The sequence below is a fragment of the Qipengyuania algicola genome, assembly GCF_042492175.1.
In the GTDB taxonomy this organism is placed as follows: Bacteria; Pseudomonadota; Alphaproteobacteria; order Sphingomonadales; family Sphingomonadaceae; genus CAJXSN01.
In genome coordinates this window covers 1,025,754-1,247,197 of sequence record NZ_CP170453.1, presented here as the reverse complement: position 1 = coordinate 1,247,197, position 221,444 = coordinate 1,025,754, and the positions used below count along the sequence as shown (strand labels likewise).

The following is a 221,444-nucleotide window of genomic DNA, read 5'->3' as shown; positions in this document are numbered from 1 at the left end:
AATGGGCAGATCAGTGACTTCGCCAGCTCCGTCGAGCCAGTCTCCGGCAGCGGCCATGGCGCCGAGGTCCTGGATGTCCTGCCCGAAAAACGGTCGGCCCTGAAACACCATTTTGAAGCCGTTGTAATTGGCGGGATTGTGGCTGCCGGTTATTTCAATGCCGCCATCCACCTCTTCGCGTGAAGCTTCGGCATAATACAGCATCGGGGTGGGACCCATGCCGATAGTCACTACGTTGCAGCCGCTGGCAGTCAGGCCTTCGACCAACGCGCTCTCCAGAATGGGCGAGCTGACCCGCCCGTCATAGCCGACCGCCACGGTCTTGCCGCCGGCGCGCACCATCATCGTGCCGAAACTGCGCCCGATGGCGCGGGCATCCTCGGCTTCCAGCGTTTCGCCGATGATGCCGCGAATGTCGTATTCGCGCAGGATGGTCGGATTGAACGTATGGCTCATTGGGTCGGGCCTTCATCTGGGAGTTCATCGAGGAGAAGGTCGCGCGCAGCCGAAGCCTCGTGGACCTGTGCGTTGGTGCCGCCGCGATCCGGATGGACCATGGCGACCAGCCGCTTATGCGCGGCCAATATTTCAGCTTTGTTGGCATTTGCGGGCACAGAGAGAAGTTTGCGGGCATTGAACACCGCCTGCGCCCGGGTCGAGCGGGCCCGCAAATATTGCCACGGCCAGCGTCCGAAGACGACCCGGCAGGCGAGTGACAACACAGCGACAATGATCAGAAACCGCATCATTGGCGGTGACCTTAGGCGGGTTCGAGCTGTCGCGCCATATTAGGAATGGTCGGAAGGTTCAGACCCTTGAGCAATTGCCTGAGTTCCTGACGCGCAACCAGATGGCTGGTGCCCAAATCGCCCAGATGTCCTTTGTCGAGCAGCGTAAGCCCGCTGGGGAACAATTCGCGGTAAATCACCCGTTCGCTGAGGCCGGCAGTGATACGAAATCCGACTCGCTTGCTGAGCTCGGTCAGTGCTCGCTCGATCCGCGCCATATTGCGCGCCTCGACATGGCCGGTGCGGTTGCGCACCACGACCCAGTCCATTTCGCCGCGCTGCTCGTCAATGGTCGCGCGGCTGCGTTTCATCCGTGCTTCCCAGATCAGTTCGGCATAGAAGCTGAGGCGGCGGACCTTGAACGTCTCCGCATCCACCTGTCCAATCAGATCGAAATCGACAAAACTGTCATTCAGCGGAGTGACCAGCGTATCGGCTTGCGTGGCGGCATGGCGCGCCATCGGATCGTCACGGCCCGGCGTATCGAACAGCACAAAATCGGCCTCTGCGGCATGGCTGGAAACGAGGTCTTCAAGCGCGTTCACATCATCGCCATCAAACACCGCGCTGGTGGCCGTTGGTAACTCGATCTTGCGGCGCGCGGCGGTTTCGGCGCGGTTTTCGAGATAGCGGTCCATCGTGCGCTGACGGGGATCGAGGTCGATTGCCGCAACCTTGGCCCCGCCATAGGCCAGCGCGACCGCAACATGCACCGCTGTCGTCGATTTCCCGGTGCCGCCCTTTTCATTTGCGAAAACAATGCGGTGGGGGCGGTTTCGGGTCACGCGGACGGGTCCTTCGGATTGTATGGCTCGCGGTGGTATCGGGCGCGGGCCAGCGCTATTACAGGGCTTGGCATATCGAAGGGCTGGAATCCGTGCAAACATTCGAACGACTGGACATGTTGAGAACAGAGGTTGCCGCGCTGACCGATGGCGGCGCGCGCCTGGCTCTGGTGCCCACGATGGGCGCTCTGCATGAGGGGCATTTGACGCTGGTGCGCGAGGCGGCAAAGCACGCAGATCACGTTGCCGTTTCGATTTTCGTGAACCCCACCCAGTTTGGCCCGAACGAGGATCTGGACGCCTATCCGCGGCAGCTGGCAGAGGACAGCGCCATGCTGGAGGCAGAGGGCGTTTCGCTCTTGTGGGCCCCGACTGTCGGGGAGATGTATCCAATGGGCTTTGCCAGTTCCATCGCGGTGGAGGGCGTGAGCGCAGGCTTTTGCGGTGCAAACCGCCCGGGCCATTTCGACGGAGTCGCCACTGTCGTCTGCAAGCTATTCCATCAGGTGCTGCCGCATGTGGCGCTGTTCGGGGAGAAAGACTGGCAGCAATTGGCAGTCATCCGCGCGATGGCGCGCGATCTCGATCTTACCCGCCCGCATGTCACCGACATTATCGGCGTGCCGACTGTGCGTGAGCCCGACGGTCTCGCCATGTCGAGCCGCAACCGGTATCTGACCCCGCCGCAGCGCGCGGCCGCCGCTGCACTTCCCAATGCCATGCAGCTGGCCAAGGCCGAGATGGAAATGGGCGCGCCCGCCGACACAGCGATGGCGACCCTGCGCGAGGTCTTGCTGACCTCCGGCTTCGATAGTGTCGACTATGCCAATCTTGCGGATGCAGGTTCGCTGCAGGTGCTGGAAAAGCTGGGTGAGGAACCCGCAAGGCTGCTTGTGGCGGCCCGGATCGGGAGCACAAGATTGATCGATAATCTTGCTGTTGGATGAACCTAGAAGGCATGGATTAATCGAGCCTGACCAAGGGCTTATCTGCCTGTCCCCTACCTAGGTGACGCGTAACATTCGGAAAGTGTGATAAACAATCATTGCTCGCAAGAGCAGCCCTATGGGGCGCGTCCCGAGGCCGTCCCCATGGGCCGGCGCGAGGGCCGCACCTAAGGGTCGCAGGGGCCGGGTGTCATCAGCTTGTCTGGGGGCATTCGGCCTTTGACCTGGTCCTTGCCGGGTGCGGTCTCTGGAGCGGGTAAGGGGAATCGAACCCCTCTAGCTAGCTTGGAAGGCTAGAGCATTACCACTATGCTATACCCGCGATCCGAGAGAAACGCCGATGCCACCGGCAGGGGCGGTTGGTCAACCATTTCGACGCACCATCGCCGGTTCTAGCTGCCAACAGGGTCCCTGAGCAGACTGCCTGTCGCGCCCGGTTCGGTGGTTGGTGCTTCGGGTTCGGCTGGCGCGGGAATAGTCGCCCCTTCGGGCACCGCAACATGGATATCGACCCGTCGATTGGCCGCGCGCCCGGGCTCGTTCGGTGTGCCATCGGGCAGGGCGTTCGGCTCCAGCGGATTTTGCTCGCCAAAGGCGACGGTGGTGATGCGGCTCTCGGCCACGCCATTGTCCACCAGCCACTGCGCCACAGCATCAGCGCGCTCCTGAGACATGCGCAGATTGAGCGCATCATTGCCCCCCGCATCGCTGTGGCCGCGCAAGGTAATCAAGCCATCGAACTGCGCAATTTGCGGGCTTTCCAGCAACTCCGAGAGCGCGTTGACCGCTTCGCCGGTCAATTCCGTGCCGCTATCGCCAAATCCAAGAGTGAGCGTAAGCGGTTCCAGCTCCAGCGTTCGCGCAATCTCGATATCCGGTCGAATGATGGAGGCTTGCTCTCCGGTATTGGCGCTCGGGGCCTCTTCGATATCAGCCGTGGGCTCCGGAGCCGGATCGGCATCCGCGCAGGCAGCGAGCGCCAGGCTCGCCGTGGCCACGAGAAGCGTGCGGAGTGTCATGCTCATCCTCATTGTCATGCCGGTTTGGGACGCGCGCCGCTGCCCCCATCCTTCGGCTTATCTTTCGGTTTCTTGCTGTCCTTGCGCGCCTCGCGCTTGGCGGTCATCTCATCCGCGGTTTTCGGCTGCGGCGGACTGTACGAGACGATGACATCACCCGCACGCGGTTCGGGGCGGGCAGCGTGGGTAAAGAAGCGCATCCGCCCGCTCTCGCGCAGCAAGAGCAGCATATGGGTCGAATCGGGCAGTTTCTCCTGCGCGTCCTCGAAATCGAACTGGTCGGACAGCTTTGTGCGGCGGAACACCCAGCCTTGCTGCTGGCGTTCCTGCACGTCCCCTACGCCGAATCCGCTTTCGAACAGCGACCGGCCCCGCAAGCTTTCCGGCAAGGCGCGGTGGTCCTCGTCATCCGAATCGCCCAGCTGGTAAACCGAATCGCGACCGACTTCGTGCGCGAATTCGTTGCATACCAGCGCGTTATAGGCCTCGTTATCGGTTGCCGCGACGAGCACCTGATAGGGCCCCAGATCGAGATTATGCTCGGTCGCTTCGTTCAGGATTTCCCCGTGGTAATAGGGCAGACCGGCACGGCGGGCGGCGGCGAGGCGCTGCCAGCTCGAATCGACGATCATGACCGGTGTCTTCAGCTCCAGCATCTGCTTGGCGAGGGCAATGGTCCACGGCGTGCTGCCGGCAATCAGAAGGCCGGGCCGTGTATCGCCCTTCACCTTGAGCAGCTTGGCCACGAAGTCGACCGTGAATCCATGCGCGATGATCGTAGTGACGACCACCGCGAAGCTCAGACCCACGAGGATCGAGCCATCGCCATAGCCCAGCTCGTTCAGGCGCAACGCGAACAGGCCGCAAATGGCGACCAGCACAATGCCGCGCGGGGCAATCCATGCGAGGAACAGGCGCTCGTTCCAGGGCACCGAGCTTCCAAGCAAGCTGAGCAACACCGTGGCCGGACGCACGAGAAACAGGAGCGCGAGAAGGAACAGGCCGAAGCGCCACTCGAAATCACGCAATTCCTCGAAATCGAGCCCGGCCGACAGCAGGATAAAGATGCCGGATACCAGAATGACGGCGATATTTTCTTTGAACGGGTGGATGCTGCGCAGGCTGGAGACATTCATATTGGCCAGCGCAATGCCCATCACGGTGACGGCGACCAGCCCGGCCTCGTGCTCGATCTTGTTGGAAATGACGAAGACACCGATCACCGTGGTGAACAGCACCGGCACTTTGAGATATTCCGGCACCGCGCCGCGCGGGAAAGCCCAGGCAATGGCGGCGGCGGCCGCAAAGCCCAGCAGTCCGGCGATAATTGCCGCGAAAATGAGCGGGGGCACGACTTCGAAAACCGAGGCTCCGGGTGTCTCGGCGGCGATGCGGAAATATTCGTAGGCGATGACCGCGGCCAGCGCGCCGAAGGGATCGTTGACGATGGCTTCCCATTTCAGCGTCGAGGCCGGGCGGGTCTGCACGCTGGACTGCCGCAGCATCGGGATCACCACGGTCGGCCCTGTCACCACCAGAATTCCGGCGAACAGGATCGCAACCGGCCAGACAAGACCGGCCACATAATAGGCGGCGAGTGCTCCGAACAGCCAGCCGAGCGGGACACCGAACACCACCAGTCGCCAGACGCCATCGCCCGAATGGCGCAATTCGCGCAGGTCGAGGCTCAGGCCCCCTTCGAACAGGATAAGGGCCACGCCGAGGCCTATCATCGGCTCCAGCAAATCGCCGAAGGTTTCTTCAGGGTCGAAAATGCCGAAGACCGGCCCGGCCAGAAAGCCAGCCAGCAGCATCAGGACAATTGCGGGCCAGCCCGTGCGCCACGCAACCCATTGGGCGCCGATTCCCAGAACACCGACTGTTGCAATGACGAGCGCTTGCGATTCCATCAGAGTTCCTCAAAACGGTGCATCAGACACGCCGCAGCGGCAGAGCCTACAGCGTATCGGGGGCGGGCGCCATCCCCTCCAAGGTTTTCAGCGGCTTAGCCCGCTGCGCCGTACACCCGTCATTCCCCGTCGAATGCGATGAGCGCTTCGACTTCGACGCCGCTGGAGCGCAGTTTTGCCGCCCCGCCCAGATCCGGCAGGTCGATCACAAAGACCGCCCGGTCAATCTCCGCCCCCGCCTGACGCAGCAATTGCGCAGCGGCGCAGGCAGTGCCGCCGGTGGCAATCAGATCGTCGACAATCGCGACGCGCGCGCCGTGCGTCATGGTCGACGGGTCCAGCTCGAGCCGGTCGGTGCCGTATTCGAGATCGTAGTCCACGCCGATCGTTTCGACCGGCAATTTGCCGGGCTTGCGGATCGGGATGAAGCCCACACCCAGCCGGATCGCCACGGCCGCGCCGAAGATAAATCCGCGCGCTTCCATGCCGGCAATGGCCTGTGCGCCGTGCGAGCGCTCGGCCAGATGCTCGATGGCGGCACCCAAGGCCTCGGGATGCGCCAGCAATGTACCGATATCTCGGAACTGGATGCCGGGCTTGGGAAAGTCCGGCACCGTGCGGATGATGGCGCGCAGTTCGTCCGGGCTCATGGCCCGGTGCTTTCGCAAAGCAGGATCACCCGCAGCGAGAGATCAGTCCTTGCGCTTGGACGGCTTCACAGCCGACCAGATCTGCTGCTTGGCCATCCATGCAAGGATCGTGGCGAAGACGAGGAAGATCATCACCGGCCAGCCGGTCTGCTTGCGCTTGATCATTGTCGGCTCGGCGCCCCAGGTCAGGAATGCCGTCACGTCTTCCGACATTTGCGGAACCGTGGCCTCTGTCCCGTCATCATAGGTCACCTGCCCATCGGACATCAGCGGCGGCGCCATCGCGATGTTGAGGTACTTGAAATACGGGTTGTAATAGAGGCCGAAGGGCGTCGAGAATTCGGGGAATTGCTCGGTCAGTTCAGCAGGGATTTCCTGATAGCCCGACAGCAGCGAATAGACGTAATTTGTCCCGTTCTTGCGCGCCTTGGTGATCAGCGAAAGATCAGGCGGAATGGCGTTGTTGTTGGCCGCAGCCGCCGCAACGTCATTTGGATAGGGCGAGGGAATGTAGTCGGTCGGCTCTGCGGGACGCATAATCGACTCGCCGGTCGCCGGATCGACACCGGGGACCTGCCACGTGGCCGCCTCTGCGCGCACCTGATTCTCGGTGTAGCCGAGCTCTGCAAGATTACGGAAAGCGATGAACTTCATGCCGTGGCAGGCCGAGCACACTTCCTTGTAGACCTTGTAGCCACGCTGGAGCTGGGCGATGTCCCATTTGCCCAGCGGCCCTGAGAACGACCAGCCGCCTTCGGGTGCCTTGGCGTCGAGATGGAAGACCTTTTCAGCGGTCTTGGGCGTTTCGGTCGTCGCGGCATTGTAAGCGTCAACCACGAAGGAGACCATCACCACCAGGGTGAAGAGCAGGCCTGCACCGATTGCGAGTAGGCGAACCATAGTAAAACTCTTTCCTAATTCGCTCAGACGGCGGGCTGGGCGTTTTCACCCAGCACTGCTTGTTTGTCGGACCCCAACACGGCCTCGGTAATCGAATAGGGCAGCGGCTCCGGCTTCTCGAAAGAAGAGATGAGCGGCAGGATCACGAGGAAGTGCAGGAAGTAATAGGCGGTCCCGATCTGGCTGGCCAGAATGGTGAAGGTCGACAGAGGCGCGCCCCCGCAATAGCCGAGCACCAGAATACACGGGATCAGACCGAACCAGAAGAACTTGCGGAACAGCGGGCGATAGTGACCGCTGCGGACCGGCGACCGGTCGAGCCAGGGCAGGATGAACCACAGCAGGATCGATGCAAACATTCCGATCACGCCCCACAGCTTGGCCGGGAGAATGAAGTCGAAGGTGAAGGCCCGCAGGATCGCGTAGAACGGCCAGAAATACCATTCCGGCACGATGTTCGCAGGCGTGGCCAGCGGGTTCGCCTCGATATAGTTATCCGCATGGCCGAGGAAGTTCGGCAGGAAGAACACCATCGCGAGATAGGCAATCAGGAAGACGCCCAGTCCGAAACCGTCCTTCGCCGTATAATACGGGTGGAACGGCACCGTGTCGCTTTCGCTCTTCACTTCAACGCCGGTCGGGTTCGACGAACCCGGAATGTGCAGTGCCCAGATATGCAGGATGATCACACCCGCCGTTACGAAGGGCAGCAGGAAGTGCAGGCTGAAGAAGCGGTTCAGAGCGGCGTTGTCGGGCGCATAACCGCCCAGCAGCCAGATCTGGATCGGCTCACCCACCAGCGGGATGGCGCCGAACAGGCCGGTAATCACCTTCGCGCCCCAGAAGCTCATCTGGCCCCATGGCAGCACGTAGCCCATGAAGGCCGTCGCCATCACCAGCAGGAAGATCACCACGCCGAGCAGCCAGATCATCTCGCGCGGCGCCTTGTAAGAACTGTAATAGAGCCCGCGGAAAATATGCAGATACAGCACGAGGAAGAAGAAGCTCGCCCCGTTGGCGTGGGCGTACCGCAGCATCCAGCCCCAATTGACGTTGCGCATGATGTGCTCGGTGCTGGAGAACGCAACCAGCGCGTTGGGCGCATAGTGCATCGCCAGAATGACACCGGTGACGATCTGCAAGACAAGGCAAAAGCCCGCCAGCACACCGAAATTCCACATGTAAGACAGGTTGCGCGGCACGGGGTAACCCGCGCCCACGGCATTGTAGACGAGGCGCGGCAAAGGCAGCTTCTCGTCGATCCACTTCGTGAAATCGTTGCCGGGGGTGTATTGCTTGGCCCAGGGAAAGCTCATAATTTCATTCTCTCTAGCGCTTAGCCTACGCGGATGGTGGTGTCGGACGTGAATTCATAGTCCGGCACTTCGAGATTGGTCGGTGCGGGGCCCTTGCGGATGCGCCCTGCGGTATCGAATTGCGAGCCGTGGCAGGGGCAGAAATAGCCCCCGAACTCGCCCTTGTCCTCACCCTCGGCAGCGCCCAGCGGCACGCAGCCGAGATGGGTGCACACGCCCATGGTGACGAGCACATCTTCATGGCCTTCCTTGGTCCGGTCGGCGAGGCTTTCCGCGTCGCGCAGCGAACCGGTCGGCGTGTCGTTGGCCGCGCTGATTTCTGCCGGTGTCAGGCGGCGCACGAACAGCGGCTGCTTGCGGAAAACGGCCTTGATCGCCTGACCCGGCTCGATAGCCGAGACATCCACATCCGTGCTGCTTTCGGCAAGCACGTCAGCCGAGGGGGCCATCTGGGTGATCAGTGGATAGACCGCGCCCAAGGCACCAACACCGGCTGCGCTGAGCGCCGCAATGTTAATGAAATCGCGCCGACGGACTCCGTCATCGCCGTCATGCTCTGCGACGTTTTCTGCAGTTGCTGTGCCTGACGTATCAGCCATCAATTCCTACCCTAATCAGCAGGCGACAAAATTATGGATCGCCCGACCTGTTTCAAACGGCCTGCATTGCGCTTAACGTAAATACAGCCCCTACGCATAACGGTTCCCCGAATGCGGGGCGGCCCTAGCCGCTCTGCCGTGCAATGCCAATGGCCTTTAGCGCATCTGATATCGCGCTTAATGCAACCCGATCAATGCCGCCTGTCGTCCGTAGTCCGCTTCGCCGCGGTGAGTCGAACGGCGGAAAGAGTAGAAACGCGCTTCATCCGTGTAGGTATCGAGACCGAGCGGCTGGACTACTCCGGCCCCGGCTTGGCGCAACCGTGCGGCCACAAAGCCCTCCAGATCGAAATGCAGGCGGTCGCCTTTCCCGGCAGCGAAAAAGCGTCCGTCGTCTTCGGCAAATTCGCTACGCATTTCCGGCCCGACTTCGTAGCTTGCCTGAGCAATGGATGGCCCGATCGCGCAGGCGATATCGGCCCGGCGCGCGCCAACGCTTTCCATCACATCCAGTGTGGCTTCCAGAATTCCGCCCACAGCGCCGCGCCACCCCGCATGGGCAGCGGCAACCACGCCGGCCTTGCGGTCGGCGAGCAGTACCGGCGCGCAATCGGCAGTGACGACGCCGACCAGCAGGCCGGGAACTGCAGTGACCAGAGCATCGGCGCGCGGGCGCTCGTCACCCTCCACCGGCCTCTCGACCACCACCGCATCGGCGCTATGCACCTGATACGGCATAGCGAGCTGCGCACCCGGCAGGATGGAGGCGACCGCCCGGCGACGATTCTCGGCCACACTGGCGGGATCGTCGCCTGCACCCATCCCGAATTGCAAGCCCGCCACCGGTCCAGTGGAAACGCCGCCCTCGCGGGTCAGGAAGCCGTGGGGTATACGGTCCAACGCATCGGCGCGGATCGGGGAAACCGGCGCGTCGGTCTCGTTCCAGCGATTAGCCAAGGCTGCGGCTGACCTGCTCATAGGTGTCGCGCGAGAGCGAGTCCGCAGCAGCGATTCGCTCCAGCTCCGCCCGCATCAGCGCGGCCCGGCCCGGCTCCATCCGCCGCCACCGGCCCAGCGGCGAAACGAACCGCGCCGCAGTCTGCGGGTTGATCGGGTCGAGTGCCAGAATGAGGTCAGCAATCATCGAATAGCCCGCGCCGCTCTCGCTATGGAAGGCATGCGGGCTGGCCGCGAACGCCATATAGAGCGAGCGCACCCGGTTCGGGTTGCGCAGGGTGAAATCCGGATGATCGGCCAATGCCTTCACATGCGCGATGACATCCGGGTGCAACGAGCCCGCCTGAAGCGCGAACCACTTGTCGATGACCAGCGGATTGCCCCGATAGCGCTCGTAGAAATCGGCCAGCGCGGCATCCCGCTCCGGCCCCTCCAGCCCGCAAAGCACCATCAGCGCGCCCTGCCGGTCAGTCATATTGTCGGCCGCTGCATATTGCTGCGCCGCCAGCTCGGCAGCCTTGGCCGGATCGCTCGCGGCGGCGTAGATCAGCACCTGCGTCTTCACCTTGCGGGCACCGCGCGCTTCCTGCGACATGCCGAAGGGCACCGCCTCCGCCCGCTCGTAAAGCGCGTGTAGTTCCGCCGCCAGTTCGCGCCCGAGATAGGCCTTCAGCGCTTCGCGTTCGGCATGGATTGCGCCCGGCTGCGCGGTCAGCATCTGCTCCATCAGATAGGTCTGGCTGGGCATCAGCATCAATTCGCCGCGCATCGAATCGTCCAGCGCTTCGTCGGTCAGGATCGCCCGCAGCGCAGTGGCGACCGCCTGACGTCCAGCCTGTGCATCGCCGGTGCCGTTCACCGCGTCCAGCAGTACCCCGACCATCAGTTCCTGCATCGCCTCGTAGCGGGCGAAACTGTCATCATCATGCGCAGCGAGGAACACCAGATCGTCTCGCGGAACGGTGCGTTCGATCGACACCGGCGCGGTAAAGCCGCGATTGATCGACAGGACCGGCGCCTTCGCAAAGCCATCGAAACGCAGCGTTTTGCTCGGCGCATCCAGCATCACCAATTGCTCGCCCGAATGCTGGCCGGTTTCCCGGTCTAGCAGCGCGATCTTCAGCGGAATCGGCATCGGGAGTTTCGCCGGTTGGCCCGGTGTGGGCGGAACGGTCTGGGTCAGCTTCAGCGTTGCGGTGTCGCCCTCATGCTCCAGCGAAACCTCGACCTTGGGCGTGCCGGCCTGCCGATACCACAGGCGGAACTGCGCGAGATCGAGGCCCGTGCCGTCTTCCATCGCCTTGACGAAATCCTCGCAGCTCGCGGCCTCGCCGTCATGGCGATCGAAATAGAGGTCGCACCCTGCACGGAAAGCCGCCTCGCCCGCCATCACCCGCATCATCCGGATGACTTCGGCGCCTTTGTTATAGACGGTGGAGGTATAGAAGTTGCTGATCTCGCGGTAGGAATCGGGCCGGATCGGATGCGCCAGCGGGCCGGAATCCTCGGGGAACTGGATGCCACGCAAGATCCGCACATCCTCGATCCGCTTGACTGCCTCGCCCTGCATATCCTGCGAGAAAAGCTGGTCGCGCAAAACGGTGAAGCCTTCTTTCAGCGACAGCTGGAACCAGTCGCGGCAAGTGATGCGGTTGCCCGACCAATTATGGAAGTATTCGTGGGCAATCACACCCTCGACCGCATCGAAATCGCCATCGGTCGCGGTGTCCTGATCGGCCAGCACATATTTCGTGTTGAAGACGTTGAGGCCCTTGTTCTCCATCGCGCCCATGTTGAAATCGCTGACCGCCACGATGTTGTAGATGTCGAGATCGTATTCGCGCCCGAAGGTCTCCTCGTCCCATTTCATCGAGGTTTTCAGCGATTCCATCGCATGCTCGGTCCGGTCCAGATCGCCATCGCGGACCCACACAGCCAGGTCGACCTCCCGGCCATTCATGGTGGTGAAGCTGTCCCGCCGCGCTACCAGATCGCCGGCGACCAGCGCGAAGAGATAGGACGGTTTCAGCCACGGGTCCTGCCACACAGCATAGTGGCGCTCTTCTCCGTCTTCGGCGCCCTCGGCATCGCCCGTCTCCACTTCGTTGCCATTGGCTAGCAGGATCGGAAAATCGGCCTTCGATGCCTCCATGCGCACTGTGTAGCTGGACAGCACATCGGGGCGGTCGGGGAAGAAGGTTATCCGGCGGAAGCCCTCTGCCTCGCATTGGGTACACAGCATTCCGTTGGAGGCGAACAGGCCCATCAGAGCGCTGTTGGCGCTTGGGTCGATAATCGTGGTGATCTGCAGCTGATGCGCGTCACCCGGCAGAGTGATCAGCAGATCATCGCCCTCCATGGTCCAGCCGGCATGCTCCGCGCCATCGACGCTCAGTGACTCAAGCGTAAGCCCGTCACCGTTCAGACGGATCGTCGGCGAAGGATCGGCCGCCGGATTGCGCTCTACCTGCAGAGTCGCGACAACGGTCGTGCGCTCCAGCCCCAGATCGAAATCGAGATGCGTTGTCGGCACCAGCCACGCGAACGGGGCATAATCCTCGCGGCGGATAATCGCGGGTTCCTTTGGCTCCGGCGGCGCATCGGCCAGTTGCGGGTTGCCATCGGCGGTCGAGGGGGTGCGGGCGATATCCATAGGGTGTCAGCTACTCTCTTTCCTGAAGCTCTCAAATGGGTAGAACCTGCCTATGAAGCAAATGTTCATTTTCGGCCTCGGCTATTCGGCCAAACGCATTGCCGCGGCGCTGGAGAGCGACGGCTGGAGCGTTGTGGCCACGGGCAGCGATGGCACGGTCGACTTTGCCGATGGCGACGCAGTGCGCGCGGCGCTGGCGGCTTCGAGCCATATTTTGTCTTCCGTGCCACCGGACCGGGAAAGCGGCACCGATCCAGTGCTGGAAAAATACGCGGACGCCTTGCAGCAAACCTGGCTCGGCTATCTCTCCTCGACCGGCGTATACGGCGATCAGGATGGTGCGTGGGTGGACGAGACTTCGCCCACCGGGACGGGCAGACGCACAGCTCGCAGCGATGCGGATGCGCGCTGGATGGAACTGGGCGCGCGGGTGTTTCGCCTGCCCGGTATTTACGGCCCCGGACGCAGCGCGCTGGACAGGGTGAAGGAGGGGAAGGCGCGGCGGATCGACATGCCCGGACAGGTGTTCAGCCGCGTGCATGTCGAGGACATCGCCAGCGGCGTGGTCGCGGCGGTCAAGAGCAATGCACCGGCGGGTGCTTACAACCTCGGCGATGATCTGCCTGCCAGCGGCAATGCCGTGACGGAAGAAGCGTGCCGGTTGCTGGGTGTCGCGCCGCCGCCAATGCAGACGCTGGAGGAGGCCAATCTCTCGGAAATGGCGATGGGCTTCTACTCGGAAAACCGGCGGGTCGCGAACGGCAAAGCCAAGCGCGTGCTGGGGTGGGAGCCGAAATATCGCACTTACCGCGAGGGTTTGCGCGCGCTGATCTAGGGCTTTGGCGCTTGCTTCGCACGCAGGGCCAAGACCATGCCGATAACCGCGAGCACCATCCCGCCGATCGTCAGGCCGGTCCAGCGGTAATCCTCGAACAAAGTCGAAATCAGCATCGCAACAGAGATCGTCAAAATCGAATTATAGGCCGTGCGCCCCGCCCCGATCTCGCGCACCAGATTGTAATGCAGCGGAAAGGTGACAACCGACCCGATCAGCGCGAGATAGACGATCCCCGTCCAGTATTGCGTGCCAGTCGGCACAGGTGGCGGGCCAGCGGTCGCCAGCGCAAAGCCGAGATCGAAAAGCGTCCCGTACAGCATCGCCCATGCAAGCAGGCTGACCATCGGCACGCCGCGCCCGACAGGGTTCGCCTGAATGACATTCGCCACCGAAGCAGCGACAATACCCAGCATCGCCAGCAGGATCCCCAGTGCCACATTGCCGCCAATCACCCCCGCATCGGGATTGGCGCGCCATTCGTGCAGCAACAGCAGTGAAACCCCGACAATCGCGACCGCACTGCCGAGCCAGAAGGTTCCTTGCTGGCGTTCGCCGAGGAAGAACCGGGCGAGCAATGCATTGGGCACCATCAACAGCCCGAACATCATCGCGACGATGCCGGACGTCACGTAAAGCTCCGCATGATAGACAAACAGGAAATTGCCGCTGAACTGGAATATGCCGACCAATATCGCCAGCCGATGCTCCGCCGCTGTGAGACGCAAGCGGCGTTTCATCAGCAAAGCGACGAGGAATAGAGCAGGCGTTGCCAGCGCGAAACGGTAGAACACTGACCACGCCGCCGGAACGCCGCTGATTTGTCCGGTGATGACGAACCAGGTCGAGCCCCAGATCGTCCCCGTCAGCAGGAACGGGATAACCACCCGCCAGCTGAGCATGGCCTGCTGCGGTGATGTCATAGCGCCGCGATGGCCTTGCCCAGAGCCTGAGCTGCGCTCTGGTCGCTGTCCCAGCTAGCCACGAACCGCGCCGCATCCGCGCCCCAGTCGTAAAACTCGAAACCCTGCGCCCGCAACGCCTCGCGCTCGGCCGCATCCAAGCGCATGAAGACCTCGTTGGCCTCCACCGGATGCATCAACCGCTCGCCCACCTCGGCGACAATCGCTTGTGCCGCCGCGTTGGCCGCGCGGGCATTGCTGAGCCACACATCGCCCTCCACCATCGCCAGCAATTGCGCGGCGAGATAGCGGCCCTTGGATTGCAAATGGCCCGAGCGTTTGCGGCGATAGCGCACCATGTCGGCCAACGCGGGATCGAAGAACACGATCGCTTCGGCATTCATACCGCCGTTTTTGACACAGCCGAAACTGAGCGCCTGTGCAGAGCCGACAGCCTCTGCCGGAGTGCAGCCGAGATGCGCCACCGCATTGGCAAAGCGCGCCCCGTCGACATGCAGGCCCAGTCCGCGTTCGTGTGCGAGCGCGCCAATCGCTGCCAGCTCCTCGGGGCGGTAGCTGCGGCCATATTCGCTCGCCTGCGTTACAGAGATGGCGTGCGGCTGCACCTGGTGCACATCGTCGCGGATCGGGTCGATTACCGCCGCGATGGCCTCCGGCGTCAGCTTCGCGCCCTCACCCTCGGCCAATAGCAACTTGGCCCCGTGGAGATAAAAGCCGGGCGCGCCGCCTTCGTCCATCTCGATATGCGCCTCGCGGTGGCACACAACCCCGCCATGCGGGGGCACCATGGCCGACAGGGCAAGGCAGTTCGCCGCTGTGCCGGTAGCGACCCACAGCACCGCGACGTCCTGCCCGAAAACAGCGCCGAATGCGTCATCCAGCCGCTGCGACAAGGCATCGCCGTCATAGGGCGCATCGCCCTCATCCGCCGCACGCATCGCATCCCACAGCGCAGGGTGCACGGTGGCGGCATTGTCCGACAGGAAGCGGGCGGGTGAAGAGGGCGAATGGCTCATGGGGAACGCCCTTACGCCCCGCATCGTTGAGCGCAAGAAGGAGCATCATCCGTGAGCATCGATCAAGCAGACGTAACCATCACCCACCACGGCCAAGGGCAAGGCGGCAAATATGTCGCCGAACTCGCGGGCGAAACCACAAACGGCTATCTCGAATGGGAGCCTCGCCAGAACAGCAGCGGCGAGGATATCCGCGTGGCCACCCACACCATCGTGCCCCGCGAAATCGGCGGGCGCGGCGTGGCCGGGCATCTGGTCAAGCGTTTGGTGGCCGATGCCCGCGAGCACGGCTTCAAAATCGTGCCGCAATGTTCCTATGTCGCAAAGAAGTTCGACGAGAACCCCGATTGGGCAGATTTGCGCGCTTAGGGCGCTTACGTAAGCTCGGAGAAATCGCTGGTCGCAATGCTGCGCAGGATCGCCTCGCGCCATTTGCGCGCGCGCTCCAGCGGAATACCATCTATCGCCAGCTTGCCGCCCGCCAACCCCAGATGCAGCGTCGCAAAGCCGTAGCGCCGGGCAATCGGCCCCTGTGCGATCTCCACCGATTGCAGCTTCACGCGCCGGCCGATGCTGAGCGTCGGGGCGAGCCAGCCGGTCCGGATATAGAGCTGGCTCTTGCCAAGCGCGTGCCGTTCGTAGCGCCATAGAAAAATCTGCCAACTCGCCGCAGCAATCCCGAAGGCAACCGGGATCAGCCCAGCCAGTTTCTGCCATGGAAATAGATCGAGATCGAACACCACCAACCCGATTTCGATGGCAATGCCGATCAGCACCAGAATGCCGCCTTCGATAACAGCGCTGGCAATCCGGTGCGCCTTGGCAGCGCGCCGCCACTGCAGGTCATCAGGCGGAGGTGTAAAGCCAGCAGCCTCGGCAATGGGCACCAGCTCGGCATCGCGGGCAAACGGCGCGACCACGTGATTCGCCGCTCCGCTATCCTGCGCCAGACTGACAAATTTCAGCCCGCGCCAACCGAATCGGCGACGCACAATGCCGGTGGTAAAGCGCAGCGCCTGCACGCGGTGGGCGGGCATCACCACATCGGTGCGGGTGAACAGGCCCCGGCGGCGGCGGAACCCCTTGGCGGTGCGGTCCAGCCGAAAATCCCAATCGCGCAAGAATGTGCGTACCAGTCCGGTAATGACACCCGCGACCGACACCGTGGCGAGGAGCGCCAGGACCCCGATTATCTGCAGCACAGGCCCCGCCGCAGCCAATTGCTGACCCGGCCCGGCAAAGGTCTGCATCCAGAAATCGGCATCCCAAAGCTCGAAGGGCAACAGAAAATCGAGCTGCTGCACCGCTGCTGCCAGCACAGCGACCAGCGCCAATGAAAATTCGAACAGCCCGAAAGTGAAGAGGCGTTTGGGTCCCATGGCGAACAAGGGCGCGCTGGTTTCCTCCGCTTCAACGGGTGCTGATTCGCTCCCGGCTACCGAAACTTCCACGCCGTCGCGCCGCTCGCGGACCAGTTCGCGCAACGCAGCACCCTGAGCCTGCGACAAATAGGCCAGCGCCAGCTCGTCCTTGCCGCCCGCGCCGGTCTCGAAGCGCACTTCGACTAGCCCCAGCAGGCGGGCGACAAATTTCTGCTCTAGGCTTACGTCCTGAATGCGCTCGTAAGGAACCGAACGGGCGCTGCGCGACAGAATGCCGCTCTCCACGCGGATGTCGGCTGCTCCGACACGGTACGTAAACCGCCGCCATTGCACCCATGCGATCCCCAGATTGAGCGCGATGCCCGCTGCGATCAGCAAGAGGATCAGTGTGATGCCGCCGAACCCCTCCAGCCCTGATTCGCGAGTTATGCTAAAGAAAGCAAAGGCAAGCGGGATGGCCAGCTGCGGCAGCAACATCAGCGCCTTGACCGCGAAGGATAACGGGTCAGTCCGTTGCGGCTCGCCTTCGCCGGGCGCGGAATGTTCCAAAACGGCCTCGCTCACAGGCTCTCACGCTTGATATGGGCGCGGATCGTCTCGCGCATGGCCAGCGCGTCGTCGTGGTTCAGGCCGGGCAGGTGCACCGAAGCATTATGGCTGCCGGCCGTATGCAGCGTCAGGGTGGCGAGATCGTAATACCGCTCCAGCGGACCGCGATCGACATCGATATGCTGGACGCGTCCGAATGGGACGACGGTATCGGAGCGGAACAGCAGCCCGCGCACGACCCGCAACCGGTCATCGCTCATGGCAAATCCGCGCGCGGTGAAGCGGCGATGGGGCAGGCGCAGCACCAGAACAATCGCAATGCCGAGCGCGACCAGAAAGATGGCGCCGGGAAAAAGCGGCAGTGCCCAATCTGCAATACCCGCCGCTACCAGAGCCGGAATCGCAAAGCCCACACCCTGCACCCGCATCGCTTTCTCATGATTGGGATGCAGCCGGGTCAGCGCATCATCCTGCGCTTCAGGGGCGGGCGTGTCGATTTCCTGTTCGCTCATGCCACCGGCATGAATCCCCGCGCGTTTCTTTTCAAGCAGGCATTCGATGAATGTCCTTCTTGGGCTGTCGGGAATGGTTGGAAAAATGGTGCCCCGTTCAGGCCGAAGGCCGAACATCCAAGGGACGTGCCGACATTTGACCGAAGGGAAAATGGTGCCACGAGAGAGAATTGAACTCTCGGCCTCACCCTTACCAAGGGTGCGCTCTACCACTGAGCTACCGCGGCTCCGGAAGTGCCCGTTGAAAGGCAGGCGCGCCCTTTGCCTGATGCGCGCCTCAAGTCAAGCAATGCTTGAGCGAGACGGCCGCAATTGGCAAGACCTCCATATGAGCGACAACCTATCCCGTGAAGCCGGCACCCGAGAAGAGCGCATGGCCGCCAAGCTGCGCGAGAACCTGCGCCGCCGCAAAGCGCAGGCCCGCGAAATGGGGCAAAGCGACACCGCCAGCAAGATGGCCGACAAGAGTGGCCAATAAGAAGCCGTCTGCCCCCCTTCCCAATGAAGATGGCGCAGGCTAACGCAGCGCGCTCTTGATGACCAATGGAGCCCAAGTCTGTGTCCAGCCCCACTTCGAAACTGATTCTTGTCCGTCACGGGCAAAGCGAGTGGAACCTCGCCAACCGGTTCACCGGCTGGTGGGATGTCGGCCTGACCGATCAGGGCGTGGCCGAAGCGCGCGAGGCGGGGAAGCTGCTCAGCCAGCATGCCGATATGCTGCCGGTGCGCGCATTCACATCTTTCCAGAGCCGCGCGATCCGCACGCTGCACCTGGCGCTTGAAGAATGCGACCGGCTGTGGATCCCTGAAACCAAGGACTGGCGGCTGAACGAGCGGCACTATGGCGGGCTGACTGGGCTCAACAAGCAGGAAACGCGCGACAAGCACGGTGACGAGCAGGTGCATATCTGGCGGCGGAGCTATGACGTCCCGCCTCCCGCGCTGGAGGCAGGCAGCGAGTTCGATCTGTCATCCGACCCGCGCTACGCCGGAGTAGACGTGCCGGCCTCCGAAAGCCTAAAACTGACCATCGAGCGGGTGCTGCCCTATTATGAGAGCGCAATTGTTCCGGTGCTGAAAGAAGGCGGTCCGGTGATTGTCTCCGCCCATGGCAATTCCCTGCGCGCGCTGGTTAAGCATCTGTCGGGCATTTCGGATGATGAAATCACCGGCCTCGAAATTCCCACCGGTCAGCCCATCGTTTACGAATTCGATGATAGCATGACGCCGGGCATGCGCTATTACCTGAAAGACCGGTAAGCGCGCTGGTGGGGGAGACGCACGGATGACCGACACGCCGGATGTGATGATCGTGATGGGCAGCCAGTCCGACTGGCCGACCATGCAATGCGCCGCCAAGGTTCTGGAAGAACTGGAAGTGCGTCACGAGGCGCGCATCGTCTCCGCCCACCGGACGCCCGACCGGATGGTGGAGTTTGCTCGCGGTGCCGCCAGCGAAGGCGTGAAAGTGATTATCGCGGGCGCAGGCGGCGCAGCCCATTTGCCCGGCATGATCGCCGCGATGACGCATCTGCCGGTGCTGGGCGTGCCGGTTCAGTCCAAGGCGCTGTCGGGCATGGATAGCCTGCTCTCCATCGTCCAGATGCCCGCCGGTGTGCCTACCGGAACGCTGGCCATCGGCGAAGCGGGCGCGACCAATGCGGGCCTGCTCGCGGCGAGCATTCTTTGCCTGTCCGACCAGAATCTGGCCGAGCGGCTGAAAACGTGGCGCGCCAATCGCAGCGATGCCGTCGCCGACCGGCCTACGAACCCCTAATGCTGAAACCCGGCTCCACCATAGGCATCTTGGGCGGCGGCCAATTGGGCCGGATGCTGGCCATTGCAGCCGCGCAAATGGGCTACCGCTGCATCGCCTACAGCCCTGAAAAGGAAATCGTCGCAGGCGATGTGTGCGCCGATGTGTTTCGCAACAAATGGGACGATGCGCAGGCAATGGCCGCTTTCGGGCAGGCCTGCGATGTGGTGACGTGGGAATTCGAGAATGTCCCCGTCGCCCCGCTTGCCGCTCTGGGCGAGAAGCTGGTGCCGAATGCCCGCGCGCTGGAAACGGCGCAGGACCGGCTGAACGAGAAGCGTTTTGTCGAAGGGCTGGGCGGGCAGCCCGCGCCCTATGCCACCGTTGATAGCCGCAGCGATCTGATCGAAGCCATCGACCGGATCGGCGCGCCGGGCATCCTCAAGACCCGCGGCGAAGGCTATGACGGCAAGGGCCAGTGGCGGATCCAGTCGGCCCATGATGCAGAAGGCGTCTCGATCCCTAGCACGCCGGCAATCTACGAAGGCTTCGTGACGTTCGAGGCGGAGTTTTCCGTTATTCTGGCGCGCGGGGCGGACGGCGAAATGGTGTTCTGGGACAGCACGCATAATATCCACGAGGGAGGTATGCTGGCGACATCCACTCTGCCCGCGCCCGATAGCGTGACCATGCAGGTGGAAAAAGCGCGCAATCTTGCTCGCCAGGTGGCCGATGCACTGAACTATGTCGGCGTGCTGACACTGGAGTTCTTCGCGACCTCCAGCGGGCCGGTGTTCAACGAAATGGCCCCGAGGGTCCACAATTCGGGCCACTGGACCATCGAAGGCGCGGCCACGAGCCAGTTCACCAACCATATCCGGGCGATCTGCGGCCTGCCGCTGGGCGACACCCGCACGATTGCGCCCGGCATGGTCATGCGCAACATCGTCGGGAAAGATGCAAATACCCCGCACGAGACACTATCCGACCCGGCCACTCAATTGCACCTATACGGCAAAGCCCGCGCGCTCGATGGGCGCAAGATGGGCCACACCACCACATTGAAGTTCGATTGATGGGGATGCTCGACTGATGGGCGAGATTTTCCTGATCTACGCCCGTGCTGCCAATGGCACCATCGGCAAGGATGGCCAGCTGCCCTGGCATATCCCCGCAGACCTCAAGCGCTTCAAGGCTCTGACGATGGACAAGCCCATGATCATGGGCCGCAAAACCTTTGAGAGCCTTCCGGGCATTCTGCCAGGCCGCAAACACATCGTGCTGACGCGGCGTGACAGTTTCGAGGCAGAGGGTGCGCAGATCGTCGGCTCCGTGGCGGAAGCGCTGGCCGCCGCGCGTGAGGACGATCCCGATACCGACATCGCGATTGTCGGCGGCGCTGCAGTCTATGATGTGTTCCGCCCCCTGGCAGACCGCGTTGAACTCACCGCGATCCACGCCGATTTCTCGGGCGACACGTTTATGAAACCGCTGGGCGCAGGATGGGAACTGCAATCGCAGGAAGACCATCCGGCCGAGGGTGAGCGTCCGGCATTTTCCTTCATGACCTATCGCTGTCCGGCTCGGGACGAGAGCGAATGAGGTGGCTCGATCACCGTGAACCCGCGCCTGCGCCCTTGCGCGGGGCGATCATTGCGCTGGGCAATTTCGACGGGTTTCACCGGGGCCACCAGGCGGTGGCTGGCGAAGCGATCCGCTGGGCACGCGAGGAAGGCCGCCCTGCCATTGTCGCAACATTCGACCCGCATCCGGTGCGCCATTTCCGGCCCGACACGCCGCCTTTCCGCCTGACCACGCTCGAGCAACGGCAGGAGCTGTATATTGCCGCCGGCGCCGCAGCGATGCTGGTGTTCCATTTCGATGCCGATCTGGCCGGAACCGAGGCAAGCGATTTCATCAGCGACATTCTGGTCGACCGGCTGGGCGCGCATGGCATCGTGACAGGCGAGGATTTCACCTTCGGCAAAGGCGCGAAGGGCAATGTCGATCTGCTGTCCGGCTATGGCGCGATGGTCGGCCTGTCGCACCGCGCTGTCGCGCCGGTTGCTGACGGGGATGCGCCAGTCTCTTCCAGCCGGGTCCGCGAGGCCTTGCGTCAGGGCGACTGCGCCACGGCAACCGAACTTCTCACCCGCCCCTTCGCCATTCGCGGCATCGTGCAGCATGGCGACAAGAGAGGCCGCGAAATCGGCTACCCGACAGCCAATCTCGACATCGAGAGCTATCTGCGCCCGCGTTACGGCATCTACGCGGTCACCGGCAAAATCCTCTCCACCGGAGAGGTGCTGAAAGGCGCAGCCAATATTGGCGTGCGCCCCCAATTCGAACCGCCCAAGGAGTTGCTGGAGCCGCATTTCTTCGATTTTTCCGGCGATCTCTACGGGCAGGAAATCGAGGTGGCCTTCCACCACTTCCTGCGCGGCGAGGCAAAATTCGATTCGCTGGATGATCTGGTCGCACAGATGGAGCGCGATTGTGAACGGGCGCGCGAGTTACTGGCATGAAGCGTTGGCTGCTTCGCATCGGCGCGATCCTCGCGGTCGCCATCCTCGGCCTGACGGTGCTCAACGCGCAGTGGCTCGCGCCCGAGCCAAAGGGCGGCGTGAAGCTGGTGACGGCTGCAGGGCTGGGTCCAGCCAGCGGTTGCGGGGGGTCCGCGCCCTATCACGGGTTCGCCCCCAACAGTCTCGCAAGCATCCTCAGGGCCGACAAGCTGGGCGCGGCCATGGTCGAGGTGCGTGTGGGGCAGGGCGCAGACGGAGCGGTCCTGCTTCCCGTGGGCCCCGCCTGCGGGGATGCCGAACCGGCCAGTCTGGCCGACCTGTTGCCTCAACTGACCCGTCATGCGCGGCTGATGTTCAATCTGACGTCGGCCGATGCGCGCCTGACTGAAGGTGTGCTGGACAGTCTGGCCGAAGCAGGCCGCGATCCCGCCCAGGAACGGGACGGATTTCTCGGCAGCCCCGAAGCCTTGGCCGTCATCCGCGCCCGCCATCCCGATGTCTGGGCGTGGAACCCAGACGAAGCGGAGGCCTGCAGCCGCGACTATATCCTGATCGGCTGGACCGGCTTTCTACCTGGCAGCTGCAAGGGCAAAACTATGCTGGTCCGGCTGGATAACCAGATTGTGTATTGGGGCTGGCCCAACCGCCTGCTCGCACGCATGGAAGCGGAGGGCGGCAACGTGGTCATCTCGGCACCCGGTGCCGACCCCCTGTCGGGCATCGATTTGCCGGAGCAGATTGGCGAAGTGCCCTCGACCTTCAACGGCTATTTGTGGGTCGATGACGCCTTTGCCATTCTGCCTGCGCTCTATCCCCGCTTCGACACGCGGCGGCAGGCAGAGATCGATGCGACCGCGCGTGCGCTTTCCGAGAGACGGTCGCAGCGCTAGGGCTGAGCTTGCAAAATCGCGCAGCTTAGGCTCTAGGGCGCGCCATGAAATACGCGGGGCGCAAGGCCGCGCGGCAACGCTCTTCATCCTTTCCTCCCACGGTTCGCACCCCTATCATGCTCGAAAACAAATCCATCTTCATCACCGGCGGCACCGGCTCGTTCGGCAAAGCCTTTGTCCGCACTGTGCTGGAGCGGTATCCCGGCATCAAACGGCTGGTGATTTTCAGCCGCGACGAGCTCAAGCAGTTCGAGATGCAGCAGGAATTTCCCCAGTCGAAATATCCCGGCCTGCGTTATTTCCTCGGCGATGTGCGCGACGAGGCCCGCCTGCGCCGCGCGTTGGAAGGGATCGATATCGTGATCCACGCCGCTGCGCTGAAACAGGTGCCAGCAGCGGAGTATAATCCGTTCGAATGCATCAAGACCAATATTCTCGGCGCACAGAACCTGATCGAAGCGTGTCTGGATTCGGACGTAGAGCGGCTGGTTGCCCTGTCGACGGACAAGGCCGCCGCGCCGATCAACCTGTATGGTGCGACCAAGCTGGCATCGGACAAGCTGTTCGTTGCCGCGAACACCATTCAGGGCGACCGGGGCATTCGTTTCTCGGTCGTGCGATACGGCAATGTCATGGGCAGCCGCGGATCGGTGATCCCGTTCTTCCTCGACAAGAAATCCACCGGCACTCTGCCGATCACCGACGAGCGGATGACGCGCTTCAATATCTCGCTGCAAGACGGGGTGGAAATGGTGCTGTGGAGCCTGGAAAATGCCGAGGGCGGCGAAATTCTGGTCCCCAAAATCCCCAGCTACCGCATCACCGATGTCGCCGAGGCCATCGGGCCGGATTGCAAGCATCCGGTGGTCGGCGTGCGCCCCGGCGAGAAAATCCACGAGGAAATGATCACCGCGTCGGATAGCTTCAACACGGTCGATCTGGGCAAATTCTACGCCATCCTGCCAGTGCAGATGGACATCGACGCCTATAACGAACGCAATGGCGGCACGCGGGTCGAGCCGGGCTTCGCTTACAACAGCGGCGACAACGAGGATTTCCTGACGGTCGAGCAATTGCGCGATCTGATCGACGAGCATGTGGTCGGCAATTCCGTCGACTGACAGCGGCGCTTTGCGCTAGGACCCGAAGCCATGGCGTTCATACCCTATAGCAAACAGGCGATTACCCAGGCCGATATCGACGCGGTGACGGATGTCCTGCGCTCCGATTTCGTGACGCAGGGCCCGGCCATCACCGATTTCGAGACGGCATTCGCCAAGCGGCACGGGGCCGAGCATGCCATCGCCCTGTCCAACGCCACGGCCGCGCTGCATATCGCCTGCCTCGCCATGGGCGTCGGCCCCGGCAGCCGTGTCTGGACCAGCCCCAACAGCTTCGCCGCCAGCGCCAATTGCGCGCTCTATTGCGGCGCGAGCGTGGATTTCGTCGATATCGAGCCGGCGACCCGCAATATGTCGACCAGCGAGCTGGAGGCCAAGCTCCAAAGGGCGCAGGCCGAGGGCGCGTTGCCCGATGTGGTGATTCCGGTCGATTTCTCCGGCTTGCCCTGCGATCTGGCGGACATCCGCGCTCTGGCCGATCGATACGGCTTCAAAATACTTGAAGATGCCAGCCACGCCACCGGCGCATCCTATCAGGGTGAACCTGTGGGCAGTGGGCAAGCCCACGCCACCGTATTCAGCTTCCACGCGGTGAAGATCGTCACCACTGCCGAGGGCGGGATGGTCACGACCAACGATCCCGAATTGGCCAAAAACATCGCACTGCTGCGCAGCCACGGCATTTCCCGCGATCCCGATCAGCTGGAGCGGGAAAGCGAAGGCGGCTGGTATTACGAGCAGATCGATCTGGGCTACAATTTCCGCATCACCGATGTGCAGGCGGCGCTGGGCCTCTCGCAGCTCAAGCGCATCGACACGATGCAGGCGGAGCGCATTGCGCGGGCGGACCGGTATGACAAAATACTGGCCGAATTGCCGCTGAAACTGCCCGTGCGGATCGCCGACCGGGTGAGCGCGTGGCACCTTTATGTGATCGAGCTGGCAGACAGCGCCCGGTGCGACCGCGCGGCCCTGTTTGCTGCGCTACGCGAGGCGGAGATCGGGGCAAATATGCACTACATCCCGATCCACACGCACCCCTATTACGAGCGGCTCGGCTTCAAGCGCGGAGATTTTCCCGCATCGGTCGAATATTACGAGCATGCAGTCACCATCCCGCTTTTCCCGGCCATGACCGACGCCGAACAGGACCGCGTGGCCGAGGTCATTCGCGGCGCAGTGCTGTGAGGGCATCATGAACATCGCGGTTATCCCCGCACGCGGCGGTTCCAAGCGCATCCCGCGCAAGAACATCAAGCCCTTCGCGGGCAAGCCGATGATCGCTTACGCGATAGAAGCGGCGCGCAGCAGCGGGGTGTGCGACACGGTGGTCGTCTCGACCGACGACGATGAGATCGCCCGGATTGCGAGAGGATACGGGGCCGAGCTGCCCTTCACCCGCCCGCCGGAACTGGCCGACGATCACACGCCCACAGTGCCGGTGATCGCGCATGCAATCGAAACGCTGCGCGGGCTGGGGTGGGAGCTGGACAAAGTCGCCTGTATCTATCCCGGTGTACCGCTGATCGATGCAGGCGATATTGCGGGTGCTCTGGACGTTCTAGAAGCGGGCGGAGGCGCCGGATACGCCTTTCCGGTTGCCGAATTTCCCAGTGCGATCCAGCGGGCGCTGCGGCGCGAGGACACTGGCCGGTCTGCGCCGTACCAGCCGGAACACGCGCTCACCCGGACGCAGGATCTGGAACCGGCTTTCTACGATGCAGGCCAGTTCTACTGGGCGCACGCCGACACATGGTTGGCCGGCGGGACGATCCATCTCGACGCGCACACCGTGGTGCTGCCGGAATGGCGGGTGGTCGATATCGACACGCCGGAAGATTGGGACCGGGCAGAGCTGGCTTTCGACGCCCTGCGCCAGCGCGGTGCCGACGCGAGCCGATGAAGGTCCTGCTGCGGGTCGATGCATCGCCCGACATGGGCGGCGGCCACGCACGGCGCTGCCGCGCATTGGCGGACGGGTTGGCCAGTCTGGGCGCGGAATGCCGCTATGCCGTGCGCGATCTCGGGCTGGATTATTCAGCGCTAGGCATCACGGACGAACAGATCGTTCTGCTGCCCCAAATCACCGATCAGACATCCGACGCAGCCGCGACCGTTCGGGAAGCTGCAGCGCAGGATTTCGCCCCCGACCTCGTGATTGTCGACCACTACGGCCTGAGCGTAGATTGGCACGATGCCGTGCGCGCGGCAACCGGAGCACGGATTGCGGTGATCGACGATCTGGCCGACCGGCCCATCAGCGCCGACTGGCTGATCGACCACAATTGGCACGCCGACCATGCGGAGAAATATGCTTCAGTCCTGAGGGGCGACGATTCCAGCCTCCTGACAGGGCCGCGGCACGCCCTGCTCGATCCCAATTTCGCCGACGCCCCGCTGGCGCCCGTCGCTGACAAAGTGACAAGCATCGGAGTTTTCATGGGCGCATCCGATGCAGCTGGCGCTACGGCGAGGGTATTAGAGGCAATTTCACTATCCGGCTTCGAAGGCACGGTCGAAGTGGTCGCAACCTCGGCCAATCCGCACCTTGCAGCCTTGCGCACAGCGATTCAGGAGCAGCCCAGCTGGACGCTCAGCGTCGATCTGCCCGACCTCGCCGCGTTCATGGCGCGGCATGGTCTGCAAATCGGCGCAGGTGGCGGCGCGACGTGGGAGCGATGCGCGGCAGCCGCGCCGACCATCGCGGCAATCACCGCCGACAATCAGCGTGCCTCACTGCCAGCTCTCGCGGAAAAAGATGTGCTGCATCTTCACGGTGCCAGCCCGATCGATCCTGTGAAACTAGCTGCCGAAATCAGCGATCTGCTGAATAACGCCCCCCGACGCGCCAGCTATGCCGACGCCTCCCGCAAGCTGGTCGACGGTCGCGGAGCCTTGCGGGTTGCGGCAGCGCTCACACCGCTCGATCTGCGGACCGCCCGGGCCGAGGACGCAACGCAGGCCCATGGCTGGCGCAATGCCCCCGAAACGCGGGCGCTCTCGACCGACCCCTCGGAAATCGAATGGGCATCGCATAAGCACTGGTGGGCCGCCGCTGTGGCCGATCCCGACCGCAATTTGCTGGTCGTCAGTCTGGGCTCACGCGAAGTCGGTATCCTTCGTTTCGACGTTGCTAAAGATGGTGCAGCCATCGTCTCAATCTACTTCGATCCCGCTGCCACCGGGCTTGGACTAGGCACCCGCGCATTGGAGGCCGGACGGCTCTGGCTGATCGAAAACGAGCCGCGCGCCAAGCGCTTGCTGGCCCAGATCGACGACCGCAACGCGCCCTCGCAAGCGATCTTCAATCGCGCAGGCTTTGCGCCCATCGGCTCGCTGCTCTATGAGCGCCCCGTTGAAGACCAAACGGGCGCAATCGCATGAAAACTCTGGGCCAATGACCGCTGCTTCCATCTCTATCGCCGGTCGCGAAATCGGCCCCGGCGCGCGTCCCTACATCATCGCCGAGATGAGCGGGAACCATAACAACTCGCTCGACCGGGCGATGGAGATCGTCACGTCTGCGGCGGAAAACGGCGCAGATGCGGTCAAGCTGCAGACCTACACCGCCGACACGATGACGCTGGATTACGACGGCCCTGGCTTCGTGATCGAGGACGAGAAGAGCCTGTGGGCGGGCCGTCAGCTCTATGATCTGTATGACGAGGCGCACACCCCGTGGGACTGGCACGGGCCGCTGATGGAGCACGCCCGCTCGCTGGGCATCCATTGCTTCAGCTCGCCCTTCGATGCGAGCGCGGTGGACTTTCTGGAGACGCTCAACGTTCCGGCTTACAAGATCGCCAGCTTCGAAATGACCGACCTGCCGCTGATCCGCAAAGTTGCGCGCACCGGCAAGCCGATGATTATTTCCACCGGGATGGCGACGCTGGAGGAGATCGGCGAGGCGATTGCCGCGGCCAAAGAGGAAGGCAACGATCAGCTGGTCGTGCTGAAATGCACCAGCACCTATCCCGCCACTCCCGACAACACCAATATCCGCACCATCCCCAATCTGGCCGAGGCGACTGGGTGTCTGATCGGGCTCTCGGACCACACGATGGGCGTGGGTGTGCCTGCCGCTGCCGTAACGCTGGGCGCTGTGCTCGTGGAAAAGCATTTCACTCTTGCACGGGCCGATGGCGGCGTGGACAGCGCATTCTCGCTGGAACCGGCCGAGCTGCAATCCCTGCGCGATGAAACAGAGCGCGCGTGGCAGTCGCTCGGCAAAGTCAGTTATGGCGGATCGAAGGCCGAGGAGGCCAGCAAGGCATTTCGCCGTTCGCTCTATATCGCGCAGGACATGAAGGCGGGGGACACTCTGACCGAGGAGAACCTGCGGGCGATCCGCCCCGGCTACGGCATGCCGCCAAAATTCTTCGATCTCCTGATCGGCAAACGGGTCAACCGCGATGTCACTCGCGGCACGCCCATGCAGTGGGATCTGCTTGGCTAACCGGCCTCGCAGGGTAATGTCGCAAAGATCACAATGGCTTCTCGCAACCTTCCTGTTCTGACCACCCAGACGGCAATCGCACGGCGGCGCTTCTTGGTGCTCGCGGCGTTTCTGGTTGCCGTATTCCTTCTCGGCGGAGCATCGCGCGAGGACGAGATTCACCTGATCCTGCTGCGCCCGCTTGCTGTCCTCGCTGGAGCGTATGCGCTGTCGGTCGCGCGGATCGAGCAATTGCGCGAGTTTGCCGTGCCGCTGGGGCTTCTGGCCCTGCTCGCGCTGTGGATGGGGCTTCAGCTGGTGCCGATCCCGTTCGACTGGTGGGCTGCTCTGCCCGGGCGCGAACCCTATGCTCGCCTGCAAGAACTGGCCGGAATAGAACCGTTTGCGCGTCCCATGACCCTGTCGGTCGAGGGGACTTTGAATGCGCTGTTCTCGCTGACCATCCCGGCTGCCGTCCTGCTGCTGATCGCGGTGCAGGACAATCGCAACCGCGCGCGCACAATGCTGCTGGTGGGCGCATTGTCGCTGCTGAGCATTCTCTATGGTTTCGTGCAATATGCCCTGCCGTCCGGCGACAGTCTGCACCTCTACCGCATCAGCAGCGGCGGTTTTCCCGTGGGCCTGTTTGCCAATCGCAACCACAATGCGGTGATGGGCGGCATGATGCTGCTGGGGTTGGCGTGGTATTTCGGGACACTGACCCGCCGCAGCCCGTGGCTGGCTCTGAAACTTGCCGTAATCGCCGGATTTACGGTCATCCTGTTCCTGCACGGTTTCATTGCCGCCTCGCGTGCGGGCCTTGTCATCACCGGCGTATCGGTGATCGCGTCCTTCCTCTTCGTGAAGGATTCCGCTTTGCTACGCGGAGAAGGCAGCAGCCGGTCCAAGTCCAAATCGAAATCAGGCGGCGCGCAATTGGGCACACAGTGGCGCAAATATCTTGTGCCTGCAGGCTATGTTGCCGGGCTGGTGCTGATTCTGGGCGTGATTTTCGCCACCCAGCAGACTCAGGCCCTCGACCGGCTGATCGAAGGCGATCCATTGCAGGAAAACCGCGGCCGCGTGCTGCCGGTCCTGATCGAAATGGCCCGCGCCATGCTGCCGTGGGGTTCCGGTTTCGGGAGCTTTGAATTCGCATTCCGTGCTTACGAGCCGGTCGAGATGCTCCAGCCCAAATATTTCAACGAGGCGCATAACGATCTCCTGCAATGGGTCATCGAAGGAGGCATCCCGGCGGTGCTGATCGCCGGTGCATTGGCGGTGTGGATGATCGTGCGCGGGCTGGCGGCATTCCGGACCAGCACGAACCCTTACCCCCAAGCCGGGGGATCGCTCGGCTTCCGGATGTCGGATGCCGCGACCAAGCGCCTCGCGGTCCTTTTCGTCATGCAACTCGTGCTGGCCAGCGCGGTCGACTATCCGCTGCGGACGCCGATCATGATGGCGCTGTTGGCGGTAATTGTCGCCGTTTTCGCATCCGGCGAGAAGAGGTCCTAGCAACGCATCGCGCGAACACGGGGCAAACACTGGCCTCTCGCGCGTTGCCATAAACGCCGCCGCCCATTAAGGACGAAGTCTTAGGTCCGGCTCCCTTGCATGCAAGGGGCCGTCTTTCGGTATTCGGGTCGCTTTTATGAGTTTGCTTTTTCTCTTCCGCCGTATTGCGGTTCTGATGGGTGTCGCAGCCCTCGCTGCTTGTGCGGGAGACAAGACTGTCGGCAGCAGCCCGAACGTCACATCCGTGGTCGGCGATGCCCTACCCATGCCGAAGAGCAGCGATCTGGTCGCCGCCAGCCGCCCCTATCTTGTCGGTCCGTTCGACAAATTGCGGATCGAGGTGTTCGGGGTCGAGGACTTGCAGCGCGATGTCCAGATCGATGCCAGCGGGCAATTGTCCTTCCCGCTGATCGGCACGGTCGAGGCAGCAGGCCTGACGCCCAATCAGCTGGCCGCACTTGTCGACAGCCGGCTGCGTGGGCGCTTCGTGCGTGACCCGCAGGTGACCGTCAATCTGGTCGAGACAATCAGCCAGACCGTCACCGTGGACGGACAAGTCAACGAGCCGGGTATCTATCCGGTGGTCGGGCGCTTCACCCTGATGCGCGCCATTGCGACCGCTTCAGGCACGAGCGAATATGCCAAGCTGGATGACGTGATCATCTTCCGCGATGTCGACGGGCGGACCTATGCGGGATTGTACAATCTGGGGGCCATCCGCCGGGGCAATTACGAAGATCCCGAAGTGTTCGCCAACGACATCGTGATTGTCGGCGATTCGCCCCAGCGGCGGATGTTCGAAGATGTGCTTGCCGCGTCGCCGCTGCTTACCACCCCGCTCATTATCCTGTTCCGCTGATCGAGACCTGAGGCGATGGCCACGACCTATCCTAATCCGCCTGCGGGCCAGCCCGATCCTTACCAAGGCCCCTATGGCAGCGGTGCGCCTGTAAAGGGCGACTACGGTTATGCCGGAGACGGTTTCGGCACGATCGATCTCGAAGCGTTGTGGCGGATGGTCGCCCGCCGCTGGAAGATGATCGCGGCGATCATCATCGCCTGCCTGCTCGCCGGAGTGGTGATCAGTCTGCTGATGACCCGCGAATACACCGCCGAATCGCGCATCGAGATCAGCCGGAAGACCGACAATATCTCCAACGTCGAGGGTGTGGAGACCGAGGATTATTCCCAAAGCATCGAATTCTATGAAACGCAGTATGCGCTGCTGGAATCCGATTCCTTAGCCGAACGGGTGGCGCGCAGCCTGAACCTGTCGGGCGATCCGCGTTTCTACGAAATGTTCGGCGCCCAGATCGCGGGCGCTAGCGGCGCGGGTGGCAATGCCGCTGCTGCAGAACGCCGTGCCCGCGTGGCGCAGGCCGGACGCATTCTGCTCGACAATATCTCGATCGAGCCGGTGCGCGGGTCGAGCCTTGTGGACGTCAAATTCACCAGCCCCGACGCGGCCTATTCGGCCAATATCGCCAATGCCTGGGTCGAGCAGTTCACCGCCGCGACACTGGATCGCCGCTTCGATTCCACCGCCGAGGCACGCCAGTTCCTCGAAGGGCGTCTGGCAGAATTGCGCGAAAGGCTCGAAGAATCCGAGCGCAATCTGGTGACTTACGCGACCGACAAATCCATCGTGGCGCTGGGCGGGACCGGAGAGGAGGCAGGCACAAGGCGCACGCTGGTCGATGCCGATCTGCAGGCGCTTAACGACGCTTTGGCAGAGGCCACGGCCGACCGCATCCGCGCGCAGAGCGTGGCCGGGCAGGCGGGCAACGCCAATGAGGCCGACGTCACCAATGCCACCTTGTCGCAGCTTCGCGCCCGCCGGGCCGATGCAGCATCGGAGCGCGCCGCGCTGCTCGCCCGGTTCGAACCTGCCTATCCTGCGGTCGAAGCATTGACTTCTCAAGTGGCAGCTTTGGACGCCGCGATTGCCGCCGAGGCGGGCCGGGTGCGACAGTCCAGCAACACATCCTATCAGGAAGCGCTCCAGCGCGAGCGCGAATTGCAGGCGCGGGTCAATCAGCTGAAGGGAGACTTCACGACCCAGCAGGCGGATTCGATCCAGTACAACATCTTCCAGCGCGAAGTGGACACCAACCGCGAGCTGTATGATTCGCTGCTCCAGCGCTACAAGGAGATCGGCGTTGCCAGCGTCGGCAGCAACAATATCGCGATTGTCGACCGGGCCAGCGTCCCGACCTCGCCTTCTAGCCCCAGCATTCCGATCAATCTGGCGCTTGCCCTGATTGCCGGTCTGGCGCTGTCTTCCGCCTATGTCTTCATCAGCAACCAGCTGGACCAGACGGTCACCTCGTCGGACGATGTGACGGACGGCCTTGGCATTCCGTTCCTCGGCGCGGTCCCGCAATTCGCCGAGGGCGATATTCTCGATCAGCTGCGCGACCGGAAATCGGCTCCGTTCGAAGCGTATCTGTCGGTCATGACCAGCCTGTCCTTCGCCACCGAGCATGGATTGCCGAAATCATTCCTGACGATCAGCACCCGCCCCAACGAAGGCAAGACGACCACCGCCGTCGCGCTCGCCCGGATCATGGCGACCACCGGCAAGCGCGTGCTGCTGATCGATTCCGACATGCGCAACCCGTCGATCCACGGCGTGTTCGATATGGATAACGAGCGCGGCCTGTCGACCTATCTGACGGGCGAGAACGATCTGGCGAAACTTATCCGCCAGAGCGACAATCCCAACCTCTCCGTGATGTCTGCCGGCCAGCGGCCACCCAACGCGGCAGAGCTGCTCAGCGGTGACCGGATGGCCGATCTGGTCAGCGCCATGACCGCGCAGTTCGATCACGTCGTCGTCGATTCGCCGCCTGTTCTGGGTCTGGCAGACGTGCCGCTGCTCGCCTCCGCGGTCGAAGGCATTGTCTATATGGTCGAAGCGCGCGGCGTGCGTATCCGCGAGATCAAATCCGCGCTCGACCGCATCAGCCTACCGGGCACCGCGATATTCGGCGGCATCGTTACCAAGCTGGACAAGGCCGACGCGGCCTACGGCTATGGCTACGGATACGGTTATGGCTATGGATATGGCAAAGACGGCCAGCGCGGCGCCGACGCGGTAGCCTGATCCGGCGCGAAAGGGGTCTGCTTTGCGCAAACTGATTGTCTGGCTGCTGGCATTGCCACTGGCGGCGCTCGCGATGAGCGCGGCGATTGGTGGCGCCACGAAACTGCGCAATCCGTCAGTCGCCGAGCAAATGTGGCCGACCCCCGGCCTGACCTTCCAGAAGCAGGCGGAGACATCCTTTGCCTCGCGCATCGGCGACGAGTTGACCCAGATCGACAGCGCTTACCGCCCGGAAGATGGCGTCCTCGCGCGGCAGGCCTTCGCAAAGGAGCCGTCCGCCTATTACGCCCTGAGCCTGTTGGCGCTCGACGCCTCAGCCACTGGTGATGCGAACCGTGCGCGGGATATGTTCGCCATTCTGAGCGAGCTCGACAAGCGCCAGACGCTCGCCAATCTCTGGCAGCTGTTCGATTACGGCAACAGGGAACAGCTGGGGCCGATGATGCGCTCCGCCGACCAGCTATTCCGCAGCAATGTGCAGGCGCGCGACCGGATCATGCCGGGCCTGGCCGATGCGACCGCAATCGAGGGCGCTGTCCCTGCGATCGAGGCCGAGCTGGCCGACAATCCGCCTTGGGCGTGGCAATATTGGTGGTCGCTCGTCCGCAAACCGGCGGCCTTCGACAATGGCGCGGAGTTGCGGGCGCGCGCGCACCGGCTTGGGCTAGAGACGCCGCCCGGATTTGACCGCGCTTTCCTGTTTGCGCTGGCAGAGGCGGGCAAGCTGGATGCGGCGCAATCGCTGGCAGCGGAGCTGGGCGACACTGAGCCTCTGCGCCTGACCAGCGGCGGAACGCTGACTTTCGACTTCACCGAGTCAGGCGGCCTGCCACCATTTGCGTGGGATGTCGTCAGCGAAGGCGAATATGGCGGCTATTACGATCCGCAACTGGGCGAGCTGGGGATCAGCGCCATGGCCCGCACTGGCGGCACCGTGGCACAGCGCCTGATCGCCGTGGCGCCGGGCACATATTTGATGACAGTACAGGCCCGACTGATGAACACGGCCGAAGCACCTGCCAGTGTCACCATGCGCTGCGCCAACCGTGCGAGAACCCAATTTGCCGGCGTCGAGCTGACCGAGCGCAACTCGTCCGGGCGCTTCACCGTCCCTTCCGACAATTGCGCCTTTGGCTGGATCGAAGTGCAGGCCGAATCGGTCGACGACGCGGAAGGCTATGACATTGCGGTCGAAACGATCCGCATAGCTCCCGCCAGCTAATCCCAATCCATCCAAACCGGGCACTACCCACAATGCATATTCTCATCACCGGCGGCCTTGGCTTTATCGGTCGCGCGATTTCCCGCCGCCTGCTGGCGGAGGGCGGCCACCACCTGACCATCGTCGATATGCTCAGCCCACAGGTTCATGCCGAGGGCGAGACCTATCCCGACATCACCGGCCACGACGCGGTCACCTTCGTGCAGGCCGACATTGCCGAACCGGGCGTGCTACGCGCCGCGCTGGCCGAAAAGGCCGATGCAGTGATCCATCTCGCCGCCGAGACTGGCACCGGCCAGTCCATGTACGAGATCGAGCGGTATTACCGCACCAATGTCACCGGCACCGCAATCCTGCTGGAAGAAATCGTCAAGACACCGGAACTGCGGCCCGAATGCCTTTTGCTGGCCTCGTCCCGCTCGATTTACGGAGAGGGCGCTTATGTGAAGGCAGGCGAAGAGGCCGACGCGCAGGCGCAGCGCTTCTATCCCGCCGCGCGAACGGTGGCCGATATGGACGCAGGCCGGTTCGACTTTGCAGCGCCCGACGGCACGCAGCTGGTGCCGGTCGCCACGCGTGAAAGCGACCCCGCCGATCCCCGCTCGCTCTATGCCGCATCCAAACTGGCGCAGGAGCAGATGTGCCGGATCGCCTGCGAAAGCGTGGGTATCCGGTTCCACGGTCTGCGCCTGCAGAATGTCTACGGGCCGGGCCAATCGCTGAAAAATCCCTACACCGGCATCCTGTCGATCTTCACCAATATCCTGCGGCAGGAAGGCCAGATCGACATTTTCGAAGATGGCGAGGAAAGCCGGGATTTCGTGTTTGTCGAAGATGTTGCACGAGCGTTCCAGACTGCTCTCACACTTGGCGAAGATGCCCCTGATGCGATGAATGTCGGTCTCGGGAAAGCCTACACGGTCAGCGAAATGGTCGCCCTGCTTGAGGCCAAGATGGGCCGCCCGAACAGCTCCAAAATTTCCGGCCGGTTCCGTCCTGGCGATATCCGGCACAATTATGCGGACGTTGCGCGGATGGAGCAGCATCTGGGCTTCACCCCTGAAGTCGACTTGCCCGAGGGCCTCTCGCGCACGGTCGACTGGGCGCTGGAACAACCGGTGGAAGAGGACCGGAGCGAAAAGGCCACGCAAGAATTGGCCGGATTCCTCAAACGCGGCTAGGCTGCCTGTATGAGCCAGACCACACCCATTCCATGCGCGATCCTGGGCGCAGGCCGGATCGGCTGGAGCTATGATGGCGGCGCGTGGGATGGCCAGCGCAGCGTCAGCCACGCTGCCTGTTATGACCGGCACCCCGCCACGCAGCTGGTCGCCGTGTACGAGCCTGACGCAGCAGCGCGCGCAGCCTTTTCAAGCGGCTATAGGGGGTCGGGCGAGCCAGTGGTCACCGGCGATCTGGAGGAAGTGCTCGCGCTTTCCCCGGAATGCGTGTCGGTGTGCTCGCCATCCGAGCATCACGCGGCGCATATTGAGCGGCTACTGGACACAGATGCACGATTCCTATGGGTGGAAAAGCCAGTGACGCTGGCGCTCGCCGACCATGAGGCGCTGCTGGAGAAGTGGCGCGGCCTGAGCAATCCGCCCCGCATCGGCGTCAATTATCTGCGCCGGGGGCTGCCACAATATGCCGCGTTGCAGGCTGCAGCGGCGGATCTGGCTCCGATAGCGCTGAATGCGACATACAGCCGGGGCCTTGCCGTCAATGGCGTGCATATACTCGACCAGATCGGCGCGGTTCTGGATGTCAGCGAGGCTCCGGAACTCGACTGGATCGAAGCGAGCGACCCGGACAATCCATCCTTCGGGTTCCGCATCGGGAGCACGCGCGTGACCATCACCGGCATGGACCTGCCCTATCATTGCATCGAGATTTCTGCAGTGTTTGCGGATCGCCGCCTATCGGTGGTGCGGGGCGGGCTGGGACTGCGCGAGGAATTGGCCGTGCCCAATCCCGATTACCCCGGCTTCCGCCATCTCGCCCCCGCCACGGCGCACCCCGATGCGCAGCTGCACTGTGAAGCCATGCTGGATGGAACCTACCGCAATCTGGAGGCGCTGCTGGACACAGACAGCCCCCTGCCCAGCACATTAGAAACCAGTCTGTTTGCCGCCAGCCTGATGGACAGGGTAACGCGAGCAACCCAGACCTGAACGGCAGGCCCAAACGGCAGACTTGAAGGCTGCCCCCTCGCGGCGCTAATGCCGCCGGCAATATCCGGATAAGGAACGACAATGACCCAGCCTCTCGCCCTCCACGGCGGAACACCGGTGATCGGCAGACCCTTGCAGCCGTTCAAAAGCATGGGGTCTGCCGAGGAAGAAGCCGCCGCGAGCGTGGTGCGCAGCGGTGTCCTGTCCGCCTATATCGGCGCGCCGGGCGATGGCTTTATGGGCGGCACTTACGTCCGCGCCTTCGAGAAGAAGGCCGCCGAGTATTTCGGCGTCAAACATGCGCTGGGCGTCAACAGCTGGACCAGCGGACTGATTGCCGAGGTGGGCGCGATTCGCGTGGAGCCAGGCGACGAGATCATCACCACGCCGTGGACCATGTCCGCCACGGCCATGGCGATCCTGCATTGGAACGCGATCCCGGTGTTCGCCGATATCGACCCGCGCACTTTCAACATCGACCCCGCCTGCGTGGAAGCGCTGATCACTCCGCGCACCAAGGCGATCATGCTGGTCGATATTTTCGGCCAGAGCGCCGATGTTGATGCGTTGAAGGCGATTGCCGACAAGCACGGGCTGAAACTGCTGGGCGATACGGCGCAGGCTCCGGGATCGAAGCGCGGCGACGGGCTGACCGGCACGCGGGCCGACATAGGCGGTTTCTCGCTCAATTATCACAAGCATATTCATTGCGGCGAAGGCGGCATTCTGGTCACCGATGACGACAAACTGGCGGAGAAGCTGGCATTGTTGCGCAATCACGCGGAATCGGTGGTGCAGCAGGACGATCCGGCCAGCCTTGCCAATATGATCGGCTACAATTTCCGCATGGGCGAGATCGAAGCGGCGATTGCCAGCTGCCAGCTCGACAAGCTGGAAGAGCGCATCGCCGATCGCCAGCGGGTGGCCGCGCAATTGAATGCCGGGCTATTGGGACTGGGAGGCCTCTCCACACCCTTCGTCGCCGATTACAGCACACATGTGTATTACGTGTACGGCCTAACGCTGGACGGCGCGGCGCGCGAAGTGGGCCGCGCGGCCCTTATCGAAGCGCTCAAGGCCGAAGGCGTGCCGGGGCTGATGCCGGGCTATGTCAACGTCCACCGTTTGCCGATTTTCACCAAACAGATCGCCTATGGCACGGGCGGGCATCCGTGGTCTCTGCGCGAGGACCGCAGTTTCGCCTATGGCACCAGCACCTGCCCGGTGGCCGAGCGGCTGCATGATGGCGATTTTCTAGGGCTGAACCTTTGCATGTTCCAGTTCCCCGAAGACGAAGTGCAGTTGGTGATCAACGCCTTCCAGAAGGTGTGGAGCCAGCTGGATAGTCTGCGCGGATGAGCAGTTTTCCGGGTCTTTCGGGCGAAAAAGTGACTTTGCGCGCCTTTACGCAGGCCGACATTACGCCCGCCTATCTCGCATGGCTGAATGACCCCGAAGTCACCCGGTTTTCCAGCCAGCGATTTCGCCAGCACACAGCCGAAAACTGCGAGCACTATCTCGCGAGCTTCACCGATACTCCGAACCTGTTCCTGTCGATCCACGATGCAGCCGATGATACGCCTATCGGTACCATGACCGCCTATCGCAATCCGCATCATGGGCTGGCCGATATCGGCATCATGGTGGGGGAGCGCACGCGCTGGGGCGGCGGATACGGGCAGGCGGCATGGGATCTGCTGTCGAAATGGTTGCTGGCCAACGGCACGCGCAAGCTGACCGGCGGTACGCTGGCGGGCAATCGCGGTATGGTGCGGATATTCGAACGCTCCGGCATGCATCTGGAGGCGACGCGCAAGGACCACGAGATCGTGGACGGCGCGCCGATGGACATTGTGCTCTATGCCCGCTTCGCCGCCTGAGGTTTCCCCCATCGACAACTTGCCTCGCCCGCTGGCGGTTGTGGCCCATGATGCGGGCGCAGCGAACATGATCGCCAGCTGGTGCGCCAGCGCAGGCTCTCCGCCGGACTTTGTGTGTGTCAGCGGCCCGGCAGCAGCCAATTGGAATGGGCGGTTCGGCGAGACATCGTCTTGCAGTCTCGAAGAAGCCATCGAGGGCGCGGCCTGTGTGCTCAGCGGCACAGGCTGGGCCAGCGATCTGGAGCACCGCGCCCGAATTCTCGCGCAGGGAAGCGCCCACAGCGTCGCCGTGATCGACCATTGGGTGAATTACGCCGCGCGGTTCGAACGGAAGGGCGAGACGGTATTACCCGACGTGGTTGTGGTGGGTGACGCCCTCGCACAGGATATCGCCCGAGGCACCTTCCCTGATCAGACGATGGCGCTGTGGCCCAATACCTACGTTGCAGAGCAGGCAGCAAAAGCGGGCGAGCCTCCCGCAAACGGCGACACCCTGTTTGTGTGCGAGCCTGCGCGCAGCGATTGGGGGCGAGGCAGACAGGGCGAGTTTCAGGCGCTTGACTGGTTCGCAGAGCATGGCGGTGCAGCTGCAGCCAACGTCCGGTTGCGCCCGCACCCGTCCGATCCCCCCGGCAAATACGCCGACTGGCTGACAGCTCGGCCCGGATGGACGCTCGACACTTCCGCCGACATCTCCGCCGCTTTGCAAGGCGCTGAGCATGTCGCCGGATTGCACTCAATGGCCATGGTGATTGCGCTGGAAGCCGGTCGAAACGTAACCTGCGCCATCCCGCCATGGGGCCCCGATTGCCTGCTGCCCCATCCCGGCATTGCGCGGTTGAATATTGCAGGCGCGTAACCCTCGGCCTATCGGCTTGAGCCAGCACCATCATGACCCAGTCCGCCCCCCTCCCCGCAATCGCCTTCTATGCGCGCGATTTCCTCGCCGATGAATTCAGCAGGTTGGGCGCGGCGCTGACCGGTGAGGCAGGCGAAAGGCCCCGTTTCTACATCGTCAGCAAACGGGCCGAAGCCGAGCAAGTGCAAGCCAACGACCCGGTGGGGCGTGTGTTTGTGCTGGGCGACTATCTTGCCGCTGCCGAGGCGATGGAGCCGGTCCGCGATGAGCGCTTTCACGCACTGGCTAAGCTCGTCCGGCGCGATCGCTATGTCGCGCGGATGGACCTGCCTAAGATCGCCACCATCCTGCAAGGCATCAAACTACTGGAAGACGCGTTGGCAGAGGCAGGCCCGATTGCCCTGTTGCTGGATGAACCCGTCAGCGGGATCGTGAACGATGCGCTGGACCGTTTTGTTACGGCGCAAGGCGGGCTGGGTGCGCACTTCAATGTCGGCTGGGTGCCGGGCCATATCTGGTTTGCGCGCGGGGCCATGCAGGACCGGCCAATCGCGCTGGACTTGCTGGACGACGGGCCCGCGAAAGTCGCCGCGCATATCGCGCAGCGCAAGCGCGATGCCGGTCTGCCCGCCTATCTGCACAATTATCGCGGCGTGCTCCGGCCTTTGAAAGCAGCGGCGAAATATGGCGCGATGGGCATGCGGCGGCGCATGGTGAAAGCAGAAACCTTCCTCGATGCCGATCCGTGGCCGCATGATTTCATGGCCAGCAGCCTCGCGGCGTCAATCACCGCCAAATATGACGATCCGAAAGACATTGCGGCGTCGGGTGCGAAATGCGTGATCTATCCGCTGCATTACGAGCCCGAGGCGGTCATCAGCTATTGGTCGTCCTTCACCAACCAGCTGGCGCTGGCGATGGAGGCGTTCGAGCATCTGCCCGCCGACACCTATCTGCTTCTCAAAGAGCATCCCTCGCAGCCGGGCGCACTGCAACAGGACAAGTGGCAGGATTTGCTCGCCAATGCGCGGGTCAAACGCATTCACGGCACGGTGAAAATGGCCGATCTGCTCGCAGGGCCCAGCGCACTGGTCAGCATCGGTTCCACCGCCGTGCTGGAAACGGTGATGCATGGCCGCCCCGCCTTCGTCGTCGGCCAGCCGCATTTTCGCAGTATGCCGGGCGTCACGCCGGTGGACGACTGGAACAATTTTGCTGTTGATTGGGATGCGCAAGGCCAGGATTCAGGGTCAGGTGAAGAGGCGCTGCAAAGCTGGTATGGCGACTTTCTCAACCGGCACTGTGTAGAGGGGCAATTCATGCGCGGGCGGACGGACATCCCCCGCGCCGGTGAAATGATCGACCGCTTGCTGCAAGTGGCCGCAGAGGAGGGGGCAGCATCATGAAACGCGCATTGCTGGCCCTGTGGTCGCTCCCCACGCATATCCGATTCTGGATCGGGCTGGGCCACTGGCTGGGCAACCGCCTGCCGCTGCTGGGCCTGCCGCTGTCGATGATCGTCGACCGGTTGGTGCTGGTATTTTACAGTCTGGATGTCGCTAGCCGTAACGTGTTCGTGCCCGATTTGCGGATTGGCCACCCGGTCGGCGTGTTGCTGGGGGGAAACGGCCTGCGCTCGCGCGGAACATTAGTGGTGAATGCCGGAGTAAAGTTCGTCGGCCGCGCCCCGGATGATCCGGAATATCTCGCCCGCCATGCCGAGAAGCGCGTATTCGATCTGGGTGACAATGTGGTGATTGGCAGCAACAGCGTGGTGATCGGCCCGGTGACGATTTGCGACAATGTCGTGATCGGCGCGATGTCGCTGGTGAACCGCGATATTACAGAGCCCGGAACCTATGCCGGCTGCCCGGCGCGCAAGATTTCCGATGTCGTATCGCAGGCCTGGTCAGGGCCCGGTGTCGCTTTGCCGCAAGGCCGGGACGCGAAGGAGGCCAACCCATGATGGCGACCACGCAGTCCGGCAGCCAGCGGAGCATGTTCCGCCGCATGGCGAGCTTCCTGCGCTGGCGGCTGGTGCCCGTGCGCAAGGCGGGTCGTTTGCGGTTTATCGGGCCGGACCGGCTCCGCTCGCCCGTGGCCGGTGGCAAAACCGCCGCGAGCACGCAGGTGGAGCGCACGGGACATGCCGAAGGGCCGCTCATGCCCGCCGAGCTGATCGCAGCAACCAGAGCCTATTACGAGCCGCGCATCCCTGCTCCAGAGAAGATTCCGCCGGGCCGTCCGCATGTCAATCTCGCATGGGCCGAGGATTACAATGCGGGCAATCCGCTGCTCCAATGGGTGTTCCGCGCGGACGTAATCGACGCCGCCATCGACTATTTCAGCGGGCGCTGCCGGCTCGACGGGATCAACCTGCTCTATTCCCCCGCCAGACCAGGTGGCGCCTTGTCGGAAAGCCAGTTCTGGCACCGCGATTACGACGATTCGCGCAGTTTTCACGCGATCACTTACTTGAACGATGTGCTGGACGAGGACGCCGGACCGTTTGTGTTCGTGGACAAGGCGGATACGCGCCGGATTTCGGGTTCACCGATTATTCGCCGGATCGACGACCCGACCTTCGAAGCGGAACTGGGCGATGGCCAGATCCACCGGTTTTACGGCGAAGCGGGCTCCACCGTCTTTGTCGACCCCGCAGCGTGCTATCACTATGGCAGCCGCTGCCAGCGTGAGCGGATGGCGGTGTTCCTCACCTTCAATTCCGACATGCCCTATACGAAGCCGGACCGCGCCGTGACCGACAACGCGCAGGCCATTCTGGAAGGGGCCGTGGCGCTGCGCCCGGATCTCGACGAAAAAGTGCTCGCCCGCCTCGTCGGGCTGGGCTGAGCGGCGCGGGGGCCAAGACCACTTTGCCGCGCCTCTCCCCCGCCCTGCTGTTCCCCGTCGCTATCTCGGCTGCGGCGGCCATCGGTCTGGTGAAGACCCTGCTGCTGGCAGCGCTGCTCGAGCCGGCCTCGTTTGGCCGATACGCCGTCTTCATGGGCGTGGCCGTCGTCGCGACGATCCTGATCAGTCTGGGCAGAATAGAACGCACGACAAAGGCATGGCCCCGGGCGTGGGAGGAAGGGGATTTCGCTTTTCTGGCACTTGATCAGGCCTCGGCCAGCCGCCTGCTGGCCTTGCGCGGGGGCATTGTCGCCATGGTCATGCTGGCGCTGGCAGGCTTGGGGACTGTCGCGGGCTGGCTGCCGGAAACGACTGCCACCGGGCTTGCGCTGGCTGCCCTGTTGGTGGTGCCCGGAGTGATCTTGCTCCTCACCGCGTCGGGCATGCGCGCGATCGGTTCCATGCGGTTGCTGCTCGCGTTTACGACGGCGCGTTCCGGCCTTGCCTTGCTGATCGCCGCGCCTTTGGCGATGCTTGCGGGGTGGGAGTGGGCGCTGGCCGGGGAAGCATTGGCGCAAGCTCTGGTCGCGCTCTGGTCCTGGCTGACGGTACGGCGCCGGTTTGCTGCCCCTTCACATGACGCGGCCAATGCGTTCGAGGAAACAGCGGGAGCAGTGCGTGAGGGCCGCCAGCTTTATTCCTCCAACCTGATCGGCAGCCTCGTGCCCTTTGGCGGGCGCGGGTTCATTGCGCTCATCGCCGATGCCGCCACGGCGGGGGCCTATGCGGTGGCCATGGTCTTCGTGCAGATCGCCCAGATGTTTGCCGGATCGGTTGCCCAGCGCGAGGGGCCGCTGGTCATCAAGCTGGCCCGGCGCGGCGAGACCGGGCTGCTGCGGCAATTGAAAGTACCCGCCTTTCTCCTCACTGTGCTGGCGGCGGGGTCCTTCGCGGCGTTCCTGATCAGCCTGCAGATCCCGCAAGCCGCGCAATTCTGGGCGACTTACAATCTGGGCGTGCTGGCCATCGGGCTGACCACTATCGCCATGCTCGCCGCGTTTCACATGCAATTGTCGTTCGTGTTGCTCGCCTTCGATGCGGAACGCTACGTGCTGCGTGCGGCAATCGTGTCGACTGCCGTAACCTATGGCGGATTTCTGGTGGCATCGGCCATGGCGCTCGGCGTGCCCGGTTTTGTCGCGAGCGTGGCGGCGGGAGAGGGCCTGCGCGCATTGTATATGCTGGGCGCATATCTGGGGCTGCGCCGTGCGCGTGACCGGGGGCCTTCGCAGAGCCATTAGCGCAGGAGCCATTCGGGCATGGCCGTATAGCGCGCGGGGTGGCGCGCAAGGAGTGGCTAGCCTATAGAGCACGCCTCCGTTCCAATCTGCCCCAACCTGCAAAGCGAACCAGCGAAACGTCTCGACACATGGCCTATTTCATCGCCCTTGCTGTCTTCGTGTTTGCGATGTTTCCGTTCACCCAGCTCTACCCGCTGGAAACGTACAATCAGCCGTATGCGATTATCTTCAGCGCGCTGTTTCTGGCCATCGTCCCGCTTTCGCTGCTGCAGATTCCGCGGAATGACCGGCTCGCGCTGATTTATCTGGCGGTGCTCGGACTGGTGATATTTTTCGTCGAGGTTCCCCAGGGACTGGACCCGCGCGAACTGCTCTATCTCGTCAGTTACCTGACGCCTTTGCTGGTTGTCCCGCCACTTTATTATGTGATGCGCAATAGGCCAGCCATCGCCCGGCGGCTGCTGACATGGGCGATTATTGCGTGGGTCATTGTCGGTGCGATTCAGCGCTTTATCAGCCTGACATTCCTCAATTTTCTGGTTACGCAGAGCGAGGATTTGAGCGTCAATATCGCCGCATCGGGGCGCGGGGTTCTGGGTTTCGCACCGGAGCCGACCCACCATGCGCTGCATCTGATCAGTATGGCTGCGGCGCTGATGCTGTTGCGGGGAAACCGGGTGGTTGTCGGTCTGGCGCTGGGCGGGGCCGTCCTGCTTGCCGGATCATCTTTTGCGGTGATGGCGCTAGCGGTGGGAACGATAATCTGGGCCGCCAGCGCTCCGCTCAAGCGCAGCTGGTTCTTCGTGCTCGCCATTGTCGGCATGCTGCTGAGCACGTTCTTGCCGGCGCTGCTTTCGGGCGATTCACGGCTGGTGCAGCTGGTCGACCGCTTCCTCTACAGCGGTTTCGATGTGCTGGTGGCCGATGCCAGTGCGAATGCCCGGCTGAGCGGGATCTTCTTGCCCATTTGGGAAACAATGCGCGCCGGCCTCCTGCCTTCGGGCATTTCGTGGCAGGCGTGGCTGGAGATGCGCGCGCGCATTCTGGTCGAGAACGGCTGGGTGTATAATCTGTCGGAAGGCGGCGCGGCGTCGGGCTTCGGGCTGATTTTCGTTCAGGCGGGATTCTTCTCGCTCCCGATCCTGTTCCTGTTCATCAAGCGTTTTCTGGTCGATTTTTCGGCCCATCAGGCGGGCCTTCTGACGGCGGCGGCGTTTTTCTGCTTCCTCGGGCAGCTCTATCTGGCGACGCCGTCTTTCTCGATCGTCTATGCCGCGCTGATTTACGGTATAGCCCAACAGCGCGCCGCCCGCTTGCCCCAGCCCGGGCCGCGCCCGACTTACGCTCCGCCAGCGCACGGCCCGCAGCCACATCCCCGGCCGCATTCGCTGCCGCCTGCCGCGCCCGCCGGCTAATCCAGACTCAGGACCTTCATCTTCCATGCAAGTCGAACAAACCGCCCTGCCCGGTTGCCTCATCCTGACCCCGCGCCGGTTCGCCGATGATCGCGGATGGTTTAGCGAGGTGTATTCCAAGCGCGCGCTGGCCGAGGCCGGGATCACTTGTGATTTCGTGCAGGACAACCATTCGCTCAGCCGCGAAGCAGGGACAGTGCGCGGGCTGCATTACCAATCGCCGCCCCATGCGCAGGCGAAACTGGTCCGCGTCGCAGCGGGCGCGGTGCGCGATGTCGCGGTCGATTTCCGCCAAGGCTCGCCGACCTATGGCGAGCACATCGTGGTGGAATTGTCGGCCGAGAATGGCCGGCAATTGTTTATCCCGGCGGGCTTCCTCCATGGCTTTGTGGCGCTGGAGGCGGACACCCAGCTGCTCTACAAATGCTCCGATTTCTATGCCCCCGAATGCGACGGCACCATCCGCTTCGACGATCCCGATCTCGCCATCGACTGGGGCATTGCGCGCGAGGATGCCGTGCTTTCCGCGAAGGACGCCGCTGCACCGTCGCTGGCCGAAACGGGCACGCCCTTCCAATATGAGAACTGAACCATGAGATTGCTCGTCACCGGCGCCGCCGGATTTATCGGATCGGCTGTGACCCGTCAGGCCATTGCGGCGGGCCATGATGTCTGCGCGCTCGATGCGCTGACCTATGCGGCCTGTCTCGACAATCTGGCGAGCGTATCGACCAGCGAGCATTACAGCTTCGCGCAGGTCGATATCCGCGACCGCGATTCGCTCGACCGGGTGATCGGCGGGTTCCAGCCCGATGCGATCATGCACCTAGCAGCAGAGAGCCATGTCGACCGCTCGATCGACGGGCCGGGCACTTTCATCGACACCAATGTCATGGGCACGTTTCATCTGCTGGAGGCAGCGCGCGCGTACTGGACGCAGGCGGGCAAGCCGGAAACCTTCCGCTTCCACCATGTTTCGACCGACGAAGTGTATGGTTCGCTCGGCGAAACCGGCATGTTTACCGAGGATACGCCCTACGATCCGCGCAGCCCCTACAGCGCCAGCAAAGCCGCCAGCGACCATTTGGCGCGGGCATGGGCCGAAACATACGGCCTGCCGGTGATCGTCACCAATTGCAGCAACAATTACGGTCCGTTCCAATTCCCCGAAAAGCTGATTCCCGTGGTCATCCTGCGGGCGCTGGCGGGCGAGGACATCCCGGTCTACGGCGCGGGCGAGAATGTGCGCGACTGGCTGTATGTCGAGGATCACGCCGACGCTCTGCTGACTGTGCTGGGCAAGGGCGCGCTGGGCCGTACGTACAATATCGGCGGCGAGAACGAGGCGAAGAATATCGACATCGTGCGCACGATCTGCCGACTGCTCGATGAAAAACGTCCGGGAAACACCCCCCGCGAAGAACAAATCGCCTTCGTTACCGACCGGCCGGGGCACGATATGCGCTATGCCATCGACCCGGAACGGATCCGCACCGAACTCGGCTGGCGACCGAGCGTGACGCTGGAGGAAGGCCTCTCCGCCACCGTTGATTGGTATCTGGAAAACGAGGACTGGTGGCGCGCGCTGCGGGAACGCACTGGCGTCGGCCAGCGGCTCGGCACCAAGGCCTGAAGCTGTGACCATCCTCGTCTTCGGCAGCACTGGGCAAGTCGGTATCGAACTGGCAAAGCTCGATGGAGTGCACTCCCTCTCGCGGGCCGAGGCGGATTTGAACGATCCAGAGGCCTGCGCCACTCTAATCCGCGAGACCGAGTGCGCAGCTGTCATCAATGCAGCGGCCTACACTGCGGTCGACAAGGCGGAGGAGGACGAAGCCGCTGCTCAGGTGACCAACGCAGACGCGCCTGCTGCGATGGCACGCGTCGCTGCCGAAAAGGGCGTGCCTTTTGTCCACATCTCGACCGATTATGTCTTCGAAGGCGGGGGCGACATGCCGTTTAATCCCTCCGATCCCACTGGCCCCTTGGGCGCTTATGGCCGGACCAAATTGGCGGGCGAGGACGCAGTACGCGGCGCGGGCGGCGTTTATGCCATCCTGCGCACCAGTTGGGTTTTCTCCGCGCATGGCAACAATTTTGTCAAAACCATGCTGCGTTTGGCCGAGACCCGCAAGTCTCTGACGGTTGTGGGCGACCAGCATGGCGGGCCAACCCCGGCACGCGCCATTGCCGCAGCGTGCCACAACATCGCCCATCAACTGGCCACCGCGCCCGAGAAGAGCGGCACCTACCACTTCTCCGGCAGCCCCGACACGACTTGGGCAGACTTTGCGCGAGCAGTCTTCGAGGCAAGCGGAAAGGCTGTGAAGGTCGAGGACATCCCCACAAGCGCCTATCCCACACCCGCCGCGCGCCCGCTCAATTCGCGGATGGATTGCAGCGCTACACGGGCCGCATTCGGGATCGACCGGCCCGACTGGCACGCCGCCTTGCGCGAAGTCCTGCAAGAACTCGGCGCGGCGCGCTGACAAGCAGGCTTTATCCGCCCTGCATTATGCCCTAACCGCCCACCCCATCATGCCCGACAACAAGCCAGACTATAAAGACACCGTCTTCCTGCCGAAGACCGACTTCCCCATGAAGGCGGGTCTGCCGCAGAAGGAGCCGGGTATTCTGGCCCGCTGGCAGGACGAGAAGCTGTACGAGGAACTGCGCGAAACCCGCGCCGGGCGCGAGAAGTTCATCCTCCACGATGGCCCGCCCTACGCCAATGGCGACATGCATATCGGCCACGCGCTTAATCATGTGCTGAAGGACACGGTGGTCCGCTCGCAAAGCCTGCTGGGCAAGGACGCGCCCTATGTGCCGGGCTGGGATTGCCACGGCCTGCCGATCGAGTGGAAGGTGGAGGAGCTCTACCGCAAGAAGAAGCGCAACAAGAAGGACGTTCCGGCCAAGGAATTCCGCCGCGAATGCCGCGAATACGCCCAGAAATGGGTCGATGTTCAGCGCGAGCAGCTGAAGCGGCTCGGCATTCAGGGCCGGTGGGACAAACCCTATCTGACCATGCGCCCCGAAGCGGAGGGCGCGATTGTCGCCGAACTGCACAAATTCGCCGAGACCGGCCAGCTCTATCGCGGTGCGAAGCCGGTGATGTGGTCGCCGGTGGAGGAAACCGCGCTGGCCGATGCAGAGGTCGAATATCAGGACCTGACCGACAGCCCGCAGATCGACGTGGCGTTCGAGATTGTCGAGAGCGGTATCCCCGAACTAGTCGGCGCGCATGCGGTGATCTGGACGACGACACCTTGGACGATTCCGGTGAATCAGGCTTTGGCCTATGGGCCGGAAATTGAATATGTGCTTCTTAAAGCGAGTTTTTTCGCGCCGAGCATCGGTGCATCGTCCGGTCGTGGGTCGATGGACTTTCAGCTGCTAATTGCGAAATCGCTGCAAGCGGCGTTTCTTGAGCGAAATGCCGGATCTTCGGTTAAGGCTCAGGTGACCGAGCTTTGGGAAGGCAAAGGCTCCGACCTCGCCGGAACCATCGTCCGCCACCCGATGCACCATCTCGGCGGGTTCTACGCCAAGCCGCGTCCGATGCTCGCTGGCGATTTCGTCACCACCGACAGCGGCACCGGCATTGTCCATATGGCGCCCGATCACGGCGAGGACGATTTCGATCTGTGCAAGGCGAACGGCATCGATCCGGTCTTCGCTGTGATGGGCGACGGGCGCTATCGCGACGACTGGCTGTGGCTGGGCGGCGAGGATGACCGCCGCCGCAGCGTGATCAACAAACCCTTCAATGCGCCCGACGGGCCGATCTGCTCCGACTTGGCCGAAGCGGGCGCGCTGCTCAGCGCGAGCGCAGATTACGCGCACAGCTACCCGCATTCATGGCGCTCGAAAGCCAAGGTCGTCTATCGCTGCACGCCGCAATGGTTCATCGCGATCGACGAGACGCTGGAGCACATCACGCCCAAAACGCAGGCCGAAAAGGGCTGGGAAGGCGAAGGCGGCGCGATTGATCCCGCCGACGAGACCCTGTGCGCTTCCCCCACCCTGCGCGAGCGCGCTTTGTCGGAAATCGAGCGGGTGCGCTTCGTGCCGGAGAAGGGCCGCAACCGCCTGCGCAGTATGGTCGAAGGCCGCCCCGACTGGCTGATCAGCCGCCAGCGCGCCTGGGGCGTGCCGCTCGCCCTTTTCGTGCACCGCGCAACCGGCGAATTGCTGGTCGATCCCCAGGTCAACCACCGCATCCAGACGGCCATCGCCGCCGATACCGTCGATGCGTGGGAAGAAAGCCGCGCCGCAGAGTTTCTCGGCCCGGATCGCAACCCGGACGACTACGAGATGGTCACCGACATTCTCGACGTGTGGTTCGACAGCGGCTCCACCCACGCTTTCGTGCTCGAATCGGACGAGTGGCCGGAACTGACCAGCCCCGCCGATCTCTATCTGGAAGGCAGCGACCAGCATCGCGGCTGGTTCCAGTCGTCTTTGCTGGAAAGCTGCGGCACCAGAGGCCGCGCGCCTTACGAGGCAGTGCTGACCCACGGGTTCACGATGGATTCCAAGGGCTACAAACAGTCCAAATCGCTGGGCAACACCACCGATCCGAACAAGGTGATGGAGCAATACGGCGCGGACATCATCCGCCTGTGGGCGCTGAGCGTCGATTACACCGAAGACCACCGGATCGGGGACGAGATCCTCAAAGGCGTGGGCGACCAGTACCGCCGCCTGCGCAACACGTTCCGCTATCTGCTGGGCGCGCTGGACGGGTTTATCGGCGATGCGGGCGATACGGGCGAAGTACCGGAGCTGGAGATCTATGTGCTCGGCCTGCTGTCCGAACTGGACGGCAAGCTGAAGCAGGCGGTGCATGATTTCGACTTTAACACCTACACCCGCCTGCTGGTCGATTTCTGCAACGAGGACCTCTCGGCCTTCTTCTTCGATATCCGCAAGGACACGCTCTATTGCGATGGGCCGGAGAGCACCACGCGCAACGCCTATCGCACCGTGCTGGACATTCTGTTCCACGCGCTGGTCCGCTATGTCTCGCCCGTGCTGGTGTTCACCGCCGAGGAAGTGTGGAGCACACGCTATCCTGACGGCGGTAGCGTGCACCTGCTGGAATGGCCGCCGGTGCCCGAGGTGCCGATTACCGGCGACCGCTGGGCAAAGCTGCGCAATCTGCGCGAACGTGTGACCGAAGCCATCGAGCCCTTGCGGCGGGAGAAGACCATCCGCTCCAGCAACGAGGCGGACGTCACCGTGCCCGCTGCGGACGTACCCGAGGGGTTTTCCGATGAAGCTTTGGCAGAGCTGTTCATTTGCGCGTCAGTCACGCGCAGCGATGGAGGGGAGGTGATGGTCACCCGTTCCTCCGAAGACAAATGCGGCCGCTGCTGGCGCCTGCTGCCCTCCGTGGCGGAAGACGGCGCGCTGTGCAGCCGCTGCGAAGGAGTGGTGGGATGAGCGGTATCTTCACCAAGAACCGCCTGATCGGCCTCGGAATCGCGCTGATTATCTGCGCGGTGGACCAGTATATCAAATGGCTGGTGCGCGTGCCGCTGGAGCTGCGCGAGAAAGGCGTGATCGAGCTGATCCCGTTCTTCGACCTGCGCTGGACGCAGAATTTTGGCGTGTCGCTCGGCATGTTCGAGGCGACCAGCGTGGAAATGCGCTGGATGCTGGTGCTGGTGACCGCGCTGATCGCGGGCGTGGTGTTCGTCTGGATGCTGCGCGAACGGGCGATGGGCGACATTCTCGGCCTCGCAATGATCCTCGGCGGCGCGCTGGGGAATATCTATGACCGCTACACCTGGGGCTATGTGATCGACTATGCCGATCTGCATATCGGCGAGTTCCGCCCGTTCCTTATTTTCAACGTCGCCGATGCCGCGATCACCATTGGCGTGCTGATAATCCTTGCCCGTTCCTTCTTCCTGCGCGACAGTGAAGAGGACACACCAAAGGACGCGGTTGCCGCGTCTACGGAGACGAATTGATGCGTAATGCCCTGAAGCCCGCTATTCTCAGCCTCTCGACCCTGGCCCTGGTGGGCTGCGGCGGTGGCGGTCTGCTGGACCGCGACCGTCCGGACGAGTTTGCCGTTCAGCGTCAGGCGCCGCTGGTGGTCCCGCCGGACTTCAACCTCGTGCCCCCGTCCGAAGGCGCACCCCGCCCGGCAGGCGGCACGGCCAGCGAGCAGGCGCTCGACGTATTGTTCGGTGGCCCGGCCCCGCGCTCCAGCGTGGAAACCAGCGTCCTGGACCGCGCAGGCGAAGCGGTACCGGGCATCCGCTCGGCTGTCGGCAGCGAGCGGACCAACACCGTGGCCAAGGGCCGCGTAACCCGCGACATCATCGCCGCGCCCGAAGGCGACGGGCAAGCGGCGCAAGCTGTTATCCCTGCGGGATAAAAGCTTTTTTGTTTGCTTGGCGCTGCGGGCGCGGGGCATCCGCCCCGCTTGCTTCCTCGCTCATGCGCCCTGACGGGCGCGTCGCTGCGGGCGGCCAGTCGGCCTTGCGGGACCTTACGGTCCCGGGCCACTCTGATCCAATAGCCTCTATCGTCTTATAGGGCGCTCTTTCCCAGATCCGTTCGCCCTGAGCCTGTCGAAGGGCCCCGGTTTCAAGCCAAGTGCTAGAAGAAAAGTGCGATCCTTCGACAAGCTCAGGATGAGCGGGATTTTATCTATTGCTTCAGCGGCAAGCGCTGCTCCGGCCCGCGACCAGCGGGCCGCAAGGGCGACTGCCCGCCCGCAGGTGCTCGACCCGGAACGGGTCGAAACAGCACCGAGGATGAACCCGCGGATGCGGGTTCGTAAATCAAATCAACCCCGCCAGCGGGCTACTCGGGTCGGCATATTTCCGCGTTGCCATGCGCCCGGCCAGATACGCATCGCGCCCCGCCTCCACGGCGAGCTTCATCGCGCGGGCCATGCGGATCGGGTCCTTCGCCTCGGCGATGGCGGTGTTCATCAGCACCCCATCGCAGCCCAGCTCCATCGCAACCGCCGCATCGCTAGCCGTGCCGACGCCGGCATCGACCAGCACCGGCACCTTCGCGCCTTCGACGATCAGGCGGATGGTCACGCGGTTCTGGATGCCCAGCCCGCTGCCAATCGGCGCGCCGAGCGGCATGATGGCGACCGCGCCCGCCTCTTCCAGCTGCTGCGCGGCGATGGGATCGTCGGCGCAATAGACCATGGGATGGAAGCCTTCCTTGGCCAGCACTTCGGTCGCTTTCAGCGTTTCGCGCATGTCGGGATAGAGCGTGCGGGCCTCGCCCAGCACTTCCAGCTTGACCAGATCCCAGCCCCCCGCCTCGCGCGCCAGCCGCAGAGTGCGGATTGCGTCGTCCGCCGTGAAGCAGCCCGCCGTGTTGGGCAGATAGGTGGTCTCTTTCGGATCGATAAAGTCGGTCAGCATCGGCGCGCCCGGATCGCTGACATTCACGCGCCGCACGGCGACGGTGACGATTTCCGCCCCGCTCGCCTTCAGCGCGGCGGCGTTCTGCTCGAAATCCTTGTATTTGCCCGTGCCGACAATCAGGCGCGAGGTGAAGGTGCGGCCTGCGACCGACCATGTGTCATCATCCTGCGCCGCATCGCCGCCGCCGACGAAATGCACGATCTCCAGCGAATCGCCCTCGCCTAGCTCCACATCCGCGAGTGTCGAACGCGGGGCAATCACGCCATTATGCTCAACCGCGACCTTCTCCGGCGCGAGGCCCAGCTCCTGGACAAGCTGCGCGATGGTGGCGGCAGAGGTGGTGCGGCTGTCGCCGTTGACGGTGAGGGTTTTGGTATCGCTCATGGGAGCGAGATAGCGTTCAGCGCTGGCCAGACAAGTGCGGGCGCAGATTGAGGATGTGGCCGAGCGACACCAGCGCCACGCCGATAATCGTCAGAACCGCCTCTTCCAGCCCGTGCGGCGCGGCCAGAGCCCCGCCCATAAAGCTCAGCCCCATCATGGCAACAACGAAAGGCGCGCGGCGGCGGTGGCGCATGGCGCCCCAGCCGATGGTGACTGCGGCAACAATCAGCGCCACAAGCAGCCCCCAGCGATGGATCTCCGGCGCGAAGAACCACTGCCCACCCAGCCCGAGCGCCGAGACCACCGCGATGCTCGCGAGGCAATGCACGGCGCACAGGCCCGACAGGACAATGCCAGCCCGGTCCAGCCGTTGGCGCATGGGATTGATGGGACGACTCATCGTGCGGGCGATATATGGTATAGTGTATCATGATACAAGTGCGGCCCTTGGGTCAGCCATTGGACTAGGCATTGTACTGGCCATTGGTCCCATACCCTTTGGCCGCGCTTGCAAGCCGGGCACTGCGCCCCCAATAAGCTTTGCATGGCCACCACCGCTGCCCCTGCCCCTTCCAGCACACCCGCTTACGCATCCTCCGCGCGCCCCGATCTGTTGGCGCGCTGGCTGTTTGTCGTGGCGGCAATGATAGTCGGGATCGTGATGGTCGGCGGGATTACCCGGCTGACCGAATCGGGTCTCTCGATCACCCAGTGGCAGCCGATTACCGGAACCCTGCCCCCGCTCACCGAGGCGCAGTGGCAGGCCGAATTCGACCTGTACCGCGCGACACCGGAATACCGGTTCGAGGCGGGGCCCGCCGGAATGACGATGGCCGATTTCAAATTCATCTTCTTTTGGGAGTGGTTTCACCGCTTTATCGGGCGGCTGATCGGGCTAGCCTTCGCACTGCCGCTTGCGTTCTTCTGGGTGCGCAAGATGATCCCCGCCGGCTACAAGCCGCGCCTCCTCGCGCTGCTGGCACTGGGCGGGCTGCAAGGCGCGTTCGGGTGGTTCATGGTCCGCTCCGGCCTGTCGGGCGAGATGACGGATGTGAGCCATTTCTGGCTGTCGATCCATCTGCTGACCGCGCTCTTCACACTTGCCGGCTTGATCTGGACCGCGCTGGATCTGCGGCGGCTCGCGCAGATGAAGGATGCCCGCCCCGCCCGGCTGACCGGCCTTGCGATCATCGCGGCTGCCATACTTTTCATCCAGCTGCTGCTCGGCGCATGGGTGGCCGGGCTCAATGCCGGCCATGCGTCGGACACTTGGCCGCTGATGCAGGAGCGGGTCATTCCGGAATATGACACAGCCAAGGGTCTGTTCTGGGCCGTCACCCATGATCCCTATCTGCTCCACTTCCTCCATCGCTGGTGGGCGTGGGTCGCGTTTGTCGCTGTGCTGCTGTTCGCGCGACACGTGAAGAAGCTCAGCCGCAACCCCTCGGCGGCGCTCAACGCGTTGCTTGGCGTGCAGATGGTGCTCGGCATAGCGACGGTGATGACCGGCGTGGCGCTGTGGATCGCCGTCGCCCACCAATTGGTGGGGGCATTGCTGGTCGCCGCATTCGCCTGGGCCGCGCATGTCGCTGGCCGGACCGCGTGAAAATCCCGGCCATAGGTCTGGCGGCAGCCGCTCTCCTCGCCAGCGGATTGCACCAGCCTTTGTCTGCACAGATCGCTCCGCAGGGTCCGCATGAACTCTGCCGCGAACTGGTCCGGTCTCTGGAGGACGGAGCAGTTCTGGGCGTCAAGCGATGCTGGACGGTTCGGTTTGTTGTCGAGCAGGGCGACCTGCGGATGGATGGCGAGCAGTCGAGCGTTGCGGTCGACGCGCCGCCTGCCCTGACGGCGCTGGCCCGGCTGGAAGAAAAGCGGGTCGAAACCGGCATGTTCCCGCTGGTTATGAGCCCTGACGGTCTGATCCAGCCTTCGGCAGGGCAGAAGAACGGAGGCACCCTGCTGGAAATGCAGGAAGCCGCCGCAGCGATCATAACGGCACTGGAGCCCGATCCGGCTGCCGCCGATGCCATGCACAGTTTTGTCGCGCAGGTGGCGGCTGCCTCGGCCGAGCATCTCGGGCGGATCCCGCGCGATCTGCTCTATCCTGTTCCCCCGCAAGGGCCGGAAACCATTGCCATCACTCTGCCCGATGGCTCTGCGGGAAGCGTTACAATCGAGCAATCGGCCACTGCCCATCCGGAAACGGGACTGTTGCAGACCGCGCGGCGCAGCGTCGTGACCAGAGCGGGCCTGACCACCAGCGAATCGGTCGAAACCTGGGTTCTGACACCCACCGGTTAACCCGCCCAAAAAACGCACGGTATCATGTTACCTTGCGCCAATCCCGCTTCCAGCTTGACTTAGACGCACTTCACAGCCATCTGCCCGCCCGGATCGCGCAGGTGCACCGCACGCTGCGCAGGCGGGCCATTACGCTCCGCATCCACGACAAGAGACATAAGGACTTACCAGCCATGAAGGCGCTCACCAAAGCGACCCGGTCGATCAAACCGGCAGAGGTCGAAAAAGACTGGCACATTATCGATGCCGAAAATCTGGTTGTCGGCCGTCTGGCCGCGATCATCGCGAACCACCTGCGCGGCAAGCACAAGCCGAGCTACACCCCGCATGTCGATTGCGGCGACCACGTGATCGTCATCAATGCCGACAAGGTGAAGTTCACCGGCAAGAAAATGACCGACAAGACCTATTACAAGCACACCGGCCACCCCGGCGGCATCAAGGAAACGACCCCGGCGAAAGTGCTGGAAGGCCGCTTCCCCGAGCGTGTGCTGGAAAAGGCTGTGCAGCGCATGATTCCGCGCGGGCCGCTGGGCCGCGACCAGATGCGCGCCCTGCACCTGTATAACGGCACCGAGCATCCGCATGACGGCCAGAAGCCGAAGACGCTCGACGTTGCCTCGATGAACCGCAAGAACAAGGCTACTTCGTGATGGCTGACGACAAGAAACCCGAAGAAACCCCCGAAACCAAAGGCGCCGAAGCTGAAGCACCCAAGGTTGAGGAAACGGCTGAGGCTGCGCCCGAAGGCGCCTCTGAAGCTGCGGAAGCTGCTCCTGAAGCGAAAGCTGAAACCGTCACCGATCTCGCCGACCTCGGCGCGATTGCCGGTGATGCGCCGGATGCGGATGCGAAGGCGATTGCCAACAACCCCGCTACGCCGCTGCGCGAGCAGGAGCTGGACCAGCAGGGCCGCGCCTATGCCACCGGCCGCCGCAAGGATGCGGTTGCCCGCGTCTGGGTGAAGCCCGGCAAGGGCACGATCACCGTCAACGGCAAGGATCAGGAAACCTATTTCGCACGTCCGACGCTGCGTCTGATCCTCGACCAGCCCTTCGCCATTACCGAACGTCAGGGCCAGTATGACGTGGTCGCCACCGTGCGCGGCGGCGGTCTGTCCGGTCAGGCCGGCGCGGTGAAGCACGGCATCAGCCAGGCACTGAGCAAGTACGAGCCCGAACTTCGCGGCACGATCAAGGCCGCCGGGTTCCTGACCCGCGACAGCCGTGTGGTCGAGCGTAAGAAGTACGGCAAGGCCAAGGCGCGCAAGAGCTTCCAGTTCTCGAAGCGTTAATGGCTGGGCCCTATGGGCCACCACATCACCAAGAGAGGGCGGCTCCTGCGAAGGGGTCGCCCTTTTTTATTCCTGCTTCAACGTGGAGCCTCAATCGAGCGTGAAGTCCCGTCGCTCCGCCTTCACCGCACCATCGGCAGCAATCGTCACGACATTATAGGATGGCGGCGCACCGCGCAGGCGAGTGGAGAGCGTGCCTGCCCCGATCATCCGCATCGCGTGATTGCCGCGCGCGCGCTCCATGTCGAACGGCGTGTGGACATGGCCGGTCAGCACCGCGTCCGCGCCCGCCTTGGCAAGCGCAGCAAAAGCTTCATCGCCGCCAATCGTCGGGTTTGCCTCGCCGTCCGTCTTGGGCAGCAGAGGGTGGTGGCATGCGATAATCTTGACCCGCGGATCGCCTGACAGCCTGCCAAGATCTGCCAGCGCCGCCTCCAGCTTGGCCGCTTTTACGACCCCGTCCGACCATGGCCAGCGCCACTGGGCCGGGACATTGGTGTCGAGCGGGATGATGACCGCATGGTCGAAGGAAAGCCGCGCCCCCACCGCCTTCTCCAGCGCGCCGAAGCGCTTGTAGGGCCGCCGAAACCGCTCCCACAGATTGTAATAGGGCATGTCGTGATTGCCCGGCTGCACCATGACCGGCACGCCTAGCCCCGTGAACCATTCACGCGCGGCGTCATATTGCGCGTGCGTGGCGCGCTGGGTCAGATCGCCGGTGCAGATCACGCCGTGGGGCTGCTCCGCCGCGACCGCATCCGCAAACCAGCGCATTGCGTCGGGATTCTCCACCCCGAAATGCACATCGCTGACGTGGAACAGGCGCGTAGCGGTCACGGTTGCCGTCACTGGGGGCCTCAGACCCGCCGCGTCAGGATCAGCCATGCGGCCAGCCCGTTGAGCGCGGAATAGGCCAGATAGCCCCACGCCAGACCCGGCCAGCCATTGGCCGCCAAAAGCAGCGCGGCGAGCAGAACGAGAAACTCGAACAGCAAAGTGATGCGCCCGCCCATCATGTGGACGAACCACGGAACCTGTCCGATCAGGGGGTGGCCGCTTTCCAGAACAGCCTTGTGCATGGCGAAATTGCCGATGCCGAGCAGGAATATTGCGAGAATTGCCATCCGCTCCAACATGGCCATTCGCCGGTCGATTGCAAAGAGCGCTTCGTCGGCAAGACTAATCCATCGGTCGGGACGCTGCATCCGCAGTCGACCCGGTGACGCGCCCAATCGAAGGTCGGGCGCGCGCCGCACCCCTTTCCCCTATTACCAATCGGGCGGGTTCAATTCCCCCTCCTCCCCCAGGAGAGCCCGCACCCAAGGAGAAGGATAATGAAGACCGTTTTTGTTACCATCGCCGCAGCCGCTGCTGTTCTCGCCGCTCCCGCCTCGGCAGGATCGCCCGCCCCGGCAGGATCAATCGTCGTCCAGCATGCCGACCTGAACCTCGCCACGGTCGAGGGCCAGAAGACACTGGATCGCCGGATCAACGCGGCCGCCCGCAAGGTTTGCCAGTTTTCGTCCGCTCCGGCGAACGGCGCTCTGGCAACCGCCGAAGCACGGCGCTGCGTCAGCAAGGCGCGGGCCAGCGCTGCACAGGCCTTCGCCCTCGCGGTCGAGCAGGACCAGCGCACCGGCTGAGCCGCGGCACACCCCCACTCTCGCGGCCTAGCTCCCCTGTAAGGCTGCCCCTCCCGGGCCGGACTCAGTCCCCGGCCCGGGTTCTTTTTTGCTTTCGGAAAAATATCGGGCGAGTGGCTCGATCAGCTGCCGCTTAGCGCCCGGCCATCGCCTTCACCTTGGACAGATAGGTCCGCCCGATCCGCAAGGCGTCGCCATTGTCGAGCTCGACCGACCATACACCCAGCCCGTCATGGCGTAAGCCCCGAATGCCGTCCTTGCGCAGGATGGTGGAGCGGTGGATGCGGATGAATTGCGCCGGGTCCAGCTTCTTCTCCAGCCCGGCAATCGTCTGCAGGAGCAGATAGGACCGGTCCTCGACATGCAGGCGGACATAATCGCGCTCCGCATCCACCCGGCTGACTTGCGAGGTTTCCAGCCGGATCAGTTCAGAGCGGTGCGGCACCCACAATTCCTGCAGCCACTGGCTTTCCGCCGCTTCCCGCGTGGCGCCGCGCCGTTCGGATGCGCGGTCGATCGCGCGGGCGAGACGGTCCTTGGCGACAGGCTTCAGGACATAATCGACCGCATCGCAATCGAACGCCTCGACAGCGAAATGGTCATGCGCGGTCACGAAGATCACTGCCGGGCCCTGACTGTTGTCGCCCCTGGCCGTGGCCAGACCGCGCGCGACTTCCAGCCCGTCCATCCCCGGCATGGTCATGTCGAGCAGCACCAGATCAGGATGCAGAGCTTCGGACAGGCGCAAGGCCGCTTCGCCGTCATTGGCGGTGCCGACCACTGCCAGACTGTCCAGCTTGGCGCAGATCACCTGCATCCGCTCGACGGCCAGTGGCTCGTCATCGACGATCAATGTGCGCATGGGCGTTTCGCTGGAGTCGGTTGCGGCGGTCATCGGCAATCCTTGGGCAGGGTGATTTCGGTCGCGTAGCCATCGCCTTCGGGGCCGGAGCGCACAGTCACGCGGTCGCCGAAGCGGGCCTTCAGCCGGTCGCGCACATTCGCAAGGCCGATGCCGAATCCCGGCGTAACGCCGATATCGACGCCCTGGCCCGATCCGTCATCGGCAACGCGCAAGATGATGGTGCCACCCTCGGCACGGGCGGAGATTTCGATTGTCGCGGTGCGCTTGGCCGGGGCGACGGCGTATTTCACCGAGTTTTCGACCAGCGGCTGGAGGATCATGCCCGGCACCCGGCATTCTTCCAGCCCGGCGGGCAGATCGAAGCGGGTCGCCAGCCGGTCCGGAAAACGTGCTTCCTCGATATCCAGATAATGCCGCTGGAGGGCGAATTCGTCGGCCAGCGGCACGTCCGCCGTGGTGTCGTCTGCCAGAGAATGGCGATAGAAATTGCTCATCGCCTGAATCATGTCCTCGGCCCGTTCGGTCCGGCCCGTCATCACCAGCGAGGACAGCGAATTGAGCGTGTTGAACAGGAAATGCGGGTTTACCTGATAGCGCAGGGAGCGCAGTTCGGCCGCCTTGGCCGCACGGCGAAATTCGCCTTCCCGCCGCTCCGCCGCCCGCGCCTGTGCGCCTGCGAGAAGCGCCAGATAGAGCGAGGCCCACGCAATCAGGAGGAAATAGCGGCCCAGCGCGATGTCGCTGATCTGACGCCATTTGTCGAAGCCGGTGGGCGCGCTTTGGAGCGTGACCGTGACGGTTTCGACCCGCTGCTCGCCATCGGGCGAGGTTTCGTCAACTTGACCGGAAACGCCGGGAATATCGATCAGAACATTGCCCGCCTCGTCCTTGCGCAGCTTGATGCCTTCACGCTCGCCGACTTTCTCGACCAGCTTTCCTTCCAGATCCGCAAACACCCACTGGTTGATCTGCGCGATCAGGATCGAGGCGGGCAGCGCGGCAATCATCGCTACAGCGACCTTCCAGCCGAGCGTGCGGTTGTCGACGAGCCTGAGAACCATCCACAGGACACAGGTGACGGCGACACCCGCCACGCTGACCAGGCTGCGCCGCCACATCATCTCGGCCTGCAGCTCCAGCCCGAGGATCGAGCCGCGCAGGGTGACCATCACAAAATAGAACAGCCATAGGCCGACAATACTGGCCAGCACGAGGCGGGGCGACAGGCGGTCCGTGGTGTCGGGCGCTAGGGCTGCTTGCGAAAACATATCCCGCCCTAGCCCCACAGAGCCCTCCAGCGCCAGAACAGCGGTCGAGCGGGCAAGCCCCTTTGTCGAAGTCCTTCAGGCCGTTTTCAGAGCGAATCAGCCGGTGGGCAGCAGATTCTCCTCGGCAATCCGCTTCTTCCACTGCGCCGGAGCCAGCGTGTGGACATTGTTGCCCGCGCTATCCACCGCCACCGTCACCGGCATGTCTTTGACGGTGAATTCGTAGATCGCTTCCATGCCGAGATCCTCGAAGCCGACGACTTTGCTTTCCTTGATCGCCCGGCTGACCAGATAGGCGGCCCCGCCCGTCGCCATCAGATAGGCGACTTTGTAGCGGCTGATGACATCGACTGCGTCATGCCCGCGCTCCGCCTTGCCGATCATCGCCAGCAGGCCGAGATCGAGCATCATTTCGGTGAAGCGGTCCATCCGCGTGGCAGTTGTCGGGCCGGCGGGGCCGACGACTTCGCCCATCACCGGATCGACAGGGCCGACATAATAGATCGCCCGGCCCCTGAAATCGACCGGCAGCTCCTCGCCCTTGTCCAGCATATCCTGAATGCGCTTATGCGCGGCATCGCGCCCGGTCAGCATCTTGCCCGACAGCAGCAGGCGGTCACCATGCTGCCAGCTGTTCACTTCCTCTTGTGTCAGAGCGTCCAGATCGACCCGCTTGGCCGAGGCGTCGGGTTGCCAGTTGACCTTGGGCCACTGGTCCAGATCGGGCTTCTCCAGATAGGTAGGGCCGCTGCCATCCAGCGTGAAATGCGCATGGCGGGTGGCGGCGCAATTGGGGATCATCGCCACCGGCTTGCCCGCTGCGTGGCACGGCCAGTCGTGGATTTTCACATCGAGCACGGTGGAAAGCCCGCCCAGCCCTTGTGCGCCCACGCCTTGCGCGTTGACGGCATCAAAGATGTCGATCCGCAGTTGTTCGATATCGCTCGTGGCGCCGCGCGCCTTCAGCTGGCCCATATCGATCGGGTCCATCAGGCTTTCCTTGGCCAGCTGGACGCAACGCTCCGCCGTGCCGCCGATGCCGATGCCCAGCATCCCCGGCGGGCACCAGCCCGCGCCCATGGAAGGAATCTGCTCCACCACCCAGTCGACGATATTGTCGCTGGGATTCATCATCTTGAATTTCGACTTGTTCTCGCTGCCCCCGCCCTTGGCCGCCACATCGATGGAGACGGTATTGCCCGGAACCATCTCCACGCTCAGCACACAAGGCGTGTTGTCGCGCGTGTTGCGGCGGGTGAAGGCCGGATCGGCGAGAATGCTCGCCCGCAGCTTGTTCTCCGAGTGATTGTAAGCCTGCCGCACGCCTTCATCGACCACATCCTGCAGCGCCCGCTTGCTGTCGAGGCGGCATTCCTGCCCCCATTTGACGAACACGTTGACGATGCCGGTGTCCTGACAGATCGGCCGGTGCCCCTCGGCGCACATCCGGCTGTTGGTCAGAATTTGCGCAATTGCGTCCTTCGCTGCCGCGCCCTGCTCCGCCTCATACGCCTCGCCCAGAGCGCGGATGTAGTCCATCGGATGGTAGTAAGAGATATATTGCAGCGCGTCGCAAACGCTCTCGATGAGGTCGTTTTCCGTAATCGTCACCATGTCGCTCATCGAAGGTATGCTCCTGTCAGTCGAACCTGCCTCCCCTTACGCCGAGGTCGCCTTAGGGGTCAAAGCACTTGGCGAGCAGGTGGCATTGATACTATGGCATTGACCTACTGTGTTGTTATTGTAATACACCCTTCAGAGGTCCTATGAATTTTGAATCCGCCCGACGCGCCATGATCAACAGCCAGCTGCGCACCAGCGGCATCAACGAAACCTTCGTTCTGGAACGGATGGGGACGGTGCCGCGCGAAGATTTTGTGCCGGAATCGATCAGAAACACCGCCTATGTCGATCGCACGCTGCCGCTGGGCGACGGCCGCTTTCTCGCATCGCCAGTGGCCCATGGTCGGATGCTGATGGAAGCCCGGCCCAGAGCAGCCGACCGCGCTCTGGTGATCGAGCATGGCACCGGATATCTGGCCGAATTGCTCCGCCCGCTAGTCGCCTCGGTCGAGACCCTCGACGCCCAGACATTGGCCGGCGGCAAATCGCGCAAGAAGGATTTCGATCTGGTGCTGGTCGATGGCGCATTGGACGATGTGCCCAAGGCGCTGGTGAAAACGCTGGATCCTGCCGGGCGCATCGTAGCCGGTATAATAGAGAACGGCGTTTCCCGCCTGGCCGTGGGCCGCCGCACCGGTGACCGGATCGCCTTCGACATGGTGGCTGATACTGCCCTGCCCGCGTTCCCGATGTTTGCCCGGGCGAAGGAATGGAGCTTTTAACGAATGACAGGTCGCAGCCTCCTCGCAGGATTGCTGCTCGGCAGCTCGCTACTGGCGACGCCAGCGCATGCCGATACGCTGCGCGAGGCGCTGGCGCAGGCCTATCAAACCAATCCGACATTGCAGGCCGCCCGGGCGCAGCAACGCGCCACCGATGAAGGCGTACCGATCGAGAAGGCCGCCGGTCGCCCGAGCGCGCAGATTGCCGGTACGCATGTCGAATTTCTCGTCACTTCGGCCAACAGCTTCACCGCCCCCTCGCGCAATCTGACTGTCGGGCCGGATCTGACCGTGCCGATCTATCAGGGCGGCGCGGTCAAGAATTCGGTTCTCGCCGCCGAGGAGCGGGTCGCCGCAGGCCGGGCCGATTTGCGCGGGACGGAAAGCTCCGTCTTCAGCCAGGTTGTCGCCGCCTATATGGATGTGCTGCAAGCCGAGGCGCTGGTCGGCCTGAATGTCAATCAGGTGCAGGTGCTGGCGACCAATGTCGAGGCAACCGGCGACCGGTTCGAAATTGGCGACCTGACGCGCACCGATGTGGCCCAGTCTCAGTCGCGTCTGGCGCTGGCCGAGGGCGATTTGCGCAGCGCGCAGTCGAACCTGATCGGCGCCCGCGAGACCTATATCCGGCTAGTCGGCCAAGCGCCGGTCGCCCTGCAGCCCCCGCCGCCCCTGCCCAATTTGCCGACCGATCCGGATATGGCCGTGGATGTGGCGCTGGAGCGGAACCCCGACCTGATCGCCGCGCGCGAGCGGGCCGATGCCGCGCGGCTCGATGTGCGCGTTGCCGGGTCGAGCCGACTGCCCCGGGTGAATGTCTTCACCGGAGCCGACTATTCGGACTTTTTCGGCACTCTGGGTGGGCCCACCTCGGCGCAGTTTTCGCAGCGCGAAGTGACGGCCAATGCTGGTGTTCAATTCACCATCCCGATCTATCAGGGCGGTCGTCCCGCCGCACTGCAGCGTCAGGCGCAGGCCCGCGAAGGGGCGGCGCTGGAGCAGATCATCCTCGCCGAGCGCAATGTCATTGCGCAGGTCCGCGCTTCCTTCGCCAGCTACCGCGCGGCGCTGGCGATCATCGATTCCTCGCGCACCGCGGTTTCGGCGGCGGAGCTGAGCCTCGAAGGGGTGCGGGCGGAAAACTCGATCGGCAACCGCACTGTGCTGGATGTGCTGAATGCCGAGCAGGAATTGCTGGTCTCGCGCACGCAATTGGTGACCGCGCGGCGCAACGCCTATGTCGCCGGTTTCACCCTGCTCGCCGCGATGGGTCTGGCCGAGGCACGCGATCTCGGGCTGGAAGGCGGGGCGCTGTATGATCCGGCCGTCAATTTCGAACGGGTGCAGGGCCAGTGGTGGGATTGGCAGCGTGACCCAAATCCCGTTCCGGTGGCGACACGCACCGTTGACATTCCGGCCGCGAATGCGATTGTTTCACCCACTGCGGATATGGCTGAACCAGCCGCCGACACGGGGGAATAAGCACAATGCCTCAGCCGGGCGAATCATCGGTCGAAGAGATTCTTGAATCCATCAAGAAGGTTATCGCGCGCGACAACCGGGCCATGGCCGCCGAAGCCCGCGTCCGCCGTGAACGCGCTGCCGACGAGCAGGACCCGCCCGAACCGGTCGTTCAGGAAGAAGCCGACGAAGTGCTCGATCTGGACGATGCCATGGTGGAAGGCGAGCTGGTCGAGGAAGAATTGGTCGAATCGGGTGACGTCGAGGCTGGCGAAGACTTCGATGCAAACGCCGATGCCCTGCTGACCGATGCAGCGAGCGAGGCGATGCGCGATAATCTCGCCGCCCTGGCGATGATGGCTACCCCGCCCGCTGCGCCGCAAATCGTGCGCAGCGGCGAAACCTCGCTCGAAGGACTCGTGCGCGAAATGCTGCGGCCCATGCTGGCCGAATGGCTTGATGCCAATCTGCCCGGAATGGTCGAGAAAATGGTGCAGGCCGAAATCAGCCGGATTGCCGGTAAGAAGGGCTGAGCAGACCAGCGTCCTCCGTCATCCCCTCTGCCAGCACTACCTGAATGACCAATCGATCCGAAAGCCTGGAAAAGGCCGTCAACGCATTCGCCAAGATCGGCGCGGGCGGGATCGAGCGGCATATTTTCCTCTGCGCCGTCTCGGAGAAGCAGAAATGCTGCCGCCGTGACGAGGGCGAGCGGGCGTGGAAGTACCTCAAGCGCCGGATGAAGGAACTGGGTCTCGTCGGCCGAGGGGGCACCGTTCAGCGGACCAAGGCCGATTGTCTGCAAATCTGCGCGGCGGGGCCCATCGCCGTCGTCCAGCCGGGCAATGTCTGGTACCATTCCTGCACCGAAGCCGTGCTGGAGCGCATCCTTCAGGAGCATCTGATCGGCGGCGTGCCGGTGGAGGAGTTTCGGCTCAAACAGGCCGAAGACACGGCTTAACTGTTGCGCTTGCGCTCTTCTTCGAACCGGTCGTCGATCGCTTCGTCATGGCCCGTGCCATTAGACAGGAACACCAGGCCCATCAGCGCGCTGCCCAGCAGCATGGTGAAACCAATCCCCAGCGCGACCGCAATGTAGAAATGGACCGAAATGTCGCCTTCACGGGTGTAAAGAAGCGCCACGGCAATCGCGACCACACCCACGGTGATCAGAAACATAAACCGCATGATGCGGCGATAGCGGGCCCACGCATAGGCTGCCGTTTCCGGATCCTCTAAAGGCGATTTCGGGGTCATTGCATCCCTTCCTTTTCGGCGGAGCGCCCTGCGTCAACCGCCGGATTCGCCATTTGTCCCGCTTCGTGGCATCTTCTGACGACGAGGGAAAGGAGACGTCCATGACAATTGAGCGAATCATCCAGCACCGCGATGCGAGCGATATCCTGACATGCGATCCCGCGATACCTGTCCGCGAGGCGGTAGGCTTGCTTGCCGGAAAGCGCATTGGCGCGCTGCCGATTGTCGATGGCGGGGCCGTGGTGGGCATTTTCTCCGAGCGCGACGTGATTTACCGGCTGGCGAGCGAAGGGGCGCTGTGCCTCGACCGTCCCGTCTCCGAGGTCATGACGTCGCCCGCGATCACCGTCACGCGGACCGACAAAATCGACGATGCGCTCGATCTGATGACCAGGCGGCGCATCCGGCACCTGCCGGTGGTGGAAGGGGGCGGGCTGATCGGCTTCGTGTCGATCGGCGATCTGGTGAAGACGCGGATGGACGAGGTGGAGCGCGATGCGGAATCCATGCGGTCCTATATCCAGACCGCTTGAAGGGAAGTGGTTGAGGACGCCAGCCGAGGTCCCTACATAAAGCCAATGGCCGAGACACCTCAACTCACCGAAGCCGCCGCATCGCGCATTGCCTGGATTGCCGACAAGCAGGGCAAACCGGCGATCCTGCGCCTGTCTGTCGAAGGGGGCGGTTGCTCCGGCTTTCAATACAAGTTCGAACTGGCCGACGGGCCGGATGCGGATGATCTGACCAGCGAAACCGCCGATGCGCGGCTGGTGATTGATCCGGTCAGCCTCGATCTGGTGGCCGGCAGCACTGTCGACTACGTCGAGTCGCTCGGCGGAGCGGCGTTCAAGGTCGAGAACCCGATGGCCGCGGCGGGCTGCGGCTGCGGATCCTCGTTTGGGGTTTAAGTCAGGCGGGATTTCGGTTTACCGGAGGGCCCCGCATCGGGCATTAGGCGCGCCATGCGCATTGCCACATTCAACATCAACGGGATCAAGGCGCGGCTGCCGCGTCTGCTGGAATGGCTGGAAGAAACCCGGCCCACCGTCGCCTGCCTGCAGGAAATAAAGACGCAGGACGAGGGCTTCCCCGCCGACGCATTCGAGAAGATTGGCTACAAGGCGATCTGGCACGGCCAGAAGAGTTTCAACGGCGTTGCCATTCTGGCGGACGGTGTCGAGCCGGTCGAAACCATGCGCGGTCTGCCGCTCTTGAGCGATGATGACGAGGCCGACGAGCAATCCCGTTATCTGGAAGCAGAAGTGAACGGCGTGCGGATTGCCAATCTGTATCTGCCCAATGGCAACCCGCAGCCGGGGCCAAAATTCGATTACAAACTGCGCTGGATGAAGCGCCTTCGGGCGCGGATGCAAACCCTGTGGGACAGCGAGACACCCGCCATCGTGCTGGGCGATTTCAATGTCATCCCGGAAGCGAAGGACACCTTTTCGGTGCGCGCGATGGCCGATGATGCGCTGACCCAGCCGGAATCGCGCGACGCCTATATGCGGCTGCTGGCCGACGGGTGGACCGATGCGCTGGGCACGCTCAATCCGCGCGGCGGAGTGTGGACCTATTGGGACTACCAGCGCGGCGCGTGGCAGCGCGATCACGGGTTTCGGATCGACCACTGCCTGCTCTCCCCAGAGCTTGCCGACCGGTTGATCTCTGCTGGCGTCGACAAGGAGCATCGCGGCCGGGAAAAGGCCAGCGATCACGCGCCCGTCTGGGTCGAATTGGCGGACTCTTAGGTCCTGACGCGAAAAGGGCCGCTGGTCCCATCTGGAACCAGCGGCCCTTCTTGCGACCCGGAGGCGATCTGCCCCCTTGGGGTTAGCGGTAAAAAATGTGCGTGTTGATCGTCGCGCGGCGCGATTTCACGCGGGCCCAGCGCGGGCTGACATATTTCGCGTGGAAATAGAGCGAGTCGTCGGCTTGGCTTTCCCACAGCCCGCGGTGGGCGATGGTGGCGATCTTCTTGGCCTTGACCCACGCGGACGAACCACGGTTGATGCGGGGCATCCGGCCATTCTTCACGAAAGAGAACTGCGCACGCTGATAAACGACGCCGCAATAGCTGGACGGGAATGCGCGCGCATCGGCGCGGTTGATCACGACCTGCGCGACAGCCAGCTGGCCGTCGATCGGCTCACCGCGCGATTCGAAATAGACAGCACCAGCCAAGCATTCGAGCTCGCCGCTCAGCGTGGCGGGTGCCTCTACCTTGGCGATCATCTCGCGCAGGGAGCCGGCAGATGGAGTAGGGGCGGGCTCCTGAACTTCGGGCTCGGCCTCGGCCTCTTCTTCTTCGGTAATTTCGGGAAGCGGCTGAACCACTTCCTCGGCCACGAAAACGGGAACCGTTTCGTCGACCAGAGCGACAGGTGTCTGCACCTGTACCTGTTCTGCGTCTTCGGCGTTTGCGCCGGAACCTTCGACGGCTGCGAAGGTTAGAACCATACCAGCCGCGATTGCGGCGAGGGAAATCTTGTGGGTCTTGCGACTCATGAAACTGTCATCTTTGAGCGGTGAGCGAGCACTGGCGCAGGCGAAGACCTGTTTGCGTTATATGCAATTGTTGGGTTGGTCTGTTTTGGCCTGCCGGCCACTCCCCGTCTGCGTGCTATCTCGCGAGCCGAAATGCCCGGAACGAAACGCCTGCGCTGTCAGAAGATGGCGGCCAAGTAGGCCGACGGGCGTTTAAGTCAACTTAACGCAGACAGGCTTTCGATGAAGCGTGCCGGATCAGCGATGTCTGCCTCCAGAATCCAGAGGTCGGGATCGGAAGCGTGTCTTTTCCGGCAATATTCGGAAAACTCCCTATAAGTTTCAATACCTTTTGGCAGAGAAAGGGTCCATTGCCGTGACCCGTCCATCTGCGGCATCCTTTCGTAAAGTTGCGCGCTTGTGCCATTTTCTATGGTTAAAAGCATGATCGTCCCGGCGTCGCGTTCGCCTTTGAACAGGACACTCGCAAACCCGCCCTGCGCCTCTATCAGCCGCCGTATCGCCCCGATTTCCAAATGAGCGGGGAGCCGCGAATCACTCATCAGGCGATTTTGCGGGGTCGTATCCCGCCAATCCGGCCAGCGGGATGTGTGAGCGCATGAAAGTGCCGGTCCCGCGTCCGATCTCGTCGCCTTCGGCATCGACCAGCCGCGATTCCGCCACCAGCACGCGGCGCCTTCCACTGACCCAGCGCCCTTCGGCCACCACCTCGCCCTCGCGTACGGGCTTGGTAAAATGCAGGTTGAACGAAGTCGTCAGGAGGAACCGGTCGCTGACCATGGTGTTGGCGGCATAAAAGGCCGCGTCGTCCAGCATCTTGAAATAGATCGTCCCGTGCGCCGCGCCCGCCGCGTGATAGGATTGCGGCGCAACCTGGAACACCAGCCGCGCATGGCCCTCCTTCTCGATCGCCAGCGTGGATTCGAACAGCCGGTTCACCGGCGCGGAGCTGTAAAGCCGCTCCAGCGCGCGAAAATGCGACTGTGCTCCACTCTGAAGTCGATCCGGGTTTTCATCCGCCATCGGACATAGACCTCTGCATTGTCGTCAAAACGCCGTTCAAACCCGATGCGCTTAATGCGGTTCGACCCATCCCACCGATCCGTCGCGGCGGCGATAGACCATATTGTGCCGCCCGGTTCCCGCATTCTTGAAGAACATTGCGGCGGTGTCCCGCAGATCGAGCATCATCACCGCATCGGCCACCGAGGACTCCGGGATGTCGACTTTCGTTTCCGCTACAATCAGCGGACCATCCTCGCCAACTTCTTCCTCGACCTCGTCGGGCTCTGCCGTGGCGAAGACCCGGTACGCTGCTTCTTCCTGCTGAATCGCGTGATCCGCCTGCTCGTGGCGGTCCTTCAGACGGCGCTTGTAGCGACGCAGCTGCTTCTCGATCTTCTCTGCCGCCTTGTCGCACGATTGGTGCGCGTCATGCGCCTCGGCATGACCTTTCAGGATCAGGCCCTGCATCACATGCAGGACGATATCGCAGGAAAACGCGCCGGCCCCGGCCTTGCCGAAGGTGACATGCGAGGAGATGGCCCGGCTGAAATACTTCTCGACCATGGACTCCATCCGGTCGCGCGCGTGATCCTGCAGCGCGGCGCCGGTTTCGACCTGATGACCTGAAACGCGAATATCCATGGTGGGCACTCCTTGCTTGTCTTGTCTTTTTTGCCGGGGCTGATCCGGGACGGTTCGCCCGAATCTTGAGATTCATATCTCGTCAGCCTGCCCAGAGAGGCTTTTCCATTTGTTCGAGAAACGATCGGTGGCGGGACAATTCCTCCTCGCTGGCCGAATGCGGGCGGGGAGGGCGGACCTCGCGATTGACGGCGCGTGCGGCGATCCGCGATGGCTGTGCTTCGGCGCTAACCTCTTCCGCCGCCAACTCCAGCCCGATCTGGCGGCCGCCGGTCAGCTCGACATAGACCTGCGCCAGCAATTCGGCATCGAGCAGCGCGCCGTGCTTCACACGGTGGCTGCGATCCACGCCGAAGCGGGTGCACAATGCGTCGAGCGAGACCTTTGCCCCGGGAAATTTGCGCCGGGCCATGGTGACGGTATCGACCATCCGGTCCAGATCGATGATCTCGCGCCCGCACAGCGTGAGCTCTCCATTGAGAAAGCCGAAATCGAAGCTGGCATTGTGGGCGACCAGCGGCGCATCGCCGAGAAAATCGAGCAAAGCCTGCGCGCCGTCGGCAAACAGAGGCTTGTCCGAAAGAAACTGCGCCGACAGACCGTGCACCGCCTCGGCCTCTGCCGGCATGTCGCGTTCCGGGTTGTAATAGGCGTGGAAGGTTTCGCCGGTAGGCATCCGGTTGATCATCTCGACGCAACCGATTTCAACCATTCGGTCGCCCTTTTTCGGGTCGAGTCCGGTGGTTTCTGTGTCGAATACTATTTCACGCATGTGACACAGACTATCGGCCCAAGATGTGCGGCTGGCAAGGGGGTCTGGCGCACTCAGTTCGCAGAAAGGCGTGCCACTAGGGCTTCAACCTCGGCGCGCGTCGCCTCCAGCGACTGGCCGGTGTCGATCACCGTGTCGGCGCGTTCGCGTTTTTCGGCGTCCGGTACCTGAAGCCCCAGAATTTTCTCGAATTTTTCCACGGTCATGTCCGGACGGGCCAGCACACGTTCGCGCTGGGTCTCGGCCGGTGCGGACACGACCACGATGTGATCGACCGCCGTAAATCCGCCTTTCTCGAACAGGAGCGGGATGTCGAACAACACCATCGGCGCATCCCTATGCGCCTCCATGAATTCGGCCCGCACCTTGGCCACGGCGGGATGCACAATCCCCTCCAGCACAGCGAGCTTCTCCGGATTGTTGAACACCAGAGTGCCCAGCGCATCGCGGTCCACCCCGTCAGGGCCGGTCGAACCGGGAAACGCGGCTTCGATGTCGGGCAGCAAGGCTCCGCCCGGCCCCTGCAGACGGCGAACCTCGGCATCGGCATCGAACATCGGAATGCCCAGATCGACAAACATCTGCGCGACGGTCGATTTACCCATACCGATGGAACCGGTTAGGCCGAGGATCAGGGGCTTTGTCATTGCATCAGCCTTTCACGCAAGCGGTCGTCGCTGCCGCGCGGGGCGGGGACGCCGAAGAATTTCTCGAACGCCGCCGCGGCCTGCCCGATCAGCATCGAGAGGCCGTCCACGGTGTGCAATCCGGCGGCGCGGGCGTCCTTCAGAAGCGGAGTGTCGAGCGGATCGGTGACGATATCGTAGACAATCGAGCCGGGCGGCGCGTGGCTGAAATCGAAAGCGAGCGGCGGCTGTCCGCGCATGCCCAGCGGCGACGCGTTGACGATCAGATCGCAGCAGCCCTCGCGGTCGTCGAATGCGAAATCGGTTTCGGTGGCAAAGTGATCGAGCGGGGGCGTGTGGTGCTCGCCATCGGGAGCCAGCTCGTCGAGCAAAGCGCGCGCCTTCGCCGGATTGCGACCCGCAATCACCAGAGTGAAGCCTTCCTGCGCCAGTCCCGCGATGATCGCCCGCGCTGCCCCGCCCGTGCCGAGAATGCGCGCCATGCGGAACAGGTGTTTGTCGGCCAACATGCTCTGCAACGGCTCGAGAAATCCGGCGACATCGGTGTTGTAGCCTACAAGCGCGCCATCTCCGGCGCGCACCACAGTATTCACCGCACCAACACGCTTGGCCAGGGGATGCAGGCGGTCAAGCAAGGGAATGATCGTCTGCTTGTGCGGCATGGTGACATTGCATCCCAGCCAATCGGGATCGCCCCGGCGGCCGGACAGATAATCCGGCAACTCCCCATCCTGCACACGGGTCGCGCGATAATCCGACGCCAGACCCAGCTCACCCAGCCAGAAGCCATGAATGTCAGGCGATTTGGATTGGCTGATCGGATCGCCGATCACTTCGGCGTAGGGCGTGCTCATGTGTCCAGCAGGCCCCGTTCCCGCAGCGCGCCCAGCACCGGGAGGAGCGGCATGCCCAGCACCGTGAAATGCTCGCCGATAATCTTCTCGAACAATTGCACGCCGCGCGCTTCGATCCGGAACACGCCGACGCAATGGCTGACCGCAGGCCATTCGGCATCCAGATAATGCTCGATAAAATCGTGCGTCAAAGCGCGCACATGCAAGGTCGCCATGCTGGGTGCGACCCAGTCGATCGCGCCGTCCTGCGCGAGAGCCGCCGCACTGTGCAGACGCATCGGCTTGCCGGAAAAGAAGCGCAGATGCTCCGCCGCCTGTTCGCGGGTTTGCGGTTTGTCGAACCGGCGGCCTTCTACCTCAACCAGCGAATCGCTTCCCAGGACCCACCGTTCCGGCTGCTCCGCCGAAACTGCTGCAGCCTTGGCAGCGGCCAGCGCCTGCGCAATCTCGGCAGGATCAGCCCCCGCCATTTCCGCTTCCAGCCCGCGTTCGTCGACATTGGCGGGCATGCATTCGTGCGCAACACCGGCATCGTCCAGCATGGCGCGACGCGACGCGCTTTTCGACGCGAGAATGAGAGTGCCGCTCATATCGGCTTCTCGCCGGGTTTGACCCTGCGCTGGCGTTCATTGTGGATTCGAATGATTGCCGCCGCCGTTTCCTCGATCGAGCGGCGCGTCACGTCGATCACCGGCCAGTTGTTGTCCGAGAACAGACGCCGGGCGAACTGCACTTCCTTTTTCACCCGCTCGTTATCGATGTAATCGGTCTGCTCCCGCTCGTTCAGCGTCAGCAGGCGATTGCGCCGGATCTGGACCAGCCGTTCGGGCGCAGTCGTCAGTCCGACAATGGTCGGTCCTTTCAATTCATACAGGGCAGGGGGCGGCGGGCTTTCCACCACCAGCGGGATATTCGCCACCTTGTATCCGCGATTGGCGAGATAGATGCTGGTCGGCGTTTTCGAACTGCGCGATACCCCGGCGAGCAGAATATCCGCCTGTTCCCAGTTCTCATGCGCAATCCCGTCATCATGGGCTATGGTGAACTGGATCGCCTCGACTCGCTCGAAATAGGCCGCATCCATCCGGTGCTGGCGACCCGGGCGGCCATGCGCTTCCTCGCCCAGCTGCGCTTCCAGCGCGACGGTCACCGTCTCCAGCGCGTCCACAGCGGGCAGAGACATTTGTCGGCAGCTTTCCTCCAGCCGTTTTCGCGTATCGGCATTGACCAGCGTATAGAGCACCAGGCCGGGACTGGCCGCGAGTTCCGGCACAATCCGGTCGAGATGCGCACGGCTGCGCACCATCGGCCAGAAATGCCGCACGACATCGGCGGTTTCGAACTGGGCGAGCGCCGCCTTGGCGATCATCTCCAGTGTTTCGCCGGTGGAATCGGACAGCAGATGGAGATGAATGCGTGACAGAGACGGGTGCCTTTCCATTGAGGGATGCCCTTCTCCCGAGGGGATCAGGGGGTGTGGACAAGTGCCCGCATAAACCACGGGAGCAATTGGCGGACAAGCGGGGGATGGGATTCCGCCCCCGCTACCTTGGTTTTCATCGGAGGGGTTGTGGGCAGGAACGCTGGCTTGTCGACAGCGCGCGGACAGTGTGCACAGCTTTCGATTGACTCAACGACGCTGCCGAGTCGCTTAGCCACGAGCGGCTGGAAAACTGGTGAGAATTCGGGCAGGAACCCTGTGTCCCCGCTTTCCACAGGGCCAACATACAACATCAGATTCTATTAATAATATTATATTGATTGGACTCATCCCTCGATGCCCGGAATTTTGCTTGAAACCATGCGCGGCCAGCGCACCGAGGAAACCCCGCTTTGGCTGATGCGTCAGGCCGGGCGGTATCTGCCCGAATATCGGGCTCTCAGGGCAGAGAAGGGCGGGTTTCTCGATCTCGTCTATGACAGCGATGCAGCGTGCGAGGTGACCTTGCAGCCGATCCGGCGGTTCGGGTTCGACGGGGCGATCCTGTTTTCCGACATTCTGATCGTGCCCCATGCGCTGGGTCAGAAGCTGGAATTTCTGGCAGGGGAAGGTCCCAAGCTCTCGCCCACGCTGGTGGATCATGCGCTCAGCAGCCTGGAAGCGGTGCCAGAGCGCTTTGACGCGATTTACCGGACCGTGGCCAAGGTCAGCGCTGCTTTGGGCCCTGAGACGACCATGCTGGGCTTTGCAGGCAGCCCGTGGACCGTCGCGACCTATATGGTGGCGGGCGAGGGCAGCCGCGATCAGCATGCAACCCGCGAAATGGCCTACCGAGATCCTGTTGCGATGCAGGAAATTGTTGACGCGATTATCGAAAGCTCAGTCGGGTATTTGTCGGGCCAGATCAAGGCCGGGGCCGAAGCGGTGCAATTGTTCGATAGCTGGGCTGGCAGCCTTGCTCCCGACCAGTTCGAAAAATGGGTCATCGCGCCCAATGCGCGGATTGTCGAAGGCCTGAAAGCGCTGCATCCCGACACACCGATCATCGGCTTCCCGAAAGGTTCAGGCGAGAAGCTGGCCGATTATGCGCGCGAGACCGGCGTCGATGCGATCGGTCTCGATGAGACGGTCGATCCGGCCTGGGCCGATACGGTCCTGCCCGCCGGTATGCCGGTGCAGGGCAATCTCGATCCGCTGATCCTGATGAGCACACCCGAAGCGATCACAGCCCGCGCTGTGACCATTATGGAAACGTTGCGGGAACGGCCGCATGTGTTCAATCTGGGCCATGGGATTGGCCAGTTCACGCCAATCGAGAATGTCGAGGCATTGGTGGCTGCTGTCCGGGGCTGGCGCGGTTAACAAACGCAGCGATTAATGCGGGGAGGGGGTGACGATTCAGTAAGAAGCCCCTAGATTAACACCATGCAGGAAACTCTTATCTTCCTTCAGGCTTGGCTGAAGGCCGGTCACATCATTTTCGTGATCTTCTGGATGGCGGGCCTGTTCATCCTGCCCCGCCAGATGCTGTATATGCACGCCTCTGCTGCCGGGTCCGAGGAAGAAGCGCTGTGGGCAAAGCGCACGCAGACTCTCAAGCGCGTTATCCTGATCCCGAGCATCATTGTGGTCTGGGTGCTGGGTTTGCTGTTGATGTCGGCCATCGGCGCGCACACGCAGGGCTGGTTCCATGTAAAATTGCTGCTGGTCCTGGCGCTGTCGGGCTATCACGGATTTATCAGTGCGAAGGCGAAGGCCATGGCGCGGGGCGAACGGCCCCTGAGCGAAAAGGCCCTGCGGCTGTGGGGCGAGGTTCCTGCGATCATCACAGTGCTGGTGGTGGTGCTGGTGATTGTCAAACCGTTCTGAGCCTTGCCGAAAGCAACCGGCGCAATTCTGGCGATTGACGGCGGGACGCCGCGCGCCTAATTCCCAATCCATCAACCGGCTATCGGTTCGCGAGGCACGCACCGCGCCCTCCCACCGCTTCCCGCTTTCTCCAAGCCCAATGGAAGTGCCGGCCTTTCTACGAAATACCAGAATACGGAAATACCAATGCATCTCAAAGACTTGAAACTGAAAGCGCCGGCCGATCTGGTCAAGATGGCGGAAGAACTCGACGTCGAAGGCGCATCGACCATGCGCCGCCAGGACCTGATGTTCTGCATCCTGCGCGAACTGGCGGAAGACGAAGACTACAACGAAAAGATCATGGGCATCGGCACGATCGAAGTGCTGCAGGATGGCTTCGGCTTCCTGCGCAGCCCCGAGGCGAGCTATCTTGCCGGGCCCGACGATATTTACGTCTCGCCCAATCAGGTCCGCAAATCGGGCCTGCGCACCGGTGACACCGTCGAAGGCGAAATTCGCGCGCCGAAGGAAGGCGAGCGCTATTTCGCCCTGACCAAGCTGACCAGCGTCAATTACGAAGATCCCGACGCGGTCCGGATGCGGACCAATTTCGACAACCTCACGCCGCTTTATCCGGAAGAGAAGCTGTCACTCGATACGCTCGACCCCACTGTGGTCGACAAATCCGCCCGCGTGATCGACATCATTTCGCCGCAGGGCAAAGGCCAGCGCGCCTTGATTGTCGCGCCGCCGCGCACCGGTAAAACCGTGCTGCTGCAGAACATTGCGAAGGCGATTACCGACAACCATCCTGAAGTGTTCCTGCTGGTCCTGCTGGTGGACGAACGCCCGGAAGAAGTCACGGACATGCAGCGCAGCGTGAAGGGCGAGGTGATTTCCTCCACCTTCGACGAGCCAGCCACCCGCCACGTGCAGGTTGCCGAAATGGTGATCGAGAAAGCGAAACGTCTGGTCGAGCACAAGCGCGATGTCGTGATCCTGCTCGATTCAATCACCCGCCTAGGCCGCGCCTACAACACCGTCGTCCCCAGTTCCGGTAAGGTGCTGACCGGCGGTGTCGATGCCAATGCACTGCAGCGCCCCAAGCGATTCTTCGGTGCGGCGCGGAACATCGAGGAAGGCGGCTCGCTGTCGATCATCGCCACGGCGCTGATCGATACCGGCAGCCGGATGGACGAGGTTATCTTCGAGGAATTCAAGGGCACCGGTAACAGCGAAATCGTGCTCGACCGCAAGGTTGCCGACAAGCGTATCTTCCCGGCGCTCGATGTCGGCAAGTCAGGCACGCGCAAGGAAGAACTGCTGGTCGAGAAGGACAAGCTTTCGAAGATGTGGGTCCTGCGCCGTATCCTGATGCAGATGGGCACCATCGACGCGATGGAATTCCTCCTCGACAAGATGAAGGATTCCAAGACCAACGAAGATTTCTTCGATACGATGAACCAGTAAACCGGGAGCAATTCTCCCGGGTTCGGGACTTGTGACGAGCGCAGAGAAAGCGTCAGGGAAAGACGGATAGGATCTTGGAAAGACTGATCTATCGCAGCAGAGCGGGCGAAAATGTCGGGGCCCGTGATGTGTTCGACATTGTCGAAACCTCAGCCCGGCGGAATTCGGCGCGCGAAATCACCGGATTTTTGCTCTATGACGAAGACCGCTTCCTGCAGATGATCGAGGGGCCGGCCGGCAAGATCGAGGAACTGATCGAAGACCTCAATCGCGACCCGCGCCATCACTCCATTGAAATACTCAATCGTGAAGCCGCGCGAGAACGGCTTTTCTCGGATTGGGAAATGAAGCGCCTGATTACCTTCGCCGACGTTCCCGCAATGGAAGCGATCCGGGCCAATCTGGCAGGCAAGCCGGAAGCGGATGGGATCATGGAGATCGTCACGGAATTTCTCGAAGCGCCGGCGGGCTGAGGGAAGGGCGTTACGCCTTTTGCCGCTCAAGCTGGGCGGCCATCGATTCCCATACCTTGTTGACGGCTTTGAGTGGCCGCACCATCACCTTGAAATCGATGATCTTTCCATCCTCGTCGAAGCGGATGAGGTCGATCCCGTTCACATGCACTCCGTCCATGCTGCAGGTGAATTCCAGCATCACGTTCTGCCCGTCGACTAGTTCGCGTTCATAGCGAAAGTCCTGGCTCCCCAGTGTCTGGGCGGCGGCCGAAAGATAGGCGACAACCAGTTCGCGCCCCGCTTGCGGAGTGTGAACAACCGGCGAGTGGAAAACCGCGTTTTTGTGGACGAGCTTGGACAGTCGTTCGGGATTGGGCGCAGTGGCGAGTTGGTGCCATTCGGCGAGGGCGTCGTGTGTCGTGGTCATGCGGCTCTCCTGAAGCTGTCGGCCCGCGCGGCGTGCCAGTGATGGGCAAGCTTGGTGCTGTCCGGGTCCTGTGCAAGCGAACCCGGCTCGACGAAGGAATAGACGCGGTCGATAGCATCGGAGCGGGCGCCATTGATCCTCTCGCGCATGTCGCGCGGTTCGATGGCCCATGGATTATCCAGCCCCATCGCGACGGTAATTTCGCGCAGAGAATGCAGCGTCTGGCGTTGGAAACGGGCAACGCGGGGGGCCTTGTCCTCGACAACCAAGCCCTCCTGTCGCCACGCGATCTGGGTTGCGACGCCGGTCGGGCAGTGGCCGGTATGGCATTGCATCGATTGAATGCATCCCAGTGAAAACATGAAGGGCCGCGCCGCGTTGCACCAGTCAGCGCCAATCGCGAAGGCTTTGGCCATTTGCGCCCCGGAGTGAATCTTGCCTGAAGCGGCGATCTTGACCCGCTCCTTGAAGCCTGTGCCGACCAGCATATTGCGCACCCAGATCTGCCCTTCGCGCAGCGGCATGCCGACGCTGTTCGACAGCTCCAGCGGGGCTGCGCCCGTGCCGCCTTCCGCCCCGTCCACCGTAATGAAATCAGGGTGAAGGCCTGTTTCCAACATCGCCTTGCCCACCGCCATCAATTCATGCGGCTGGCCGACGCACAGCTTTATACCGACCGGCTTGCCGCCCGACAATTCGCGCAGTTTCGTGAGCCATTCGAGCATCTCGATGGGGGTCGAGAATGCCGAATGGGCGGCGGGAGAGGTAACGGTCTCCCCGACAGGAACACCGCGTGCTTCGGCGATTTCTTCGGTGACTTTTTCGCCGGGCAAGACTCCGCCATGACCCGGCTTTGCCCCCTGGCTGAGTTTCACCTCAATCATCTTGACCTGATCGGAGGCGGAATTGTCGATGAACTGGGCGGGATCGAATGTGCCATCCTTTGCCCGGCAGCCGAAATAGCCGCTGCCCAGCTCCCAGATCAGATCACCGCCCGGTCCGCGATGGTATTTGCTGATGCTGCCCTCGCCGGTGTTGTGGGCGAAATTGCCCATCGCCGCGCCGGCGTTGAGCGCCTCGATTGCACGGGCCGACAGTGATCCGAAGCTCATCGCCGAGATGTTGAGCAGAGAGGAGGAATAGGGTTTGGCGCAGGTGCCCGCGCCGATGTCGAGCCGCCATTCCTCAGGTGCGCTGGCATCGGGGGCGATGGAGTGGCTCATCCATTCATATTCGTCCGAGTAAACATCCAGCTCGGTGCCCATCGGATGCGCGTCGAGATCGCCCTTGGCGCGGGCATAGATCAGGGCGCGGGCCTGATGGCTGAAAGGGCGGCCTTCCAGATCGCCTTCGACCAGATAGGACTGCGCGAAGGGGCGCAAATCTTCCATGATCCAGCGGATGCGGGCGGCGAGCGGGTAATTCCGCCTAAGGGTATGATCCGATTGGAAGAAATCCCACACGGCAAGCAGTGCGAGCGGGGCGGCGACGATCAGGCCCCACGGCCAAAGCCAGAGAGCCAATCCGCAAAGCGCCAGCAGGGTAAGCGGGGTGACATAGCGCCACGGGATCATTTCGGACATGCGCCGCCTCAGCCGAGATGCTGCGCGAAAAACGCATCGGTGCGTTCGTCGGCAAGGGTCGCTCCGGCGTCGTCGCGGCGATCACCGAACTGGGTGGCAAAGCCGTGGTCGAGACCGGGATAATCGTGGAGCGTTACCTTGGGGTGATCGTCCAGCCCGTCATGCATGGCCTTTTGCGCGGCCTTGTCCACAAAGCCGTCTTCTTCGGGGATGTGGAGCATGAGCGGGTTCGCGATTGCCTTCGCCTCGCCGAGCATGTCCGGAACGCCCACCGCGTAATAGCCCACACTGGCATCGCTGTCGGTCCGCGCCGCTGTCATATAGGCCAGCTTCCCGCCAAGACAGTAACCGACCGCGCCGACTTTTTTGCCGCCGGTTTCTGAGCGCGCCCAGCGGATCGCGGCCTCGATATCGCGCACGCCCCCGTCGGGATCGAACTGGCCCATCAGATCGAGCGCGCGCTTGAATTCCGGCTCCACATCGGGATCGAGCTCGATGCCGCGCTCCAGTTGCCAGAACAGGTCTGGCGCGACTGCCAGATAGCCTTGCTCCGCCAGCAGATCGCATTTGCGTCGGATTCCGGCATTCACCCCGAATATCTCCTGAATTACGATAATTGCGGCTTTGGCGTCACCGGCAGGCCGCGCGACATAGGCGGAGAATTCGTCCCCTCCCGACAGGGTTGGAATGGAAACGGTGCTGGTCATCACGGAAACTCCTTGATCGGTGTGTCAGGGCATATGGGGCGGGTATCGCTTGCTAAAGCGTTCCCGCCAACCCAATAAACGGGTCACAGAAATACAAACGGAGGAAACGCCATGAAGGTCCACGTGGAAATCGACTGCACGCCAGAGGAAGCGCGCGCCTTTCTGGGGCTCCCCGATGTGAGCAAGGCCAATGCCGTCTATGTCGACACGGTAACTAAGGCGATGAAGGGCGTGACCAGTCCGGATCAATTGCAGGACATTGCCAAGTCGATTGCTCCGATGGGCCAGATGGGACTGAAAATGTTTCAGAATTTCGTCGAGGGCAGCATGGCTGCGGGCAGCGCGCTGACTCCAAAGTCAAAAGGCAAAACGGACTGACCGCGCGCCTGTCGGCCCATTATTGCGAGAGCCATGGATACGATCTTTGCCCTGTCGAGTGGCGCTCCGCCCGCCGCCATCGGGGTTATCCGCATTTCGGGGCCTAACGCGGCTGACGCGCTGAAGGCCCTCGCGGGCCGAGTACCAGAGCCGCGCCGACCCAGCCTGGCGAAGCTGCGGGATTCAGAAGGTGGCCTGCTCGATGAGGCTTTGCTCCTGTGGTTTCCCGGACCGGCGACGGCCACCGGCGAGGATTGTGCCGAGCTCCATTGTCATGGCGGACGTGCGGTTGTGGCCGCGCTGCTGGAGCGATTGTCCAAGCTGACTGGTTTGCGGGCTGCCGAAGCGGGCGAGTTTACCCAGCGCGCCTTTGCGAATGGTCGCCTCGATCTGGCGCAGGCCGAGGGTCTGGCGGATTTGCTCTCGGCAGAGACCGAGCTTCAGCGCGCGGTGGCGGTGGATGCGGCGGGCGGCGGGCAGTCGCAGCTGTTCGCCGATTGGCGGTCACGCTTATTGGTGTTGTCCGCGCATGTGGAGAGCGCGCTCGATTTTTCGGACGAGGACGATGTGGGGGAATTGCCCGCTTCCTTTGCCGATGGCTGGACCGCGCTGGAGGAAGAGATTTCGTCTCTGTTGGGCCGCCCGCAGGTGGAGCGGTTGCAGGACGGGATCCGGGTCGTCTTGGCCGGGCCTCCCAATGCCGGGAAGTCCACCCTCTTCAATGCAATCCTGCGCACCGATGCGGCGATCGTTTCACCCATTGCCGGCACGACGCGCGATGCAATCGAAAGGCCGGTCGCCATCGATGGCATTCCTTTTGTGTTGATCGATACGGCGGGTCTTAGAACGGATACGCCAGACAGCATTGAAGCCATCGGCATTGCGCGTGCAGAGGCGGAAGTACAGCGGGCCGACATTATCCTGTGGCTCGGGCTAGAGGGCGAGGGGCCAGAAGGAGCGTGGGAGATTGCCACACGGTGTGACGAGGGCGGCAGTGGTAAGTCCTATGCCCGTCACACAGTGTCGGGACTAACAGGGGAGGGCATTGCTGCATTGCTGGCCGATCTTGGCGAAACAGCCCGCACCATGCTGCCCAAACCGGGGGAACATGCCGTCAACCAGCGGCAATCCGAATTGTTGGCCGAGGCACAGCGGGCTTTGTCCGAAGGCTTCGCCCACGATCTCCTCGTGACCGCAGAAAACCTGCGGACAGCCCGCTTCGCCTTCGATCGCATTCTCGGGACCGTCGCTACCGAGGACATGCTCGACACACTTTTCGGGCGGTTCTGCATCGGGAAGTGAGATGTTCCACGTGAAACATCCTGCAAATCCCGGTGGGCCACGGCGGAGTTCGGCGTTATAGGGGCGCTATGAGCGCTCGGTTCGATGTTCTGGTGGTTGGCGGCGGGCACGCTGGTGTCGAGGCAGCGTGTGCGGCTGCGCGCATGGGTGTGCGCACGGCTCTGGTCACGTTCGACGGTGCCACGGTCGGCGCGATGAGCTGCAATCCGGCAATTGGCGGATTGGGCAAGGGGCATCTGGTCCGCGAGGTCGATGCCTTTGATGGGGTGATTGGCCGTGCGGCTGACGCTGCCGCGATCCACTACCGGATGCTCAATCGGTCGAAAGGCAGCGCTGTGTGGGGCCCGCGTATTCAGGCGGACCGGAAACTATTCCGGGCTGCGGTGCAGGAGATTGTCGAGGGTCAGGCCGAGCTTTCGGTTATCGAGGGCGAGGTGGCGGCGTTGCAGCTGTCCGGCGGGGAGGCACGCGGGGTGGTTCTTGCCGACGGGTCGGCTGTGGATGCGCAGGCGGTGATTCTGTGCACCGGGACTTTTCTCGGCGGCAAGCTGTTCCGCGGCGAGGAGATCCTGACTGGCGGGCGTGTCGGAGAGGATTCGGCGACGCTTCTGGCACAGCAGGTCCGCGACTTCGGATTGCCGATGGCGCGGCTCAAAACGGGGACGCCGCCCCGGCTCGATGGCCGGACGATTGACTGGGCCTCGCTGCCCGAGCAGCCGTCTGACGGGGAGGGGTGGACTATGTCCGACCTCACGCAGGCGCGCACTAACCCGGAAGTGTTCTGCGCGATCACGCGCACCAATGAGCGCAGCCACGATATCATCCGGGCGAATCTGGACCGCTCGCCGCTGTTCTCCGGTGCGATTGATGCGCAAGGCCCGCGCTATTGCCCGTCGATCGAAGACAAGATCCACCGCTTCGGTGACCGTGACGGGCACCAAGTTTTTCTGGAGCCCGAGGGTTTGGATTCGGCCACGGTTTATCCCAACGGGATCAGCACCTCTCTGCCGGTCGATGTCCAGCTTGCTATGCTCCGCAGCATGGATGGCTTGGGCGCGGTGGAGATGGCGGTGCCGGGCTATGCCGTCGAATATGACTATATCGATCCGAGAGCGCTCACCCGGGGGTTGATGGTGGGCGAGGTACCGGGGCTCTATTGCGCCGGCCAGATCAACGGCACCACGGGCTATGAGGAGGCGGCTGCACAGGGCCTGGTGGCGGGTCTCTCGGCGGCGGCCACAATATTGGAGAAGCCGGGCCCGGCGCTGGACCGCGCAAACAGCTATATCGCGGTGATGATCGACGATCTGACCCTGCACGGGGTGAGCGAGCCGTACCGCATGTTGACCTCGCGCGCCGAGTACCGCCTGCGGCTGAGGGCCAACAACGCTGCTACGCGCCTGACCCCGCTTGCGTTGGAGATCGGGTGTCTGGGTGAAGAGCGCATGCGCTGGTTCGAGAAGCGGGAGACCGAGCGTTCGGCCATCGACGGCCAGTTGGACGCCGCTCTTCCGTCGAGGGCTATTATCGACGCCGGAGCGGATGTCCGCGATGATGGTGCAAAACGCCCCGCGCGCGAATGGTTGCGTTTCCCTGCAGTCGCCTTCGCCCATGTGGCCTCTGCTCTGGATCTTGGGGGCGGTATCGACAGTGCGCTCGCATCGGAATTGGCAGAGGATGCCGCCTACGCCCCGTATCTGGAACGGCAGGATGCCGAGCTGCGCGACCTGAGGGCGAGCGAGAACGTGCCGCTTGCGGCGGATTTCCCTTATCGCGATGTGGCGGGTCTCTCCAACGAGATGGTCGAGAAGCTCACCACGGCGAGGCCGGACACATTGGCGGCGGCGGGCCGTGTGCGCGGTGTGACCCCCGCAGCGCTTGCGGTGCTGATGGTGCACGCAAAGCGTCTCGCAAAGGTCGCCGCGTGAGCGCAGACTTGACCGAAGAATGGGCGCGCGCCTTCATTCATGAGCGTATGCCACATGGGCGGTTCGGCATGTTCGAGCGCTTGGCCGATCTTCTCGTCGAGGAGAACACCCGCCAAAACCTGGTGTCGAAATCCTCTCTGGAAATGGTGTGGGTCCGGCACTTTGCCGACAGCGCGCAGATCGTCGATCATGTTTCACGTGAAACAGGCGCGTGGCTCGATCTCGGCTCCGGCGCGGGCTTCCCCGGCATTGCATTGGCAATCATGCTCCCCGAAGCGACAATCCATTTGGTCGAATCCCGCAAGCGGCGGGTGGAATGGCTGGGGTATGCAATCGAGTCTCTGGGCCTTGCGAATTGCCGCATGCATGGCCAGCGGCTGGAGTTGATCGAACCGTTTCCCGTGGATGTTGTCACGGCCCGGGCCTTCGCTCCGTTGGAAAAGCTCCTCAACCTATCCGCAGCCTTTTCCACTGTGCGGACAGAATGGGTCTTGCCGAAGGGCCGGTCGGCGGCGCAGGAATTGCATGCGCTGAAAAAGCGCAGCCGCCAGATGTTTCACGTGGAACAATCGGCGACAGATGGGGATGCGGCCATTCTTGTGGGTCGGGGGCGTATCAAACCGGAAGGAAAGCGATGATCAGGATTGCGATTGCGAACCAGAAGGGCGGCGTTGGAAAGACGACCACCGCCATAAACATCGCGACGGCCATGGCCGCCACCGGATGGAAAACGCTGCTGATCGATCTCGATCCGCAGGGCAACGCTTCTACCGGCATGGGTGTATCGACCGAAGATCGTGCGCAATCGAGCTATGAGTTGCTGGTCGATCAGGTTCCGCTGTCAGAATGCATCCAGCCCAGCAGCATTCCCGGGCTCGACGTGCTTCCTGCCACAGTCGACTTGAGTGGAGCGGAGGTGGAGCTGGTCTCCGTGACGGACCGCACCGACCGCTTGCGGGCCGCGCTGGATGGGCACACCGGCCACGATATCTGTTTCATTGATTGCCCGCCTTCACTCGGGCTGCTGACCTTGAATGCCCTGGGGGCGGCGAACACTCTGTTGGTCCCACTGCAATGCGAGTTTTTCGCGCTGGAGGGTCTGAGTCAGCTTCTGCAGACGGTTGAGCGCGTGCAGCAGCGGTTTAACCCCGATCTGGGAATTATTGGTGTCGCCCTGACCATGTTCGACCGCCGCAACCGCCTGACCGATCAGGTGGCTGACGATGTGCGCGATTGCCTGGGTGGTCTGGTGTTCGAATCCGTCATTCCGCGCAATGTCCGGCTGTCCGAAGCGCCAAGCCATGGCCTTCCGGCACTGGTCTATGATCACGCCTGCGCTGGCAGCCGCGCTTACATGGCGCTCGCCCGTGAATTGATCGGACGCCTGCCTGAAGAGAGGAAAGCCGCATGAGCAAGTCCGACGAGCCCATTTATCTCTCGCCCATTCCGCGCAAGGCTGCCGACCGCAAGCAGAAGCTTGGCAAGGGATTAGGCGCCCTGATGGGCGAAACCCGGCGCGAAGAGCCACTGGTAACGAGCGGGCAGGGGAGTGCGGCGGGATCCGGTTCGCGTGAAGCGCCCGCTGGAAATGGCCTCGCCTCGATCCCTGTCGCCTCCATCGAGCCGCTTCCCGGCCAGCCACGGACTGTCTTCGATCCGGCTTCGCTGGACGAGCTTGCTGCGTCGATTGCCCAGCGCGGCGTTATCCAGCCGATTATCGTGCGCCCGCTCTCGGGCGACAAATATCAGCTTGTCGCGGGCGAGCGCCGTTGGCGGGCGGCGCAAAAGGCGCGGCTCCACGAAATTCCCGCACTGGTTCGCGATCTGGACAAGCGGGAGGTTATGGCGCTGGCGTTGATCGAGAACCTGCAGCGCGTCGATCTCAACCCGATCGAGGAGGCGCGCGCCTATCGCCGTCTCGCTGACGAGGAGGGCCTGAGCCAGAGCGACATTGCCAGCATGGTCGACAAATCGCGCAGCCACGTCGCCAATCTCCAGCGGCTGCTGACCTTGCCAGACGATGTGGTGGATCTCGTGGAGCGCGGTGATCTGTCCATGGGCCATGCCCGTGCGCTTGTGGGCCATAAAGAAGCCTCTGCGCTGGCGCGCGATGCTGTGCGGGGTTCCCTCTCAGTGCGCGACATGGAGAAACTGGCAAAGGGCGGGAGTGCCCCGGGCAAAAGCGCGGGTAAGACGCAAACGCCTTCGCGCGATCCCGTAAAGGACGCCGATATTGCGGCGGTCCAACGTCATCTGGAGGAGTTTCTCGGCCTGTCGGTACGTATCAAAACGGACACCGATCCCCGTACGGGCGCGGTGACAATACGTTACAAAACGCTCGATCAGCTGGATCTGATTTGCCAGCGTCTGACTGGCGGGGATATCTAAACCACTGAAATTATTGGAGGTATGGTCCAAAAAGTTAACGAAAAACCGTTCACGCGTTAACCATGTCCACCAACAAAACCCTTACTTGGTAGTTCTACCTAAAGGCCACGAACGGATGGAGACCCGTTCGAACGGGGCCGGTCACAGCTTGTCCCCGTCCAGGGACACTGAAGACCAAATTTGTAAGGGATTTTACCATGAAAACGTTTTTCCGCGGCGCTGCCGCTACCGCCGTTGCCGCTGTCGCTTTCGCAGCTATGCCTGCCATGGCACAGACCGCTGGCGACCCGAACGCCAACCAGGCTGACGCCGACGCTCGCGCTGAAATTCTGGCCGGCCTGACGCTGACCAATGTTGCAGGTAGCTCGCTCGACTTCGGTTCGATCGTCGTTCTCGGCGCAGGCACCGTATCCGTGCCTTCCGACGGCAGCGCCATCAGCTGCCCGGCAGCCGCCGCTGTCTGCTCCGGCACGACCGACGTTGCCGAGTTCGAAGTTTCGGGCTCCGACGGCAAGGCTGTCAGCATCACGCTGCCCGACGCTTCGGCAGCTACCGACGAACTGCAGTTCGACGACGGTGTGACCGTCCACTCGATCGACATCACCGAGTTCGAAACCAACGCCAAGCTCGATTCGACCACGCAGGTTGTTGACGGCTTCGGCCTGCCGGTTTTCGATCCGATCACCGGTGACCCGATCTGGGTCCAGTATGACGGTGTTCTGCTGGCAGGCGGCACGGCCACCTTCCCGGTCGGTGGTTCGATCGCTCTGGTCGCCGGTCAGGAGCCTGGCCTGTACGAGCACACCTTCACGGTTGAAGTGAACTACAACTAATCGCTGCGGCCCCAACCGGGGCACACGAACACAAACGGGGGCCGTGCGCTGGAAAGCGCGCGGCCTCTGTCGTTTCAGCTGCGTGTTTCAATCGCGCGAGCGGCCACAGGCCAAGCTTAGCAGGCTGTTAACCCTCTTTAGATAGGAACTGTTCTTGACCGCTCGCGCCTTCCCCGCGTGAGCCCAGGGAGCACGAGAAAAATGATCAACCGCCTTGCCCGCCATGCCACCAAGATTGCCATGGCTTCCCTCCTTGCCGGCGCAGCGATTGCACCGGTTCCCGCGAGTGCACAGGGGGACCTGCTGGTCGCGCCGACGCGTGTGATTCTCGACGGTCGCCGAGGCGCGCAGGTAATCCTGAGCAATATCGGCAGCGAAGAAGCCACCTACCGGATCGGTATGGTGCTGCGCCGGATGGGCCCCGATGGCAATCTCGTCGAGGTTTCCAAGGAAGAAGCTAACGCACTGGAAGCTGCGGCTCTTTCTATGGTCCGGTACGCTCCCCGGCGCATCAAATTGCCGCCCGGCCAACCGCAGGCGGTGCGGATCGCAGCGCGTCCCGACGCGGAGTTGCCCGATGGCGAGTACCGCGTGCACCTCTCTTTCAATGCTATTCCCAAGCCACGCCCTGCCGTTTCCGACGGTACGCCGGCGCAAGGCCTCTCGGTAAAGCTCATCCCGATTTACGGGGTGACCATTCCGCTGATCATCCGCCATGGCCAGGTTCAGGCCAATGCCGCCATCGATACGGCGCGCATGCTCCAGACCAATGATGGCCGCCCGATTTTGTCCTTCGCTATCGAGCGTTCGGGCGATGCCTCGGTGTTTGGCGATCTGGTTGCCATTCCGGCGCGCGGGGAACCCATGTTTCTCGCACGCGGCGTGGCGGTCTATCCCGAACTCGACCGCCGGATGGTCAATGTGGTCCTGAGCGAAGAGCAGGCTGCGGTCATGCGCGGCAAAGTCCGGCTGGAATATCGCGAGCCTCCCGAGCGCGGAGGTGACGTGATCGCGGCAATCGATACGGATCTGGGCTAAAGCCCCGGAGTGCGAGCGGAGACTGCCGGAAATTCCGGTAAGCCTCTGAAAGTGCCCGCCTGAATGTCCTTCCGCCGGATCATACAGAACACTCCCTTAGGGAGAATGGGCGCTGCCGCAGCATTTGCGGCAGCGCTTTCTGGCGTTTCGGCCTCTCCCGCATTCGCGCAGGATGGCGCGCGCGGGTTCGCCGTCGAGGAAGACGATTTTCTGATGCTGCAGATGAAAGTCGGCAGCTATTCCATGCCGCTTGAAATTCGCGGCTACCAAATCAACGACGGCGACGATATCTGCCTCGATCTGGCTGACGTCATTCAGTCGCTCGAGCTGCCAGTGCGGCTCGACAAGAAGTCGCGCCGCGCAACTGGCTGGCTGTTCTCGGAAGATCAGTCTTTCACACTCGACCGGGCGGCTGGTACGGTACAAAACGTGAACAACGGTCGTGCGCCGGTGGCGGGAGACATTACCGATACGCCCGAGGGGTGGTGTGTCGAAACCGGGGCGCTGTCCCGCTGGTTCGGCGTGACGTTCCGCCCCGACATCTACAATGCCGTGGTTTCGCTCGAAAGCGACACAAAACTCCCCTTTATCGAGGCGATCGAGCGCAGAAGTCGCGCGGCGCGACTTCGTCCAAAGAAAAACGGCTTCGACCTCGCCGAATATCCCCGCGCCGATGCCGATTACCGGGTCTGGCGCACGCCTTCGGTCGATGTCGTCGCGCGGACCGACGCGCGCAAGGTCAGCGGCAACGGAACAGATGTGACCGGGCGCTATGAACTGTTTGCTGCGGGCGAGCTGCTGGGCGCGAGTGTGGAGGCCCGCCTGGCTTCCGACAATTCGCTCAAACCCCAATCCCTGCGGGTGCGGGCCTTCCGACAGGATCCCGATGGCAATCTTCTTGGTCCGTTAAAGGCGACTCAAGTTGTCGCTGGCGATGTCACCGGCGAACAGGGGCGTTTGACCGCCTTTGGCGGCGTCGGGCGCGGTGCCTACATCTCCAATCAACCGCTGGGGCGGACAAATTTGTTCACCACCACCGTCTTGCGAGGCACTCTGCCGGCGGGATGGGATGCAGAGCTCTATCGCAACGGCCAGCTGATCGCGTTTCAGGCGGAGGCCCGCGACGGGCGGTATGAATTCGAGGATGTCGAGCTGTTCTATGGCCGCAACGATTTCGAAGTCGTGCTGTACGGGCCGCAAGGGCAGGAGAAGCGCGAGCGCACCTCCCAGCCCGTCGGGTACAACACGATCGAGCCGGGCAAGACCTATTACTGGGCCCATGCGCTGCAGGACAACACCAGCCTGCTGGAGATCGGCACACAAACCACCATTCCGGGGCAAGTGCGCGGGACATGGCGTCTTGGGGCCGGGTTGGAGCACGGGATCGACGAACAGACTTCGATTGCGGCGGGCGTCCACAGCATTTCCTTGCGCGGGCGACGACGAAACTACGCGGAGGCGACGCTCAACCGCACGCTTGGCAGCTGGCAGATCGAGGCAACCGGTGCCGCCGATGACACCGGCGCTTTTGCCGCGCGTGCGGCGGCTGCGGGCCGGGTGGGCCGTTTCAACCTCGGCGCCAATGCGCTGTGGGTGAATGGCGGGTTCGAAAGCGAATTCGTCGCGCCCGGCACGGCGCATCAGTTCGGCCTGCGCGCCGATACTTCGCTGCGGCTGGGCAGATTTTCCCTGCCTTTACAGGCGTCTGTCAACAGGATCACGCTCAAGAACGGCTCATCGGCCACCCAATTGGGCGCGGCAACATCGTTTAATTTCAAAGGGTTAAGCCTCACCAGCCAATTATCCCATCAGATTGCGGATGATGCTGTCGCGGGCGAGCTGGAAGCCCAGACCGAGTTGAAATTGTTGGCGAATGCGCGGGTATTCGGGTTGCGGCTCAGGGGCACGGCGGAGATCGGCCTTGCCGGGCGGGACACCGGCCTGCGCTCCGTCCGTGTCGCCACCCGCAAGAGCGTCGGCGAGCGGTCGGATCTGTCGGTCAATGTCGACTATCTGCCCAAGACTGATACCGCCTTCTTCAATCTCGGTTTCACCCGCCTGTTCGACCAGTTCGCGATGACGGCCAATACCAGCTACAGCACGGCGGGCGCCTTCGGGGCGGGCCTGTCGCTTGCGTTCAGCCTGGGACCTGACCCGGCCAATGGCGGGGTGCGCGTGACGAGTGATCGGATCGCCCGACGCGGGCAGGCAGTGGTCAGCGTGTTCCTCGACGAGAATGGCGACGGCGTACGCGGCGAGGAGGAGCCCTTCCTGCCGGAAGTCGATGCCGCTGCCGGCATGCGCATCAGCCAGCAGCCGACCAATGAGGATGGCCGCACGGTGATCGACGGGCTGCAGCCCTACAAGCCGGTTCTGGTTCGGCTCGACGAAGGATCGCTGGGTGATCCCTATCTCGCTCCGGGCTCTGTCGGCACCGTGATTGTCCCGCGCCCGGGCGTGCCTCTTTCGGTGGAGCTGCCGGTGACGCGATCGGGCGAGGTCGAGGGCTTGCTGCTCTCCACCACCGGTTACGAGATGCAGGGCGTCCAGCTGGAGCTGCTCGATGCAAGGGGGCAGGTCGTGTCCGAAACGGTGAGTGAGTTTGACGGGTTCTTCCTGTTCGACCGCGTACCCTATGGCACCTATCGCCTGCGGGTGGCACCCGGCATGGCGCGGCGTCTGGAAGTGAAGGCCGATCTGGAAAGCGGGATCCGTGTGGGTCAGCCGGACGAAATCGCGCGGCTGGGCACCATCAAGATGGAAGCCGGACCGCCCCTCACGATCGCCACTGGCGAGAGCGTGGAAGAGGGCGCGCCCGGCTCCTGATCCGCAGATTTTGCGGGGGTGTTACTGCCCCTTGATATATTTCACATGGGTAACCGGCTTCTGCTTGATATAGCGGACCGGCTGAGGAGCGGGGTGGTGCACGGTCACTGTCTCGTACTCGACATGCTCGACCGGCACATCGACCCACTCCTCGGTGACATATTCGCGGATGACCGGCCGTGAAATCGGATAGGTCGTCACATAGGCCATCGCGGGCACATAGGTGTAGCCGTGGTGGCCATAGGCATAGCCATGATGGCCATAGCCGTAGCCGTACGCGTGCTGGCCGTATCCGCCCTGAGCATAACCGCCCTGGCCGTATCCGCCGCGCTCCCAGTTCTCGAGATAGGCTTTGCACTCCTTCAGATAAGGATTGCCGCCCACTGCAGAGCCAATAGCCGATCCGATGGCCAGTCCGGCCAAGCCGCCGACACCGGCACCGATCAGCGTTCCGCCCAGGCGCTCGCTATCGGCCACGCGGTTGCCGATCACGCCGCCAGCAATCGCGCCCAGAAGGCCGCCGGTGGTCGCTCCGCGATTCTTGCGGCGGCGCAATTCATCTTCACAATTGTCGAGCCATCCGCTGCGATCGAAGCTGGGCGCAGGCGGCAGCGGCGGGCCGCCGTGATGCGCGACGGGCTGTGCGGGATAGTGCGGAGCCTGCGTATGCGCATGCGGCTGCGAGGGGTAATGCTGCGGAACCGTGGGCACTTGATGCGTCTGGTGCGTCTGCGGCGCAGGGATTGTTTGGGGTACCGGCTGCGGGATTGGCTGTGCATGCCCCGGCATCGGCGGGGTGTATCCGCCATTCTCGACTGTGCCGTGATAGGAAGCGGGCCGCACTACTTCGACTTCCCGCTCATAGCTCACCGGATAGGGCGATGCCGTGCGATAGGTTGTGGGCGACGGGATGGCCTGAACCACAGGCTCGCTGGTGAACACGGTCTGCGCCTCGGCAGCCGGCAGCGGCTGGGCGAATTCATATTCGGTCTGTTCGTAGGACATTTCCTGCGCTGCGAGGGCGGGCGATGCAGCTACGGCAACAGCGACGAGCGCCGTCCCGGCGGCGAAACTCTGGCGGATCGTCATGGTATTTCCCCTTCTCAAATTGGCGTGTCAGACAGCCACCGAAAATCGGGCGACTCCTTGCCGTTAAGGGAAAATCTACCATCGTGTTCCGCAGAGTCAGGGGGCTGGCGGGCTGCTGTCCCGTTTCGGGGCATAAGGATCACGGGTTAACTGTAATGGTTGGGCGCCCAAAATGGCCTCCTAAATGAAGGGGGCGATAATGGTGGCCAAGGCTTCCAACCCGGCTGCATCGTCTGATGAGAAGCGAGCAGGCTCTGGACTATCGCAATCAATCACTGCGATCACTTTGCCGTCCCGAATCACCGGCACGACCAGTTCTGACTGGGTCACGGCATCGCAGGCGATATGGCCGGGGAACGCATGGACGTCCTCGACTAGCTGCGTTGTGCCGCTCGCCGCCGCTGCCCCGCATACGCCTTGCCCCATGGGAATGCGAATGCAGGCCGGCCGCCCGGCAAACGGCCCCAACACCAGCTCGCCATCGATCACGCGGTAAAACCCCGCCCAGTTCATCCGCGGGATAAACTCCCACAACAGGGCAGCGATGTTGGCCATATTGGCCACGGTGTCGCTCTCGCCCTCGATCAAGGCTGATGCGGCTTGCCCCAATTGCCGGTAGCGTTCTTCTGCGCTGGCGGTTTCGTCTGCTTTGAAATCATACATAGCAGCCGCCCCTAGCGCGAGATTGGCCCGGTTTGCGAGAAGTCATTGCGGCAAGGTCATTGCGGCAGGGGCGCGCGGTGCGTATCGCATTTATCCATGAGCACACGCCGGAAAATCCTCTTCGCCATTCTTGCCATTATCCTGATCATCGGGATTGCAATCTACTTCATCACCCGCGGCAGCAGCGCGGAATTGTCTGTCGATGCAGTTGCCGGGACCGATCCGGAGCTGACCGAACCCGGTGGAGGCCTGTTCCCGACTGTCGCCATCGCCAAGCCGGTCGGCTGGGAAGACGGCGAGCTGCCCGTCGCGGCTGAGGGACTTGTGGTTCAGCGCTTTGCCGACGGACTGGAGCATCCGCGCGTCCTCCACGCGCTGCCCAATGGCGACGTGCTGGTCACGCTGACGCGGTCTCCAAAATCCGAGGAAGACGGCGGGATCATGGCGTGGATCGCCGAGAAATTGATGAGCCAGGCCGGGGCGGTGGGCGATTCGGCCAACCAGATCGTACTGATGCGCGATGCCGATGGCGACGGCGTGGCTGAAGTGAAGCAGGTGCTGACGGATGCACTCGATTCGCCTTCCGGAATGGCGTGGAACGATGGCACGCTTTATGTGGCCAATCACAATGCGCTGCTCGCATTCGACTATGCGCTTGGCGATGAAACCCTTGGCGGTGAACCGCGCAAGCTGATGGATCTGCCGCCGGGTGGTGGACACTGGATGCGCAATATCGAGCTCAATCCGGAAGGCACCAAGATTTACATCGCAGTCGGCTCTGTTTCCAATATCGGCGAGCAGGGCATGGAGGTCGAAGAAGGCCGCGCGATGATTTGGGAATATGACATTGCCGAGGGCAAGCAGCGCCAATTCGCAGTCGGCTTGCGAAATCCCAACGGGCTGGACTGGAACCCGATGTCGGGCGAGCTGTGGACCACTGTGAACGAGCGCGACATGCTCGGCGGGGATCTGGTGCCCGATTACCTGACCAACGTGCCGGTCGGCGCGCAATATGGTTGGCCGTGGGTGTATTGGAAGGACACTATCGACCAGCGGGTAGAAGCCCCGATGCCGGCTTATCTGACCGAATATGCCCGCCGTCCCGAATACGCGCTGGGGCCACACGTGGCGGCTTTGGGCCTGGTATTCAGCGCGGAAGGCAACCGGATGGGCGCAGATTTCGCTCGCGGTGCTTTCATCGCCCGCCACGGGTCGTGGAACCGGAAACCGCCTTCTGGCTATGACGTCGTGTATGTTGCGTTCGACGAGCGGGGCAATCCTGAGGGCAAGCCGATCGATATCCTGACGGGCTTCCTCAACGAAGACGGTACCACCAAAGGTCGCCCGACATGGGTCGAGTGGGCGAGCGACGGGTCACTGCTGGTTACCGACGACACCGCCGGTATCGTCTGGCGCGTGGTCGCACCGGGTGCAGAGGCGGCTCCGGCGATTGCCCGGTTCCGTACCGAATCGCTCCGCCCGCAGATCGAACTGCGCGGTGATCCGGCGGCCAGCTTCTCCGAAGATTTCGCCCGCGAGCGGAATGCCATCGGCGGAGAGTAATTCTCAACCCATCAGAGCGTCGGCGTCCAGCGCGTAGAACAGCTCTGCACCTGCAGTGGCAGCGGCTTTGAGGCCCGCAGCTTCGGGCACGACGTGATCGAGGAAATAGCGCGCCGTCACCGGCTTGGTCTTGGCCAGTGCCGGGACTTCGCCAGCTGCGACTGCCTGTGATTGCCGCAGCAATTGCCATGAAGTGACAGCAACCGCCGCCATCGCAGTGAAGGGTACGCTGCCCGCCAGCCGGTCATCGAGGCTCGCTTCCTCGCGCATCCACCGGGCAATTCCGGCGCAATCTCCAGCCAGCGCAAACAGCGCAGGCTCATCGGCCGCATCACGGGCAATGTCTTCGAACAGACCGATCAGCGCTTCGCCGCCGGCCAGGCCCAGTTTGCGGGTGACAAGATCGGCGGCCTGAATGCCATTGGTGCCTTCGTAAATCGGGGCAATTCGCGCATCGCGGTAATGCTGGGCGGCGCCGGTTTCCTCGACAAAGCCCATCCCGCCATGAATTTGCACGCCGATGCTGGCGACATCGATCCCGGTGTCTGTCGCCCAAGCCTTCAGCATCGGGACCAGCACTTCTGCACGTATTTTGGCGTTCTCGTCGCCCAGTGTTCCGCGATCGACTTGGCCGGATGTGTAATAGAGCAGCGCCCGCATCCCTTCGGTCAGCGCCTTCATCCGGACCAGCATCCGGCGCACATCGGGATGCTCCATAATGGCGACCGGCGATTTGTCGGGCGAACCGGCGCGGGCCGACTGCACTCGGTCGCGGGCATAGGCCATCGCCTGCTGGGTCGCGCGCTCGCCGATCTGCACGCCCTGCGCACCGACATTGATCCGGGCATTGTTCATCATCGTGAACATCGCCGCCAGCCCGCGATTTTCCGCGCCGACCATTTCGCCGATGCATTCATCGTTGTCGCCGTAGCTCATGACGCATGTGGGCGAGGCATTGATGCCCAGCTTATGCTCCAGACTGACAGGGCGCAGATCATTGCGCGGGCCGAGCGAGCCATCGTCGTTCACATGGTATTTGGGGACCACGAACAGCGAGATGCCCCGGCTTCCTTCGGGTGCGCCCGGCGTGCGGGCCAGCACCAGATGGATGATGTTCTCGACCATCTCGTGATCGCCGAAGGTGATGTAGATTTTCTGGCCCTTGATCGACCATTTGCCCGCATGTTCGCCCGTTTCGATGGGCGTGGCGGTGGAGCGAAGCGCGCCGACATCGCTGCCCGCTTGCGGCTCGGTCAGGTTCATCGTGCCCGACCATGCGCCGGACACCAGCTTGGGCAGATATTTCGCCTGCTGCACCGCGCTGCCGTGGTGCTCCAATGCTTCGACGGCCCCTACCGACAGCATCGGCAGCAAAGTGAAGGCGTAATTGGCCGATCCGAGATTTTCCAGCACGTTGCAGGCGAGGGTGAAGGGTAGACCCTGGCCGCCATGTTCCACCGGTCCGGAAATGGCGTTCCAGCCCTGCTCGACATAGCCCTCATAGGCTTGCCTAAAGCCTTCAGGTAGGCGGACAACGCCGTTCTCCAGCTTCGCGCCCTCGGTATCGCCAATCCGGTTGAGCGGAGCCCATTCGCCCGCCGCGAACTCACCGATCCCGCCGACGATCGCTTCCACCATATCGGCCTCGGCCGCGGCAAAGCGTTCGTGGCTCGCCAGATCTGCGATCCCGGCGTTTACTTTGATGGCCAGCAACTGATCCTGGGTGGCGGGGGAATAGGGGGTCACGTGCATTTCCTCTTGGCTTGTTGCTGGGGCGAATATAGCGCGCGGGCATGACCGGCAAGCGCGCTACGGAACGGCTGGATGCCGATGATGCGGGAATCGCGCGGGCGGTGGAGATTCTCCGGCGGGGTGGCCTTGCGGCGATTCCGACAGAGACGGTGTACGGGTTGGCGGCGCGAGCCGATGATGCGGATGCTGTCGCGGCGATCTACGCCGCGAAGGGCCGCCCGTCTTTCAATCCGCTGATCGTGCATGTGCCGGATATGGCGGCAGCAGAGGCGCTTGCCGAGTGGGACGAAAGGGCACGGTCGCTGGCTGCGGCGTTTTGGCCGGGGCCGCTGACCATTGTATTACCGCTGTGCGCAGATGCAGGCCTTGCGCCGGCAGTGACGGGCGGCCTCGATACGATTGCCCTGCGGTGCCCGGCGCACCCCGTTATGCGCGATGTGCTGGCGGGGTTGGGCACTCCTCTGGCAGCCCCATCGGCCAATCGCAGCGAAACGGTCAGCCCGACGCAGGCCGGCCATGTGCTGGCCACGCTGGACGGACGGATCGACGCCGTTCTGGATGCTGGCCCCTGCGAGCGCGGTCTGGAATCGACGATTGTGGCGGTGGAGCGCGATGGCGGGTGGTCGGTGCTCCGGCCCGGCCCGATCGCTGTGGGCCAACTTGCTGCGGTGACGGGAACAGCGCCGGAGGATGCTGGGGGAACGATCCGCGCACCGGGGCAATTGGCGCGGCATTATGCTCCGGGTAAACCGGTGCGGCTGGAGGCGCAGACGGCGCGGGCGGATGAGTTCCTTATTGGCTTCGGCGAAGTGTTGGGGGACTGGTCGCTCTCACCCGGCGGCGATCTGGCAGAGGCGGCGGCGCGGCTCTACGCGGGGCTTCACCGGGCCGCGCAGTCGGGGCAAGCGCGCATTGCAGTCGCGCCGATCCCGCATGAGGGGCTGGGAACAGCGATCAATGACCGGCTGAAGCGGGCTGCCGCCTAGCCGCTTTACCGTTTAGCGCGGTTCGAGCGGAACGGTGGGCAGGATCGCCTGGATTTCCGCATAGGTCTCGCGCGCATCGGCGCAGGCGCCTGCATCGCCACCTTCGCATCGCGCGCGTTCTTTCGAGTATTGCCGCTCCAGCTCGGCCAGCTTCGCCTCCCGCTGACGGATTTCGCGCCCGCGCTTCTCGTCCGCTTCGGACTGGCTGGTGGTGGCCACGTCGACGGCCTTGCCCGCTGCCCTCACCGGCAAAGTGACCACATCAAGAGCGGTTTTCGCAAGGCATCCCTGCATCATGAAGGCGGCAGGGACAATCAGTGCAAAGCGCATGACGGTGCTGCGGCTGGAAAGGTTGGGGAAGGGCTGGCGCATGGCGGTGTTCTCCTGAGGCGAAACCGCCTGACACATCAGTCCTTACCCTATCGTGACCGCGAGTGCGACTACTCCCCGCCCGCTTGCGCCCGCAGGGCGTTCGCTTCGGCGCGTGCCGCATCGGCTTCGGCCCGTGCAGCGCGTGCTTCGGCCTGCGCCGCGCGCAGCTCGGCCTCGGCGACACTCGCGTCGGCCGAGGAGGGCGCAGCAGGTGCTTCCGGAGCTTCCGGCGCGGTGGGCGCGGCTGCAGCTTTGGGGGCAGTATCCTTGTCCTTGGCCTTTACCTTGCCCTTGTTGCAGCGCAATTTGCCCGAGCCCATCGAATTGATCTCGCAAGTTGCATTCCCGACCACATCGACTGTGCCCGAACCCATGATGTTGGCCTCGACATTGCCGTCCGACGCAAAACCAGCCTTGCCCGACCCGGCGATATTCACCTCGGCGCGCTCGACTTTCAGGCCGCCCATATTGGCTTTACCCGACCCGGCGAGAGTCAGTTCGAGGCGATCGGCAGTTCCCTCGGCGTCGAGCGACCCCGATCCCGCGATCGTCACTTCCATCCGCTCGGCCGCCAGAGCGGCGACGCGGGCCTTGCCCGATCCGGCGATGGTGGCATCGGCGCTGCCGGCCATGCCCGGCAGTTCGATCGATCCGCTACCGGCCAGCACCATGCTGCTGGGCAAAGGCATCGTCACACGGATGGTGGCCTTCTCGTCACCCCAGCTATTGCCTTTGCGGGAAATGGCCAATGCGTCGTCGCTGCGCGAGAACCGAAGAGCCTCGGTCACGTCGCTGTCGCCCTCGACCGTGATATCCAGCGTGTCGCCTTCGGTCACGATGACATTATCCGGCCCCGCCAGAACAATCTCGGTCGGCGCGGGGCCGCTCATGTCGAGCTCGGCGAGCGGCACGGCGTCGCCATCACCAATGGAAATATCCACCCCGTCGCAGCCGGTTGTCGCGGTGGCGAAAAGCAGCGCGGCAACGGGCGCCAGCGATTTCATGAAACGGTTGAGCATCGGTCCCTCCAAAATGTGTATTAGCGATATAATACGCTAACAGACACATGGCAAGCCGACACACAAAGGGCCGCCCCTGCGGGACGGCCCTTCATCGGCCTGTATCGGCCGCTGGTCGAGAAGCGCGCTTACGCTTTGTCGTCGTCGTCGTTCTCGTAATATTGCGGAGCGTGCTCGCGCAGGATTTCGAGAATCTTCTCGAGCGCGGTCGGCTCATCGGTCTTTTCCATCGCGGCCAGTTCGCGGGCGAGGCGGCTGGAAGCGGCTTCGAAAATCTGCCGCTCGGAATAGCTCTGCTCGGGCTGATCGTCTGGGCGGAACAGATCGCGCGTCACTTCGGCAATCGACACCAGTTCGCCGGAATTGATCTTCGCTTCATATTCCTGGGCCCGGCGGCTCCACATGGTCCGCTTGACCTTGGGCTTGCCCTTGAGCGTTTCCATCGCCTCTTTCAGCGTCTTGTCGCTGGAAAGTTTGCGCATACCGATCGATTCGACCTTGTTGGTCGGCACGCGAAGAGTCATTCGCTCTTTTTCGAACCGCAGCACGTAGAGCTCCAGCTGCATGCCGGCGATCTCTTCATTCTGCAGTTCCATCACGCGGCCCACGCCGTGCTTGGGATAAACAACGTAATCGCCTACGTCGAAGGCAGGTGCCTTGGCGGCCATGAACATTCCTTTCCATTCGGCAGAGCCTGAAAGCGCTTTGCGTCAAAGCCCCGTGTCCCATGCGAAAGCTGCATGAGCCGGGCCAGTTCCAACGCTGTCGGGGGTATCCTGCCTTTCAACAAACCGTTCTGCGCAAGATCAAAACCCGCGCAGTGTGCTGATTATATAGCATGAGTTTGCAAAAATTGCGAGTCTTCGCTCACCGAAGCGTAAAGGCCTGGGCGAGACGGTGATTTGTTAGAAGGCCAGAGCCGTCAATGACGGCCCCCGAAAGGCGAAGCGTCAGTCGCCTTCGCCCGGTGCCTCACTGAAGAACTTCTCGTATTTTCCCTCTTCGCCCTTATGCTCATCGGCGTCGGCAGGTGGTTCTTTCTGACTGGTGATGTTGGGCCATTCGGCCGACATCTTGGTGTTAATCTCCAGCCATTTTTCCAGATTGTCTTCGGTGTCGGGCAGGATGGCCTCCGCCGGGCATTCCGGCTCGCACACGCCGCAATCGATGCATTCGCTGGGATTGATGACCAGCATGTTTTCGCCTTCGTAGAAACAATCCACGGGGCACACCTCTACGCAGTCGGTGTATTTGCATTTGATGCATGCGTCGGTGACGACATAAGTCATGGGCGCTCGGTCCTTGCGTGTGCCTGATGTTGCGTGCGTGCTAAATCGCTTATCCCGTCGGGGTCAAGCACGAGATAGCACGATTGTGCCTCTTCCGCCGGTCCGTGGCGTTCCGGCAGGCGCTCGATCCGGCACACCAGCACGCTCTTGGCCTGCGGGAGAGTGAGAACATCGCCCACGCTAACCGGATGGCTTGCGCGGCGGACACGGGCGCCGTTGATGCGGATATGGCCGGTGAGCGCCTTGGCCTGCGCCATGCTGCGGGTCCGGGCGAACCGGAGGCGGCAGAGCAGAAGGTCGAGGCGCATTCGCGGCCTAGGGCTTCATCAGATCGGCAAGACCGGCAAACGCCTTTCCGGTCGCCGGACCCGTCGAAGGCTTCTTCGGTGGGCCCGAGGGCTTGTTATGACGTCGCTTATCGCCTTTCCGCGTGCCGGATGGGCCTTTCGGCTTATCCTGGCGCTTGTGTTGGGAATTCTGGGGCCCGCGTTTCTTCTTCGGCATTCCACCGGGCCGCCAGCTCCATTGATCGAGCGCAGGGGGGCCAAAGGCTCCTTCGGCCAAGACCTTCGCCTTGTGCTGGCGGAATCCCGCTGCGCCGAGCAGACGCTGCCAGCTATCCAGCGTGAGCCCAGTCGAAATCGCAAGGGCTGGGTTAAGCGGGACACCAGTTTTTCCACCTCGCTTTCCGCTGTCCGCCTTCGCACGTGCCTCATGCGCTGCGCGCAGCAGCTTCTCTGCGACATCCACGCGGACATATTGATCGCCTGCCGCGCGATATCCGGAGGGCATTTTGCCGTCCCCCGGCAAGACGGCGCGCATCGCCGGCTCCAGCGAGCGCCGGTCGATTCCGGCGGCATGCATCGCCTCGCGCGGGGCGGGCTTGAGCAGGTCCCGCGCGAAGATGTCCAGCGCTCCGAAAGTGACGCCCAGACGCCGCAGGAAGGGGCGCATTTCCTTGGGCAAATGCTCGATCCCCGCACGGTCGCGCGCGGCGTAACCATGCCCTTCCACCAGCGCCAGCAACAGCGCGCGCGCCTGCGATCCGGCCTCGGGATCGCGCGTCGCGGCAACCAGCTTCGACAGCCCCGCAAGCGGGGCAAGGCGCACTTCGACCCAGGTCTGCAGCGCCGCTTCGAATTGCGCGCGCTCGCCATCGGGCAGCACATCTAACTCGCGCGCAAGGGAAAGGCGCGGCTTCGCAGGGTCGGCGGCAAGATCGAGCGTGGCGAGCAAATGCCCTTCCATGCGGATGTCCCCGCGCACCAATTCGACATTCTCGAACCCGGAAGTGCGCAGCGCGGCAGCTTTCTCTCCCAGAATACGGGGCAGGGCCTTCTCACCAGCGGCAAGCAACATGCGCCGGTCCTCATGGCCTGCACGCGTGTCGACGACAAAGCGGAAGCCTTCGACCTTCCCGATCGCTTCCTCTTCGACCCGCAAAGTGCCGTCCTCTTCCAGCGTGACGGGCAGCAGGTTCGGGTCTTGGCCCATATTCTTCATCAGGATCGCAGTCCTCCGGTTTACAAAACGCTCGGTCAGCCGCGCATGCAGCGCGTCGGACAGGCGGGCCTCCACCGCGCGGGCGCGTGCCGCCATTTCGTCACGCGCCAGCACCCAGTCGGGCCGCTGGCAGATATAGGCCCAGGATCGGATCGCGGCTATCCTCCCCTGCAATGTGGCAATATCGCCCTGAACCTGATCCAGCTCTGCAATGCGCGCGGCCACAAAATCCGCCCCGATATACCCGTTTTGCAGGTCGCGCCAAAGCCGGGCGACAAAGCGCGCATGCTGATCGGCCCCCGCCTGCCGGAAATCGGGCAGCGAGCACGCCTCCCAGAAACGCCGCACGCTGCCCGCGCCTTTGACGCCGTCGGCCAGCGGATCGTCGGCAAGGGTTTTGAGAACGGTCAGGTCGATTGCTTCGGGCGCCGCGCGCAAGGTGCCGACCATCGGGCGCGCTTCCAGATCGCCAATCAGCACCGGCAAAGTATCGAAACGCGGCTCCGCATTGCGCCAATAGAGCTGGGTCAGCGGCGCAAAGGCGTTCTCCTCGATCGCGTAGATCTCTTCCTCTTCCAGCTCGAGCGGAGCACCGCGCCCTTTGTTGGACGTGCCGCCCAGCACGCCGAAGGTCCCGTCGCGCTGGTGCCGGCCTGCGCGTCCGGCAATCTGGGCCAGTTCGGCAGGACTCAAACGCCGTTTGCGCACCCCGTCGAATTTGGTCAGTGCGGCAAAGGCCACGTGGTTGAGATCGAGATTGAGCCCCATCCCGATGGCGTCGGTCGCGACGATGTAATCGACCTCGCCCGACTGGAACAATTCGACCTGCTTGTTACGGGTTTCCGGGCTGAGCGCGCCCATCACCACAGCCGCGCCGCCGCGATACCGCCGGAGCATTTCGGCGGCGGTGTAGACCCCTTCGGAACTGAACGCGACGACCGCGCTGCGCGGGGGCAGGCGTGACAGTTTGCGCGGGCCGATATGGGTGAGGGTGGAAAAGCGCGGACGCTCGGTAATTTCGGCTTCGGGCACCAGCTGGCGCAGCACCGGCTCCAGCGTGGCGGCCCCCATCAGCATCGTTTCCTCACGACCCCGGGCATGGAGCAGACGGTCGGTGAAGATATGCCCCCGCTCGCGGTCGGCGGCGAGCTGCGCTTCGTCCAGCGCGACAAAGGCATGGCCGCCGCCAGTCCGGTCCATCGCCTCCGCTGTGCACAGGAAATAGCGCGCATTCGGCGGCTCGATCCGCTCCTCGCCGGTGATCAGCGCGACTTGTTTCTCGCCCTTGATTGCCACCACGCGGTCATACACCTCGCGCGCCAGCAGCCGCAGCGGGAAGCCGATCATCCCGCTGGAATGGCCGCACATCCGCTCGATCGCGAGATGCGTCTTGCCGGTGTTGGTGGGTCCGAGGACCGCCTTGATCGGGGCGTCGCTCACGGTCTGTCTGTGGCATTGCAAACGGCCCGCTGCAAGGCGCGAAACCTGTGCTTTCAACTCATCGCCCTGCGGAGTCTGCTGGTCGCACATTAAACCGGCATTAACTTTAATTCGGCAGTGAGGTTTGGCATGGGACTCAGACGGGTCGGGTCGCACAAAACCCACAACCACGTCTGCCGACCCCTTTGCAGAAAAAGGGCCAATGTACGCTGAGCGGATAACATCCGATGCCGGTGGTCATCCGGACGACAGCCCGCAGGACGGGAAAGGCGATGCCGGATGGCGCGGCGCGACCCTGTCGCATGCCCAGATCATTCCCGCACAGGGTTCCTTCCTCTTGCGCCGGACAGCATCGCTCAATGCGCGGTTGGACGCTTGGGTGGTCGACACCTCTGCCAAGCTCGACCGGCTGGATCTGACACCCAGCCTGGCCGACAATATCGGCAGTCGCCGATGGTGGCGCGGATTGGGCACGATGCTCGGACTGGGATTGGCGGCCATCTCGTTCTGGCCCAGCTTTGCTCCGCTGGAAGCAGCGCCCGCCATGCCTTTGGACACAGACGTGCAAGACGAATTTCGCAGCCAGTCGATCATGCCGCTCGCCCTCGGCAGCGATTCGGGCCGCCGTATGGGCGCAACGCAGGCCGTGCGGCCGCTCGCAGACGCGCCGGAGCGTCCGCAAATCCAGCTGGTCGCCACTCTTGCGAAAGGCGATAGCTTCAGCCGCATGCTTCAGCGCGCTGGAGTGGGCCGATCCGACGCGAGCCGGGTGACCGATCTGGTCGCGCGGGCAATTGCGGTTGGCGATATCGAACCTGGCACACAGCTCGACATTACCCTCGGGCGCCGCGCTGCCGAAGGGGAGCCGCGGGCGCTTGAATCGCTTTCCTTCCGGGCGCGGTTCGATCTTGCTCTGGAAGTGGAGCGCGGCCCGGCTGGTCTCGCGCTGATCCGCAAGCCGATTGCCATCGACGAAACCCCGCTGCGTATTCGCGGTACGGTGGGCAACAGCCTCTACCGCTCGGCCCGCGCGGCAGGCGCTCCGCCGAGCGCGGTGCAGGCCTATCTTAAAGCGCTGGGCGGCCACATGGATATCGACCGTTCCGTTCGCGCCACCGACACCTTCGACATGATCCTGTCCTATCGCCGCGCCGAAACGGGCGAGCGACAGGCCGGCCAGCTGATGTATGCCGGTGTTGACCGGGGCGGGAAATCGACCACCCAGCTGATGCGCTGGGGCGACAAAGGAAAGTTCTACGAAGCCTCCGGCGTAGGTGAAACGCGCACGGGACTTGTCCGGCCCGTGCCAGGTGCAGTCAGCTCGAATTACGGCATGCGCCGCCACCCGATCCTTGGCTATCGCCGGATGCATTCGGGGCAGGATTACCGTGCGGGACATGGCACACCCATTCGCGCCGTGACGGATGGCCGGGTTGTGTATGCCGGGCGCAAGGGCGGGTATGGCAATTTCGTCCGGCTGAACCATGCTGGTGGGCTTGGCACAGGCTATGCCCATATGAGCCGTATCGCGGTGCGAAATGGCGCATCGGTGCGGCGCGGGCAGGTGATCGGCTATGTCGGTTCGACCGGCCTCTCCACCGGTCCGCATCTCCATTACGAAATGTATCGCGGCAACCGGAAGATCAATCCGGCGTCGGTCAGCTATGTCACCCGCTCCGAATTGAACGGCGACGAATTGCGCCGTTTCCGAAGTCGCCTGGCGTCGTTGAAGACGGTTGAGGCGGGTGCTGCGCTGACGGACATTGCGCCCAGCGGCCCGCAAGAGGTGGAAGTGCGCCGCGAGATCGACAAGCTTGACGCACCGGAGATGGCGCGCCCTGCTGATTGATAATTCGCGCGGTTTCGTGCCAAAGACTGCCGCCATGACAGCTTCCTATCCGGCCACGCGCCTTCGCCGCACCCGCGCCACTGCATGGAGCCGCTCCCTGCACCGCGAAACCGTGATGACCAGCGCCGATCTGATCTGGCCGTTGTTCATTATCGAGGGGAAGGGCGCAGAAGAACCAGTCGCCAGCCTGCCCGGCGTGTCGCGCTGGTCGATCGACGGGATCGTTGCGCGGGCGAAAGAGGCGGTCGATCTGGGCATCCCCTGTATCGCGCTGTTTCCCAACACTCCCGACGGCAAGCGCAGCGATGACGGGGCGGAAGCCTACAATTCCGACAATCTGATGTGCCGGACGATCCGAGCGGTGCGCGATGCGGTGGGCGGCGATCTGGGCATTCTCACCGACGTCGCGCTCGATCCCTACACCACGCACGGGCAGGACGGGCTGGTGGATGGCTCCGGCTATGTCGTGAATGACAATACGGTCGCCGTGCTGGTCGATCAGGCTGTCGCGCAGGCAGAGGCGGGCGCGGATATCGTCGCCCCGTCGGATATGATGGATGGCCGCGTGCACGCGATCCGGATGGGGCTGGAGATGAACGGCCAACCCAATGTGCAGATCATGTCCTATGCTGCGAAATACGCCTCGGCGTTCTACGGACCGTTTCGTGACGCCGTGGGGTCGGGCGGGCGGCTGAAGGGCGACAAGAAGAGCTACCAGATGGACCCCGCCAATGGCGACGAGGCCCTGCGCGAAATTGCTATGGACATTGCCGAGGGCGCGGACAGCGTGATGGTCAAGCCCGGGCTCGCCTATCTGGACATTATCACCCGCGCCAAGGCCCGCTTTGAAATACCGGTTTTCGCCTATCAGGTGAGCGGCGAATACGCGCTGATCGAAGCCGGTGTCGCCGCCGGTGTGGGCGAACGCGAGCCGCTGCTGATGGAGAAACTGATCGCGTTCAAGCGCGCCGGGTGCAGCGGCGTATTGACGTATCATGCGCCTCTGGCGGCGCGGCTGCTCAATGGCTGATTTTCACCACGAGACCGGGCGGCTGATTTTGCGCGATTGGCGCGAGGAGGACTGGGAGCCCTTCTGGCGGCATCTCAATACGCCGAACGTTACACGTCATCTGGGCGGTCTGGCCGATGCCGAGGGTCGCCAGCGGGCACGGCAGAGGCTCGAGCTCTACCGGCGCGAGCACGGCCACACCTTCTGGGTGACGCAGCGACGCCGCGACGGCGGGCATTTGTCGGGGGAAATCATCGGCTTCTGCGGTTTGAAGCGATGCAATGAACCGAAGGGGCCGGTCGGCGACTTCGAAGCCGGCTGGCGCTTGCGCGAGGATGCGTGGGGCCACGGTTATGCGAAAGAAGCCGCGCAGGCGTCGCTCGATCTTGCTTTCGAGCGGTTCGATGCGCCGCATGTTATCGCCCTGACCGTGGACGAGAATGCGCCCAGCTGGGGGCTGATGAAACGGCTGGGAATGGAACGCCGCGAGGACATGGATTTTCCCGACAGCGCATCCTGGGCCGTGGGCGAGACGATCATCGTTTACCGCATGGACCGGTCGCAATGGGAAGCGCTGCGCAGCGAGGCCGCGAATGGTTGAAATTGCGCCTGAAATTGCAATCGAAACCGAGCGGCTGATCCTGCGCGAATGGCGAGAGGAAGATCGCCAACCCTTTGCGGCGATGAATGCCGATCCCGAGGTGATGCGCTATTTCCAGTCCACGCTGACAAAATCGGAAAGCGATGCACTGGTCGACCGCATCGCTCTGCATTTCAGGACCCACGGCTTTGGCCTGTTCGCCCTTGAGCGCAAGAGCGACGGTGCTTTTCTGGGATTTACGGGTTTCTCTTCATGTCCTGAAAACACCCCTGTGCAGGGCGAGACCGAGATCGGCTGGCGGCTGGCGCAGAAATACTGGCGTCGTGGATACGCGCATGAAGCGGCGAGCGCCTGCGCAGACTGGTTCTGGCAAAACACGAACCGTGCTCGGCTTGTATCATACACCTCCGCTGCCAATCAGCCGAGCCGGAACCTGATGGGCAAACTTGGTTTCATCCACAGCCCGGAACGGGACTTCGATCACCCGGCCATTGCCAGTGACCACCCGCTCCGCCGCCAGGTGGTGTATGTTCTCAATCGCCGTGATGCCGCCAATGGCTGACATTGTGCTGGAGACAGAGCGGCTGATCCTGCGCCAGTTCGGAGAGGGCGATGTAGAGCTGCATGCGCGCTATCTGAACTCTCCGGAGATCATGAAACACATCGGCGGCGTGCGTGAATTGCATGAAATCGAGGCCAAGCAGGCCAAGTCGACGGCCGGTTTCGCCCGCGAGGGATTCGGGTTCATGTTGCTGATCGAAAAAGCCAGCGGCGAGCCTGTGGGGCAGGCGGGGATGAAGCGGGTCGACAATCCACTCGCACCCAATACCGGCATGCACGAAATCGGCTGGGCCATCCGGCCGGACCGGTGGCGGCGGGGCTATGCGGGCGAGGCAGTGGCGGCCATAATCGAATGGGCGTTCACGCGGCACGGCGTGCCGGAACTGGTCGCGCTCACCAGCCTTTCGAACGAAGCGAGCTGGCGATTGATGGAAAAGTTTGGAATGGCACGGCGCGAGGATCTGGATTTCGACGATCCCGCCTATGAACCTGACGATAGCCCCGTAATCCAATACTCGCTCACACAAGAGCAATGGGAGAATTCGCAATGACCACCAGACCCGGCGTCAATATCGTCCCGATCCACGGGAAGAGCCCGCGCATTCACGACAGCGCCTTCATTGCACCCGGTTGCACGATCATTGGCGATGTGGAGATCGGGGAAGACAGCTCGGTGTGGTACAATTGCGTGCTGCGGGCCGATGTCAGCCGCATCGTGATTGGCCAGCGGTCGAATGTGCAGGACGGCAGCGTGCTGCATTGCGACCCAGAGCGGCCGGGCGATCCCGATGGCTCTCCGCTAATTATTGGGGACGATGTGCTGATCGGCCATTTGGCAATGGTCCATGGCTGCACGATCGAGGATCGCGGCTTTGTCGGCCTCGGCGCGATTGCGATGAACAAGGCGGTGATCGGCAGCGACGCCATGCTGGCAGCGGGCGCGATGCTGACAGAGGGGAAGGTGATGGAGCCGCGCACCCTCTGGGCAGGCAGGCCCGCCAAGCCGATGAAGGAGCTGTCCGAGGCCGCCATCGCCGGAATGCGCATGGGGACGGCGCATTATGCGCACAACGCAAAAGAGCATGCGAAGGCCGTGGACGCAGCGCTGGGAAGCTGACGTCAGGGCGGCGGGAGTCGCGTCGCGTTACTTTTCGTTTGTGACCCTGCGGGCGGGGCGCATCCGCGCCCCTTGCTTCCTCGCTCATGCGACCTGAAGGTCGCGTCGCTGCGGGCGGCCAGTCGGCCTTGCGGGGCCTCTCGGCCCCGGGGCCATTCTAACTTATCGGACGGTGTTTCGATGTGCGCCCACCACACAACCCGTTCGCCCTGAGCCTGTCGAAGGGCCTCAGCTGTGTGGCGAAGCGCCAAAAGGACAAGTGCGATTCTTCGACAAGCTCAGGATGAGCGCATTGAGACGGGCAGGCGGCGACCGGTCCTAAACCCAGTGGGCTGCCAGTCCACGCGGGTGCGCAGAGACCCCCTAATCTCTGATTAGCGAACGAAGACTCTCAATACGATCCGCCTCGTGCACCGGTTTGTCCCACCGGATCCGGTGGATCCTCGGAAAGCGCATCGCTAGGCCGCTCTTGTGGCGTTTGCTTTCGTGCACGCTGTCGAAGGCCACTTCGAACACGAGGCTCTTGTCCGTTTCGCGCACCGGGCCGAAGCGGTTCACCGTCTTGCTGCGGACATGCTTGTCGAGCTTTTTCAGTTCCTCGTCGGTGAAGCCGGAATAGGCCTTGCCCACCGGCAGAAGTTCCGCGCCCGCATCGGGATCGCCGTTCCAGCAGCCGAAGGTGTAGTCGGAGAAGAAGCTGGAGCGTTTCCCGCTGCCGCGCTGGGCGTACATCAGCACGCAGTCGATCAGCAGCGGGTCGCGCTTCCATTTGTACCACAGCCCGGTTTTGCGCCCGGCGATATAGGGGCTGTCGCGGCGTTTCAGCATCAGCCCTTCGATGGCATCGTCGCGGGTGCCCTCGCGGATTTCGGCGAGGGCTTCGAAGCTCTCCGCCTCGACAATGGCGCTGATGTCGAAATGACTGGCGGGCAGTCTGGGCAAGAATTCTTCGAGCCGCCGCCGGCGATCTTGCCATTCCAGTGCGCGCACATCCTCGCCCTCGATCACCATCGCGTCATACAGACGAACGAAGGCGGGGCTTTCGGCCAACATCTTCTTGCTGACGGTCTTGCGGCCCAGCCGTTGCTGGAGTGCATTGAAACTGGCGGCCCCGCCTTCTTCACCGCCCTGCACATTGCCGCGCACCAGCAGTTCGCCGTCCAGCACTGCCGGAATGGTCAGTGCATCCAGCATTTCGGGAAAGGTCGCGGAAATATCGTCGCCGCTGCGTGAGTAGACGCGGGTCTCGCCGCCCGAGTCATTGGCAACATGGACCAGCTGCACGCGGATGCCGTCCCATTTCCACTCGGCCGCATAGTCCGGCATATCGACCACCGTCCCCTCCAGCGGATGGGCCAGCATGAAGGGGCGGAAGGTCGGCATATTGGCGATGTCCGGCGGGGCACCACCGTCAGCGGCCCAGGCGAACAACTCGGCAAAAGGCGGGGTGAGGGCATGCCAGTACTCCTCCACCTCGTCGACCGACACGTCGAAGGCCTGCGCGAAAGCCACTTTGCCGAGCCGGCTGGACACGCCGATCCGCATCGCGCCTGTCGCCAGTTTGAGGAGCGCATAGCGCCCCGAGGAATCCAGCCGGTCGAGCAGGGCGGGCAATTCGGTCACCACGCTCTTGCGGTTCATTGCTTCCAGCGCGGCAACCGTTTCGCTGACCGAGGGCGGCGGAGCGGCGTCGCCGGTCTCGCCCATCTGCGCTGTTTCCCACAGCAGGCTGGCCGTTTCTGCCGTATCACCGACGAAATCGCGGCTCAGCGACCACAGCACCGGGTCGATGCGCTCCTTCATGATGTTGCGGATGGTGGAGGATTTGACCGCCGGGAAATCGAGGCCGTCGGTCAGCGCAGCGAGCGCCCAGCCGCGGTCGGGATCGGGTGTAGCGCGCAAATACTCCGCAATCAGGCGCAATTTCTCGTTGCGGCTGCGCGTGTAGACCAGCGCATCGATGAGAGCGGCAAACTCCTCCATCTGCTACTCGTCCTCATCCTCGCGCCCGACAAGCGCGAGTGCGCGGGCGCGGCGCTGGTGGAGCTGGTTCCAGCGCAGCAGCGCTTCCTCGCGGCCATGTGTGATCCACGTTTCGACCGGATCGACTTCCTCGATGGTTCGGGTCAGCTCGTTCCAGTCGGCATGGTCGGAGATCACCAGCGGCAATTCGACATTGCGTTGCCGCGCGCGCTGGCGAACGCGCATCCATCCGCTTGCGAAGGCGGCGATCGGGTCAGGCAGACGGCGGCTCCAACGGTCATTGAGCGCCGACGGCGGGGCGATGACGATATGCCCGCGCATGTCATCCTTCGCAGTGTCTGCCACCAGTCGCAACTCGCCCAGCTCGACACCATGTTCTTCATAGAGGCGGCACATTTTCTCCATCGCGCCATGGAGATAGATCGGCTGATGATGGCCCGCGGCGCGCAGCTCCGCGATCACTCGCTGCGCCTTGCCCAGCGCATAGGCGCCCACCAGCACGCAGCGATCCGGATAGGCTGCCAGCCGCTCCAGCAGCTTGGCCATCTCGCCTTCGATCGGTGGGTGGGTGAATAGAGGCAGGCCGAATGTCGCCTCGGTGATGAAGATGTCGCAGGGTGTGACTTCGAACGGCGGACAGGTGGGATCGGCGCGGCGCTTGTAATCGCCGGTGCAGATCACCCGTTCTCCGCCATGTTCCAGCAGGATCTGCGCGCTGCCCAGCACATGGCCTGCGGGGATATAGGTCGCATCGACGCCGCCGGGCAGGCGGATCGTCTCGCCATATTGAACAGGTGTGGTCTCCCCGCCAGAGGGGCCATCGCCGGTCTGGTAGCGCAGTTTCATGATCGCCAGCGTTTCAGGTGTCGCGACAGTCGCCCCATGCCCGCCGCGAGCATGATCGGCATGGCCATGAGTCACCAGCGCCCGCGCGACCGCCTTGCCGGGATCGACCCACGCATCGGCAGGCACGACATGGATGCCCCACGGTTCGGACCGGATCCAGGAAAAGAGCGCGCTCATAGGATACTCAAGCGAAAGGGGCGCGAACCGTTCCCGGATCGCGCCCCTTTTGAGCCATTGTGAATTTGGGCTTAGCTGTCGCCGCCCGCATCCGCATCGGGCTTTTTCGCCGCCGGTTTCTTTTTCCGGACTGGCGGTTTGCGTTTGGCCTTGGGCGGTGCGGGGGTCAGTTCGAAGCTCGGCTTGCCGTCCTTTATGCTGACCTGCACTTCGCCGCCATCGGCCAGCTTGCCGAACAGCAGTTCTTCCGCCAGCGGCTGCTTGATCCGCTCCTGAATCAGGCGGCCCATCGGACGCGCGCCGAACAGGCGGTCATAGCCCTTGTCGCCCAGCCACTCCTTCGCATCGTCGTCGAACTGGATGTCGACATTCTGCTCGGCCAGCTGGATTTCCAGCTGCAGGATGAATTTGTCGACCACGCGGGCGATGGTGTCTTTGCCCAGATAGCCGAAGGGCACGACCGCATCGAGACGGTTGCGGAATTCGGGCGTGAACATGCGTTTGACCGCTTCCTCGCTGGCGTCTTCCTTCGACACATCGCCGAACCCGATACCCTGCCGCGCCATATCGGCGGCCCCGGCATTGGTGGTCATGATCAGCACGACATTGCGGAAATCGACCGTCTTGCCGTGGTGGTCGGTCAGGCGGCCATTATCCATCACCTGCAACAGGATGTTGAACAGGTCCGGATGGGCCTTCTCGATCTCATCCAGCAGCAACACGCAGTGCGGGTTCTGGTCGATTGCATCGGTCAGCTGCCCGCCCTGATCGTAACCGACATAGCCCGGAGGCGCGCCAATCAAACGGCTGACGCTGTGACGCTCCATATATTCGGACATATCGAAGCGTTTCAGCTCGATACCCATGATGCTGGCCAGCTGGCGGGCGACTTCGGTCTTGCCGACGCCGGTGGGGCCGCTGAACAGGAAGCTGCCGATGGGCTTGTCCGGATCGCGGAGGCCTGCGCGGCTCAGCTTCATCGCGGTGGACAGCTTCTTCACCGCCGCGTCCTGACCGAACACCACATGCTTCAGATCGCGTTCGAGATTTTCCAGCGCCGCCTTGTCGTCCTTGCTGACTGATTTGGGCGGGATGCGGGCCATCGTCGCGATGACCGCCTCGATTTCCTTGGCGGTGATCTTCTTCTTCCGGCGGCTGGGGGCGACCAGCATCTGCATCGCGCCAACCTCGTCAACCACGTCGATCGCCTTGTCGGGCAATTTGCGATCATTGATGTATCGCGCCGACAGCTCGACGGCCGTCTTCAGCGCGTCGGGCGTGTATTTCACCTTGTGATGCTCCTCGAAGGCGCTCTTGAGGCCCTTAAGAATCTTGATCGTGTCTTCGATAGTCGGCTCGTTCACGTCGATCTTCTGGAACCGGCGCAGCAGGGCGCGGTCCTTCTCGAAGTGATTGCGGAATTCCTTGTAAGTGGTCGAGCCAATGCAGCGGATCGTCCCGCCGGACAGGGCAGGTTTCAGCAGGTTGGAGGCGTCCATCGCCCCGCCGCTGGTCGCGCCTGCACCGATCACCGTGTGGATCTCGTCGATAAAGAGGATCGCTTCCGGCATCTTCTCCAGTTCGGAGACGACCTGCTTCAGCCGCTCCTCGAAATCGCCGCGATAGCGGGTGCCCGCCAGCAATGCGCCCATATCGAGCGAGTAGATGACGGCATCTTCCAGGACCTCTGGCACGTCCTTCTCGACGATCTTGCGCGCCAGACCTTCGGCAATCGCGGTTTTCCCGACGCCGGGGTCGCCGACATAGAGGGGATTGTTCTTGCTCCGGCGGCACAGGATCTGGACGGTCCGGTCGACTTCCGGGCCGCGCCCGATCAGCGGGTCGATCTTGCCGTTCTCCGCCTTCTGGTTGAGATTGACGGTGAACTGGTCAAGCGCGGTTTCTTTCTTGCCTTTGCCATCGCCCTTCTGATCCGCCTCGCCGTCGTCGGCACCGGACGGCGTGCTGGATTCGATCTGCTTGCCGCCTTTACCGATGCCGTGGCTGATGAAGCTGACCGCATCGAGCCGGCTCATATCCTGTTGCTGAAGGAAATAGACCGCGTAAGAATCGCGCTCGCTGAACAATGCGACCAGCACATTCGCGCCGGTCACCGTGTCTTTCTGCGCCGATTGCACATGCAGAATCGCGCGCTGGATCACCCGCTGGAAACCGGCGGTCGGCTGCGGATCGGCGGCCTCGTCGGTCTGCAGGGACTGGTATTCCTGATCGAGATAGGTCTGCACCACATCGCCCAGCTCGCCCATATCCACACCGCAGGCGTTCATCACTTCGGCGGCGTCGTCATCGCCCACCAGCGCGAGCAGCAGATGCTCCAGCGTGGCGTATTCGTGTCGTCGCTCCGACGCGAAGGCGAGAGCGTTGTGGAGGGTCTTTTCGAGATTTGAGGCAAAGCTGGGCATGAAGAAAGTTTGAACCTTTAAGGTTAATACAGGGTTAGCGCGGCCATCAGAGGCGCCAGGGGGAGCGGCGCATTTCGGTACGCTTTACCCGACGAATATGGGGTCTGTCGTCGCAGAGTCCATGGGGACCCAAGGCCGGGGTCGTGTCGTCAGCGCGGATCGGCCAGGCAATCAACTCGCCCGCTTCGGGCTGAACAGGGCGTCTGCCGCGGTTCTGTGCTGGTCCGCACGGGCGCGGTGCTGCTCCACACGGGCAATCTCAAGCTGCAGGAGGCGGATGCGTTCGGAAAGCTCGCCCTGCGAATAGGGGCCGAGATCCTCGACCGCCAACTTGCTGGCAGCATCGCCCTGTGGGCGCGGGCGGTCATCCTCTTCCATCGGGCCCTCCGTTTGCAAAACAGGATCTCGCAAGACGCATGGCTTGCTGTCAATGGCCTTGCGCCCTAATCAATCGCGAAAGCACCCGTTTCAGCAATGATCGGTGCATTTGGGCAGCAATCACAGGGGCAATCGGCATGGCAATCCCGCGGCAGATGCACGCAATCCACTTCGATGCGCCGGGCGGGCCGGAGGTTCTGGCATTGACCGAGGTCGATACGCCGCAACCGAAAGCCGGTGAAGTGCTGATCCGCGTCGCCCATGCCGGGGTCAACCGCCCGGACTGCATCCAGCGCGCCGGCCACTATCCCGCGCCGCCCGGAGCCTCGCCCCTGCTGGGGCTGGAGGTGGCGGGTGACGTCGTGGCGCTGGGCGAAGGGGTTGAAAACCTTGCGATTGGCGACCGGGTGGCGGCGCTGACACCGGGTGGGGGCTATGCCGAATATTGCACCGCCCCTGCCGGGCATTGTCTGCCGGTGCCGGATGGACTGGCGCTCAAGGAAGCTGCGGCGCTGCCGGAAACGCTCTTCACCGTATGGCACAATGTCTTCCAGCGCGGCTGTGCCAAGCCGGGCGAAACGCTTCTGGTGCATGGCGGGACCAGTGGCATCGGCACTATGGCGATCATGCTGGCCAAGGCATTCGGGATGACGGCCATCGTCACTTGCGGCAGCGATGAGAAATGCTCGGCTGCTCGCGACGTGGGGGCGGATCACGCAATCAACTACAAGGCGGCGGACTTTGTCGAGGAAGTGAAGGCCATCACCGGCGGCAAGGGCGTGGAGATCGTCCTCGATATGGTGTCGGGCGATTACGTCCCTCGCAACCTCAAGGCGTTGTGCGAAAGCGGGCGGCATGTAACCATCGCGGTGCTGGGCGGAATGAAGGCCGAGCTCAACATGGCTTTCATCATGAGCCGCCGCCTGGTGCTCACCGGATCGACCCTGCGCCCGCGTTCCGACCGCTTCAAATCGGCGCTGTGCAGCGAAATCGCCGAGCATGCTTGGCCGTTGGTTGCGGATGGCACCATCCGCCCGGTGATGGACCGCAGCTTCCCGCTGGCAGAGGCCGCTGCCGCCCATGCGCGGATGGAAGCGGGCGATCACATCGGCAAAATCGTGCTGGATGTCGCGCCCGAATAGCGGCGCTGGCGAACGCCAAAGCGCGCAATTGCTTGCCCTGAGGGCCGTGACCGACTAGATGGAACGCCAAGCGGCCGCTCCGAAAGGGGCGGCCCTTCTATTTTTACCCTCCTTTTGCGGGAACCCGAAATGGCTGACCAACCCAAACCCCTGATGCCCCACGCGACCGCCACCTGGCTGATCGACAATACCGGGCTGGGCTTCGAACAGATTGCGGAATTCTGCGGGCTGCACATCCTTGAGGTGCAGGCCATGGCGGACGATCTGGCGGGCAGCAAATATACCGGGCGCGATCCGTTGCATTCGGGCGAGCTGACGCAGGAGGAAATCGCCAAGGGCGAGAAGGACAGCGACTACGCGCTCGTCATGCAGAAGGCGCCGGTCGAAGTGACGCGCACCAAGGGCCCCCGCTACACTCCGGTGTCCAAGCGGCAGGACAAGCCCGATGGCATCGCGTGGATTCTCAAGAGCCATCCGGAAGTCTCGGATGCTCAGATCTCCAAGCTGATCGGCACGACCCGCAACACGATCGGCGCGATCCGCGAGCGGAGCCACTGGAACATCCAGAACATCCAGCCGAAAGATCCCGTGACGCTGGGCCTGTGCTCGCAGCGCGAACTGGATGCGGTTGTGGCGAAGGCTGCGAAGAAAGCCGGTCTGGCCGAAGATGCCGAGGCCGTGGCAGCGAGCAACACCAATGATCGCGAAAAACTGATCGAAGAGCTGCGCGCAGAACGCGACGCCAACGAGAAAGCGGCTGCCGAGGCGGTTCAGGAAGCCGAAGCCGCTGAATGGCTCGCCAACAAGCGTGCCGAGGAAGAAGCTGGCGACCCGCCCGCTGCAGGCTAAAAAACGCAGGTTTGCGCGTGTTTAGAGCCCTTTCGCCTTGCGCAAGGGGTCGCCCGTTGCCATGCGTGCTGACATGGATGTCAGTAAGCTGCCGAACCACCATCCCCTTGGCTGGGATATAGAATTCGAACCCACGACGCTGCCCGAAATGTTTGCGGCGACGACGGCCGAGCGGCTTTCCGCTCCGCTGCTGCATTTCATGGGGCGGACTTACAGCTATTCGCAGCTCTATACTGAGGCCACGGCCTTTGCCGCCGGTTTGCGCGAACGCGGCATCAAGCGCGGCGACCGGGTCGGCCTCTTCCTGCCCAATGTCCCTATTTACGTCGCCGCCTATTACGGCGCAATGATGGCCGGTGCGGTGGTGGTGAACTTCTCGCCGCTCTATTCAGTTGACGAGCTGTCCCAGCAAGTTGCCGATAGCGGAACCAGAGTGCTGGTCACAGTCGATGTGCCGGAGCTTTATGGTACGGCAGAGAAGGTGCTGCAGGCCTCGCAGCTCGAAACGCTGGTGGTCGGTGAACTCGCATCGATGCTCCCTACCGCCAAACGTATCGGCATGAAGCTGTTCGCCCGCAGCAAGATCGCCTCCGTCCGGTATGGCGAGGCAATCTGGCGCTGGGACGATGTGATGGTCGAGGCGGGTTGGGGCTGGTGGCTCGATTCCGAGCTGCCGGATTACCAACCGCTGGCACCGACCGATCTAGCATTGCTGCAATATACCGGCGGGACCACGGGCACGCCCAAGGGCGCGATGCTGACCCACGCCAATTTGACGGTAAACGCGCAGCAGGTCGCCGCGATCAATCCGTTCGACAATCCGGAAAACGAAGTGTTCATGGGCGCACTGCCCATGTTCCACGTCTTCGCCAACACCGCGCTTTTGAATCACGCGGTGGCCAGCGGCGGGGCTATCGCTGTGGTTCCACGGTTCGAAGTCAAGCAGGTGCTCGAGACGATCGAGAAATATGGCTGCACCGGCTTTCCCGGCGTGCCGACCATGTTTCAGGCGCTGCTCGATCACCCCGATATTGCCAAGACCGATCTCTCCTCGCTCAAAGTATGCATCTCCGGCGGCGCTCCGTTGCCTGCGCCCTTGCGCGAGCAATGGGAAGAGCGCACCGGCGTGCGGATGGTCGAGGGCTATGGCCTAACGGAAAGCAGCGGAGTGGTCTCGGTCAACCCCTATGCCGGGATCCGTCAGCCGGGCACGATCGGCCAAGTTGTGGCGCAGACAGAGGTTCTGCTGCTCGACAAGGAAGACCCGGCTGCCATCGCACCGGACGGCGAACCGGGCGAGTTGGCGCTGCACGGCCCGCAGATGATGTCGGGATACTGGAACCGGCCCGAAGCGGCGAAAGACGTCTTTGTCGAGCATCACGGCAAGCAATGGCTGCGCACGGGCGATGTTGCCGTCGTGGATGATGACGGATTTTTGCAGATTGTCGACCGGATCAAGGATATGATTGCGGTCGGGGGCTTCAAGGTCTTCCCGAGCCAGGTCGAGGACGTTCTGCTCGAAAACGACGCGGTGAAAGAGGCGCTCGTGATCGGCGTGCCGGACGATTACAAAGGCGAGGTGCCGCGTGCTTACATCACCTTGCGCGAAGGGGCGGATGCGTCTGGCGAAGAATTGGCCAAATGGCTCAACAGCCGCGTGGGCAAGCACGAGCGGGTCGACGCAATCGTCATCCGCAAGGAATTGCCCAAGACCATGATCGGCAAGCTGGACCGCAAGGCCTTGAGGGCCGAGGTCCTCTAACCGGAAATTATCTGCCGCCTGATTGCCTCAGGTGGCGATGGACAGCTGCGGATCGCCGCTGTCCTTGGCTCCTGCCGGCGCTTTCGAAGCGAGCGGCGATTGCGGCTTGGCATTACCGCTGCCGCGCGGAGCAAAGCGGCCATCGACCTGCGCGCCCTGCTCGATGGTCAGCGCATCATAATGCACATCGCCCTTGATGCTGGCAGAGCGCAGGATGACCAGCTCGCGTGCATCGATGGAACCATCGACTTCGCCGGCAAGCCGCGCGCTTTCAGCTTTGATGCCGCCTTTGACGCTGCTGCCTTCGCCCTGAACCAGCGAGGCGCAGGAAATGTCCCCATTGATCGTACCATCGACGTGGAGTTCGGTGGTGGCCGTCACGTCGCCGGTGATGGTCACATCAGCGCCGATGACCGAGAAGCTGCCGGAGCTGTTGGATTTAGCCATCGGTGCGGGCCTGGGTGCCGGCTGATCGTCGGGCTTCTTTGAGAACATCGGGGGCTGCCTCCAGGAAGGGGCGCGGATTAACCGCGCGATCATTGATACGCACTTCGAAATGCAAATGCGGGCCGGTGGAGCGACCCGTGCTGCCAATCGCGCCGATGGTCGTTCCTGCGGCAATGCGCTGGCCGACAACCGCGTTGAAACGCGACATATGGGCGTAGCGGGTCATCAGGCCGTTTCCGTGCTCGATCTCGACGGTCTTGCCGTAACCGCCCTTGTAACCGACAAAGCTGACGGTCCCTTGCGCAGCGGCATAAATGGGCGTGCCAGTGGGTCCACGAAAATCGAGGCCGGAATGCATCGCGCCTGCACCGGTAAAGGGATCGCGGCGATAGCCATAGCTTGAGGTGACGGCTGCGACATTGGCAGGCGACACCTGCGGAATACCCTTCAACCCGCGCTCCAACGCGCTCATCCGCGCGAGGCTCAGGCCAAGACGCTCGAAGCGGGGGTCGATTTCACCGCTCTGGGTGAAACGCTCGAGCGGGCCACCCATCGCGGATTGATCGGCACCGGACAGCATCACTGCCGGGTTCAGACCCAGCTTGCGAATGGCCTGCTCTGCGCGGCTTGCCCGGCGGTCGGCATAACGCGTCAACCTCTCGACAAACGCCAATTGCCGCGCTTCGAGTTCGGCCAAAGCCTTCGCTTCGGGAAGAGCGGCACTCACCTGATCGACGGTCTTGGACGTTTCGCTGGTCGAATCCGTCACAGTTTCGCCGGCTTTCGCATCGCTCGGCAAGGCGTCGACCATGTCTTCGATAAAGGTCTGGCGGCGCTCCAGATCCGACGCCACCGATCCCAGATCATCGCGATACGCCTCGACCCGCTCAGCAGCGGTGGCGACTTGCGCTTCACGTTCGAGCAACGAAAGGCGGTCGGCGGCGGCGCGATATTGCAGCCAGCTCATCACGCCCATGCTGATCGCCCAGACGAGCAGAGCAACGACAACGCCGCCCGCGACCATCTTTTGAAGACGCGATGAAACCTTGATGAAGCGCACGTTTCCTTGCGAGCGCATGAAGAACTCACGCTCTGGGAATAGGTTCGCCAATCGGCGGGCGATACCGCCGCTGTCCTGTCCTGAAAGCAAAATGACCCCGTGTCTTATTTTTTATAATGACAGGGAGGGCCGATACGCGACGAATCCTCAAAGGTCGAATCACAGGGAGGATTCCGAGGGCGAGTCGAGTGAGTCGCACGATGAGGCGTTGAAACGCCGGGAAATTAACCATGCTCGAAAACGTTGATAGGCCCGGATTCGCAGAATTCCGCAGCGTCGCGCTTGTAAAAGAAGGTCACGGGAATGTCTCTCGGATCCCCTCTGTCATGACACGGAAGGGCCGACTTGCTAGGCATCACGCCATGAGATCTTTCGACGGCAGCGGATTTCGCACTGGGGTGCGCGCCTGATGGGCCTCAGGACCGGTCTGCTCGGCGGCAGCTTCAACCCGGCCCATGGCGGGCACCGGAGAATCTCGCTGTTCGCGCAGAAGGCGCTGGGGCTCGACGAGGTGTGGTGGCTGGTTTCTCCCGGAAATCCGCTCAAACCCAAGGCAGGCATGGCGCCTTTGCAAGCTCGCTACCGCAGTGCTGTGAAGATGGCGCGGCGCGCTCCGATCCGGGTGACAGCGATAGAGCAGGAGCTGGATACGCGGTATACGATCGACACGCTGAAGGGCATCGCAAGGCGCTTCCCGAAGCGCGATTTTGTGTGGCTGATGGGATCGGACAATCTGGCCGATTTTCACCGCTGGAAGGACTGGCGCGCCATCGCGCGCACCATGCCGATTGCGACAATTGCGCGGCCCGGCTATGATGCAGCTGCTATTGCCAGCCCTGCAATGGCCTGGCTGGGAGACCACCGAGTGTCGCCAGCCCGCTTTCGCCAAAGGGCCAAATGGAGTGCACCGGCACTGATCATGATGCGTTTCGATCCTGACCCGCGCTCGGCCACGGCTATTCGCAGCGCCGATCCGGACTGGGCATCCGGGCTGGGCCAGGCTCCCTTGCGCGATCAGGTCACGCACCGACTAATCCCCGGCAGCAATCAAGCCATGGCGGGGATCGCTTGAACCGCCCGATTCGCAATTCGCGCTGCCGCACCCCATCTTTCCACAATGACAGGAGTAACCACTTCGCCGATGAACCAGGCGCATACCGATATGTCCGATCCGCAAACCCCGATAGCCGCGTTGCAGGCTAACCCGCTTCCCGATGCCGAGCCCGGCTCGCTGCACGCGCTCGTCATCAAACAGCTCGACGACGATCAGGCGCAGGAAATGGTCTCGATCCCGCTCGCCGGGAAAAGCTCCATTGCCGATCACATGGTCATCGCGTCGGGCCGTTCGACCCGGCAGGTCGCGTCCATGGCGCAGAAGCTGGCCGAGGAAATCAAGAAGGCCGGATACGGACCGGTGCGGCTGGAAGGCCTGCCCGCTGCCGATTGGGTGCTGGTCGATGCCGGAGACGTGGTGATCCACATCTTCCGCCCCGAAGTGCGCAGCTTCTACAATCTGGAACGCATGTGGGCGTTTGGCGACGAGAGCGGGGATTGAAGCTTTAGTCGGACAGCGAAGCGAGGGGGACGATGTTTTCCGCACGCGCTGGCGTCCCCAGAAAACCGGGCCCTTCGACAGGCTCAGGGCGAACGGATTCTTGGTGGTGGCGCGAGTGATCAGACTCAGCCCAGCGGCTTGGAATGGTCCGAAACCGGCAGGTTTCCTAAAGGGCGACCGCCCGCCGCCGCTTGTGCGGCGTAGCAAGGGGCGCGGATGCACCCCGCCCGCAGGGCTCAAACAAAAACACCCGCAGGGTCTATAAACAAGATGCTCCTCCACATCATCGCTCGCGGAAAGATCGCCCGCTCTCCCGAGGCCGAGCTGGTTGCGCGCTACGAGAAGCGGCTGAGCTGGCCGGTGAAGCTGACCGAACTGCCCGAAACCGGTGGCCGCATTCCAGAAGCACAGACACCCTATCGCACGGTCCTGCTCGACGAGCGCGGCAAGGATCTGCCCTCGGAAAAACTGGCGGAAACGCTGGGTCGGTGGCGCGATGACGGGATGCGCGAGACGCGGTTCGTGCTGGGCGCAGCCGACGGGCATTCGGCGCAAGACCGTGCAGAGGCCGACCTGCTGCTCGCCTTTGGAAAAGCAACCTGGCCGCATCTGCTCGCCCGCGCGATGCTGATGGAACAGCTCTACCGGGCGACGACAATCCTTGCGGGCCACCCCTATCATCGGGCAGGCTAGCCGTATGTCTCCACGCGCTGCCTTTTTGACATTCGGATCGCTTACCGGCGCTGCATTGCTGGCGCTGACCTTTGTGCCCGGCACAGCGCAGCAGGGCAGTGTTCTGGATGATCCGGAGGCGACGCGCGCCGCGATGGTGCGGGCGGAGGCCGAGGCCAAGCGCGCTGCGACGCGCGGAGCCAAGCTGGAAGAAGCCGCTCGCAAAGCCACTGCCGAAGCGGAAAAAACCGCGCAGGAAGCCGCTGCGCTGGCGGCGCGCATTCAGCAGGCCGAAGCGGGCATCGTGTCGGCCGAAGCCCGGCTGGGGCTGATCGCGACGGAGCGGGAGAAGCTCGACCGTCAGCTCGCCGCCCGGCGCGAGCCGCTCGTGCGGCTTACTGCAGCGCTCCAGAACTTCGCTCGCCGCCCGCTGGCTCTTTCGGCGCTGCGCCCCGGATCACTGAGGGAAACCGTCTATCTGAGCGCTTTGCTGGATTCGACTGTTCCGCAGGTCCGGCAGCGCACGGCGGCGCTGCGCAGCTCGATTGCGCGCGGGCAGGCTCTGGCTGCAGAGGCGGATCAGGGCATCGCCGCGCTGCGCCAGCAGGAGCAGGTTCTGGCCACGCGTCAGCGCGAATTGGCCGCCCTGGAAAGCCGCCAGCGGCTTGTGTCGCGGCAGGCCAGCGGGGCCGCAGCGCGGGAGACCGACCGGGCGCTGGCGCTGTCTGAAGAGGCACGCGATCTGTCCGGCCTGATGCGCCAATTGTCCTCCAATGCTGTGCTGCGCGAAGAATTGGCGGCGCTTGCAGGGCCGGTTTTGCGCCCGGCACAGCCCGGCACGCGGACTGGAGCGGGTGGAAGCGCGCAAACGGCCACTCCGGCGTCTCCCGCCACCGCGACCCCGCAGGCGCGGCTTGCTCCGGTTGATCTGCAGCTGCCCGTCGCAGGCCGGACCATCACCGGCTTTGGCTCGCTCACGCCCGCAGGCATCCGCTCCGAAGGGGTGACCATCGCCCCCCGCGCGGGTGCCCAGGTCATCGCGCCTGCCGCAGGGCGGGTGGCGTTTTCGGGCCCTTATCGCGGATTTGGCCGGATCGTGATTATCGAGCATGGCGGTGGCTGGACCAGTCTGGTCACGGGCCTCGCCCGAAACGATGTGAATGTGGGCGAGGAATTGGTCGCCGGCGCGCCGCTGGGCGTGGCCGGAGTCGATGATCCGGAAGTGACGCTGGAGCTGAGGCGCGGCGAAACGCCGGTCAATCCGCTCGATTATGTGGGCTAGCGTGGGGGCCGGGCGGCGACGGGGAGTTAGCGGTTGGCCGCCACGTCGCCCCCATCCGGGACACGGTCTTTGGCAGGCTGGCCAAAATCCTCATCTTCCGTTCACTCCTTTTGCGCGATAGTGTCCGCACTCTCTTGGAGAATTGCACCGATGAAGTTTGCCCCGATTGTTCGCTCCGCCGCACTGGTCACCGCTGTTGCGCTGATCCCTGCGACCACCGCCGGTTTCGCGCAGGTCGATGGCCGCGCCGGGCCTGAATTCGCCAAGCTTTTTGCAACCTATCAGCAAATCAAGGCGGCCTATGTCGATGATGTCGACAACGACAAGCTGGTGCGCGGGGCGATCGACGGGATGCTCAGCAGTCTCGATCCGCATTCCGCCTATCTCGACGGCAGCGATCTCCAGCGTCTCGAAACACTGATTGACGGGAATTATTCCGGCCTTGGCCTGTCGGTCATCATGGATGATGGCGCGGTGAAGGTCATCAGCCCGTTCCGTGGCAGCCCGGCGGAAGAATCGGGCGTGAAGGCCGGCGATTTCATCACCCATCTCGACGGGACGCTGATTTATGGCGGCGAGCTGGACGATGCGGTGCAGAAAATGCGCGGGCAGGCGGGCACCAACATCACACTCACCCTGTTCCGCCCGGGCCGTGACGAGCCTTTCGACGTCACCGTAACGCGCGGCGTGATCGAGCTGGAGCCGGTCACCCACGAGCTGAAAGAAGGCAATATCGGCCATATCAGCGTGAACGAGTTTTCGCGCGATGTCGGCTCGGACGTCTATGCCGCATGGGAAAAGATCAAGGCCGAGGCCACCGGCCGGGTGAACGGTCTGGTACTCGATCTGCGTTCCAATCCCGGCGGTTCGCTGGATGAAGCCGTCGCGCTGTCCGACCTGTTCCTCGACAGCGGCGCCATCGTCTCGCAGCGCGGGCGCACCCGTTCCGAGAACCTGCTTTACCGGTCTGAAACCGTGTTCCGGGGCGATATGGCCGCCGGGGTTCCGGTTGTTGTGCTGATCGATGCAGGCTCTGCCTCGGCCAGCGAGATCGTTGCTGGCGCTTTGCAGGATCACCGCCGCGCGCTCGTTATGGGTGAGCGCAGTTTCGGCAAAGGCAGCGTACAGTCGCTGCTGCCGCTGGGGCGTGATGCTGCGCTTAAGCTAACCACGGCGCGCTACTACACGCCTTCGGGCCATTCGGTTCAGGAAGGCGGAATTAAGCCCGATATCCGCGTGCCGCAATTGTCCGATCCCGATCTGGCGCGGCGGACCAAGTATCAGATGCGCGAGTCCGATTTGCGCGGACATCTGGTCAACGAGCTGGGCCTGAAGGACGAGGAGTTGGAGAACGACAAGACGATCGATCCCCGCTTCATCAAGACCGCCGAGGAGCTGAAGGCAGAGGGGATCGAGGATTTCCAGCTGCATTATGCACTGCAAACCCTGCGCCGCACCACGCCCAGCTCCGTAGCCCTGCGGGACTAAACCGGCGGCATGACCGAAACCCCCAATGTCCGGCTCGCGCGCCAGATATCACTGGCCGTGCCGTCCCTGCTTCTGGCCGGGGCCTATCTCGGTGAATTCGGCTTCGGGCTCTATCCGTGCGAGATGTGCTGGTGGCAGCGCTGGCCGCATTTTGCTGCGATAGCGTTGGGGCTGGGAGCCAGCTTCATAGGCCCTTCGCGCGTATGGACCGGCTTGGCCGCCCTGGCTATTTTAGCATCCGGTCTGATCGGGCTGTTTCATGCCGGCGTCGAATATGGCTGGTGGGAAGGCATCACCGGCTGCGCCACCACGGCCGGGCCGGGCGAAGATGTGCTCGATTCGATCATGAATGCGCCGATTGTGCGGTGCGATCAGGCACCATGGGACTTGTTGGGCGTTTCGCTGGCAGGTTGGAACTTTTTGATATCGGCAGCGGCGGCAGGCGTGATCCTGTGGCTGATTGGCCGGAAGGATACACACGCGGCATGACAACGGCGATGACGAAGGACGAGATCGACCGGATGATCCGGGTCGATCAGGCTGGCGAATTCGGTGCAACGCGCATTTACGAAGGCCAGCTAGCGGTGATGGGCGACCGCGGGCCGCATTCGGGCGAAATTCGCGCCATGGCCCGGCAGGAAGCGGTTCACCGCGAGGAATTCGATGCCTTGATGGCCGAACGCGGCGTGCGCCCCACGGCGCTGCAGCCGTTCTGGCATGCGGCGGGCTACGCTTTGGGCGCGGCCACTGCCCTGATGGGTCCGGAAGCCGCCATGGCCTGCACCGCCGCTGTCGAGGAAGAGATCGACAAGCACTACTCCGAGCAATTGGACCGGCTGGAAGAAACCGGTGCGGATCCGAAGCTCGCCGGAATGATCGAGCGGTTCCGCGAGGATGAGCGCGAGCATCTCGATGCTGCACTGGAGGCAGGCGCCGAAAAGGCCCCGGCATATCCTCTCTTGTCGGGCATAATCCGGCTGGGCTGCAAGGCAGCGATCAAGGTGAGCCAGCGCATCTGAGCGGGAACCGTCCCACCGGCTCGTTCGCTCGATGGGTGCGCACTTCAGATGATATTCAGCGAATAATGCGCTAAACAGACACCAACGGGCCTTTCGCCTGTGAAAGGGTTTTCAATGCAGACGCGTTCCATTCTTCTCTCTCTCGCCGCAGCAAGCATTGCCATGGCCACCCCGGCCGCCGCGCAGGATGCGGGCGGCGACCGGGTCAATATGGTCATCGTCTATGGTGATGATGAAGTGCAGCCGCCCGCCAATGCGGATGAGATCGTGGTTGTGGCCCGTCTGCCCGAGAGTGAGCGCTTCCGTATTCCCGAAAGCCTGCGGTTCAGCAGCGACCCCGCCAACACGGCCTGGGCCGAGCGGGTCGAGGCATTTGAATTCGTGGGCGATTTCGGTGCTCTGTCCTGCTCCCCGACCGGAGCGGCAGGCTATACCGGCTGCACGCAGGAACTGATCGACATCGCTTACGGCGAGAAGCGCGAGGCTTCCAGCGTGCGGTTCGGCCAGTTGATTGCCGAAGCGCGCGCAGAACGGCTTTCGACAATCGACGAAGACGCCGCCATCCGACAGGCCGAAGTCGAAGCGATCGAGCGTGAATATCTCGAGCGGCTGGAGCGGGAACGCGCCGCCCCGGTGGGTGACGAAACGCTTGATTCGCCGGCTGCGACGGCGGACCGCGAAGTCGAGCCTCTGGCGCTGCCGCCCGAAAGCTGAACTGCGCCGAGACCGGCTTCCCTAGTTTTCTGATGCAGGCTAGGCATGCCTTAACCTATCGTGGTTAATGGCGGGCAGATGAGCACCCATTCCGGCCCGCAACGCACAATCCTCACCATCTTCGGCACACGCCCGGAGGCTATCAAGCTGTTCCCGCTCGTCCATGCGCTGGACGCAGACGATCGGTTCGACAGCCGCGTGTTGGTGACGGGCCAGCACCGCGGAATGCTCGATCAGGTCCTCGAAATCGCCGGAATCACGCCGCATGATGATCTCGATGTGATGCAACCGGACCAGACGCTGGATGCCCTGACCGCGCGCCTGCTGACCGGGATCGGCGAAGTGATGAACCGGGTGCAGCCGGATTACGTTGTGGTGCAGGGCGATACTGCCACCGCCATGTGCGGTGCTTTGGCCGCCTATTACCGCAAGGTCCCCGTCTGTCATGTGGAGGCAGGACTGCGCAGCGGGGATATCTATCATCCATGGCCCGAAGAGGTGAATCGCAAGGTCATCGGCAGCTTTGCCGCGCTGCATTGCGCGCCGACCGAAGTCTCGCAGAATGCCCTGCTGCGCGAGAATATCGATCCTTCCATCGTTCACGTCACCGGCAACACGGTGATCGACGCGCTGCATTGGATAACGGCAAAAGTGGAGGCCGAGCCTGCCTTGGCGAGTGGCCTGGCCGATGTCGAGGCGCGCTTTGCGGGCAAGAAGATCATTGGCATGACCAGCCACCGGCGCGAGAATTTCGGCGATGGCATGCGGGCCATTGCCGATGCGGTGAAGCGGATCGCCGCGCGCGATGACGTGGCGATTATCTTCCCTGTGCACCTCAACCCCAATGTGCGGGCGGTGATGAATGACGAGCTTGCAGGAATGGACAATGTCGCCCTGCTCGAACCACTCGATTATCCGCATTTTGCCCGCCTGCTGGATATTTCGCACTTGATGCTGACCGATAGCGGCGGGGTGCAGGAAGAAGCGCCCGCGCTCGGCAAACCCGTGCTGGTCATGCGCGAGACGACCGAGCGGCCCGAGGGCGTCGATGCCGGAACGGCCAGGCTGGTCGGCACCGATGCGGATACGATTGTGACCGAAGTCACCCGTCTTCTGGATGATCCGGCGGCCTATGCGGCCATGGCGCAGGCGCATAATCCGTTTGGCGATGGCCACTCGGCACAGCGGATTGCGGATTTGCTGGCACCGAATTGACGCTCACAGAGGCGCAGAGGCACGGAGGGGCCGAGGCTTTCTTGTGGGGTTGTTATTGAATTGCTTCGCAGAGCGTAACGGTAAGTGTTCCCCTTAAGGCGGCGGGCGCCGCATTCTTCCTCTCTGTGTCTCCGTGCCTCTGTGAGGGCCAAAACCGCCCAGCGTTACCGCAATCTTTACCTTGCCCTGCCAAGGCTGACGGACAGAAACGTCACCAGCAGGAAGCACCGCACTATCATGATCGGCGAAAACAAACCGGACGTCTGCGTCGTAGGCCTCGGCTATATCGGCCTGCCCACAGCAGCCGTGATTGCCAGCAGCGGCTGCCCCGTGACTGGGATCGATATCACCCAGAGCGTGGTCGATACGATCAATCGCGGCGAAATCCATATCGAGGAAGTCGATCTGGATGGTCTGGTGCGCAGCGTCGTCCAGCGCGGCACATTGAAAGCCAGCACGCAGGTGCAGCCGGCCGATGTTTTCGTGATCGCCGTACCCACGCCCTTCGCCAAGGACGGCAACCACACGCCCGACACCAGCTATGTGATGAGCGCGGCAACCGAAGTCGCCGGTGTGCTGAAAGCGGGCGATACGATCATTCTGGAATCGACCTCGCCGGTCGGCACGACTGTGGCGATGCGCGATCTGATTGCGGGCTTGCGTCCGGACCTGGCGATGCCGGGCCTGAGCGAGAAAACGCCGGACATTTCCATCGCCTATTGCCCGGAGCGGGTCCTGCCCGGCAAAATCCTCGAAGAGCTGATCCGCAATGATCGTTCCATCGGCGGGATCACGCCGCGCTGTGCGCGCAAGGCGCTGGCTTTCTACAAGCGATTCGTGCGCGGTGAGTGCGTGACCACCGACGCCGCGAGTGCGGAAATGACCAAGCTGGTCGAGAACGCCTACCGCGACACCAACATCGCCTTTGCCAACGAGCTGAGCATGATTGCCGATGCGCAGGGCCTCGATGTGTGGGAAGTGATCCGCCTCGCCAATCGTCACCCGCGTGTGAACATCCTGCAGCCTGGCCCCGGTGTTGGCGGCCACTGTATCGCGGTGGACCCGTGGTTTATTGTGCACGGCGCGCCGGAGCAGGCGAAAATGATCCGTCAGGCCCGCGAAGTGAACGATGCGAAGATGCACCACGTTCTGGCGCGTGCCAAAGAGCTGGTGGAAGACAATCCGGGCGCACAGATCGGTTGCCTCGGCCTCGCTTTCAAAGCGAATATCGACGATTTTCGCGAGAGCCCGGCGCGCTATGTCGCAGCGGCCCTGGCCCGTGATTACGGATCACGCATCAGCGTGGTGGAGCCTTATGCCGCTGAACTACCGAAAGAATTCGATGGCAGCGACGCTGCTCTCGTTGATATCGACACGGCGCTGGAAACCTGCGGCGTGCTGATCGTGCTGGTGGACCATGACGTGTTCAAGGTGATCCCGGCAGAGGAACGCGCCGGGGCCGTTGTGTACGATACGCGCGGTATCTGGCCCGATGCGCAGGTGAAGTCTGCGGCTCCGGGTCTGCGACTGGCGAGCTGACCGGGCGAAATCCCGCCCTTCGACAGGCTCAGGGTGAACGGGGTGATCGGGTAGGGGCGCGCGGTGCCCCTGCTAGACCCCGTGATATTCGCGATACCACTCGACAAACTTGGGAACGCCGATTTCCACACTGGTAGTCGGCTCGTACCCCAAGTCACTCCGGATCGCCTCGATATCGGCATAGGTCTTGTGAACATCGCCAGGCTGCATCGGGAGCATTTCCATCTCCGCTTTCCGCCCGATGGCATCCTCTAGCACGGCGATCACATCCATCAGCTTCTCCGACCGGTGATTGCCGATATTGTAGAGGGCATGCGGCTTCACGCTGCCGCCTGCCTTGACCGCGCCATCATCGGCGGGCGGGCTGTCCACGCAAGCGACGACGCCTGAAACGATGTCGTCGATATAGGTGAAATCACGGTACATATCGCCATTATTGAAAACCGGAATGGTTATGCCCGACAGGATTTTGTGGGTGAACATCCACAGCATCATGTCCGGTCGGCCCCATGGCCCGTAGACGGTGAAGAAGCGCAGACCGGTCAGCGGGATGCGATAGAGATGCGCATAGGTCTCGCTCATCAATTCGTCCGCTTTCTTGGTCGCGGCGTAGAGCGAAACAGGGTGATCCGCCCGGTCCTCGACCGAGAAAGGCAGCTTTTCATTGCCGCCATAGACGCTGGAGGAGCTGGCATAGACCATCGGCACTTCGCGCGCGCGGGCGACTTCCAGCATGTTCACATGGCCGACCAGATTGGACTGCACATAGGCGTGCGGGTTCTCGATTGAGTAGCGGACACCGGCCTGCGCTCCCAGATGCACGATCCGGTCGAACGCTTCGCCTGCCAGTGCCGCGGTCAAGGCCGCATTGTTGGCAAAATCGACCCGTTTGAAGGCGAATCCATTGCCCAGTTGCGCGAGGCGATCTTTCTTCAGCGATACCTGATAGTAATCGTTGAGATTATCGATCCCGAGCACGCTGTCGCCGCGTGCGAGAAGCCGCGCCGCCAAAGCCGCGCCGATAAAGCCCGCTGCACCTGTGATCAGAACCCGCATAAACCCTCGCTAATATGGACCCGCGCCTTAGCAGACAGATGCGAATAGGCGCTTAATCCTGTGGGAGTGCTTTCGGTTTCTCGGTCGCGGGTATACCCATCAGCGCCACCTGCGAGCCCGCCGATTTCGTCACCACGGCATTCGCCCCCACAGTCACATCATCGCCCAGAGTCAGCACGCCGACAATCTTTGCACCGCTGGCGATAAAGCACCGGTCGCCGATCACAGGCCGCTCGCCATTGCCCGGATCGATGCTCTTCGCGCCGATGGTGACCTGATGATAGATCACCGCATAGGACCCGATCTTCAGCGCCCCGATCACCGAACCCTGGCTGTGCGGCATAAAGAAATGCGGCCCGATCTCGCATTCGGACAGGAATTCGCAACCATAAAGGTAGAAATTCAGCCACGTGATCAGCTTCGCAATCGGGCGCAGGCCCCGGCGATGCGCCGAATGGGCAAGCCGGTACAGCGCGACCGGCGCACAGCGCGGGATCAGGAAATTGCGCCACAAATTCCATGTGCGCGGCGTGGTTCCGGGCCGCCCGTAATAGTGCCAATACCGCTCCAGGTCCGATTTCAGCAGGCTGCGCAGTGACAGGCGCGCGGTCTTTGCCTTGCCATCGCTCATGCTGCTTCCCTCAAATGGCTGGCCGACCGGTCGACCGGATCGAACAGCTCGTCCACGAACCCTGCGACGCTGTACCGCTGGTAAAGGTCTGCGTCCAATTCAGGGGCGGGGGTGGCGAGGAATTCCGGATCCACTACAGGTGCGGCGCGATCGATCACCTGCACCAATTCCGGATCGTAGAACGCATACCGCCGTATCTCGGCATTGGTCGTCACCAGCTTGCGCCGCGCGCCGAGCGTTTCGAACGTGCGGATGGTCAGCCCCTTCTGGCGCGGATGTTCGATATCGAGGATGGTGCGCGAGGCCCAGAAGATGGCCTTTGCATCCTCCCTCCCCATGGGCTCGAAACTGAAGTCGTCCGCATCGGCACCGCGAAATCCGGGATTGGTTATGCGGTAGGCGCTCAGCACCCAGCGCGCCTGCAAATAGAGGAACCATCGCCGCCGGATATCGGCGGGCAATCCGGCATCGATGGATTTGACGATCGCATAGCGATCCGAATGCGCTGTGCCGAGGAAGGAAAGATCGTGCCGGATTTCGGGCGCTTCGTCTGCGGCGCTTAATGCAAAAGAGGGCGCGAAAAATAGCGGGCGGAACCGCATGCCATTGGCGCGCGCGGCGTCGATTTCGAAGCTGCTGGTCCGGTCAAAATATTTGAGCAGTTTCAGCGCGCTGCCCCGGTTTTCCAGCGAATCCCAGATATAGAATAGGAATGCGGCGCCTTTCTGGCTGGCGCGCAAATCAGCCAGAACATCCTCAGGCAGGGTCTGCCCGTTGATGATCAGCACGTAGTCGTACTGAACATCGCCAAACCTCTCCAACGCCTCGCGCCAGACATTCCCTGTATGGCGAAGAACAGCAGCGCGGGAAAATCGGGCGGCGGCTTTCAGCAAAGGGGCGTCAAAGGGCCGGTCAGGCACGTAATCGACATGCGCCCCCCGCCGTTCCAGTTCGGCCACGATCTCGCGGTCATAGCCGAAGAAATGCGGCGCGGTCATGAGGATGCGCGCACCGTCGAATTGGGCTGGGGGTGGCAGGTCCGATAACGTCACGACAGCACGCTTTCCGGCAGGTTAGCGCGCCAGTTCGGCGACGCGGCGGCGCAGGTAATCGGCATAGCCGGTCTTGCCCAGACCGGCGGCGCGGGCCAGCACATCGTCTGCGCCGATCCAGCCCATTTCCAGACCGATTTCCTCCAGACAGGCAATCTTGATACCCGTGCGATGCTCCAGCGTGCGGACATAGGCGCTCGCTTCGTGCAACGAATCATGAGTGCCGGTGTCGAGCCACGCATAGCCGCGCCCCAGACGGCTGACCGTGAGGGCATCACGTTCAAGATAATGCCGGTTGACGTCGGTGATCTCCAGCTCGCCCCGTGCGCTGGGTTCGATTCCTGCCGCGATATCGCACACTTGGTTGTCATAGAAATAGAGGCCGGTGATGGCCCAGTTCGACTTCGGCGCAGCGGGTTTTTCCTCGACCGAAGTCGCTTTGCCGCTCGCGTCGAAATCGACGACGCCATAGCGTTCCGGATCATCGACATGATAGGCGAAGACATTGGCCCCGCGCGCCTGCGCTTCGTCCGCCGCGGCGCGGCATTTCTCGCCCATCTTGTCGCCGTGATAGATGTTGTCGCCCAGAATCAGCGCGCTTGGCTGCCCGCCGACGAAATCCCGCCCGATGATGAAGGCTTCAGCCAGCCCGTTGGGCTCTGGCTGCACGGCATAGGACAGATCGATCCCGAAGGCGCTGCCATCGCCCAGCAATGCCTCGAACATCGGTAGATCGCGCGGAGTGGAGATGATCAGCACCTCGCGGATGCCCGCCAGCATCAGTACGGAAAGCGGGTAATAGATCATCGGCTTGTCAAACACCGGCAGCAATTGCTTGGAAATCGCCATGGTGGCGGGGAACAGCCGCGTACCGCTGCCGCCTGCGAGGATGATGCCCTTCATGTGTGATCGCGCCCGTTCAAGTGGCCCCGCCCCGGGTGCCGTTGTGCTGTTGCTTGGGGCCTCGCCCCGACCGGCTCGGCTCTACCGGACGTGGACAGCGCTAGGCAAGGCGCTTAACGGCAGGCCCCGTCATGAATAGCGCACCGAAACCTGAGAAAGTCATCGTCCTCGGGGCCAAGAGTCTGGTCGGGGAGGAGCTGCTCGCCGCTGTACAGAAAAGCCGTCGCGAGGCGATTGCTCTGACGCGCAAAGCCCTGCCTGCCGACAGTGAGGGTGTGCGCTGGCACGACACTGCGCAGCTGGGTGAGCTGGCCGGAGCAGGCATCCCGCTGGCCCTGTGCGTGGCGCATATCTGGGTGATCGAGGAGCATATTCCCGCGATGAAGGCGGCAGGCGTGAACCGGCTGGTCGCGCTGTCGACCACCAGCCGCTTTACCAAGCAGACCTCTTCCAGCGAGAGCGAGCAGGCTGACTGGAAGCTGTTCGAACAATCCGAAGCCCGGGTCCACGCGGCCTGCACCGCCGCCGGGATCGGCTGCACGATCCTGCGCCCGACGCTGATCTGGGGCAACGGGCAGGACAAGAATGTGACCGAGATTGCCCGCATGATCGGGCGGCTTGGCTTCTTCCCTCTGTTCGGCGCGGCCAAGGGTTTGCGCCAGCCCATCCATGCCCGCGACGTTGCCGCCGCGTGCTTGCAGGCGGGCGCCAGCGACGCGGCTGCTGGCAAGGACTACAACATTTCGGGCGGAGAAGTGCTTCCATACCGTGTGATGGTGGAGCAGATTTTCGCAGCGCTAGGGCGCAAGCCGCGCACACCGTCCGTGCCGCTTCCCCTGTTTGCGCTGGCGGTTAAGGCCATGCGGCTGATTCCGCGCTTCCGCAAATGGACGCCGGATATGGCGGTGCGGATGAATCAGGATCAGGACTTCGATCACAGCGCCGCGGCCGCCGATTTCGGTTTTGCACCCGGACCGTTTGCGCCAACGCGCGCCGATTTGCAGCTTGAACGCGAGGGCGCGCAAACTTGATAAGCCTCCCGATGCCATTTACTTGGGCCGAAGCGGGTCGCTAGGTCGGTCCGGGTCGCATTATGGTCAGCAAAAGCTCCTCTTCCTCGTCGGAACAGTCTTCCGCGCAGCCTGCCACGGCACAGCCGCGCCCCGAGGCCGGGCCCCTTCCTCGGCCGATGCCCTTCCAGCGTCTATTCGACCTGCTGGTTGCGGTGCCGCTCGCGCTCGTCGTTTTGCCGGTTTGCCTGCTGCTGCTGGTTGCCATCCGGCTCGAAACCCCCGGCTCGCCCCTGTTTGTGCAGCGCCGCGTGGGCAAGGGCCAGGCGCCTTTCGACATGCTCAAATTGCGCACAATGCACACGGGCACCGCCAATGTCGCGAGCCATCAGGTCGGCGCGGCGAGCATTACCCGCCTTGGTGCGTTGCTGCGGCGCCTGAAACTCGATGAATTGCCCCAGCTGTGGAACGTGCTGGCAGGCCATATGAGCCTCGTCGGTCCGCGCCCCTGTCTGCCGGGGCAGGCTGAGCTGGTTGCCGAACGTGCAAGCCGCGGCCTGTTTGCGCTGCGCCCCGGAGTGACCGGTCCGGCCCAGATCGCCGGGATCGATATGAGTGATCCGGTGCGTCTCGCTACTTATGAGGCCGAGTATTTTACCGTGGATCGCCCGCTCGGCGATGTGCGGCTGATCGTCAGTACGGCGCTGGGCGGTGGGCGCGGTGATGCGGCCACGGTGGCTAAGCCGCACGACAGCAGCTCGCATGATGGGGATAAAGCCTGATGGTGGAGGCCGCCAAACGCCGGATCGACGGGCTGACCGATGTCTTGCTGAATTTGCCGCGCTCGGCAAAGCGCGCGCTGGCGCTCGCGGTCGACATCACCATCTGCGTTTTCTCGGTCTGGCTCGCGGTCTATCTGCGGGTGGGATATTGGGTGCCGTTCTTCGGAATGCAGCTGCATCCGGCAGTGGTCTCGGTCGTGCTCGCTCTGCCGCTGTTCGTGGTGTTCGGGCTATACCGGGCGATCTTCCGCTATGCCGGGGCAGAGGCCTTCTTCGCGATTGGCCGCGCGGTTCTGATCTATTCGATCCCCTTTGCAATCATCTACACACTGATCGGGGTACAGGGCGTTCCGCGGACAATCGGCCTGATCCAGCCTATCCTGCTGTTCCTGATGGTCAGCGGATCGCGGCTACTGGCCCGGATGCTGTTCGAGGAAAGCTACACCGCGCTTTTTGTTGGCGACAAACCGACCCGCGTGTTGATTTACGGCGCCGGGCGTGCGGGCCGCGAACTGGCCGGAGCCATCGCCACGGCGCGCGAAATGCAGCTGGTCGGCTTTGTCGATGATGACACATCGCTGACCGGATCGACCCTGCGCGGCGTGACCATTTACGCCCCCGACGCGCTGGCTGACGTGATAGAGCGCCGTAAAGTGGACGATGTGCTGCTCGCCATGCCTCAGGCCACGCGGGTGCGGCGCAGCGAGGTGCTGCAGGCCCTGCGCCCGCTGCCAGTGCATGTCCGCACTCTGCCCAGCATGGTTGATATCGCCCGGGGCACCATCTCGGTTGGCGATCTGCGCGAGCCGGGGATCGAGGATCTGCTCGGCCGCAGCCAGATTCCGCCCGATCAGGCACTGCTGACCAAGAATATCACCGGCAAGGTGGTGATGGTGACGGGCGCGGGCGGTTCGATCGGCAGCGAGCTGTGCCGCCAGATATTGAAGAACGCTCCCGCCTGCCTGCTGCTGGTCGACCACAGCGAGTTCAACCTCTACACCGCGCATCAGGAATTCGCCCAGATGGTGGCGCTGGACCGGCAGGGGGAGGCCGACGATCCCGCCCCGGTGCTGATTCCGCTGCTGGCGTCGGTGTGTGACGAACGCCGGATGGCGGAGATACTGACCCATTGGCAGCCCGCCACGGTGATCCACGCCGCCGCTTACAAGCATGTCCCGCTGGTCGAGCAGAATGCTCTCGAAGGTGTGCGTAACAACGTCTTCGGGACATACACCGTGGCCCGTCTGGCGCAGCAGCACGGGGTCGCCAATCTGATCCTCGTCAGCACCGACAAGGCCGTGCGCCCGACGAATATCATGGGCGCGACCAAGCGGCTAGCGGAGATGATTTTACAAGCGCTTCAAGAAGCTGCGGGCGAGGGTAGCGCCACGACTTTCTCCATGGTGCGGTTCGGCAATGTGCTGGGTTCTTCCGGATCGGTCATTCCGCTGTTTCGCGAACAGATTGCCGCGGGCGGTCCGGTGACCATCACTCACCCTGACATCACCCGCTATTTCATGACCATTCCGGAAGCTTCGCAGCTGGTCCTGCAGGCCGGCGCGATGGCGCGCGGCGGCGATGTGTTCGTCCTAGATATGGGCGAGCCGGTGCGGATCGTCGATCTGGCGCGCAATATGATCGAATTGTCGGGCCTGACGGTGCGCGATGACGACACGCCCGATGGCGATATTGCGCTCAGCTTCACCGGTTTGCGCCCGGCAGAGAAATTGTACGAAGAGCTGCTGATCGGCGAAAATGCGCAGGAATCCCAGCACCCCCGGATCATGCGCGCCAATGAGAGCTTCCTGCCGCTCGCCGAACTGGAGACGCGGCTGGAGGAAATGCGCAGCGCCATTGCCTCAGGCGATCCCAAAGCGGCACGCGATTTGCTTGCCCGGCTGGTGCCGGAATATCAGCCCAGCACTGTTCTGTCCGACTGGACGCGCCAACCGTCCTAGCCAACCGGCCTAAGTGGTCTCGATATCCGGCGCGTCTTCCTGCTTCATCCCGACTGTGTGATAGCCTGCATCGACATGATGCACCTCGCCGGTGACGCCCGATGACAGGTCGCTGCACAGATACAGGCCCGCCCCGCCAACATCGTCGATGCTGACATTGCGGCGCAGCGGCGCGTTGTATTCGTTCCATTTCAGGATGTAGCGGAAATCGCCGATCCCGCTGGCGGCCAGCGTCTTGATCGGTCCGGCGCTGATCGCATTGACCCGGATATTGTCCGGCCCCAGATCATTGGCGAGATAGCGCACGCTGGCCTCCAGCGCCGCCTTCGCCACGCCCATCACATTGTAATGCGGGATGACTTTCTCGGCACCGTAATAGCTCAGCGTTACGATACTTCCGCCCGTTTCCGGCATCATCTTCGCCGCGCGCTGGGCCACCGCCACCAGTGAATAGGCGGAGATGTTCATCGTCATCAGGAAGTTATCGAGACTGGTATCGACATATTTGCCGCGCAGCTCGTTTTTGTCCGAATAACCGATGGCGTGGACCACGAAATCGAGGCTGTCCCATCGCTCCCCTAGTGATGCGAACGCCTCGTCGAGCGAGTCCATGTCGGATACATCGCAGTTGAAGGTAATGTCGCTGCCGAGCTGCTCTGCGAGTGGCTTCACGCGCTTGGCCAGCGCATCGCCCTGATAGGAAAAAGCCAGCTCGGCTCCCTGCTCGGACAATTGCTTTGCGATACCCCAAGCGAGCGATTTATCGTTGGCGAGACCCATGATGAGCCCGCGTTTGCCTTGCATCAGTCCGGTCATTCGGCACCTTCTCTCGTGGCGGCGGCTGCCCGGTCGGCTGCGCGCCTGCGATTATCGGCCTGCCCGATGAAGTCCTCTTCTTCAGGCGTTTCGGCCAGCGCGGCGTTCAGCTCCGCGCCCACCACCATACCTAGTCCGACCAGCCAGAAAAAGAAAAGCGTGATCATCATCCCGGCCAGTGACCCGTAGGTCAAATCGTACGCGAAGAACTGGCGCAAGACGACCGGCAGCGCGATGGTCACCGCAACCCACCAGACGGTCACGATGAGCGCTCCCGGCCATTTCGGATAACGGCGATGGCGATAATCGCCGGGTGTGAGGGTGTAGAACAGCAAATACATCGAACCGAACAGGCCAAGGGCCGGGACAAACCGGGCCAGTGCGAGGCTGGCAAGCAGATCGGTCAGCAGCGGGAAATAGGCATCGATTACCTGCTGTGCCGCACCGATGAGGACCTGAGCCAGCAGCGATGCCATTAGCAGCACAACCGCCCCCAGAATGACGCCCGCCGACAGCAGGCGGTATTTCCAGAAAGCCTGCGTTGCCTCGGTGCCATAGGCACGGCGCAGCATGTCGCGGATCGTCTCGATCAGACCGCTGACGGTCCACAATCCGACCAGACCACCGGCCCATAGCAGCCAGCCGGAGCGTTGCTCGATCACATTGCGCGCGACCGGCTCGATGACATCGGCCACGACGGGGGGCAGGGCGACCAGGACTGCATTCACAGTCGCCGCACGCTCGCTTTCTTCACCGATGGCGGAGAAGATGGCCGCGCCGGTTATGAAGAAGGGAAAAATCGCCAGCATCGCCAGATAGGCAAGGTTGCCGGCATGGATGAAGCCATCATTGAAGGTGCCCACGGCGACGCGTTTGGTGACTTCGAATATCCGCGTGCCTGGGCCGACTTTGGTGGCGACTTTCTGGCGGACGCTGCCTTGCAGTTGCATGGCTTCGTTACGGCGGTCTTCGGGAGTGAGGGAGCGGACAGTGCGATCTTGCGGGTCGGGCAATTTGTCCCCCGGACCCGTGATTTCGCTCCACTTACGCATGAAAAATCAAACGCCTAGCGATGCGCGCGGGTTCCCCGGATCTGTCCAGTCTCCCAGCGCCTCGGTCAAGGAGTCGAGGTCATCGGGCAGTGTAATGCGCAAGGTGACGAGCTGATCGCCGCGCCCGCCCGCCTTCTTGGAAAAGCCCTTGCCTTTCAGGCGCATAACCGTCCCGCCGGACAGGCCTGGCTTGACGGTCAACATCACCGGGCCATCGACCGTGGGCACCTTGACCTTCGCGCCCTTGACCGCCTCGTCGACGCTGATCGGCAGGTCGAGCCGGACATCGTCGCCCACTCGCTCATAGAATTTGTGGCTGTCGACCGAAATCGTCACCAACCCGTCGCCCGCGCCGCCCGGACCCTGCTGGCCCTTGCCTTTCAGGCGCATCTGCGTGCCGTCTTCTACCCCGGCAGGCAGTTTCAGATCGATGGTCTTGCCATCCGATAGGGTAATCCGCTGATCGGCCCGTGTAGCCGCATCGGTGAACGGCACGCGCAGCCGGTAATTGATGTCGGCCCCTTTTTGCGGCGGGGGCGGGCTACGCCTGCCGAAAGGCGAGCCGCCACCACCTCTCGCGCCGCCGCCGAACAGGCCTTCGAAGATATCACCGAGGTCGGCCTCGCCGCCGCCGAAACCCTGGAAATCTTCGGCCCGGAAGCCGCCCTGCTGGCTGCGATATCCTCCGCCAGAATTGCCGCCACCAAAGCCGCCGCCCCCGAACGGATGGGTCGGATTGCCATCACCATCGATCTCGCCCCGGTCGAACTGAGCGCGCTTGTCCTTGTCGGACAGCAGATCGTAGGCCTGCGTCACTTTGCCGAAGCGGTCGGCCGCTGCGGGATTGTCGCGGTTGGTGTCGGGGTGCAGCTCTTTGGCGAGCTTGCGATAGGCGCTCTTGATGTCCTTCTCGGACGCAGTACGGGACACGCCCAATGTAGCGTAGGGATCGGCCATAGATTGCAGCTAAGGTCCGGTTGCGCGCCATGCAAGGCTCGATGCCTTTCTCGCGGCTTTGCAGCGGGGCCGTGATCGCCTACCAAACCCGCATATTCCCCGTTCGAAGAGTGCATCATGTCGCAATCCCAAACCCCTCAAGAAAACAGCGCAATTCCAGTCACCGACCCCTTCGCACTGTTCGATGCGTGGATGGCGGAAGCGGAGGAGAGCGAACCCAACGATCCCAATGCGATGGCGCTGGCGACTGCGACCCCCGATGGCGGGCCGTCTGTGCGGATGGTCCTGCTGAAGGGTCACGGCCCCGATATCGGGGAGCAGGGAGGCTTCACCTTTTACACCAACGCACAGAGCCGCAAGGGCGGGGAAATCCGGGCGAACGCGCAGGCGGCATTGCTGTTTCACTGGAAAAGCCTGCAGCGGCAAATCCGCATCGAAGGCCCCCTGAGCGAAGTGTCACCGGAAACCGCAACCGCCTATTTCCATTCGCGCAGTCGGCAGTCGCAATTGGGGGCCGTGGCTTCGGAACAGTCGCGCCCGCTGGATGACCGGGCAACATTTCTGGAGCGCTTTGCCGCCGCCGAGGCCGAGTTCGAAGGCCGCGCGGTAGAGCGTCCGCCGCACTGGACTGGCTTTACCGTCACCCCGCAAGCCATCGAATTCTGGCAGGATCGCCCCGGCCGCCTGCATGACCGCCGCCTGTTCACGCGCGCCGGTCAGGGCTGGTCGGACACTTTGCTCTACCCGTGACCGGCGCAGAGGCCTTGTCGGCACGCGGCAGGCTCGCCCGCAGCGCTGCCTTTGCGAGTATCAGCGTCGCGATTGTTCTGGTCGCGCTGAAGCTGTGGGCGTCGGCCCGCACCGGCTCGGTCGCCATGCTGGGCAGTCTGGCCGACAGCGCGCTGGATCTGGTGGCCAGCCTCGTGACGCTTCTGGGCGTGGTCTATGCCGCCATGCCGGCCGACCGCAATCACCGCTTCGGCCACGGCAAGGCGGAGGCGATTGCCGCAATCGTACAGGTCGTTCTGATTGCGCTGTCTGCCTTTGCACTGGCCGTCAGGAGCATCCAGCAATGGATAGAGGACGCGCCGGTGGGCGAAGCTCCGACCGGCATTGGTGTTTCGCTGGTAGCGATTGCGCTGACCTTCGCTTTGCTTGCGTGGCAACGCTACGTTCTGGCGCGCACCGGCTCGGTCGCGATCCGCACCGATCACGTGCATTATCAGGCTGACCTGCTGCTCAATCTGGCGGTGATCGCGGCGCTCGTTCTGCAAACGCAGATCGGCTGGGGCAAGGCCGATGCCGTGTTTGGCCTTGGGATTGCGGCATGGCTGGCTTACGGCGCGTGGGGTGCGTCTCAAGAGGCGGTCGATCATCTGATGGATCGCGAATGGCCGGAGGAGAAACGCCGCGCCTTTGTGGAGCGGGCGGCTACCCATCCGGAGCTTTCGAACCTGCACGATCTGCGCACGCGGACGGCAGGCAACCGGGATTTCGCGCAGTTCCATGTCGATCTGCCGGGCACCATGACGGTCAGCGAAGCGCATGACATTATCGACCGGGTAGAGGCGGATTTGCTTGACGCCTTTCCCGGCACCGAGCTGCTGATCCATATCGACCCGCAAGGTCATGTCGACGAGCCGGACAATCCGCTGGTCGAGACAGATGAATTTGAAGAATTGGAGGACGACACCCCGTGAGCACCATTTCCAGCAGCCACCCCTATTGGCATGTCGACGCATTCGCGGGGCGCAGTTTCTCCGGCAATCAGGCCGCCGTCATGGTGCTGGATGAATGGCTGCCGGACGATGTGCTGATTGCCATCGGGGGCGAGAACATGTTCGCCGAAACGGCCTTTGTGGTGAAGGACGAGAGCGGCGAGGCCGACTGGGAGCTGCGCTGGACTACGCCGACCTACGAGATCGCCCTATGTGGCCACGCGACGCTGGCCAGCGGCCATGTGCTGCTGACCCGCGATGGCGGGGACCGTGTGCGGTTTCGCACGCGGAAGAGCGGCATTCTGGAAGTCGCGCGCACGGGTGAGGGCTACGAAGTCGGCCTGCCCGCCATCGCCACTCAGCCGCAGGCCTATCCCGAAGCGGTCGCGCTGCTTGGGGCCGAGCCGCAGCTCGTCCACCGCAACGACACGCTCTACAATATCTTCCTGTTCGAAGATGAAGCGCAGGTCCGCGCGCTCGACCCGGACCTCAGGGCTTTGGGCGAGTTTGGAGTGGAGCAGTTCGCCTGCACCGCGCCTGGAGACAATACCGACATTGTCAGCCGGGTATTCGTGCCCGGAGCGGGCGTGGACGAGGACAGCGTTACCGGCTCTGCGCATGCGGCGCTCACCCCGTTCTGGGCGGACCGGCTGGGCCGTGACAGCTTCACCGCGCATCAGGCATCACAGCGGGGCGGCGATCTGGTCTGCCGGTTGGAACGTAGCGATGCGGGCGACCGGGTGTGGCTCGGCGGAGAATGCGTGACCGTGGTCGAGGGCAAATTTCAGGTGACCGTTTAAGTTTCTGGATAGAGCTCCACCACGTCGAGCATCTCGGCGATCAGCGCCTTGCGTTCTTCCTGATCCGAATGGCCCAGCCGGACCAGAGTGAGTTTCTGACTGGGCGATACCAACACATATTGCCCCATATGCCCGACGGCTGCGAACAGGGTCTCCGGCCCCCTATCCACCAGCGTGTCGTCCCGGTCGATGCCGGATTCGCGGTTGAGCCAAGTCTGCCCGCCGTAGAATCCCGATGCCGGGCTGGGCTCGGTCATGAAGGCGATCCAGCTGCGCGGCACCAGTTGCGATCCGCGATAGGACCCTTCATTGCGTAGGAAATCCCCGAAGCGCCCCCAATCGCGTGCTGTGCCGTGGATCAGACTACCGCCCACCAACGTGCCCGCGGCATCGAATTCGGGCACCATCGATTCCATGCCGAGCGGCCCGAACATCCGGGCTTCGAGAAACTCTGCGACAGCTTTGCGGCGGGTTTCGGGATCGTCGCTGCCATCGGTGAGCACGCGCGCGGCGATATCGGCGAGAATGACCGTGGTGTTGCTGGAATATTCGAACTCGCGCCCCGGCTCTGCCTCCAGCGGCTGCGACGTTGCGTAATCGGCCATATTGTCGCGGCCATCGAGAAACAGCATCCGCACTTCGGAGGATTCGTAGGGCGGATTGCCTGCTTCCGTGTGCCGCAGACCGGCCCGCATCTGGAGCAATTGGCGCAGGGTAATCTCGCCGCGCGGATCACCGGGCCGCCGCCAGCGCGGGATCGGCGGGGTTTCATCCAGCGAGAGCTTGCCGTCGGCCACCAGCATCCCGATCATCACGGCGGTGACCGTCTTGGCCATCGACCAGCTGACAAAGCGCGTGTCGGCTGTGTATCCATCGGCATAACGTTCGGCCGCAATCTGCCCGCCATGCATGACAACAGCAGCCCGTGTCTCGCCCACCGCGTCATTCGTGAACAGCTCGTCCAGCTGGCGCGCAAGCTGATCATTCGGCGCGCCCGGATCGGCGGCAATCGCGGCCAAGGCATCTTCGCTCAGCGGCGGCGGTTCTGCGGGATCGCTATCGCAGGCGTTCAGCAGCAGCGACGCGGCCCCGATAAAGGCGGTTGGCAACGCGGTTCGCAAGGCGATAGGGGGGCAGCGGCGTGTCGGCATGATGCGCAGCGCATTCGCATGATGGACCAGACCCCGCAATGGCAAAACCCGCCTCCCGCCCACGCAATCCTTCTGCCGCAGGTTCAGCCCGCAAGGCGCGGCGCTGGCCGTGGGTCTTGCTGGTGCTCGCTCTGATTTTGGGCGGAGTTTTCATAGCCTTCCGCACGCCGATCACCGGTTATGCCAGTGCCGGGACGGCCTACTCGGCGCGAGTCGCCTGCTCGTGCCGCTTCGTTGCGGGCCGGGATCTGGCCGATTGCGAGAAGGACCTGCTCACCGGCATGGAGCTGGTCATGCTGAGCGAGGATGAGGAAGCGCGCAGCGTGACTGCGACATTCCCGCTGATCACCAGCGATACCGCCCGCCTGCGCGATGGCTATGGCTGCGTGCTCGACCGGTGGGAGGGATAGCAGAGCCTCACCGAAGGTGCGTCACGGGCCTTCCGGAACCGGCGTATCGGGATGGCGGCAGATGTCTCCACCCACCGCTTCCGGAGGCGGGGGCGGGCTAAGGAAAGGTGGGCACGGCACCGGCGGGGTGCGTGGCCCTCCAGCCTGCTGTTCTTTCGCCGCGCGCTCTTCGTTACCGCGCTGACACGCCAGCGACTCCTCTTTCTGCGCCTCGAAAGCCGCTCTGTATTTGACGCCTTCCGCTTCGCTCGTGCGCAAAAATTCCGCCGAGCAATCGGGCAGCCTTTTCACCTGATAGAGCAGAGCAACAGGCGCGTCGCCGCAGTGCTGCCGTAGTTCGGCAATGCCTTCCAGATACTCGTCTTCCACCGGGCTCGCCATGATGTGGCCGCCCGTCTCGCCGATCCTCAGGCGGTATTCCTCCGCCCCGCCGGATTCGCCGACGGCCAGATATCCCTCGGGATCGCGAAACATATCAAGGTGTTGGAAGGGGACTGCCAGACGCTCTTCTTCCCACCCCTGCTTAACGATGCGCAAACATCCATCGCGCAGCACCAGCCGCCCGCCGCCGGGAAAATCCTCCGGGCGCAGGGCAAGGGTCGAAACTTCCGGGCGAATGCCCTCATCCACCAGAAATGCGGAAGGCCATGTCCGGACAAACCGGGCGACGCCGGGCTCCACCGCAAGACCGCTTGTTCCGCGCCCGACGCGCGGATCGACCATGGGAGCGCGGACGGCCGGAGCGCGGGTTACGGTGCCGAACGACTCCGCGCTCAGCTCCATCCCCAGTGTCGGTGGGCTTTCGGTGACACTTCTGTCTATATCGAGCAGCGTGATCCCGAAGGTCGGCGGGCGCGACTGCGGCTCGGCAATGCGGTTCAGATCGGGCAGCAAATACAAGGCAATCGGCGCCAGCGTGACCGCCAATAGCAAGCCCAAGGCCCAGGGGCTGATCCGCCCATTGCGGTTGTGCGGCGGCTTCATTCAGGCCCCATCACTCTGGGCCGCTCGTCCGGTCGATCCAGCCTCCGCCGATGACGCGCTGCCCGGCATAGATCACCGCCGCCTGTCCCGGCGCGACGCCAAGCTCCGGTGTCTCGAAGCGGATGGTTGCAGTTGCGCCATCGCCCAGTGGCCCGTCCAGCGTGACCGGCACCGGCTTCGAAAGCGAGCGCACCTTGGCCGTCAGCGGGCTATCGGGCAGGGGGCCGATGCGGTTGGTTTCGATCAGCACCGCTTCGGACACCGCCAGCATCCGCTTCGGGCCAACGCGCACCTGCGCAGTCTCCGCATCGATCCCTACGACGTAAAGCGGCTCCGGCTGCCCGCCGATATCCAGCCCGCGTCGCTGGCCGACCGTGTAGTGCACCACGCCCGGGTGCTCGCCCAACGTCTCGCCCGTGGCGGCATGGACGATCGCGCCCTTGCGTCCGCCTTCGGGGCGCATCGCCTTGACGATTTTTGCGTAATTACCGTCGGGCACGAAGCAGATATCCTGACTGTCGGGCTTGGCCGCATTGCGCAGCTGCGCGCCTTCGGCCAGTTCGCGGACTTGCGACTTGGGCAGGCCGCCCAGCGGAAAGCGCAGAAAATCGAGCTGTTCCTGCGTGGTCGCATAGAGGAAGTAGGACTGGTCGCGGGCCGGATCGACGGCGCGGTGCAACTCGCTGCCGCCGGCGCCCGTTTCGCGCCGGACATAATGGCCGGTGGCAAGGCAATCCGCGCCCAGCTCGCGCGCCATGCGCAGCAGGTCGGTGAATTTCGGCCCCATATTGCAGCGAATGCAGGGGACGGGTGTCTTTCCGGCGAGGTAATCATCGGCAAACTGCTCGACCACGTCCTCGCGAAACGCGCTTTCGTGATCGAACACATAATGCGCGATGCCCAGCCGGTCGGCGACGGCCCGCGCATCGGCAATATCGTCGCCCGCGCAGCACGCGCCCTTGCGCCCGGTCGCCGCGCCGTAGTCATACAGCTGGAGCGTGATGCCGATCACTTCCGCACCGCTTTGCGCGGCCAGTGCTGCAACGACGGACGAATCCACACCGCCCGACATGGCGACCACGATGCGCCGCTCCGCCATAGGGCCGGGCAGGTCGAAGAGATCGGCAGCTTCGGCTGCAGGAAGGGTCGTCGCATTCAGCATGCGCTGGCATATAGGCGCGCCGGGACCATTGCGCAAAGCCTGTCGCAGCAGGCGGTCAGACGCCCTGTCCAGGCCGGTCATGTGCGCCCTGTACAGGCGCGGCGGGCCGTGCCGCGGCGCTGATCCGGTAATCCTAACCAGCAGTAAAGCCTCGCTTTACCTGATGTTGACCACCAGGCCCTATTGGCAGTGTCATGTTCGAAAGCACGACACCCCTTACAGACACTACCGGCACCGCCGGAAGAGCTGGCGAAACGGCGCAATTGCGCGCCTTTGCATGGCCTGAATTGACCGCGCGGCTGGCTGCTGCGCGGGATGTGCGTGCTGTACTGAATCGCTCCGCCAAGCCGGTGCGCCCCCGCACTGGCGGAAGCTTCCTTACCGCAGGTACGGGAAAACCCGGCACGGCCAGCGATCAGAATTCGACGAATGAACGCCCAATTAACCTCGTTGGTTTATCGGGCAGCAAATCAACCGCGGCAATGTGTGCCGACGCCGTAAGCGACGCGGCGCATGTCGACCGAGAGGCACCATGATCGAGAACCAGAAAATCAGGCCGGCAGAGGTCATCGGCCCCTTGGGTGAAGCGCTCACCCTGGATGATCTGCCGTCCCCCAAGACAAAACGCTGGGTCGTCCGGCGCAAGGCCGAAGTGGTGGCCGCCGTTAATGGCGGGCTGCTGACGCTGGATGAAGTGCTGGAACGCTACAATCTGACGCTGGAAGAATTTGCCTCTTGGCAGCGATCGGTCGACCGCTCGGGCATGCAGGGTCTGCGGGTGACGCGCATCCAGCATTACCGCGACCTCTACGAGCGCCAGCTGAAATACTAACGCGCTAGGCAAATCCCGACCTAATCCTGTAAGCCTCCCGCATTCCGGCACACGATTTGTCCGGAACGGGTAGCGCATCGGTACGTTTGAATACCGAGCATAAACGCAACAGGAGTTTTATTATGGGTTGGATTATCGCAATTATTGTCGGAGGCATTGCTGGCTGGCTGGCCAGCATGGTCATGAACCGCGATGCCTCTATGGGCATCTTCCTCAACATCGTCGTAGGCATTATCGGCTCGGTCATCGGCAACGTGATTGCCGGGTTCGTCGGCATTGGCGGGTCGATTCAGGAATTCAGTCTGACCGGTCTGATCATTGCCGTGGTCGGTGCTGTGGTCCTGCTCGGCATCATCAATCTCGTTCAGCGTGGCCGCGTGCGCTAACGCACCAGCCGCTTTGCGGAAAACGAAGGGGCTGTCCTGCGGGGCAGCCCTTTTTTGTTGAGCGCTGACCCCCGGGTCATTGCGCTCTTTGTGCTGTCCGTCCCCTCGATTGCGCGGTTGGTAGAGGGCCTGATTGCCAAGGCGCGCGGGCCCACGTTATGGGGATTGCGCAAGGTGATATACCTGTCTAATACACTCGCGGAAGCATTTGCAGGCGAATTATGAACTATCAGTCGACAACGATCCGCAATGAGGATGCGCCCCGCATCGATGGCGTACCCATTGGTCTGGATGGGGAGCCTGTGACGAAGAAATCCCGCTCGCTGTGGATCTGGCTCGGCATTGCTATCATTCTGGCAGGCATCATCGCAGCGGCATATTATTTCGTGACGGCTGGCGACGGTGCGGCAACCCCGGCGGCGGACCGCGATGATCAGGCGCCCAGCATTTCGGTGATCGCACCGGGACAGGCCACCATTGAAGGGACGATTTCTGCGACGGGCACACTGGCCGCGCGGCGCGATGTGCCGGTGGGTGTCGTGGGCGAAGGTGGCCGTGTGGTTGCCGTGTCGGTCGATCAGGGCCAGTGGGTCAATGCCGGGCAAGTCCTCGTGTCGATCGATCGCTCGGTGCAGAACCAGCAGGCGCGCGCGCAGGCTGCGCAGATCGAAGTCGCCCGGTCCGATGCGCAATTGGCGCAGAGCAATCTCGACCGCGCGCTGCAACTGGTCGAGCGGGGCTTTATCTCGAAAGCCGATGTCGACCGCCTTACTGCAACGCGCGATTCCGCGCGGGCACGCGTGGGCGTCGCGCAGGCGCAGCTGGCCGAGCTGCAGGCCCGCAACGCCCGGCTGAACATTGTGGCCCCGGTGTCCGGTCTGGTGCTGGAGCGCAATGTCGAGCCCGGCCAGACGGTCAGCGCAGGCTCGCCTCCGCTGTTCCGGATCGCACGCGGCGGGGAAATGGAATTGCTGGCCCGCGTTGGCGAAAGCGATTTGGCCCGGTTGTCTACCGGCGTGCAGGCGAGCGTCGTTCCGGCCGGTACCGACAAGCAGTTCAATGGCCAGATCTGGCAACTCGCCCCGACCATCGATCAGCAGAACCGTCAGGGGACTGCGCGCATTGCCTTGCCCTATGCGGCAGAATTGCGCCCGGGGGGCTTTGCAACCGCTTCGATCAAGAGCGGCACGATTGTCGCGCCGATGCTGCCGGAATCCGCTGTCCAGTCCGATGAAGACGGAAGTTTCGTCTATATTGTCGGGCCGGAGAAAAAGGCTACGCGCCGGGCTGTGACCACCGGCATGGTGACCAATGACGGTATTGCCATTGTCGATGGCCTTGATGGAACAGAGCAGGTGGTGCTGAGGGCGGGCGGCTTCCTGACCGAAGGCGAATCCATATCACCGCAACTGGTCGAGCAATAAGCGCGCGAAAGCGGGAAAGAGCGATCTCATGAACCTGAGGAACATCTCGGCCTGGTCGATCCGCAACCCGGTCATTCCGCTCGTCCTGTTTACCGCCCTGCTGCTGGCAGGGATGCTCAGCTTCGCCCGGATGGACGTGGTCAACAATCCGGATATCGAGTTCCCCGGCGTCAATGTCAGCATCTCGCAGCCGGGCGCCGCCCCGACCGAAATCGAGAACCAGATCACCCAGCGGGTCGAATCCTCGGTCCGCTCGATTAGCGGCGTGCGCAACATCTCCTCGACCGCGCGCGAAGGGTCTTCGAACACATTCGTCGAATTCGAGATCGGTACCGACGTCAACGATGCGGTGTCCGAGGTGAAGAACGCCATCGACGCCACCCGTGGCAGCTTGCCCGATGGTATTCTCGAGCCGCGCATCAACAAGGTCGACGTCGCTGGCGGCTTCCTTGGCATTTACGCGGTCGAAGCCGACGACATGACGATCGAGCAGCTCAGCTGGTTCATCGATGATACGGTTGCCAAGCGCCTCCTCTCTATCGAGGGCATGGCCGAGGCCAATCGCTTCGCAGGGGTCGACCGCGAAATCGAGGTCATTCTCGACCCGGCCAAAATGCAATCGCTGGGCGTCACGGCCAGCCAGATCAACCAGTTGCTCCGGCTCGACAATATCGACGCAGGCGGCGGCGTGGCGGAAGTGGGCGGCACCCGTCAGTCGGTCCGCGTGCTCGGTAATAACGAGAGCGCTTACGAGCTGTCGCAGCGCCAGATTCGTGTGGCCGGGGGGCAGACGATCAAGCTGGCGGAAGTCGCAACGGTGCGCGACGGTTTCAGCGAGCGGACGTCGATCAGCAAGGTGCGCGACAAGGAAGTCGTGAACTTCGCCATGAGCCGCGCAAAGGGCGCGAGCGATGTTACCGTTTACGAGAAAGCGAAAGAGGTCATCGCCGAGATCGAGGCGGAAAACCCCGGCGTCACCTTCATCCCGCTGTTCAACACGGTGAAGTACACCGAAGACCAGTATGAAAGCTCTATTGCCGCGATGATCGAGGGCGCGATCCTCGCCGTGGTTGTGGTGTTCTTCTTCCTGCGCGACTGGCGCGCGACGATCATTTCCGCCGTCGCGATCCCGCTATCGGCCATCCCGACCTTCTGGTTCATGGATTTGCTCGGCTTCAACCTGAACCAGATGTCGCTCCTCGCGCTCGGCTTGGTCGCAGGCGTGCTGGTCGATGACGCGATCGTGGAGATCGAGAACATCGTGCGCCATATGAGGATGGGCAAAACCGCCTATCAGGCGAGTATCGACGCGGCGGACGAGATCGGGCTGGCCGTTGTTGCCACCTCGATGTGTATCGTTGCCGTGTTCCTGCCGGTCGGCCTCATGCCCGGCATCACCGGCCAGTTTTTCCAGAATTTCGGTCTGACCATTGTGGCCGCCGTGCTGATGTCGCTGGCGGTTGCCCGGATGATTACTCCGATGATGGCGGCGTATTTTCTTCAGTCGAAGGGCCATGGCGCGCACGGCGAAGGAAAGTGGATGGACCGCTATATGCGGGTGCTGCGCTGGTCGCTCGACCGCGGCAAGATGCACGCGATGCGGGCCGGTCTGCCCGGCCCGAAGCATCGCTGGCTCTACACGATCACTGCCTTCCTCCTGTTCATCGCCATGCTGGTGATCCCCGGTGCGGCGGTCTTCATGTCGTGGAACGCGCTCGCGGAGCTCGACATCCCCGGCACGCTCGCTGGAGCCCTCTTCGAGAATACCGAGGACGGAATCGGCTTTGGCGTAAAGCGCGTCTTCGATGTGCTGTTGCTGGGCTTCGTTTCGCTGCTCGGTTTCCTGGTCGGACTCCTCCTTCTGCGCCTTCTGGGCGTCCTGCCCCGGATCATGGGTGGCAGCATCCGCAATTCGTGGATCTGGCTCGAAGCGCGGTTCTACGACCATCGCATCTGGGTGCTGACGGTCGGCTATTTCTCGTTCCTGCTGACTGTCCTGCTGTTTGCGAACCTGCCGTTCCAGTTCCAGCCGGAGACCGATAACGACAACAGTCGGGTGGAAATCGAGATGGTCCCCGGCACGACGCTCGAATCGACCGAGCGCGTCTCCGACCGGGTGGCCGCGCTGCTTTACGAACAGCCCGAAGTGGAACGCGCTTTGGAGCGCGTGCGCGAAGGCAATGCGACGATCTTTATCACGCTGAAGGAAGACCGCGAGCGCAAGTCGTTCGTGTTCGAGCGGGAGCTTGCGCCTGAGCTCGCGAAGATTGCCGATGCACGCGTGCGTTTTCAGTCGCAGGGCGGCCCAGGCGGACCGGGCAGCGGCCGCGACATTACCATCATGCTGGCTGGATCCGACCCGCGCCTGCTGAGCGACACCGCTTCCAAGCTGGTTGAGGAGATGAAGGGTCTGGACATGGTCAATGCCCCGCGCATCACCGCCGATGTGCCGCGTCCCGAAATCATTATCCGCCCCCGGCCAGAGCTTGCCAGCGATCTGGGAATCACGACGATTGCGCTCAGCCAGACCATCCGCATCGCCACGATCGGCGAAATCGAGCAGAATGCAGCGAAATTCTCGCTGTCGGATCGCCAGATCCCGATCCGTGTGAAACTTCCCGAAGATTCGCGCGAAGACCTCGACACCATTCGCAACTTGCCGGTGCAGACCGCCAATGGCGGCTCGGTCCCGCTGGGACGTGTGGCGGATATCTCGTTCGGCGCAGGGCCGACGACCATCCAGCGCTACAACCAGAACCGCCGCGTCTTCATTGGCGCCGATCTGGCCAGCGGTGTTTTGCGGGGTGACGCGATGGAGCAAATCAACGCGCTACCCACTTTGGCCGCGCTGCCCCAAGGCGTGATCCGCGATGCAGTGGGCGAGGATGAGCTGCAGGTAGAGCTGATGAACAATTTCAGCGTCGCCCTCATTGCCGGTATCCTGCTGGTCTTTGCGACCCTCGTCCTGCTCTACAAGCGCCTGATGAGCCCGCTGGTCAATATGGGGTCGCTTGCGCTGGCACCGCTCGGCGGAATATTGCTTGTCTGGCTGGTCGGGCAGCCCAACTCCATGCCGGTGCTGATCGGCATCCTGCTCTTGCTGGGCATCGTCTCCAAAAACTCCATCCTGCTGATCGACTTCGCCATCGAGGAAATGGCGACCGGACGGCGCAAGCTCGATGCCATTGTCGATGCGGGTCACAAGCGTGCGCAGCCTATCGTCATGACGACAGTGGCGATGACGGCGGGCATGGTGCCGACGGCCATCTCGCTCTCCGGCGACGGGGCGTGGCGTCAACCGATGGGCGTGGTGGTGATCGGCGGGCTGATCCTCTCGACCGTGCTGACCCTGTTGATCGTTCCGGCCGGTTTCAGTCTGGCGGACGGGTTGGAGCGCCGCCTTGGTCCGTGGATGAAATCGAAGTTCCTCACCTATAAGGATGGCGACAATCTGACCGATACGGCTGATCCGAACCATCCGGGGCCCGTGCCTGCGGAGTGAAAAAGCGGTTGGCGATAGCACCCGGTATGGCGCCCATCCCGCCTGACCGCGCGCGCATCATGCGGATCACCGCGACGGCGATGCTGGTGCTGATGGGCAGCATCTTCCTTGCGACGAAGCAGGTGCTCGATCTGCATCCGGCCTGGGGCTTCGTGAATGCGTTTGCCGAGGCTGCTCTGGTCGGCGGACTGGCGGACTGGTTCGCGGTCACGGCGCTGTTCCGCCATCCGCTCGGCCTGCCGATCCCGCATACCGCGATCATCCCCAACAACAAGGACCGCATCGCCGACACGATGGCGGATTTCCTGCGGACCAATTTCCTCACGCCTGCCGTTGTCGCACGGCGGATGCAGGGGATGAATGTGGCGGGCGCTGCGGGTGAATTTCTGGTCGATCCGGAGGCCAATGCCGAAGGCGGCACCCGCTCGCGCATTACCGGCGGTGCGGCGGAGCTTTTTGCCGAAATCCTCGAATCACTCGATCCCAACCGGCTGGGCACACAGGTGCGCAGCGGGCTGGCGGCCCAGGTGGCGAAGATCGACGTGGCTCCGCTGCTCGGGCGGATGCTCGAAAACGCCATCGCCGATAATCGCCATCTGCCACTGATGGACGGGGTGATCCGCTGGACCGGTCTGACGCTGGAGGACAATGAGGAAACGGTGCGCGATATCATCAGCCAGCGCGCCAATTCGGTGCTGCGCTGGACCGGCCTCGACGAGCGGATTTCAGCTTCGGTTCTGGATGGCCTTTACCGCTTGTTGGCCGAAGTGCTGGTCGATCCCGACCACCCCCTGCGCGAGAAAATCCAGGAAGGGATGGAGAAGCTGGGGCAGGATCTGCAGCACGATCCGGTCACGCGTGAACGGGTGGAAGAGATGAAGCGCGATCTGCTCGAGAACCCGGCCGTCGCTGAGTGGTGGCTGGGCGTCTGGGAGCGGATCCGCCGCTCGCTGATCCGCCGCGCCCGTGATCCCGATAGCGCTCTGGGCGGCGAGATGCGCAAGGGCCTGAAAGAGCTGGGCGATGCGCTGAAGCAGGACAAGCGCCTGCAAATGCAGGTCAACCGCTTTGCCCGCCGCACGGCAGTGGGCGTGGCCACGCGCTATGGCCAGCAGATCGTTCAACTGGTGTCGGAAACCGTCAAGCGGTGGGATGCGACAACCGTCACCGACCGGGTGGAGGGCGCGGTGGGGCGTGACCTTCAATTCATCCGCATCAACGGGACTCTGGTCGGCGGATTGGTCGGGATGACGATCCATACGCTTGATGTGTTGATCTGACCGGTCCTGTACAGGCCTCGCACAGTCCTGCCGAACCGATAGCGCCCGCAAACCCGCCCATCCCTCTACAACGGGATATGGCACAGAAACCCCACGCCACGCATCAGACCCTTTCCCTGCGCTCCGGCGAGCAGATTTTCGTCAATGGCGCCCTGATAGAGGCGCGCTCGCCCTGCCGCCTGCGGTTCAGCCCCTCGGCCAGCATCGTGCGTTCGGTGGCCCGCGCCGATCCGTCCGAGATATGCCGTGCCCTCGGCGAATTGTACCGCGAAACCGTGCACCTCGAAAGCCATCCGGAGGCTCTTGCGGCGCAGCGCAGCGAAATGATTGCGGCGCTCAATACGCTGGTCGCCATGATGCGCACGACACCCGCGCAGGCCCACTGTTCGCGCTATGTGGCGGCGCTAGGGCAAGGCGATATCCCGACTGCGCTAGACGCGCTGCGCGCGCTGGCTCGGCTGATGCAGACCGGCGAGAACCGGCAATTGCCGCTTCGTAAACCCATGCCGCAGTCCATTCCCCTAGCCGTCAATACCTAGGGCTCCGTTGGCCATACTGCAGGGCCACCCGCTCCATCCCTTGTCAGCACTTGGTGACGGGAGAGGGATATGCCGCAGGCCGCACAGCACGCGCTCGAAGAAGCGGTTCTCGAAGCACAGGCAATTGAGAGGCGTCAGGTGGCGGACGGCACCCGTTCATCCCGCGCCCACCGCCATGATCGCCATAGGCTCGACCATCTGCATCGCCGCATCTTTCTCTTGCTCGCCCCGCGCATCCAGCATCTGACCGCGCGCTATGGCCTGCGCGATATGGAGGATGATGCCCGGCAGGCCTGCGCCATCGCGATCCACCGCGCGGTGCAAAGCTACGACCGCGCCAAGGCCAGTTTCTCCACCCATGTGACATGGGCGATGCGCGGCGAACTGCAATCGCTGCGGCATCGCGTGCGCCTCGACCAGCGCGACAGCGCAAAGGCTGCCGGTGTGCACACCGTTTCGCTGGAAGGCCTGTCCACGGGCGAAGGGCAGGCGGTGTATGAGATCGTCGATGATGCGAGCCTTGAGCGGGTGGAGCAGGCTGCGTCGGACATGACCACGCGGCGCGCTCTGACCCGGCTGATGGACCGGATCGACAGCCCGGAACACGAACGCGGGATCGTGCTGGAGGCTCTGTTCGAGCGGGAGAGCCGTCAGGAACTTCCGGCAAAAGAACGCGAAAGACGGCGGCAGATCGTGCGCCGGACCTTCAGAAACTGCGCGAAGGCGGCGATGAGCCAGTGACCCAGACTACCCGCCCATAACATAGCGGATGCGCTGCATGCTGTAGGTCCGCACCGGATTTCCAGCAGCGTCACGTGCAGGCTCGAATTTCGCATGCTCGAGGAAAACCTTACACGCAATATTCGTGAAATTCTCCGCTTCGGTCACGTCAATCCGCGTGCAATTCTCAATCGCGCCGCTCTCATCGATGATAAGCCGCAATTGAATGTTGGCCGACTGGCCACGATACATAGCCTTTTTGGGATAGTTCCGCTGGATTTTGGGCGCGACATCCATGACGTTGAGGATTTTGGGCGGGGTCACAACCGATGCGGCCACCTCCGGATCGACGTCCCAGCTGCGGATCAGATTGTCCGTGCATTGAGTTAGCGCGGCAAACGGTTTTGCCATGTCTCCGGTCATCAGGCGGACAGTCTCATTCTCGTCCGAGACCACGATCCATTGAATCGCCGCGCCATTGTCTTTCAGGCTTGTTCCGGTAGGATGATAGCTGTCTTCGAGCATACGAATATCATCGGTGTCCGGATCGTCGTCTGCTTCCAGTGCGCCATGGACCGGGGAAATGCTGCCAAAGATCAAGGCCGGTTCGATCTCGCCCAGATTGCCGCGCTGGAACTTGCGCTCGAAGGCTTCGAAACCCGGCCCCATTTGCAGGGAGACGTTGTCGTGACGCCTGAACCGCCGGAGCGGTTTGCCTGCCAGGATCAGCTCGAAATGGGATGACAGGCCGAACTGCTCCATGACCAGAACGACCCGGTTATCGCCTTCGCCAAAAAAGCGGATCAACCGGCACCGGTCCTCGCCATAGTCGAGGTTCCACGGCGATAATTGGGCGAGAACCACCGCCTCTGTGTCAGAAGCGGCATTCAGTCCGGTCGCGGCGAGTCCCAAGGCGGCAACAAGGGCGCTCAGGCGCGCGAGAAAAGCAAAAGACGACACAAAAATCCCCGACATCATAGCTTTTCTTAACAAGCCGCGATGCCGGGGACAATTGTGTCTTTGATCTCAAACTACTGAGATCGCTCTGTTTCAGAGCTTGCCGGTCAGTTCCGGCACAGCATTGAACAGATCGGCGACTAGGCCGATATCGGCGACCTGGAAGATTGGTGCGTCTTCATCCTTGTTGATCGCGATGATCGTCTTGGAATCCTTCATGCCCGCCAGATGCTGGATCGCGCCGGAAATGCCGATGGCGATGTACACTTCGGGAGCGACGATCTTGCCGGTCTGGCCGACCTGATAATCGTTCGGCACATAGCCCGCGTCGACGGCAGCGCGCGATGCGCCGATGCCTGCGCCCAGCTTGTCGGCCAGCGGGGTGATGATCTGCTCGAAAGTCTCGCCATCCTTCAGCGCGCGGCCGCCGGAGACGATGACCTTGGCGCTGGTCAGTTCGGGGCGGTCGCTCTCGGCGATTTCCTCACCCACGAAGCTGGAGGTGCCCGCATCGCCGGGGCCGGAGACGGATTCTACCGTGCCCGAACCGCCTTCAGTGGCGGCCTTGTCGAACGCGGTGCCGCGAACGGTGATGACCAGCTTGTCCTCGGTGCTTTCGACCGTCGCAATGGCGTTGCCTGCGTAGATCGGGCGGGTAAAGGTCTTCTCGCCTTCGACCGACAGGATGTCCGAAATCTGCATCACGTCGAGCAGCGCGGCGACGCGCGGGGCGATGTTCTTGCCGTTGGTGGTGGCCGGCGCGAGGAACGCGTCGTGGTGCCCCATGAGGTCGGCGGCCAGCGGCGCGACGTTTTCGGCCAGCTGGTTTTCGTAAGCCGGGTCATCGGCGAGATGCACTTTGCCCACACCGGCAATCTTGGCGGCTTCGTCAGCCACCGCGGCGCAGCCGGAGCCAGCGACGAGCAGATGCACTTCACCCAGTTTGGAAGCAGCAGTTACCACTGCCAGCGTTGCGTCCTTTACCGACGCGTTGTCATGTTCGACCAGAACGAGAGTTTTCATCCTATGGGTCCTTTAGAAAAAAGTTGCGTTGGTAAGGCTCAGGCGATGCCGAGGGCTTTGATCTTGGCGACCAGAGCATCGACGTCTTCGACCTTCTCGCCGGCCTGCCGCACAGGCGGCTCGGAGACATTGGTCGTCTTGAGGCGCGGCGCGATATCGACGCCATAATCGGCGGGCGTCTTGCTATCGAGCGGCTTTTTCTTGGCCTTCATGATGTTCGGCAGCGAAGCATAGCGCGGCTCGTTCAGGCGCAGATCGGTGGTGACGATGGCGGGCATCGTCAGCTTGACCGTCTGCAGACCGCCGTCGATTTCGCGCTTCACGGTAACGCTGTCGCCATCGACCTCCACCGTGTTGGCAAAGGTGCCTTGCGGGCGGCCCATCAGGGCGGCGAGCATCTGGCCGGTCTGGTTGCTGTCGTCGGAAATGGACTGCTTGCCCAGCATCACGATGCCCGGCGTTTCTTCGTCGGCAATGGCCTTCAGGATCTTGGCGACGGCGAGCGGCTCGACTTCTTCATCGGTCTCGACCAGAATGGCACGGTCTGCGCCCATGGCGAGCGCGGTGCGCAGCGTTTCCTGCGCCTTGGCCGGGCCGACCGAAACGGCGATGATTTCTTCGGCCTTGCCCGCTTCTTTCAGACGGATCGCCTCTTCCACGGCGATTTCGTCGAACGGGTTCATGCTCATTTTGACATTGGCCAGATCGACGCCGGAGCCGTCCGCTTTCACACGGGGCTTCACGTTGTAATCGATCACCCGTTTGACGGGGACGAGAATTTTCATGGGTTTTCCTTCCTTGCGGATGTCTTGATCGGGCACGCGTCAAAGGGCGGGACCGCTTTATAAATCAATGAACGCTGCGTGTTTGCGTTCCATTTACGTTTACGTCAAGGGCAGCCCAAAGACCGCCCCCTTTCCGTAGCGGCAGGTCGACCCCCGCGCGCTACGATAAGGGATGAATGTGCGAATCAGGCCGCCTGCTTCACCTCGGCGACGATCTTCTTCGCGGCATCGCCCAGATCATCGGCGCTGACGATGGGGAGGCCCGAATTCTCGAGGATCTCCTTGCCCTTGGCAACATTGGTGCCTTCCAGACGGACCACCAGCGGAACCGACAGATCGACTTCCTTGGCCGCCACAACGATACCCTCGGCAATGGTATCGCAGCGCATGATCCCGCCGAAGATGTTGACGAGAATGCCTTCGACCGCCGGGTCTTTCAGAATGATCTTGAATGCCGCCGTGACCTTCTCGGTCGTCGCGCCGCCGCCCACATCGAGAAAGTTGGCCGGGAACGCGCCGTTCAGCTTGATGATGTCCATCGTCGCCATGGCCAGGCCAGCGCCATTGACCATGCAGCCAATATTGCCGTCGAGCTTGATATAGGCGAGGTCGTACTGGCTGGCTTCGACTTCTGCCGGGTCTTCCTCGGTCTCGTCGCGCATCGCTTCGACATCCTTGTGACGATAGAGCGCATTGCCGTCGAAGCTCATCTTGGTGTCGAGCACCAGCAGCTGGGCATCCCCGTTTTCATTGGCTTTCGTCTCGACCAGCGGATTGATCTCCAGCATTTCAGCATCGAGATCGGTGAATGCGGTATAAAGCTGCGCGCAAAGCTTCTGGCACGCCTTGTTGAGATCGCCTTCCAGCTTCAGCGCAAAGGCAGCCGCGCGGCCGTGATGCGGCATGAAGCCCTGTGCCGGGTCGATGGTGATCGTGGTGATTTTCTCGGGCGTGTTGTGCGCCACATCCTCGATATCCATGCCGCCTTCGGTGGAGACGACCATGGCGACCTGACCGCTCGCCCGGTCAACCAGCATGGCGAGGTAATATTCCTGCTCGATATCCACGCCATCGGTCACATACAGGCGGTTGACCTGCTTGCCTTCGTCACCGGTCTGGATCGTGACCAGCGTGTTGCCGAGCATGTCGCGGGCATCGGATTCGACGTCTTCGATGCTCTTGGCCAGACGAACGCCGCCCTTGGCATCGGCGTCCAGTTCCTTGAACTTGCCCTTGCCGCGCCCGCCGGCGTGGATTTGCGACTTCACCACGTAAAGCGGCCCGGGAAGTTTCTTGGCGGCTTCGACCGCTTCTTCCACGCTCATAGCGGCATGTCCGGCGGGGATGCCGATGCCGTATTTGGAGAGCAGTTCCTTGGCCTGATATTCGTGGATGTTCATGGAGGGTCCTCGTGAAAATGGTCGTCTGGGGAGATGGGCTGTTTGGCGACGTGCCTTTGCATGGATGAGGCGGCTTGAAAAGTGTCTCCGGCCTGTCCAATTGCGGGGGACTGCACATGATTGACCACGACCGCTTTGCCGCGATCGTCCGCGCGGCGGGCGAGATCGCCCATTCCCATTGGCCTGGCAGTGGCCATGATCTGCATTCGTGGGAGAAAAAGCCCGGCGATCCGGTGTGCGAGGCCGATCTGGCAGTCGACAAATTTCTCCGCCGGGAACTCAGCGCTTTGTTGCCGTCTGCCGGCTGGCTGTCGGAAGAAACCGTCGATTCGCCCGCGCGGATGGAGAACCGCCTGATCTGGCTGGTCGATCCGATTGACGGCACACGCGATTTCATTCGCGGGCGCAGCGGATGGGCCGTCTCGGTTGCTCTGGTCAGCGAAGGGCGGCCTCTGATCGGCATGCTCAGCGCTCCGGCGCGAGAGGAGGAATGGCTGGCGGTCGCGGGCAGAGGCGCGCAGCGCAATGGAGAAACTTTGGTCGCCTCGCGCTGCGAGACACTGGCAGGCGCGCGCATTCCGGCTGATTCGCTGATGAAGGAAGACCGGCTGATGACCATGGTCGAGAAGCCCAATTCCATCGCCCTGCGGGTCGCCATGGTGGCGGCCGACGAGGCGGACCTGATCGCCACGCTGCGCTGGGGTTTCGAATGGGATCTGGGGGCGGCCGCCCTGATTGCGCGCGAGGCCGGGGCAGCGGTCAGCGACGCTTTCGGCAAACCCTTTGGCTACAACAAGCGCGATCCGCGCAGTTTCGGACTGGTCGCGAGCGCGCCGGGCATACATCGAGCTGTGACCGAGCATCTGGCAGAGCGGGCCAAAGTGGTCGCTGCGCGCCCGCGCGGTTGATCGCGCTGGCTGAAACTGTTCCGGAAACGCGAAAGGGCCCGCATCGCTGCGAGCCCTTCCGATTGTTGGAGAGGTTGAGGGGGCTTAGCCGCCCTGTGCCTGTGCCACATCCTGCTCGCTGATCGGGGTGATCTTGATTTCCACCCGGCGGTTCTGTGCGCGGCCTTCGGGCGTGTCGTTCGACGCCTTGAAGTAGCGCGGGTCTTCGCCATAGCCCTGCGTCGCCATGCGGGCACGCGCCACCCCGCGGGCGGCCAAATAATCGGCCACCGCTATGGCCCGGCGCTGCGACAGGCTGAGATTGTACGAATCCGAACCTGTCGAATCGGTAAAGCCGTACACATCGATCAGGCTGTTGGGATATTTGATCAGGCTGTTGGCGATCACGTCCAGCGTGCCCTGGAATGCGGGCGTGATGGTCGAGGAATCGACCGCGAAGGTCACACCGTCGGGCAGGTTAACCAGAATGGCTTCGCCGTCACCGATTTCGGTCACGTCGACGCCGGTTCCTTCGGTCATCTCGTCCAGTTCCTTGATCTGGTCGTCGAACTGCTTGCCGATCACGGCACCGGCGCTGCCGCCGATGCCTGCGCCGATGATCCGCGCGGTCGAGCCGCCGATCACGTCGCCCAGCAGATAGCCGGCCGTACCGCCGAGAATGGAGCCGATCGCGGTGCGCGAGATTTTCTGCTCGCCGGTGTTCGGATCGGTGACGCAGGCGGACAGGCCGAGGACCGACGTTGCGGCGAGGGCGGTTGCGAGAATGCGATTCTTTTTCATTATACTTCCCCAAATATGGGACCCGGTCAGGGGTCTGCGGACGGCAGCCGTCCCTGGTGATATCCGGCCCGCTGATCCGCGCACCGTTCACCCCACCAACTTTGGACCGTGCTTCCTGTTCCCACGCTGAATGCATTCTCGGTGATCTGTATCTGAAGGTAACATCCATTCAGCAGGCTGGCGCGGCGAAGCAATTGTGCTAGCGCAGGCCCGCTGTGACACCGTTTCCCTGGCCCGACCTGCTGATTATCGCAGGACTGATCTTCATCAATGGCATCTTCGCCATGTCGGAATTGGCGATAGTTTCTGCCAAGGTTACGACGCTGCGGGGCAAGGCGGACAAGGGCAGTGGCGGTGCCGCCATGGCTCTGGCGTTGGCCGCCAATCCGGGCAAATTTCTCTCGACTGTGCAGATTGGCATTACGCTGGTCGGGATTATTGCCGGTGCCTATTCGGGGGCAAGCCTGGGCGGCCCGGTCGGGGAGCGGCTGGTGCGATTGGGGCTGCCGCCCGACTATGCCGGGCAGGCCGGATTCGCTCTGGTGATTGCGCTGACGACTTATTTTAGCCTCGTGATCGGGGAATTGGTGCCCAAGCAACTTGCGTTGCGGGCCGCCGTGCCGATTGCGGTGGTGATGGCCCGCCCGATGCGCTGGCTCGCCCTGATTGCCGCGCCGATCGTGTGGGTGCTGGACACGTCCTCGGGACTGATCATCCGCCTGATGGGGATACGCCCCGGCGGGCAGGCGAGCGTGACGGCGGAAGAGCTCCACATGCTGTTCGCCGATGCCACGAAAACCGGCGTGTTGGAGGAAGAGCAAAGCGCCATCCTGACCGGCGTGGTGCGCCTGGCGGACCGCCCTGTGCGCGAAATGATGACCCCGCGCACCGAGCTCGACTGGCTCGATCTGGACGATGACGAAGCGGCCATATCGGCCAAGATTGCTGCCAGCCCGCATTCGCTCCTGCCGGTCGCTCAGGGCTCCCCGGACAAAGTTCTGGGTGTCGTGAAAGTGCGCGAGGTTCTCGCGGCGCAATTGGCGGCGCTGCCGGTCGATCTTACCGCCCTGTCGCGCAAACCGGAGATTGTGCCGGACCAGCTCGACGCGCTCGATGCTCTGCGGGTATTGCAACAGGCCGATATCGCGATGGCGATGGTGCATGACGAATATGGCCATCTCGACGGGATCGTGACGCCGGTCGATCTGCTCACCGCCATTGTCGGCCAGTTCGCCAGCGATGTAGACCAGGGCGATATTCCCGAAATCGTCGAGCGGGCGGACGGGTCATTGCTAGTGTCGGGCGCGATGCCGGCCGATGCCTTGTCCGACCGGATCGGCATCGAATATGACGACACGCGCGAATTCGCGACCGCCGCCGGTTTCGCGCTCGCCGTGCTGAAGCACCTGCCGCAGGAAGGCGAAAGCTTCACCGAACAGGGCTGGTCGTTCGGGATCCACACGATGGATGGCCGCAAGATCGACAAGTTGCTGGTCACGAAGCTGCCCGACGCCGCTGATTGAGGGGCTTGATTGAGGGCGAAAAACCGGCGCTCGCTTACGGGGCGTTAACCATATTGGGCGAAACAGGTCTCCGACATTAGGAGACAGGACGCCCATGGCCCATACGCAGAACGCTTCGCTGACCATCGCCGAGATGCGCGAGTTCGCCAGCTTCACCGCGGCCGAGCAACGCTATATCCGCCGCAGTCTGGATGTCGGGCTGGGGCGGTGCGACGCGTTCAAGATGTGGGCCCGCGACGCGGCGGAGAACGCCGCTATCCGCCGCCAATATGTCGCCTATCAGGAATTGAAGCGCCTGCGCGAAGACCAGCCAACCCAAGGCGAGGAAGACCGCATTGACGGCTTTATAGGCACGCTGACCCGCGTCGCCGCCTTCGACCTGGCGCAGGACCGCATCGACGGCTTCTCCGCCTTCCGCTTTCTGTACGAGCGCCTGTTGGGCGCAACCGCACGTCCTTGGCTGCCTAGCGCCTTTGTCGGCGCTGCAGCCCTGCCGCATATCGCTCCGGAACGCCGCCGGATGCTGCTGCAATCCTTGAGCGAAGCCGCCGCCACCGCGCCCGGCTGGAGCGATGCGCAGCCGTGCTTCTTCCCCGAATATGTCGAGGCTGAGGCGGCTTAGAGAGAAGAAAGCTGCTCCGCTAACAATCGATCAATAAAGTCGGTCATGGGTGCGAGATCAGCCTGCCCAGAAAGATCATGAGACTTATCTGCAATTTTCAGGGCGTTCTGATAGTCATCCCGATTGTCCATGATCAGATCGATTACAGTCCGCTCGCCTGGTAATATAAACCCAAGTTTTAAAGACAAAACTGCATAACTGAATGCTCGAGCAGTTCTACCATTCCCGTTTTTGAACGGATGTATCCAGTTGATAATCCATAAGCAGTAGCCAGCAATTTCTTGTGCACTCAGTTTGTCCCATTCGCGATCCAAAGTGGAGAGGAATCCTTCCACGTGCCCCTGAACCTCAGAATGTGGCGGTGGTTCGTGAATTACCTTTCCATCGGCTGTTGAAACCACGACCTCTTCTCGCCGGAACGAGCCTGGTCGCATCAGTAGGAACAGAGTGGCAGTTCTGTGGAACTCGTTCAATGCACCACGTGGTGGCGGCTTCATGATTGGCGCATTGTTGCCCTGCTGATGAATCATCAAATGCAAGAGCGCTTCGATCACATTAACCTGATTCGAATAATTTAGGACCTCAATTTCGTGCGCCGAGTTGCCAGTGATCAAGTCCCAATTATCTTCAATCATGTGTGCCCCAATCACTCGCTCTGTTTGAGTTATGTTGGCGCATATGGCGAGATCAATCGTTGGGCAAGCCTTCTACTTCCGAGAGAATGGTTGTTACTTTCTCGCGAGTCAGTGTCGAAGATCTTCCGCGCATACCCATGACTAGGCTTATCCTTTGCCGGCGTTTTTCAGCGGGGGTCATTTTGTGGCGACGAGCTCGTTCGATCAGCTCCTGTGTCGTTTTGCGCATTTGCCTCTCCTTTGCGAACCGAACTACGAATAACCCATTGCCAATTCGCCCTAAGCGGAAACCTTTTTTCAGGCTAAAGAGCGCTGGCCTTTTGACTCATGCAAAATATGCTCTTCTTCGACGGCTTCCGCAATGAGTCTAATTGGCCACACTATCCAATTGCTCCCAAATCCAGGTTAACTCCGGTACAGCCCGTCCAGCCGCTCCTGATACCGCTCGCGGATTTTGTGGCGGCGGATTTTCATGCTCGGCGTCATTTCCTCGTTCTCGACCGAGAACGGTTCGTCGGCGAAGGCGAACTGGCGCACTTTTTCGGTGACCGACAATTCCTTGTTCACCCGGTCCACTGCGGCGCGCACGGCGGTCTTGAACTCCGGTAGAGCCTGCACTTCGCTGCAATCGAACTTCTTGCCCTGCGCCCGGCACCATTCCAGCTGCCATTCCGCGTCGGGCACGATCAGACCCACCACATAGGGGCGCTTGTCCCCGCTCACCATCGCCTGCCCGATTTCGGGTTGCAGCGTCAGCATCCCCTCGATCTTCTGCGGCGCGACATTGTCGCCCTTGTCGTTGACGATCATGTCTTTCTTGCGGTCGGTGATCTTGATCCGTCCGGCCTCGTCGATGTGACCGATATCGCCGGTGTGGAGCCATGGCGTGCCATCGGGATCCTTCGGATCGGCAATCAGCGTCCGGTTGGTCTCGGTATCATTTTGCCAATAGCCGTGCATCACCAGCTCGCCGCGGCAGAGAATCTCGCCATCCTCGGCGATTTTCACTTCGACGCCGCGCATCGGCGGGCCGACGGTGTCCATCGCGATCCCGGCGGCGGGGCGGTTGCAGCTGATCACCGGGCCGCTTTCGGTCTGGCCGTACCCCTGCAGCATGGTCAGGCCCATCGCTTCGAAAAAGATGCCGACTTCGGGATTGAGCGGGGCCCCGCCCGAAACCATCGCCTTGATCCGCCCGCCGAACCGGTCGCGGATCTTCGGGCGCAGCGTGCGTTCGAGGATGAAATCCATCGGCCGGTCGAGCAATTTGCGTTTGCCCTCTGCCTTGCGTTCCCCGATCTGCAGCGCGCGGTCCATCATGTAATTGGCCGCGCCGCCCTGCTTGGCGACCTGCTTCATGATACGGGTGCGCAGCACTTCGAACAGGCGTGGGACGACCACCATGATGGTGGGCCGTGTCTCTTCGATATTGCTGGCGAGCTTCTCCAGCCCTTCCGAATAATAGATTTGCGCGCCGACCCCGATGGGTAGGAATTGCCCGCCCGAATGCTCGTAGGCATGGCTGAGAGGCAGGAAGGAAAGGAAGCGCTCTTCCTCGTCCAGTCCGAAATCGCTGACCAGAATTTCGGCTGCGCCCATGACATTGCACAGGATCATGCCGTGGTGCTGCTTGACCCCGCGCGGCGCTCCGCCGGTGCCGCTGGTGTAGATGATGCAGGCGGTGGTTTCGCGGGTGAAGCTTTTGAGGCGCTCGTCAACGGCGGCGCGCGCAGCGGCGGCATCGCCTTCCACCATGCTGCTCCATTCATGGCAGCCCAGATTGCCGCCCTGATAGGACCGGACGCCGTCAATCGGAATGATATGCTCGGCAATCCCGGTGCGGAAAATCGCCGGGATCAATGGCGCTGAGAGCTTCTCGTTGGAAACAATGACCGCGCGCGCGCCGGAATTGTCCAGAATGTGGACGTGATCGCGCTCGGTATTGGTGGTGTAGGCGGGGACGGTGATGCAGCCCGCAGCCATGATTGCCAGATCGGCGATGCACCATTCAGGGCGGTTTTCCGACACCAACATGACCCGGTCGCCATCGGTCAGGCCCAGCTTACGTAGGTTTTCTGCCAGAATGCAGACTTCGTCCGCCACTTCGCGCCAGCTGCTTGTGACCCATTGGCCATCGTTCTTCGCGCCGAGAAACGGCTTGTCGCCCGCCGCATCGGCGCGTTTGAGAAACAGTTCGACGAGGCTGGTCGTCTCTTCGATATCACTTAGCTGCAAGCTGTTGCTCCCGGTCCCGGATTTTACGGCGCTTTGTTAACGCTCGAAGCTGCACTTAGGCTCCCCGTGCCCTAGCGACAAGCTCGCCTATTCCGCGCCGGAGAGCCTGAGAACGGAATCGAGCCGCGGATCATACACGGCTTTCCACCCGTCATCCGTGCGCAGTGCGCCGTTGGTCCGGTAAAGGAAATCGCTGGTCACGATGTCGCTGTGGCCTAGCGCGTTCAGCCGGGGGATGGCCTCCTGCAGCCAGCTGTTTTCCTCTACAATCACGCGGCTGCCAAAGCCCATGATCATCGGCTGTGCCAGAGCCTCGTCCAGCGACAGGCCGAAATCGATCACGCCCATGATCGCGCGCGCTGTCTGGATCGGGATGGTCGGTCCGCCGGCTGCGCCTACCGCCAGGAAGGGCTTGCCTTCGGGATCGTAGACGACTGTGGGCGACATGGAGCTGCGCGGGCGCTTGTTTGCCTCGACCCGGTTGGCCACCGGCACGCCGTCCCGCTCTGGCCGCGTGCTGAAATCGGTCAGCTCGTTGTTGAGGTAGAATCCGCCATACATCAGGCCCGATCCGAACGCGCCTTCGATGGTGGAAGTGTAGCTGACCATGGTGCCATCCGGCCCGATGGTCACGAAGTGTGTGGTGCCGCTTTCGGGATAATGCTCGCCCACTGCGCGGGCCTGCGGAGCGCGGGGCGGACTGCCCGGCACGAAATCGTCCGAGCGCCTGGCCGGATCGAGCAGCAGTGAACGGCTGGCGAGATAGGCATCGTTCACCAGTCCTGTCACCGGGATGTCCACGAAATCGGCATCGCCTGTGTAGAGCTCGCGGTCGGTATAGGCGAGCCGCTGCGATTCCAGAAACAGATGCCACGCAGTGAGGGAGCGCGGCCCCATGCCGGCCAGATCGAAGCGTTCGAGCTGTTTGAGAATCTGGAGCACGGCGATGCCGCCCGACGATGGCGGCCCCATCCCGCAAATCTTGTAACCGCGATAGGTTCCACACACCGGCTCGCGCACGGCGGGGGCATAGGCTTCCACATCGGCTGCTGTCATGCCCTGTGGGCGCGGCGTATCGGCAGCGACATGCGCGGCCAGCCCAGCGGCGAAATCTCCCCTGTAGAAAGCGTCCGGACCTTCTGCGGCAAGTTTTTCGAGAGTGGCGGCCAATTCGGGCTGGCGGATAGTGGTGCCCACGGGTTTTGGCGTGCCGTCGGCGTTGAAGAAAGTTGCGCGGGCTTTCGGGTCGTAGCCTGCACGGTCAAGCCGCCCTTCCAGCACCGTCACCAGGCGCGGATTGACCACGAATCCGTCGCGCGCCAGCCGGATGGCGGGGGCGACAAGCGTCGCCCAGTCGAGCTTTCCGTGCCGCTCATGCGCCAGCTTGGCCAGCGCGACATTGCCGGGCACGCCGACACTCAGCCCGCTGATCGTGGCTTCCTTGCGGGGAAGCGGCTCGCCTTCTGCGTCCAGAAACCAGTCGGGCGTTGCGGCAGACGGTGCTTTTTCGCGTCCGTCATAGGATGTGACCTGCCCGTCCGGTGTCCCGCGCACCAGAAATCCGCCGCCGCCAATGCCCGAGCTTTGCGGTTCGACCACGGTCAGCGCCAGCATGATGGCAATCGCGGCATCGGTCGCCGTGCCCCCGGCGGCGAGGATTTCCTCACCCGCGGCCGTCGCGCGAAAATCCGCGGTGGCGACTGCACCGGCAAAGCTATGCGATGGCTCATCGACCTGGGGCTGGGAGGGCAGCAATTCCGGCCTCGGCTGCTCGGCGGGAGGGCTCGCTGTGGCGCAAGCTGCCAGAGCCAAGGGTGCAATAAGGGCGGCGAGCGGGGCGCGTTTAGTCATGCCTTCACCGCTATTGCGTTCCGACCGCCTCGGCAATGGTGGTGAACCCGTCGCGCTTCATCAGCCCCTTCAATCCGCGCGTGATGGTGCGGGCCAGCCCGGGACCAGCATAGACCATCGCGCTATACAGCTGGACCAGACTGGCCCCTGCCCTGATCCGCTCCCAAGCATGGTCCGCGCTGGCGATACCGCCGACCCCGATCAGCGGGATGCCTGCACCGGTCGCGCTGCGAAAATCGCGCAGCCGCTGCAGCGCCAGATCCTTCAGCGGCGCGCCCGACAGGCCGCCCGCCTCGCTGCGCGGTGCCGATTGCAGACCCTCGCGGCCAAGAGTGGTGTTGGAAACCACCAGCGCGGCCAGCCGCGATTCCAGCGCAATCCGGGCAATGGCGTCGATATCGGCAGGCTCCAGATCGGGCGCGACCTTGAGGAAAACCGGCAGATCATTGTCGTCCGGCACTTCATCGAGCGCACCAAACACGGCGTCGATCAATCCGGTCAGCGCGCTTTCATCCTGCAATGCGCGCAGACCCGGCGTATTGGGGCTGGAGATATTGATTGTCAGATAATCGCCCAGCGGCGCCATCAGGCGGGCCATGGCCGCATAATCGGCGATGCGGTCCGGCGAATCCTTGTTGGCGCCCACATTGATACCAACGATTCCCGGCTTGCCTGCGCGTGCTTTCAGCCTCGCGGCGACGGCCTCGCCGCCCGCATTGTTGAAGCCCATGCGGTTGATGACGGCCTTGTCCTCCACCAGCCGGAACAGGCGCGGCTTCGGATTGCCCTCTTGCGGGCGGGGCGTGACCGAGCCGATTTCGACATGGCCGAAACCCAGGCCGAGCAGCTGGTCGGGAACCTCGGCATCCTTGTCATACCCGGCCGCCACACCCAGCGGATTGGGAAAGCGGATACCGGCCACTTTGCACGCCAGCGCTTCGTCTGCGCGGTTCGGGGCGCGCAGCGGCGCTTTGCTCAGGGCTGCGATTGAGAGACGGTGGGCCTTTTCGGGGTCCAGCTGGAAAAGCGCAGGGCGGAGAAGATCGAACAGCATGTCCGCCAGCCTATGACGAAGCTGCGTGGCACTGTCGAGCGGGCCCATTCTTGAACAAAATGTAAAGGCAAAAACCGGATTGTCGTTTCCATACAATCATTCCGGCGGGCGAATCACTAGCAAGCTGAGGCGACCCGAAGGGCTCTGACGCAGCGATGCGAGAGTTCTTTCCTTTTAGGGCGGCCCGTCTGAGTTCACTCTCGGGGCCGCCCTTTTTTTGCCCGCCATCCGGCATTCCCGATCACAATTGTCACGATTTCTGGCTGGCATCGCGGCCTGCCATGATGCATCAGTCGCCCTAACGACGAAAACAGGAGGGCGCGATGAAAGCGATCTGGGCAGTAGGCGCGGCGAGTGTGGCATTGGCTGGCTGCGCCACCACGCAAGGCATCGACGGGCAGGCGCAGGCCGTTGCCGTTGCCGCTCCCGTGGCACCGGAACAAACCGCAAGCGTCGATGCCAGCGCGATTGCCGAGGCCGAGGATATCGGCGCTTTGTTCGAGGCCTATGACGCCGCCTCGCTGGAATTGTCCCCCATTTCCAAGGCTTATCGCGGCATCCGCGATGAAGATTACGGCGAGTGGGGCGATTTTTCGGAGGCCGCCGACCGGCAATCTTTCGAGCTGCTGCAATTCACTGCAGAGCAGATGCGCGGCAAGTTCGATGTCGATGCTCTGCCGGAGCAGGATGCGCTGTCCTACCGCCTGTTCGAGGCGGTCGAGCAGCGGCGCGCCTCGCTGTTCCCGTTTCGCGAATACGGCTATATTTTCGACCAGATGAATGGCGCGCAGAGCCAGCTGCCCGCCTTTCTGATCAATATCCACCGCATCACCAATGTCAGCGATGCGCGCGCCTATATCAGCCGGATCGAAGGGATCGGGCCGGGTATCGGCGAGCTGGTTTCGCAATCGCGCGAACGAGCGGGGAATGGCGTGATGCCGCCCGACTGGGTCTACCCTTACGTCATCTCGGACGTGGAGAATCTCCTGTCGGCAGGGCTCGACAATGCAATTCTCGCCGATTTCGCGGAGAAAGTCGGGAAGCTGGAGATCGACGATGCGGCCAAGTCCGGTCTGATTGCGGATTCGGTCGCTGTCTGGGAAACCTCGGCCCAGCCCGCTTATGAGGGGCTGCTGGCAGAAATGAAGCGGCAACAGGCGATTGCGCCGACCGACGACGGTGTCTGGCGCTTCCCCGAAGGTGCGGCTTATTACGAGGCGCTTCTGGCGAATTACACGACCACCGACCTGACGGCCGACCAGATCCACGCGCTGGGGCTGGAGAATGTCGCGCGCATTCATGGCGAGATGCGAGCCATCATGGCGCAAGTGGGTTTTGAAGGAAGCTTGCAGGATTTCTTCCAGTTCACCCGCAATGATGACCGGTTCTTCTACACCACGCGCGAAGACTATCTCGCCGATGCCAACGCTGTGTTGCGCAAGATGGAGGCCCGGCTCCCCGAATATTTCGGCAAGCTTCCCAAAGCCCCGATGGTGATAAAGCCGGTCGAGGCCTTCCGCGAAAAGAGCGCGGGCAAGGCCTTTTACCAAAGCCCTGCGCCCGATGGCTCACGGCCCGGCACCTATTATGTGAACCTCTATAATCTGCGCGACATGTCGAAGAACGAGCTGGAGGCGCTGGCCTATCACGAAGGTTCGCCCGGCCACCATCTCCAACGCGCCTTGCAGACGGAAATGGGTGATCTCCCGCCCTTCCGCCGGTTTGGCGGAGTGACTGCCTACACCGAAGGCTGGGGGCTCTATTCCGAAGAATTGCCCAAGGAGATGGGCTTTTACACCGATCCCTATTCCGATTTCGGCCGGCTCGGCATGGAGCTGTGGCGGGCTGCGCGGCTGGTGGTCGACACAGGGCTCCACCACAAACGCTGGACCCGCGAGGAAGCGATCGAATATCTGACGGTCAACACACCCAATCCCGATGGCGATATCCGCAAGGCGATCGAGCGCTACATCGTCTATCCGGGGCAGGCGACGGCCTATATGATCGGCAAGCTGAAGATCATGGAAGTCCGTGAAAAGGCACGCGAAGAGCTGGGCGACCGGTTCGACATTCGCGCGTTCCACGACGTCATTCTCACCAGCGGCCCTGTGCCCCTGTCGATCATGGAAGAGAATGTCGATGCCTGGGTCGCTTCGGTGAAGGCCGGGTAAGCAGGAGCACATAGAGCAAGTCTGTGGCCCAAAAAGAGCCTCCGTTCGAATTCGGTTTCGCTGCCATGCCCCCTGCGCTGCGTGGCTATGCCAACGCGTTTTACACGTTCAAATCGGGCGCGGGGAAGCTGCATGACATCATGCCGTCCTACTCGCCGCAACTGATGCTGTTCAGCAAGGGCGGGGTTTTCATGGATTTCCCCGATGGGCGGCACGGGCCGATCAGCGGGCCGTTCTTCGTGACCCAGCTCGACGAGGCGGTTCCGTTCATCGTTGATGGCCCGGCGGACATGATCGGGGTGTCGCTTAATATGCGCGGCTGGGCTGCGCTCACCGGCTTGCCGGTGAACGAGACCAGCCATCGCCCCATGACCGTGGACAGCGCGCTTTCACCCTTCTCCGCTGCCCGGATCAACGAATTGGTCGATGTCATGCGTGAGGGCACAGCCGACACCGCCTATGTCGCGCGCTCTCTGGGCAACCATCTGGCCGAGGCCTTGCGACCTTTGCCGGCAGACCACGACCGGTTCATTGCCGATATGCTGGAATGGCTAGGTGGCTCGTTCAGTCCTTCGCTGGAAGACCTTCAGGACACGCTAGCTATGTCACCGCGCACGGTTCAGCGCCTGTCCAACCGCTATTTCGGGCGCCCGCCCGTCACACTGGCCAAACGCTATCGCGCGATCCGGGCGGCGACCTATCTGACCTCGCCCGATCTGCCCAAGGAGCTGGAGACCGAGATTCTCGACGCCTATTACGATCAGGCGCATCTGATCCGTGATCTGCGCAAATATACCGGGCGCACGCCGTCGCGCTTTACCGAAGATGGCACCGGGTCGCTGGCCGAGCGGACGCTGGACGTCAAAGGCTATGGCAATGGCGCGCTGTTCACCGGGCTTATCTCGGCAGAGGCGGCCAACGGCTAACGCCCCGTAATTGCTAACGACTCGCAACAGTCGGTTTTGCGTTGAAACCGGCCCGCGGCGCCCATAGATGAAATCGGAACGAATTGGTCCGATTAGCAATGCGCCGTCGATTATGAGATTAAGCAACCTTGCAGATTATGCCGTTGTGACAATGTCCGCTGCGGCGCGGCATTGCGGCTTCAGCCGTGTGTCTGCGGCTGAGCTGGCGGCGGAAACCGGTCTGCCTGCTCCGACCGTGCAGAAAGTGGTCAGCAAGCTGGCGGCGGCGGGCCTCCTCAATTCCACGCGCGGCAGCGGGGGCGGTTTGCAACTCGCCCGTCCGGCAGCGGCCATTTCGGTGGCAGATATTGTCGAGGCGGTCGAAGGACCGATTGCGCTGACAGCGTGCATCGACGGGGCGGATTGCGCGGTCGATCACAGCTGCAGCGTAAAGGCGCACTGGCCGGTCATCAACAACGCATTGCGCGGGGCGCTGGCGGATATCCCGCTTTCGCGCCTCATCAGCAGTCCGGCAGAACAATCAGCAATCAGCGTCCCCACGGCGCAGGAAGAAATGGCATGAGCGACAATCTCGACCTTCAGGATCAGCAGGCTCCCGATCAGCCACTCCAGGATCAGGACGCGCATGACGCGGCGGCCAAGGCTGCCGAGTATGAGCATGGCTGGTCGTCCGACATCGAGCAGGAATTCGCGCCCAAGGGTCTGAATGAAGACACGGTCCGCTTCATTTCGGCCAAGAAGAACGAGCCGGAATGGATGCTCGACTGGCGCCTGAAGGCGTTCCGTCTTTGGCAGACGATGGAGGAACCGAACTGGGCAAAGCTCGGCTATCCCAAGATCGATTATCAGGACGCCTATTACTACGCCGCGCCAACGAAGAAGATCGAGCTGGATTCGCTCGACGATCTCGATCCCGAGATAAAGCGGGTGTACGATAAACTCGGCATCCCTCTGGGCGAGCAGGAAGTTCTCGCCGGGGTGAAGGGCGCGAAGAAAGTCGCCGTGGATGCGGTGTTCGACAGTGTGAGCGTCGCTACCTCTTTCCGTGAGGAACTGATGCGCGCGGGCGTGATATTCCGCTCGATCTCCGAAGCCATCCGCGAATATCCCGATCTGGTGAAGCAATGGCTCGGCAAGGTCGTGCCGCAGCGTGATAATTATTTCGCCACGCTCAACAGCGCGGTCTTTTCCGACGGCACCTTCGTCTACATCCCCGAAGGCGTGCGTTGCCCGATGGAGCTCAGCACCTATTTCCGCATCAATGCGGAGAATACCGGGCAGTTCGAACGCACGCTGATCGTCGCCGAGAAGGGCTCTTACGTCAGCTATCTCGAAGGCTGCACCGCGCCGATGCGCGACGAGAACCAGCTCCACGCCGCCGTGGTCGAACTGGTCGCGATGGAAGATGCGGAGATCAAATACTCCACCGTCCAGAACTGGTATCCCGGCGATGCCGAGGGCAAGGGCGGGATCTACAACTTCGTGACCAAGCGCGGCCTGTGTCAGGGCGCGCGGTCGAAGATCAGCTGGACGCAGGTTGAAACCGGCAGTGCGGTGACGTGGAAATACCCGTCCTGCGTGCTCAATGGCGAAGACAGCGTGGGCGAGTTCTACTCGGTCGCGGTCACGAACAATTACCAGCAGGCCGATACCGGCACGAAGATGATTCACAACGCGTCCGGAACGCGCAGCACGATCATCTCCAAAGGCATCAGCGCGGGGCATTCCGACAACACCTATCGCGGCCTCGTCCGCGTGGGCGCGAATGCGGAGAATGTGCGCAACTTCACCCAGTGCGACAGCCTGCTGCTGGGCGACCAGTCGGGCGCGCACACGGTGCCCTATATCGAGGTAAAGAACCCCACCGCCCAGATCGAGCACGAGGCCACCACCAGCAAGATCAGCGACGACCAGATGTTCTACGCACAGCAGCGCGGGCTGGACGAGGAAGAGGCCGTGGCCCTGATAGTCAACGGCTTCGCCAAGGATGTGATGAAGCAGCTGCCCATGGAGTTTGCGGTTGAAGCGCAGAAGCTGCTGGCAATCTCGCTCGAGGGGAGTGTGGGGTGAAGACTGTATACACGGACCGATTTGGCATCTTCCATTGGGCGATGATTGCGGTCGCTCTTTGGCAGGCCTTGTCCGCGTTTGAGTCGGCGATGGAAGGTAGCTGGGGCAGGGCGCTGCTTAATGCCGCTGTGGCCGGCGCTTTCTCGTTTCTGGCCGCAAGGCGCATGATCGAGAGGCGAGCCGCCATTCGCGCCGGAAGCGATCCCGCAATTATGCAGACTGCGAAGAAATGACTGACCGCAAAACCCTTCAGCTCCGCGAGCCGTCGGATGACGGCGAAGCACCCGCGCTCAAGAAGAAGGGTCGCGGGTGGGAAATTTCCGACAAGCGGCTCGACGCGCTGCATGACCGTGCGCGCGAGATGCGGCGGCACTCCTCGCCTGCGCACAAGGCGCTGTCGGCGAAGTTCACCGGGGCCGATCTGGGCCGCTACACCTTCACCCGCCATGCGGTGGTCGGCAGCGCGATTGTCGATTTCAATTGCCACAATCTCGGCATGGCGATTTGCATCGACGAGCCGGACCAGAGCGATGTGCTGGCCAAGCGCCGCGACAAGAGCCTCGAAAGCGTCGGCATCCGCGTGATGCGGATCAAGGCCGAGGACATCCTCGAGAATATGGACGCAGTGCTCGAGCGCATCACCGCCGGAATGCGCATGCGGATTGCCGACAAGAAACAGGCCCGCCGCGAGCACAATGCCAGCAACCCGCGCCAGACCAAGCCGCGCTACGACCGAGACGGCAATGGTCCGCCGAGAAACAGGGATGGAGGACGCGGATGACGCGCTCCTTCTCCAATCCCGCCATCCCGGACCTCGTCCGGGACCCCGCTTTCCTTCCGCTGCGCTCGAAGGCAGCGGGACCCCGGATCAAGCCCGGGGTGACGCCAAATTTTAGATGAGTGACCCAATGCTGAAAATCGACAATCTCACCGCCACGGTCGCGGACAAGCAAATCCTCAACGGCCTCAGCCTCGAAGTTGCTGCGGGCGAAATACATGCGATCATGGGCCCCAATGGCGCGGGCAAAAGCACGCTGTCCTACGTGCTGGGCGGGCGTCCGGGTTATGAAGTGACCGGCGGCAGTGTCGAGTTTATGGGGCAGGATCTGCTTGATCTGGAGCCGCATGAGCGGGCCTCGGCCGGGCTGTTCCTCGGCTTCCAGTATCCGGTCGAGATCCCCGGTGTCTCCAACGTCCAATTCCTGCGCGAATCCCTGAACGCCCAGCGCGCAGGTCGGGGCGAGGAAGCGCTGACCGGCGGCGAGTTCCTGAAGCTGGCGAAAGAGAAAGCCGGTCTGCTGGGCATGGATATGGAAATGCTCAAGCGGAACGTGAATGTCGGCTTTTCCGGCGGCGAGAAGAAGCGCGCCGAGATGGTCCAGATGGGCATCCTCGATCCCAAATTCGCGGTGCTCGATGAAACCGATAGCGGCCTCGACATTGATGCTCTGCGCGTCGTGGGCGAGGGGATCAATGCGATCATGCGCGATCCCGCAAAGGGCGTGCTGCTCATCACCCACTACCAGCGCCTGCTCGACGTGGTGAAGCCCGACAAGGTCAGCATTTTGGCCGCCGGGCGCATCGTTCAGACGGGCGGCCCCGACCTCGCGCTGCGGCTGGAGGAAGAGGGCTATGACGCGGTGATGGCTCCAGAGAATGCCAATGCCTGAGGCAGCAACCCTCCCGACACGGCGTGACGAGGCGTGGCGCTATTCGGACACCGATGCGCTGGCCGCGCTTGACCTTGGCACGTTCGAGGACTGGCAGGATATCGCGGTGCCCGCAGGTGGCACGCACCGCGAAATCGTGACCATCGCAGAGGGTGACGGCACGCAGCTGCGCCGCTTGCGGATCAAAGTTGGCGAGGGTGCGACTTGCGAAGTGTTCGGCGTGATTGCGGCGGCGCAATTGGGCCGTGTGGAGACAGTCGTGCATCTGGAGCGCGGCGCGCATTTCGAGATGGGCGGCATCACTCTCGGCGGGTCCGAGACGACGCGCGAATTTGTCAGCCACCTGACCCATGCAGAGCCCGAGGCGACCAGCAACCAAACTGTGCGCAGTGTCCACTGGGGCAAGGGCACAGGCAATTTCCTCGGCCGGATCGACGTGGTGCGTCACGCCCAGAAGACCGATGCAGCGCAGGACTTCAAAGGCCTGCTGCTGGAGAAAGGCGCAAGCGTGAATGCTGTGCCCCAGCTCGAGATCTTCGCCGACGATGTGAAGTGTGCGCACGGTGCCACTGTGGGTCAGCTGGATGAAACCGCGCGGTATTACATGGCGGCGCGCGGACTTCCGCCCGAAACCGTCCGGCGCTTGCTGGTGCAGGCGTTTCTGGGTGACGCTCTGGTGGCGCTGGATGACGATGCGGAGCGCGAGCGCCTGATGGATGTCGCTCTGGCCAAGCTGGAGGCGCATCTTTGACGGACACGCAAACTCTTGCCCCGAAACTCGATGTGCGCGGTGATTTCCCTGGCCTGCTGACGGCGGACGACGATCGCTGGCACTATCTCGATACGGGCGCGACGGCACAGAAGCCGCAGGCTGTGATCGATGCGATGACCGGTGCGCTGGGCCGCGATTACGCCACGGTGCACCGCGGCGTCTATGGCCGTTCCGCTGCGATGACGCAGGCTTACGAGGCCGCGCGGCGGCGCGTTGCGGGCTTTATCGGCGCGCAATCGGAAAACGAGATCGTCTTCGTGCGCGGCGCGACCGAGGGGATCAATTTGGTCGCGAACAGCTGGGGAGGGGCGAACCTCAAGGCGGGCGACCGGATCATGCTCAGCCAGCTGGAGCATCATTCCAATATCGTGCCCTGGCAAATGGTGGCGCAGCGCACCGGTGCGGAGATCGATATCTGTCCGCTCACCGAAGACGGCCTGATCGATCTCGACTGGCTCGAGGCGAACCTCACGCCAGCACACAAGATGGTCGCGTTGGCGCATGTCTCGAATGTGCTCGGCTCGATTCTGGCTGCGAAGCGTGCGGCGAAGGCTGCCCATGCGGTCGGCGCGAAGCTGCTGCTCGACGGGTGCCAGAGCGCGCCGCGTATGCGGCTGGCGATGCACGAGCTGGATTGCGATTTCTTTGTCTTTTCCGCCCACAAGCTCTACGGACCGACGGGCATCGGCGTGCTGTGGGCGCGCGAGGAGCTGCTGGACGCGATGCCGCCATGGCAGGGGGGCGGCGCGATGATCGACCGCGTGACCTTCGAGAAAACAACCTATGCTCCGCCGCCGCAGCGCTTCGAAGCCGGCACGCCGATGATTACCGAAGCCATCGCGCTGCACGCCGCGATTGACTATGTCGAAAAAGTCGCGGGCGAAGCGGGCATGGAAGGCCTGTTTGCGCACGAAGCGGCGCTGGCAGCGAAAACGCGCGAGGAATTGTCGCGCCTCAATTCGATCCGCCTGTTCGGCCCGGACACAAGCGCGGGGATCGTCTCCTTCCTGATGGAGGGGGTTCACCCGCACGATCTGGGCACCATATTGGATGAAGAGAATGTCGCGATCCGGGCGGGGCACCATTGCTGCCAGCCGCTGATGGATCACTACGGCGTGCCGGCCACCGCGCGGGCCAGTTTCGGCCTGTACAGCGACGAGAGCGATATCGAAGCACTGCTGCGCGGTATCGAGCGAACCCAGAAGATTTTCGGCTAGGATACGAGAAGATGACCGAAGAAAGCCCGGACAAGAAGGATTTCGTGGCAGCGCCCGCGCCCAACGAGCAGGTCCTGACGCAGGCGCCGCCCAAGCCGCCGCGCGCCAGAGTGGAAGACGTGGTTGAGGACGCGGTGGAAACGCCCAAGGAGACGATGGAGCGCAAGCGCGATTATCTCGAAGGGTTCCTGCAGAAAAAGCCCAAGCAGGCAGGCCCCGGCGGAGCGGGCGGTGAATTGCAGGAGGCGGTCGTCTCCGCGTTGAAGGAAATTTACGATCCGGAAATTCCGGTCAATATCTACGATCTGGGCCTGATTTACGGTGTCGAGGTGGATGACGAGAGCGATGTGACCGTCACCATGACGCTGACCACGCCGCATTGCCCGGTCGCCGAAACCATGCCCGGCGAGGTTGAACTGCGCGCGGCGAGCGTGCCCGGCGTGCGCGATGCGGAAGTCAATCTGGTGTGGGATCCGCCATGGGGCCCCGACAAGATGACCGACGAAGCGCGGCTTGAATTGGGGATGCTGTGATGACTGGCTCTACTCTTCGCGAACGTCCTGCGGCAGTTATCCTGACCAAGGCGGCAGAGGCGCGGGTTGCCGAGCTGATGGCCAAAGCGCCCGATGATGCCATCGGTGTGAAATTGTCGACCCCGCGGCGCGGCTGCTCGGGCCTCGCCTACTCGGTGGACTACGTGACCGAGGAAGTGGCCTTCGACGAAAAGATCGAAACGCCGGGCGGCACTTTCTACATCGACAGCGCCAGCGTGCTGTATCTGATCGGCAGCACGATGGACTGGGTGGAGGACGATTTCACCGCGGGCTTCGTGTTCGAAAACCCGAACGCCAAAGGCGCGTGCGGCTGCGGCGAAAGCTTTATGGTCTAGGTCGGGTTGCCGGGGGCGGAAGCCCGTTTCCGGTTCGGCCAGACCTTCGTATCAGTCTTCCGATTTCAGCCGGTCGAGCAATTCGCGCTCGAGCACATCCAGTTCGCCATCGGCTTCGATCATGTTGTCGAGCCAGGCCTTTTCGTCGCCGGTGACCAGTTCGCCGGAGGCCGCCTGAGCGGTGTAATCGGGCGAGCCTGAACCCTGTTTGCGCCCGAAGATTTTTCCGAAATGGTTCTGCGCCTGCGGCATTTCGCGAACCATCGCGCCCATGAAGCGGCCGACATTCGCGCGATTGTCATTCATGAAGGCTTCCAACTCCTTCATCCGCCCATGGCTGATCTGGGCGTTCTTGAAGCCAAAGCCTTTCAGATAATTGGCGATCCCGTCCACAAACAGCGGACCCCATTCCAGCGCGTTCGCGTTGCCCAGCGTCGCGTCCTTGATCCGGAACAGCATCTCCGCATCGTGGCGGGTGACAGCGGCGGGGCCGTAGCCTCCGCTGGCGAAGATCACCCGGCGCAGCAGGCGGCATTCAGCGGTGCTGATATGGGTGGCGGACAGCTCTCCGCCGCAGCGGGTCGGGCCAGTGCCGCTCAGCACAGCTTCCTGAATCTGGTGCAGCGTATAGGTTTTGAGCGCTTCGGGAACGTTCTGCGCGCGTTCGACCACGCGGACCATCAGTTCCAGTTCGGCCATCGTTTCCAACTGGCCATCGGCGTCCAGCTGGGCGATTAGCCAATCGGCCTCTTCGGCATCGCACATATGCTTGGGCTCGGTGCCGTTGAGAACGAATTCGGTCAGCGCTTCGACAAAGAAATCGACCCATTCGCGGTCGGGATCGTCAATCTGGTGATTGATGGCAAAGATCGCTTCGGCCTCTTCGCGGGTAATAAGCCCGTCGCCCCAACCCAGACGGCGCAGCGAGAGGATTTCCTCCGGCGACACATGGCGATCGGCGGCAACGGCGCGGGCAAGCTCTGAAAATTGCATATTCATGCGAAGGGGGTCCCCAAGACCTGTGGTTCTGTTTCCCCACAGCCTTCGCAGAACATCGTTAATTCGGTGTTACCCCCGAGGCTCAGATGCCCTTCAGCGCCCGGACGCACGCGGCGCGGTCCACGTCCAGCGCATCGGAACTGCGCCGCGCATCGACATAGGTGGCGGTGGGCTCCGCTCCGGGCCGTGCGGGATAGAGGTAGACGTCGAGCACACAGGGCTCGCCGGCAAATTGCAATTTGCGCACATCGCCTTCCACCACGTCGAGCCGCGGCGGGCCGAATTGCGCCTGCAAGCCTGCAGCGGACTGGCCGATTACGCCCTCCAGACCGGGCACATTCATCACCCGGGGCGGAATGAACGCGCCCACTGGCGCTGTGGGCCGTGTGCTCGGCACCGGCACGCTGACGCGGGGTGTGGGATTGCCCGGCTGGGCCGTGGGCGCACTTGCTGTGCCTGTCTGGCCGGGCGGGACAGTCGTCGCGCAGGCAGCGGCGAAAGGCATCAGGGAAAGGGCAATGAGTGTGCGCATTATGCTTCGTTTCTCCCGGTCCTGCCCGATTGCACCAGATGGGTGGCGGCGGCGGCCCCGATTACAGGGGCCAGCAGGTTTAGGAAAGGCACTGTGAACAGGGCTGCAATCGCTCCGCCGAGCAGGAAGCGCGTTCCGCCGCCGATTGGCGCAGGCTCGGTCCGGTCATGGCGGTGCCGCGCCCATGCCAGCTCTTGCAGATCGCGGCCCAGCAGCCACGCATTAACCGCCCAGAACAGCGCCACGGTGCCGATGCCGGTGAACAGCAGGGCGAGCGCGACCGGCAGGATCAGCAGATTGACACCCAGCGCCCGCAGGCCTGCGCGGGCCCCGTCCTTCAGGCTTTCGCGAAAGGTAAGCGTGCGCGCGGTGTGCGCCGCGCCGGGATAGTACCGCGCCTCGACCGCGCGGATGATGTCCTCCGCGAAGAACTGGATCACCGCAAGCGCCACGATGCGGAACAGCAGCCATCCCAGCAGGATGGTCGCGGCCAGCGTCAGCACGACCATTGCACCGTTGACCGGGGCCCATCCTGCTTCTGCCAGCAACAGGTGAAGCACGGCGTAAAGAGCCACGCCCAACGCGGCAAACACCCCCAGCGTTGCGACCATGCTCTTCACCAGAACCCGCACAATGGCGGGATCGGCCAATTGCCGCGCGGCGCGGGCGAGGGAGGCTGGAAGCGACACCATGCAGGCAGCGCATCGTGGGCGCCGCGTCTAATGTCAATTGCTGGTAGCCATACATGTTAGACCGCTGAGACTTGGCGAACAGAGCCCCGCCCGCTAGGGGCAGGCGCTCATATTTACTCCCCGCACAAACAACCGGAAGACCGCCCCCATGACCAATCCGAAATACGACGTTGTCGCCATCGGCAACGCCATTGTCGATATCCTCGCGCCCTGCGAAGATGCGGTGATCGAGGAATTGGGGCTCGCGCGCGGAGGCATGTCGCTGGTCGATGCGGATGGCGCAGACAAGCTTTACGAAGCGATGGGCCCGGCGACCGAGAAGTCGGGTGGCAGCGCGGCCAACACGCTGGCAGGTCTGGCAAGTCTCGGCACCAAATGCGCCTTTATCGGGCAGGTCGCGGACGACCAGTTCGGGCAAGTCTTCGCGCATGATATCCGGTCGGCCGGTATCGCTTTCGATACGCCCGCCCGGCAGGACGATCCGCCCACGGGCCGCTGCCTGATTTTCGTGTCGCCAGATGGCGAGCGCACGATGAACACCTTTCTGGGCGCAGGCCAGTTCCTGCCGGCCAGCGCACTGGACGAAAGCGTAATCGCGGACGGGGCTATCCTCTATCTCGAAGGCTATCTGTGGGATCCGGAAGAGCCGCGCAAGGCGATGCGCCGCGCCATCGACGTGGCCCGCGGTGCTGGGCGCAAAGTGGCTTTCACCGCGAGCGAAAGCTTCGTGATCGACCGGCACGGTGATGATTTCCGCGCGATGATAGAGGATGGCGTGATCGACATCCTGTTCGTCAATGAAAGCGAGCTCGCGACGCTGACCGGCAAGGACGATTTCGAAGACGGACTGGCGTCCCTGTCCGGGAAGGTCCCCGTGCTGGTGGCAACCAAAGGCGAGCATGGCGCGGTCGCCATCGCTGACGAAGAGCGCGCCGAAGTAGCGGCCGAGCCGGTCGCCAAGGTGGTCGATACCACCGGCGCAGGGGACCAGTTCGCCGCCGGTTTCCTGTCAGGCCATGTCAAGGGCCTGCCGCTCGAAACCTGCCTGAAACGCGGCGCGATCGCCGCCGCCGAAGTCATCAGCCACATCGGCCCGCGCCCCGAAGTCGACATGCAGGCTCTGATGACGGAGAAATCGGGGTAGGAGCCCGCCCTCCGTCATCCCCGCGAAAGCGGGGACCAAGAGTGACCTTGAGCCAATCTGCCCTAGGCCCCCGCATTCGCGGGGGTGACGAGATGCTTGACGGCGCTCGGGGAAGTCTTCCCCTATGTCTCCCGCTCAACTTCGCGCCAGCCAATATCCCTCCTGCAGAAGCCGCTCTCGAACGAGATGGCATCCACGGCCTGATATGCTGCGTCCTTTGCCCCGGTCGCACTCCCGCCCATCGCCGTGACGTTGAGCACGCGGCCGCCATTGGCGACGAGCTGGTCGCCATCCAGTCTCGTCCCTGCATGAAAGACTTTCGCGCCATCCGCTTCGGCTGATCCCAGATCGATCACGCCGCCCTTTTCCGGGGTGCCGGGATAGCCTTTGGCGGCCATCACGACGGTCAGCGCCGTTTGGTCGGAGAACTTCGCTTCGCTCCATTCGCCCAGCGTCCCGCCCGCGCAAGCGAGCATCAGCGCGGCAAGATCTTCCTCCAGCCGCATCATCAGGACTTGGCATTCCGGATCGCCGAAGCGCGCATTGTATTCGATCAGTTTGGGACCTCCAGCGGTCAGCATCAGCCCGGCATAGAGCACACCGGAATAGGGCGTGCCCTCTTCACGCAGTGTGTCGACCGTGGGCTGGACAATGTCGCGCATCACGCAGGCCTGCAATTCTTCTGTCAGCACCGGCGCGGGGGAGTAGGCGCCCATTCCGCCGGTGTTCGGCCCGGTGTCCCCTTCGCCCACGCGCTTGTGATCCTGCGCTGTACCGAAGGGGAGGACCGTCTTGCCATCGGTCAAAGCGAAGAAGCTCGCCTCTTCCCCGTCCAGAAATTCCTCGATCACTACCTCTGCGCCCGCTTCGCCAAATTGCCCGCCAAACATATCGGCAAGCGCGGCCTCGGCCTCTTCGCGCGTCGGGGCAATCACCACGCCCTTGCCCGCCGCCAGACCATCGGCCTTGAGCACGAAAGGCGCAGTGAAGTTATCCAGCGCGGCTGTCGCGTCAGCGAGCGTGGCAGTGCGGACATAGCCTCCGGTGGGGATATCGGCGCGAGCGCACAAATCCTTGGTAAAGCCCTTGGACCCCTCCAGCTGGGCAGGGGTCTTGTCGGGGCCGAAGACCGCGATGCCTGCCGCGCGCAAATCATTGCCCAGTCCGGCGACCAGAGGCGCTTCCGGCCCGATGACAACCAGCTCGACATTGTGTGCCGAGCAGAACCCGACCACGGCGGCGTGGTCGCCCGCGTTCAGATCGATCAGCTCCGCTTCTTGCGCAATGCCCGGATTGCCGGGCGCGGCGAACAGTTTGGTGCAGGACGGGGATTGCGCCAGCTTCCACGCCAGCGCATGCTCGCGCCCGCCCGAACCGATCAGCAGGATATTCATGGCCCAACCTTACGACAGTGATGACAATTCGGGTCTCGTAGCGAAGGGTCGCACCGGCGACAACGCCGAGCCTGTGGGCGTGTCCGAATTGTCGGCGCGCCTCAAACGCACGGTGGAGGAGCAGTTCGGTTTCGTCCGGCTGCGCGGTGAGTTGTCAGGTGTGAAGCGGGCGGCTTCGGGGCATCTCTATTGCAGCCTGAAGGATGAAAAGGCGGTGATTGACGGCGTCATGTGGCGCGGCAATGCCGGGCGGTTGCCGTTCCAGCCGGAGGACGGGCTGGAAGTGATCGCCAGCGGCAAGCTGACGACCTATCCCGGGCGCAGCAAATACCAGATCGTGATGGACCGGATGGAGCTGGCGGGCGAGGGCGCGCTGCTGGCTTTGCTGGAGAAAACCCGTCTGCGGCTGGAGGCGGAGGGGCTGTTTGCCCGCGAGAGGAAGCGGGCGCTACCTTTTCTGCCGCGCACCATCGGCGTGGTGACTTCGCCGACCGGAGCGGTGATCCGTGATATCCTGCACCGTCTGGCTGACCGGTTCCCCACCCATGTCGTCGTCTGGCCGGTTCTGGTGCAGGGGCCAAGCGCGGCCGATCAGGTGACGGCGGCCATTCGCGGCTTTGGCGCAATCGCAAAAGGTGGTCCCATCGCGCGGCCCGATCTGCTGATAGTCGCGCGCGGCGGCGGCTCGATCGAGGATTTGTGGAGCTTCAACGAAGAACAGGTGGTCCGCGCCATCGCCGAATCGCCGATCCCCGTGATCAGCGCGGTGGGCCACGAAACCGATACCACGCTGGCCGACTATGCCGCCGACCGCCGGGCACCTACTCCCACGGCCGCCGCAGAGATGGCGGTGCCGGTGCGGGCTGAACTCGCCGCAACGCTCAGCGATTTCGGGGCGCGGCAGCAGCGAAGTGTCTTGCGGCCGGTTGCTCTGGGGCGGGAGCGGCTGGAGGCGCGCGTACAGCGCATGCCCACCCTAGACGCATTGCTTCAACCGCAGGCGCAAAGGCTGGATGATCTGACCGAGAGGCTCAGGCGGGGCCTGAAAGACCGTGCTGGCAAGGGTCGGGAAAATTTGGGCCAGGTGCAGGCGCGGTTTACCCGCCGTTTGCTCGACCGAAAGCTGGAGGACGCAGGCCGCGCTCTGTCGGCAGTGCGCTTCACCAGCCGCCCGCTCGAGGCGCAGTTGCAGCGCAGTACCGAGCGGCTGGAGGGCATGAGCCGCCTGCTGGCGACCTATGATTACGAAGCTCCGCTGCGGCGCGGCTATGCGCTGGTGCATGACGGCGAGGGCAAATTGCTGCCGCGCAAGGCGCAGGCCGAGGCGGCGGAGGCGCTGTCCATTCAGTTTGCAGACGGGGTTCTTGCTGTAGGGACTGGGAATACACCGCCTGCTCATGCGCCGCGCCCTCAGCGCAAGACCAAGGCCAAACGCAAACCGCCTGCAGTCAGCGACGCGCAGCAGGGTTTGTTCGATTGAAAACCGATTGCTAAAGGCACTGCCATGTTGATGTCCTCCGGCGACCAGCTCGCCACACTCCGCTACGAAGCCAGCTCTTTCCGCGTGTTGAAAGCCGGACGCCATGTCGCCTGCGCGGTCAGCGGCGAACTGATTGCGCTCGAAGATTTGCGCTATTGGAGCGCCGAGCATCAGGAAGCCTATGCGTCGTGCGAGATCGCCACGAAACGTCTGCTGGAGGCCGAATGATGCGCCTTCTTTCCTCCGCCGTGTCCGCAGCGTCGGCTGTGGCTCTGCTGGCGGCTTGCAACGCTGCCAATGCGGAAGACGAGGCAATCGCCAGCGCCGAAACGGCGCAGCCTATGCCTGAAACGCTTGCCGCTCCGACTGCGGCAGCGGTGCAGACACCCCAGATCATCGGCCTTCAGGGCGAATTGACGCAGGGCGGGTTTGTCCGCGGCACTGTCCCCATGAATACCGTTTCGGCGCGGCTGGGCGATACCCCGCTGGAGATCGACGAGAATGGTAACTTCTTCGCCGCGTTCGACCGTGACGAGGGCGCGCAAGTCTTCCTCCACACGGTCATGGCCGACGGCGGGCAGGTCAGCACACCCGTTACGGTCAGCCCGCGCAGCTGGCAGATCGAGCGCGTCAATGTCGCCAAGCGCGGTGGCGGCACCAGCGAAGCTTGGTGGAAGAAGCGCGAGCCGGAGTGGAACGCGATTCAAGGCGCGCGCGCGAAAGAAACGGGCGCGATGGGTTGGATCCAGGACTTCGTATGGCCGGTCACCGGGCGGATTTCGGGCCGTTTCGGCCGCCAGCGAATCTATCGCGGCGAACCGGGCAGCTATCACTCCGGCATCGACATCGCACCCGGCAATGGCGTGCCATTTGTCGCCCCGGCGGATGGCGTGGTGGTGCTGGCCCGCAATGGCTTCAGCCTGGAAGGCAATCTGATCATCATCGATCACGGCGCAGGGCTGAACAGCGCGTTTCTGCATGCGTCACGGATTGTGGTCGAGGAAGGGCAAGCCGTGAAGCAGGGCCAGCATATCGGCGATGTCGGTGCATCGGGCCGCGCCACCGGGCCGCATCTGCACTGGAGCCTGAAATGGCACGACGCGCGGCTCGATCCGCTGCTGTTTACCGGCCCGATGCCCTAGGCCTGGCAGGGCCCCGATGCGGGGAAGCGCGCCTTACTGAACGCGCTTCACCTTGATGGCCCGCTTATTGCCGATCTTCGCCGAATAGCTGCTCAGCGCGCCCTTTTTGATCGTGACCTCGGTGCCCGGCTTGATGTCGCTGTAGATCCGGAAAGTGTCGTTCTGGACCCAGCTTGCGCCGTCTTCCATTTCGAAAAACCAGCTGCCGTCGCCGCGCCGCGTCGCGCGGGTGATGGTGGTGGTGATTTCGCTGAACTCGTCCTCCTCACCGCCGTCGAACAGGCGAATACGCGGGAGTGACAGGCCGAACAGGCCACGCCGTGCTTCGCGGATCTGGCCCTTGTCGGCAAAGACCAGCTCTTCCGATTCCTCGCCCGCCTCGATTACCGCGACCTGCGCGTCATAGCAGGCCAGCCGCTCCATCGGATCGGCGACAGCGCGGCAATCATACAGTTTCTGCACCGCTTCAGGAGTATCCGGCCCATCCTCGTCGTCCTGCGCCAAAGCGGGCGCAGCGATGCCAAGAGCAAAAGCGGCGGGAAGGCAGGTTACGCGGGCAAAGCGTGACGGTAGGCGAGACAGGATGCGGGCGGACATGAGAACCTCGTTTGGCTGAAGAGCGGCGATACTAGCCCTCTGTGTCTGCATGACAAGTGTATGGTCGCGCGCGGGCTCACTGGCGGGGTCATGGGCGCGCACGCCGGTGTGCAGCTAGGCATTGAACGCAGCCCCCCTTCGCCTAAGGGGGAATTCGTGAAACGCCCTTCCCTGAAAAAACTGATCCTGCTGGCCTGGGTGGCGCTGGCTCTTGCGCCCGGCACATGGGTGCGCAGTCCGCGTCCGGCTGCCGTGCTGGATGCCGGACTTGTCGCTACGCGCGTCCCTGTGGACCAGTCGCGCATCGGAGCGCTGGAGGTGCGGGCGGTGTGGAAGCTGAGCAGCCGCCATTCGCTGTTCGGCGGCTATTCCGGGCTGGTCGCGCTGCCCGGTGGCGATCTGTTGTCGGGAAGTGACAAGGGGGCGGCGCTGCGCATCACGCTGGCGGATGGCGCTCCGGTCGCTGGCAGAATGACACCGTTTGGCGGACAGGACCCGCTGGATGACAAGATCAGCATTGATCTGGAAGCGCTGACAATCGACCCTGCGAGCGGGCGAGTCTGGGCGGCATACGAATATCTCAATACAATCGTCCGCTATGCCGACGAGGTGTCTGCCGGAGATGCGGCTGAGCCCGAAGCACTGGAAGACTGGCCCGCGAACAAGGGGCCCGAATCGCTGGTGCGGCTGCCCGATGGACGGTTCATCGTGCTGGCCGAGGGGTCGGAGGCGTGGGACGAGGAGAACCGCAATGGCCTGCTGTTCGAGGGCGATCCGGTGGACGGGGCCAAGGCGACGGCGTTCGATTTTCGGGGGCCTGCGGGCTTCCGGCCCACCGATATGGCCGCGCTGCCCGATGGCCGCGTGCTGATCCTGATGCGCACCTACACGTTCAGCCTGCCGCCGACCTTTTTAGCGCGCCTTGTGGTGGCCGATCCGGCGGATATCAGCGAGGATGGCGTGTGGCGCGGAACCGAAATCGCGCGCTTCCAGCCGCCGCTGCCGACCGACAATTTCGAAGGGCTGGCAGTGATGGGCGATTCGTTTCCGGTGACCCTCTGGATGATCTCCGACGACAACACCGCCAAATTCCAGAACACGCTGCTGATGGAGCTGGCGTGGGACGGGTTGCTCCCCGAAGAATAGCTCCCGCGCGTTCAGACACAGCAAAAGGCGCGCTGGTCACCCGGCGCGCCTTGAAAAATGCGTCTTTTAAGAAATCGCTGCGCGCTTTCTTGCGCCCGGTTCCGGCCCACTCCCCGCCCAACCACCCGATCATTCTCCGATACGCTATCGGGTGGTTGGGCGGGGGAGTGGGCTGGTGCCGCAAGGGTCGGACGGATGTCCGGCCCGCACTACAAATCAAGCTTCAGCGACAGCCTTCTTGAGCTCTTTCTTCACGCGCTGTGCGCGGGTGCTGAGCTTTTCGTTCTTGGTCTTCAGCAGCCAGTTATCCAGCCCGCCATTGTGCTCGACCGAACGCAAGCCGTGGGTCGACACGCGGAACTTGAAGCCGCGTTCCAGCTTCTCGCTCAGCAGCGTGACGTTCTGCAGATTGGGCAGGAACACGCGCTTGGTACGGTTGTTCGCGTGGCTCACATTGTTGCCGGTCAGGCGGCCCTTGCCGGTCAGTTCGCAGATGCGCGACATGATAAATCTCTTTGCAAAAATGGATAACGGCACCGCCTCGCATGACGCGTGGAGAGCCGGGAAAGGCGCGCAGTTACCCGCCAATGGCCGAATCGTCAACCGATTGCTTGCCTATCCGGTCCCGGCGGGGCTAGCGCGTGCCCATGACCAAATGGCCCATCCCGCCCGCAATGCAAGCGGCCCTGGCGCAGGGGCGGCTGGCGGCGGAGGCTGGCGAGGTGCCGGTGGGCGCGGTGGTGGTGCAGGATGGCAAGGTGATTGCCGAGGCGCATAACGCCCCGCGTGACCTCAATGACCCGACCGCCCACGCCGAACTGCTGGCGATTCGCCGTGCGGCGCAGGCGCTGGGGCAGGAACGGCTTGAAGGCTGCGACCTCTATGTAACGCTGGAACCCTGCGCGATGTGCGCCGGAGCCATAGCCCACGCCCGAATCGCGCGGCTGTACTACGCGGCGAGCGACCCGAAGGGCGGCGGCGTAGAGCACGGCGCGCTTGTGTTCGAACAGCCCCAGACGCACCACGCGCCGGAAGTGTATTCCGGCATGGGTGAGGCGGAGGCGGGGGAGATGTTGCGCGAGTTTTTTAAGGGGCGGCGGTGAGCCGAGCGTGGCCCTTCTAGAATTTGTAAGTTGCTAGATACTCTGCGGGTATCTCGACATCGAACAGCACACCGGAGAGCCCTGCGACGATAGCGCCGCCGAAAATAATGCCACTCACGATCAAAACGGCAAAGGCGATTGAGCCGGCAGCGGCATTTTTGCTGTGCAAAGACCAATAGGCCGCGCAGCCAAGATGTGTGAACAGAGCAGCCACGGCTAGGAAATAATACGGGATGAAGAACCACTCGAACGGCGGTGCGTGAATCCCGGCGGCGGCGAAACGAAAATCTGTGTCGAGATTCAAAATGTGGCGCCCAGCGAGAACTGCCAGGACATGGTTCAGCAGGAAGAAGATCAAGTAAAGGCCCGAAAGTGCCTGCGTCCAAGCAATCGCGCCATGTCTGCTTCGCCAACCTTTGATGACTATCCTGAGGCCCGTGGCCATCTGCAGAATCAAACAAACCAGAAGCAGGGGTTCTGCAACGGCATTGCGGTAAATCGGGCGAATGGCCGCCATAAAATCGATGTGCTGCTGCTGGCCCGCCAGGCCCACGAGATGGTTGAGCAGGTGCAAGGCGACGAAGACAATGATGACGATCGCTGAATAGCGATGTACTGTCCTAAGGCTGAAATTTTCAGGCATTGGGCCTCCCTTGGTGCGAGCTCGTCAATTTACCTGCGTTACATCCCCCGCCAAATCTTCGCCTTCACCCCGTCCCTAGGCCCGAAGGTCCGGCTCGGGCACACTCTCGGCCTGAACCGTTTGCCGTAGCAGAGGCGCAGTTCTTCCAGCCAACCGCGGCGGTTAAGCTTCACGCCGACCATGCTCGGCTCCCAGCCTTTGTTCGCGCTGGCGAAGGCTTCGCGGATGCGGCCCACGGTCAGGTCGTCTTCGCGCGAAATCCGGTCGAAATCGGGCCAGCGATAGCTGCTCCACAGGATGTTCGTGACTTTGAAATAGGTCGCGGGCAGCCGCGTCATGCAGCTGCCGTGCTTGGCCCATTGCCGTGCGGCGAGGCTGGCAGACGGCATCATACAGAAACTGCGTTTGACCGTTGCAGGCTGCGGGCGCTGCGCCGTGGGGCAATATTGCGGCCAGGTGCTGCGCCCCTCCGGCCAGAAGCCGTGAACGATAAAGCCGAACCGTCCATTGCGGCCTGAGCACTGAGTGGCATGGCTCCCGCTGCGCTGGCGTGTGCGGCAGAATTCCGGGCTCCAGCTGAGCGCCATGGTGTATCCGGTGACCGGCAGCTGGCGGGTGCGCGCATCCTGTTTGACCGGAGGAACGGAAATGCGTGCCGGCGCCTTGCATTGATAGGCCTGCGCAGTCGCCGCTACCGGCAGGGCCAAGCTTGCAGCGGCCAGTGCCGCACTGGCGAACCGGACGGGCCACGCAGGGCGTATCACGCACCTATTTCCGATTGCGCTTCTCGGCGAACCATTCCTTCGCATCGGGCTGAAAGAGGAAATACAGCGCCGCGAGCGAGAACACTGTGCTGGCAATACCGGTGATCATGCTGGTCAGCGGGGTCACGGCCATCTGCATGACGAGCGAAATCGCGCCCCAAGCAAGGAATATCGCCAACACCCACTTCACAACCTCGACCCGCATGACCGATATCAGCATCCACAAGACGCCGCTGATCAGCAGGCTGAATGCAAGGCTGCCGATCATCGCGGCAGCGCCCATATCTTCAATCCCCGAAGCTGCCATTTCGGCGTTCACCAGAGCAACGCTCTCGTCCCACACCAACAGTGCGCCGCCAATCCCGACAAGGACCGAAGCCCAGTAAAGGATATCGAATTTTCTGATGGAATCCGGCTTCATTGTGTCCCCCTGATCTTGGCACCAAGTAGGTGCACCTCGTGGACGACACTGTAGAAGTTACAGCGGCGTAAAGTCCAATCCGATATCGGCGGCAGGCGCGCTTTGGGTCAGGCGACCGACGCTCACATAGTTTACGCCGGTCGCGGCCTTCGCCTTGATAGTCGCCAGATTGATCCCGCCGCTCGCTTCGGTCGGCACTCGGCCGGCAACGAGCGCGACGGCTTCGCGCAAGGTTGGTGGCTCCATATTGTCGAGCAGCAGGCGGGTGGCGCCTGCTTCCAGCGCAGGCTCGATCTGGTCGATCCGGTCCACTTCGCAGATGATGTCTTTCACCCCCGCATCGCGCGCGCGGCGCACCGCCTCGCCGACATTGCCCGCGACGGCGATATGGTTGTCCTTGATCATCGCAGCGTCCCACAGGCCCATCCGGTGGTTGTTGCCCCCGCCCATGCGCACCGCGTATTTCTCGAGGTGTCGCAGGCCGGGAATGGTCTTGCGCGTGTCGAGCAGGGTGCAATCGGGATTGTCCATCGCAGTGACGTATGCGCGGACCATCGTCGCGATGCCGGTCAGGTGCTGGACGGTGTTGAGCGCGCTGCGCTCCGCCGTCAGCAGCGCCCGGGCATTGCCTTCCAGCCGCATGAGATCGGTGCCGGGCGTCACTTGCGCGCCTTCCTCAACCAGAATTTCGATTTTCGCGTCGGGATCGAGCGCGCGGAAAAACGCCTCCGCGATCGGCAGTCCGGCGATCGAGCACGCATCGCGGCTGTCCATCACGCCAGAGAAGCGCGCATCGGCGGGGATGACGCTGGTGGCTGTAACGTCTGTGCCGCCACCGGGGAGGCCGGCGCCGAGGTCCTCGTCCAGCGTGGAGCGGACGAAGGCAGGGAGGTCGAAGCCGGCGAGGTTCCATGTCATATTAAATAACTCCCTTCGCCCTGAGCCGGTGTTGCTGCGCAAGAGCTACGCTTCCGAAGGGCTGCTCTTTTATCTTTGAAAACTGCGCTAGAAGAAAGAGCAGTGGTTGGGCAAGCAGCCCAGCTTCGCTTCCGACAAGCTCAGCACGAACGGGGTTTCGTGGTCGTGTCTTGATCTTCCGAAAATGATCGGAGCCGAGAGGCTCTGCGAGGGCGACCGCCGGCCCGCAGGTGCTGGGCCTGAAAGGTCGATAAGGCACCGAGGACGCCCGCGCGGATGCGCGGGCATGAAACAAACTAATGCACGAACCGCGCCACGACATCCCGATACGACCGCGACACCTTCACCTCTGCGCCGCTATCGAGAACCAGAAAGCACTCGCCATTGGTATGCGGCTTAACCTGCCGCACCTGGTTCAGGTTCACGATCTTTGACCGGTGCACGCGCTGGAACTTGCGCGGGTCGAGCCTGCGTTCCAGATCCTTCATCGTCTCGCGCAGGACCAGCGAATTGTCTCCGGTGGAGATGATCATGTAGTCGCCCGCTGCTTCGATATGCTCGATCGAATCCACTTCGACGCGGAAGATCTGGCCCCGATCCTTCACATTGATCAGCTTTTCGAACCGGTCGGCGCTTTCCCCTTCGCCCTCTTCCAGTTCTTCTGCCGCATCGGGCGCGACTTCGGCCAGCACGGTTTTGAGCTTTTCGGCCTCCTCGCTGCTCTTCTTCTCCGCCAGTCTGATGCGCACCCGCTCCAGAGTGTCGGCCAGCTTGTCCTCGTCGACCGGCTTCATCAGATAATTGACCGCGTTGGCCTCGAACGCGCGGATTGCATGCTCCTGATAGGCGGTGACGAAGACGAAAAGCGGCGGTTCGATTTCCATCACGCCCTTCACCACGGAAAAGCCATCAAAGCCGGGCATCTGGATGTCGAGGAAGACGAGGTCGGGCTTCTCCGTCTTGATCGCGCGGATCGCCTCGCGGCCATTGGCGCAGGTTTCGATGATCTCGACATCGTCGAATTTCTGCAGCCGCAATTGCAGCCCCTGAATGGCGAGCTTTTCATCGTCGACGAGGATCGTGCGTATGGCCATGGTCTATCTTCCGGTTGCGCGGCCGGTTTCGGGGTGGCGCGCGGCTGTGGGGGTTGAAGGTTCAACGGACGGGGCGGGTGAGGGTTTCCCGCGTGCGGCAAAGGCTGCAGGAGCCGGTTCGGGTTGCGGGGTAGATTGCGGGGATGCAGCCGGAGCAGTCGACGGCGGCACGAGAGCTGGTTCGGCACTTTCGTCGGGCTCTTCCCGCTCATAGGGGATTTCGATCAGCACCGAGAAGCCGCCTTCGGGTGGCGAGCGAATTTCGAACAGATGGTCGCTGCCATAGGCCTGGCCCAGCCGGTCGCGGATATTGGGCAGGCCTACGCCGGTCGAAACCGTGCCGCCGGTGCCCGGCTCGTCGCCGCGCGCAGCGCCTTCGACATCGCCCTTGCGCCGTTTTTGCAAGCCCGGGCCGGTATCGCTGACGATGATCCGCAAACGATCGACGGTTCTGTTGGCGCGCAGAGTAATCTTCGCCCCTTCCTCCTGTGGACCAACAGCGTATTTGATTGCGTTTTCCACCAGCGGTTGCAGCAGCATGGCGGGCAGGCAAGCCCTGGCGGCCTCGTCCTCGATATCGAATTCGGTGCGCAGGCGGTCCTCGAACCGCATCCGCTCTATCTCCAGATAAAGCTGGATGGTGGCGATTTCCTGTTTCAGCGTCACCTTTCCACTAGGATTGGTAATCAGCGTGTGCCGCAGGAAGCTGCTCAGCCGGGTCAGCATCGCATTCGCCGGATCGGTCTGTTTGAGCAGCACCAGAGTGCTGATGGAATTCAGCGTATTGAACAGAAAATGCGGGTTGAGCTGATAGCGCAGCATGGCGAGCTGCGCTGCTGTTGCCTGCGCTTCTAACCGTTCCAGCTGGTCCGCCTGCTCCTCGATCTGCAGGAAGAAATTGATCGCGTAATACAGCGCCGACCAGGCGCCCAGCAGGGTGAGCGGATAGATCGAATAGCCAATAAACAGCGAGGCAAATTCGGAATTGTCCGGCCGGGTCAGGTCGATCACCCAGGTCTGGATGAAGGCGAAAACCACCACGGATACCGCCAGAACGGCAGCGGTGGAGACCCATGTCACCACGGGCTTCTGGCCAAGCAATTGGCGGAAGACGGTCGAGAGGATGAGGCTGATCGAAAGCCCGGTAATCGCCTCGATCAGAATGACCGCAAAGAATGACAATTCCTGCCCGCCGGCAAAGCCCGATACGGCGCGCAGCGTGAATGCGCCGCCCCAGCCTGCCAGTTGCAGGTTCCAGAACGCCCGGTTTTTGTTCTCGAAAAACCGTGTCGGTCGGAAGGGTAACACCGCCATCGTCCGGGCACTCTAGCGCAAATGGCCGCGCAAGTCAGAGAGGTTTTGCGCATTTGCCCCGTCTGTGGCACTTTGCGTCCTAAAGACAGGAGAGATGATGATGGGTGTCGAGGACACGAAATTGCAGGCCGAAGCGGCGCACGGCGTGGCAGAACATGGAGCCGCGCGGGCCGCCTTCACGGAGATGAAGGAAGGCACGAAGGAGGACTGGGAAATCATCGGCGGCGAATACCGCGCCTTTGCCAAGGGATTGCCCGACCGTGTGCTCGACCATCTGCGCCTGCTCGATGGCGATTTTGGCGGCTTTCCGGTCGACCGGCTGGAGCATTCGCTGCAAACCGCCACCCGCGCCCACCGCGACGGACGGGACGAGGAATATGTCGTGATGGCGCTGCTGCACGATATCGGGGACACGCTGGGCAGCTACAATCACCCCGAGGTCGCCGCATCCATCCTCAAACCGTTTGTGAGCGAGGAGAATTACTGGATTTGCCAGAACCATGGCGCCTTCCAGGGCTATTACTATTTCCACCACCTCGGCATGGACCAGAATGCGCGCGATGCGTTCAAAGACCACGAGCATTACGAAGCGTGCCGGGTGTTCTGCGAGAAATACGATCAGGCCGCATTCGATCCCGACTACAAGAGCGAACCGCTGGAATTCTTCGAGCCAATGGTGCGCCGTGTGATGGCGCGCCCGCGCGAGAGCATGTACAAAGTGGCGATGGAAGAGGAAGCGTAAGCTCCTCCGGACCTGCCGCAATCTAGTCGATCTGCGTTTCCGGCTCGCGCTGGAAATGCGTCTTCCAGTCGGCCATGCCGCCAGCATCCAGCCGTGCCCGGACGATGGCGACTTCGTTGGCGATCATCTCGGCGCGTTCGTCCCACCCGTCATGGGTGCGCTTGCGCAGCAGCCATCCGCCGCTGTGGTCGGGCCCCCATGCTTGCATGAAGCGCAAGGCTGCCTGCGGATCGAAACCCGCATTGGCGAGCAGCCACGGGGCCAGCCGGTCGGCTTCGCGTTCGGTGGCGCGCACCAGCTTCCGCTTGCGCCCCTGTGCATCCAGCAAAGCGCGGTGGGCGAGGACATTATGCGCCAGCTCGTGCGCTATGACAGCGGCGAGTTCGGGGTCGGCATAGTCCAGACCGGGAAATTTCTCGCCGATCACGACGCGGCTGCCATCGGCCACCGCGCGTTTGCCGATAGCGCCGATTTCGAAGCTGCTTGCGCAGGCTGGGGTGCCGGTGATGGTGACGGTCTCGCCGTCCGGAAGCCCGAAGCTGGCGGTCCCGCTCCTATCGAGGCTCTGGTCGAGCAGCGCGTTGAGCTGCGTCATCCGCCACCATTTGCGTTTCCTTTCGAAGGGCACGGCGGATACTGGCGTCCCGGCGACGGATTCGATGGTCGTATCGACGGCGAGGAGTTCTATCGCAGGATCGCCCGGTACCACCGCCTGCACGGCGATATCGCCGGTCAGGCCCAGCGCGCTGCGCAAACGATCAGGCTCTCCATAAGCGGCAATATCGTGCAGCAGCAGTCCGAGACTGGGGCGTGTGGTCTCGCAATAGGACGCATTGGCAACGGCCAGCCGGTAGCCGAGCCGCTGGACCCGTTCGTCCTTGATGCGCAGCTCTGCGAACTCTTCGGGAATGGAAGTGGACAGCGCAGTGGAACTTTCCTGCGCTGCACCCTGAGTGGGTGAAAGCGTAGCAAGTGTGGCGGTCGCGGCTGCCAGCGCCAGCGAGGCGAATGAGCGCAATCGCATTACGCGCCGTCGTCGGGCGCTGCATCCAGTGCTTCTGCCAGACGTTCCTGACCCACCGCACCTTCGAACGCCTGACCGCCCGCGACCCAGCTGGGCGTGCCGCCAAAGCCGAGTTGCTGCGCCAGCGCCTGATTGTTGGCCAGCTCTACGCTGATATCCTGCCCAGCGGCATCGCTCAGCGCGCGCTCCATATCCAGCCCCGCCACTGCGCCCGCGCGGGCAATGGCTGCATCATCGCGGCTGTCCTGCGCGAACAAAGCGTCGTGGAATTCGGCGAACTTGCCCTGCTTGGCTGCGGCCAGTGCCATCCGGGCGGGCTGCTCGCTGCCTTCGAAAATCGGCCATTCGCGCACCACCACCCGGACTTCGGGATCGGCCGCAATCACCGCCTCGACATGATCGCGGGCGAGACGGCAATAGCCGCAATTGTAATCGGAGAACTCGACCAGCGTCTTGGAGCCCTCGGGATTGCCCAGCACCGCACCGGCAAAAGGCTGCATTACGCCGTCGCCTGCCTCGGCCAGTCGCTTTTCCGCGTCTTGCCGCTGCAGCGCATCGGCCATTTCCGGCAGGATATCCGGATTGGCGACCAGAAAGCTGCGTGTTTGCGCATCGCCCAGCCCGGTCGCGTGATACAGGGCCGCTCCGCCAAAACCGGCAACCAGCGCAACCACGCCTGACAGCGCCACTGTTCCCCACCTGTTGCTCATGGCGATCAGCTCTCGTCCCGGATTCGTTCCATCGCGGCGCGCGCCTGCAGGGTGATATCCTGCGCCCGCAGCCAGTCGGAAGACCCCTCGGGCAGGGTCGCTTCCGCCGAGAGAGCGCTTTGCAGAGCGCGCCCGTAATCGCGATTGAGCACCTGCTGCTCGGCGGTGGCCAGTTGCGCGCGCGGCATATCGCCCTGCGCGGCATAGGTCTTGCCCAGCTGGTACCACGCAAAGGGATTGTAGCGGTCGCGGCTGACGGCTGCGCGCAGCACGTTCTCGGCTTCTTCGAGATTGGCTTCGTCCTCGGTCGCGATCAGAGCGTGGCCGAAAATCGAGGCAATGAGCGGCTGCGAATTGGTCAGCTCTGTGGCCTTGCGCAGAGGGTCGAGCGCCTCGGCAGCGCGGCCGGACTCAAGCAGGACTTGCCCCTTCAGCTCGAGAAAATAGGGGTCCTCCGGATCCATCGCGATCAACGCGTCGACCTCCTCCAGCGCCATGTCCATCCGCGAATCCTTGTGATAGGCATAGGCCCGGGCGTAGCGTGCTGGGATATCGGTGCGGGTGGCCGGGAAATCGTTCAGCGTCTTGCGCGGCTCTTCAATGTAGCCCGACAGCTTCGCCTTCACGCGAACAAAGCGTGCCTGCAATTCAGGATCGTCGGGCGCGTCCCAAGCGGGATCGGCGGTGTACACTTCGCGCAGGCGGGCAATCCGGTCACCAGAGAGCGGGTGCGTGCGGGTGAACCCGGCTTCGTCGCTCTGGCTACGGCCATAGCGGAATTCCTGGTTCTGCAGCTTGCCGAAAAACGCCAGCGAGCCCCGGCCCGAAATGCCTGCATCGGAAAGGAACTGCGCGCCAGCGGCATCGGCGCTGGATTCCTGCACACGGGTGAAAGCGAGAAACTTGCCAAGCGCCGCCCGCTGGCCGGCCATGACGGCGCCCATGGCAGCATCGCCTGCTCCGGCTGCGGCAGCGGCGACTGCAATCAGCAGCGAGAGGATCGAAACGCCGGTTGCGCCGCGCGCGCCTTCGCTGAAGCGGGTGATGTGACCGCCAGTGATATGCCCGAGCTCATGCGCGATCACGCCTTGCACTTCATTGGCGGTGTCCGCCGCATCGATCAGGCCGGAATGCAGATAGACCACCTGACCACCCGCCACGAAGGCGTTGATAGATGGGTCGCCGACCAGCACGATATCGACATTGCCGGGCTCCAGCCCCGATGCCTCGACCAGTGGTGCCGCCATGTCGCGCATCAGCGCCTCGGTCTCCGCATCGCGCAGGATCGACTGGGCGAAAACGGGCTGGGCGGTGAAGGCAATCAGCGCACACAGCGCCACGATATTGGTGAGAATGCGCATGGGGTTTAGCTTACTCGTTTTCGGCCTGAATGGCGGCTGAAGGAGGGGCGGCATTCGCGGCCAGCGAAGGGCGCTCTGTCTCAGCAGTCTTGCCAATGGTCTGGTCCAGAAATGCGCTGATTTCGCGCTTGACCCGGCCATCTTTTTCGAAGGGAGTGGCCAGCGCCATGACGATGGGAATATGGCCCATGCCAGGAACAATTGACGTGCGAATGCGGGTTTCGGGCACTCCGGCCTCGGCCAGCGCCTGCGCCATGGTCGGCACGTGGCGGGGGAGAACAGTGGTGTCCTCATCGCCGGTCATAAGCAAAACAGGCGGCGCATCGGGGCGGGAAAAATTGACCGGCTGGGTCTGCTCCAGCGGCTCGGCATGGCCGAACGCAGCCTTGGTCGAATCGCTGTCGAGCGGTAGAAAATCGTACGGTCCGGCAATCCCGACCACGGCGTCGATCGTGTCTGTGCCCAGACCTTCCGCTTCCAGCCACTGTGTGTCGAGTGCCAGCATCATGGCGTTGTAAGCTCCGGCGGAATGTCCGGTTACAGCGATGCGCGAAGGGTCGCCGCCGTAATCGGAAATGTTCCGGGTAATCCAGCGCAAGGCCGCCGCGCCATCCTCGACCATGCCGGGAAATTGTCCGTCCGGGCCAAGCCTGTATCCCGCCAGCACCACGATGTAGCCCTGCGGTGCGAAATTTCGCGCCACGAAGGCATAGGGTTCCGGATCGCCGCTGCGCCAGCTGCCGCCATGGATGAAGACCATTACCGGCAGGGGGCCTGCATCGGCGGCTGCGGGCGGGCGGTGCACGAACAGGCGTTGCTGCGGATGATCGCCAAATTGCACCGGGCCGGCGGCCAGCTCGGCGGCCCCGCCGGTATACAGCGCATCGACCCGGTCCAGCGTCGCGACCGAGCGCGAGCCGACGGTCACGAACCAGATCGCGCCGCCCACGAGCACGAGGGCGATAGCAGCGAGAATCCATACCATGGGCCGTTTCCTAGTTTGCATCTTCCGCCTTTACAGTCGCTTGCAGGATGCGCGCGGTATCCCCTGCCGCCGACACCCCCGCAGCTTTGAGAAAACCCTGCATATCGCCGTAACCATCGCCCATCCATAGCGGGACACTTGCGCCCTTGATAATTGCCTTGGCCGCGATCTCTTCGGGCGAGGCTTCTCCGCCCGTCTGGCGGATAAACACGGCCGCAATCCGCCCCGGATGCTGTTCGACGATTTCGCCAAAGGCAGGCAGATCGCCCTGCGAATCGTCGCCGATCAGCGCGAACCGCAACTCGGAATAGTCCGCCAGAATGCCGCGTATGGCATCGGTTTTATGCGATCCGTGGCTGCCCGAACCGAAAGTGTCGCTGTTGAGGCCCCAATCGCGCAGGAAGAGCGGGCCGAGCGGAATGTCGCGGTCTTTCTTGTAGGCGACCAGATAGCTGTAGAGGTTCCACGGGCTGGAAGAGACGTAGAAAAACGGCCGGTGCGTGGCGGGGATCCGGTCTCCGGTGCCTGCTTCATCGGCGGCCAGAACCCGCCCTCCGCCAAGGGAGGAATAGAATACATCGGCCCCCGGCACGGCGACGCGTTCTTCCGGCATTTGTTGCAAAACCCGCCGCCAATTGCGGAAGACGCTGCGAAGGCCGCCTGTGATACCGGTTTCGATAATGGTGTCATCGATATCGGAGATGACGGCCAGATCGGCGCGCGCGCCCGGCGCCAGAATGTGGCAATTGACGCAGTGCTCGCCCTCTTCATTGCTCCAGTAAAGCGCGGCAACGTCCCATGCGGTGTTTTCGGGTAGACTCCACACATCGGGCAGGTCGATGGCAAAGCGGGCGTGGCCCTCCTTGTCGGTTTGCGCGGTGAAGCTGTGCTTGCCTGTATCGCCGATTTCCAGCTCGAGCCGGACATCGAGGCCCTCGACTTCGTGCGAGGCGAACTGGGCGATCATGGTGCGCATGGCCTGCAACCGGCCGCTTTTGTCGAAGCTGGCCTTGTCCGCACGCAAGGCGCGGGCCGAGACGTAGAGTCTGGTTGCTGTGCGATAGCCGTAATAGGGTTGCAGGCGAACAGGGGCGCTGGGAAACAGGGGCATACGGCCCCGCTAGCGCGTCCACGGCCAGCGGCATAGCCCCTCGCAGGGCCATCAGTTTTCGGGAGCGGCTTGTCCGGTTGTGCCTGTTCGGCCTTGCCCGGTTTCAGCCGACGAGTTTGCGGCCAACCTGTTCGGTCAGCTTCATGTCGTCTTCCACTTCGCCCACCAGCACCACTTCACCCGTGGGCAAGCGGCGGATCATCACCACGCCGAATTCCGCGCCCTCGCTGGAAATGTCGTCGAGCGCGCTGGTGTCCAAAGCGCGTAGCTTCTTGGCGAGGCTTTCGCGCATGTCGCCCGGTGCAGCGACCGGTTTGCCCGCTTCCTCGCGGCGCAGACGACGCTCTGCCTGCACAACGCCTTTCAACCCGCCATCGGCACTGGTCAAATACTCGCTCAGCGCACCGCGCTCCAGTTCCAGCCGGTGGGCATGGGAAAGGACGGCGGCATATTCGGTCAGACGGGTTTTGTCGTAATCGGCCCCGAACACCAGTTTGACGACCGGAGTCATCGGCGCGCGTTCCTGCACGGTCAGGCCGTTTTCGCTGACCAGTTCTTCAAAGTCTTCCGGCGCTTCCTCGGCCGCCAGACTGACATCATAGGCGCGGCTGACCGCGGCGTACAAAGCGTTGCGGCTGCGATCTTCGCTGTGGCGCGCGGCTTGCGCCAATTCGCGCGCAGCGGCGAGGCAATCGTAAAGGCCAAGCGATTCGCCAGCAGCTTGGCTCTCACCGGATTCGGGAGCAACGGTCTCGAAGGCATCGAGGTCGAGCGGTGCCGGAACGTCGTCCTTGCTTTCGACGCTGACGTCGGTGCCAGCTTCAACGCTGCCTTCATCTGTGAGATCTTCGTCACCAAACCCTACAGGCATGGGCAGCGGCGCACTGGCGTCTTCGCCAAAATCTGCGGCCATATCTTCGCCCGAAGCGTCGTAGCTTTCTTCCTGCTCGGCATGGTCATCGTCATGACCGGGCAGCAGAGAGCCTAGCGCCTGCTTTTTCTGGCGCTCGGCCTTCGGCTTGATCAGGCTCGACAGCGGGGTCGACCAGTCATCCGGATTGTCTTCGCTGTCGTCATCGTCGGCGCTCTCGCCGCCGGACAGGAGGCGAGCGGACATCGAAGCGGAGTGGTCTTCCGGCTCGTCACCGAATGCATCATTGTCCATGCCAAAGCCGGGCATCGGGAGGCCGGAGTCGTCCAGATCGGAAGCGTCCAGATCGGAGCCGTCCAAGTCCGGCATGGGCATATCGGCCTCGGCCAGACCCGACGGGTCGGCGTCATTGTCGCTGCCGATTTCCAGCCCGGGCCCATCGGCCCAATCGGCAATCGGATCGTCGGCATGCACACGGCCGCCTTCCTGTTCGGAAGCTTCTACGAGCGCGTTGTCGATTTCCAGCAGCAGAGCGTCGGTGGTGATCTGGTCGGCCACTTCCTTCCAATTGATGACGCCATAGATGAAATCGATGGTGTCGTCGTCGCTGGAGAAGGGGAGCAGAATGCCGCGATAGAGTACGGTAGAGCCGCGCTGGTTCACGAATTCGGCTTCGAAACCGATTGGGGCCTTGTTGGCCAGAATTTGCATGTAATGGTCGGTAATACGGCTCAGCAAGGATCGGCTGGGCACATCGGCCAGCGTTTCGATCTCGCCTGCGGCGTCGCATTCCCCGGCGAGACTTTCGCCGATAAAGGGTACTGCGGGGTTCTCGATACCCGAAGTGAAATCCAGCAAGACGCTGAATGGCCCGAAATCGCTCTGCGTCTCGGGTTCGAGATCCTCGATGCATGGCAGGCTGCGGTCTTGGAGCATACCGGCCCAGAAATTATAGGCGCGCACCTGCATGCGGCGCTCGTCCTGACCGACCGGCGAAGGCGGTGTCTCGATTTCCTGGCTCTCGTCTGTATCCTCGAGACCGAAATCATCGGCACCGGAATCTTCCAGACCCTCTTCATCCCAAGCGGATAATCCGAATTTGCCGCGCAGCGTGTCCATGATTTCCTGTGCCCCTGGCGTTGCTTAACCGAACCGTTCCCGGTCCTTCAGCACCACCCATGGAGGGGCATGGTAAACATACCGTTAAGCGCGAGCGCCCCGGCAGACGGATATCAAGACAGGATTGACGCCAAAAAAGCGGGGCGACGGCATGTGCGCCCGTGGCGTCAGAACAGGTACCGCATCGTAATGGTCTGGCGCACATCCGCATCGGTGACCCGGAATGCGGCGGAGGAAAAGCTGGGCGGACCCATCCGCAGCTTTGCATCGCGGGAGAAGCCGAAGCCTTCTTTCGGAACCATCAACAGGGCCCGATCGGCTTTGCCATTGCCGTTTTCGTCATGCAGCAAGGCGATGGCATAGGTTCCCGCCGGCACGTTGCGGAACACGATGCGGGCCTTGCCATTGGCCGGAGTGCGCGCCTCGAAACCGTTGGCGTCACCTTCACAATCGGGGAAATGCTTCTTGCTTGACGTCAGGCAGGCGAGGATTTCGCCCTTGGTGCTGCGCAAGTCGGTCACATCCACTGTGACGTCATGCACCTGCGGCGCGGCATTCCCGGCGAGCAGTGCCCCTGCCACCGTGCATCCTAGCGCCGATACGCGTCGGCCAATCCCCCGTCCGTCCCGCATAATTTGTCCCATCCTCTAAAATACAGCCCGTAATTGCACCGGTATCTCTCGTGGTGCAGCTGATGATGGCTGGCTGTTATCAGCCACTCCCCTGCTCTTGAATGAACAAGCGCGCGGGGAAATATCTCCCACCCCATATGGTTGGTCACGCCCATCACCGTCATTGTCCCCAGAACCAGGCCGAGCATCGCGACATGGATCGGGATGAGAAACACCAGAGCAGGGATCACCACGGCACCGGTCAGCGCCTCGATCGGGTGAAAGCTCATTGCTGCCCACGCGGTCGGCGGACGGCTGGCATGATGCACGGCGTGGGCGATCTTGAACGGGCGGGGCGCATGCATCCAACGATGCGTCCAGTAGAACCACGTGTCATGCGCCAGCAGATAAAGCAGCACTGACAGCGGCAGATACCAGAGCGGATAGTCGTTCCATCCGGTGTACACCTGCGTCCACCCATGCGTCTGCCAGCCCCACGCGACCACCCCTGCGGGCACGCCGTAGAGTGCGGCGGAGGCGAGCGACCAGGCAATCTCGCGCCGGACCTGCGGCCCCAAAGCCGCGTGATAGCCGGGGCGCACGCGATTGGTCAGCCACGCGAACACCCCGCTGGTTATCATATAGCGCACCGCGACGATCACCGTCATGGCGAAGGCTGACGAGAGTATCGCCGCGACCGGATATTCAAGTAGGGATGCAAGAAGCGAGGTCATCACAGGCACTGTCTAGCTGCATTCGCGGGAGCCCGCGAGAGCCTAAAGCCCACTCCATGTAAAAGGCATTATTCCCCGCCGCCCCACGGCGCGCATTCGCTATCGGCGGCCACAGTCATTCGGCGCATCGCCGTGCGGGCGAGGCTTTCCACTTCCACCTTGCGCCGCGCGGCGGCCAGCGGGTGGGTAGGGGCAGGACGCACAATCTCCGCATCATAGGCATCAGCCACGATGATCCCGCAGCAATCGGGGCGAAATGCCTCACTATCGAGCGGGGCGCGATCGATTTCGGGAGAGACGGCCCAGTAGAACCGGTCGCAATGGTCCAGATAATCGGGCCATTTTGCATCGCCCAGCAAATCGGCCCGGCTGACCTTGATCTCGACAATTGTAACCCGGCCTTTCGCATCGATGCCCATCAGATCGGCCCGGCGGCCGCCCTTGAGGGGCATCTCCGCAAGACACCAGATGCCGTTGCGAGCGAACATGCGCGATATTCCGCGGCACAGATTGGGGCCCGTCAGCCCGGCCCCGCCCAGAGCCGGCGTGCCATCTTTGATGAGTAGTGATTCCGACATGCCCAGTGTCTGGAACAGACAGGGAACTTTATCAAGCAGGAAAGTGCGAAATCAACCCGCCGACCGGCGTGGACCGTGATCGCTTTGCTGGGGCACCAGCGCCAGCAAGGCCGTGCGCGCGTGATGATATTCCTGCCACAGCGTCAAGGCCGGAGCCGTCGCGTCCTGGCCGCGAGCGCGCACGGCGAGCAAGGCGGTGAGGCCGGGACGCATCATCGCGCCGATATCGGCAATGCTCCGCTCCGCCAATTCCAGCCGCTCCCCACCAATGTCGCGAATGACAGCGGGGAAATTGCGAATTTCCGGGCTCACCCGCTCTGCGGCGAGATTGGCCATCGCCGCCACAGCAGCGGCGGCATCCTGCAAGGCCGCCCACTCCACACTCATGGAGGGGGCGCCAGTACGGCGCGGCGTCGGGGCGTGTTCGGCAGGCCCGGTAGCGGAAAACGGTGCATTCATACGAAGGCCCATAACCGCTATCGACTTGCCAAATCGCTAATAGGCCGCTCGTCGGAGTGCGCCAGGACGCCGCGAAGGACGTTTCCTCTGGCGCGCGGCAAAGCCCTTTGCTAGTGGCCCGCCCCGGTAAGAGATACCGCAAGGCACCCGTAGCTCAGCTGGATAGAGCGCTGCCCTCCGAAGGCAGAGGCCAGAGGTTCGAATCCTCTCGGGTGCGCCATTCCTTCGTATCGCTGTATTGCCCTAATTCGCCGGGCGCAGTATCGCCCCCCCTTATGGGAGAGGGCGTGAAAAAAGCGCGGCGGGTTACGTCTATCGATGTGGCGGAGGCCGCCGGGGTCAGCCAGTCGACCGTCAGCCGTGCGCTGTCCGGCTGCGACACCATTACAGAGGCGACGCGGGCCCGGGTGGTCGAGGCGGCGCGGGCGCTGGATTACCGGGTCAACGAACATGCGGCCCGGCTCAGGCGCGGCAGCACCGGCACGGTGGCTGTGATCGTGATCGGGCGGGCAGGCGCTGCGCCCGGGGCGATCAATCCGTTTCATTACAAGCTGCTGGGCGCGGTATGCGCCGAAGCCTCGGCGCGCGGGCTGGACGCGCTGGTGTCGTTTCAATGCGATCCTGCACAGTTCTATCACGACCACATCGAAAGCGGGCAGGCGGACGGAATTATCCTGATCGGTACCACCGTCAACGAGCCGGCCTGGGCCTTTCACGAGCCTCTGCTGAAGCGGACCAACATTGCCAGCTGGGCATCGCCGTTCGAGCTGAAAGGGGAAATTCGTTCGGACAATTCGCGTGCGGCGCATCTGGCGACATCGCGGTTGATGGCGGCGGGGCATGAGGCAATCCTGTTTGTCGGGCCGACGAAGGGCGACCAGCCGCAGTTTGGCGAACGGTATCGCGGCTATGTTGCGGCGATGGAGCAGGCGGGGCTTGGTCATACGGCAATAGAGCCGCCCGCCGATGCCGATCGCGGTACGCAGGGGCGGCTGGCGGTCGAGCAATTGCTGGCGCAGGATACACCGTTCGACGGATTGTTCTTTGCCTGCGATGCGCTGGCATTGGGCGGTCTGGATGCATTGTCTGCGGCCGGGCGCGCGGTCCCGGAGGAAGTGGGCGTGGTCGGCTTCGATGGGGTCGATAGCGGGCAGCACAGCAATCCGCCGCTCACCACGATCGAGCCTGATTTCGCGGAGGCGGCGCGCCAATTGGTCGAGCGGGCGCTGGCGAGCGATCCGCCCGCCTTCCAGACGCGCGTGCCGGTGATGCTGGTCGAGCGGGCGAGTGTAAGGCAGCCCCGCTGACCCGCAAATGGCAACAGCGCCTTAGCTGACCTGACGTTCCTGCCCTTCCCAATAGGGCGCGCGCAATTCGCGGCGCAGGATCTTGCCTGACGGGTTGCGCGGCAGGGCTTCTACAAAATCCACCGTCTTGGGGCATTTGAACCCGGCAATGCGCTCCCTTGCATAGGCGATAATTGCATCTGCATCGACGCCGGAATCGGGCTTAGCAACGCATACCGCCTTGACCGCCTCGCCCCATTTTTCGTCCGGGACGCCGATGACGGCCACATCGGAAATGCCGTCATGGCCGTAGAGCGCGCTTTCCACTTCGGCGGGATAGACGTTCTCGCCGCCGGTGATGATCATGTCCTTGATCCGGTCCTGAATGTAGAGATAGCCGTCTTCGTCCAGAATGCCGGCATCGCCGGTCAGCAGCCAGCCATCTTCGGTCAGCGTCTTGGCGGTTTCTTCCGGACGGTTCCAATATTCGATCATGGTGCAATCGCTGCGGATCGCGACTTCGCCGATTTCGCCTGCGGGCAAGTGCTGACCATCCTCGCCGCGAATGGCGATTTCCACGCTCGGCACCGGCTTGCCCGCGCTGCGCATTTTTTCTTCGCGCCCCGGCTTGTGATCTTCCGGTGCCAGACTGACTACGGTGCCCCAGGTCTCGGTCATTCCGTAAAGCTGGGCGAATTCGCATTTGAGCCGCTCAACGCCCTCCTTCAGCAGATCGAGAGGAATGGGCGAAGCGCCATAGGTGAGGCCTTTGACGGAGGAGAAATCCGCCCCTTCCGCATCGGGATGCGCCAGCATGATCCGCAGCGCCGCAGGCACAAGGAAGATCCACTTGACCTTGTATTTGCGGATATCGGCGATGGTCAGCGCCGGATCGAACTCGGCATGCATGATGAGTTCAACACCCGCCTGCGCGGCATTCATCGACGTACCGATGCCCGCGATATGGCCATAGGGCATGGCGAGAATGGCGGTGTCGCCCGGCTCTGCACAGTACCAGTAAACGTCGTTTTCTTTCAGCGGCTTGCGCAGGTTCATGCCGTTCCAATGGCTCAGCACGACGCCTTTGGGGCGGCCCGTGGTGCCCGATGTGTAGAGCTGCAAGACGGCGTCATTGCGGGCCACCGGTGTGGTCACGGGGTCGGAGCTTTGCGCATCGCGCCATGCGATAAAGTCATCGCCCATCAGTACTTTTTTGCCGGCAAAGGATACGTCCTTGAACGCATCTTCGACGAACAGGACCGGCGCGGTGCTGTCCTCCAGAATCCATGCGACTTCGGCCGGAGCAAGCCGCCAGATCACCGGCACGAACACGAATCCGCCGCGCGCTGCGCCCAGTGTCAGCTCGACCGCCTGATCCGAATTCTTGCCGAGATAAGCGACCCTGTCACCCTTCTTCAGGCCCATCGCGGCAAGACCATTGGCAATCTGGGTGGCGTGCCGGTCATATTCGGCAAACGTCGTCATCCGCTCGCCGAACCGGAGCGCGGGGGCATCCCCCTGCTCGCGTGCATGCACGGCCAGCGCATCGCCAAAGGTGTCGGCAGTTTCGATATCGATCATGGGCATCCTCGAATATGAGACCTGTCACCGCCGCATCACGGGCTGCGTGTGCGAATCGTCCGGCCTCTTGGGCTTCAGCCTGTATCGGTTCCGCTCCGAGGTAAAGCGTGTTGGTGAAAGCGGACGACAAGGCTGGCGCTGCATGTGCATCATCGGTTAAGCGGGCGGGCAGCAATGGCTCAAAATCCCCGCCCCGATCTGAATGCCCGGCTGTCCGAAGAGCCGGGGCTGCCGGTTACCGGCGTGTTGTACAACCCGCGCAGCCATCGCAATCGCGACCATACCCCGCGCGAAGTCGATCATCCCGTGATCCGCGTAGAGCAGCCCCAGCGCCGCCGCGATCTGAAGGACGCGATGCAACGCTTCGTCGACAGCGGGGTGGAGCTCCTTGTCATCAATGGCGGCGACGGGACGGTTCGCGATGCGCTGACCGGCGGGAATATGGTGTTTGGCGACAAGTGGCCGGATCTCGCAGTTCTGCCGCGCGGCAAGACCAATGCGCTGACCATGGATCTGGAGATGCCCGGCGAATGGACCTTGGAAGAGGCCATTCTGGCACACCGCGACGGGCGAAAACTGACGCGGCGTCCGTTGGTTGTGGAACCGCTCGGCGACGTGGAGGACGCGCTTGTCAGGCTGGGCTTCATTCTGGGTGCTGGCGCATTTGTTGCTGCAATCGATAGCGGGCAGGGCGCGCACAAACTCGGGGCGTTCCAGAACCTTGCCGTGGTGACCACGGCGGTGTGGGGCTTCACGCAGGCGCTGTTCGGCACCGCCAGCAATCCGTGGCGGCGGGGGGCTCAAATGGACGTGCGGCTGGGGCAGGATAGCACGCCGCTCGCCCATAGCGGCCATGGCGAACCGGGCCGCCGCAGTGCACTGTTTGCTTCGACCCTCACGCGTTTTCCGGCAGGTCTCGACCCGTTCAGCGAATTGCCCGGGCCGATCCGGATTTTCGCCGTCGATTTGCTGCGACGCCGTCTGGCGCTTGTTTTGCCGCCGTTCCTGAAAGGCTGGCGACCCGATACGCTGGAGGCCATGGGCATTCACCGGCATTCCACCGACCAGCTGGAGCTCGATTTCGGCGACGGGTTCATCCTCGACGGGGAAAGGTTCGATCCGGGGCGTTACCGGGTGACGCCGGGGCCGGAATTGACCTTCGTGGTGCCGTGAGCGGGCCGCTGGAGTCCCGCATTTTGCAAGCCGCGTCGCGGTCTGTGCGCGGCGAAGTGGCGGCATTCGGGCAGGCTTTGGCGGAGGAGGCTGGAGCTAACGCCGTGCTGTTCTACGGCTCCAATCTGCGCACCGGCTCGCTCGACGGCGTGCTCGATTTCTACCTGCTGCATGACGGCCCGCAACGCGAGCGGATCTGGCCGCGCGTCAGCTATCACGAGATGGAACTGGACGGCGAAACCTTGCGCGCAAAGGCCGCGACCATGAGCATCGGCCAGTTCACGTCTGCCGCGCGAGGAGACAGCCGCGACACCACGATCTGGGCGCGGTTCGTCCAGCCGAGTGCGCTGATCTGGGCGGCGGATGAGGCAACCCGCGATGCGGTACTGGCGGCCTTGTCAGATGCCGGCCGCACCGCAGCCCGCGCAGCCGCAGCGCTTGGCCCAGAAAGCGGGGCGGCGGCGGATTTTTGGCGAGCCTTGTTTCAGGCGACCTACACGGCGGAATTCCGGGTGGAGAAAGCGGGCCGCGAGGACTCGATTCTGTCGGTCAATGCCGAGCACTTCGAGGGGCTGCTGCCTGCCGCCTGGGCCGCCGATGGACTGGCGTTTTCTCAGGATGGCGAGACGCTCGCCCCGCGCTTTGCGAAAGGCGAGCGGCAGCGCATTCTGGCGTGGTGGCGCAAGCGCCAGCGGCTGGGCAAGGCGCTCAATCTGCTGCGACTGGCCAAGGCGACCACGACCTTCGAAGGCGCGGCGAGATACGGCGCGTGGAAGGTCGAGCGGCACACTGGCGTCGCGCTGGAAGTGACGCCATTTGCCGAGCGTTACCCGCTACTCGCCGCGCCCGGAGCCCTTTTCAGAGTGCTGCGCGCCAAGCGATCGGCGAAGGCTGAAAGCCCTCAGAAATAACGCATATTGATGCTGATCGAGGTGACGCCATTGCCGACATTAAAGGCGGTCTTCTTGTAGCTTGGCTTGCCGAGATTGAAGATATTGATCGAGGGATTGTTCGACATCGCCCCGCCATCCTCGCGAATCTCGGTCTTGCCATTGCCGTTGACGTCGTGGCGCACCGCAATGCCATAGGTGCCAGCGGCCGGCACAGGCATGCAGAAAGTCATCGTTCCGGCGCGAGCAGGAGCTTCTATACGATTGATCCAGCGCCCTTTTTCGAGCCAATCGGCCTTTGTGCCGCGATAGGATTGCACCCGCACGCGGCCACTCGACGATTTGACGCCGCTGATCGTCACGCGCACGGCAGGACCTGCGCCCGAGGCGCATTTGCCCATATCGTTGGAAATTTTCTGGCGGTATTGCGCGCTCGCCGGAGCAGCGAAGCCGCTGGCAATCAGGGCGGCGCCCAAGACCGCGGCGGCGCTGCGTTTGACCAATGTGTTCATGTTTTAAAATCCTTTGCCGGACGCGGCGCGCCCGTCTGTTATGGCGCCTTGATAGCGGCGGGCCGCTGAATTGCGGGTGAATTGGTACAGAGCCCGCCGGGAGTAGCCGTCGCCCCCGCCAAACACGTATGACCGATGTGGATAAGGAAACGTCCGGTCATTGCTGCCCGATTCGCCCGTCCGCTAGGGGTACCCATCGCTGCGAAAGCCACAAAAACCTTATGCCGCATCCAACGCCGCTCCTCTCTCCCAGCATTCTCTCGGCCGATTTTGCCCGATTGGGCGAGGAAGTGCGTGCAGTCGACGAGGCCGGTGCCGACTGGATCCATGTCGATGTGATGGATGGGCATTATGTCCCGAATATTACGATCGGGCCGATGGTGGTGAAGGCGCTGCGCCCGCATACCGACAAGGTGATGGACGTTCATCTGATGATCAGTCCGGTGGATCCCTATCTGCAGGAATTCGCCGATGCCGGGGCGGATATCATCACCGTTCATCCCGAGGCCGGCCCGCACATCCATCGCACGGTGCAGGCGATCAAGGCGCTGGGCAAGAAAGCGGGCGTTTCGCTCAATCCCGGCACCCCGGTGGAAGTGCTCGATAATCTGATCGACATGATCGATCTGGTTCTGGTGATGAGCGTCAATCCCGGTTTTGGAGGGCAGAGCTTCATCGACAGCCAGCTGGCGAAAATCTCCGCGATCCGCGCGAAAATCGACGCCAGCGGACGGGATATCCATCTGGAGGTGGATGGCGGGGTCAATCCGGAAACCGCGCGGCAATGCGTTGCAGCGGGGGCCGATGTGCTGGTGGCGGGCTCTGCCACGTTCAAAGGCGGCCCCGATCAATATGCAGCCAATATCGCTGCCCTGAAAGGAAACGGCGCATGACCGACCGGCCCGACTCTCTAGAGCGTGAGTCGCTAGCATCCGGCGGCCAGGCGGGCGCAGGCGATGTCCAGTTGGCAATACCTCTGGGTGGTGGCGCGGAGAGCGGCGACGAAGCGCTGGCCAAGGATTCGCTGGTGGTCGAGCAGCAGGCGCCTACAGTGGAGCGCGAAGTCACCGCCCGCGTGCTGGAGCCTTCGCGCGCTCTGGTGCCGAGCGATCTGGCTGCGCCCTCGCTCGGCGCTGCCGACCGTTTCCTGCGCTTTGCCTATCGTATGGGTGTGCCCGGCCATACGCTGGCCTCGCCGCTGAAGCGTCCGGGCAAGCGACGCGGCCTGCTGGCTGTTGTGGAAAGCCCGCTCACCGGCGACCGGGCCAGCGGCGTGGCACTACGGGCAGGGCATTTTCTGGTCCACGGGGTCAAGGCGCCGATCACACAGATGGACTTTGCCTCGTCCTCTGCCCGGCTGACGCCGCCGTTCCAGCGCGTGGTGCACGGATTCTCGTGGATGCGCGATCTGGCCGGTGCTTGTCCGCGCCAGCAGGCCGCTCCGGTGGCCGCGCGCATTGCTCAGGCGTGGCTGAAGGCCAATCCGAAGCCTGGCAAGGCGGCGGCATGGGATGTCGAGCATGTCGGCAATCGCCTGCTCGCCTGGCTGATCCATGCGCCGCTGGTGCTGGACGACAGCAAGCTGCGCGGCCCGATGCTGGACGCAATCGCCGAGACAGCGCGCTGGCTCGACCGCAATGTTGGCAAGGCGCAGGACGGGATCGGCAAGATCACCGGCTGGACCGCGATTGTGGCCGCCGGATTGCTGATCCCCGATGGCCGCGCGCGGCGTCTTTTTGGCGAGGCCGGACTGGCCCGCGCACTGGGCGATTGCATTGCCGAAGATGGCGGCGTTCTGTCGCGCAGCCCTCTGGCGCAGATGGATACGCTGGCGCTGCTGGTGGAGCTGACGGCATGCTACCGCGCGGTGGATGAAGATCCGCCCGAAGCCATCGCCACGATGATGGAGCTGGTTGTGCCGCCGCTGCTCGGCCTGATGCATGGCGAGGCGGGTCTGGGCAATTGGCAGGGCGCCGGAGCGACGTCAGCCGAAAAAGTCGCGGCACTGGTCCGTGCCAGCGGTGTGCGCACGCGGCCGCTGAAAGACGTGCGGCAATGGGGCTATCAGCGGGCAACCGGCGCGAAGACCGTTCTGCAATTCGACGCTGCGCCTCCGCCGTTGCCGCGCCATGCGCGCACCGGCTGCGCCAGCACGCTGGCGTTCGAGATGTCGGACAATGGCCAGCGGATCATCGTCAATTGCGGCGGGGCTGCGCTTGCTGGCGGGATGGTGCCCCACCGCATCGAACAGGGCCTGCGCGCGACGGCGGCGCACTCCACGCTGGTGCTGGATGATGTCAATTCGACGGCCGTCCACATCAAGGGGCAGCTCGGCAGCGGGGTCAACGAAGTCGAAGTCGACCGCCGGATGCTGAAAACCAATCAGGGCGGCGCGACGCGGATCGAGGCCAGCCATGACGGCTACGGCGCGCGCTACGGATTGCATCACCGCCGCATTCTGGTGCTGCGTGACGATGGCAGCGAACTCCGCGGCGAGGATGTGCTGGTTCCGGCAGGCAAGAAGGGCAAACGCGGCAAGATCAGCTTTGCCATCCGCTTCCATATCGGGCGCGGCATTGATCTGCGGCTGAGCGAGGACAAGCGCGGGGCCAGTCTGGGCCTGCCTGACGGGCGGCTATGGCAATTCCGCGTGGCCGGCGATGCAGGCGGCGAGCTGGGTATCGAGGAAAGCATGTGGGTCGATGGCCAGGGCCGCCCCCAGCCCATTGAGCAACTCATACTCCATGGCCTGACTTCACGCAGCGGCGGGAGCTTCTCGTGGCTGTTCAAGCGTATGCCGCAATAAAGCTGCGGCCTGCGGCAGAGTGATTTTCAAACGGGACTGAATTTCTATGGCTGACGTTACGATCCGGCGGGCGCTCCTCTCGGTGTCCGACAAGACCGGTCTGGCCGATCTTGCGGGCAAGCTGGCGAAAGCGGGCGTGGAGCTGATCTCCACCGGCGGCACCGCGAAGATGCTGCGCGATGCGGGTCTGGACGTGCGCGATATCTCCGAGATTACCGATTTTCCCGAGATGATGGATGGCCGGGTCAAGACGCTGCATCCGATGGTCCATGGCGGATTGCTGGCCGTGCGCGATGATGCCGACCACGCTGCGGCGATGGAGGCGCACGGGATCGGTGCAATCGATCTGGTGGTGGTCAATCTCTACCCGTTCGAGGCGACCGTGATGCGGGGCGCGGAGCGGGACGAGATTATCGAGAATATTGATATTGGCGGGCCCAGTATGGTTCGCTCTGCGGCTAAAAATCACCGTTATGTCACGATTGTGACCGATCCTGCCGATTACGGCGCGCTGGGCGAGGAACTGGCGGCTCATGACGGTGCGACCACGATGGATTTTCGCAAGCGCATGGCGGCCAAGGCCTTCGGCGCGACGGCGGCTTACGATTCGATGATCAGCCAGTGGTTTGCCTTCGCCGATCAGGGACAGATGTTCCCCGATATGCTCGCAATCAATGGCCGCGCGCCGACCGAATTGCGCTATGGCGAAAACCCGCACCAGAAGGCGGCGCTTTACACCCCTGTCGGCCCGCACGCGCAGGGCATTGCGCAGGCCGAGCAGGTGCAGGGCAAGGAACTGAGCTACAACAATCTGGCCGATGCGGACGCTGCGCTGGAATTGTGTGCCGAGTTTGGCGGCGGCGATCCCGCTGTGGTGATCGTCAAACACGCCAATCCGTGCGGTGTGGCCCAGGCCCCGACACTGCTGGCCGCCTGGGAAGGCGCTCTTGCTTGCGATAGCGTCTCGGCTTTTGGCGGCATCGTCGCGGTTAACCGGCCCTTGGATGGCCCCACCGCCGAGGCCATTGCCAAGATTTTCACCGAAGTGGTCGTCGCCCCCGGCGCGGACGATGCGGCGCGTGCGGTCTTCGCCAAGAAGAAGAATCTGCGGCTGCTGATCACCGGCGAAATGCCCGATCCTCGCCGGGGGGGATTGGCAATCAAGCCGATCACCGGCGGATTGCTGGTCCAGTCGCGCGATAACGGGGCGATTTCGGAAAGCGATCTGAAAATCGTCACCGAGCGCGAGCCGACGCCACAGGAGCTGAAGGACTGCCTGTTCGCATGGACCGTGGCGCGGCACGTCAAATCCAATGCGATCGTCTACGCCAAGGACGGTGCGACGGCGGGCATCGGTGCAGGCCAAATGAACCGCCGCGATTCCAGCCGTATTGCCGCAATGAAGGCCGCCGAAGCCGCCGAGAAATACGAATGGGACCAGCCGCGCACTGTGGGAAGCGCGGTTGCGTCGGACGCATTCTTCCCCTTCGCCGACGGCCTGCTCGCTGCCGCCGAAGCCGGTGCAACCGCGATCATCCAGCCCGGCGGTTCGATCCGCGACGACGAAGTGATCGCTGCCGCCAACGAGCATGGCCTCGCCATGGTGTTCACCGGAATGCGGCATTTTAGGCATTAGTCTGCTTGGCCCTGCGGGCGCAGGGCATCCGCTCCCTTAGGCTTTCCTCGCTCATGCGACCTGAAGGTCGCGTCGCTGCGGGCGGCCGGTCGGCCTTGCGGGGCCTAGTAGCCCCGGACCATTCTAAGCCAGCAAGTCTGTGGCGGAGAACGGCCCGCGACCAGCGGGCCGCAAGGCCACGCGGCCGCCCCGCAGGTGCTCGACCGAAGGGAGGAACAGCACCGAGGACGCGTGCCCGGATGGGGGCGCGAAAAGAAAAAATGTAACCCAAACACGGTTCACCGCGAATGACTGTTCATCCAGCGTGGCATTCACCTGAATGCAAGCGACCGGACACTACATCCGGTGGCACACGATCAACAGATGCAAACGAAAGATGTCGCCATGGGCCTGTTCCGACCCGACCTTTACCGCAGCTTTGCCATCGGCTTCCTGATCGGAGCCATGCTGGTTGGAGCCCAGATGACCGGCGGTGATCTTGCCGCCATTCCGCAGGCTATCGCCGCGACGGTGCAATAATGCGCCGCGCTGTGTTCCCGCTCCTCGCCGCAGCCGGTCTGGCGCTGAGCGGCTGTCAGGAAACCGCCATCGCGGCGGAGAACCATTTCAAGGCCCCCAAACCCGCCGTCATTGCCGAGGAATCCAGCGGCCTGAAAACCGCGATCTTTGCCGGCGGCTGCTTCTGGGGCGTCGAAGGCGTGTTCAGCCATGTGAAAGGTGTGACCAGCGCCGTGTCCGGCTATCACGGCGGCTCGAAACGGCAGGCGGATTACAAGCTCGTCTCCAACGGCCTCACCAATCATGTCGAGGCGGTGAAAGTCACCTACGACCCCAAAGTCGTGCGCTATGACCAGCTGGTGCGGATCTTCTTTTCGGTCGTTGCCGATCCCACTCTGAAAAACCGTCAGGGCCCGGATCGCGGCCCGCACTACAACGCCGCGCTCATCCCGGTGAATGCCGAGCAACGCAAGGTCGCTGCCAGCTATCTCTCCCAGATGAAGCGGTCGGGCAAATGGTCACGCCCTATCGTCACCGGTATCTCGCCCGCCAAAACATTCTATCCGGCGGAGGGATACCATCAGGATTTCATGGCGAAGAACCCGCGCCATGGATACATTCTGCGCTGGGACAAGCCCAAGGTCCGCGCTCTGGCGCAATATTATCCCGAGCATTACCGTTCCGCTTTTCGCCGGAACTAGACCGGATCACACTGCGAGTGGCGCACCGGACCGAGCATCGCTATATACAGTGCCATGAGCACTACGCACGCATCGGGACATAAGGAACTGGCAGGCGCGGAACTGGCGCAGGCGGCCAAGGCATCGCTTGAATCCAGCGGTGAACGCTGGACCGGTATGCGGGCCGAGGTGTTCGAGGAACTGGCGCGGCACAATCGCCCCGTGTCCGCTTATGATATCGCGGATAATCTCTCTGCCAAACGCGGCAGCCGCGTCGCGCCCAACAGCGTGTACCGGATCCTCGATATCTTCGTCAGCGGCAATCTCGCGAACAGAATCGAGAGCGCCAATGCCTTCCTCGTCAACACCCACCCGGGTTGCCGCCATGATTGCGTTTTCCTGATCTGCGACGATTGCGGCACGGCCAGCCATTTCGACAATGACGCGCTGACCGGCGCTTTGCGGCAGGCGGGCCGGGACAAGGGCTTTTTCGATGTCCGACCGGTGGTGGAGCTGCGCGGCCTGTGCGCCGAATGCGCCTGACAATTTCACCTGTTCTCGTTCATCGACAGGCCGTGTTGTCCGGTGTAAGCACTGCAGCCTATGACTTCACGACCTGACAACACACGGCCCAATACGCCGCTGCTCGACACCGTTGATACTCCCGATGATCTGCGCAAATTGGCTCCGGACCAATTGCGCCAGCTGTCGGATGAATTGCGCGCAGAGATGATCAGCGCGGTCGGCAGTACCGGCGGCCATCTCGGCTCCGGACTGGGTGTGGTCGAGCTCACGACGGCAATCCATTATGTGTTTAACACGCCGGACGACAAACTGATCTTCGATGTTGGTCATCAGGCGTATCCCCACAAGATCCTGACCGGGCGGCGTGACCGTATCCGCACCCTGCGGCAGGGCGGCGGGCTCAGCGGCTTTACCAAGCGCAGCGAGAGCGAATACGACCCGTTCGGCGCGGCGCATTCCAGCACCTCGATCAGCGCGGCACTGGGCTTTGCCGTGGCGAACAAGCTGAACAACGCCCCGGGGCGCGGAATCGCGGTGATCGGCGATGGCGCGATGAGCGCGGGGATGGCCTATGAAGCGATGAACAATGCCGAGCAGGCAGGCAACCGGCTGGTCGTGATCCTGAACGATAACGACATGTCGATCGCGCCGCCGGTCGGCGGGCTCAGCGCCTATCTGGCGCGCATGGTGTCGAGCAGCGAATATCTCGGCCTGCGCAGCATGGCTTCGAAAATGGCCAAGAAACTCTCGCGCCGGGTGCACAAATCGCTCGGCAAAGCGGAGGAACTAACGCGCGGCCTCGTCACGGGCGGCACGCTGTTCGAGGAACTGGGCTTCTATTATGTCGGCCCGATTGACGGGCACAATCTCGATCATCTTGTCCCGGTGCTGGAGAATGTGCGCGACAGCGAGCAGGGCCCCGTCCTGATCCATGTCGTCACGACCAAGGGTAAGGGTTACCAGCCCGCCGAGGACAGCGCCGACAAATATCACGGCGTGCCCAAATTCGATGTGGTGACTGGGGAAAAAGCCAAGGGCAAACCGGGGCCGCCCGCCTACCAGAATGTGTTCGGCGAAACGCTGGCCAAGCTCGCCGAGACGGACAAACGCATCTGCGCGATTACCGCCGCGATGCCGAGCGGGACGGGGGTCGACAAATTCGCCGCTGCTCACCCTGAACGCAGCTTCGATGTCGGCATTGCCGAGCAGCACGGTGTGACTTTCGCCGCCGGACTTGCCGCGCAGGGCATGCGCCCCTTCGCCGCGATTTATTCGACATTCCTGCAGCGCGCCTATGATCAGGTTGTCCACGATGTGGCGATCCAGAATCTGCCGGTGCGCTTTGCCATTGACCGGGCGGGACTGGTCGGCGCGGATGGCGCGACCCATGCGGGCAGCTTCGACATCACCTATCTCGCGACCCTGCCTAACATGGTGGTGATGGCCGCGGCGGACGAGGCGGAGCTGGTCCATATGACCTACACTGCCGCCGAATATGACGATGGCCCGATTGCCCTGCGCTATCCGCGCGGCAACGGCGTGGGCGTGGAATTGCCCGAGGTTCCGCAGAAGCTCGAAATCGGCAAGGGCCGGATCGTGCGCGAAGGTACCAAGGTCGCGCTGCTGTCTCTCGGCACGCGTCTCGCCGAAAGCCTTAAGGCCGCCGATCAGCTGGAGGCCAAGGGCCTCTCGGCAACGGTCGCCGATCTACGCTTTGCCAAGCCGCTCGATACCGATCTGATCGAGAAGCTGATGCGCAGCCATGAAGTCGTGGTGACGGTGGAGGAAGGCGCCATCGGCGGCCTCGGCGCCCATGTGCTCACCCACGCCTCGGACGAGGGTCTGACCGATACGGGCCTCAAAATCCGCACGCTCCGCTTGCCCGACACCTTCATCGATCACGACGATCCGATGAAACAATATGACGAAGCCGGCCTCAACGCGCCCCATATCGTGGACACCGTGCTGACCGCGCTGCGGCATAACTCGGCAGGCGTGGAAGAGGCGCGGGCTTAATGCAGATAGAAGATTTGGCTACTCTGCTTAGCGAGCGCGTTGCCAACGCCGCCACAGGAGAGCGGGTAACTCAAATCCATCTGTTTGGGATCGAATATGCCGAAGAAATTGGAGACGCCGCGACGCGCGTCGTCCAAGCATCGGATATCGATGACTCATATGCCACTGAAGTTCGGAAAGGTATGAGGTTAGCCAAGTACGTCAGGTTGGCCTAACCCAGCCACCGCCACGCGCCGGCCGCGATGCCGCCTGCGGGCATATGCGCATAGGAAATCGCCAGCCAGATTAGCGCTCCGCCGATCCATGGCACCACCCCGATGGCGCCCACTTGCGACAGGCGGGGCGCATAGCTCGTTTGCGCTTCCCAGTTTGCCCAGGCCTCACCCATCTGCGCGCGCTTCTTGGCGTCTTGCATTTTCGCCCCGACCAGCGCGAGGAAACCGATCGCTCCCATCGTTATCAGCGTGCGCGGCGTCGGCGCGGCGACGAGGTGGGCCAGCGCCCACAGCGCAAAGCCCCACATCATCGGATGGCGCGTGACGCGCAGCGCGCCTTGGGGCTGCCCCGCTGCCTGCTCGGCCGCGATGGGCGTGGGGAGAGCAGGATTGGGCCGGACGACGGACCCTACAAACAGCACCGAACCCAGGAATGTCAGCACACTCGCGGCGATCCACACGCCGTCGCCGAACCCGCCCCACAGCGGCGCACCGCCATCGGTGGCGGTGAAAGCCAGATAGACCCACGCGAGAGTTGCCGCAGCCACGAGATTATAGACAATCTGGAAGCCGCCATCGCCGATGCCCCTCACAATGGTAGCGCGCAGCGGATGCGACAGCGCGAAATGCGTTCCGACAAAAGCCACATTGGCCGCGACAAGGTTTAGCAGTACCTGCTCCAAGGTTCCTCTCCCATCAGAGGAAACTAGGTAGCATAATAAAACTTATTGTCCAGCCTGCCCCTCGATGCCGATCAGCTGGACCTTGAAAAGCAGGGTCGCACCGCCGGGTATCGGGCCTCTGCCGACCGGCCCGTAGGCCAGCGTCGCGGGGGCGGCGAGTTCGATGGTGTCGCCTATACCCATTTCGGGGATGGCCATTTGCCATGCCGGTATCAGCCGCCCGAGCGGGAAGGTCGCAGGCTGTCCCCGGTCGAAGGAGCTGTCGAACGTCTCGCCATCGATGAAGGTACCCGCATAGTGGACTGTGACCGTGTCTTCGACAGAGGGTTTAGCGCCTGTTCCGTCGCCTTCGATGCGGCGCCACAGGAGGCCGCCGTCCAGGGCGCGCCATTCGCCCGAGGCAGCCCGTGTCGCCAGCGCCGTCTGCTGCGCGCTGTGCCATTCCATCGACATTTGCGGGCGTTCGGGCGTTTGGGCGAACGTCACTGCGCCCACGGCCAGCGCCGCAGCGCCAAGGGCAATAAAAGTTGTTCTCATCGAAGTCTCACCAGTCATAGGCTTTGGGAAGATCGCTCTCGTCCAGATCGCGGTACCGCTCGCGCAGGCGCGTCTGGTGATTGCTGAGCGGCTGCTCCACACCGTCGATAAAGACGCGCACCGGTGCGGAGGAGACCTCCAACGGGTCGCCGTCCCATACTACGACGTCACCTGCTGCACCCGGCGCCAGCACGCCGTAGCGCCCACCATAACCGGAGATTGCAGCGGGAATGGATGTGATCGACGCCAATGCCTCGCCCCAGCTTAGCCCGGTTGCGCCCGGCACGCTCGACAGCGCGACAAGGTTGCCGGCAAATTGCGGGGCCGTGCGCGGTCCGGTGATCCCGCCCGAAAGTCCGCCAATCGCCACTTTCACGCCTGCATCGACCATCCGGCCGACATTGCTCTGCGTGGCCGCCAATTGCTCGAAACTGGATGGCAGATTGTCCAGCGGATCGGCGATCACCGGAATGCCGGAGGCTGCGATTTCATTCGCAACCAGCCAGCCCTCGCTCACGCCCACCAGCACCAGATCGAGATTGGGATAGGTGCTCTGCAAACCGATGACGGCGCGGATGTCCGAGGCCCGCTCGACATAGATATAAAGCGGCTGCGCGCCGCTCAGCACCGGTCCCAGCGCGGCAGCATCGGAGCGGGTCAGATGGGCGCTCTCCGCGTCCCACCGGCCATTCGCGTAATCGCGCGCCTCGCGCAGGGCATTGGCGAACTCGGCAAAGGCGGCGACCCGGCTGCCACCGGCCAGACGCGCGCCGCGCTCGCCCAGTGCCACCATCTGGAACGCGCGCGCCTTCACCACCGGCTGCGGATCGCTGCCGGTGTCGATCACAGCCCCTTGGCCAGCGAAGATCGAGCCTGCCGGGGCCGTGGTGATGGACGCCCGCGTCACCCCGCCGACCCGGCTGACCGCGACATGCTGGGAGGCGTAATTGACCGCCGTCGAAGCATCGAGCGCGGCACTGAAAGGGCTGTCGCCCGCGCGGATATCGTTGCTTTCGCTGACCGCTCCGACGTCGTAGAGGCCCAGATCGGTCAGCGGCATGAAGATGCCAGGCGTGACCCAGCTGCCGGTGCCGTCGAGCACGGTGACGCCCGCAGGAACGCTGACGCCCGCGCCTGCAGCGACGACCTTGCCGCCGCGCACCACCACGGTGGCATTCTCGACCGGCTGCGAGCCGTCGCCGGTTGCCACAGTTGCTCCGGTAATGGCGAAGTCCTGCGCCGAGGCAGAAACGCCGAGGGCTGCTGCGGCGGTGCCGGTCAGCGCGATGCGAATTGCTTTGCGAAGAGCGCTCATTTCACATCTCCTTCACCCGGCTGGCCGAGCTCGAAATCGCTCACCGGTTTGCGCTTGGGATCCATCGCATCGAACATCAGCGCGCCATCGACCCAAACCTTCTCGGGCCGCGAATACACACTCAGCGGATCGCCGTTCCACAGCACGACATCGGCCATCTTGCCGGTCTCCAGGCTACCGGTCATGTCATCAATGCCCATCGCCTTGGCCGCGTTGAGCGTGATCCACGAAATCACCTCGGCGTCGGGAATGGTGATACCCATGCGCGCACCAGCCGCTTGTGCCTTGGCAGCTTCCTGATTGAGCCGCTGGATGCCGTTCTCGTCGTCCGAGTGGATGACCACGCACGCGCCCGCCTGTTGCAGCAGCGCGCCGTTTTCGGGAATGCCGTCATAGCTTTCCATCTTGAAGCCGTACCAGTCGGCCCAGATGGCGGAGCACACTTCGTTTTCGCGCAGCAGATCGCCGATCTTGTAGGCTTCGACCGCGTGATGGAAGGTGCTGACCTTGTATCCCATCTCCTTGGCCATATCCATGACCAGCGCCATCTCGTCGGCGCGGTAGCAATGGTTGTGGACCAGAATCTCACCGTCCAGCACACCCGCCAGCGTCTCGTTCTCCAGATTGCGCTTTTTACGGTCCCCCTCCGCATAGGCGATCGCGTCGAACCAGGTCTGGCGGTTCACCGCGAAATTGCCCATCCGGGTGGAGGGCTTGCGGCCTCTGTTGCCGTAAACCCGCTTGGGGTTTTCGCCGCAGGCCATCTTCATGCCGTAGGGCGCGCCGGGGAATTTCATCCCCTGCACCGTGCGGCTGTAGACGTTCTTCAGCGTAACCGTGCGCCCGCCGATCAGATTGGCGGAACCGGGCAGGATTTGCAGCGAGGTTATTCCGCCATTGGCCATGGCGCGGCTGAAGCCGGGATCCTGTGGCCAGACCGAATGCTCTGCCCAGACATCGCCTGTGGTCGGCGCCGTGGCTTCGTTGCCATCGGCGTGGGCAGAAACGCTGGGGCTGGGGTAATCGCCCAGATGGCTATGGATATCGATAATGCCGGGGGTGACGAACTTTCCCGTGCCGTCAACCACCGTGTAGCCTTCGGTCGAAAGCTCCTCCGCCACGCCCACGACCTTGCCGCCGCTAAACAGCACGACACCGTTCTCGATCACCCCGCCGGTGCCGTCATAAACCGTCGCGCCCACCAACGCAGTGGGCGTGCCCGGATAGGGTTCGTAAGTCGACGGGAAAGGGACCTCGGCAATGTCGTAGGACTTGTCGCCATCGCTGGCAGAGGCGCTATCTGCCCCCGCCGTCGTGGCACAAGCGGAGAGCGCGAACGCACCCCCGATGGCCAGAAGTGCGTTCGCTCTCATGTGTCTTGCCCCTTTGCTTGCGTCTGTTGTGTTTGCACCGTGGCAGGCTTCAAGAACGGGTCGAAGGATGGACGCCGCCTTCCTGCGGTTCCAGCCCGGCACCGGCCTGCCCATCGAGCGCATCATCGATGCTATCGTCCTGTAGTGTGTCGAGATGCATCAGCTTCTTGACCAGCGGGCTGATGACCATGACCCCTACGCCGATGGCCACGGCATACCAGCCAACCGTACTGTACACATCGAGCACCAGTTGCTTGCCCGCTTCCTCGCTGACGCTTTCCGCCCCCGTCGCCGCAGCGATCAGGCCGGCGGCAAAGTTGCCCAGCGCGGATGCGAAGAACCACGTGCCCATGATCAGCGATGCCATGTGCGAGGGTGCCAGACGGTTCATCGCGCTGAGCCCAACAGGCGACAGGCACAGCTCACCGGTGGTGTGCAGCAGATAAATCAGGAAGATGAAGATCACCGGAGTCGGTACGTTCACTCCGACGCTTTCCGCGCCCCACACGAGCACGAGGAAGCCGAGGCCTACCTGGATAACGGCGAGGCCGAATTTCATCGGGGTGGAGGGTTCCGCTCCCTTGCGGGCGAGGCTCTGCCACATCATCGCAAAAACCGGTGCCAAGAGCACAATGTAAATCGCGTTGATCGATTGGAACATCGAGGCATTGACACCTGCTGTATCGACATGACGATCGGTGAACAGGTTGAGGCTGGAGCCAGCCTGCTCGAACAATGCCCAAAAGACGATCGAGGTCAGGATAAGGAACATGGCCGCAAAAATGCGGTCCCGCTCTTCGGGAGCCAGCTTCGTAACTGCAGTGAACAGGACGTAAAGCACCAGACCGCCGCCAAAGACGCCCAGAACCGTGCCGACCAGTTCCTGATACTGGATTGCGGCCCAGCACAGAGCGACCATGGCAAGGCCCGCACCATAGATGCCCCATTCCTTGCCACCGGTCAGGCTCGCTGGGTTTTTCGGCTCGCCCTTGCCCATCAGCAGCGGCTTGCCGAGAACGAAGAATACAAGGCCGATCAGCATGCCGATACCGGCCAGCCCGAAGCCGTATTCCCAGCCATAGGTCTGGCCCAGATAGCCGCAGATGATCGAGGCAGTCGCCGCACCGACATTAATTCCCATGTAGAAGATGGTGTAGGCCGGATCGCGGCGGATATCCGTGCGCGAATACAGCTGCCCAACGATTACGGAGATATTGGCTTTCAGGAAGCCCGAGCCGACGATGATCAGCGCCAGAGCGGCCCAGAACACGTTGATGGTCGGATCGTCCTGACCACCTGTACCCTCGAACGCCATGAAGAAATGGCCGAAGGTAAGCAGCACCGCGCCGAACAGCACTGCCTTGCGCTGGCCGATATAGCGGTCGGCCAGATATCCGCCGACCACCGGTGTGATATAGACCAGAGCGGTATAGGCCCCGTAGATTATCGAGGCTTCGCTGTCCGAGAACATCCAGTGCTGGACGAGGTAAAAGATGAGCAGCGCGCGCATCCCGTAATAGGAAAAACGCTCCCACATTTCCGCAAGAAACAGCAGGAACAAACCCTTGGGGTGCCCGGCGAATTCCGGCTGCGGCCGGGTGACGATATACGTCCCGCCAAGCAGAAAGCCTGCTAGCGCCACAACCGCCAGCCAGAATGCCCACATCTCGAATGCGGAATCGAAGGTGAAAATCAACTCGTACATTGGGCCACAGCCCTCCCCGTCCAGTGCAACCCCGCCTGCTCTGCGCAGGTCTGGTCCAAGCCGCGCACCCTAGCGGCGAAATCGCATCGCTCAAGAAGCGATTGCAGCCGAAACCACCTTTACGCACGGTGAAGCGCCCGGAGGCGCTGCCCCATAAGCCACGCAAACCTTGACGTGACACGGTGTATTATGGCAGCGACGCACCCATGAGCACCAATTCCCGGCCCGTCTATCTCAAACTGCGCGATCTGATCGCCGCCTCGATTATCG

At 63.0% G+C, this 221,444-nt stretch carries 226 protein-coding genes and 3 tRNA genes (2 of these 229 cut by a window edge); 129 read left to right on the top strand and 100 right to left on the bottom strand.

The features are described 5' to 3' along the window. The 3 genes in view from pgmG to ACFCW2_RS05995 are tightly spaced (at most 11 nt apart) and all read right to left on the bottom strand, a layout consistent with a single transcriptional unit that may run on beyond the window. Positions 1-456: the 5' end (the start) of a phosphoglucomutase/phosphomannomutase PgmG gene (gene pgmG, locus ACFCW2_RS06005; RefSeq protein ID WP_379548719.1), read on the bottom strand. Its footprint begins 948 nt before the window's first position; the window shows 456 of its 1,404 coding nt (coding positions 1-456); it begins with the start codon at positions 454-456; its stop codon lies beyond the left edge, outside the window. After that, on the bottom strand, positions 453-749 hold the full coding sequence (locus ACFCW2_RS06000; protein ID WP_379548718.1) for a molecular chaperone DnaJ: 297 nt from the start codon (positions 747-749) through the stop codon (positions 453-455). The genes pgmG and ACFCW2_RS06000 overlap by 4 nt, the downstream gene beginning before the upstream one ends. An 11-nt stretch (positions 750-760) precedes the next feature. Next, a complete protein-coding gene (locus ACFCW2_RS05995; protein WP_379548717.1) occupies positions 761-1,573 on the bottom strand; it encodes a division plane positioning ATPase MipZ in 813 nt (270 codons plus the stop codon). A gap of 92 nt (positions 1,574-1,665) precedes the next feature. Between ACFCW2_RS05995 and panC the strand changes: the two genes are divergently transcribed. Then, a complete protein-coding gene (gene panC, locus ACFCW2_RS05990; RefSeq protein WP_379548716.1) occupies positions 1,666-2,520 on the top strand; it encodes a pantoate--beta-alanine ligase in 855 nt (284 codons plus the stop codon). Between the two features lie 248 nt (positions 2,521-2,768). On the opposite strand, the gene ACFCW2_RS05985 is transcribed toward panC, so the two are convergent. From ACFCW2_RS05985 to pepN, 9 genes are all read right to left on the bottom strand, one after another. Further along, a tRNA-Gly gene (locus ACFCW2_RS05985) sits at positions 2,769-2,842 on the bottom strand. Between the two features lie 70 nt (positions 2,843-2,912). Then, a complete protein-coding gene (locus tag ACFCW2_RS05980) occupies positions 2,913-3,545 on the bottom strand; it encodes an OmpA family protein (protein WP_379548715.1) in 633 nt (210 codons plus the stop codon). A gap of 8 nt (positions 3,546-3,553) precedes the next feature. Then, entirely contained in the window at positions 3,554-5,449 is a 1,896-nt protein-coding gene (locus ACFCW2_RS05975) for a cation:proton antiporter (protein WP_379548714.1), read from the bottom strand. A 119-nt stretch (positions 5,450-5,568) separates the two neighbouring features. Further along, positions 5,569-6,099, bottom strand: coding sequence for an adenine phosphoribosyltransferase (locus ACFCW2_RS05970; RefSeq protein ID WP_379548713.1), 531 nt, complete (start codon positions 6,097-6,099; stop codon positions 5,569-5,571). Positions 6,100-6,141: 42 nt separating this feature from the next. After that, positions 6,142-6,999 carry a cytochrome c1 gene (locus ACFCW2_RS05965; protein ID WP_379548712.1) on the bottom strand — a complete coding sequence of 286 codons (858 nt, stop codon included), beginning with the start codon at positions 6,997-6,999 and terminating at the stop codon, positions 6,142-6,144. A 23-nt stretch (positions 7,000-7,022) separates the two neighbouring features. Further along, the gene (locus ACFCW2_RS05960; RefSeq protein ID WP_379548711.1) at positions 7,023-8,315 is read right to left on the bottom strand and encodes a cytochrome b; all 1,293 of its coding nucleotides are present in this window, start codon (positions 8,313-8,315) and stop codon (positions 7,023-7,025) included. 20 nt (positions 8,316-8,335) lie between these two features. Next, positions 8,336-8,914, bottom strand: coding sequence for a ubiquinol-cytochrome c reductase iron-sulfur subunit (gene petA, locus ACFCW2_RS05955; RefSeq protein ID WP_379548710.1), 579 nt, complete (start codon positions 8,912-8,914; stop codon positions 8,336-8,338). 177 nt (positions 8,915-9,091) lie between these two features. After that, positions 9,092-9,892 carry a peptidoglycan editing factor PgeF gene (pgeF, locus tag ACFCW2_RS05950; protein WP_379548709.1) on the bottom strand — a complete coding sequence of 267 codons (801 nt, stop codon included), beginning with the start codon at positions 9,890-9,892 and terminating at the stop codon, positions 9,092-9,094. Further along, complete coding sequence (gene pepN, locus ACFCW2_RS05945; RefSeq protein ID WP_379548708.1) at positions 9,864-12,524, bottom strand: aminopeptidase N; 2,661 nt, start codon at positions 12,522-12,524, stop codon at positions 9,864-9,866. Before pepN ends, pgeF begins: the two co-directional genes overlap by 29 nt. Before the next feature lie 52 nt (positions 12,525-12,576). Here pepN and ACFCW2_RS05940 point away from each other — a divergent pair, with 52 nt between their 5' ends. After that, positions 12,577-13,359, top strand: coding sequence for an SDR family NAD(P)-dependent oxidoreductase (locus ACFCW2_RS05940; RefSeq protein ID WP_379548707.1), 783 nt, complete (start codon positions 12,577-12,579; stop codon positions 13,357-13,359). Here the strand turns inward: ACFCW2_RS05940 and ACFCW2_RS05935 are convergent. After that, positions 13,356-14,282 carry a DMT family transporter gene (locus ACFCW2_RS05935; protein ID WP_379548706.1) on the bottom strand — a complete coding sequence of 309 codons (927 nt, stop codon included), beginning with the start codon at positions 14,280-14,282 and terminating at the stop codon, positions 13,356-13,358. The two genes, ACFCW2_RS05940 and ACFCW2_RS05935, sit on opposite strands and share 4 nt — an antisense overlap. Then, positions 14,279-15,298 (bottom strand): threonine aldolase family protein, encoded by a 1,020-nt coding sequence (locus ACFCW2_RS05930; RefSeq protein WP_379548705.1) that lies wholly within the window; start codon positions 15,296-15,298, stop codon positions 14,279-14,281. The genes ACFCW2_RS05935 and ACFCW2_RS05930 overlap by 4 nt, the downstream gene beginning before the upstream one ends. Before the next feature lie 51 nt (positions 15,299-15,349). Here ACFCW2_RS05930 and ACFCW2_RS05925 point away from each other — a divergent pair, with 51 nt between their 5' ends. Then, complete coding sequence (locus tag ACFCW2_RS05925) at positions 15,350-15,667, top strand: GNAT family N-acetyltransferase (RefSeq protein WP_379548704.1); 318 nt, start codon at positions 15,350-15,352, stop codon at positions 15,665-15,667. Between the two features lie 5 nt (positions 15,668-15,672). Here the strand turns inward: ACFCW2_RS05925 and ACFCW2_RS05920 are convergent, their stop codons facing one another. The 3 genes from ACFCW2_RS05920 to ACFCW2_RS05910 all read right to left on the bottom strand — a co-directional run bounded on the left by ACFCW2_RS05920 (position 15,673) and on the right by ACFCW2_RS05910 (position 17,968). Continuing rightward, the gene (locus ACFCW2_RS05920; RefSeq protein WP_379548703.1) at positions 15,673-17,244 is read right to left on the bottom strand and encodes a PH domain-containing protein; all 1,572 of its coding nucleotides are present in this window, start codon (positions 17,242-17,244) and stop codon (positions 15,673-15,675) included. Beyond that, on the bottom strand, positions 17,241-17,741 hold the full coding sequence (locus ACFCW2_RS05915; protein ID WP_379548702.1) for a PH domain-containing protein: 501 nt from the start codon (positions 17,739-17,741) through the stop codon (positions 17,241-17,243). Before ACFCW2_RS05915 ends, ACFCW2_RS05920 begins: the two co-directional genes overlap by 4 nt. A 152-nt stretch (positions 17,742-17,893) precedes the next feature. Beyond that, positions 17,894-17,968, bottom strand: a tRNA-Thr gene (locus ACFCW2_RS05910). Positions 17,969-18,069: 101 nt separating this feature from the next. Here ACFCW2_RS05910 and ACFCW2_RS05905 point away from each other — a divergent pair. The 32 genes from ACFCW2_RS05905 to ACFCW2_RS05750 all read left to right on the top strand — a co-directional run bounded on the left by ACFCW2_RS05905 (position 18,070) and on the right by ACFCW2_RS05750 (position 51,187). Next, positions 18,070-18,219, top strand: coding sequence for a hypothetical protein (locus ACFCW2_RS05905; RefSeq protein WP_379548701.1), 150 nt, complete (start codon positions 18,070-18,072; stop codon positions 18,217-18,219). An 80-nt stretch (positions 18,220-18,299) separates the two neighbouring features. After that, complete coding sequence (gene gpmA / locus ACFCW2_RS05900) at positions 18,300-19,001, top strand: 2,3-diphosphoglycerate-dependent phosphoglycerate mutase (protein ID WP_379548700.1); 702 nt, start codon at positions 18,300-18,302, stop codon at positions 18,999-19,001. Positions 19,002-19,026: 25 nt separating this feature from the next. Continuing rightward, entirely contained in the window at positions 19,027-19,518 is a 492-nt protein-coding gene (gene purE, locus ACFCW2_RS05895) for a 5-(carboxyamino)imidazole ribonucleotide mutase (protein WP_379548699.1), read from the top strand. Beyond that, positions 19,518-20,573 (top strand): 5-(carboxyamino)imidazole ribonucleotide synthase, encoded by a 1,056-nt coding sequence (locus ACFCW2_RS05890; RefSeq protein WP_379548698.1) that lies wholly within the window; start codon positions 19,518-19,520, stop codon positions 20,571-20,573. The genes purE and ACFCW2_RS05890 overlap by 1 nt, the downstream gene beginning before the upstream one ends. Positions 20,574-20,589: 16 nt before the next feature. Continuing rightward, entirely contained in the window at positions 20,590-21,099 is a 510-nt protein-coding gene (locus ACFCW2_RS05885) for a dihydrofolate reductase (protein WP_379548697.1), read from the top strand. Continuing rightward, positions 21,096-22,022: a bifunctional riboflavin kinase/FAD synthetase gene (locus ACFCW2_RS05880; protein WP_379548696.1), complete on the top strand. Its 927-nt coding sequence runs from the start codon at positions 21,096-21,098 to the stop codon at positions 22,020-22,022. Before ACFCW2_RS05885 ends, ACFCW2_RS05880 begins: the two co-directional genes overlap by 4 nt. Continuing rightward, complete coding sequence (locus tag ACFCW2_RS05875) at positions 22,019-22,912, top strand: hypothetical protein (protein ID WP_379548695.1); 894 nt, start codon at positions 22,019-22,021, stop codon at positions 22,910-22,912. The genes ACFCW2_RS05880 and ACFCW2_RS05875 overlap by 4 nt, the downstream gene beginning before the upstream one ends. 116 nt (positions 22,913-23,028) lie before the next feature. After that, the gene (gene pseB, locus ACFCW2_RS05870) at positions 23,029-24,033 is read left to right on the top strand and encodes a UDP-N-acetylglucosamine 4,6-dehydratase (inverting) (RefSeq protein WP_379548694.1); all 1,005 of its coding nucleotides are present in this window, start codon (positions 23,029-23,031) and stop codon (positions 24,031-24,033) included. A gap of 30 nt (positions 24,034-24,063) precedes the next feature. Next, positions 24,064-25,221 (top strand): UDP-4-amino-4,6-dideoxy-N-acetyl-beta-L-altrosamine transaminase, encoded by a 1,158-nt coding sequence (pseC, locus tag ACFCW2_RS05865; protein WP_379548693.1) that lies wholly within the window; start codon positions 24,064-24,066, stop codon positions 25,219-25,221. A gap of 7 nt (positions 25,222-25,228) precedes the next feature. Further along, the gene (gene pseF / locus ACFCW2_RS05860; protein WP_379548692.1) at positions 25,229-25,936 is read left to right on the top strand and encodes a pseudaminic acid cytidylyltransferase; all 708 of its coding nucleotides are present in this window, start codon (positions 25,229-25,231) and stop codon (positions 25,934-25,936) included. Next, positions 25,933-27,417 (top strand): UDP-2,4-diacetamido-2,4,6-trideoxy-beta-L-altropyranose hydrolase, encoded by a 1,485-nt coding sequence (gene pseG / locus ACFCW2_RS05855; protein ID WP_379548691.1) that lies wholly within the window; start codon positions 25,933-25,935, stop codon positions 27,415-27,417. The genes pseF and pseG overlap by 4 nt, the downstream gene beginning before the upstream one ends. Positions 27,418-27,430: 13 nt before the next feature. Then, positions 27,431-28,489, top strand: a complete 1,059-nt coding sequence (gene pseI, locus ACFCW2_RS05850) for a pseudaminic acid synthase (protein ID WP_379548690.1) — start codon at positions 27,431-27,433, stop codon at positions 28,487-28,489. A 33-nt stretch (positions 28,490-28,522) separates the two neighbouring features. Next, positions 28,523-29,986 (top strand): O-antigen ligase family protein, encoded by a 1,464-nt coding sequence (locus ACFCW2_RS05845; protein WP_379548689.1) that lies wholly within the window; start codon positions 28,523-28,525, stop codon positions 29,984-29,986. A gap of 136 nt (positions 29,987-30,122) precedes the next feature. After that, positions 30,123-30,845: a polysaccharide biosynthesis/export family protein gene (locus ACFCW2_RS05840; protein WP_379548688.1), complete on the top strand. Its 723-nt coding sequence runs from the start codon at positions 30,123-30,125 to the stop codon at positions 30,843-30,845. A 15-nt stretch (positions 30,846-30,860) separates the two neighbouring features. Continuing rightward, positions 30,861-33,092 carry a GumC family protein gene (locus tag ACFCW2_RS05835; protein ID WP_379548687.1) on the top strand — a complete coding sequence of 744 codons (2,232 nt, stop codon included), beginning with the start codon at positions 30,861-30,863 and terminating at the stop codon, positions 33,090-33,092. A gap of 22 nt (positions 33,093-33,114) precedes the next feature. After that, positions 33,115-34,314, top strand: a complete 1,200-nt coding sequence (locus tag ACFCW2_RS05830) for a hypothetical protein (RefSeq protein ID WP_379548686.1) — start codon at positions 33,115-33,117, stop codon at positions 34,312-34,314. A 32-nt stretch (positions 34,315-34,346) separates the two neighbouring features. Further along, positions 34,347-35,495, top strand: a complete 1,149-nt coding sequence (locus ACFCW2_RS05825) for an NAD-dependent epimerase/dehydratase family protein (RefSeq protein ID WP_379548685.1) — start codon at positions 34,347-34,349, stop codon at positions 35,493-35,495. Between the two features lie 9 nt (positions 35,496-35,504). After that, positions 35,505-36,485 carry a Gfo/Idh/MocA family oxidoreductase gene (locus ACFCW2_RS05820; RefSeq protein ID WP_379548684.1) on the top strand — a complete coding sequence of 327 codons (981 nt, stop codon included), beginning with the start codon at positions 35,505-35,507 and terminating at the stop codon, positions 36,483-36,485. Between the two features lie 81 nt (positions 36,486-36,566). Beyond that, entirely contained in the window at positions 36,567-37,844 is a 1,278-nt protein-coding gene (locus ACFCW2_RS05815; RefSeq protein WP_379548683.1) for a DegT/DnrJ/EryC1/StrS family aminotransferase, read from the top strand. Further along, a complete protein-coding gene (locus ACFCW2_RS05810; protein WP_379548682.1) occupies positions 37,841-38,365 on the top strand; it encodes a GNAT family N-acetyltransferase in 525 nt (174 codons plus the stop codon). The genes ACFCW2_RS05815 and ACFCW2_RS05810 overlap by 4 nt, the downstream gene beginning before the upstream one ends. After that, positions 38,346-39,224, top strand: a complete 879-nt coding sequence (locus ACFCW2_RS05805) for a hypothetical protein (protein WP_379548681.1) — start codon at positions 38,346-38,348, stop codon at positions 39,222-39,224. Before ACFCW2_RS05810 ends, ACFCW2_RS05805 begins: the two co-directional genes overlap by 20 nt. Positions 39,225-39,256: 32 nt before the next feature. Beyond that, positions 39,257-40,630, top strand: a complete 1,374-nt coding sequence (locus tag ACFCW2_RS05800) for a hypothetical protein (protein ID WP_379548680.1) — start codon at positions 39,257-39,259, stop codon at positions 40,628-40,630. After that, on the top strand, positions 40,627-41,190 hold the full coding sequence (locus tag ACFCW2_RS05795) for a hypothetical protein (protein WP_379548679.1): 564 nt from the start codon (positions 40,627-40,629) through the stop codon (positions 41,188-41,190). The genes ACFCW2_RS05800 and ACFCW2_RS05795 overlap by 4 nt, the downstream gene beginning before the upstream one ends. Next, a complete protein-coding gene (locus ACFCW2_RS05790; RefSeq protein WP_379548678.1) occupies positions 41,187-42,077 on the top strand; it encodes a hypothetical protein in 891 nt (296 codons plus the stop codon). Before ACFCW2_RS05795 ends, ACFCW2_RS05790 begins: the two co-directional genes overlap by 4 nt. 23 nt (positions 42,078-42,100) lie before the next feature. Continuing rightward, positions 42,101-43,378 carry an oligosaccharide flippase family protein gene (locus ACFCW2_RS05785; protein WP_379548677.1) on the top strand — a complete coding sequence of 426 codons (1,278 nt, stop codon included), beginning with the start codon at positions 42,101-42,103 and terminating at the stop codon, positions 43,376-43,378. A gap of 128 nt (positions 43,379-43,506) precedes the next feature. Beyond that, complete coding sequence (locus ACFCW2_RS05780; protein ID WP_379548676.1) at positions 43,507-44,793, top strand: hypothetical protein; 1,287 nt, start codon at positions 43,507-43,509, stop codon at positions 44,791-44,793. 25 nt (positions 44,794-44,818) lie between these two features. Further along, a complete protein-coding gene (gene rfbC / locus ACFCW2_RS05775; protein ID WP_379548675.1) occupies positions 44,819-45,382 on the top strand; it encodes a dTDP-4-dehydrorhamnose 3,5-epimerase in 564 nt (187 codons plus the stop codon). Positions 45,383-45,385: 3 nt separating this feature from the next. Beyond that, complete coding sequence (gene rfbB, locus ACFCW2_RS05770; protein WP_379548674.1) at positions 45,386-46,426, top strand: dTDP-glucose 4,6-dehydratase; 1,041 nt, start codon at positions 45,386-45,388, stop codon at positions 46,424-46,426. Positions 46,427-46,430: 4 nt separating this feature from the next. After that, on the top strand, positions 46,431-47,282 hold the full coding sequence (gene rfbD, locus ACFCW2_RS05765; RefSeq protein ID WP_379548673.1) for a dTDP-4-dehydrorhamnose reductase: 852 nt from the start codon (positions 46,431-46,433) through the stop codon (positions 47,280-47,282). Between the two features lie 49 nt (positions 47,283-47,331). Beyond that, positions 47,332-50,241: an isoleucine--tRNA ligase gene (ileS, locus tag ACFCW2_RS05760; RefSeq protein WP_379548672.1), complete on the top strand. Its 2,910-nt coding sequence runs from the start codon at positions 47,332-47,334 to the stop codon at positions 50,239-50,241. Then, positions 50,238-50,774: a signal peptidase II gene (gene lspA / locus ACFCW2_RS05755; RefSeq protein ID WP_379548671.1), complete on the top strand. Its 537-nt coding sequence runs from the start codon at positions 50,238-50,240 to the stop codon at positions 50,772-50,774. Before ileS ends, lspA begins: the two co-directional genes overlap by 4 nt. Further along, positions 50,774-51,187, top strand: a complete 414-nt coding sequence (locus tag ACFCW2_RS05750) for a DUF3035 domain-containing protein (RefSeq protein ID WP_379548670.1) — start codon at positions 50,774-50,776, stop codon at positions 51,185-51,187. The genes lspA and ACFCW2_RS05750 overlap by 1 nt, the downstream gene beginning before the upstream one ends. A 409-nt stretch (positions 51,188-51,596) precedes the next feature. On the opposite strand, the gene thiS is transcribed toward ACFCW2_RS05750, so the two are convergent. Both thiS and ACFCW2_RS05740 read right to left on the bottom strand, forming a co-directional pair. Continuing rightward, positions 51,597-52,586: a sulfur carrier protein ThiS gene (gene thiS / locus ACFCW2_RS05745; protein ID WP_379548669.1), complete on the bottom strand. Its 990-nt coding sequence runs from the start codon at positions 52,584-52,586 to the stop codon at positions 51,597-51,599. 16 nt (positions 52,587-52,602) lie between these two features. Beyond that, entirely contained in the window at positions 52,603-52,986 is a 384-nt protein-coding gene (locus tag ACFCW2_RS05740) for a MerC domain-containing protein (protein WP_379548668.1), read from the bottom strand. A 144-nt stretch (positions 52,987-53,130) separates the two neighbouring features. Here ACFCW2_RS05740 and ACFCW2_RS05735 point away from each other — a divergent pair, with 144 nt between their 5' ends. The 4 genes from ACFCW2_RS05735 (at position 53,131) to rpsI (ending at position 56,184) form a co-directional block, all read left to right on the top strand. Beyond that, positions 53,131-54,192 (top strand): COX15/CtaA family protein, encoded by a 1,062-nt coding sequence (locus ACFCW2_RS05735; protein ID WP_379548667.1) that lies wholly within the window; start codon positions 53,131-53,133, stop codon positions 54,190-54,192. Further along, positions 54,189-54,890 carry a hypothetical protein gene (locus ACFCW2_RS05730; RefSeq protein ID WP_379548666.1) on the top strand — a complete coding sequence of 234 codons (702 nt, stop codon included), beginning with the start codon at positions 54,189-54,191 and terminating at the stop codon, positions 54,888-54,890. Before ACFCW2_RS05735 ends, ACFCW2_RS05730 begins: the two co-directional genes overlap by 4 nt. Before the next feature lie 173 nt (positions 54,891-55,063). Further along, positions 55,064-55,543 (top strand): 50S ribosomal protein L13, encoded by a 480-nt coding sequence (gene rplM, locus ACFCW2_RS05725; protein WP_379548665.1) that lies wholly within the window; start codon positions 55,064-55,066, stop codon positions 55,541-55,543. Next, on the top strand, positions 55,543-56,184 hold the full coding sequence (rpsI, locus tag ACFCW2_RS05720) for a 30S ribosomal protein S9 (protein WP_379548664.1): 642 nt from the start codon (positions 55,543-55,545) through the stop codon (positions 56,182-56,184). Before rplM ends, rpsI begins: the two co-directional genes overlap by 1 nt. A 90-nt stretch (positions 56,185-56,274) precedes the next feature. On the opposite strand, the gene ACFCW2_RS05715 is transcribed toward rpsI, so the two are convergent. Continuing rightward, positions 56,275-57,069 (bottom strand): metallophosphoesterase family protein, encoded by a 795-nt coding sequence (locus tag ACFCW2_RS05715; protein WP_379548663.1) that lies wholly within the window; start codon positions 57,067-57,069, stop codon positions 56,275-56,277. Beyond that, on the bottom strand, positions 57,042-57,389 hold the full coding sequence (locus ACFCW2_RS05710; protein WP_379548662.1) for a hypothetical protein: 348 nt from the start codon (positions 57,387-57,389) through the stop codon (positions 57,042-57,044). The genes ACFCW2_RS05715 and ACFCW2_RS05710 overlap by 28 nt, the downstream gene beginning before the upstream one ends. Positions 57,390-57,518: 129 nt before the next feature. Here ACFCW2_RS05710 and ACFCW2_RS05705 point away from each other — a divergent pair, with 129 nt between their 5' ends. Beyond that, positions 57,519-57,827, top strand: coding sequence for a UrcA family protein (locus ACFCW2_RS05705; RefSeq protein WP_379548661.1), 309 nt, complete (start codon positions 57,519-57,521; stop codon positions 57,825-57,827). A 133-nt stretch (positions 57,828-57,960) separates the two neighbouring features. Here the strand turns inward: ACFCW2_RS05705 and ACFCW2_RS05700 are convergent, their stop codons facing one another. The 3 genes from ACFCW2_RS05700 to ACFCW2_RS05690 all read right to left on the bottom strand — a co-directional run bounded on the left by ACFCW2_RS05700 (position 57,961) and on the right by ACFCW2_RS05690 (position 61,583). Further along, positions 57,961-58,722 (bottom strand): LytR/AlgR family response regulator transcription factor, encoded by a 762-nt coding sequence (locus ACFCW2_RS05700; protein WP_379548660.1) that lies wholly within the window; start codon positions 58,720-58,722, stop codon positions 57,961-57,963. Further along, positions 58,719-59,960 (bottom strand): sensor histidine kinase, encoded by a 1,242-nt coding sequence (locus ACFCW2_RS05695; RefSeq protein ID WP_379548659.1) that lies wholly within the window; start codon positions 59,958-59,960, stop codon positions 58,719-58,721. The genes ACFCW2_RS05700 and ACFCW2_RS05695 overlap by 4 nt, the downstream gene beginning before the upstream one ends. 96 nt (positions 59,961-60,056) lie before the next feature. Beyond that, complete coding sequence (locus ACFCW2_RS05690; RefSeq protein ID WP_379548658.1) at positions 60,057-61,583, bottom strand: fumarate hydratase; 1,527 nt, start codon at positions 61,581-61,583, stop codon at positions 60,057-60,059. 143 nt (positions 61,584-61,726) lie between these two features. Between ACFCW2_RS05690 and ACFCW2_RS05685 the strand changes: the two genes are divergently transcribed. From ACFCW2_RS05685 to ACFCW2_RS05670, 4 genes are read left to right on the top strand one after another with little or no spacing between them, the layout of a single operon-like run. Then, on the top strand, positions 61,727-62,305 hold the full coding sequence (locus ACFCW2_RS05685) for a protein-L-isoaspartate O-methyltransferase family protein (protein WP_379548657.1): 579 nt from the start codon (positions 61,727-61,729) through the stop codon (positions 62,303-62,305). 3 nt (positions 62,306-62,308) lie between these two features. Continuing rightward, positions 62,309-63,787, top strand: a complete 1,479-nt coding sequence (locus tag ACFCW2_RS05680; protein WP_379548656.1) for a TolC family outer membrane protein — start codon at positions 62,309-62,311, stop codon at positions 63,785-63,787. A 5-nt stretch (positions 63,788-63,792) separates the two neighbouring features. Then, positions 63,793-64,299 carry a DUF2497 domain-containing protein gene (locus ACFCW2_RS05675; RefSeq protein ID WP_379548655.1) on the top strand — a complete coding sequence of 169 codons (507 nt, stop codon included), beginning with the start codon at positions 63,793-63,795 and terminating at the stop codon, positions 64,297-64,299. 44 nt (positions 64,300-64,343) lie between these two features. Continuing rightward, positions 64,344-64,727 carry a (2Fe-2S) ferredoxin domain-containing protein gene (locus tag ACFCW2_RS05670; RefSeq protein ID WP_379548654.1) on the top strand — a complete coding sequence of 128 codons (384 nt, stop codon included), beginning with the start codon at positions 64,344-64,346 and terminating at the stop codon, positions 64,725-64,727. On the opposite strand, the gene ACFCW2_RS05665 is transcribed toward ACFCW2_RS05670, so the two are convergent. Next, entirely contained in the window at positions 64,724-65,023 is a 300-nt protein-coding gene (locus ACFCW2_RS05665; RefSeq protein ID WP_379548653.1) for a hypothetical protein, read from the bottom strand. The genes ACFCW2_RS05670 and ACFCW2_RS05665 overlap by 4 nt on opposite strands. Before the next feature lie 101 nt (positions 65,024-65,124). On the opposite strand from ACFCW2_RS05665, the gene ACFCW2_RS05660 reads away from it, so the two are divergent. Genes ACFCW2_RS05660 through xth form a run of 3 tightly spaced genes read left to right on the top strand, consistent with a single transcriptional unit; the run spans position 65,125 to position 66,774 of the window. Further along, on the top strand, positions 65,125-65,556 hold the full coding sequence (locus ACFCW2_RS05660) for a CBS domain-containing protein (protein ID WP_379548652.1): 432 nt from the start codon (positions 65,125-65,127) through the stop codon (positions 65,554-65,556). A 45-nt stretch (positions 65,557-65,601) separates the two neighbouring features. Then, a complete protein-coding gene (locus ACFCW2_RS05655) occupies positions 65,602-65,931 on the top strand; it encodes a HesB/IscA family protein (protein WP_379548651.1) in 330 nt (109 codons plus the stop codon). A gap of 54 nt (positions 65,932-65,985) precedes the next feature. Further along, positions 65,986-66,774 carry an exodeoxyribonuclease III gene (gene xth / locus ACFCW2_RS05650; protein ID WP_379548650.1) on the top strand — a complete coding sequence of 263 codons (789 nt, stop codon included), beginning with the start codon at positions 65,986-65,988 and terminating at the stop codon, positions 66,772-66,774. A gap of 82 nt (positions 66,775-66,856) precedes the next feature. Here the strand turns inward: xth and ACFCW2_RS05645 are convergent, their stop codons facing one another. The 9 genes from ACFCW2_RS05645 to ACFCW2_RS05605 form a co-directional block, all read right to left on the bottom strand. After that, a complete protein-coding gene (locus ACFCW2_RS05645; RefSeq protein WP_379548649.1) occupies positions 66,857-67,531 on the bottom strand; it encodes a cell wall hydrolase in 675 nt (224 codons plus the stop codon). 197 nt (positions 67,532-67,728) lie between these two features. Next, complete coding sequence (locus tag ACFCW2_RS05640; RefSeq protein ID WP_379548648.1) at positions 67,729-68,073, bottom strand: DUF1491 family protein; 345 nt, start codon at positions 68,071-68,073, stop codon at positions 67,729-67,731. Beyond that, positions 68,066-68,554, bottom strand: coding sequence for a PaaI family thioesterase (locus ACFCW2_RS05635; RefSeq protein WP_379548647.1), 489 nt, complete (start codon positions 68,552-68,554; stop codon positions 68,066-68,068). Before ACFCW2_RS05635 ends, ACFCW2_RS05640 begins: the two co-directional genes overlap by 8 nt. A 51-nt stretch (positions 68,555-68,605) precedes the next feature. Beyond that, on the bottom strand, positions 68,606-69,178 hold the full coding sequence (gene hpf, locus ACFCW2_RS05630) for a ribosome hibernation-promoting factor, HPF/YfiA family (protein WP_379548646.1): 573 nt from the start codon (positions 69,176-69,178) through the stop codon (positions 68,606-68,608). A gap of 82 nt (positions 69,179-69,260) precedes the next feature. Then, positions 69,261-69,950, bottom strand: coding sequence for a DNA polymerase III subunit epsilon (gene dnaQ / locus ACFCW2_RS05625; RefSeq protein ID WP_379548645.1), 690 nt, complete (start codon positions 69,948-69,950; stop codon positions 69,261-69,263). Positions 69,951-70,003: 53 nt separating this feature from the next. Further along, the gene (gene coaE, locus ACFCW2_RS05620; protein ID WP_379548644.1) at positions 70,004-70,597 is read right to left on the bottom strand and encodes a dephospho-CoA kinase; all 594 of its coding nucleotides are present in this window, start codon (positions 70,595-70,597) and stop codon (positions 70,004-70,006) included. Further along, on the bottom strand, positions 70,594-71,451 hold the full coding sequence (locus ACFCW2_RS05615) for a shikimate dehydrogenase family protein (RefSeq protein WP_379548643.1): 858 nt from the start codon (positions 71,449-71,451) through the stop codon (positions 70,594-70,596). The genes coaE and ACFCW2_RS05615 overlap by 4 nt, the downstream gene beginning before the upstream one ends. After that, positions 71,448-72,041 carry a Maf family protein gene (locus ACFCW2_RS05610; RefSeq protein ID WP_379548642.1) on the bottom strand — a complete coding sequence of 198 codons (594 nt, stop codon included), beginning with the start codon at positions 72,039-72,041 and terminating at the stop codon, positions 71,448-71,450. Before ACFCW2_RS05610 ends, ACFCW2_RS05615 begins: the two co-directional genes overlap by 4 nt. Further along, on the bottom strand, positions 72,038-72,874 hold the full coding sequence (locus ACFCW2_RS05605; RefSeq protein WP_379548934.1) for a pyruvate, water dikinase regulatory protein: 837 nt from the start codon (positions 72,872-72,874) through the stop codon (positions 72,038-72,040). The genes ACFCW2_RS05610 and ACFCW2_RS05605 overlap by 4 nt, the downstream gene beginning before the upstream one ends. A 354-nt stretch (positions 72,875-73,228) precedes the next feature. On the opposite strand from ACFCW2_RS05605, the gene hemE reads away from it, so the two are divergent. The 4 genes from hemE (at position 73,229) to ACFCW2_RS05585 (ending at position 76,686) form a co-directional block, all read left to right on the top strand. Beyond that, a complete protein-coding gene (hemE, locus tag ACFCW2_RS05600) occupies positions 73,229-74,254 on the top strand; it encodes a uroporphyrinogen decarboxylase (protein WP_379548641.1) in 1,026 nt (341 codons plus the stop codon). 63 nt (positions 74,255-74,317) lie between these two features. After that, positions 74,318-74,761: a CopD family protein gene (locus ACFCW2_RS05595; protein ID WP_379548640.1), complete on the top strand. Its 444-nt coding sequence runs from the start codon at positions 74,318-74,320 to the stop codon at positions 74,759-74,761. Between the two features lie 186 nt (positions 74,762-74,947). Beyond that, on the top strand, positions 74,948-76,213 hold the full coding sequence (gene rho / locus ACFCW2_RS05590; RefSeq protein ID WP_379548639.1) for a transcription termination factor Rho: 1,266 nt from the start codon (positions 74,948-74,950) through the stop codon (positions 76,211-76,213). A 74-nt stretch (positions 76,214-76,287) separates the two neighbouring features. Then, positions 76,288-76,686 (top strand): BLUF domain-containing protein, encoded by a 399-nt coding sequence (locus ACFCW2_RS05585; RefSeq protein ID WP_379548638.1) that lies wholly within the window; start codon positions 76,288-76,290, stop codon positions 76,684-76,686. A 10-nt stretch (positions 76,687-76,696) separates the two neighbouring features. On the opposite strand, the gene ACFCW2_RS05580 is transcribed toward ACFCW2_RS05585, so the two are convergent. From ACFCW2_RS05580 to ACFCW2_RS05570, 3 genes are read right to left on the bottom strand one after another with little or no spacing between them, the layout of a single operon-like run. Further along, positions 76,697-77,095: a nuclear transport factor 2 family protein gene (locus ACFCW2_RS05580; protein ID WP_379548637.1), complete on the bottom strand. Its 399-nt coding sequence runs from the start codon at positions 77,093-77,095 to the stop codon at positions 76,697-76,699. After that, positions 77,092-78,669, bottom strand: a complete 1,578-nt coding sequence (locus ACFCW2_RS05575) for an FMN-binding glutamate synthase family protein (RefSeq protein ID WP_379548933.1) — start codon at positions 78,667-78,669, stop codon at positions 77,092-77,094. The genes ACFCW2_RS05580 and ACFCW2_RS05575 overlap by 4 nt, the downstream gene beginning before the upstream one ends. 17 nt (positions 78,670-78,686) lie before the next feature. Further along, entirely contained in the window at positions 78,687-79,385 is a 699-nt protein-coding gene (locus ACFCW2_RS05570) for a dienelactone hydrolase family protein (RefSeq protein ID WP_379548636.1), read from the bottom strand. 111 nt (positions 79,386-79,496) lie between these two features. Here ACFCW2_RS05570 and ACFCW2_RS05565 point away from each other — a divergent pair, with 111 nt between their 5' ends. The 9 genes from ACFCW2_RS05565 (at position 79,497) to ACFCW2_RS05525 (ending at position 90,078) form a co-directional block, all read left to right on the top strand. Beyond that, positions 79,497-79,763, top strand: coding sequence for a DUF6489 family protein (locus tag ACFCW2_RS05565; protein WP_379548635.1), 267 nt, complete (start codon positions 79,497-79,499; stop codon positions 79,761-79,763). A gap of 33 nt (positions 79,764-79,796) precedes the next feature. Next, positions 79,797-81,065, top strand: coding sequence for a tRNA uridine-5-carboxymethylaminomethyl(34) synthesis GTPase MnmE (gene mnmE, locus ACFCW2_RS05560; RefSeq protein WP_379548634.1), 1,269 nt, complete (start codon positions 79,797-79,799; stop codon positions 81,063-81,065). A 68-nt stretch (positions 81,066-81,133) separates the two neighbouring features. Next, positions 81,134-82,993, top strand: coding sequence for a tRNA uridine-5-carboxymethylaminomethyl(34) synthesis enzyme MnmG (gene mnmG / locus ACFCW2_RS05555; protein ID WP_379548633.1), 1,860 nt, complete (start codon positions 81,134-81,136; stop codon positions 82,991-82,993). Then, the gene (rsmG, locus tag ACFCW2_RS05550) at positions 82,990-83,631 is read left to right on the top strand and encodes a 16S rRNA (guanine(527)-N(7))-methyltransferase RsmG (RefSeq protein WP_379548632.1); all 642 of its coding nucleotides are present in this window, start codon (positions 82,990-82,992) and stop codon (positions 83,629-83,631) included. The genes mnmG and rsmG overlap by 4 nt, the downstream gene beginning before the upstream one ends. Then, complete coding sequence (locus ACFCW2_RS05545) at positions 83,628-84,404, top strand: ParA family protein (RefSeq protein ID WP_379548631.1); 777 nt, start codon at positions 83,628-83,630, stop codon at positions 84,402-84,404. Before rsmG ends, ACFCW2_RS05545 begins: the two co-directional genes overlap by 4 nt. Then, complete coding sequence (locus tag ACFCW2_RS05540; RefSeq protein ID WP_379548630.1) at positions 84,401-85,381, top strand: ParB/RepB/Spo0J family partition protein; 981 nt, start codon at positions 84,401-84,403, stop codon at positions 85,379-85,381. The genes ACFCW2_RS05545 and ACFCW2_RS05540 overlap by 4 nt, the downstream gene beginning before the upstream one ends. 197 nt (positions 85,382-85,578) lie before the next feature. Continuing rightward, entirely contained in the window at positions 85,579-86,214 is a 636-nt protein-coding gene (locus ACFCW2_RS05535) for a DUF4402 domain-containing protein (protein WP_379548629.1), read from the top strand. A 201-nt stretch (positions 86,215-86,415) separates the two neighbouring features. Further along, positions 86,416-87,252 (top strand): molecular chaperone, encoded by an 837-nt coding sequence (locus tag ACFCW2_RS05530; protein WP_379548628.1) that lies wholly within the window; start codon positions 86,416-86,418, stop codon positions 87,250-87,252. A gap of 105 nt (positions 87,253-87,357) precedes the next feature. Next, positions 87,358-90,078 carry a carboxypeptidase-like regulatory domain-containing protein gene (locus tag ACFCW2_RS05525; protein ID WP_379548627.1) on the top strand — a complete coding sequence of 907 codons (2,721 nt, stop codon included), beginning with the start codon at positions 87,358-87,360 and terminating at the stop codon, positions 90,076-90,078. A 21-nt stretch (positions 90,079-90,099) separates the two neighbouring features. Here the strand turns inward: ACFCW2_RS05525 and ACFCW2_RS05520 are convergent, their stop codons facing one another. Together ACFCW2_RS05520 and ACFCW2_RS05515 are read right to left on the bottom strand one after the other, a co-directional pair. Next, on the bottom strand, positions 90,100-91,167 hold the full coding sequence (locus ACFCW2_RS05520; RefSeq protein ID WP_379548626.1) for a glycine zipper 2TM domain-containing protein: 1,068 nt from the start codon (positions 91,165-91,167) through the stop codon (positions 90,100-90,102). Between the two features lie 180 nt (positions 91,168-91,347). Further along, positions 91,348-91,830, bottom strand: coding sequence for a GAF domain-containing protein (locus ACFCW2_RS05515; RefSeq protein WP_379548625.1), 483 nt, complete (start codon positions 91,828-91,830; stop codon positions 91,348-91,350). A gap of 96 nt (positions 91,831-91,926) precedes the next feature. Between ACFCW2_RS05515 and ACFCW2_RS05510 the strand changes: the two genes are divergently transcribed. Beyond that, entirely contained in the window at positions 91,927-93,393 is a 1,467-nt protein-coding gene (locus tag ACFCW2_RS05510) for a PQQ-dependent sugar dehydrogenase (RefSeq protein ID WP_379548624.1), read from the top strand. Between the two features lie 3 nt (positions 93,394-93,396). On the opposite strand, the gene ACFCW2_RS05505 is transcribed toward ACFCW2_RS05510, so the two are convergent. Then, entirely contained in the window at positions 93,397-95,145 is a 1,749-nt protein-coding gene (locus ACFCW2_RS05505) for an acyl-CoA dehydrogenase (RefSeq protein ID WP_379548623.1), read from the bottom strand. A gap of 41 nt (positions 95,146-95,186) precedes the next feature. Here ACFCW2_RS05505 and ACFCW2_RS05500 point away from each other — a divergent pair, with 41 nt between their 5' ends. Beyond that, complete coding sequence (locus ACFCW2_RS05500; RefSeq protein ID WP_379548622.1) at positions 95,187-96,131, top strand: L-threonylcarbamoyladenylate synthase; 945 nt, start codon at positions 95,187-95,189, stop codon at positions 96,129-96,131. Between the two features lie 12 nt (positions 96,132-96,143). Here ACFCW2_RS05500 and ACFCW2_RS05495 read toward each other — a convergent pair whose 3' ends face one another. The 6 genes from ACFCW2_RS05495 to ACFCW2_RS05470 all read right to left on the bottom strand — a co-directional run bounded on the left by ACFCW2_RS05495 (position 96,144) and on the right by ACFCW2_RS05470 (position 101,754). After that, the gene (locus ACFCW2_RS05495; protein WP_379548621.1) at positions 96,144-96,503 is read right to left on the bottom strand and encodes a hypothetical protein; all 360 of its coding nucleotides are present in this window, start codon (positions 96,501-96,503) and stop codon (positions 96,144-96,146) included. A 68-nt stretch (positions 96,504-96,571) separates the two neighbouring features. Continuing rightward, positions 96,572-97,522: a head GIN domain-containing protein gene (locus ACFCW2_RS05490; RefSeq protein ID WP_379548620.1), complete on the bottom strand. Its 951-nt coding sequence runs from the start codon at positions 97,520-97,522 to the stop codon at positions 96,572-96,574. A 128-nt stretch (positions 97,523-97,650) separates the two neighbouring features. Beyond that, entirely contained in the window at positions 97,651-98,190 is a 540-nt protein-coding gene (locus ACFCW2_RS05485; RefSeq protein WP_379548619.1) for a CarD family transcriptional regulator, read from the bottom strand. A gap of 282 nt (positions 98,191-98,472) precedes the next feature. Next, entirely contained in the window at positions 98,473-98,811 is a 339-nt protein-coding gene (gene fdxA / locus ACFCW2_RS05480; RefSeq protein ID WP_379548618.1) for a ferredoxin FdxA, read from the bottom strand. Then, positions 98,808-99,068 (bottom strand): RNA-binding S4 domain-containing protein, encoded by a 261-nt coding sequence (locus tag ACFCW2_RS05475; RefSeq protein ID WP_379548617.1) that lies wholly within the window; start codon positions 99,066-99,068, stop codon positions 98,808-98,810. Before ACFCW2_RS05475 ends, fdxA begins: the two co-directional genes overlap by 4 nt. A 58-nt stretch (positions 99,069-99,126) precedes the next feature. Next, the gene (locus tag ACFCW2_RS05470; RefSeq protein ID WP_379548616.1) at positions 99,127-101,754 is read right to left on the bottom strand and encodes a helicase-related protein; all 2,628 of its coding nucleotides are present in this window, start codon (positions 101,752-101,754) and stop codon (positions 99,127-99,129) included. A 202-nt stretch (positions 101,755-101,956) separates the two neighbouring features. Here ACFCW2_RS05470 and ACFCW2_RS05465 point away from each other — a divergent pair, with 202 nt between their 5' ends. The 6 genes from ACFCW2_RS05465 to ACFCW2_RS05440 are packed head-to-tail and all read left to right on the top strand — an operon-like array spanning position 101,957 to position 106,891. Further along, positions 101,957-103,603 carry a peptidoglycan DD-metalloendopeptidase family protein gene (locus tag ACFCW2_RS05465; RefSeq protein ID WP_379548615.1) on the top strand — a complete coding sequence of 549 codons (1,647 nt, stop codon included), beginning with the start codon at positions 101,957-101,959 and terminating at the stop codon, positions 103,601-103,603. 34 nt (positions 103,604-103,637) lie between these two features. Further along, positions 103,638-104,633 (top strand): porphobilinogen synthase, encoded by a 996-nt coding sequence (gene hemB, locus ACFCW2_RS05460; RefSeq protein WP_379548614.1) that lies wholly within the window; start codon positions 103,638-103,640, stop codon positions 104,631-104,633. Next, positions 104,626-105,213, top strand: coding sequence for a GNAT family N-acetyltransferase (locus tag ACFCW2_RS05455; RefSeq protein ID WP_379548613.1), 588 nt, complete (start codon positions 104,626-104,628; stop codon positions 105,211-105,213). The genes hemB and ACFCW2_RS05455 overlap by 8 nt, the downstream gene beginning before the upstream one ends. Further along, on the top strand, positions 105,206-105,775 hold the full coding sequence (locus tag ACFCW2_RS05450) for a GNAT family N-acetyltransferase (protein ID WP_379548612.1): 570 nt from the start codon (positions 105,206-105,208) through the stop codon (positions 105,773-105,775). Before ACFCW2_RS05455 ends, ACFCW2_RS05450 begins: the two co-directional genes overlap by 8 nt. Next, entirely contained in the window at positions 105,768-106,325 is a 558-nt protein-coding gene (locus ACFCW2_RS05445) for a GNAT family N-acetyltransferase (protein ID WP_379548611.1), read from the top strand. The genes ACFCW2_RS05450 and ACFCW2_RS05445 overlap by 8 nt, the downstream gene beginning before the upstream one ends. Next, positions 106,322-106,891 (top strand): gamma carbonic anhydrase family protein, encoded by a 570-nt coding sequence (locus tag ACFCW2_RS05440; RefSeq protein WP_379548610.1) that lies wholly within the window; start codon positions 106,322-106,324, stop codon positions 106,889-106,891. Before ACFCW2_RS05445 ends, ACFCW2_RS05440 begins: the two co-directional genes overlap by 4 nt. A 363-nt stretch (positions 106,892-107,254) precedes the next feature. Here the strand turns inward: ACFCW2_RS05440 and ACFCW2_RS05435 are convergent, their stop codons facing one another. From ACFCW2_RS05435 to ACFCW2_RS05420, 4 genes are all read right to left on the bottom strand, one after another. Then, a complete protein-coding gene (locus ACFCW2_RS05435; RefSeq protein ID WP_379548609.1) occupies positions 107,255-108,874 on the bottom strand; it encodes a cisplatin damage response ATP-dependent DNA ligase in 1,620 nt (539 codons plus the stop codon). Between the two features lie 3 nt (positions 108,875-108,877). Next, a complete protein-coding gene (locus tag ACFCW2_RS05430) occupies positions 108,878-109,897 on the bottom strand; it encodes a ligase-associated DNA damage response exonuclease (protein WP_379548608.1) in 1,020 nt (339 codons plus the stop codon). Between the two features lie 71 nt (positions 109,898-109,968). After that, complete coding sequence (clpA, locus tag ACFCW2_RS05425; protein WP_379548607.1) at positions 109,969-112,320, bottom strand: ATP-dependent Clp protease ATP-binding subunit ClpA; 2,352 nt, start codon at positions 112,318-112,320, stop codon at positions 109,969-109,971. A gap of 171 nt (positions 112,321-112,491) precedes the next feature. Further along, positions 112,492-112,698, bottom strand: a complete 207-nt coding sequence (locus ACFCW2_RS05420) for a DUF1192 domain-containing protein (protein WP_379548606.1) — start codon at positions 112,696-112,698, stop codon at positions 112,492-112,494. Between the two features lie 137 nt (positions 112,699-112,835). Here ACFCW2_RS05420 and ACFCW2_RS05415 point away from each other — a divergent pair, with 137 nt between their 5' ends. The 3 genes from ACFCW2_RS05415 to ACFCW2_RS05405 all read left to right on the top strand — a co-directional run bounded on the left by ACFCW2_RS05415 (position 112,836) and on the right by ACFCW2_RS05405 (position 116,451). Continuing rightward, on the top strand, positions 112,836-113,840 hold the full coding sequence (locus tag ACFCW2_RS05415; protein ID WP_379548605.1) for an NAD(P)H-quinone oxidoreductase: 1,005 nt from the start codon (positions 112,836-112,838) through the stop codon (positions 113,838-113,840). A 129-nt stretch (positions 113,841-113,969) separates the two neighbouring features. Beyond that, the gene (locus ACFCW2_RS05410; RefSeq protein WP_379548604.1) at positions 113,970-114,689 is read left to right on the top strand and encodes a cell cycle transcriptional regulator TrcR; all 720 of its coding nucleotides are present in this window, start codon (positions 113,970-113,972) and stop codon (positions 114,687-114,689) included. A 61-nt stretch (positions 114,690-114,750) separates the two neighbouring features. Then, positions 114,751-116,451, top strand: coding sequence for a long-chain-fatty-acid--CoA ligase (locus ACFCW2_RS05405; RefSeq protein ID WP_379548603.1), 1,701 nt, complete (start codon positions 114,751-114,753; stop codon positions 116,449-116,451). Between the two features lie 27 nt (positions 116,452-116,478). Here the strand turns inward: ACFCW2_RS05405 and ACFCW2_RS05400 are convergent, their stop codons facing one another. Then, entirely contained in the window at positions 116,479-116,898 is a 420-nt protein-coding gene (locus ACFCW2_RS05400; RefSeq protein WP_379548602.1) for a bactofilin family protein, read from the bottom strand. Continuing rightward, positions 116,891-117,976 (bottom strand): M23 family metallopeptidase, encoded by a 1,086-nt coding sequence (locus ACFCW2_RS05395; protein WP_379548601.1) that lies wholly within the window; start codon positions 117,974-117,976, stop codon positions 116,891-116,893. The genes ACFCW2_RS05400 and ACFCW2_RS05395 overlap by 8 nt, the downstream gene beginning before the upstream one ends. Positions 117,977-118,367: 391 nt before the next feature. Here ACFCW2_RS05395 and ACFCW2_RS05390 point away from each other — a divergent pair, with 391 nt between their 5' ends. From ACFCW2_RS05390 to wecC, 10 genes are all read left to right on the top strand, one after another. Then, a complete protein-coding gene (locus ACFCW2_RS05390) occupies positions 118,368-119,030 on the top strand; it encodes a nicotinate-nucleotide adenylyltransferase (protein ID WP_379548600.1) in 663 nt (220 codons plus the stop codon). 90 nt (positions 119,031-119,120) lie between these two features. Then, positions 119,121-119,513 (top strand): ribosome silencing factor, encoded by a 393-nt coding sequence (gene rsfS, locus ACFCW2_RS05385; RefSeq protein WP_379548932.1) that lies wholly within the window; start codon positions 119,121-119,123, stop codon positions 119,511-119,513. 270 nt (positions 119,514-119,783) lie between these two features. After that, on the top strand, positions 119,784-120,206 hold the full coding sequence (locus tag ACFCW2_RS05380; RefSeq protein WP_379548599.1) for a 23S rRNA (pseudouridine(1915)-N(3))-methyltransferase RlmH: 423 nt from the start codon (positions 119,784-119,786) through the stop codon (positions 120,204-120,206). A 25-nt stretch (positions 120,207-120,231) separates the two neighbouring features. Continuing rightward, complete coding sequence (locus ACFCW2_RS05375) at positions 120,232-121,467, top strand: murein hydrolase activator EnvC family protein (RefSeq protein ID WP_379548598.1); 1,236 nt, start codon at positions 120,232-120,234, stop codon at positions 121,465-121,467. 150 nt (positions 121,468-121,617) lie between these two features. Then, positions 121,618-122,955 (top strand): S41 family peptidase, encoded by a 1,338-nt coding sequence (locus ACFCW2_RS05370; RefSeq protein WP_379548597.1) that lies wholly within the window; start codon positions 121,618-121,620, stop codon positions 122,953-122,955. A gap of 9 nt (positions 122,956-122,964) precedes the next feature. Beyond that, positions 122,965-123,444, top strand: a complete 480-nt coding sequence (locus ACFCW2_RS05365) for a disulfide bond formation protein B (RefSeq protein WP_379548596.1) — start codon at positions 122,965-122,967, stop codon at positions 123,442-123,444. Between the two features lie 8 nt (positions 123,445-123,452). Next, entirely contained in the window at positions 123,453-123,974 is a 522-nt protein-coding gene (locus ACFCW2_RS05360; protein ID WP_379548931.1) for a demethoxyubiquinone hydroxylase family protein, read from the top strand. Positions 123,975-124,088: 114 nt separating this feature from the next. Continuing rightward, entirely contained in the window at positions 124,089-124,688 is a 600-nt protein-coding gene (locus ACFCW2_RS05355) for a hypothetical protein (RefSeq protein WP_379548595.1), read from the top strand. 78 nt (positions 124,689-124,766) lie between these two features. After that, positions 124,767-125,903 carry a non-hydrolyzing UDP-N-acetylglucosamine 2-epimerase gene (wecB, locus tag ACFCW2_RS05350; protein ID WP_379548594.1) on the top strand — a complete coding sequence of 379 codons (1,137 nt, stop codon included), beginning with the start codon at positions 124,767-124,769 and terminating at the stop codon, positions 125,901-125,903. Between the two features lie 237 nt (positions 125,904-126,140). Further along, positions 126,141-127,442 carry a UDP-N-acetyl-D-mannosamine dehydrogenase gene (gene wecC, locus ACFCW2_RS05345; RefSeq protein WP_379548593.1) on the top strand — a complete coding sequence of 434 codons (1,302 nt, stop codon included), beginning with the start codon at positions 126,141-126,143 and terminating at the stop codon, positions 127,440-127,442. A gap of 72 nt (positions 127,443-127,514) precedes the next feature. Here wecC and ACFCW2_RS05340 read toward each other — a convergent pair whose 3' ends face one another. From ACFCW2_RS05340 to rfbA, 4 genes are all read right to left on the bottom strand, one after another. Next, a complete protein-coding gene (locus ACFCW2_RS05340; RefSeq protein ID WP_379548592.1) occupies positions 127,515-128,498 on the bottom strand; it encodes a GDP-mannose 4,6-dehydratase in 984 nt (327 codons plus the stop codon). Between the two features lie 52 nt (positions 128,499-128,550). Then, entirely contained in the window at positions 128,551-129,129 is a 579-nt protein-coding gene (locus tag ACFCW2_RS05335) for a serine O-acetyltransferase (protein WP_379548591.1), read from the bottom strand. Continuing rightward, positions 129,126-130,127 carry a hypothetical protein gene (locus ACFCW2_RS05330; protein ID WP_379548590.1) on the bottom strand — a complete coding sequence of 334 codons (1,002 nt, stop codon included), beginning with the start codon at positions 130,125-130,127 and terminating at the stop codon, positions 129,126-129,128. Before ACFCW2_RS05330 ends, ACFCW2_RS05335 begins: the two co-directional genes overlap by 4 nt. Positions 130,128-130,202: 75 nt before the next feature. Beyond that, complete coding sequence (gene rfbA, locus ACFCW2_RS05325) at positions 130,203-131,084, bottom strand: glucose-1-phosphate thymidylyltransferase RfbA (RefSeq protein WP_379548589.1); 882 nt, start codon at positions 131,082-131,084, stop codon at positions 130,203-130,205. Positions 131,085-131,215: 131 nt separating this feature from the next. On the opposite strand from rfbA, the gene ACFCW2_RS05320 reads away from it, so the two are divergent. The 3 genes from ACFCW2_RS05320 to ACFCW2_RS05310 all read left to right on the top strand — a co-directional run bounded on the left by ACFCW2_RS05320 (position 131,216) and on the right by ACFCW2_RS05310 (position 134,834). Further along, positions 131,216-132,115: an SDR family oxidoreductase gene (locus ACFCW2_RS05320; protein WP_379548588.1), complete on the top strand. Its 900-nt coding sequence runs from the start codon at positions 131,216-131,218 to the stop codon at positions 132,113-132,115. 158 nt (positions 132,116-132,273) lie between these two features. After that, positions 132,274-132,876 (top strand): sugar transferase, encoded by a 603-nt coding sequence (locus tag ACFCW2_RS05315; RefSeq protein ID WP_379548587.1) that lies wholly within the window; start codon positions 132,274-132,276, stop codon positions 132,874-132,876. Next, complete coding sequence (locus tag ACFCW2_RS05310) at positions 132,876-134,834, top strand: polysaccharide biosynthesis protein (RefSeq protein WP_379548586.1); 1,959 nt, start codon at positions 132,876-132,878, stop codon at positions 134,832-134,834. Before ACFCW2_RS05315 ends, ACFCW2_RS05310 begins: the two co-directional genes overlap by 1 nt. Before the next feature lie 9 nt (positions 134,835-134,843). On the opposite strand, the gene fabI is transcribed toward ACFCW2_RS05310, so the two are convergent. From fabI to ACFCW2_RS05295, 3 genes are read right to left on the bottom strand one after another with little or no spacing between them, the layout of a single operon-like run. Then, entirely contained in the window at positions 134,844-135,650 is an 807-nt protein-coding gene (gene fabI, locus ACFCW2_RS05305; protein WP_379548585.1) for an enoyl-ACP reductase FabI, read from the bottom strand. Further along, on the bottom strand, positions 135,647-136,702 hold the full coding sequence (locus tag ACFCW2_RS05300) for a YihY/virulence factor BrkB family protein (protein ID WP_379548584.1): 1,056 nt from the start codon (positions 136,700-136,702) through the stop codon (positions 135,647-135,649). The genes fabI and ACFCW2_RS05300 overlap by 4 nt, the downstream gene beginning before the upstream one ends. A 6-nt stretch (positions 136,703-136,708) precedes the next feature. Next, positions 136,709-137,659, bottom strand: a complete 951-nt coding sequence (locus tag ACFCW2_RS05295) for a DnaJ C-terminal domain-containing protein (RefSeq protein WP_379548583.1) — start codon at positions 137,657-137,659, stop codon at positions 136,709-136,711. A gap of 117 nt (positions 137,660-137,776) precedes the next feature. On the opposite strand from ACFCW2_RS05295, the gene pdxH reads away from it, so the two are divergent. The 3 genes from pdxH to ACFCW2_RS05280 are packed head-to-tail and all read left to right on the top strand — an operon-like array spanning position 137,777 to position 140,177. After that, complete coding sequence (pdxH, locus tag ACFCW2_RS05290) at positions 137,777-138,409, top strand: pyridoxamine 5'-phosphate oxidase (protein WP_379548582.1); 633 nt, start codon at positions 137,777-137,779, stop codon at positions 138,407-138,409. Next, positions 138,406-139,359, top strand: coding sequence for a cation diffusion facilitator family transporter (locus tag ACFCW2_RS05285; RefSeq protein ID WP_379548581.1), 954 nt, complete (start codon positions 138,406-138,408; stop codon positions 139,357-139,359). The genes pdxH and ACFCW2_RS05285 overlap by 4 nt, the downstream gene beginning before the upstream one ends. 5 nt (positions 139,360-139,364) lie before the next feature. After that, positions 139,365-140,177: a PhzF family phenazine biosynthesis protein gene (locus tag ACFCW2_RS05280; RefSeq protein ID WP_379548930.1), complete on the top strand. Its 813-nt coding sequence runs from the start codon at positions 139,365-139,367 to the stop codon at positions 140,175-140,177. On the opposite strand, the gene ACFCW2_RS05275 is transcribed toward ACFCW2_RS05280, so the two are convergent. Further along, entirely contained in the window at positions 140,174-141,328 is a 1,155-nt protein-coding gene (locus tag ACFCW2_RS05275; protein ID WP_379548580.1) for a serine hydrolase domain-containing protein, read from the bottom strand. The genes ACFCW2_RS05280 and ACFCW2_RS05275 overlap by 4 nt on opposite strands. Positions 141,329-141,366: 38 nt before the next feature. Between ACFCW2_RS05275 and ACFCW2_RS05270 the strand changes: the two genes are divergently transcribed. After that, complete coding sequence (locus ACFCW2_RS05270) at positions 141,367-141,738, top strand: hypothetical protein (protein WP_379548579.1); 372 nt, start codon at positions 141,367-141,369, stop codon at positions 141,736-141,738. Between the two features lie 21 nt (positions 141,739-141,759). On the opposite strand, the gene ACFCW2_RS05265 is transcribed toward ACFCW2_RS05270, so the two are convergent. Together ACFCW2_RS05265 and mnmA are read right to left on the bottom strand one after the other, a co-directional pair. Continuing rightward, positions 141,760-142,722 (bottom strand): hypothetical protein, encoded by a 963-nt coding sequence (locus ACFCW2_RS05265; RefSeq protein ID WP_379548578.1) that lies wholly within the window; start codon positions 142,720-142,722, stop codon positions 141,760-141,762. Between the two features lie 10 nt (positions 142,723-142,732). Then, positions 142,733-143,884, bottom strand: coding sequence for a tRNA 2-thiouridine(34) synthase MnmA (mnmA, locus tag ACFCW2_RS05260; RefSeq protein WP_379548929.1), 1,152 nt, complete (start codon positions 143,882-143,884; stop codon positions 142,733-142,735). 532 nt (positions 143,885-144,416) lie between these two features. Between mnmA and ACFCW2_RS05255 the strand changes: the two genes are divergently transcribed. From ACFCW2_RS05255 to ACFCW2_RS05225, 7 genes are all read left to right on the top strand, one after another. Next, positions 144,417-144,716, top strand: coding sequence for a DUF1153 domain-containing protein (locus ACFCW2_RS05255; protein ID WP_379548577.1), 300 nt, complete (start codon positions 144,417-144,419; stop codon positions 144,714-144,716). 122 nt (positions 144,717-144,838) lie between these two features. Further along, positions 144,839-145,102: a GlsB/YeaQ/YmgE family stress response membrane protein gene (locus ACFCW2_RS05250; protein WP_379548576.1), complete on the top strand. Its 264-nt coding sequence runs from the start codon at positions 144,839-144,841 to the stop codon at positions 145,100-145,102. Positions 145,103-145,323: 221 nt separating this feature from the next. Then, entirely contained in the window at positions 145,324-146,526 is a 1,203-nt protein-coding gene (locus tag ACFCW2_RS05245) for an efflux RND transporter periplasmic adaptor subunit (RefSeq protein ID WP_379548575.1), read from the top strand. A gap of 28 nt (positions 146,527-146,554) precedes the next feature. Continuing rightward, positions 146,555-150,028 (top strand): efflux RND transporter permease subunit, encoded by a 3,474-nt coding sequence (locus tag ACFCW2_RS05240; RefSeq protein ID WP_379548574.1) that lies wholly within the window; start codon positions 146,555-146,557, stop codon positions 150,026-150,028. Positions 150,029-150,054: 26 nt separating this feature from the next. Next, entirely contained in the window at positions 150,055-151,308 is a 1,254-nt protein-coding gene (locus tag ACFCW2_RS05235; RefSeq protein ID WP_379548573.1) for a DUF445 domain-containing protein, read from the top strand. A 77-nt stretch (positions 151,309-151,385) separates the two neighbouring features. Next, positions 151,386-151,847, top strand: a complete 462-nt coding sequence (locus tag ACFCW2_RS05230; protein ID WP_379548572.1) for a flagellar biosynthesis repressor FlbT — start codon at positions 151,386-151,388, stop codon at positions 151,845-151,847. 69 nt (positions 151,848-151,916) lie between these two features. Beyond that, positions 151,917-152,588, top strand: a complete 672-nt coding sequence (locus ACFCW2_RS05225; protein ID WP_379548571.1) for a hypothetical protein — start codon at positions 151,917-151,919, stop codon at positions 152,586-152,588. A gap of 6 nt (positions 152,589-152,594) precedes the next feature. On the opposite strand, the gene ACFCW2_RS05220 is transcribed toward ACFCW2_RS05225, so the two are convergent. From ACFCW2_RS05220 to sucC, 4 genes are all read right to left on the bottom strand, one after another. Then, positions 152,595-153,545, bottom strand: coding sequence for an energy transducer TonB (locus ACFCW2_RS05220; RefSeq protein WP_379548570.1), 951 nt, complete (start codon positions 153,543-153,545; stop codon positions 152,595-152,597). A 72-nt stretch (positions 153,546-153,617) separates the two neighbouring features. Next, positions 153,618-154,547, bottom strand: a complete 930-nt coding sequence (locus ACFCW2_RS05215; protein WP_379548569.1) for an electron transfer flavoprotein subunit alpha/FixB family protein — start codon at positions 154,545-154,547, stop codon at positions 153,618-153,620. Between the two features lie 38 nt (positions 154,548-154,585). Continuing rightward, the gene (locus ACFCW2_RS05210) at positions 154,586-155,332 is read right to left on the bottom strand and encodes an electron transfer flavoprotein subunit beta/FixA family protein (RefSeq protein ID WP_379548568.1); all 747 of its coding nucleotides are present in this window, start codon (positions 155,330-155,332) and stop codon (positions 154,586-154,588) included. 185 nt (positions 155,333-155,517) lie between these two features. Beyond that, positions 155,518-156,732 carry an ADP-forming succinate--CoA ligase subunit beta gene (sucC, locus tag ACFCW2_RS05205; RefSeq protein ID WP_379548567.1) on the bottom strand — a complete coding sequence of 405 codons (1,215 nt, stop codon included), beginning with the start codon at positions 156,730-156,732 and terminating at the stop codon, positions 155,518-155,520. A 116-nt stretch (positions 156,733-156,848) separates the two neighbouring features. Here sucC and ACFCW2_RS05200 point away from each other — a divergent pair, with 116 nt between their 5' ends. Continuing rightward, positions 156,849-157,640 carry a 3'(2'),5'-bisphosphate nucleotidase CysQ gene (locus ACFCW2_RS05200; RefSeq protein WP_379548566.1) on the top strand — a complete coding sequence of 264 codons (792 nt, stop codon included), beginning with the start codon at positions 156,849-156,851 and terminating at the stop codon, positions 157,638-157,640. A gap of 84 nt (positions 157,641-157,724) precedes the next feature. Here the strand turns inward: ACFCW2_RS05200 and ACFCW2_RS05195 are convergent, their stop codons facing one another. After that, positions 157,725-158,420 (bottom strand): OmpA family protein, encoded by a 696-nt coding sequence (locus ACFCW2_RS05195; protein WP_379548565.1) that lies wholly within the window; start codon positions 158,418-158,420, stop codon positions 157,725-157,727. Between the two features lie 215 nt (positions 158,421-158,635). On the opposite strand from ACFCW2_RS05195, the gene ACFCW2_RS05190 reads away from it, so the two are divergent. Both ACFCW2_RS05190 and ACFCW2_RS05185 read left to right on the top strand, forming a co-directional pair. Beyond that, positions 158,636-159,943 carry a hemolysin family protein gene (locus ACFCW2_RS05190; RefSeq protein WP_379548564.1) on the top strand — a complete coding sequence of 436 codons (1,308 nt, stop codon included), beginning with the start codon at positions 158,636-158,638 and terminating at the stop codon, positions 159,941-159,943. A gap of 94 nt (positions 159,944-160,037) precedes the next feature. Continuing rightward, complete coding sequence (locus tag ACFCW2_RS05185; protein WP_379548563.1) at positions 160,038-160,565, top strand: hypothetical protein; 528 nt, start codon at positions 160,038-160,040, stop codon at positions 160,563-160,565. Here ACFCW2_RS05185 and ACFCW2_RS05180 read toward each other — a convergent pair. From ACFCW2_RS05180 to ACFCW2_RS05165, 4 genes are all read right to left on the bottom strand, one after another. Continuing rightward, positions 160,562-161,200: a Fic family protein gene (locus ACFCW2_RS05180; protein WP_379548562.1), complete on the bottom strand. Its 639-nt coding sequence runs from the start codon at positions 161,198-161,200 to the stop codon at positions 160,562-160,564. The two genes, ACFCW2_RS05185 and ACFCW2_RS05180, sit on opposite strands and share 4 nt — an antisense overlap. A gap of 405 nt (positions 161,201-161,605) precedes the next feature. Further along, positions 161,606-163,435, bottom strand: a complete 1,830-nt coding sequence (locus ACFCW2_RS05175; protein WP_379548561.1) for an AMP-dependent synthetase/ligase — start codon at positions 163,433-163,435, stop codon at positions 161,606-161,608. Between the two features lie 87 nt (positions 163,436-163,522). Beyond that, positions 163,523-165,286, bottom strand: coding sequence for a gamma-glutamyltransferase (gene ggt / locus ACFCW2_RS05170; RefSeq protein WP_379548560.1), 1,764 nt, complete (start codon positions 165,284-165,286; stop codon positions 163,523-163,525). A 10-nt stretch (positions 165,287-165,296) separates the two neighbouring features. Further along, positions 165,297-166,340 carry a quinone-dependent dihydroorotate dehydrogenase gene (locus ACFCW2_RS05165; protein WP_379548559.1) on the bottom strand — a complete coding sequence of 348 codons (1,044 nt, stop codon included), beginning with the start codon at positions 166,338-166,340 and terminating at the stop codon, positions 165,297-165,299. 323 nt (positions 166,341-166,663) lie between these two features. Here ACFCW2_RS05165 and ACFCW2_RS05160 point away from each other — a divergent pair, with 323 nt between their 5' ends. The 11 genes from ACFCW2_RS05160 to ACFCW2_RS05110 all read left to right on the top strand — a co-directional run bounded on the left by ACFCW2_RS05160 (position 166,664) and on the right by ACFCW2_RS05110 (position 176,055). Then, positions 166,664-168,511 carry a DUF885 domain-containing protein gene (locus ACFCW2_RS05160; RefSeq protein WP_379548558.1) on the top strand — a complete coding sequence of 616 codons (1,848 nt, stop codon included), beginning with the start codon at positions 166,664-166,666 and terminating at the stop codon, positions 168,509-168,511. 23 nt (positions 168,512-168,534) lie between these two features. Beyond that, a complete protein-coding gene (locus ACFCW2_RS05155; protein ID WP_379548557.1) occupies positions 168,535-169,437 on the top strand; it encodes a helix-turn-helix domain-containing protein in 903 nt (300 codons plus the stop codon). Positions 169,438-169,549: 112 nt separating this feature from the next. Next, a complete protein-coding gene (locus ACFCW2_RS05150; protein ID WP_379548556.1) occupies positions 169,550-169,999 on the top strand; it encodes an SUF system Fe-S cluster assembly regulator in 450 nt (149 codons plus the stop codon). Beyond that, the gene (sufB, locus tag ACFCW2_RS05145) at positions 169,996-171,507 is read left to right on the top strand and encodes a Fe-S cluster assembly protein SufB (RefSeq protein ID WP_379548555.1); all 1,512 of its coding nucleotides are present in this window, start codon (positions 169,996-169,998) and stop codon (positions 171,505-171,507) included. Before ACFCW2_RS05150 ends, sufB begins: the two co-directional genes overlap by 4 nt. Continuing rightward, a complete protein-coding gene (locus ACFCW2_RS05140) occupies positions 171,504-171,740 on the top strand; it encodes a hypothetical protein (protein WP_379548554.1) in 237 nt (78 codons plus the stop codon). The genes sufB and ACFCW2_RS05140 overlap by 4 nt, the downstream gene beginning before the upstream one ends. After that, entirely contained in the window at positions 171,737-172,288 is a 552-nt protein-coding gene (locus ACFCW2_RS05135; RefSeq protein WP_379548553.1) for an endonuclease domain-containing protein, read from the top strand. Before ACFCW2_RS05140 ends, ACFCW2_RS05135 begins: the two co-directional genes overlap by 4 nt. A gap of 127 nt (positions 172,289-172,415) precedes the next feature. Next, positions 172,416-173,177 carry a Fe-S cluster assembly ATPase SufC gene (gene sufC / locus ACFCW2_RS05130; RefSeq protein ID WP_379548928.1) on the top strand — a complete coding sequence of 254 codons (762 nt, stop codon included), beginning with the start codon at positions 172,416-172,418 and terminating at the stop codon, positions 173,175-173,177. Beyond that, positions 173,170-173,928, top strand: coding sequence for a SufD family Fe-S cluster assembly protein (locus tag ACFCW2_RS05125; protein WP_379548552.1), 759 nt, complete (start codon positions 173,170-173,172; stop codon positions 173,926-173,928). The genes sufC and ACFCW2_RS05125 overlap by 8 nt, the downstream gene beginning before the upstream one ends. After that, complete coding sequence (locus tag ACFCW2_RS05120; RefSeq protein WP_379548551.1) at positions 173,925-175,166, top strand: SufS family cysteine desulfurase; 1,242 nt, start codon at positions 173,925-173,927, stop codon at positions 175,164-175,166. The genes ACFCW2_RS05125 and ACFCW2_RS05120 overlap by 4 nt, the downstream gene beginning before the upstream one ends. Before the next feature lie 11 nt (positions 175,167-175,177). After that, entirely contained in the window at positions 175,178-175,699 is a 522-nt protein-coding gene (locus ACFCW2_RS05115; protein WP_379548550.1) for an SUF system Fe-S cluster assembly protein, read from the top strand. Then, complete coding sequence (locus ACFCW2_RS05110) at positions 175,699-176,055, top strand: HesB/IscA family protein (protein ID WP_379548549.1); 357 nt, start codon at positions 175,699-175,701, stop codon at positions 176,053-176,055. The genes ACFCW2_RS05115 and ACFCW2_RS05110 overlap by 1 nt, the downstream gene beginning before the upstream one ends. A 51-nt stretch (positions 176,056-176,106) precedes the next feature. Here ACFCW2_RS05110 and ACFCW2_RS05105 read toward each other — a convergent pair whose 3' ends face one another. The 3 genes from ACFCW2_RS05105 to ACFCW2_RS05095 form a co-directional block, all read right to left on the bottom strand. Next, the gene (locus ACFCW2_RS05105) at positions 176,107-177,054 is read right to left on the bottom strand and encodes a hypothetical protein (RefSeq protein WP_379548548.1); all 948 of its coding nucleotides are present in this window, start codon (positions 177,052-177,054) and stop codon (positions 176,107-176,109) included. Positions 177,055-177,136: 82 nt separating this feature from the next. Further along, positions 177,137-177,586, bottom strand: a complete 450-nt coding sequence (locus ACFCW2_RS05100; protein WP_379548547.1) for a hypothetical protein — start codon at positions 177,584-177,586, stop codon at positions 177,137-177,139. Further along, a complete protein-coding gene (locus ACFCW2_RS05095) occupies positions 177,586-178,278 on the bottom strand; it encodes an EI24 domain-containing protein (protein ID WP_379548546.1) in 693 nt (230 codons plus the stop codon). Before ACFCW2_RS05095 ends, ACFCW2_RS05100 begins: the two co-directional genes overlap by 1 nt. 148 nt (positions 178,279-178,426) lie before the next feature. Between ACFCW2_RS05095 and ACFCW2_RS05090 the strand changes: the two genes are divergently transcribed. Next, positions 178,427-179,422 carry an adenosine kinase gene (locus ACFCW2_RS05090; RefSeq protein WP_379548545.1) on the top strand — a complete coding sequence of 332 codons (996 nt, stop codon included), beginning with the start codon at positions 178,427-178,429 and terminating at the stop codon, positions 179,420-179,422. A gap of 122 nt (positions 179,423-179,544) precedes the next feature. On the opposite strand, the gene purD is transcribed toward ACFCW2_RS05090, so the two are convergent. Further along, entirely contained in the window at positions 179,545-180,816 is a 1,272-nt protein-coding gene (gene purD, locus ACFCW2_RS05085; protein WP_379548544.1) for a phosphoribosylamine--glycine ligase, read from the bottom strand. Here purD and xseA point away from each other — a divergent pair. Genes xseA through ACFCW2_RS05070 form a run of 3 tightly spaced genes read left to right on the top strand, consistent with a single transcriptional unit; the run spans position 180,815 to position 183,438 of the window. Beyond that, a complete protein-coding gene (gene xseA / locus ACFCW2_RS05080) occupies positions 180,815-182,296 on the top strand; it encodes an exodeoxyribonuclease VII large subunit (protein WP_379548543.1) in 1,482 nt (493 codons plus the stop codon). The two genes, purD and xseA, sit on opposite strands and share 2 nt — an antisense overlap. A gap of 24 nt (positions 182,297-182,320) precedes the next feature. Continuing rightward, positions 182,321-182,524: a DUF2093 domain-containing protein gene (locus ACFCW2_RS05075; RefSeq protein WP_379548542.1), complete on the top strand. Its 204-nt coding sequence runs from the start codon at positions 182,321-182,323 to the stop codon at positions 182,522-182,524. Next, positions 182,524-183,438: a M23 family metallopeptidase gene (locus ACFCW2_RS05070; RefSeq protein WP_379548927.1), complete on the top strand. Its 915-nt coding sequence runs from the start codon at positions 182,524-182,526 to the stop codon at positions 183,436-183,438. Before ACFCW2_RS05075 ends, ACFCW2_RS05070 begins: the two co-directional genes overlap by 1 nt. Before the next feature lie 33 nt (positions 183,439-183,471). Here the strand turns inward: ACFCW2_RS05070 and ACFCW2_RS05065 are convergent, their stop codons facing one another. After that, on the bottom strand, positions 183,472-184,035 hold the full coding sequence (locus ACFCW2_RS05065) for a hypothetical protein (RefSeq protein WP_379548541.1): 564 nt from the start codon (positions 184,033-184,035) through the stop codon (positions 183,472-183,474). A 156-nt stretch (positions 184,036-184,191) separates the two neighbouring features. On the opposite strand from ACFCW2_RS05065, the gene ACFCW2_RS05060 reads away from it, so the two are divergent. Next, positions 184,192-185,181, top strand: a complete 990-nt coding sequence (locus tag ACFCW2_RS05060) for an esterase-like activity of phytase family protein (protein ID WP_379548540.1) — start codon at positions 184,192-184,194, stop codon at positions 185,179-185,181. Positions 185,182-185,397: 216 nt separating this feature from the next. Here ACFCW2_RS05060 and rpmB read toward each other — a convergent pair whose 3' ends face one another. After that, a complete protein-coding gene (gene rpmB, locus ACFCW2_RS05055) occupies positions 185,398-185,685 on the bottom strand; it encodes a 50S ribosomal protein L28 (RefSeq protein WP_379548539.1) in 288 nt (95 codons plus the stop codon). A gap of 143 nt (positions 185,686-185,828) precedes the next feature. Here rpmB and ACFCW2_RS05050 point away from each other — a divergent pair, with 143 nt between their 5' ends. After that, positions 185,829-186,284, top strand: a complete 456-nt coding sequence (locus ACFCW2_RS05050; protein WP_379548538.1) for a nucleoside deaminase — start codon at positions 185,829-185,831, stop codon at positions 186,282-186,284. Between the two features lie 16 nt (positions 186,285-186,300). On the opposite strand, the gene ACFCW2_RS05045 is transcribed toward ACFCW2_RS05050, so the two are convergent. The 6 genes from ACFCW2_RS05045 to ACFCW2_RS05020 form a co-directional block, all read right to left on the bottom strand. Further along, complete coding sequence (locus tag ACFCW2_RS05045; protein WP_379548537.1) at positions 186,301-186,927, bottom strand: hypothetical protein; 627 nt, start codon at positions 186,925-186,927, stop codon at positions 186,301-186,303. A gap of 38 nt (positions 186,928-186,965) precedes the next feature. Next, positions 186,966-187,691 (bottom strand): ribonuclease T2 family protein, encoded by a 726-nt coding sequence (locus ACFCW2_RS05040; protein WP_379548536.1) that lies wholly within the window; start codon positions 187,689-187,691, stop codon positions 186,966-186,968. A gap of 4 nt (positions 187,692-187,695) precedes the next feature. Continuing rightward, positions 187,696-188,112, bottom strand: coding sequence for a hypothetical protein (locus ACFCW2_RS05035; RefSeq protein WP_379548535.1), 417 nt, complete (start codon positions 188,110-188,112; stop codon positions 187,696-187,698). Positions 188,113-188,169: 57 nt separating this feature from the next. Continuing rightward, a complete protein-coding gene (gene nadC / locus ACFCW2_RS05030) occupies positions 188,170-189,030 on the bottom strand; it encodes a carboxylating nicotinate-nucleotide diphosphorylase (protein WP_379548534.1) in 861 nt (286 codons plus the stop codon). A gap of 296 nt (positions 189,031-189,326) precedes the next feature. Beyond that, positions 189,327-190,124, bottom strand: coding sequence for a LytR/AlgR family response regulator transcription factor (locus ACFCW2_RS05025; RefSeq protein WP_379548533.1), 798 nt, complete (start codon positions 190,122-190,124; stop codon positions 189,327-189,329). A 3-nt stretch (positions 190,125-190,127) separates the two neighbouring features. After that, the gene (locus ACFCW2_RS05020; RefSeq protein ID WP_379548532.1) at positions 190,128-191,438 is read right to left on the bottom strand and encodes a sensor histidine kinase; all 1,311 of its coding nucleotides are present in this window, start codon (positions 191,436-191,438) and stop codon (positions 190,128-190,130) included. 184 nt (positions 191,439-191,622) lie between these two features. On the opposite strand from ACFCW2_RS05020, the gene ACFCW2_RS05015 reads away from it, so the two are divergent. Further along, positions 191,623-192,180 (top strand): HD domain-containing protein, encoded by a 558-nt coding sequence (locus tag ACFCW2_RS05015; protein WP_379548926.1) that lies wholly within the window; start codon positions 191,623-191,625, stop codon positions 192,178-192,180. Between the two features lie 22 nt (positions 192,181-192,202). Here the strand turns inward: ACFCW2_RS05015 and ACFCW2_RS05010 are convergent, their stop codons facing one another. From ACFCW2_RS05010 to ACFCW2_RS04965, 10 genes are all read right to left on the bottom strand, one after another. Then, positions 192,203-193,204, bottom strand: a complete 1,002-nt coding sequence (locus ACFCW2_RS05010; protein WP_379548531.1) for a hypothetical protein — start codon at positions 193,202-193,204, stop codon at positions 192,203-192,205. Continuing rightward, complete coding sequence (locus ACFCW2_RS05005; protein WP_379548530.1) at positions 193,204-193,914, bottom strand: DsbA family protein; 711 nt, start codon at positions 193,912-193,914, stop codon at positions 193,204-193,206. The genes ACFCW2_RS05010 and ACFCW2_RS05005 overlap by 1 nt, the downstream gene beginning before the upstream one ends. Positions 193,915-193,919: 5 nt before the next feature. Further along, positions 193,920-195,275 (bottom strand): M48 family metalloprotease, encoded by a 1,356-nt coding sequence (locus tag ACFCW2_RS05000; RefSeq protein ID WP_379548529.1) that lies wholly within the window; start codon positions 195,273-195,275, stop codon positions 193,920-193,922. A gap of 10 nt (positions 195,276-195,285) precedes the next feature. Further along, a complete protein-coding gene (locus ACFCW2_RS04995) occupies positions 195,286-196,260 on the bottom strand; it encodes an alpha/beta hydrolase (protein WP_379548528.1) in 975 nt (324 codons plus the stop codon). Between the two features lie 10 nt (positions 196,261-196,270). Next, entirely contained in the window at positions 196,271-197,371 is a 1,101-nt protein-coding gene (locus ACFCW2_RS04990) for a phosphatase domain-containing protein (protein WP_379548527.1), read from the bottom strand. Between the two features lie 103 nt (positions 197,372-197,474). Next, positions 197,475-199,361 carry a hypothetical protein gene (locus tag ACFCW2_RS04985; protein ID WP_379548526.1) on the bottom strand — a complete coding sequence of 629 codons (1,887 nt, stop codon included), beginning with the start codon at positions 199,359-199,361 and terminating at the stop codon, positions 197,475-197,477. A gap of 167 nt (positions 199,362-199,528) precedes the next feature. Beyond that, positions 199,529-199,942 carry a DUF2141 domain-containing protein gene (locus ACFCW2_RS04980; protein ID WP_379548525.1) on the bottom strand — a complete coding sequence of 138 codons (414 nt, stop codon included), beginning with the start codon at positions 199,940-199,942 and terminating at the stop codon, positions 199,529-199,531. An 8-nt stretch (positions 199,943-199,950) separates the two neighbouring features. Beyond that, positions 199,951-200,706: a sterol desaturase family protein gene (locus ACFCW2_RS04975; protein ID WP_379548524.1), complete on the bottom strand. Its 756-nt coding sequence runs from the start codon at positions 200,704-200,706 to the stop codon at positions 199,951-199,953. 68 nt (positions 200,707-200,774) lie between these two features. Next, positions 200,775-201,284, bottom strand: a complete 510-nt coding sequence (locus tag ACFCW2_RS04970) for an MmcB family DNA repair protein (protein ID WP_379548523.1) — start codon at positions 201,282-201,284, stop codon at positions 200,775-200,777. A gap of 51 nt (positions 201,285-201,335) precedes the next feature. Then, positions 201,336-201,743, bottom strand: a complete 408-nt coding sequence (locus ACFCW2_RS04965) for a hypothetical protein (RefSeq protein WP_379548522.1) — start codon at positions 201,741-201,743, stop codon at positions 201,336-201,338. A gap of 143 nt (positions 201,744-201,886) precedes the next feature. On the opposite strand from ACFCW2_RS04965, the gene ACFCW2_RS04960 reads away from it, so the two are divergent. Both ACFCW2_RS04960 and ACFCW2_RS04955 read left to right on the top strand, forming a co-directional pair. Further along, positions 201,887-201,963 (top strand) — tRNA-Arg (locus tag ACFCW2_RS04960). A 67-nt stretch (positions 201,964-202,030) separates the two neighbouring features. Continuing rightward, complete coding sequence (locus tag ACFCW2_RS04955; protein ID WP_379548521.1) at positions 202,031-203,050, top strand: LacI family DNA-binding transcriptional regulator; 1,020 nt, start codon at positions 202,031-202,033, stop codon at positions 203,048-203,050. Positions 203,051-203,071: 21 nt separating this feature from the next. On the opposite strand, the gene ACFCW2_RS04950 is transcribed toward ACFCW2_RS04955, so the two are convergent. Continuing rightward, the gene (locus ACFCW2_RS04950) at positions 203,072-204,610 is read right to left on the bottom strand and encodes a long-chain-fatty-acid--CoA ligase (protein ID WP_379548520.1); all 1,539 of its coding nucleotides are present in this window, start codon (positions 204,608-204,610) and stop codon (positions 203,072-203,074) included. Positions 204,611-204,784: 174 nt separating this feature from the next. Between ACFCW2_RS04950 and ACFCW2_RS04945 the strand changes: the two genes are divergently transcribed. Then, positions 204,785-205,783, top strand: coding sequence for a diacylglycerol/lipid kinase family protein (locus tag ACFCW2_RS04945; RefSeq protein ID WP_379548519.1), 999 nt, complete (start codon positions 204,785-204,787; stop codon positions 205,781-205,783). Further along, positions 205,780-206,694, top strand: a complete 915-nt coding sequence (locus tag ACFCW2_RS04940) for a hypothetical protein (RefSeq protein WP_379548518.1) — start codon at positions 205,780-205,782, stop codon at positions 206,692-206,694. Before ACFCW2_RS04945 ends, ACFCW2_RS04940 begins: the two co-directional genes overlap by 4 nt. Here ACFCW2_RS04940 and ACFCW2_RS04935 read toward each other — a convergent pair. Further along, positions 206,685-207,185, bottom strand: coding sequence for a DUF2141 domain-containing protein (locus tag ACFCW2_RS04935; protein WP_379548517.1), 501 nt, complete (start codon positions 207,183-207,185; stop codon positions 206,685-206,687). The genes ACFCW2_RS04940 and ACFCW2_RS04935 overlap by 10 nt on opposite strands. Positions 207,186-207,406: 221 nt before the next feature. On the opposite strand from ACFCW2_RS04935, the gene rpe reads away from it, so the two are divergent. The 8 genes from rpe to ACFCW2_RS13750 all read left to right on the top strand — a co-directional run bounded on the left by rpe (position 207,407) and on the right by ACFCW2_RS13750 (position 215,561). Continuing rightward, entirely contained in the window at positions 207,407-208,078 is a 672-nt protein-coding gene (rpe, locus tag ACFCW2_RS04930) for a ribulose-phosphate 3-epimerase (protein ID WP_379548516.1), read from the top strand. Continuing rightward, entirely contained in the window at positions 208,075-209,991 is a 1,917-nt protein-coding gene (locus tag ACFCW2_RS04925; protein WP_379548515.1) for a heparinase II/III family protein, read from the top strand. Before rpe ends, ACFCW2_RS04925 begins: the two co-directional genes overlap by 4 nt. Before the next feature lie 46 nt (positions 209,992-210,037). Continuing rightward, positions 210,038-211,627, top strand: a complete 1,590-nt coding sequence (gene purH, locus ACFCW2_RS04920; protein WP_379548514.1) for a bifunctional phosphoribosylaminoimidazolecarboxamide formyltransferase/IMP cyclohydrolase — start codon at positions 210,038-210,040, stop codon at positions 211,625-211,627. A gap of 363 nt (positions 211,628-211,990) precedes the next feature. Then, positions 211,991-212,146, top strand: a complete 156-nt coding sequence (locus ACFCW2_RS04915; protein ID WP_379548513.1) for a hypothetical protein — start codon at positions 211,991-211,993, stop codon at positions 212,144-212,146. Further along, a complete protein-coding gene (gene msrA / locus ACFCW2_RS04910; RefSeq protein WP_379548512.1) occupies positions 212,146-212,826 on the top strand; it encodes a peptide-methionine (S)-S-oxide reductase MsrA in 681 nt (226 codons plus the stop codon). Before ACFCW2_RS04915 ends, msrA begins: the two co-directional genes overlap by 1 nt. 54 nt (positions 212,827-212,880) lie before the next feature. Next, positions 212,881-213,348: a Fur family transcriptional regulator gene (locus tag ACFCW2_RS04905; RefSeq protein ID WP_379548511.1), complete on the top strand. Its 468-nt coding sequence runs from the start codon at positions 212,881-212,883 to the stop codon at positions 213,346-213,348. A 60-nt stretch (positions 213,349-213,408) separates the two neighbouring features. Beyond that, the gene (dxs, locus tag ACFCW2_RS04900; protein WP_379548510.1) at positions 213,409-215,346 is read left to right on the top strand and encodes a 1-deoxy-D-xylulose-5-phosphate synthase; all 1,938 of its coding nucleotides are present in this window, start codon (positions 213,409-213,411) and stop codon (positions 215,344-215,346) included. Further along, positions 215,346-215,561, top strand: a complete 216-nt coding sequence (locus ACFCW2_RS13750) for an HTH-like domain-containing protein (RefSeq protein ID WP_425589490.1) — start codon at positions 215,346-215,348, stop codon at positions 215,559-215,561. The genes dxs and ACFCW2_RS13750 overlap by 1 nt, the downstream gene beginning before the upstream one ends. Here ACFCW2_RS13750 and ACFCW2_RS04895 read toward each other — a convergent pair. The 5 genes from ACFCW2_RS04895 to ACFCW2_RS04875 are packed head-to-tail and all read right to left on the bottom strand — an operon-like array spanning position 215,558 to position 221,174. Continuing rightward, on the bottom strand, positions 215,558-216,244 hold the full coding sequence (locus ACFCW2_RS04895; RefSeq protein ID WP_379548509.1) for an NnrU family protein: 687 nt from the start codon (positions 216,242-216,244) through the stop codon (positions 215,558-215,560). The two genes, ACFCW2_RS13750 and ACFCW2_RS04895, sit on opposite strands and share 4 nt — an antisense overlap. 42 nt (positions 216,245-216,286) lie before the next feature. Then, positions 216,287-216,781 carry an FKBP-type peptidyl-prolyl cis-trans isomerase gene (locus ACFCW2_RS04890; protein ID WP_379548508.1) on the bottom strand — a complete coding sequence of 165 codons (495 nt, stop codon included), beginning with the start codon at positions 216,779-216,781 and terminating at the stop codon, positions 216,287-216,289. A gap of 7 nt (positions 216,782-216,788) precedes the next feature. Next, a complete protein-coding gene (locus tag ACFCW2_RS04885; RefSeq protein WP_379548507.1) occupies positions 216,789-218,096 on the bottom strand; it encodes an amidohydrolase family protein in 1,308 nt (435 codons plus the stop codon). Further along, positions 218,093-219,469 (bottom strand): amidohydrolase, encoded by a 1,377-nt coding sequence (locus tag ACFCW2_RS04880; RefSeq protein WP_379548506.1) that lies wholly within the window; start codon positions 219,467-219,469, stop codon positions 218,093-218,095. The genes ACFCW2_RS04885 and ACFCW2_RS04880 overlap by 4 nt, the downstream gene beginning before the upstream one ends. A gap of 49 nt (positions 219,470-219,518) precedes the next feature. After that, positions 219,519-221,174: a peptide MFS transporter gene (locus ACFCW2_RS04875; protein ID WP_379548505.1), complete on the bottom strand. Its 1,656-nt coding sequence runs from the start codon at positions 221,172-221,174 to the stop codon at positions 219,519-219,521. A 206-nt stretch (positions 221,175-221,380) separates the two neighbouring features. Here ACFCW2_RS04875 and ACFCW2_RS04870 point away from each other — a divergent pair, with 206 nt between their 5' ends. Continuing rightward, on the top strand, positions 221,381-221,444 hold the 5' end (the start) of the coding sequence (locus tag ACFCW2_RS04870) for a GntR family transcriptional regulator (protein ID WP_379548504.1). Its footprint extends 335 nt past the window's final position; the window shows 64 of its 399 coding nt (coding positions 1-64); the start codon lies at positions 221,381-221,383; its stop codon lies off the right edge, out of view.

Excerpts from the sequence above, each read along its gene's own strand:
- ACFCW2_RS05545 (WP_379548631.1), top strand. The coding sequence starts at position 83,628 with ATGATCAGGATTGCGATTGCGAACCAGAAGGGCGGCGTTGGAAAGACG.
- ACFCW2_RS05580 (WP_379548637.1), bottom strand. The coding sequence starts at position 77,095 with ATGACCACGACACACGACGCCCTCGCCGAATGGCACCAACTCGCCACT.
- ACFCW2_RS05300 (WP_379548584.1), bottom strand. The coding sequence starts at position 136,702 with ATGCGTAAGTGGAGCGAAATCACGGGTCCGGGGGACAAATTGCCCGAC.
- ACFCW2_RS04945 (WP_379548519.1), top strand. The coding sequence starts at position 204,785 with ATGGCTCAAAATCCCCGCCCCGATCTGAATGCCCGGCTGTCCGAAGAG.
- rpmB (WP_379548539.1), bottom strand. The coding sequence starts at position 185,685 with ATGTCGCGCATCTGCGAACTGACCGGCAAGGGCCGCCTGACCGGCAAC.
- ACFCW2_RS05065 (WP_379548541.1), bottom strand. The coding sequence starts at position 184,035 with ATGTCCGCCCGCATCCTGTCTCGCCTACCGTCACGCTTTGCCCGCGTA.
- ACFCW2_RS05735 (WP_379548667.1), top strand. The coding sequence starts at position 53,131 with ATGGCCACCACCGCTGCCCCTGCCCCTTCCAGCACACCCGCTTACGCA.
- ACFCW2_RS05885 (WP_379548697.1), top strand. The coding sequence starts at position 20,590 with ATGGGCGAGATTTTCCTGATCTACGCCCGTGCTGCCAATGGCACCATC.
- rpsI (WP_379548664.1), top strand. The coding sequence starts at position 55,543 with ATGGCTGACGACAAGAAACCCGAAGAAACCCCCGAAACCAAAGGCGCC.
- ACFCW2_RS05670 (WP_379548654.1), top strand. The coding sequence starts at position 64,344 with ATGACCAATCGATCCGAAAGCCTGGAAAAGGCCGTCAACGCATTCGCC.
- ACFCW2_RS05420 (WP_379548606.1), bottom strand. The coding sequence starts at position 112,698 with ATGGAAGAGGATGACCGCCCGCGCCCACAGGGCGATGCTGCCAGCAAG.
- ACFCW2_RS05515 (WP_379548625.1), bottom strand. The coding sequence starts at position 91,830 with ATGTATGATTTCAAAGCAGACGAAACCGCCAGCGCAGAAGAACGCTAC.
- ACFCW2_RS05450 (WP_379548612.1), top strand. The coding sequence starts at position 105,206 with ATGGTTGAAATTGCGCCTGAAATTGCAATCGAAACCGAGCGGCTGATC.
- ACFCW2_RS05880 (WP_379548696.1), top strand. The coding sequence starts at position 21,096 with ATGAGGTGGCTCGATCACCGTGAACCCGCGCCTGCGCCCTTGCGCGGG.
- ACFCW2_RS05090 (WP_379548545.1), top strand. The coding sequence starts at position 178,427 with ATGACCAATCCGAAATACGACGTTGTCGCCATCGGCAACGCCATTGTC.
- hemB (WP_379548614.1), top strand. The coding sequence starts at position 103,638 with ATGACAGCTTCCTATCCGGCCACGCGCCTTCGCCGCACCCGCGCCACT.
- fabI (WP_379548585.1), bottom strand. The coding sequence starts at position 135,650 with ATGACCGGACTGATGCAAGGCAAACGCGGGCTCATCATGGGTCTCGCC.
- ACFCW2_RS04880 (WP_379548506.1), bottom strand. The coding sequence starts at position 219,469 with ATGAGAGCGAACGCACTTCTGGCCATCGGGGGTGCGTTCGCGCTCTCC.
- ACFCW2_RS05705 (WP_379548661.1), top strand. The coding sequence starts at position 57,519 with ATGAAGACCGTTTTTGTTACCATCGCCGCAGCCGCTGCTGTTCTCGCC.
- ACFCW2_RS05960 (WP_379548711.1), bottom strand. The coding sequence starts at position 8,315 with ATGAGCTTTCCCTGGGCCAAGCAATACACCCCCGGCAACGATTTCACG.
- ACFCW2_RS05660 (WP_379548652.1), top strand. The coding sequence starts at position 65,125 with ATGACAATTGAGCGAATCATCCAGCACCGCGATGCGAGCGATATCCTG.
- ACFCW2_RS05510 (WP_379548624.1), top strand. The coding sequence starts at position 91,927 with ATGAGCACACGCCGGAAAATCCTCTTCGCCATTCTTGCCATTATCCTG.
- mnmG (WP_379548633.1), top strand. The coding sequence starts at position 81,134 with ATGAGCGCTCGGTTCGATGTTCTGGTGGTTGGCGGCGGGCACGCTGGT.
- ACFCW2_RS05690 (WP_379548658.1), bottom strand. The coding sequence starts at position 61,583 with ATGAGCGACATGGTGACGATTACGGAAAACGACCTCATCGAGAGCGTT.
- ileS (WP_379548672.1), top strand. The coding sequence starts at position 47,332 with ATGCCCGACAACAAGCCAGACTATAAAGACACCGTCTTCCTGCCGAAG.
- ACFCW2_RS05695 (WP_379548659.1), bottom strand. The coding sequence starts at position 59,960 with ATGTTTTCGCAAGCAGCCCTAGCGCCCGACACCACGGACCGCCTGTCG.
- ACFCW2_RS04990 (WP_379548527.1), bottom strand. The coding sequence starts at position 197,371 with ATGCCCCTGTTTCCCAGCGCCCCTGTTCGCCTGCAACCCTATTACGGC.
- rho (WP_379548639.1), top strand. The coding sequence starts at position 74,948 with ATGCATCTCAAAGACTTGAAACTGAAAGCGCCGGCCGATCTGGTCAAG.
- msrA (WP_379548512.1), top strand. The coding sequence starts at position 212,146 with ATGCGCCGCGCTGTGTTCCCGCTCCTCGCCGCAGCCGGTCTGGCGCTG.
- ACFCW2_RS04950 (WP_379548520.1), bottom strand. The coding sequence starts at position 204,610 with ATGATCGATATCGAAACTGCCGACACCTTTGGCGATGCGCTGGCCGTG.
- ACFCW2_RS05360 (WP_379548931.1), top strand. The coding sequence starts at position 123,453 with ATGACGAAGGACGAGATCGACCGGATGATCCGGGTCGATCAGGCTGGC.
- ACFCW2_RS05535 (WP_379548629.1), top strand. The coding sequence starts at position 85,579 with ATGAAAACGTTTTTCCGCGGCGCTGCCGCTACCGCCGTTGCCGCTGTC.
- pseG (WP_379548691.1), top strand. The coding sequence starts at position 25,933 with ATGAAGGTCCTGCTGCGGGTCGATGCATCGCCCGACATGGGCGGCGGC.
- ACFCW2_RS05715 (WP_379548663.1), bottom strand. The coding sequence starts at position 57,069 with ATGGCTGATCCTGACGCGGCGGGTCTGAGGCCCCCAGTGACGGCAACC.
- ACFCW2_RS05645 (WP_379548649.1), bottom strand. The coding sequence starts at position 67,531 with ATGAGTCGCAAGACCCACAAGATTTCCCTCGCCGCAATCGCGGCTGGT.
- ACFCW2_RS05980 (WP_379548715.1), bottom strand. The coding sequence starts at position 3,545 with ATGAGCATGACACTCCGCACGCTTCTCGTGGCCACGGCGAGCCTGGCG.
- ACFCW2_RS05490 (WP_379548620.1), bottom strand. The coding sequence starts at position 97,522 with ATGCTCAACCGTTTCATGAAATCGCTGGCGCCCGTTGCCGCGCTGCTT.
- ACFCW2_RS05615 (WP_379548643.1), bottom strand. The coding sequence starts at position 71,451 with ATGAGCACGCCCTACGCCGAAGTGATCGGCGATCCGATCAGCCAATCC.
- ACFCW2_RS05215 (WP_379548569.1), bottom strand. The coding sequence starts at position 154,547 with ATGAAAACTCTCGTTCTGGTCGAACATGACAACGCGTCGGTAAAGGAC.
- ACFCW2_RS05430 (WP_379548608.1), bottom strand. The coding sequence starts at position 109,897 with ATGAGCGCGCTCTTTTCCTGGATCCGGTCCGAACCGTGGGGCATCCAT.
- ACFCW2_RS05815 (WP_379548683.1), top strand. The coding sequence starts at position 36,567 with ATGACCCAGCCTCTCGCCCTCCACGGCGGAACACCGGTGATCGGCAGA.
- ACFCW2_RS05805 (WP_379548681.1), top strand. The coding sequence starts at position 38,346 with ATGCCCGCTTCGCCGCCTGAGGTTTCCCCCATCGACAACTTGCCTCGC.
- ACFCW2_RS05135 (WP_379548553.1), top strand. The coding sequence starts at position 171,737 with ATGACTGACCGCAAAACCCTTCAGCTCCGCGAGCCGTCGGATGACGGC.
- ACFCW2_RS05640 (WP_379548648.1), bottom strand. The coding sequence starts at position 68,073 with ATGAGTGATTCGCGGCTCCCCGCTCATTTGGAAATCGGGGCGATACGG.
- thiS (WP_379548669.1), bottom strand. The coding sequence starts at position 52,586 with ATGAGCGATACCAAAACCCTCACCGTCAACGGCGACAGCCGCACCACC.
- sufC (WP_379548928.1), top strand. The coding sequence starts at position 172,416 with ATGCTGAAAATCGACAATCTCACCGCCACGGTCGCGGACAAGCAAATC.
- ACFCW2_RS05915 (WP_379548702.1), bottom strand. The coding sequence starts at position 17,741 with ATGAGCGAACAGGAAATCGACACGCCCGCCCCTGAAGCGCAGGATGAT.
- ACFCW2_RS05270 (WP_379548579.1), top strand. The coding sequence starts at position 141,367 with ATGGCAAAACCCGCCTCCCGCCCACGCAATCCTTCTGCCGCAGGTTCA.
- ACFCW2_RS04995 (WP_379548528.1), bottom strand. The coding sequence starts at position 196,260 with ATGGTATGGATTCTCGCTGCTATCGCCCTCGTGCTCGTGGGCGGCGCG.
- ACFCW2_RS05970 (WP_379548713.1), bottom strand. The coding sequence starts at position 6,099 with ATGAGCCCGGACGAACTGCGCGCCATCATCCGCACGGTGCCGGACTTT.
- ACFCW2_RS05110 (WP_379548549.1), top strand. The coding sequence starts at position 175,699 with ATGACTGGCTCTACTCTTCGCGAACGTCCTGCGGCAGTTATCCTGACC.
- ACFCW2_RS05445 (WP_379548611.1), top strand. The coding sequence starts at position 105,768 with ATGGCTGACATTGTGCTGGAGACAGAGCGGCTGATCCTGCGCCAGTTC.
- purD (WP_379548544.1), bottom strand. The coding sequence starts at position 180,816 with ATGAATATCCTGCTGATCGGTTCGGGCGGGCGCGAGCATGCGCTGGCG.
- ACFCW2_RS05035 (WP_379548535.1), bottom strand. The coding sequence starts at position 188,112 with ATGAAGCCGGATTCCATCAGAAAATTCGATATCCTTTACTGGGCTTCG.
- ACFCW2_RS05825 (WP_379548685.1), top strand. The coding sequence starts at position 34,347 with ATGCATATTCTCATCACCGGCGGCCTTGGCTTTATCGGTCGCGCGATT.
- ACFCW2_RS05070 (WP_379548927.1), top strand. The coding sequence starts at position 182,524 with ATGCGCCTTCTTTCCTCCGCCGTGTCCGCAGCGTCGGCTGTGGCTCTG.
- ACFCW2_RS05115 (WP_379548550.1), top strand. The coding sequence starts at position 175,178 with ATGACCGAAGAAAGCCCGGACAAGAAGGATTTCGTGGCAGCGCCCGCG.
- rsfS (WP_379548932.1), top strand. The coding sequence starts at position 119,121 with ATGTCCGATCCGCAAACCCCGATAGCCGCGTTGCAGGCTAACCCGCTT.
- ACFCW2_RS05845 (WP_379548689.1), top strand. The coding sequence starts at position 28,523 with ATGGCTTCTCGCAACCTTCCTGTTCTGACCACCCAGACGGCAATCGCA.
- ACFCW2_RS05570 (WP_379548636.1), bottom strand. The coding sequence starts at position 79,385 with ATGACCAGCACCGTTTCCATTCCAACCCTGTCGGGAGGGGACGAATTC.
- ACFCW2_RS04885 (WP_379548507.1), bottom strand. The coding sequence starts at position 218,096 with ATGAGCGCTCTTCGCAAAGCAATTCGCATCGCGCTGACCGGCACCGCC.
- ACFCW2_RS05370 (WP_379548597.1), top strand. The coding sequence starts at position 121,618 with ATGAAGTTTGCCCCGATTGTTCGCTCCGCCGCACTGGTCACCGCTGTT.
- ACFCW2_RS05315 (WP_379548587.1), top strand. The coding sequence starts at position 132,274 with ATGCCCTTCCAGCGTCTATTCGACCTGCTGGTTGCGGTGCCGCTCGCG.
- clpA (WP_379548607.1), bottom strand. The coding sequence starts at position 112,320 with ATGCCCAGCTTTGCCTCAAATCTCGAAAAGACCCTCCACAACGCTCTC.
- ACFCW2_RS05675 (WP_379548655.1), top strand. The coding sequence starts at position 63,793 with ATGCCTCAGCCGGGCGAATCATCGGTCGAAGAGATTCTTGAATCCATC.
- ACFCW2_RS04965 (WP_379548522.1), bottom strand. The coding sequence starts at position 201,743 with ATGAATGCACCGTTTTCCGCTACCGGGCCTGCCGAACACGCCCCGACG.
- ACFCW2_RS05500 (WP_379548622.1), top strand. The coding sequence starts at position 95,187 with ATGACCGGCAAGCGCGCTACGGAACGGCTGGATGCCGATGATGCGGGA.
- ACFCW2_RS05800 (WP_379548680.1), top strand. The coding sequence starts at position 39,257 with ATGACCCAGTCCGCCCCCCTCCCCGCAATCGCCTTCTATGCGCGCGAT.
- wecB (WP_379548594.1), top strand. The coding sequence starts at position 124,767 with ATGAGCACCCATTCCGGCCCGCAACGCACAATCCTCACCATCTTCGGC.
- ACFCW2_RS05265 (WP_379548578.1), bottom strand. The coding sequence starts at position 142,722 with ATGAAGCCGCCGCACAACCGCAATGGGCGGATCAGCCCCTGGGCCTTG.
- ACFCW2_RS05255 (WP_379548577.1), top strand. The coding sequence starts at position 144,417 with ATGATCGAGAACCAGAAAATCAGGCCGGCAGAGGTCATCGGCCCCTTG.
- dxs (WP_379548510.1), top strand. The coding sequence starts at position 213,409 with ATGACTTCACGACCTGACAACACACGGCCCAATACGCCGCTGCTCGAC.
- rplM (WP_379548665.1), top strand. The coding sequence starts at position 55,064 with ATGAAGGCGCTCACCAAAGCGACCCGGTCGATCAAACCGGCAGAGGTC.
- ACFCW2_RS05075 (WP_379548542.1), top strand. The coding sequence starts at position 182,321 with ATGTTGATGTCCTCCGGCGACCAGCTCGCCACACTCCGCTACGAAGCC.
- fdxA (WP_379548618.1), bottom strand. The coding sequence starts at position 98,811 with ATGACTTATGTCGTCACCGACGCATGCATCAAATGCAAATACACCGAC.
- pseF (WP_379548692.1), top strand. The coding sequence starts at position 25,229 with ATGAACATCGCGGTTATCCCCGCACGCGGCGGTTCCAAGCGCATCCCG.
- ACFCW2_RS05395 (WP_379548601.1), bottom strand. The coding sequence starts at position 117,976 with ATGCGCTCGCAAGGAAACGTGCGCTTCATCAAGGTTTCATCGCGTCTT.
- ACFCW2_RS05150 (WP_379548556.1), top strand. The coding sequence starts at position 169,550 with ATGAGATTAAGCAACCTTGCAGATTATGCCGTTGTGACAATGTCCGCT.
- xseA (WP_379548543.1), top strand. The coding sequence starts at position 180,815 with ATGGCCCAACCTTACGACAGTGATGACAATTCGGGTCTCGTAGCGAAG.
- ACFCW2_RS05965 (WP_379548712.1), bottom strand. The coding sequence starts at position 6,999 with ATGGTTCGCCTACTCGCAATCGGTGCAGGCCTGCTCTTCACCCTGGTG.
- ACFCW2_RS05015 (WP_379548926.1), top strand. The coding sequence starts at position 191,623 with ATGAAGGAAGGCACGAAGGAGGACTGGGAAATCATCGGCGGCGAATAC.
- ACFCW2_RS05465 (WP_379548615.1), top strand. The coding sequence starts at position 101,957 with ATGTACGCTGAGCGGATAACATCCGATGCCGGTGGTCATCCGGACGAC.
- ACFCW2_RS05935 (WP_379548706.1), bottom strand. The coding sequence starts at position 14,282 with ATGACATCACCGCAGCAGGCCATGCTCAGCTGGCGGGTGGTTATCCCG.
- ACFCW2_RS05310 (WP_379548586.1), top strand. The coding sequence starts at position 132,876 with ATGGTGGAGGCCGCCAAACGCCGGATCGACGGGCTGACCGATGTCTTG.
- ACFCW2_RS05750 (WP_379548670.1), top strand. The coding sequence starts at position 50,774 with ATGCGTAATGCCCTGAAGCCCGCTATTCTCAGCCTCTCGACCCTGGCC.
- ACFCW2_RS05840 (WP_379548688.1), top strand. The coding sequence starts at position 30,123 with ATGAGTTTGCTTTTTCTCTTCCGCCGTATTGCGGTTCTGATGGGTGTC.
- pdxH (WP_379548582.1), top strand. The coding sequence starts at position 137,777 with ATGTCGCAATCCCAAACCCCTCAAGAAAACAGCGCAATTCCAGTCACC.
- pgeF (WP_379548709.1), bottom strand. The coding sequence starts at position 9,892 with ATGAGCAGGTCAGCCGCAGCCTTGGCTAATCGCTGGAACGAGACCGAC.
- ACFCW2_RS13750 (WP_425589490.1), top strand. The coding sequence starts at position 215,346 with ATGCAGATAGAAGATTTGGCTACTCTGCTTAGCGAGCGCGTTGCCAAC.
- mnmA (WP_379548929.1), bottom strand. The coding sequence starts at position 143,884 with ATGCTGAATGCGACGACCCTTCCTGCAGCCGAAGCTGCCGATCTCTTC.
- ACFCW2_RS05160 (WP_379548558.1), top strand. The coding sequence starts at position 166,664 with ATGAAAGCGATCTGGGCAGTAGGCGCGGCGAGTGTGGCATTGGCTGGC.
- wecC (WP_379548593.1), top strand. The coding sequence starts at position 126,141 with ATGATCGGCGAAAACAAACCGGACGTCTGCGTCGTAGGCCTCGGCTAT.
- ACFCW2_RS05335 (WP_379548591.1), bottom strand. The coding sequence starts at position 129,129 with ATGAGCGATGGCAAGGCAAAGACCGCGCGCCTGTCACTGCGCAGCCTG.
- ACFCW2_RS05415 (WP_379548605.1), top strand. The coding sequence starts at position 112,836 with ATGGCAATCCCGCGGCAGATGCACGCAATCCACTTCGATGCGCCGGGC.
- rfbC (WP_379548675.1), top strand. The coding sequence starts at position 44,819 with ATGCAAGTCGAACAAACCGCCCTGCCCGGTTGCCTCATCCTGACCCCG.
- pseI (WP_379548690.1), top strand. The coding sequence starts at position 27,431 with ATGACCGCTGCTTCCATCTCTATCGCCGGTCGCGAAATCGGCCCCGGC.
- ACFCW2_RS05905 (WP_379548701.1), top strand. The coding sequence starts at position 18,070 with ATGAGCGACAACCTATCCCGTGAAGCCGGCACCCGAGAAGAGCGCATG.
- ACFCW2_RS05595 (WP_379548640.1), top strand. The coding sequence starts at position 74,318 with ATGCAGGAAACTCTTATCTTCCTTCAGGCTTGGCTGAAGGCCGGTCAC.
- ACFCW2_RS04935 (WP_379548517.1), bottom strand. The coding sequence starts at position 207,185 with ATGAACACATTGGTCAAACGCAGCGCCGCCGCGGTCTTGGGCGCCGCC.
- ACFCW2_RS05795 (WP_379548679.1), top strand. The coding sequence starts at position 40,627 with ATGAAACGCGCATTGCTGGCCCTGTGGTCGCTCCCCACGCATATCCGA.
- ACFCW2_RS05530 (WP_379548628.1), top strand. The coding sequence starts at position 86,416 with ATGATCAACCGCCTTGCCCGCCATGCCACCAAGATTGCCATGGCTTCC.
- ACFCW2_RS05320 (WP_379548588.1), top strand. The coding sequence starts at position 131,216 with ATGAATAGCGCACCGAAACCTGAGAAAGTCATCGTCCTCGGGGCCAAG.
- ACFCW2_RS05390 (WP_379548600.1), top strand. The coding sequence starts at position 118,368 with ATGGGCCTCAGGACCGGTCTGCTCGGCGGCAGCTTCAACCCGGCCCAT.
- ACFCW2_RS04905 (WP_379548511.1), top strand. The coding sequence starts at position 212,881 with ATGAGCACTACGCACGCATCGGGACATAAGGAACTGGCAGGCGCGGAA.
- rpe (WP_379548516.1), top strand. The coding sequence starts at position 207,407 with ATGCCGCATCCAACGCCGCTCCTCTCTCCCAGCATTCTCTCGGCCGAT.
- ACFCW2_RS05180 (WP_379548562.1), bottom strand. The coding sequence starts at position 161,200 with ATGATTGAAGATAATTGGGACTTGATCACTGGCAACTCGGCGCACGAA.
- ACFCW2_RS05875 (WP_379548695.1), top strand. The coding sequence starts at position 22,019 with ATGAAGCGTTGGCTGCTTCGCATCGGCGCGATCCTCGCGGTCGCCATC.
- ACFCW2_RS05330 (WP_379548590.1), bottom strand. The coding sequence starts at position 130,127 with ATGACCGCGCCGCATTTCTTCGGCTATGACCGCGAGATCGTGGCCGAA.
- ACFCW2_RS05835 (WP_379548687.1), top strand. The coding sequence starts at position 30,861 with ATGGCCACGACCTATCCTAATCCGCCTGCGGGCCAGCCCGATCCTTAC.
- ACFCW2_RS05275 (WP_379548580.1), bottom strand. The coding sequence starts at position 141,328 with ATGCCGACACGCCGCTGCCCCCCTATCGCCTTGCGAACCGCGTTGCCA.
- ACFCW2_RS05665 (WP_379548653.1), bottom strand. The coding sequence starts at position 65,023 with ATGACCCCGAAATCGCCTTTAGAGGATCCGGAAACGGCAGCCTATGCG.
- ACFCW2_RS05505 (WP_379548623.1), bottom strand. The coding sequence starts at position 95,145 with ATGCACGTGACCCCCTATTCCCCCGCCACCCAGGATCAGTTGCTGGCC.
- ACFCW2_RS05010 (WP_379548531.1), bottom strand. The coding sequence starts at position 193,204 with ATGCGATTGCGCTCATTCGCCTCGCTGGCGCTGGCAGCCGCGACCGCC.
- ACFCW2_RS05380 (WP_379548599.1), top strand. The coding sequence starts at position 119,784 with ATGCTCCTCCACATCATCGCTCGCGGAAAGATCGCCCGCTCTCCCGAG.
- ACFCW2_RS05780 (WP_379548676.1), top strand. The coding sequence starts at position 43,507 with ATGGCCTATTTCATCGCCCTTGCTGTCTTCGTGTTTGCGATGTTTCCG.
- ACFCW2_RS05685 (WP_379548657.1), top strand. The coding sequence starts at position 61,727 with ATGAATTTTGAATCCGCCCGACGCGCCATGATCAACAGCCAGCTGCGC.
- ACFCW2_RS05565 (WP_379548635.1), top strand. The coding sequence starts at position 79,497 with ATGAAGGTCCACGTGGAAATCGACTGCACGCCAGAGGAAGCGCGCGCC.
- ACFCW2_RS05930 (WP_379548705.1), bottom strand. The coding sequence starts at position 15,298 with ATGAGCCATTCGCCCTCTTCACCCGCCCGCTTCCTGTCGGACAATGCC.
- ACFCW2_RS04875 (WP_379548505.1), bottom strand. The coding sequence starts at position 221,174 with ATGTACGAGTTGATTTTCACCTTCGATTCCGCATTCGAGATGTGGGCA.
- ACFCW2_RS05435 (WP_379548609.1), bottom strand. The coding sequence starts at position 108,874 with ATGGAGGAGTTTGCCGCTCTCATCGATGCGCTGGTCTACACGCGCAGC.
- ACFCW2_RS05520 (WP_379548626.1), bottom strand. The coding sequence starts at position 91,167 with ATGACGATCCGCCAGAGTTTCGCCGCCGGGACGGCGCTCGTCGCTGTT.
- pseC (WP_379548693.1), top strand. The coding sequence starts at position 24,064 with ATGGCGTTCATACCCTATAGCAAACAGGCGATTACCCAGGCCGATATC.
- ACFCW2_RS05475 (WP_379548617.1), bottom strand. The coding sequence starts at position 99,068 with ATGGCGCAGGCCAAGGCGCTCACCGGCCATATCCGCATCAACGGCGCC.
- nadC (WP_379548534.1), bottom strand. The coding sequence starts at position 189,030 with ATGACATGGAACCTCGCCGGCTTCGACCTCCCTGCCTTCGTCCGCTCC.
- ACFCW2_RS05100 (WP_379548547.1), bottom strand. The coding sequence starts at position 177,586 with ATGCGCACACTCATTGCCCTTTCCCTGATGCCTTTCGCCGCTGCCTGC.
- ACFCW2_RS05240 (WP_379548574.1), top strand. The coding sequence starts at position 146,555 with ATGAACCTGAGGAACATCTCGGCCTGGTCGATCCGCAACCCGGTCATT.
- ACFCW2_RS05575 (WP_379548933.1), bottom strand. The coding sequence starts at position 78,669 with ATGATCCCGTGGCGCTATGTCACCCCGCTTACCCTGCTGGCGCTTTGC.
- ACFCW2_RS05225 (WP_379548571.1), top strand. The coding sequence starts at position 151,917 with ATGCCGCAGGCCGCACAGCACGCGCTCGAAGAAGCGGTTCTCGAAGCA.
- ACFCW2_RS05790 (WP_379548678.1), top strand. The coding sequence starts at position 41,187 with ATGATGGCGACCACGCAGTCCGGCAGCCAGCGGAGCATGTTCCGCCGC.
- ACFCW2_RS05485 (WP_379548619.1), bottom strand. The coding sequence starts at position 98,190 with ATGGCCGCCAAGGCACCTGCCTTCGACGTAGGCGATTACGTTGTTTAT.
- xth (WP_379548650.1), top strand. The coding sequence starts at position 65,986 with ATGCGCATTGCCACATTCAACATCAACGGGATCAAGGCGCGGCTGCCG.
- ACFCW2_RS05410 (WP_379548604.1), top strand. The coding sequence starts at position 113,970 with ATGGCTGACCAACCCAAACCCCTGATGCCCCACGCGACCGCCACCTGG.
- ACFCW2_RS05440 (WP_379548610.1), top strand. The coding sequence starts at position 106,322 with ATGACCACCAGACCCGGCGTCAATATCGTCCCGATCCACGGGAAGAGC.
- ACFCW2_RS05210 (WP_379548568.1), bottom strand. The coding sequence starts at position 155,332 with ATGAAAATTCTCGTCCCCGTCAAACGGGTGATCGATTACAACGTGAAG.
- ACFCW2_RS05245 (WP_379548575.1), top strand. The coding sequence starts at position 145,324 with ATGAACTATCAGTCGACAACGATCCGCAATGAGGATGCGCCCCGCATC.
- ACFCW2_RS05740 (WP_379548668.1), bottom strand. The coding sequence starts at position 52,986 with ATGAGTCGTCCCATCAATCCCATGCGCCAACGGCTGGACCGGGCTGGC.
- rfbA (WP_379548589.1), bottom strand. The coding sequence starts at position 131,084 with ATGAAGGGCATCATCCTCGCAGGCGGCAGCGGTACGCGGCTGTTCCCC.
- ACFCW2_RS05400 (WP_379548602.1), bottom strand. The coding sequence starts at position 116,898 with ATGGCTAAATCCAACAGCTCCGGCAGCTTCTCGGTCATCGGCGCTGAT.
- ACFCW2_RS05405 (WP_379548603.1), top strand. The coding sequence starts at position 114,751 with ATGCGTGCTGACATGGATGTCAGTAAGCTGCCGAACCACCATCCCCTT.
- ACFCW2_RS05680 (WP_379548656.1), top strand. The coding sequence starts at position 62,309 with ATGACAGGTCGCAGCCTCCTCGCAGGATTGCTGCTCGGCAGCTCGCTA.
- ACFCW2_RS05185 (WP_379548563.1), top strand. The coding sequence starts at position 160,038 with ATGGCCCATACGCAGAACGCTTCGCTGACCATCGCCGAGATGCGCGAG.
- ACFCW2_RS05230 (WP_379548572.1), top strand. The coding sequence starts at position 151,386 with ATGGCACAGAAACCCCACGCCACGCATCAGACCCTTTCCCTGCGCTCC.
- ACFCW2_RS05820 (WP_379548684.1), top strand. The coding sequence starts at position 35,505 with ATGAGCCAGACCACACCCATTCCATGCGCGATCCTGGGCGCAGGCCGG.
- ACFCW2_RS05020 (WP_379548532.1), bottom strand. The coding sequence starts at position 191,438 with ATGGCGGTGTTACCCTTCCGACCGACACGGTTTTTCGAGAACAAAAAC.
- ACFCW2_RS05095 (WP_379548546.1), bottom strand. The coding sequence starts at position 178,278 with ATGGTGTCGCTTCCAGCCTCCCTCGCCCGCGCCGCGCGGCAATTGGCC.
- ACFCW2_RS05890 (WP_379548698.1), top strand. The coding sequence starts at position 19,518 with ATGCTGAAACCCGGCTCCACCATAGGCATCTTGGGCGGCGGCCAATTG.
- pepN (WP_379548708.1), bottom strand. The coding sequence starts at position 12,524 with ATGGATATCGCCCGCACCCCCTCGACCGCCGATGGCAACCCGCAACTG.
- ggt (WP_379548560.1), bottom strand. The coding sequence starts at position 165,286 with ATGACTAAACGCGCCCCGCTCGCCGCCCTTATTGCACCCTTGGCTCTG.
- sufB (WP_379548555.1), top strand. The coding sequence starts at position 169,996 with ATGAGCGACAATCTCGACCTTCAGGATCAGCAGGCTCCCGATCAGCCA.
- ACFCW2_RS05045 (WP_379548537.1), bottom strand. The coding sequence starts at position 186,927 with ATGCCTGAAAATTTCAGCCTTAGGACAGTACATCGCTATTCAGCGATC.
- ACFCW2_RS05005 (WP_379548530.1), bottom strand. The coding sequence starts at position 193,914 with ATGAGCAACAGGTGGGGAACAGTGGCGCTGTCAGGCGTGGTTGCGCTG.
- ACFCW2_RS05165 (WP_379548559.1), bottom strand. The coding sequence starts at position 166,340 with ATGCTGTTCGATCTTCTCCGCCCTGCGCTTTTCCAGCTGGACCCCGAA.
- lspA (WP_379548671.1), top strand. The coding sequence starts at position 50,238 with ATGAGCGGTATCTTCACCAAGAACCGCCTGATCGGCCTCGGAATCGCG.
- ACFCW2_RS05105 (WP_379548548.1), bottom strand. The coding sequence starts at position 177,054 with ATGAATATGCAATTTTCAGAGCTTGCCCGCGCCGTTGCCGCCGATCGC.
- ACFCW2_RS05355 (WP_379548595.1), top strand. The coding sequence starts at position 124,089 with ATGCAGACGCGTTCCATTCTTCTCTCTCTCGCCGCAGCAAGCATTGCC.
- ACFCW2_RS05975 (WP_379548714.1), bottom strand. The coding sequence starts at position 5,449 with ATGGAATCGCAAGCGCTCGTCATTGCAACAGTCGGTGTTCTGGGAATC.
- ACFCW2_RS05455 (WP_379548613.1), top strand. The coding sequence starts at position 104,626 with ATGGCTGATTTTCACCACGAGACCGGGCGGCTGATTTTGCGCGATTGG.
- ACFCW2_RS06000 (WP_379548718.1), bottom strand. The coding sequence starts at position 749 with ATGATGCGGTTTCTGATCATTGTCGCTGTGTTGTCACTCGCCTGCCGG.
- sucC (WP_379548567.1), bottom strand. The coding sequence starts at position 156,732 with ATGAACATCCACGAATATCAGGCCAAGGAACTGCTCTCCAAATACGGC.
- ACFCW2_RS05540 (WP_379548630.1), top strand. The coding sequence starts at position 84,401 with ATGAGCAAGTCCGACGAGCCCATTTATCTCTCGCCCATTCCGCGCAAG.
- ACFCW2_RS05655 (WP_379548651.1), top strand. The coding sequence starts at position 65,602 with ATGGCCGAGACACCTCAACTCACCGAAGCCGCCGCATCGCGCATTGCC.
- ACFCW2_RS05125 (WP_379548552.1), top strand. The coding sequence starts at position 173,170 with ATGCCTGAGGCAGCAACCCTCCCGACACGGCGTGACGAGGCGTGGCGC.
- hpf (WP_379548646.1), bottom strand. The coding sequence starts at position 69,178 with ATGGATATTCGCGTTTCAGGTCATCAGGTCGAAACCGGCGCCGCGCTG.
- ACFCW2_RS05340 (WP_379548592.1), bottom strand. The coding sequence starts at position 128,498 with ATGCGGGTTCTGATCACAGGTGCAGCGGGCTTTATCGGCGCGGCTTTG.
- ACFCW2_RS05940 (WP_379548707.1), top strand. The coding sequence starts at position 12,577 with ATGAAGCAAATGTTCATTTTCGGCCTCGGCTATTCGGCCAAACGCATT.
- ACFCW2_RS04915 (WP_379548513.1), top strand. The coding sequence starts at position 211,991 with ATGCAAACGAAAGATGTCGCCATGGGCCTGTTCCGACCCGACCTTTAC.
- ACFCW2_RS05025 (WP_379548533.1), bottom strand. The coding sequence starts at position 190,124 with ATGGCCATACGCACGATCCTCGTCGACGATGAAAAGCTCGCCATTCAG.
- ACFCW2_RS05525 (WP_379548627.1), top strand. The coding sequence starts at position 87,358 with ATGGGCGCTGCCGCAGCATTTGCGGCAGCGCTTTCTGGCGTTTCGGCC.
- ACFCW2_RS05710 (WP_379548662.1), bottom strand. The coding sequence starts at position 57,389 with ATGCAGCGTCCCGACCGATGGATTAGTCTTGCCGACGAAGCGCTCTTT.
- dnaQ (WP_379548645.1), bottom strand. The coding sequence starts at position 69,950 with ATGCGTGAAATAGTATTCGACACAGAAACCACCGGACTCGACCCGAAA.
- ACFCW2_RS04890 (WP_379548508.1), bottom strand. The coding sequence starts at position 216,781 with ATGAGAACAACTTTTATTGCCCTTGGCGCTGCGGCGCTGGCCGTGGGC.
- ACFCW2_RS05700 (WP_379548660.1), bottom strand. The coding sequence starts at position 58,722 with ATGACCGCCGCAACCGACTCCAGCGAAACGCCCATGCGCACATTGATC.
- ACFCW2_RS05050 (WP_379548538.1), top strand. The coding sequence starts at position 185,829 with ATGACCAAATGGCCCATCCCGCCCGCAATGCAAGCGGCCCTGGCGCAG.
- ACFCW2_RS05365 (WP_379548596.1), top strand. The coding sequence starts at position 122,965 with ATGACCGAAACCCCCAATGTCCGGCTCGCGCGCCAGATATCACTGGCC.
- ACFCW2_RS05495 (WP_379548621.1), bottom strand. The coding sequence starts at position 96,503 with ATGCGCCAGCCCTTCCCCAACCTTTCCAGCCGCAGCACCGTCATGCGC.
- ACFCW2_RS05195 (WP_379548565.1), bottom strand. The coding sequence starts at position 158,420 with ATGAAAAAGAATCGCATTCTCGCAACCGCCCTCGCCGCAACGTCGGTC.
- ACFCW2_RS05250 (WP_379548576.1), top strand. The coding sequence starts at position 144,839 with ATGGGTTGGATTATCGCAATTATTGTCGGAGGCATTGCTGGCTGGCTG.
- rfbB (WP_379548674.1), top strand. The coding sequence starts at position 45,386 with ATGAGATTGCTCGTCACCGGCGCCGCCGGATTTATCGGATCGGCTGTG.
- ACFCW2_RS05610 (WP_379548642.1), bottom strand. The coding sequence starts at position 72,041 with ATGAGCGGCACTCTCATTCTCGCGTCGAAAAGCGCGTCGCGTCGCGCC.
- purE (WP_379548699.1), top strand. The coding sequence starts at position 19,027 with ATGACCGACACGCCGGATGTGATGATCGTGATGGGCAGCCAGTCCGAC.
- ACFCW2_RS05235 (WP_379548573.1), top strand. The coding sequence starts at position 150,055 with ATGGCGCCCATCCCGCCTGACCGCGCGCGCATCATGCGGATCACCGCG.
- pseB (WP_379548694.1), top strand. The coding sequence starts at position 23,029 with ATGCTCGAAAACAAATCCATCTTCATCACCGGCGGCACCGGCTCGTTC.
- ACFCW2_RS05295 (WP_379548583.1), bottom strand. The coding sequence starts at position 137,659 with ATGGCCGATCCCTACGCTACATTGGGCGTGTCCCGTACTGCGTCCGAG.
- ACFCW2_RS05200 (WP_379548566.1), top strand. The coding sequence starts at position 156,849 with ATGATTGACCACGACCGCTTTGCCGCGATCGTCCGCGCGGCGGGCGAG.
- petA (WP_379548710.1), bottom strand. The coding sequence starts at position 8,914 with ATGGCTGATACGTCAGGCACAGCAACTGCAGAAAACGTCGCAGAGCAT.
- ACFCW2_RS04925 (WP_379548515.1), top strand. The coding sequence starts at position 208,075 with ATGACCGACCGGCCCGACTCTCTAGAGCGTGAGTCGCTAGCATCCGGC.
- ACFCW2_RS05000 (WP_379548529.1), bottom strand. The coding sequence starts at position 195,275 with ATGCGCATTCTCACCAATATCGTGGCGCTGTGTGCGCTGATTGCCTTC.
- ACFCW2_RS04985 (WP_379548526.1), bottom strand. The coding sequence starts at position 199,361 with ATGGACACGCTGCGCGGCAAATTCGGATTATCCGCTTGGGATGAAGAG.
- ACFCW2_RS05635 (WP_379548647.1), bottom strand. The coding sequence starts at position 68,554 with ATGGCGGATGAAAACCCGGATCGACTTCAGAGTGGAGCACAGTCGCAT.
- mnmE (WP_379548634.1), top strand. The coding sequence starts at position 79,797 with ATGGATACGATCTTTGCCCTGTCGAGTGGCGCTCCGCCCGCCGCCATC.
- coaE (WP_379548644.1), bottom strand. The coding sequence starts at position 70,597 with ATGACAAAGCCCCTGATCCTCGGCCTAACCGGTTCCATCGGTATGGGT.
- ACFCW2_RS05220 (WP_379548570.1), bottom strand. The coding sequence starts at position 153,545 with ATGATGTCGGGGATTTTTGTGTCGTCTTTTGCTTTTCTCGCGCGCCTG.
- purH (WP_379548514.1), top strand. The coding sequence starts at position 210,038 with ATGGCTGACGTTACGATCCGGCGGGCGCTCCTCTCGGTGTCCGACAAG.
- ACFCW2_RS04970 (WP_379548523.1), bottom strand. The coding sequence starts at position 201,284 with ATGTCGGAATCACTACTCATCAAAGATGGCACGCCGGCTCTGGGCGGG.
- ACFCW2_RS05810 (WP_379548682.1), top strand. The coding sequence starts at position 37,841 with ATGAGCAGTTTTCCGGGTCTTTCGGGCGAAAAAGTGACTTTGCGCGCC.
- hemE (WP_379548641.1), top strand. The coding sequence starts at position 73,229 with ATGCCCGGAATTTTGCTTGAAACCATGCGCGGCCAGCGCACCGAGGAA.
- ACFCW2_RS04975 (WP_379548524.1), bottom strand. The coding sequence starts at position 200,706 with ATGACCTCGCTTCTTGCATCCCTACTTGAATATCCGGTCGCGGCGATA.